Source organism: Rhizobium sp. R711, assembly GCF_002211365.1.
Lineage (GTDB): Bacteria > Pseudomonadota > Alphaproteobacteria > Rhizobiales > Rhizobiaceae > Rhizobium.
The window spans coordinates 1-203031 of the sequence record NZ_LOKZ01000005.1; the positions used below are offsets into that span (position 1 = coordinate 1).

Sequence of the window (203031 nt, forward strand, 5' to 3'; positions counted from 1 at the left end):
CTCTCTCGGTGCCGATCGTCCGCCTCGCAGACTCCAGGACACCATCCTCGATGACATTTACCGCTCTTTTGATCATGGCACTGGGTTAGCGGTTTTCACCGGCCGAGTCCATTGGCTGCTCCTCACCCCGTGCCCGCGCAACGAATGGTTAACCACAAGCCTTTACGTTCGGGTAACGCTTCGAAGCATGCCAGGATCGAAATGAGCCATTGGAAGGATACGAGCAGTCTCACGCCGCTCCGTGCGGCGGGCTTTGCCGTGTCCATGGTTCTGGCCGCAGGCGCTTTCATTGGTCCCCAAGCCGCATTTGCGCAGTCGACGCCGGTCTCCAACAGCGCGATTCGCCCATCCAACACACCAGCTACCGCGGTGGAGGAGGATGGAGGCGATATCCCTGAAACACCTGACGGCACGACGTCAGCGGCCAACAATGCCACGCAAGGAGCCACCACCGCCCGAACGGCAGCGTCCGATCAGAAACCGAGCGACGAAACCACCGGCGCAATCCTCGACGAGGATATGATGCGCCTCAACACGCGGGAGGCCCCACTCGACGAGCGGCTGCCGGCCCGCAAGCCGGAACCGAATCCAGCTACTGAGGAAACGCCGGGCATCAGCATCGGCACCTTTGTCCTGCGCCCCACCGTCACCCAGAGCATCAACACCGAGACGCAGAAAGACGCCAGTATCAAGCAGACGCGTGGGTTCCTCGAAACGGACCTGCACGCCACCTTGACATCCGACTGGTCGTTGCACCAGCTCTCCGTGACCACCGACGGCGCATGGCAAAAAAACGTGAGCGGCGAAGGCGAAGAACAGCCGGATTTCAAGATCAACGGCGATTTGCGGCTGGATCTTCCGGAAGATACGACCGCGCACATCATCGGCGGCTATCATTTCTATCGTGAAGACACCGATGATCCGAATGCCTTGCAGAACGCGGACAAGCAATCGGATGTTCAGGAATTCAGCGCCGGCGCTTCGATCGAGCGCGACTTCGGTATCCTGCGCGGCAGCACCGGTATCGATATCAGCCGTGCGATCTATTCCGACGCGACGCTGTCCGACGGGACAACCGTTTCGCTGAGCGACCGCAATGAAACCAGCGGCACGATCCGCGGTCGCATCGGCTACGAGCTGTCTCCCGCGCTGATCCCCTTCATCGAGGCCAATGTCGGTAAGACGGTCTATGACGACGCGGTTGATTCGGCGGGCTACCGCCGCTCTGGGGATAGCTATGGCGCCAAAGTCGGCGTCGCGCTCGACATGGGTGAAAAGCTCCGCGGCGAGGTCGGGATCGGCTACCAGACCGCCACCTTCGACGACGACCGCCTCTCGGACATCGACACAGCCGTGGTGGACGCTCAGCTGCTTTGGTCCCCGCTCAGGGGTACCGATGTCACCATCGGCCTGCTGACCAGCATCAACCCGTCAACGACTGCAGGAGAATCCGGCTACGTTTCCCATGCCTTGACGACGGGCGTCACGCATCAGCTGCGTGACAATCTGACGGGCACCGTCCTCGGCGGCATCACCTACCGCGACTATCCATCCGATAGCCCGACGAGCGACGAGACCGTTTACACCACGAGCGCCGGTTTGACCTGGAATATCAACCGCTACCTCGATCTGACCAGTACGATCGGCTACGAGCTGACATCCCGCAAGACGAGCAGCGACTCAGACCAATGGCGTGCCGGCCTCGGCCTGAAACTGAAGCGATGAAAAAAATCCGCCTCCAACTGGGAGACTTGGAGGCGGATTGAATTCGTCCAGTAGGCAGGTGCGCTTCAGAGGCCCTTCAGCAGTTCCTTGAAACCATTCTCGACGGTCGGGCGGATATCCGCACGTTCCAATGCGAATGCCACGTTGGCCAGGATGAAGCCGTCCTTGGCACCACAGTCGTAGGTCGTGCCGCGGAAGTGATAGCCCGCGAAGGTCTGATCCTTGAGCAGCTTCAGCATGCCGTCGGTCAGCTGGATTTCGTTGCCGGCGCCGCGTTCCTGGGTTTCCAGGATCTTGAAGACCTCCGGCTGCAGGATGTAGCGACCGTTAATGAAGTAGTTCGAAGGCGCGGTCCCCTTGGCCGGCTTCTCGACCATCCCGGTGATGCGGAAACCATCACCGATCGCTTCGCCAACACCAACGATACCGTACTTGTGAGCCTGATCGGGTGCGCATTCCTCGACGGCGATAATGTTGCCGCCGCTCTGGGCATAGAGATCGATCATGCCCTTCATGCAGCCCTTGCCTTCGCTCTTCATGATCATGTCGGGCAGCAGCAGCGCAAACGGCTCATTGCCGACGATCTCGCGGGCACACCAGACGGCGTGGCCGAGGCCAAGCGGCTCCTGCTGGCGGGTGAAGCTGACGGTACCAGCCTTGGGAAGCTGGCCGGCGAGCAGCGTCATTTCCGCCTGCTTGCTGCGCTCGCGCAGCGTCTGCTCGAGCTCGAAATGGATATCGAAGTAGTCTTCGATGATGTGTTTGTTACGGCCTGTGACGAAAACGAAATGCTCGATACCCGCTTCCAAAGCTTCGTCGACCACATACTGAATGATGGGTTTGTCGACGACAGTCAGCATTTCCTTCGGCACGGCTTTCGTGGCCGGGAGAAAGCGAGTCCCGAGACCTGCAACCGGAAATACAGCTTTACGAACTTTTTTATGCTCTGCCACACAATCCTCCTGCGATGATTACATCGCTTGAAATAAAAGGCATTTTCGATTGGACTAGATGAGATTTGCTACCGTTTTGCAAATGGTGACTGCGTTCCTGTGTCATGGTAAAGAATTTGTTGACTTCGTTCAGGTAGTCTCAGGCCTGAGCGGATATTCGCGCTCCGCTGTGCCTGAAACGAAAGGACGGATGACCGCCGATGACTCAAAATCACAGAAACTCCCTTCGTGGTCTTGCTATCGCACTCATCGTGACCGCGTCCGCCGGTCTGGCCCCCATTAACGCGAAAGCAGATCAGCGGTTCCAGACGTGGATCGCGGACTTCTATCAAACTGCCGCTCAAAATGGCATCAGCAAGGCAACCTACCGCAAAGCCTTCGCAGGCGTAAGCGATCCCGACCCGACCGTGCTCGAGAAGGCGGCCTATCAGCCTGAATTCACGACAAAAATCTGGGACTATGTGGATTCTCGTGTAAATCCTTACACTGTCCAGATCGGCCGTCAGATGGCAGCCAAATACGCTTCGACTCTGAATTCGATCCAGCGCCAGTACGGCGTGGACAAGACGATTCTCCTTGCCATCTGGTCGATGGAATCGAATTACGGCGCGGTTCTCGGCAAGGACGATCGCTTGCATTATGTGCCGCGTGCGCTGGCGACGCTCGCCTATGCCGACGAACGCCGCGCCAAATTCGCCAAGAAGCAGTTGATTGCCGCGCTAAAGATTCTGCAGAACGGCGACATCTCCCCGGATGGCATGACCGGCTCCTGGGCTGGCGCGATGGGCCACACCCAGTTCATTCCGACAAGCTATCTGCTCTACGCCGTCGACGCCGACGGCAACGGCCATCGCGACATCTGGAACTCCGTGCCCGATGCGCTCGCCACCTCTGCCAACCTGCTGATGAAAAACGGATGGGATGCCGGCAAGACCTGGGGCTATGAAGTTGTTGTGCCGCCGAACGCCAAGAAGCAGGTCGGAAAGACCCACACATTGGCGCAGTGGGCCTCCCTTGGCCTGACCCGGCCCAACGGCAAGAGCTTCCGTGATGGCGGCAGCAACGCCGTGCTGAAGATGCCGGCTGGCCCCGATGGCCCGGGCTTTCTGATGACTGGCAACTTCTTCACGATAAAGAACTACAACGCCTCGGACAGCTATGCGATCGCTGTTGGGCTGTTGGCGGATGAGATTGCGGGCTATGGCGGCGTGAAACAGCGCTGGCCACGGCCGGACGGCACGCTCGACGTGAAGGAGAAATTCGAACTGCAGACCCGCCTGAAGACGCTCGGCTATTATGACGGCGAGGTTGACGGGAACTTCGGCAGCGGATCGAAGGCGGCCATTGCGGCTGTCCAGGCCCGTATGGGCATGCAGCAGGACGGCGAGCCATCACTGCCGCTCTTAAACGCGCTTCGCAAGTAAACGGAGAATAATCGTCGACATGCACTTTGGGGTGTGGACGCGCCTTCCCGCTCCATGCGAGAATGCCGGCAGATGCGAGGCTGCTGACTATGCGTAAACGAGTTCACCGGACAACGCTCCGCTGGGGTGCGATCGGCACCGCGACGCTGGTGCTTGTCTCCAGCGCGCTGCCGGTGCGTGTGGCCGATGCGCAGGAGCGGTATTACTATCGCCAGTCAATTCTCGACTTCTTCCTCGGCCGTCGCTACATCCAGGAATATCCGCCACAGGCACCGTCTCAGAACGCGCCGCAGCGACAGCCCGCTCCAAAGAGAAAGGTCGCGCCGAAGGCCGCTTCCACCCCGCGTCCGGCTGCCCCGATTATCGCTGAGGAGAAGGCCGTCGAAAAACTTGCCAACGCCCAGAAAATCCTCGTCGTCGGCGATTTTCTCGCAGGCGGCCTCGGCGTCGGCATGGACGCCGCCTTCAAGGATTCTCCCGGCATCGTCGTCGAGACACATAGCAACGTTGCCTCCGGCCTGGTGCGAGACGATTACTATGACTGGCCACAACAGCTGACCAAGTTCATGGACGAGACCAAGCCCGCCATGGTCATCATCATGCTCGGTGCGAATGACCGCCAGCAGATGGTGACGGATATCGGCAAGGAGAAATTCAGGACGGACGGATGGTATGCTGAGTATCAGCGTCGCGTCGTGGCGTTCGGCAAGCAGGTCACCAGCCGCAGGATCCCATTACTTTGGGTCGGCCTACCAGCCTTCGATTCGCCTGCAATGACCGCCGATGCCGCGCAGCTCAATCAACTGTTTCGCAAGCAGATGGAAGGCATGGGAGGCGAGTTCGTCGACATCTGGGACGGTTTTGTCGACGAAGGCGGTGACTTCATCGTCACCGGCTCGGATATCAACGGCCAGCAGGTTCGCCTTCGCACCTCCGACGGCATCAACTTTACAGAAGCCGGCCGGCGCAAGTTGGCCTTCTATGTCGAGAAGCCTGTGCGCCGGATTCTCGGAATACAGGCAAGCCCTGATCTCGTTCGCCTCGATACTGGCAACGCGCCGGCGCTCGACGCTGTTGCAATGCCCGGTCGTACAGAGCCGATCAGCCTCTCCGACCCCAACCTGGATGGCGGCGCGGAACTCCTTGGCGGTAGAGCATTGCCGGTCAGCGCCACCAAGTCGCCACGCGATCTGCTGGTTCAGGATGGCGAGATGGCGGCTCCCCCTGTCGGCCGCGTCGATGACTACCGCATGACGCCGGTGAAGCCAACGGCACAGGTTTCCATTAAATAGTCCGCCTGCACGCAGCAGCTCTCATGCTTACGGTGTAGGGCTAAGCGCCGTACGTCGGCAAAACTGACAACCCAATACGAGGCCTTACGCCGGCGTCCAGAGATGAACACTATGCATTCACAAACGCCGATTGATCACGGCGCATGGTCCGCTTGGCATCCAGCGGAACTGGCAAGCCGACTGAGCGGTATCTCAAGACCGTGGTGCATCGTCGGCGGATGGGCACTCGACCTGTGGCATGGACGTCAAACACGCGAGCACGAGGACCTTGAATTTACGGTCCTACGCCAGGATTTCGGTGTCTTTCGCGACGCTTTGAAAGGCATGGAATTCCACACCGCGGGAGATGGCGTTGTTGAGCACCTGCCGGTGAACCAGGAGCCACCGGCAACAATCTCGCAGATATGGTGTCTGGACGTGGAGGTACGGCGCTGGCGTGTCGACATGATGATCGAGCCGGGAACGCGCGAGACCTGGATCTACAGACGGGATCCAGCCATTTCCCGACCCCGCGTCGAGATGGTCGGCACGACGGCTGAGGGATTTCCCTATTTGAAGCCGGCCATCGTTCTTCTATTCAAGGCGAAATACCAACGCGCCAAGGATGAGATCGATTTCGAAAGAGCTCTTCCGAAGCTGCCGGCTTCGGAACGTTTATGGCTAAAAACCTCTCTTGCCGCATCCCACCCCGGCCATGAATGGCTGAAGCGCCTGCAAGAGAGCCAGTGCCCTCGACGTTCGCATCACTGCGACCGGGACACATAAAACGAAAAGGGCCGCTCGACGCGGCCCGAAATCAACCATCAAATATGTCGCCTACCGCGGCAGAACCGTCGAGCCCATCAGGGCTTCGTCGATGGCGCGGGCTGCCTGACGGCCTTCGCGGATCGCCCAGACCACCAGAGACTGGCCGCGGCGCACGTCGCCTGCCGTCCAGAACTTGTCGACCGAGGTCTTGTAGTCCTTGTCGTTGGCAACGACGTTGGTCGAGCCGCGACGGTCGGTGTTGAGCGTGAGCTTGCCGTCGAGTTCCTTCAGCACGCTGTCCTTGAACGGACCGCTGAAACCGATCGCGATGAAGGCGAGGTCGGCCTTGATGATGAACTCCGTGCCGGCGATCGGCTTGCGGCGCTCGTCGACTTCGCAGCACTTCACGCCTGTCAGCACACCGTCTTCGCCGACGAACTCGAGCGTTGCCACCTGGAACTCGCGGATGGCGCCTTCGGCCTGCGAAGACGAGGTGCGCATCTTGGTCGCCCAGAACGGCCAGACGGCGAGCTTGTCTTCCTTCTCCGGCGGCTGCGGGCGGATGTCGAGCTGCGTGACCTTCACAGCGCCCTGACGGAACGCCGTACCGACGCAGTCCGATGCCGTGTCGCCACCGCCGACGACGACGACATGCTTGGCGCCAGCAAGGATCGGGTCCGACGCCCAGCCGACGCTGTCGATGTTTTCGCGGCCGACACGCTTGTTCTGCTGCACGAGGTACGGCATCGCATCGTGGACGCCGGAAAGCTCGATACCCGGGATACCCGCTTCGCGGGGCGTTTCAGAACCGCCGCAATAGAGCACCGCATCGTGGTCGGCGAGCAGCTGCTCGACCTTCACGTCGACGCCGACATTGACGCCGCAATGGAAGGTGACGCCCTCACCCTTCATCTGCTCGACGCGGCGATCGATGAAGTTCTTTTCCATCTTGAAGTCAGGGATACCGTAGCGCAGCAGGCCGCCGGGCTTGCTTTCGCGTTCGTACACGTGGACCTCATGCCCAGCGCGACCGAGCTGCTGGGCAGCCGCCATGCCGGCCGGGCCGGAACCGATGATCGCAACCTTCTTGCCGGTATGGACAGTCGCCGGCTGCGGACGGATGAAGCCGAGCTCGTAGGCCTTGTCGGCGATCGCCTGCTCGACGGTCTTGATCGCAACCGGCGTGTCTTCGAGGTTCAACGTGCAAGCTTCCTCGCAAGGTGCCGGGCAGACGCGGCCGGTGAACTCCGGGAAGTTGTTCGTGGAATGCAGGTTCTGGATCGCCGCTTCCCAGTTGTTGTTGTAGACGAGGTCGTTCCAGTCCGGAATCTGGTTATGCACAGGACAACCGGTCGGACCGTGGCAATAAGGGATGCCACAGTCCATGCAGCGGGCCGCCTGTTTCTGCACTTCCTGGTCCGACATCGGGATCGTGAATTCGCGGAAATGCCGGATGCGATCCGAGGCAGGCTGATACTTCGCTACCTGCCGGTCGATTTCCAGAAACCCTGTGACCTTACCCATATTTTCGTCCCTTACACTCATGACCGCCTCGCCTGCGGCCAGTTGTCCATCGTCAGCCTCGACAGTGGAGGCAAGTTGCTTCTTTCGACCGTCATCAAGCATATCCCTTGAGTGCTATCCACGCGTCTGCGCTGCCTGAGGCTGCTGCCGACGTGTGGGTCATTGAGATATTTCGGTCATCCGCCGCGCCGGCCTTCACCAGCGCAACGGAAGTAAGCGTATTTACTCGGCCGCAATTCCCATGCGGGCGCGTTCCATTTCTTCAAGCGCACGGCGGTACTCGACCGGCATGACCTTGCGGAACTTCGGACGGTAGTCGGCCCAGTTGTCCAGGATCTGCTTGGCGCGGGTGGAGCCCGTGTAGTGCAGATGGTTGGAGATCAGCTGGTAGAGGCGCTCCTCGTCGTGACGCGTCATGTCACCGGAAACGTCGACGCGTCCCTTGTGCATGAGGTCGCCGCCGTGATGATGCAGCTTCTCCAGCATGTCGTCCTCTTCTGGAACCGGCTCGAGCTCGACCATCGCCATGTTGCAGCGCTTGGCGAAATCGCCGGCTTCATCGAGCACGTAGGCAACGCCACCGGACATACCGGCCGCGAAGTTACGACCCGTCGAGCCGAGAACGACAACGACACCGCCCGTCATGTATTCGCAGCCGTGGTCGCCCACGCCTTCGACGATGGCGATCGCACCCGAGTTACGGACCGCGAAGCGCTCACCCGCGACACCGCGGAAGTAGCACTCGCCTTCGGTCGCACCGTAGAGAACGGTGTTGCCGACGATGATCGACTCTTCCGCCACGATCTTCGAGTTCTCAGGCGGCCGGACAATGATCTTGCCGCCCGACAGGCCCTTGCCGACATAGTCGTTGCCGTCACCGATCAGGTTGAAGGTGACGCCGCGCGCCAGGAACGCGCCGAACGACTGGCCGGCCGTGCCCTTGAGCGTCACGCTGATCGTGTCGTCCTTGAGGCCACGGTGGTTGTAGCGCTTGGCAACTTCACCTGACAGCATCGCGCCCGCCGAACGGTCGACGTTCTTGATATCGACTTCGAAGGACACAGGCGTCTTCGAAGACAATGCCGGCTCGGCCTCCGCGATCAACTCGCGATCGAGAATGTCGTCGATCGGGTGCTTCTGGCGTGATGTCCAGTAGGTCGCATCCTTCGGCGCCTCGACCTTGTGGAAGATGCGGCTGAAGTCGAGCCCCTTGGACTTCCAATGCGCCAGCATCTCGTCCTTCTCGAGCAGTTCCGAGGCGCCGATGATGTCATCGAGCTTGGTGAAGCCGAGCGAGGCCAGGATTTCGCGCACTTCGTTGGCGACGAAGAAGAAGTAGTTGACGACGTGCTCCGGCGTGCCCTTGAAGCGTTTTCGCAGAACCGGATCCTGCGTGGCAACGCCGACAGGACAGGTGTTCAGGTGGCACTTGCGCATCATGATGCAGCCGGCGGCGATCAGCGGCGCGGTCGCGAAGCCGAATTCGTCGGCACCGAGAAGCGCACCGATGATGACATCCCGGCCGGTCTTCAGACCGCCATCGACCTGCAGGGCGATACGCGAACGCAGGCCGTTCAAGACAAGCGTCTGCTGCGTCTCGGCAAGGCCGATTTCCCACGGAGAACCGGCATGCTTCAGCGAGGTCAGCGGCGATGCGCCGGTACCACCGTCAAAGCCGGAGACGGTGATGTGATCGGCGCGCGCCTTGGCAACGCCGGCGGCAACCGTGCCGACGCCGACTTCCGAGACGAGCTTGACCGAGACATCCGACGTCGGGTTGACGTTCTTCAGGTCGTAGATCAGCTGCGCCAGATCTTCGATCGAATAGATGTCGTGGTGCGGCGGTGGCGAGATCAGGCCGACGCCCGGCGTCGAATGGCGGGTCTTGGCAACAGTCGCATCGACCTTGTGGCCGGGCAACTGGCCGCCTTCGCCGGGCTTCGCACCCTGCGCGACCTTGATCTGCAGCATGTCGGCGTTTACGAGGTACTCAGTCGTGACACCGAAGCGTCCCGATGCGATCTGCTTGATCGCCGAGCGTTCCGGATTCGACGAACCATCCGGCAGCGGCATGTAACGGTCCGACTCTTCGCCGCCCTCGCCGGTGTTGGACTTGCCGCCGATCTTGTTCATCGCGATCGCCAGCGTCGTATGCGCCTCGCGGCTGATCGAGCCGAAGGACATGGCGCCCGTCGAGAAACGCTTGACGATCTCGGCAGCAGGCTCGACCTCATCGACCGAGACCGGCTTGCGACCGAGCTGCTCGGCACTCTTGATGTTGAACAGGCCGCGGATCGTGTTCATGCGCAGCGCCGAGGTGTTCACCATCTCGGCGAACTCGCGGTAGCGGTCCTCGGCATTGCCGCGAACGGCGTGCTGCAGCGTGGCCACCGCATCCGGGGTCCACGCATGGCTTTCGCCGCGCATGCGGTAGGCATACTCACCACCGATATCGAGCGTGGTCGCGAGCAGCGGGTCCTTGCCGAAGGCGGAGTTGTGACGGGCAACGGTCTCTTCGGCGATCGCCTTGAGATCGACGCCTTCGATCATCGTCGCGGTGCCGAAGAAGTACTTGTCGACCAACTCCTGCTGCAGGCCGATCGCGTCGAAGATCTGACCGCCGCAATAGGACTGATAGGTCGAGATGCCCATCTTCGACATAACCTTGAGGATGCCTTTGCCGACCGCCTTGATGTAGCGGTAGACAACTTCGGAGGCGTCCACTTCCTTGGGGAACTCGCCCTTGGCATGCATGTCAAGCAGCGTGTCGAAGGCAAGGTAAGGGTTGATCGCTTCGGCGCCATAGCCTGCGAGCAGGCAGAAATGATGCACTTCGCGCGGCTCGCCGGTCTCGACGACGAGGCCGACCGAGGTACGCAGGCCCTTGCGGATCAGATGATGGTGCACGGCAGCGGTCGCCAAGAGCGCCGGGATCGCGATACGATCCGGTCCGATCTGGCGATCGGAGAGCACGATGATGTTGTAGCCGCCCTTGACCGCCGCTTCCGCGCGCTCACAGAGACGATCGAGCATCTCGGGCATGCCTTCGGCGCCACGCTCGACGTCATAGGTGAAGTCGAGCGTCTTGGTGTCGAAGCGGTCTTCCGTGTGACCGATCGAGCGGATCTTTTCGAGGTCGCCATTGGTCAGGATCGGCTGACGCACTTCCAGGCGCTTGGCATTCGCCATGCCGGTATGGTCGAGAATGTTCGGACGCGGCCCGATGAACGAAACGAGGCTCATGACGAGCTCTTCGCGGATCGGGTCGATCGGCGGGTTGGTGACCTGCGCGAAGTTCTGCTTGAAATAGGTGTAGAGCAGCTTCGACTTTTCCGACATCGCCGAGATCGGCGTATCGGTGCCCATCGAGCCGACAGCTTCCTGACCCGTCGTCGCCATCGGCGACATCAGGATCTTGGTGTCTTCGGTAGTGTAGCCGAAAGCCTGCTGGCGGTTGAGCAGCGACACGTCGCGACGCAGCGCGCGCGGCTCGACCGGCTTCAGGTCTTCGAGGATCAGCTGGGTGCGATCCAGCCAGTTACGGTAGGGATGCTTGGTCGCGAGTTCGGACTTCACTTCCTCGTCGGAAACGATGCGGCCCTTCTCCATGTCGATCAGCAGCATCTTGCCCGGCTGCAGGCGCCACTTCTGGACGATATCCTCTTCAGCCACCGGCAGCGTACCCGCTTCCGAAGCGAGGATGACGCGATCGTCTGACGTGACAAGATAGCGGGCCGGACGCAGGCCGTTACGGTCGAGCGTCGCGCCGATCTGCTTGCCGTCGGTGAAGGCAACGGCCGCCGGTCCGTCCCACGGCTCCATCAGGGCGGCGTGGTATTCGTAGAATGCCTTGCGATCGGCCGCCATCGACTGGTTTCCGGCCCAGGCTTCCGGGATCAGCATCATGACGGCATGCGCCATGGAGTAGCCGCCGCGCACGAGGAACTCGAGCGCGTTGTCGAAACAGGCCGTATCCGACTGGCCTTCATAGGAGATCGGCCAGAGCTTCGAGATATCGTCGCCGAAGAGCGGCGAGGACACCGAGGCCTGACGTGCCGCCATCCAGTTGACGTTGGAGCGCAGCGTGTTGATTTCGCCGTTGTGGGCGACCATGCGGTAGGGGTGCGCCAGCTTCCACGACGGGAAGGTGTTGGTCGAGAAGCGCTGATGCACAAGGGCAACCGCGGTTTCGAAACGCGGGTCCGACAGGTCCTTGTAGTAGGCGCCAACCTGGTAGGCCAGGAACATGCCCTTGTAGACGACGGTCGCCGACGAGAGCGACACCGGATAGAAGTTGCTCTCCTCGCCGTCGAATTCGTCGTAGATGCGGTTGGAGATCACCTTGCGGAGCGTGAACAGGCGACGCTCGAACTCGTCGTTCGTCGCAGCGTCCTTGCCCGCGCCGATGAAGACCTGCACGTGATGCGGCTCGGTGGCAGCAATCTCAGGCGCCTTCGAAAGCGAGGAATTGTCGACGGGCACGTCGCGGAAGCCGAGGAAGACCTGACCTTCTTCGGTGATGACGTCCTGGATCACCTTCTTGAAATGCGCGATCTGCTTTTCGTCGCGCGGCATGAAGATGTGACCCATGCCGTACTCGCCGACCTTCGGCAAGGTGACGCCCTGCTTGGCCATTTCCTCACGGAAGAAGCGATCGGGGATCTGCACGAGAATACCGGCGCCATCGCCCATCAGCGGATCGGCGCCGACGGCACCACGGTGCGTCAGGTTCTCGAGAATGAAGAGACCGTCCTTGACGATCTGGTGCGACTTCTGACCCTTCATATGGGCGACAAAGCCGACGCCGCAGGCATCGTGCTCGTTGCGCGGGTCATACAGCCCCTGCTTTCGCGGCAGACCGGAGGCGAATTTACGCGTATTGGCCGTCGCGCGCGTCGTTGCTGCTGCGAACTGGTCAAAACCCGTGGATGGCGTCTTCGTCATCTTTCCCTCCTGTCAGAGCCCGCGGGGCTGCTGGCGGCTTCCTGCCGCGCGCCGTCCCTGATCCTAGGTTCGGTGCGTGACAGCGCTGTTGCATTATCGAAGATCCGGTCGCCGGCGGCAGGCTCTCCAGGGGAAAGCAACCGTGCGCTCCTGCGCCTGCCATCCGCCTCCGCGCGCGGGCATTCGCCCGCGTTTGAAGAACTATAGCGTGAAACCCCACGAGTGTAAGGTTTTTTGGCGCCTCTTCGGCCATTGCGGCCAAATAGGACAGCAACCCTGTCCTAATTCACTTGATCTATGGCAGAAACGAGCCGCCTGCGCAAGAGTGCAGATTCAAAAAATCGGCAGTTTGCGATCTAATCTTGCCGAAACATCTATCAGGGAGACATAAAATTACGCATTTCCGCACTATTTTGTTTATTGATTGCCGAAGTCAATTTTTGTGATGGATTCGACGCCGCCCCTTTGACCTGCCGAGGTGATGGCGTAAGGTCGCCGCCCGAACCCCATCCGCATCACATCCCACGTGGTCTCCCTTCATGTATTTTGCATCTGACAACTGGGCAGGCGCCCACCGATCCATCGCCGAACGTCTGCTCAGGGAATCCGACGGCTTTGCCGCGGCCTATGGCGCAAGCGAGCTCGATCGGCGTGTCGAGCGTCGCTTTGCCGAAGTCTTCGAACGTGAGGTCGCAGTGCTTTTCGTCGGCACCGGCACGGCAGCGAACTCGCTGTCGCTCGCGAGCGTCCAGCGGCCGGGCGGCATCACCTTCTGCCATTCCGAAGCGCATGTGATTGCCGACGAATGCGGCGCACCCGACTTCTTCAGCGGTGCGCGCCTGCTTGGCGTTCCCGGCGCGGAAGGAAAGATCGATCCGGGGAAGCTTAGGGAGAAAATCGCGGCTTTCCCGCAGACAGCAGTGCAACACGGGCGCGCAACGGCTGTGACGATCACTCAGGCGACGGAAGCCGGCACAGTCTATAGCCTGTCTGAGATCGACGAGATCGCCGCGATTGCCCAGAAGGACAAGCTGCCCCTCCACATGGACGGCGCGCGCTTTGCCAATGCCCTCGTCTCTCTCGGCGTCAGTCCGGCCGAGATGACCTGGAAGCGCGGCATCGACATGCTGTCCTTCGGTGGCACGAAGAATGGCTGCTGGTGCGCGGAAGCGATCGTCTTCTTCAATCCGGCGCAAGCAAAGGAGATGCCATTCTTCCGCAAGCGCGCTGCCCAGCTGTTCTCAAAGTCGCGCTTCATTGCAGCCCAGTTCGATGCCTATTTCGAGAACGATCTCTGGCTCGATCTCGCCCGCCATGCGAACGGCATGTCCGATCGTCTGCGCGCCGGCATCATCGCAAGCAAGGCATCGCGGCTTGCATGGCCGACGTCTGCCAACGAGGTCTTCGCCGTCATCCCAAAAAGCGCCGCGAAAACGGCAGAGGAAAGGGGTGCGAACTTCTATGAATGGCCGCTGCCGCCGGCCACACCCGAGCTCGTCGGCCCGAGTGAAACGCTGATCCGCCTCGTCACCAGTTTTGCGACTGATGAGGCAGATGTCGATGGTTTCCTGGGCTGCCTCGCCCGCTGATTCCTCAGGCTCAATTCTGATGGCCCGTCACGGCAGATTGCGGCTTGCCGCTATCCGTCGTTTTCGCGTCGTGCCCCGCCACGACAATCAGCATCACACAGGCCACCAGCCCGGATATGAAGAGTACACCATACGTCATCGGTCCGTTCTCCTTGCCCCGAAGATCGACCATGGGTAATCGGAGACTAGGCCCCGAACCTAACCAGATGCCTAAGTGACAAGGTTGAGGGCACCTTAAGATGGTAAGCAGGCCATTAACTTTTGGGCGGGGCAGGGAATGCATTGCGCGGCAACGAAGCGTTATTGCGTGATGGGACCATGATTGATTGCCGATCTGCTGGCCACTACGCCGAGGTCGCGCTATCACGGGCCATGCCTTGATACCGGAAGACGACGAGAGAGACGCCGATGGAAATCCGTCCCGAACAGCCGAGCGACGTCGCGGCAATCCGCCAGCTCACCAAGGCGGCCTTCGCGCCGAAGGCATACAGCAGCCAGACAGAGGCGGAAATCGTCGCCGCGCTGCGCGAAGCTAACGCTTTGACAATTTCGCTCGTCGCCGTGGAGGACGGCGACGTCATCGGGCATGTCGCCTTCTCGCCGGTCACTATCGATGGCGGCGACCAGGGCTGGTACGGACTTGGTCCGGTTTCGGTGTGGCCCGACCGCCAGAACGAGGGCATCGGCAGCAAACTCATTCGCGACGGTCTGTCGCGACTGACCGATATCGGAGCCCGTGGCTGCGTTGTTCTCGGCGATCCCGGCTACTACAAGCGTTTCGGTTTCGAAAACGACGATGCCCTGATCTTTGACGGCGCGCCCGCAGAATATTTCATGCTGCTAAGGTTCGATGGTGGCCCGCTGCCGACCGGCAAAGTCAATTATCACGACGGCTTCAACGCCACGGAATAGCCGGGCGACCACGTCGCGCCTCCCGGAAGTGATCGTCATCCGACGTCGCCCCTCATGCCTCACCCGCTGGTACCAAGGCGTCGCACCTTGCCGAGAATGTCTTCCGACAGTGCCGATACCAGCGCCTGATCGGCGCCCTTGCGTGGCACAAGCACGAATTCCACGTCTTCGAGGAGAGGAAGCCTATCGCGCCCAATCTCTTTCAGGCCCGATGGCGCCATGCTGCGCGGTTGCACCAGCACGCCCATGCCGGCCCGCGCGGCCGCGGTCAGCCCGCTGAGGCTGCCGCAGGTACAGACGATCCGCCAGGCGATCTGGCTTCGGCCCAGCGCCTCGAGGGAAATACTGCGCGTAATGCTCGGTGGCGGGAAGGCAATCAGTGGCAGCGGCCCGCTGCTCAGCACATGATCCGGGTCCCGCGCCAGCCAGACGAGCGGCTCGCGGTAGACCAGCCGGCCACGCGCGTCGCCCAGCCGACGCTTTGCCAGCACAAGGTCGATCTCGCCATTGTCCTGCATCTCGTAGAGCGTTCCGGATAGCGCCACCGTCAGCTCCAGATCGACGGAGGGGTGCGAACGAACGAAATCCTCGAGCACCGCCGGAAGCTGGCTGGTCACGAAATCCTCCGAGACGCCGAGCCGCAGATTGCCGCGCAGGTTCTGCCCTTTGAATTGCGACTGCACCTGTGCTTCGATCGCCAGCATCGCCCGCGCGTGGCCGAGCAGTGCTTCGCCGTCCGTCGTCAGCACCACCTTATGGGTATCTCGCGCCAGCAATCGTCGGCCGACCGCACCTTCCAGCCGCTGGATGTGCTGGCTGACGGTCGATTGGCCAAGGCCCAGCCGCTCGGCGGCCAGCGTGAAGCTTCCCATCTGCTCGACGGCCACGAAGCTGCGCAATTGTGTAAGGTCAAGCATAACCTATCCCGAAGCGTGATGACTGTTATTCCTTGCATCCTGTATCATAATGGAAGAAATACCAATGATCCACCGATCCGATGAGTAAAGCCATGCGCCGCTTTCTGCCCGATACGTTCACGATCCTGCTTGCCTGCACGGTCATCCTCGCCTCACTGCTGCCGGCCAAGGGCACCTTTGCGGGCTATTTCGGGATAGCGACGAACCTGGCGATCGCCCTGCTCTTCTTCCTGCACGGCGCCCGCCTGTCACGTGACGTCGTGATCGCCGGCCTGCTTCACTGGCGGCTGCATCTCGCAATCCTGCTGACGACCTTCGGTCTTTTTCCCATCCTCGGCCTGGGCCTCGGTCTTGTGCCCGAATGGATCCTGCCGAAACCCCTCTATCTCGGCATCCTTTATCTCTGCGTCCTGCCTTCGACGGTGCAATCCTCGATCGCCTTCACCTCCATGGCAGGTGGCAACGTACCGGCTGCGATCTGCTCGGCATCGGCATCGAACATCTTCGGCATGTTTCTGACGCCGCTGCTCGTCGGACTGCTCTTCTCCGTCGGCGGCCATGGCGGCTTCTCATGGGACGTGCTCGGCCAGATCCTGCTGCAGCTGCTGCTGCCCTTCATCGTCGGTCAGGTGTTGCAACCATGGATCGGCGGCTGGATCCGCGCCAAAAAGACATTGCTGATGCCGGTCGACCGCGGCTCGATCCTCATGGTCGTCTATCTGGCCTTCAGCAAGGCGGTCGTTGAGGGGCTGTGGCATACATTCTCGATCGGCGACATTGCAGCCGTCATCGTCGCCGACATGGCTTTGCTTGCTCTCGTCCTGTGCGTCACGATGTACGGCAGCCGTCTACTGGGCTTCAACAAGGCCGACGAGATCACCATCACCTTCTGCGGCTCGAAGAAGAGCCTGGCCAGCGGCGCACCGATGGCGAACGTCATTTTCGCCGGGCAATCGGTCGGCGCAATCGTGTTGCCGCTCATGTTGTTCCATCAGATCCAGCTCATGATCTGCGCCGTAATCGCGCAGAAATATGCGGCGAAGACGGCGCACCACATCACGGAAGAGGAAGCCGAAGAAGCGGCAAGCCCGGCCTGACACCGGACAATAAAAAGGCGGCGCTCGAACGAGCGCCGCCGGCATTTTGGGTCTTGGGAGGACCGATTAGTTGGTGATTTGCGCCTCGATGGCCTTCGGCGCGCTGACCGGCTCAGCCGCAATCGCGATCTTGCGCGGCTTCATGGCTTCCGGAATGCTGCGAAGCAGGTCGATGTGGAGCAGACCATTCTTCAGCGAAGCGGCGGTAACCTCGACATGGTCGGCAAGCTGGAAGCGCCGCTCGAAGGCGCGCTTGGCGATGCCGCGATAGAGGAACTCGCTACCATCAGCTTTCTCTTCGCTCTTTTCACCCTTGACGGTGAGAGCGTGGGCCTGTGCTTCGATGGAGATTTCGGTCTCATCGAAACCGGCAACGGCCATGGTGATGCGATAGGTGTTTTCGCCGGTGCGCTCGATGTTGTAGGGCGGATAAGTCTGGCCCTGGTCAGGCTGACCGAGGCTGTCGAGCATGGTGAAGAGGCGGTCGAAACCGACAGTGGAACGATAGAGGGGAGAGAAGTCTACGTGACGCATGATGTCCTCCTGAGGAAGCGACGTGTTGCGATAATTGCCCCTGAAACCCCTCAATCGGCAGTTTCGGGACGGTTCGGCAGGCCCGTTTGGCGCCTGCAAGAATGAGATGGGGATGATTTTTGCGCAGTTCAAGAGCTACGCAGAAGCGAACTCACGTCGCGTGAACCGCATATGAACAGCTGGTTCGGAAGTCATTCATGAGCGGGGGATTAGGAATCATGCCATCGGGTGACACTGGCCCGATGGCTGGAGTGTATCGTCCCTTCGTCTTCAGCCCGATCTCCGGCCGGCATCGCAGAACCCCTCAAGTTCCGCATGCCGGTCTTTTTTATGGCGAGCTCGAAGACGAGATCCCGCAGCTTGTCAGGCCGACAACACTTTGGCGCGTGCGTTGATCTGGTCGCAGGCACCCCCGAACGGATCGAGCATCGGCACCAGGGGCGAAGCGCCAAGCAAGCTTTTTTCTTTGATTTGACACGGCGATCGCCTATCCGCTTTACTCTGAAGGCGAATCCGCGAAGGACACGATCGATCGACCATGGAACAGGTCCTTTTTTCGACCCCCGATAATCCAGCACCCGAAAACCGCACCGAAGGCTTCTTCGAGACGCATGACGGCCATCGGCTGCGCTATGCCGTCTTCCGCGCCGATGCGCCGGTGGCGAAGGGCACCGTCGTGCTCCTCCAGGGTCGAAACGAATACATCGAGAAGTATTTCGAGACGATCCGTGACCTGACGGCCAAGGGCCTCTGGGTCGCGACCTTCGATCTGCGTGGCCAGGGCGGCTCCGACCGGCTTCTGAAGTGGGGCCAGTATGGCCACGTCCGGCGCTTCGTCGACTACGAGCACGACCTCGACACATTCCTCGAGAAGATCGTGTTGCCGGATACCCGTCTGCCATTCTTCATTCTCGCGCATTCGACCGGCGCGCTGATCGCAATGTCGGCTGCCCCGTACCTCTCGACGCGCATCGAGCGAATGGTCCTGACCGCCCCCTTTATCGGCCTCTCGGGTCAGGCAGCGTCGGAAGGCACGATCCGTGCCCTCGCCGGGGTCGCCTGTTCGCTCGGTCTCGGCTCGTTTCCGCTAACGCGCCGGCTTAAAGAGCTGCCGTTCCGCGACAATCCGCTGACATCGGACGAGACGCGGTTCGAGCGCAACGTCGCCGTAGCAGCGGCTCACCCGGAACTGACCCTTGGTCCCCCGACCGCGCGCTGGCTGCACGACTCCTTCCGGACGATCGATCGCGTGACCTCCCCCAGTCATCTGTTTTCGATCACCATACCGACGGTCGTCATCGCACCGACCCGCGACGCCATCGTGCCCTATATCGCGCAGGAGCGTATCTCACGCTACTTCCGCGCCGCTCAGTTCGTGCCGATCAATGGTGCGCGGCATGAAGTGCTGCAGGAGCGCGATGTCTACCGCAAGGCAGCGCTCGCGGCCTTTCACGCCTTCGTCCCCGGCAGTGACGCCGAGGCCGTCGAGGAAGTCGAAGGATTTGGCACCTAGCCCGGCCCTCCAAGAGACCGTGGCAAATGCCGTCGGATACTATCGATTGAGAATGGCCATCGCCTGTTCGTAGACGGCGCGGCTTCCCGCTGCAATGATCGAGCCGCCGTTTTCCGGGCGCCCGCCATCCCAGGTCGTGATGATCCCGCCGGCATTCTCGATGACGGGAATGATGCCGCCGACATCATACGGCTTCAGGCTGTTTTCGATCACTAGGTCGACGTGACCGGCAGCGAGCAGCGCATAGGCGTAGCAATCCGTGCCATACCGGAAGAGTCTTACCTGGCTTTCGACTTCCCGGTATTTCTCCATCTCGGCGCCGGTAAAGAGATGCGGTGAGGTGGTGAAGAGAATGGCGTTTGCCAGAGCGCCGCAATCGCGGACCTGCAGCCGGCGCTCGCCCTCTGGGCCGCTATAGATGGAACCATTCGGATCCGCGAAGTAGCGTTCCCCGGTAAAGGGCTGCTCGATCATTCCCATGATGGCTCTACCGTCGCGCTGCAGACCGATCAGCGTTCCCCAGACAGGAACACCGGAGATAAAGGCGCGCGTACCATCGATTGGGTCGATCACCCAAACATATTCGCGGTCGAGGCCGACATCGCCGTGCTCTTCACCAAGAATGCCGTGCTCCGGGAAATGCTCCTCGATCAGCGCACGAATGGCGACTTCCGCAGCCCTGTCGCCTTCGGTGACTGGGTCAAAGCCGCTCGACAGCTTGTTGGTCACGTCAAGCCCGGACCGGAAACGCGGTAACGTCTCGGCCTTGGCGGCCTCCGCCAGGCGATTGAAGAACGAGCGATCAGGAAGCATGGTGAAATCCATCGGTGGCGCGCGAGTGGCGCTTTTCATAGCGGAATTGCGGTCAGTTGCAAACGAGAGCAGCAGCTTTTAGCCGGCTGCACAATATTTTTGCACCGCAAAATATTGATTGACAATTGTGCACCGCAATAGTAGCGTTTGCTCACAGTCTTTTGACTGTAAATACCCTCCTTGGGTGTTTCCTCCCTAGACTTAGACCGCCGTGAGGCGGTCTTTTTTTAAGCCATCTCGGAAGACTTACTCGGCAGCCAGGGCAGAGTCGGTCGCAAACTGCGCCACATAGATCGCCATCTGACGCATAAAGGCAGTGATCGCTCCGGCGACCAGGGCAAAGTCGGCGCGCTTCTCCAGCGTGATTTCGTCGACATAAATCGACCGGTTGACTTCTATCTGCAGCGCATGAAGCCCGCGTGACGGCCGGCCGTAGTGCTCGGTGATGAAGCCGCCGGCATAGGGCTTGTTGCGGATCGCCGTGAAGCCCATTTCCTCGAAGATGGCGACGGCCGCCCGCGACAGCTCGGCCGAAGCGCTGGTGCCATAGCGATCGCCGATAATGAAATCCGGCCGCGCATTGGTGCCTGCGACGCGGACATTGCCCGGCATGGAGTGGCAGTCGATCAGTACACCGAAGCCGAACTGGACATGCGTGCGTGCGATCAGCCGCCGCAGCGCCGCATGATACGGCTTATAGACGGCCTCGATGCGATCGAGCCCTTCCTGCACCGACAGCCGACGGGCGTAGATCTCCATGTTCTCGGCAACGATACGGGGAATGGTACCGAGGCCGCCTGCGACGCGCAGCGAATTGATGTTGGCGTAGGGCGGTAGCAGACCGTCGAACATGCGCGGATCGAGTTCGTAGGGCTCACGGTTCACATCCAGGTAGGCGCGCGGAAAGTTGGCGAGCAGGAGCGGCGCCCCGAGCGCGCTCGCATCGGCAAACAGCTCATCGACATAGTGGTCCTCGGAACGACGGATGGAAACGCCTTCGAGCCGCGACTGGGCGATGAATTCGGGCGGATAGATGCGCCCGCTGTGCGGCGAGTTGTAGACGAATGGAATGGCGTGCGACAAAGGCTCCCGGATCTCGAAAAGTGCGTATTCGGGGATTTCGTGCACCCTTTTTCCCTTTTTACCATGCCAGGAGGCGACTGCTTCGCCCATGTTGCCAGTTGCCGCACCGCAAGTCCATACTATCTCATGGGGATGACGGCCCAGACAGCCTCTTCACCGGTTGTTTACTGGCCGACTTCTAGTGTAATTGGCTGGAGCCCCACGCATAAATTACTGATTAGCGGTCTGGATAATGACTCAGAAGATACTTCTTGCAGAAGACGACAACGACATGCGCCGCTTCCTCGTGAAGGCGCTTGAAAAGGCAGGCTACAAGGTCCTCTCTTACGACAACGGTGCCAGCGCCTATGACAGGCTTCGCGAAGAACCCTTCTCGCTACTCCTGACCGATATCGTCATGCCCGAAATGGACGGAATCGAACTGGCGCGCCGCGCGACCGAACTCGATCCGGACCTGAAAGTGATGTTCATCACCGGATTCGCAGCTGTCGCTCTGAACCCTGATTCGAAGGCGCCGAAGGATGCGAAGGTTCTTTCCAAGCCTTTCCACCTCCGCGACCTCGTTGAGGAAGTGAACAAAATGCTTGCCGCGTAAGGCTTCCGGCAGTGCATGTCACAAAACCGAAAAAAGTCTATTGACGACAAAAACGGTTTGTGGTCTATGCGCCGCCATCGGATGGGCGTGTAGCTCAGCGGGAGAGCACTACGTTGACATCGTAGGGGTCACAAGTTCGATCCTTGTCACGCCCACCATTCGAATTCAAAGGCTTAGCGAGAAATCGCTAAGCCTTTTTCGTTTCCGGCTCGAACACTATTTCGCGCGTGCGGCGACAACGCATCGCCGCGTCCCCGGGCTCCGGCATCTGACGCTAGGGGTTGTTGTAAAACGATCCGCCGTCGTACGTGCAGGCGTAGTCGAGGACACATTGCTTGCCGGTCTTGTCCCGGAAACTGGCGGTGGTGCGCGCATAGCCCAGGCCGCATTTGGCAGGCGGATAGCGGAAGCTGCTGCCGCCGAAGCCGGAGCGGACGAACACCTTCTTGTTCTGGCGGATGATCTGCGAGATTTGGCTACAGGTGTAAGCGCGCGCATCGACGTTCAAGGCACCCGCAGAAAGTGCCGTCGATGGCAGCACGAGCGTTACGGCCAACAGCGAAGCATGAACGACGACCTGAATGCAGCCCATCTCACCCTCCCCGGCATGAGCATGGCGGGAAAACAACTATACTCGCTTTCGGCGAACCGGACAAAGCAACTGGTACCGTCAAGCGTGCGGCCGGTTGCGAGGTCGTAGGTGACCCGCGACATGCCAAAACAGTCCGATGTCCCCATATGCAGAGCGCCCGCCAAACCAGCGGGCGCTTCGTTCAGTGGGGCCGGGTGAGCCATATTACATGCACGCTGGTGCGGACTTCATGGCCGCCTCGGCGAGCGCTTTTGTCTTGTAGGCGCTACCGACAGCCATCGCGGCCTTGCCGTCAGGACGCTTCGAAACGATGCTGCATTTGCTGCTGTTCGGAGCATGCTCCACATAATAGTGGCTGCTTGCGGCAAGCGCCGGAGCGACGCCGAAGGCCAGGATAGCAACACTCAGAGCGATTTTCCTGATCATCGCATTCCTCCATCTTAGCTAGACTGGCAATCTCGCTGCCAGACGAGAGTTTAGCTATCGCTCGCGATCACTTTGCCCAAGCGTCATATCACCGCATGCAGGGGACGCCCGTATGGAGTACGACGGGCACTTGGATCTCGCCGGCCATCATTCTGGTTTTCCGCCAATTGCCAGAATGGAAAGTCGAGCCTATCGACCAATTTCGAACACAGAACAATGGCAAGTCGCTACCGACAACAGCACTGCTGAGACACGCACTACGAGGTAAAGACATGAGACTGGCAACTTTGGCCACCGCTTCGCTGCTCGCGGCGACACTGACCACGACAGCAGATGCGGCGTCGCAGAATTTCCCCGGCGCCCCCGGTGCCCTGACGCTCGCCGGCAAATGCGCCAAGCTCGTCGTCGGCAAGGTCGACGCGACGAAGGGTTGTGAAAGCGAACTTGCAAGCGTGACACTTGTGAATGGCCAAGTCACCTTCATCTTCACCTCGGGCGGCAAGATGCTGGGCTTTCAAGGCGATGGCACGGCCATCAAGCCTGCTTCGAACGGCAACGCCCGCATGCCGCTCAACCTCGTGGTGACCGGCGTCGGCCAGAAGCTGACAGGTCAGGTAAAGGTTGCCGGCACCTGCACGATGGGCAACCCGTACGGCGGCAAGCCGGTTGACATCGAATGCACGGCCGAAAGCAAGGACACGGCCTTTACGGGCAGCTTCCGCACCAACGGCAAGGCGCCGAAGCAGAAATAGGCGACCGTTTGTTGTTTTAGGTTAGGCTCAGGCACACCAGGCGCCACTCGCGCCCGGTTTGCGGGCCAAGCCCTCGTTGATCATCTGCACACCGATCGACCGACCGTCCCGCGACACGACATGCGGGGCGCCTGCCTTTCCGGGCTGCCCAGCCGGGTTCAACGAGAAGGATCCGGCGTTCAAAATGCTCAGGAGCCGCAGCTTGGCAGCAAAGCCCAGCCGTTTCTCATTGTCGCAGCGAGCCGTCTCGATACCTGGCGTCACGACGTCGGCAATGGCGATCTTCTCGCCCTTGTACCAGAACGTGTCTCCATCGGCGACGCAGTTGATATGCTCTCCCTGCCCGCAATAGCCAAACGCAGCCTTGCCGGTCTGTTCCTGCGCAGGCGAGACGGAAACAGGTACAGGCTTCTCCGGGACGACGGGTGCCTTGGCCGGAATGGGCACGGCAGCAGGCGGCGTCAGGCGTGCCGCGGTTATCGAAGCGGTCTGCCGGGGGCTGGTGTCGCGCTCGGGTTCGTTCCGTGCGACCGTGGCCGGCCGAGCGAATGTCGCTACTGGCGCATGCGCCGCCAGCATCGGTTTCACGCTTTTCCAGTTGTCGTATAGCGCAATACCGCCAACGGCGAGAACACCGATGATTGTCCAGGGGAGCGCGCTTCCGCCTCCTCTTGCCTTCGATCGTGCTGATGATTTGCGGCGGCGTGTCGCGGTCTTTGCCATCTGTCCGATTCCCCTGAATGCGCCGATTATCGCCGGGTAATCCTTTCCGAAACGTTGGCGACCAAGCATTTTGGCGCGGCTGCGGCAAGGCATGTTCGAAAGAGGTCGACCATCTTCCTGGAAATCCAGCATGGGCAGGACGGGACCGGCGCTGCCCCGATGCCGGTTCTCATCGATCGTCGGGCAGCCAGCCATAGCGCAGGTGTCAGGGCGCAGGTGTCAGGCGCGAGCCGGCGAGGTCCTCTCCGACGAAGAGCGCATTGGCGAGGCGCAACGAGAGCTCGGCGAAGCTGCGATCTCGCTTCTTTCCGGGTCGACCTGTGTATCAGCGGCGGCGCGAAGCGCCTGCCATTCGATCTCGTGCTTGATGGCAATGTCGTGCGGCACCAAAACTGCTTTCATCTTTTCTCACCGATTGTCGCGAATATGAAGTGGATTGCAGTGGCGGCAGATCAACGACGTGGCTTGGCAAGCGTGGAATCGTCTTCCGCGGCCGGCTTCGGCCCGCCTTTCGAAAGATCGCCGCCAGTGACATGAGCGGGAACGTGAACGTCTTCAAAAACGCCATGCGGCAGCGTCAGGTCGACGTGATGCGGCGGCAGCACCTGCGCCTTCTGCATTCGGTTGGGACGCGCCCGCTTCATACGGTCGGACTTTTCCGTGCGTTTGTCGGGGATGTGGGTCGAGGGGTGCATCGTCGGCCTCCTGTTCATGCGCATATGACGGGTGAAGGTGTAACGATGGCGACGCCGGATAGTTCCCAAGAAAACAACAGAGCGCGCCGCGTCGATCTTGACTGGCGTGGTAAGTTCACTACCTTCGCTCTATCCATCGGCCTCGGACATCGGCCGATGGGTCAACCTGGTGCCGGGCCCCTCTGGCGAGAGTTTTTACGGCGCTCTCGTGATGTCGGTACCGCCTGCAGCTTAAGCCGGCGGATTTTTCATCGATGAAAAAGCTCACCATGCCTCACGCGCATGCCCTTTGTGGTATGCCGCGTTTTTCACGCACATATTCTCTGTTCGAAACCGTTCGTGGCTGCGAGGTGCAGCCATGACCAACAGTTCCCAGCAAAAACCGACGCTCAGCTATTTCCGCTGGGCTTTCATAGTCACCATCCTCGGCCTGATCCTGGGCGCAGCCCTCGGCTGGCAGACGACAGGCACGATCGGCGGCATGGCGACCGTCTTCTTCATCTGCACGGTACTTGCCGTGCTGGAAATCTCACTCTCTTTCGACAATGCCATCGTCAATGCCAACAAGCTCAAGGAAATGACGCCGGTCTGGCAGCATCGCTTCCTGACCTGGGGCATCGTCATTGCCGTCTTCGGCATGCGTATCGTCTTCCCGTTGGCGATCGTCGCGATCGCCGCCAAAATCGGCCCATTGGAAGCACTGGTGCTCGCGGCCCGGGAACCTGCGGAATACGCCCGCATCATGAACGACGCCCATCTGCCGATCGCAGCCTTCGGCGGCACGTTTCTGATGATGGTCGGCCTCAACTACTTCTTCAATCACGAGAAGGACGTCCACTGGATATCAGGGCTTGAAAAGCTGATGGCCCGCTCGGCCACGATCAAGGGCATCGAGATCGCCTTCGTTCTGGCGCTGGTCCTGGTGTTCTCGTCGTTCCTCGGCGAAGAAGAAGCCACGACCTTCGTGCATTGCGCCATCTATGGCCTTCTGACCTTCCTGGCGGTTGAGGTGATCGGCGGTCTGCTCGATGCTTCGCAGCAGACGATGAGCGCTGCTGCCAAGGGCGGTCTCGGTGCCTTCATCTATCTGGAAGTGCTGGATGCCAGCTTCTCCTTCGACGGCGTCATCGGTGCCTTCGCGCTGACGCAGAACCTCTTCGTCATCGCCATCGGCCTCGGCATCGGCGCCATGTACGTGCGCTCGATGACGATCATGCTTGTCGAAAAGGGAACGCTTGCCGAATACCGCTACCTCGAGCACGGCGCCTTCTACGCGATCCTGATCCTCTCGGTGATCATGTACGTGCAGACCATGTACCATATTCCCGAGGTCATCACCGGCCTTGGCGGCGCGGCCCTGATCGGCATCTCGCTCTGGTCTTCCATCCGCTACAACAGGAAGGAGCAGGCGCAAGAGCGCGCCGAGGCGCACAAGGAACTGCACGCCTGATCCCTGCAAGCCGCATCGACCGATGCTGCTTCATCACGGCAAAAATAAAGCCCGCGACCATCCGGTTGCGGGCTGTTTCGTATCCGGCGATCGCGGATCGCCAAAACCGCGCCTAGGCGTTTAGTGGTTGATTCTACCGAACATGCTCGGATCGATACCGAGCTCGCGCAGATCGCGTGCCTTCGGGCGGCGGCCAGCTTCGACAGCGACGCTCGCAGCATTCGCAGCACTGATCATCGCAAAGGCGCGGCCAAGGAAACCATCGCGGATGGACTTACGGAAGGACATTTCTTTCTCGCTTTGCTTTATGATTGACTGCTCATATGTGCGCTTCCCCATGCGTTGCGACAAGCGATGGAACTTCAGCCCTGCCATGCAAAAACACGAGATCAGAATAGACGCACGACAGGCAGCCACCCACGAGCGGCGTCTGCGCACTCGGGCGGGGTCTGGAAATGCATGTTCCGATCATGCTTCCCGATATTTGAGAGCGCCTACTTGGCGATCACGCAAGCGCTACCGTATGAACTCAGCAAAACGAGCCACAGTACGGAGCCGTGGCGTGATCACAAGGATTGGAGGATATGCTGTTGACAGAACCGTTCGTGATCAGACGTGCCGAGTTATCGGAGGCCGAAGCCTTGGCGCAATTTGCGGCGCACCTATTTCGCGATACCTACTATAAAGACACAACGGCGCCCGACATCGACGCTCATATCGAGAGGAATTTCAGCGTCGGACATCAGGCCGCGGAGATCAGCGATCCCTCCGCCGCGGTGTTTCTGGCGACATTTGATGACCGCATCATCGGATACGCGCACGTCATTTTCGACTCGGTCGATCATCGGTCGGCCTTTCTCAATCGCATTTATGTCCACGCCGGTTGGAGAGGCCGTGGATTGGCGACCGAGCTCTTGGAGACGGTTCTGAGCGAGGCTAGGCAACGCGGCGAAACCCGTTTGGAGTTGACTGTATTCGAGCAAAACGCCCGGGCGATCGCGTTTTACAAAAGAGCCGGATTCGCAGTGACCGGTAACACGGCATTTACCGTCGGTCAGGACGTCCAGACCGACCTCGTGATGGCGATAGACCTGGTCGAGGGTCTCGACACCTAACGGCACAACTACGCGAGCAAGACGCCTGATGTGGTGCCGTGTCCGCCACCGGAGCGTCTCGCGGGCCTGAACGAAAAGGCCGGCGATGTGTCCATCGCCGGCCGCAATTGAGGGGTTCGGGGCAGTCTTTTTCTTTTAATCCTCGTTTGCCGCAAGCTGCGACAGAACCTCGCCGCGCCCGCGCAACCGCAGGATCAGCGGAATGATGAAGGCGGCGGCGGCAACAATCAGCAGGCCGGCAGCGATCGGCGACATCACCAGCGTCGTCACATCACCCTGGCTGATCGCAAGTGCGCGGCGCAGCTGCTGCTCGGCCAGTGGGCCAAGGATGAGGCCGACGACCGCGGGCGCGATCGGATAGCCGAAAAGCCGCATGATGTAGCCGAGGACACCGAAGGCGAGCAGCATGCCGAGTTCGAACACCGAGGGGTTGGCGCCGATCGTGCCGAGCGTCGCAAACAGCAGGATGCCGGCATAGAGCCATGGCTTCGGGATCGTCAGCAGGCGCACCCAGAGACCGATCAGCGGCAGGTTGAGCACCAGGAGCATCGCATTGGCGATCAGCAGGCTGGCAATCAGGCCCCAGACGATCTGTGGGTTGTTCGCAAATAACAGGGGGCCGGGCTGCAGACCGTATTGTTGGAAGCCGGCGAGCATGATCGCCGCCGTTGCCGAAGTCGGCAGGCCGAGTGTCAGGAGCGGAACGAGCGTACCGGCAGCCGATGCGTTGTTCGCGGCCTCTGGACCGGCCACACCCTCAATCGCGCCACGGCCGAATTCCTCGGGATTCTTGCTCAGCCGTTTCTCGGTGGCATAGGAGAGGAATGTTCCGATCTCTGCGCCGCCGGCCGGCATTGCACCGATCGGGAAACCAATGAGGGTGCCACGCAGCCACGCTTTCCAGGAACGCGCCCAGTCCTGTGCCGTCATCCACAACGAACCCTTGACCGCCTCGACGGTCTCCTCGCCCCGATTGCCCTGAGCGGCAATATAGAGTGTCTCGCCAATAGCAAACATCGCAACCGCCAGCGTCGTGACCTCGACACCGTCGAGCAGATCCGGAACGCCGAAGGAAAGACGCGCCTGGCCGGTCTGCAGGTCGATACCGATCATTGCAAGCGCAAAGCCGATGAAGAGCGAGGTGAGCCCCCTCAGCGCCGAGTCCCCGAAAGCAGAGGAAACCGTGACGAAGGCAAGAATCATCAGTGCAAAATACTCGCGGGGGCCAAAGACGAGAGCGAGTTTGACGATATAGGGGGCGATGAAGGCCAGTCCGAGCGTGGCGATGAGACCCGCCACGAACGAGCCGATCGCCGCTGTCGCTAGCGCGGGACCGCCCCTGCCCGCCCGGGCCATCTTGTTGCCCTCCAATGCGGTAACGATCGAGGAGCTCTCGCCCGGCGTGTTGAGAAGGATCGAGGTCGTCGAACCACCATACATTCCGCCATAGTAGATGCCGGCGAACATGATGAGCGATCCGCCCGGATCGAGCTTGTAGGTGACCGGCAGCAGGAGTGCGACCGTCAGCGCCGGACCGATGCCCGGTAGAACGCCGACGGCCGTTCCAAGCGTTACGCCGATCAACGCGTAAAGCAGGTTCATCGGCTGCATGGCGACCAGGACGCCCTGAAGGAGGAGTTCGAAAGTGTTCATGGGCATTCGTTCCTAGAAGAAGAGCCTCTCCAGCAGACCGGCAGGCAACAAGAGCTGCAGAAGCTGCGAGAAGATGACCCAGACGACGAAGCTGAGGGCGATACCGGCAGGCAACGATAGCCAAAGCTTGCGCAGTCCGAAGCCACGCGCCGTGAGTGCGAAGAGAACGCCGGTGGCAATCGAAAAGCCGGCCGTCTTCAGGAGCAGCATTTGCCCTGCAAGGCCGGCGACGACCCATATGACCGGCGCGATTTCCTGATGCTCACGTTCGGGAAAATCGCCATGCCAGGCTTCGAACGCCGTCCAGATCCCAAGTGCGATCAGGCCGAGCGCAACCGCCGTCGGAACGGTCGCAGGACCGATGCGCGCGTATTGCGCGACCGCCTTCATGTGAGAAACGTCCCAGAGCATGACCGCGGCCACGGCGAAAAGACAGAGGGCAATGATCAGCGCCGCCCAGTCGGGGCGGCGCTTCGTTGCCAGGGGTTCGTTACCCTCGCTCATTTAACAAGTCCGATCTCTTTGAGGATGCCTTCAGTCGCAGCAACATCCTTTTCGAGCTGCGCCTTGAAGGCGTCGCCGGCGAGGTAGGTATCGGCCCAACCCTTGGTCTTCAGGACTTCCTGCCAGCCGGCGGACTTCGAGACCTTGTCGAAGTCAGCGGTGATCGCTGCGGTCTGTTCGGCCGAAAGCCCTGGAGCGGCAGCCACCATACGCCAGTTCTGCACGGCGACATCGAGTCCGGATTCCTTCAGCGTCGGCGCATCGACGCCCTCGATGCGGTGATCGCTTGACACGGCAAGCAGGCGCAGCTGGCCGGCTTTGACCTGCGATTCAAACTCGCCGTAACCAGAAATGCCCGCCGTCACCTGTCCGCCGAGAATGGCAGCCAGTGCTTCGCCGCCGCCGGAAAAAGCAACATAGTTGATCTTCGTCGGATCGACCCCGGCTGCCTTCGCGATCAGGCCGACCGCGATGTGGTCGGTGCCGCCGGCCGAGCCGCCACCCCAGGAAACGGCACCCGGATCCTGCTTCAGCTTTGCGACGAGATCGGCCATCGTCTTGATGTCGGATGAAGCCGGAACGACGATCGCCTCGTATTCGCCCGTGAGACGGGCGATCGGCGTGACGTCTTTGAGGGTAACCGGCGACTGGTTCGTCAGGATCGCGCCGACCATGACATAGCCGCCAACGATCAGTGCGTTAGGGTTGCCGCTGTTCTGACCGGCAAACTGGGCGAGACCAATGGTGCCGCCGGCGCCTGGAACGTTCTGAACCTGAATGTTGCCTGAGATGCCTTCCTTCTGCATGACGGTCTGCAGCGAGCGAGCAGTCTGATCCCAACCGCCGCCAGGAGCGGCCGGCGCCATGATGGTGTAGTCGGCGGCATAGGCCGGCAACGCGATCGCGGCCGCGAAAATGCTTGCAAGAAGAGTATGCTTCACGAGTGTGTCCTCCGTGGGCACGGCTGAGAAACCGCGCATTGTTCTCGATGGAATCGGGAAGAACACCGCAGACGGACATAGGTCCGGTATGGCCGGCAAGCTCTTCCCGAAACTTCACCTCTCCGCCTCCACGGAGCTGAAGTTCTACAAAGCGGACCACGATAAGCTGTCATTTAGCTGACATCCGCGGAGTATCCACCCCGAAGGACACTTTTTTGCCGCAATTGCACTCGGCGAAAAACTTCGACCGCTGCGGGAACTTGTCTGCCATCGCCGCGTTTAGCGAGATAAGGAGGATTGGGCCATGAGTTCTCACATCGATACCAAGCAAATCGAACATGAGGGCTTACGACAAGTGTGGAGCGTGCGTGAATTTGCGCGTCGCCACCGGTTGGACAAGAAGGAGGAGAAGCGGCTCCTCGTGCTTTTCGGATCGTTCGCGACGAAGCAGGAATTGCTGTCGAACGCCCAGCGGCCCTGCCTTTTCCGGTAACTACCACGATTTTTATTGTGTCCGCAGGACCTCGTTCCAGTGCGCGATCAACCTCGCGCGCTTCACCTGATCCAGGTAGACCATCAGTCCGGGGCTGACGGGGACCGGCCGCAATTGCGCGCCCAGCAGCTCCTGCATCGTGTTGGCTGTGTTCTCACCGGCGACCTCAGGGCTGACAGCCGGAATTTGCAGCTCGCGCGCCATGATCGTCTGCCCCTCCTTCGACATGAAGAAGGAGAGGTAGCGGCGCCCGAGTTCCGGCTCGCCCGCCGCCTGCGGCACGAGGCCAATGCGCGACATCACGACGGTATAGTCCTTTGGCAGGACAATCCCCACATCCGGCTGGCGTTTGGCCCAATCGGCGGCATAGGAGCCGAGGATGTTGTAGCCGAGAACGAAACGGCCGTCGGACACGCGCTCCAGAATGGCCGAGCTGGTCGAATAGAGCTTGACCCCGGCTGCGCCCATGGCGCCGATGACGGACCAGATATCCCCGAACTGCTCCTGGTCACGCGCCATGAACAGGAAGCCGACGCCGGAACGTTCGATGTCGTAGGTGCCGATCCGGCCATGGACCGCATCGCCCTTGCGCTTGAGGTAATCGACGAATTCGGCGCGCGAACTCGGCGGCGGCTCCTTCACGAAACTCGGCCTGTGATAGACGAAAACCGCCGGCTCGAAGGTCAGTGCATAGGCGGTATTGCGCCAGTTGGCCCATTTCGGCCAGCGGGCGCTCATCGGCAGGTTGCTGACCTGCGCGTAACCGTCGTTGGAGAGCTTCACCTGCAGGTCCATCGCCGAGGAAAAGGCGAAATCGGCGGTGCGCTTGCCGGCATCGGTCTCGCGCACGATGCGGTCGTAGATTTCCCCGGTCAGCATGTCCTCGTACTTGACCGCCACATCGGGATTGGCCTTCTGAAATCCGCGGATCATCGGCTGTGCCAGGGGCTCATCGAGCGATGAATAGACAACCAGCGTCGGAGCTTCGGCACTGCCGGAACGCGCAGGATAAAACACCTCGTCCGCTGTCGCCAATGCGGGACAGAGAGACACCAACAGGAAAAGAACACTCCTCATTGCACGACAATGCACCAGCAGCCGCGATCCAGCAAGTCGAGCGCGCCAGTCCCGTTTCCGGCCACAGCGGCTGGTACGCTGCCAAACCGAAAAATCGCTATGACATCGGCCTCACCGCCCTGTATCCTTTTCAAAAATCAAGGGAACATCCGTGCGCATTCTACTGGTGGAGGACAATATCGCGCTGGCCGACGGGCTTTCGGCGATCCTGCGCGGCACCGGCCATGCCGTTGACGTCGTGCATGACGGTGCCTCGGCCAATGCTGTGACGGCGGCTGAGAATTTCGATCTCGTCGTGCTCGACCTGAACCTGCCGGAGATGGACGGCCTCGAAGTGCTGCGCGGCATGCGGGGCCGGCAGAACCAATCGGCCGTCCTCATCCTGACGGCGCGCGGCGCACCAGAGGAGCGGGTGAAGGGCCTTGATCTCGGCGCCGATGACTACCTCATCAAGCCCTTTGACATTTCTGAGTTCGAGGCGCGCGTGCGCGTCCTCCTGCGCCGCCAGGCCGGGCTGCATTCGGCGACTGTCAGTTTCGGCGGCCTCTCGCTCGATCTCAATTCACGCGCTTTCTCCGCAGGCTCGACGCCGCTCGACATCCCCGCCCGCGAGCTTGGCCTTCTGGAAATCCTCTTCATGCGCGCCGGCAAGGTCGTCGCCAAGGAGGCAATCATCCAGTCGCTGACGGCCTTCGACGACGACATTTCGGCCAATGCCATCGAGCAGTATGTCAGCCGCCTCAGAAAACGCCTGTCGCCCTACGGCCTGACGGTGAAGACCGCGCGCGGCATCGGCTACTATCTCGACAAGCTGCCCGAGGCCTCATGACGACGGCCTATTCGCTCCGACGAAGGCTCCTGTTCTGGCTGCTGATCTCGACTGCCATCATCGGCATGGTCGCGCTCGCGGACACCTATCGGGAAGCCGTGCAGACCTCCAACATCGTCTCGGACCGCGTGCTGGCAGGCTCGGCGCTCGCCATCGCCGAACGCGTCGTCGTGGCCGAAGACGGCACGCTCGAGGTCGATATCCCCTATGTGGCGCTTGAAATGCTGACCTCGGCCGCGCAGGACCGGGTCTTCTATCGCGTCGACGGACCGCCGGGGAAATTCATCACCGGCTACCAGGCGCTGCCCGTGCTTGCGGAAACCGTCGGCGACACCGCCGCCTTTGCCGACGACACCTTTCGCGGCGAACCGATCCGGGTGGCGACACTGAAACGCTCAGCCTCGACCGGCATCCGCTCGGTCCCCTTCGCCGTCACCGTCGCGGAGACTACGATTGCCCGCCGCCAACTGGCCCGCGCCATCCTCTTCCGCTCCGCACTCCGCCTCTCCTTCATGATCGCGGGCGCCGCCGTCATTGTCTGGATCTCGGTCACCGTGGCCCTCCGCCCGCTCTACAAGCTGCGCGATGCGATCGGCGAGCGGAGCCCCGACGACCTCCACCCGATCGAACAATCCGTGCCAAGCGAGGTCCAACCGCTGGTCGATACGGTGAACGGCTTCATGGTGCGTCTGGAATCGGCGCTGGATGCGCTTCGCAACTTCACCGGCAACGCCAGCCACCAGCTGCGCACGCCGCTTGCGATCATCCGCACGCAGCTCGCGCTGTCGGCCCGATCAGACACACTGGCAGAAGCGCAGGGCTCCGCCCTGAAGGGTGATCAGGCCGTCGCCCATGCCGAACGCATTCTCGCGCAATTGCTACTGATGGCGAAGATCGATGCGGCAACAGCGAAGGAGGCGCTGACCGCCTCCTCGATCGACCTGACGGCCATCGCCCAGGACATCACCGGGGAGCTCATCCCGGCGGCCGCCGAGGCGGGCATCGATCTCGGTTTCGAAGGCAACCGCCCTGCCTTCATCCGCGCCGAGCCGCTGCTGATCGGCGAGCTGTTGCGCAACCTTGCCGGAAACGCCATCGCCTATGCCGGCAAGGGTGCGGAGGTGACGGTGCGGATAGCTGAAACGGATGAGGCCGTCCGCCTCGAAGTCGAGGACAATGGGCCGGGCATTCCAGCGGAGAAGCTGGCCGCCGTGCGGCGACGCTTTTCACGCGGCAGCGATTCGGGTGCGCCGGGGGCCGGGCTCGGCCTGCCGATTGTCGAAGAGATCGCTGGTCTCTTCAACGCGGCGCTGACGCTGGAGCCCGGCATGGACGGTAGAGGCCTCAAAGCCTCCGTGACCTTTACGAAGGTTGCGTAAAGGCTTAGCCGGCTTGGCCAAACCGCCTTGCATTCTTTCGCTGCATTGCACACACTGCCACCCGGGAACAGCAAATGCCGTCAACGATACGGCAGCGGACAAGGCAATACATGTCGATCAAAGCCAGCATCTATCATCTGACGCATTACAAATACGACAAGCCGGTCCGCCTCGGACCCCAGATCATCCGCCTCAAGCCCGCTTCGCATTCGAAGACGCGGGTGATCAGCCATTCGCTGAAGGTCTCGCCGTCGAACCATTTCGTGAACCTGCAGCAGGATCCCTACGGCAATTACCTTGCCCGCTACGTCTTCCCCGACCCGGTGACCGAGTTCAAGATCGAGGTCGATCTCGTCGCCGACATGACGGTCTACAATCCCTTCGATTTCTTCATCGAGGAGAGCGCCGAAATGTGGCCCTTCTCCTATCCCGAGGAGATCAGGGACGACCTGAAGATCTACATGCTGCCGCAGCTGGTGGAGCCGGCGCTGGCAGCCTATCTCTCAGGCATAGACCGCACCCCGATGCGCACCACCGATTTCATCGTCGGTCTCAATGCCCGGCTGAAGAACGACGTCGAGTACGTCATCCGCATGGAGCCCGGCGTGCAGACGCCGGAAGAGACGCTGAAGCTGGCGCTCGGCTCCTGTCGCGATTCGAGCTGGCTGCTGGTCGAGATCCTCCGCAATCTCGGCTTCGCCGCCCGCTTCGTCTCCGGCTATCTCATCCAGTTGACGCCCGATCTGAAAGCGCTCGACGGTCCCTCCGGCACCGAGGTCGATTTCACCGACCTCCACGCCTGGTGCGAGGTCTATATCCCCGGCGCCGGCTGGATCGGCCTCGACCCGACCTCCGGCCTATTGACCGGCGAAAGCCACATCCCGCTCGCCGCCACCCCGCACCATCGCAACGCCGCCCCCATCTCCGGCGCCCTCTACGGCCACGCCAACACCGAATTCGCCTTCGACATGAAGGTCGCGCGCGTCGCGGAGCACCCGCGCATCACCAAGCCTTTTTCCGATGACAGCTGGCACGAGCTCAACGAACTCGGCCTCAAGGTCGACCGCATCCTTGAGGCCGAGGATGTCAGGCTCACCATGGGCGGCGAGCCGACCTTCGTCTCCATCGACGACTTCGAATCCGAGGAGTGGAACACCGCAGCCGTCGGCCCGACCAAGCGCGAGAAGGCCGACGTGCTGATCCGTAAGCTACGCGAACGCTTCGCGCCCGGCGGCTTCCTGCATTACGGTCAGGGCAAGTGGTATCCGGGCGAAAGCCTGCCGCGCTGGACCTTCTCGCTGTACTGGCGCAAGGACGGCAAGCCGATCTGGCGGAATCCGGATCTGATCGCCGATGAGGGCAAGGACACCGGCGTAAAGGCCGACGATGCTGCCAACCTGTTGAATGCCATCGCCCGGGAACTGGCGATCGAAACGGACATGGTGCTGCCCGCCTATGAGGATCCGGCCGAATGGATCCTCAAGGAAGGAAGCCTGCCAGATAATGTCGATCCCTCGAACTCGAAGCTGAAGGACCCGGAAGAGCGCAGCCGCATCGCCCGCGTCTTCGAACGCGGCCTGACGGTACCAACAGGCTATATCCTCCCCGTCCAGGCCTGGAACGCCAGGGCATCCGGCAAGCGCTGGGTCAGCGAGCGGTGGAAGACCCGCCGCGGCAAGATCTTCCTCGTGCCCGGCGACAGTCCCGTCGGCTACCGCCTGCCGCTCGGCACCCTGCCCTACGTGCCGCCGGCGCGCTTTCCCTATATCCACCCGGCCGACCCCTCCATCCCGCGCAGGCCCCTGCCCGATGTCTTCGTGCCATCAGGCCGCGCCATGCCGGAAGCCTCGCGCCACCGCGACGAGACCGGCCAGGACCGCGTCGAGCAGACCATTGGCGAAATCGGCGGCGCCGTGCGCACCGCAATCTCGGTCGAGCCGCGCGACGGCCGGCTTTGCGTCTTCATGCCCCCGGTCGAGCGCATCGAGGATTATCTCGAGCTGATCGCGGCGGCCGAAAACGCCGCCGCCGAACTCGGCCTGCCCGTCCATATCGAAGGCTATTCGCCGCCGCAGGACGAGCGCATCAACGTCATCCGCGTCGCCCCCGACCCCGGCGTCATCGAGGTCAACATCCATCCCGCCTCCAACTGGCAGGACTGCGTCGCGATCACCACGGCTGTCTACGAAGAGGCGCGCCAGTCGCGGCTCGGCGCCGACAAGTTCATGATCGACGGGCGCCACACCGGCACTGGCGGCGGCAACCACGTGGTCGTCGGCGGCGCCAATCCCGGCGACAGCCCGTTCCTGCGCCGTCCCGATCTGTTGAAGAGCCTGGTGCTGCACTGGCAGCGCCATCCGTCGCTCTCCTACATGTTTTCAGGCATGTTCATCGGCCCGACCAGCCAGGCGCCACGCATCGACGAGGCTCGCCACGACAGCCTCTACGAGCTGGAAACGGCGCTCGCCCAGATCCCCGCACCGGGCCGGGGCCTAACACCGCTGCCGTGGATCACCGACCGCCTGTTCCGCAATCTCCTGATCGACGTCACCGGCAACACCCACCGCGCCGAGATTTGCATCGACAAGCTGTTCTCGCCCGACGGCCCGACCGGTCGCTTGGGACTTGTCGAGTTCCGCGGCTTCGAGATGCCGCCGAATTCGCGCATGTCGCTCGCCCAGCAATTGCTGGTCCGCGCCCTCATCGCCCGCTTCTGGCAGAACCCGGCCGACGGCCGCTTCGTGCGCTGGGGCACGACCCTGCACGACCGTTTCATGCTGCCGCACTTCGTCTGGCACGACTTCCTCGACGTGCTCGCCGATCTCAAGCAGAACGGCTTCGGCCTCAGCCCGGAATGGTTCAAGGCGCAGCTCGAATTCCGCTTCCCCTTCTGCGGCGAAGTCGAATACGAGGGCTCCAAGCTGGAGCTTCGCCAGGCGCTGGAACCCTGGAACGTCATGGGCGAAGAAGGTGCGATCGGCGGCACCGTGCGCTATGTCGACAGCTCCGTCGAGCGCCTGCAGGTGCGGCTCGAGACCAGTAACGCCTCCCGCTACACCGTCACCTGCAACGGCCGCACCGTGCCGTTGACGCCGACGGGAACGGCGGGCGTCTCGGTCGCCGGCGTCCGCTTCAAGGCATGGCAGCCGGCGTCGGGATTGCACCCGCTTCTGCCGGTCAACACGCCGCTGACCTTCGACATTTATGATACATGGTCGAAGCGTTCGATCGGCGGCTGCATCTATCATGTTGCCCATCCGGGCGGGCGTAACTATGACACCTTCCCGGTCAATGGTAACGAAGCGGAAGCAAGGCGTCTGGCGCGATTCGAGCCGTGGGGGCATACATCGGGCGGCTATATCCCGCGCACGGAGACAGCTTCGCCGGAATTCCCGCTGACGCTCGATCTTCGCAGGCCGGTGGGAATCTAGACGTTAGGGCGAAATGGGCAAAAAACCGACGGCAGAACTGAGGGAAGCACCACGCAACCGCACCGGCAACGATGCGGTGCTCAGCTACGCCCCGCTGCCTGGCGTGGCCGACGAAATGGTCGATACCAACGGCGCCATCCGTCCGGTCTGGCAGCGTTTCTTCGCGCATCTGAGCGGCATGCCCGAAAAGGACCTGACCGAGCGCTTCGCTCGCGCCGATCGCTATCTCCGCGATGCCGGCGTGTTTTATCGCGCCTATGGCAGCACCGGCAGCGCCGAGCGCTCCTGGCCGCTTTCGCATGTGCCCGTCCTGATCCACGCCCGCGAATGGGAAGCGCTGTCGGCCGGCCTCGTACAGCGCGCCGACCTGCTTGAGGCGATTGTTGCCGACATCTACGGTCAGAACCGGCTGGTCGCAGACGGCGTCCTGCCACCCGCACTCATCGCCGCCAATCCGGAGTACCAGCGTCCACTCGTTGGCGTCACTCCCGCGGGCGGTCATTATCTGCATTTCTGCGCCTTCGAGATCGGCCGCGGCCCGGACGGCAACTGGTGGGTGCTGGCCGACCGCACCCAGGCTCCGTCGGGCGCTGGTTTCGCGCTCGAGAACCGCGTCGCAACGACCCGCGCCTTCTCCGACATCTATGCCGAGACCCCGGTTCATCGCCTGGCCTCCTTCTTCGGCGCCTTCCGTGACGCGCTGCAAGGCATGAAGCACAGCGGCGACGACCGCATCGCCGTCCTGACCCCCGGCCCCGCCAACGAGACCTATTACGAACACGCCTATATCGCCCGCTACCTCGGCTTCATGCTGCTCGAGGGCGAGGACCTGACGGTCGTCAACGGCAAGGTGATGGTGCGCACCGTTTCGGGCCTGAAGCCGATGACCGTTCTCTGGCGCCGCCTCGATTCCGCCTATGCCGACCCGCTCGAACTGAACCAGAATTCGCACATCGGCACGCCCGGCCTCGTGGAAGCATTGCGCGCCGAAAGCGTCACCATCGTCAACGCGCTCGGCAGCGGCATCATCGAGACCCGCGCGCTTCTCGCCTTCATGCCGACCATCTGTCGCCGCCTGTTCGGCGAAGAACTGAAGCTCCCCTCGATCGCGACCTGGTGGTGCGGCCAGAAAGGCGAGCGCGAACATGTCGCAAAGAACATCGGGAAGATGGTGATCGGCCCGGCTTATTCGCGCGCGCCCTTCTTCGATGACAGCGGTGAATCCGTGCTCGGCTCGAGCCTGCGCGCCACCGCCAAAGACTCGATCGCCGACTGGCTGAATTCCGACGGCACAAAGCTCGTCGGCCAGGAAGTCGTGACGCTTTCGACAACGCCCGCCTGGATCGACGGCAAGCTGACGCCACGGCCGATGTCGCTGCGCGTCTTCGCGGCTCGCACGGCCAATGGCTGGCAGATCATGCCCGGCGGCTTTGCCCGCATCGGCGGCAGCGACGACGTGGCGGCCATCGCCATGCAGTCTGGCGGTGCGGCCGCCGACGTCTGGATTGTCAGCGACAAGCCGGTGGAGCGGCACACGCTGCTGCCGGCCGAAGGCAGCTTCACCCGCAACATGCCGGGCAGCCTGCCGAGCCGCGCCGCCGACAACCTCTTCTGGCTTGGCCGCTACATCGAACGCGCCGAAGGGGCACTGCGCATCCTGCGCGCCTGGCACGCCCGCTTCGCCGAGGCCGCCGATCCGAGCCAGCCGCTACTGGCCGACGTGACGGCCTATCTGACAGCCGTCGATATCGACACCAAGGACGCGGTGCCGGACACGCTGCTGCGCAACATCGACAGCGCCGTCTATTCCGCCAGCAACATCCGCGACCGCTTTTCACCCGACGGTTGGCTGGCGCTGACCGATCTCGCCAAGACGGCGCGGCGTTTCCACGCGACGGTCTCACCGGGCGACGACGCAAGCCATGCGATGACGATCCTGCTGCGCAAGCTCGCGGGTTTCGCAGGTCTGGTGCACGAAAATATGTATCGCTTCATGGGCTGGCGGTTCCTGTCGCTCGGCCGCCATATCGAGCGCGGCCTGCACATGACGCGGCTGCTCGGCCACATGTCGGGACCGGACGCCCCCGACGGCGCGCTCGACATGCTGCTGGAGATCGGCGACAGCGTCATGACCCATCGCCGTCGCTACAACGTCAACACTGCCCGCCTGACGGTCACCGATCTTCTGGCGCTAGATCCACTCAACCCGCGCTCGATCCTCTTCCAGATGAACGAGATCCATCGCGAGGTGGAGCAATTGCCGAACGCGCTCGTCAACGGCCAGATGTCGCCCTTCTACCGCGAAGCAATGCGGCTCCACGCAGGTCTTGCGGTGATGACGCCGGAGACGATGAGCGTCGATGTCTATCGCCGTCTCGAACGCGAGTTGGAACAACTGTCCGACCTTCTTGCCCAAACATATCTCGGGTGACTCAGGTGCTCTACGATCTCTCCCTGCACATGGGCTACATCTACGACACCCCGGCCTCCGGTGCCCGCCACATCATGCGGCTGATGCCATTGTCTCTGCCAGATCGTCAGCGGCTGATCGCCGGCTCCATCAAGGTTTCGCCAACGCCGGACGAACAGGCCCACTTTGTGGATTTCTTCGAGCATCCCGCGACTTCCTTCATGTTGCGCGCGCCGCACGAAAAGCTTGATATCCGCATGCAGGCCCGCGTGCAGGTGGAGAGCCATTCGATCGCGGCGGATTTTTCGCCAGTGCTTGCGAAGTTGCCGGATGAGATTGCTGGCGTCTGGTCGCTGAAGCCCGATGCCCCGCACCACTTTCTCGGCAACAGCCCTCGCCTGCTGGAAACGCGCGCCATTTCGGACTATGCGAAGGCCTGCGCCGAAGCGTCATTGACCGTGCTGCAGATCGCCACTGCGCTTTGCGCGAAAATCCACCGGGATTTCAAGTACGATGCCGAAGCGACGACCGTCGATACGACGCCGCTTGAGGCCTTCCAGTTGAAGAGCGGCGTCTGCCAGGACTTCGCCCATGTCATGATCCTTGCACTCCGCAGTCTCGGCATTCCGGCGGGCTATGTCTCCGGCTTCCTGCGCACCATCCCGCCGCCCGGCAAGGAACGGCTGGAGGGCGCCGACGCCATGCACGCCTGGGTCAGGGTCTGGTGCGGCGAAACGATCGGTTGGGTCGAACTCGACCCGACGAACAACATCCCGGCCGGCACCGACCACATCGTCGTCGCCTATGGCCGCGACTACGCCGACGTCGCCCCGGTCATCGGTGTCTTGAAGAGCTACGGCGGCCAACGCGCCGTCCAGGCGGTAGACGTCGTCCCGCTGGGGTGAACATTCTATAGCTGCATCAATGTCAAAAATCCCTCAAAGAGGGCATTTTTCATTGAGGCTGCGCACAAGAAAGCGACATTCCGCTAGAATCTTAACGATCCGATAAAGGCGAGCTCAACAATTGCCGGGCATGAATTAGGCATTATTGGGGCACTTAACTCAGGTGAGCATGATGAGCACCTTTCAATCGCTGAAGTCGAGCCTGTCTCGGCTGCAGAAGGATCGGCATGGCAATTTCGGGATGGTTACTGCGATCCTGCTACCGATCGCAATAGGAGCCGGCGCGGTCGCGGTTGACGTAACCAACGCTGCGTTGGCGAAGCATCAGTTACAGGAAGCCTCCGACGCGGCGGCACTTGCCACCGCCTCCGCCCTTGCCGAGGGAAAGATCGACACAACGACTGCCTCTGCGTTCGCGAAGGATTTCGTTGCCGGTCAGATGGCAAACTTCATTAGCGACACGACCGCACTCCGGGCCGCCACAACGGCCACAGCGACCAAGACAACGTCCGGGAGTGCTGCAAGCTACAGCGTGAACGTCTCATCGTCTTACAGCATGCAACTCAGCGGCCTTGCGCGGGTCATCGGCTTCCAGACTGCCAACATCGCTACGTCAAGCCAAACAGCAAGCGGCTATTCCGAGAAGCAGGGTTCAGTTTCGATATTCCTGGCTCTCGATAAATCGGGCTCGATGGGCGACTACACAACGACGTCCTACACCTATACCTGCGGTAAAAACCACAATAAGACGTGCACAGCCTACTACACTAAAATTGCAGCCTTGAAGCTCGCGGTCGGTAACTTGACGGCAGAACTCGACAAGGCCGACCCAACGCACATCTATTCCCGCACGGGTGCGGTCTCCTACGATCTCATTACGTATCCGGAAACCAAGCTCGCCTGGGGAACCAGTGCCGTCACGACCTATGTCAACGCGCTCTCGGCGGCCAACGGCACGAATTCCAGCGGCGCGGTGAGCATGGCCTATAACTCGTTGATCGCGAAAAACAACGCCGGCAACGACAGCGAAAACGCTCTGCATCAGGCGAAAACCGGCCAGACGCCCAAGAAATATATTGTCTTCATGACGGACGGTGACAACAACGATGATCCGTCAGGCGGCCGCTCCTATGACACGTTGACGAAGGGCACGTGCGATAAAGCGAAGGGTGATGGCATTGAGATCTACACGGTCGCCTTCATGGCGCCTGAGAACGGCCAGGCGCTGCTGAAGTATTGCGCGACGGATGACAACCACTACTTCAAGGCAGAAAGCATGTCCGATCTTCTCGCTGCCTTTAAAGAGATCGGCGCAAAAGCTTCCGACCAGACGACGCGCCTGATCAACTGATCTCTAGACTATCTCAAGCAACAAGCCGCTCCGGAACAAACCGGAGCGGCTTTTCGTTTGCTTGCAAAAACGCGCGTATCAAAATCGGAAAACCGATTGAAATCAAGCTCTTTCCGCAATGGAACGTCGAGGCTCGTCAATTTTTTCGTTTGGGTAATTCCCTTGTTGCAAGTGCGTTGTAACGATGCATAAACTGCGTCTTTAGTGCGCGGTAAACCGATTGAAATTGGCATAAAGCACTGAAACAGAACAGAATTGGCGAGGACTGACGATGAACACCGTTTCGAAACCGACCATCCCCTCCCCCGCCCCCCGCAGTTCCAAGCCGGAAATTCTCGCTGAAGAAATCATTGAGCGTTTGACCTACCGCATCGGCAAGGATGCGAAGGTCGCCAAGCCTCATGACTGGCTGACTGCCACGATCCTCGTCGTGCGTGACCGCATCATCGACAAGTGGATGGAATCGACCCGCAGGGTCTATGCGACCGGCGACAAGCGCGTCTACTACCTCTCGCTGGAATTCCTCATCGGCCGCCTGATGCGCGATGCCATCTCGAACCTTAATCTGATGGAACAGGTTCGCGACGCACTCGCCTCGCTCGGCGTCGATGTGGCCGTCATCGCTGGCCTCGAGCCCGATGCCGCCCTCGGCAATGGCGGCCTCGGCCGTCTCGCTGCCTGTTTCATGGAAAGCATGGCGACCGTTGAGGTGCCGGCCTATGGCTACGGCATCCGTTATGTACACGGCCTCTTCCGCCAGCAGCTCGCCGACGGCTGGCAGGTCGAGCTGCCGGAGAGCTGGCTGGCGCACGGCAACCCCTGGGAATTCGAGCGTCGCGAAAGCGCCTACGAAATCGGCTTCGGCGGCACGGTCGATGTCGTCAACAATCCCGAGGGCGAGCCGCGCTATGTGTGGAAACCAGCCGAGCGGGTGATTGCCGCGGCCTTCGATACGCCAGTCGTCGGTTGGCGCGGCAAGCGCGTCAACACACTGCGCCTCTGGTCGGCGCAGCCGATCGATCCGATCCTGCTCGATGCCTTCAACGCCGGCGACCATATCGGCGCGCTGCGCGAAAGCAACAAGGCGGAAAGCCTGACGCGCGTTCTCTACCCGGCCGATGCGACGCCGGCCGGCCAGGAGCTGCGCCTGCGCCAGGAGTTCTTTTTCTCCTCCGCGTCGCTGCAGGACATCCTGCGCCGTCACCTGCAGCAATACGATGACTTCACTTCGCTGCCCGACAAGGTGGCGATCCAGCTGAACGATACGCATCCGGCCGTCTCCGTCGCCGAACTGATGCGTCTGCTGTGCGATGTTCACGGCCTCGACTTCGACCAGGCCTGGGACATCACCCGCGGCACGATCGGCTACACCAACCACACGCTCCTTCCCGAAGCGTTGGAAAGCTGGCCGATCCCGCTCTTCGAGCGCCTGCTGCCGCGCCATATGCAGATCATCTACGCGATCAACGCCAAGGTGCTGCTCGAAGCGCGCAAGACCAAGACATTCTCCGAAACCGAAATCCGCTCGATTTCGCTGATCGAGGAAAGCGGCGAACGCCGGGTTCGCATGGGCAATCTTGCCTTCGTCGGCGCCCATTCGATCAACGGCGTTTCGTCATTGCACACCGACCTGATGAAGGTCACGGTGTTTGCCGACCTGCACAAGCTTTATCCCGACCGCATCAACAACAAGACGAACGGCATCACGCCGCGCCGCTGGTTGCAGCAATGCAATCCCGGCCTGACCTCGCTGATCCGCGAGACGATCGGCGACGACTTCCTTGACGATGCCGAAAAGCTGAAGCCCCTCGACAGGTTCGCAAACGATGCGAGCTTCCAGGAGAAGTTTGCTGCGATTAAGCGTGACAACAAGGTGGCCTTGTCCAATCTTGTCGCCAGCCGCATGGGCATCAAGCTCGATCCGTCGGCAATGTTCGATATCCAGATCAAGCGTATCCACGAATACAAGCGCCAGCTGCTCAACATTATCGAGGCCGTCGCCCTCTACGACCAGATACGCTCGCATCCTGAATTGGACTGGGTGCCGCGCGTCAAACTCTTCGCCGGCAAGGCGGCGCCGAGCTATCACAATGCCAAGCTGATCATCAAGCTGATCAACGACGTCGCCCGCACCATCAACAACGATCCGGCCGTCCGCGGTCTCTTGAAGGTCGTGTTCGTACCAAACTACAACGTCTCGCTGGCCGAAGTCATGGTGCCCGCCGCCGACCTGTCCGAACAGATCTCGACGGCTGGCATGGAAGCCTCGGGCACCGGCAACATGAAGTTTGCGCTCAACGGCGCCCTGACGATCGGAACGCTCGACGGTGCCAATGTCGAAATGCGCGATCATGTCGGCGAGGACAACATCATCATCTTCGGTCTGCGCGCCGACGAAGTCGCCGCCGCCCGTGCCGACGGCCACAATCCCCGCGCCATCATAGAGGCGTCGCGTGAACTGTCTCAGGCGCTCCAGGCGATCAGTTCCGGTGTCTTCTCGCACGATGATCGAAACCGATACGCGGCGTTGATCGAGGGCATCTATGCCCATGACTGGTTCATGGTCGCGGCGGATTTCGATGCCTATGCGCAGGCCCAGCGCGATGTCGACCAGCTCTGGGCCGATCCATCAGCGTGGAACGCGAAGGCGATCTGCAACACGGCGCGGATGGGCTGGTTCTCGTCTGACCGCACGATACGGCAATATGCCAAGGAAATCTGGAGAGCCGGATGAAGACGCCGAAAGCCACCCCTGAAGTCAGACTTCCCTGGGAGATTTCGGCAGACGAGATAGCGGCAATCCTCGCAGGCTCGCATTCCAACCCATTCGCCGTTCTCGGCGTTCACAAATCAGGCAGCGCCTACGTCGCCCGGTGCTTCATTCCGGGCGCCGAAGAGGTAACGGCGATGGCGCTCGATGGTAGCGTCATCGGCGAACTGGAGCAGCAGCACCCGGACGGCTTCTTTGCCGGGTCCGTCTCTGTCAACAAGCAAGTGCCGGTTCGCTATCGCGCCCGGCGCGGTGATGCCGAATGGGCGGTGACCGACCCTTACAGCTTCGGACCGGTCCTCGGCCCGATGGATGACTATTACGTGCGGGAAGGCTCGCACCTGCGCCTCTTCGACAAGATGGGTGCGCACTGGATCAAGCACGAGGGCGCGCAGGGCATCCATTTTGCCGTATGGGCGCCGAACGCACAGCGCGTCTCCGTCGTCGGCGATTTCAACGGCTGGGACGGTCGTCGCCATGTGATGCGCTTCCGCTCCAGCGCCGGCATCTGGGAGATCTTTGCACCCGATGTCCCGACCGGGGTGGCCTATAAGTTTGAAATCCGCGGTCACGATAGCGTTCTTCTACCGCTGAAGGCCGACCCATTTGCCCGCCGCAGCGAGCTGCGGCCGAAGACTGCCTCGGTCGCGGCCTCAGAACTGCTGCAGGAGTGGGACGACGAAGCGCATCTGAAGCACTGGAGCGAAACCGACAAGCGCCGTCAGCCGATCTCGATCTACGAGGTTCATGCCGGCTCCTGGCAGCGTCGTGACGACGGCTCGTTCCTCTCCTGGGACGAGCTGGCCTCGCGGTTGATCCCCTATTGCGTCGATATGGGCTTCACCCATATCGAGTTCCTGCCGATTACCGAGCATCCCTACGATCCGTCCTGGGGATACCAGACGACCGGGCTCTATGCCCCGACCGCCCGCTTCGGCGAGCCTGAGGGTTTCGCCCGTTTCGTCAACGGCTGCCACAAGGTGGGCATCGGCGTCATCCTCGATTGGGTGCCCGCCCATTTCCCGACTGACGAACACGGCCTCGGCTGGTTCGACGGCACGGCGCTCTACGAGCATGCCGATCCACGCCAGGGCTTCCACCCGGACTGGAATACGGCGATCTACAATTTCGGGCGCACCGAAGTCGTCTCCTACCTCGTCAACAATGCACTCTATTGGGCCGAGAAGTTCCATCTCGATGGCCTGCGTGTCGATGCCGTCGCCTCGATGCTCTACCTCGATTATTCCCGCAAGCACGGCGAATGGATCCCGAACGAGTACGGCGGCAACGAGAACCTGGAAGCGGTCCGCTTCCTGCAGAACATGAATACCCGCATCTACGCAGAGCATCCCGGCGTCATGACCATCGCCGAGGAATCGACCTCCTGGCCGAAGGTGTCGCAGCCGGTGCACGAAGGCGGCCTCGGCTTCGGCTTCAAGTGGAACATGGGCTTCATGCACGACACGCTCTCCTACATGAGCCGCGATCCCGTGCACCGCAAGCATCACCATAACGAGCTGACCTTCGGCCTGCTCTACGCCTACTCGGAAAACTTCGTGCTGCCGCTCTCGCATGACGAGGTGGTGCACGGAAAGGGCTCGCTGATCGCCAAGATGCCGGGCGACGATTGGCAGAAGTTCGCAAACCTGCGTGCCTACTACGCCTTCATGTGGGGTTACCCTGGCAAGAAGCTGCTTTTCATGGGCCAGGAATTCGCGCAATGGGCCGAATGGAGCGAGGCGAAGTCGCTCGATTGGAACCTGCTGCAGTACCGCATGCACGAGGGAATGCGCCGGCTGGTGCGTGACCTCAACTTCACCTATCGCAGCAAGCCGGCCCTGCACGCCCGCGACTGCGAGGGCGACGGCTTCGAATGGCTGATCGCCGACGACCACGAAAATTCCGTCCTCGCCTGGATCCGCAAGGCACCGGGCGAAAAGCCGGTTGCCGTCATCTGCAATCTGACGCCTGTTTATCGCGAGAATTATTCCGTCCGCCTGCCGACCGAGGGGCGGTGGCGCGAGATCCTGAATACCGATGCCGACATCTACGGCGGCAGCGGCAAGGGCAATGGCGGCCGCGTCCAGGCCGTCAACGCCGGTGGCAACATCGCCGCATCAATCACCTTGCCGCCTCTGGCGACGATCATGCTTGAACCTGAGAACTGAAGACTGGTGGGAGGATAAAAATGGTAGAAAAACGTGTTCAGCCACTTGCCCGTGACGCAATGGCCTATGTTCTCGCCGGCGGCCGGGGGAGCCGCCTGAAGGAACTCACCGATCGCCGCGCCAAGCCGGCAGTCTACTTCGGCGGCAAGACCCGCATCATCGACTTCGCCTTGTCGAACGCCTTGAACTCGGGCATCCGCCGCATCGGCGTCGCGACCCAGTACAAGGCGCACTCGCTGATCCGCCACATGCAGCGCGGCTGGAACTTCTTCCGCCCGGAGCGAAACGAGAGCTTTGACATTCTGCCCGCCTCCCAGCGCGTCTCCGAGACGCAGTGGTACGAAGGCACGGCCGACGCGGTCTACCAGAACATCGACATCATCGAGGATTACGGCGTCGAATACATGGTCATCCTCGCCGGCGACCATGTCTACAAGATGGACTATGAATACATGCTGCAGCAGCACGTCGATTCCGGCGCCGACGTCACGATCGGCTGCCTGGAAGTGCCGCGCATGGAAGCCGTCGGCTTCGGCGTCATGCATGTCGATCAGAACGACCGGATCATCGACTTCATCGAAAAGCCTGCCGACCCGCCGGGCATTCCCGACAAGCCTGAGTTCGCGCTGGCCTCCATGGGCATTTACGTGTTCCATACGAAGTTCCTGATCGATGCGCTGCGCCGCGACGCCGCCGACCCGAACTCCAGCAAGGATTTCGGCAAGGACATCATCCCCTACATCGTCAAGAACGGTAAGGCCGTGGCCCATCGCTTCGCGCAATCCTGCGTCCGCTCCGATTTCGAGCACGAACCTTACTGGCGTGATGTCGGCACCATCGATGCCTACTGGCAGGCCAACATCGACCTGACCGCAGTCGTTCCGGAACTGGATATCTACGACAAGTCCTGGCCGATCTGGACCTACGCTGAAATCCTGCCGCCGGCGAAGTTCGTCCACGACGATGAAGACCGCCGCGGCTCTGCCACGTCCTCCGTCGTCGCGGGCGACTGCATCATATCGGGCGCGACACTCAACAAGAGCCTCCTGTTCACCGGCGTGCGCGCCAACTCTTATTCCAAGCTGGAGGGAGCGGTCGTCCTGCCGAGCGTCAAGATCGGCCGGCATGCACAGCTCAAGAACGTGGTAATCGACCATGGCGTGGTGATCCCGGAAGGCCTCATCGTCGGTGAGGACCCGGTCCTTGACGCCAAGCGTTTCCGTCGCAGCGAAGGCGGCATTTGCCTCATCACGCAGCCAATGATCGACAAGCTGGGTCTGTGACCGATGAAAGTTCTTTCGGTTTCGTCCGAAGTCTTCCCACTTATCAAGACAGGGGGCCTCGCCGATGTGGCGGGCGCCCTGCCGATCGCGCTCAAGCGTTTCGGCGTCGAAACCAAGACACTCATGCCCGGCTATCCGGCGGTCATGAAGGCGATCCGCAATCCAGTCGTCAGGCTTCAATTCGACGATCTGCTCGGCGAGCCGGCCACGGTGCTGGAAGTGGAGCATGCCGGCATAAGCATGCTGGTGCTCGACGCCCCTGCCTATTACGACAGGTCAGGCGGTCCTTATCTCGACGCGACCGGGAGGGATTACCCTGACAATTGGCGCCGTTTTGCGGCACTGTCCCTTGCCGGAGCCGAGATTGCCGCAGGCTTGATGCCGGGCTGGCGGCCGGACCTCGTGCATACGCATGATTGGCAGTCGGCGATGACCTCAGTCTACATGCGCTACAACCCGACGCCGGAATTGCCGAGTGTACTGACGATCCACAACATCGCGTTCCAGGGGCAGTTCGGCGCTGATATCTTTCCCGGCCTTCGCCTGCCGCCGCACGCCTTCGCGACGGAAAGCATCGAGTATTACGGCAACATCGGCTTCCTCAAGGGCGGCCTGCAGACCGTTCATGCCATCACCACCGTCAGCCCTTCCTACGCCGGCGAGATCCTGACCCCGGAGTTCGGCATGGGTCTCCAGGGTGTCATCGCAAGCCGAATCGATTCGCTGCACGGCATCGTCAATGGCATCGACACGGATGTCTGGAACCCGTCGACCGATCCCGTTGTCCACACGCATTACAACGGCGCCACCTTGAAAAGTCGCTTCGAAAACCGCACCTCGGTCGCCGAGTTCTTCGGACTGCACAACGACAATGCGCCGATCTTCTGCATTATCAGCCGGCTCACCTGGCAGAAGGGAATGGACGTCATCGCCGCCACTGCCGACCAGATCGTCGACATGGGCGGCAAGCTTGCGATCCTCGGATCAGGAGACGCGGCGCTCGAAGGTTCGCTGCTCGCCGCCGCCGCCCGTCATCCCGGGCGGATCGGCGTTTCCATCGGCTACAACGAGCCGATGTCGCACCTCATGCAGGCCGGCTGCGACGCCATCATCATCCCATCGCGCTTCGAACCCTGCGGGCTGACGCAGCTTTACGGCTTGCGCTACGGATGCGTGCCGATCGTTGCCCGCACCGGCGGGTTGAACGATACGGTCATCGACGCCAACCATGCCGCGCTTGCGGCGAAAGTGGCAACCGGGATACAATTCTCGCCTGTGACGGCATCAGGCCTGTTGCAGGCCATTCGCCGTGCGCTACATCTCTACGCCGATCAAAAAGTCTGGACCCAATTGCAAAAGCAGGGCATGAAATCGGATGTCTCGTGGGAAAAGAGCGCCGAGCGCTACGCTGCCCTCTATTCAAGCCTCGCCCCCAAAGGCAAGTGAGAGAAAATGATAAAATCCGTATCCACTAAGCCCTACCAGGATCAGAAGCCCGGCACGTCTGGCCTGCGAAAGAAGGTTCCGGTATTCCAGCAACCGAACTATGCCGAGAACTTCATCCAGTCGATCTTCGACTCATTGGAAGGGTTCCAGGGCAAGTGCCTCGTCATCGGCGGCGACGGACGCTACTACAACAGGGAAGTTATCCAAAAGGCGATCAAGATGGCCGCCGCCAATGGCTTTGGCAAGGTCATCGTCGGCAAGGGCGGCATCCTGTCGACCCCGGCAGCCTCCCATATCATCCGCAAATACAAAGCCTTTGGCGGCATCATTCTGTCGGCCAGCCATAATCCCGGCGGTCCGACGGAAGATTTCGGCATCAAGTACAACATCGGCAATGGCGGCCCGGCACCGGAAAAGATTACCGACGCCATCTATGCGCGCACCAAGGTGATCGATACCTACAAAATCGCCGATTTCCCGGACGTGAACCTTGATCGCATCGGCAAGGACGAACTGCCCGGCGGCATGATTCTCTCGGTGCTCGATTCGGTGGAAGACTATACAGCGCTCATGGAAGAGCTGTTTGACTTCCCCGCGATCCGCAACCTCATCAGCCTTGGCTTCCGCATCGCCTTCGATGCAATGAGCGCCGTCACCGGCCCCTATGCCAAGGAAATCTTCGAAAACCGCCTCGGCGCCCCGTCAGGCTCGGTCCGCAATTTCATGCCGCTGCCCGATTTCGGCGGCCATCATCCGGACCCGAACCCGGTTCACTGTAAGGAACTCTATGACGAGATGATGGGCGATGATGCGCCCGATTTCGGAGCGGCATCCGACGGCGATGGCGACCGCAACCTTATCATCGGCCGTGACATCTTCGTCACGCCGTCCGACAGCCTTGCGATCCTCGCTGCCAACGCCAACCTGGCGCCCGGCTATTCCGGCGGCCTGGCCGGCATCGCCCGCTCCATGCCGACCTCGGGTGCGGCGGATCGTGTCGCTGAGCGCCGTGGCATTGGCATGTACGAGACGCCGACCGGTTGGAAATTCTTCGGCAACCTGCTCGACGCCGGCATGGCGACGATCTGCGGCGAGGAAAGCGCCGGCACCGGCTCCAACCATGTGCGCGAGAAGGACGGCCTCTGGGCGGTTCTGCTCTGGCTGAACATTCTGGCGGTCCGCGGCGAGAGCGTCCAGGACATCGTCACCCAGCACTGGCAGACCTACGGCCGCAACTACTACTCGCGCCACGACTACGAAGGCGTGGATACGGACGCAGCAAACGGCCTGATTGCTAACCTGCGCAGCCAGCTTGCTTCGCTGCCGGGCCAAACCTTCGGCCCGCTAAAGATCGAGAAGGCGGATGATTTCGCCTATCACGACCCGGTCGACAAGTCCGTCAGCGAGCATCAGGGCATTCGCATCCTGTTCGAAGGCGGCTCACGCGTCGTCTTCCGCCTTTCAGGAACGGGAACGTCGGGCGCCACCTTGCGCGTCTATCTGGAGCGGTACGAGCCGGATTCCACCCGCCACAATATCGAGACACAGCAAGCGCTCGCCGATATTATCGCTGCCGCCGAGACCATCGCGGATATCCGCAGCCGCACAGGCCGTGATGCTCCTTCCGTGATTACCTGACCGGAACGGCATGGCGGCGAGCAAATCCGGGCAAGGCGGAGCAACCATCTTCGAGACCGGCGTTGATTTCGCCGTCTGGTCGCATAATGCCGGACAGATCGAATTGTGTCTGTTCGGCGACGATGACAAGGAACTGGTTCGCCTGCCGATGGAACGGGGCGATGACCATGTGCATCGCCTCTTCGTCGACGGATTGAAGGAAGGCGCGCGGTATGGCTACCGCGCCGATGGCGTTTATGCGCCCGACAGCGGTCTTTGGTTCGACCCATCGAAACTGCTGGTCGATCCGTACGCTAAGGAGCTTGATCGCCCGTTCCACTACGATCCCCTTCTCGGCACTTTTGGCGCCGAAACGCAGCATCTCGTGCCCAAGGCGATTGTCACCCGCGACATCAGCGTGAAGCCGGCAAAGCCGCTCTTCAAGCCCGGCGGCTTCATCTACGAGGTCGCTGTCCGACCTTTTACTATCCTGAATCCGGATATTCCCGAAGCCCAGCGCGGCACGGTCGCGGCTCTGGCGCATCCCTCGGTGATTGCCCATCTCAAGCGCATCGGCGTCGATGCCGTCGAACTCATGCCGATCACCGCCTGGATCGACGAACGCCATCTGCCGCCGCTAGGCCTCAGAAACGGTTGGGGTTACAACCCCGTCGCCTTCATGGCGCTCGACCCGCGGCTCGTGCCTGGCGGCATGGCGGAGTTACGAGAGACGGTCACAAAGCTCCGCGCCGAAGGCATTGCTGTTATCCTCGATCTCGTCTTCAACCACACCGGCGAAAGCGATCGCTTCGGCACGACGCTGTCGCTGCGTGGCCTCGACAACCTCTCCTTCTTTCGCCATCTCCCCGGCCGGCCAGGCGAACTGGTCAATGATACCGGAACGGGCAACACCGTCGCCTGCGATCACCCCTATGTCAGGCAGCTGATCGTCGACAGCCTTCGGCATTTCGTGCTCGGCGCCGGGATCGACGGCTTTCGTTTTGACCTCGCCCCTGTCATTGGCCGCACCGCAAACGGCTTCGAAGCACATGGGGAAACGCTGACCGCGATGCTCGCCGACGACATCCTGGCCGATCGCCTGATGATCGCCGAACCCTGGGACATCGGCCCCGGCGGCTATCAGCTTGGCAATTTCCCGGCCCCCTTCCTCGAATGGAACGACCGCATGCGCGACGACGTCAGGTGCTACTGGCGCGGCGATGATTGGAAAACAGGACCATTGGCGACTGCGCTTGCGGGATCCTCCGATATCTTTGGCCGCAATGGCGGAAAGGCGACGCGCAGCGTCAACTTCCTCGCTGCCCATGATGGATTCACGCTGAACGATCTCGTCTCTTACCGCGGCAAGCACAACGAGGCGAACGGGGAAGAAAACCGCGACGGTCACAACGAGAATCACTCTTGGAATAATGGCGTCGAAGGCGAAACCCGCTACCCCGACATCATCCGCCGGCGCCGCGACGACCTGAAGGCGCTTCTCTCGACGCTCTTTGCCACCCGCGGCAGCGTCATGCTGACAGCAGGCGACGAGGCTGGCCGCACCCAACGCGGCAACAACAATGCCTATTGCCAGGACAATGAGATCACCTGGGTCGACTGGGCAGTGCTCGATGATGAACTTGTCGCCCATACGGCCTTCGTCTCCAGCCTGCGCAAACGCTTTTCCGCCTTCTCCGAGATGGACTTCCTCAGCGGTAACGGCGACGTCGAATGGATATCGCCTTCCGGCCAGCCGATGAGCGTACAGGACTGGGAGACGCCGAACTTTTCCACGCTCGGAATGCTGCTTTCGACGCGCGATGGCCAAACCAACAAGGCTACGCGGCTGGCGGTTCTCTTCAATCGCTCGGGCGGCGAGGAGATCTTCACATTACCTGGACCGTCCTTGTGGCGGCCTCTCGTCCCCGATGCGCCGAAGAAACCCGCAACTTCCGCCATCGTGCCGCGCCGCTCGGTTGCTTTCTATCTCGAAAGTTGATCCGACGGGCTCCCGCCTGCAATTCCTTGTCGCAATCGTCACAATCCCATTGTAAGGCTTGCGGAGCCGCTTTCTCATGGGGAATCAATGGCCAAGGAAATTTCGCTCGCGGATGTGCAAGGGCTGGTCGGCACTGAAACCGGCCTCTCGGACTGGATTGTCGTCGATCAGGCGATGATCGATGCGTTTGCGCATGCAACCAACGATCATCAGTTTATCCACGTCGATCCAGAGCGCGCTGCCAACAGTCCCTTCGGCGGCACCATCGCCCATGGCTTCCTTACGTTGTCGCTGCTTTCGGCCATGAACTACAACGGCCTGCCCAAAGTGCGCGAGCAGACGATGGGCATAAACTACGGCTTCGAGAACGTCCGCTTCCTGTCGCCGGTCAAATCGGGGGCGCGCATCCGCGGCCACTTTGTCCTCGCCGAAGCCCGCTTCCGCGGCGCCGGCATGCTGATGACGACCTATGACGTCTCGATCGAGATCGAGAACGAAAGGAAGCCGGCCCTCTCTGCGCGCTGGATCACCATCATCCAGTTCGACCCCAAGGATCGGCCTGACGACGCCTAGACCTTATGCTCACCGGCTTCGGTGGGCGACGTCGAACGCAACGCTATGGCGCACCGTTGATTTCAACGATGTTGCGATCGGGATCAAGCAGATAGGCTTGCGGAAATCCCGCCGGCCCGTCGCGCCTGAGACGCAGCCGCCAGGGATCGCCCTCTGGGGCATCCTCGCGAAAACCCTTCGCAATCAGCCCCTGGATACATCCCTCAAAATCATCGGTACGGAACGCGAAATGCCCGTCGGTCGTGTCGATGGTCGCCGCATGCCGGAAGGTCCCGGCCGGGTTGACGATCATGTGGATCTGCAGTGCGCCGCAGGCGAACCACGCTCCAACGGAGCTGAACGGCGGCCGCGCGATCCGTTCGAGGCCGAAGACGTCACGATAGAAGGCGACCGAACGGTCGAGATCCGTGACGACAATGGAAACGTGATGCAGCATCATCAAAGACACCCCGCCCTGCAACTGCGCTCCGATAAAGAGCGCACGCTAGGGTGGATGATGCATGAGTGAGGGCAGTCCTGCAACGCAAAGACGATCGGGAACGGCACCAGAGCACCGTCCCCGACCGGAAATTGCAAGTTGGCAGCGCTTAGTGCGCCGCGTCTTCCGCGCCCTCGGCCAGCAGGCCGAAAACGAAATCGGCAAACGAACGCCAGCACTCGACGCGGAACGTATCGCCCTCGGTGCGGAAGAGCACGATCTCCGCCTTTCCGAATAGCGTGCGCGAGCAGGCGCCGACCGGAAAGACCTCGAGCGACAGATCCTGCGGGCAACCCGCGGAAATCGTCGCCTCGGCCCCGGGACCGGAGACGATGATCGCGACGTTGCGATGCGAGACGTCGGTTGCCGAATGCAACACGCCTGACTTCGCGAGCGCACCCATAAGGTCTGCGCCGGACTCGTCGATGACAAGCCATTCATCCGGGCCGAGCCAGAGGGCGGCACGGCCACCCTTGCGGCCCGACGTCTTCGGGGAAGCCGGGACCGTGACGCCGAGCGCGGAGGAAAGAGCCTTGAGCGACTCCCCTGGTGCGCGAAGCGCCACGCGGGTCGCCGCTGGTGCCGGCGTCAGCCGCACCGTGGCCGAGCCACCGTGGCGACCAGAAAGCACAGACTTGCGAACTGCCGTATCAGCCATTGATGCGGCCTCCTTCCTTGTCAAAGAACACCATGTCAGTCACCTCGACGGCGATCGTCTTGTCGGGCATCGGCACGTAGAGCGTCTCGCCCATTCGCTTGCGGCCGTCGGCGACCAACGCGAAGGCGATCGATCGCCCAAGATTTTCCGACCAATAGGACGAGGTGACGTGGCCGAGCATCGTCATCGGCTTCGGCTCATTCGGGTTGGCGACGATCTGCGCGCCCTCTTCGAGTACGAGGTTCGGATCCTTGGTGACGAGACCGACAAGCTGCTTGCGGCCTTCCTTCACCAGATCCGGGCGCTTCAGCCCGCGAATGCCGACGAAATCCGTCTTCTTCTTGGAGACCGCCCAGGAGAGACCGGCATCGTCAGGCGTGACGGTACCATCCGTGTCCTGACCGACGATGATATAGCCCTTCTCGGCGCGAAGAACGTGCATCGTCTCGGTGCCGTAGAAGCAGGCGCCGAGCGGCTCGGCATTGGCCCAGACGGCCTCGAGAACCGACTGGCCGTAATCGGCCGGCACGTTGATTTCGAAGCCGGTTTCGCCGGTGAACGACACGCGGAAGAGACGCGCCGGAACGCCCATGACCGTGCACTCGGCAACGCTCATATGCGGGAAGGCTTCGTTCGAGATATCGACGCCCTCGACCAGCGGCGCGATGATCTCGCGCGCCTTCGGCCCCTGTACGGCGATAACAGCCCACTGCTCGGTCACCGAAGTCAGCCACACCTTCAGATGCGGGAATTCGGTCTGCAGATAGTCTTCCATGTGGTGGAGAACGCGCGGCGCACCGCCCGTCGTCGTCGTCACGTGGAAGCGATCGTCGGCCAGACGCCCGACGACGCCGTCGTCATAAACGAAGCCGTCCTCGCGGGTCATGATCCCGTAGCGGCACTTGCCGGGCTTCAGCGTGTCCCAGGCGTTGGTGTACATCAGGTTCATGAACGCGGCGGCATCGGGGCCGACGACTTCGATCTTGCCGAGCGTCGAGGCATCGAATACGCCGGCGACATCGCGCGCCGTCTTGCATTCGCGAGCGACCGCCTTATGCATCGTCTCGCCGGCGCGCGGATAGAACCAGGCACGCTTCCAGTTGCCGACGTCCTCGAACACGGCGCCATGGGCTTCTTCCCACTGGTGCAGCGGCGTCTTGCGGGCCGGATCGAACAGATCGCCACGCGAATGGGCGATCAGCGTGCCGTAGGTAACAGGTGTATAGGGCGCGCGGAAGGTGGTGAGACCGACCTGCGGGATCTCCTTACCGAGCATTTCGGCGGCGATCGCCAGGCCGTGCATGTTGGAGAGCTTGCCCTGGTCGGACGCCATGCCGTTCGTCGTGAAGCGCTTGATGTGCTCGATCGAGTGCATGCCTTCGCGAACGGCAAGGCGGATATCCTTGGCGCAGACGTCGTGCTGGAAATCGATGAACGCCTTGGCGCTGGTCTCCGGACCCGCACCCTCGGCGGCGCCGATCATGCCGCCGGTCCACTGATGCGCCTGCTCTGCCGAGATGCTGATCTTGCCGCCGGATGGTTTGCCTGCTGCCTGCGCCATCAGCTCGCCTGCCGCCAGCGATTCCTCGATCGTCTGCTGCAGATCGTCCGTGCCGTTGCAGGCGCCGACGGAAAGGCAATCCTGCGCATAGGTTCCGGGCAGGAAGCGTTGCGTTTCCGGCTCGAAGGCCACCTTGCCGCGCGACTGCGAGAACAGGTGCACCGATGGCGTCCAGCCAGCCGAGACCAGCAGCGCGTCGACCGCGATCTTGCGCGGCGAGCCGCCGCCGTTGCGGGCAACCGTCATCGACGAGATGCGCAGCTTGCCAGCAGTGTTGACCACGGACTGACCGGCGAGAACGTCGATGCCGAGCGAACGGGCTTCCGCCAGAACCGCCGCACCTGGCGTCTGCCGGCAATCGACGATTGCGGCGATCTCGACACCTGATCGCTTCAGGTCGAAGGCCGCCTCATAAGCCGAGTCATGCGCCGTGTAGACGCCGACCTTCTGGCCGACGGCAACGCCGTACTGGTTAAGATACATGCGCGCGGCCGACGCCAGCATGATGCCCGGACGGTCGTTGTTCGGGAACACCATATGACGTTCGATCGCGCCATTGGCGAGAATGACACGCTTGGCGCGCAACTGCCAGAGACGCTCGCGCGGCAGGTGACGGCTCGGGTTTGCGACATGGTCGGTCACGCGCTCGGCGAGACCGACGAAGTTGTGATTGTAGTAGCCGAAAGCGGTGGTGCGGGTGAGAACCTGCACGTTCTTCATCGCCTTCAGCGTGGCAGCCGTTTTCTGCGCCCACTCGTAGCCGTCGAGGCCGTCGATCTTCACGCCGCTGTCATAGCGCAGCGCGCCGCCGACATCGGCCTGCTCGTCGCAGAGGATCACCTTGGCGCCAGCCTGCGCCGCCGCAAGTGCTGCCGAAAGACCGGCAACGCCGGCACCGACGACCAGCACGTCGCAATGCGCGTAGCGGCCAGCATAGTGGTCCGGATCGGCTTCCTTCGGCGCGACGCCGAGGCCGGCCGCCCGACGGATCATCGGCTCGTAAACATGCTTCCAGGCCGCCTTCGGCCACATGAATGTCTTGTAGTAAAAGCCTGCGGCAAAGAAGGGCGACATCAGGTTGTTGATGCCGCCGATATCGAAGGAGAGTGACGGAAAGCGGTTCTGCGATTCGACGATCATGCCGTCGAAAACTTCCTGCACCGTTGCACGCACGTTCGGCTGCTTGCGGGCGCTGTCGCGCGCCACGTCGATCAGCGCGTTCGGCTCCTCGGCACCGGCCGACAGGATGCCACGTGGGCGGTGATACTTAAACGAGCGGCCGACCAGATGGATGTTGTTGGCGATCAGCGCCGAGGCGACGGTATCGCCCTCGAGCGCCGTATAGCTCTTGCCGTCGAAGGTGAAGCGCGCGGTTCTGGCCGGCGTCAGACGGCCCTTGCCTGCAATACGGTTCGTGCCGCTCATTGTGCCTCTCCTTCGAGCTGTTCGTAGGTCTCGACGGGAGCATGCGGAACGGCGGCCTCGCCGATCGTGGGCTTCGGCTCGCCTGCCTTGTATGTCTTGATGAACTTGTCGCTGATGGTATCGCGCGCCGCATTGAAGAAACGGCCGCATCCGTGCTGGTGACGCCAGCGTTCGAAGATAAGCCCCTTCGGGTTGTCGCGTAGGAAGAAATATTCCTCGAACGCCTCGTCGGAGATGTCGGCGATATTGGTCGGGCGGGCGATGTGGGCATCGCCGGCGCCGCGGAATTCGAGCTCGGAACGCTCTTCCTGACAGTATGGGCAGTAGATAAGAAGCATGGTGTCCTCGTGTCAGTGCGCGACGGCGGCAGCGGCGGCTTCGTCGATCAGACGGCCGGTGCGGAAGCGGTCCAGCGTCAGGCCGGCATTGAACTTGTGCGCCTCATCGCGGGCGATGAGGTGCGCGAAGAGATTGGCCGAGCCCGGCGTCGCCTTGAAGCCGCCGGTGCCCCAGCCGCAATTGACGTAGAGCCCCGGAACCGGCGTCTTCGACTGGATGGCCGAACGGTCCGGCGTGTTGTCGACGATACCGCCCCACTGGCGCATCATCTTGACCCGGCGGAACATCGGGAAGAGCTCGCAGATGGCATCGAGCGTATGCGTGATGATCTGCAGGCCACCGGTCTGGCTGTAGGAATTGTACTGGTCGGTGCCGGCGCCGATGACGAGCTCGCCCTTGTCGGACTGCGAGATATAGGCATGCACCGTGTTGGACATGACCACGCAGGGGAAGATCGGCTTCAGCGGTTCGGAGACCAGCGCCTGCAGCGGGCTCGATTGCAGCGGCACACGCACATCGGCCATCTTCATGACGGTGGTCGTGTGGCCGGCCGCCGAAACGCCGACCTTCTTGGCGCCGATGAAGCCGCGGGACGTCTCGACACCGGTGACGCGCCCGTCGGGGCCGCGGCGGATGCCGGTCACTTCGCAGTTCTGGATGATGTGGACGCCGCGATCGGACGCCGCACGCGCATAGCCCCAGGCGACAGCATCGTGACGCGCCGTGCCGCCGCGGCGCTGCAATGCCGCGCCATTGATCGGATAGCGGGCGCTGGCGGAGATATCGAGCGGCGGACAATAAGCTTTCGCCTGCTCCGGCGTCAGCCATTCGTTGTCGATGCCGTAGAGGCGGTTGGCATGGATGTGGCGCTTGAAGGACTGCTGATCGTGCACATTATGCGACAGCATCATCACGCCGCGCGGCGAATACATGACATTGTAGTTGAGATCCTGCGAGAGGTTCTCCCAGAGCTTCATCGAATGCTCGTAGATGTGCATGCTCTCTTCATAGAGATAGTTCGAGCGGATGATGGTCGTGTTGCGGCCGGTATTGCCGCCGCCGAGCCAGCCCTTTTCGAGCACCGCGACATTGGTAATGCCATGCTCCTTGGCGAGATAATAGGCAGCGCCCAGGCCATGTCCGCCGCCACCGATGATGATGACGTCGTATTCGGCGCGCGGCTCCGGCGAAGTCCATTGCTTCTCCCAGCCCTTATGGCCCCTCAGAGCCTCTCGTGCCACGGCAAAAACCGAGTATCTGCGCATCCGCCTTCATCTCCTTCAAGGGAAAGGTCCCTTCTCGTCGGCCATACAAATCGCAAATCCAAATGCGGCACAACGTTTCTTTTGCGACGTGGACCGGCTTTTGTTTTGACACTCGGTAAGAATGAACAAGGTTGGCCATTCTGTTCGAAGCCAAGCCCCACCCCACAGCCAAGCCGGGGCGGCCCCGCGATGGCTTACAGCCTCACCATCCTTATTATTTTAGAGGGTTTGCACTTACAATTTTTGAGCCCATAGTTCTTGCGCTGCATAGGCGTCTTTGCGCGTTGAGGGTCTCGCGTCTGCAGCAACGGGAGCATTCATAATCCAAATTTCGACACGCGTGGCAAAAGCCCGCGTGCGACCTGACATCAAAAGAAAACAGGCCGACACGGCATGATGCTCGCTGTCTGGTCTCAGGGAGGATTCGTCATGCAATCGCATTTCATCACCTTCACGGTTGGCCTGCTTTTATCGGGGGCTTGTCTTACCAGCCCCGTCGCCGCTGCCGAAGACACCATGACCAAGGAGGAAGCGGCGGCGATCGGCGTCGAGGCCTATCTTTACCTTTATCCGCTGGTCACCATGAATCTGACCCGTGAACAGGCAACAAACGTCGAGGCCGGCAAGACGATGGGACGAGGACCGGCCAACATGTTCACCAACGTTCCGGAGTTTCCGGCCGCAGACTACAGGGATGTCGTCCGGCCGAACTTCGACACGCTCTACTCCGTCGCCTGGCTTGATATGACCAAGGAACCGATGATCGTCTCGGCTCCCGACACGAACGGGCGCTACTATCTGCTGCCGATGCTGGACATGTGGTCCGATGTGTTCGCCTCGCCGGGCTGGCGCACAACGGGAACCGCGAAAGCCGATTTTGCGGTTGTGCCCCCCGGCTGGACGGGCAAGGACCTGCCCCCTGGAACCCAAAGGATCGACGCGCCGACACCCTATGTCTGGGTCATCGGACGCACAAAAACGGATGGGCCGCCCGATTACGACGCCGTTCACAAGATCCAGGCTGGCTACACAGTCACGCCACTGTCGCAATGGGGCAAGACGGCCGAACCGGTCAAGGTCACGATCAATCCTGACATCGACATGAAAACCCCGCCAAAGAAGACGGTAGACGGGATGGCGGCAGAGGACTTCTTTGCCTATGCGGCGGAGCTGCTGAAGGCCAATCCGCCGCACGCCACCGACCAGCCGATCATAAGCCGGATGAAGCGGATCGGAATGGAACCCGGCAAGAGCTTCGACAAGAGCAAGGTGAGCCCTGAAATCGCCGCTGCTTTGAAGGATGTTCCGGCCGAAGGCCAGAAGCTGATGGAGTGGAAAATCCCGACGCTTGCGCGCGTGGCCAACAACTGGTCGATGAACACCGACACGATGGGCGTCTACGGCAATTACTATCTGAAGCGGGCGATTGTCGCGCAGCTTGGCCTCGGGGCCAACCTGCCCGAGGACGCGATCTATCCGCTCAACCTCGGCGACGAGAAGGGAAACCCGCTGAACGGAACGAACAGCTATAAGCTTCACTTCGACAAGGCGAACCTACCGCCGGTCAAGGCGTTCTGGTCCGTCACGCTTTACGATCCGGAAGGATTCCAGGTCGGCAACAGCCTCAACCGCTTTGCCGTCAGCAGTTGGATGCCCTTCGTCTACAACGCCGACGGGTCGCTTGATCTCTATTTCCAGAACAAGAGCCCGGGCGCGGCAAAGGAAGCGAACTGGCTCCCCGCGCCGGCTGGGCCATTCAACCTGACCATGCGCCTGTACGGACCGGCAAGCGATGCCCTGACCGGAAAGTGGAACCCGCCGGTCGTGGAAATGGTGCCGGCGCTTCAACAGGTCACGGCGCAATAGCGCTTCCGCGACCTCGGACAATCCGCGTGGACACAGCCAGCGGGTAGAGAGGCGCTGGTGCGAGGTCTTAGGAGGACGAAGCCGACTTGGGCGCCGTCCGCCGCCTCTTGGCAGGAGCGGCGGACGGCGCTTCGGCTTCCTGCTGCAAGCGCAGTGCCCGGAGTTTTTCCGTCTTCTTCTCGCGAGCCTCGGCTTCTGCCGTGATAATTGCTCTCGCTGTCGTATCGGTAGCAGCCGCCTTATCCCGCGGGGAGAGCTTTGCCGTATCGAAGAGATCGTCTTTTGAAGTCATCTGCTCTCTCAATCTCGATGGAAACTGCCCGATGGCAGTTCAGCGGGCGGGACGAACCGCCTTCTTCGGGGCCGGAAGGAGACCTTCACGCTGAAGCTTCTTGCGCGCAAGCTTGCGCTGGCGGCGAACGGCTTCGGCCTTTTCGCGGGCGCGCTTCTCGGACGGCTTTTCGTAAGCGGTGCGCGCCTTGAACTCGCGGAAGAGACCTTCGCGCTGCATCTTCTTCTTCAGAACGCGGAGCGCCTGGTCGACATTGTTATCTCGAACGAGAACCTGCAAATTCTTTCCTTTCTTGAGGCGAACTCATTGCCATTTTGGTCAGCCTGGACTGTCGCCGACAGCGTATCCAGTCACTCGTGCCACCACTGTATTGACCATCAAAAGCACAAAAGGCCGGGGTTACGCCCGGCCTTTGCCACAAGGCACTTGGCTGCCAACACATCCGTCGTCAGCCGGGCCGAATGAGAATTAAGCGGCGCGGAGATTGTCCGCGGCATTCTTGCCAGACTTCTTGTCGCGAACGAGATCGTACGTGACCTTCTGGCCATCGGACAAATTGCCCAAACCAGAACGCTCAACAGCCGAAATGTGAACGAATACGTCAGTGCTGCCGTCATCCGGCTGGATGAAGCCGAAGCCCTTGGTGCTGTTGAACCACTTAACGGTGCCTGAATTCATAACGATCTCCTTTCAATAGTCGTTATTGCCTTGCGTTTATTCACAAGGCCAAAGATCGATCTTGAGAGGAAATCTGACGGAGCTTCGAGCTCCTTGACAAAGGTCACAACCAACGGTCGATGGGCTACATATAACGCGAAGTGAGCAATAGACAAGGCAAGGAAGCCGCTCATTGCGTTAGGTTGGCTGCCCCAATGCCTCCCAGCAGCGTTCTTCAGGCGGCCAGCCAGACGGGAAAGAGGCCGTGTTCGCCCTTGAAAGACGATCAGATCGAGACAAGACACGGTTTTTTCCGGCTAGAACCGCGAGGACATATGGACTTCCCCCTGCCATTCTGCTATCCGCATCCTCAATCGCAAGGCTCTGGCCGCGCGAACCGTATATTTTTTGCCTCTGGCGCTTGCCGACGCAGGCATCAACCAAACCAAAGGAACGTGATTCTCGTGCAGGTACTTGTCCGCGATAACAATGTCGATCAGGCTCTCCGCGCTCTCAAAAAGAAGATGCAGCGCGAAGGTATTTTCCGCGAAATGAAGATGCGCGACTACTACGAAAAGCCGTCGCAGAAGCGCGCTCGCGAAAAGGCCGAAGCCGTTCGTCGTGTTCGCAAGCTGGCTCGCAAGCGGGCACAGCGCGAAGGTATCGTCGCACGCTAAGCGTAGCTGTCGTTATTTCGACGTTTTCAGATGCATGTTGGCGGGGGCGATCTATTCGCCACCGCCTTTTTAATTTGTTGCTGAAGCTTGCTCGTCCCTGAACGGAGCGGCTGCACTGGGGGAAAACGAGCCCGCATGGCTGACATCACCAAGACCCGCTCTCTGCGTTCGCCGAAAATCGCTGTTCTGCCGGTTTTCGCTATCGTCACCGCGCTAGGCCTTGCTGGCTGCACGACAAGCAACACGACCGATGCCGTCATCCGCATCGACAAGGCGCAGGGTTCGCAGGAAAACATTGCCTCGCTGACCTCTGTGATCAACGCCAATCCGAAGGATCCGGAGGGCTACAACGTTCGCGGCTCCGCCTATGGCCGCGGCGGCGATTTCCGCCAGGCGTTGAACGACTTCAATACGGCGCTGCAGATCAACCCGCGCTTCTACCAGGCCTACGCCAATCGCGCGCTGGTCTACCGCAACATGGGCCAGCAGCAGCAGGCGATTCAGGACTACAGCACCGCGCTGCAGATCAACCCGAATTACGACGTGGCGCTGATCGGCCGCGGCAACGTCTACCGCACCGCCGGCCAGGACGATGCGGCCTTCAACGATTTCAACAAGGCGATCCAGAACGGCACGACCGATGGCCGCGCCTATCACAATCGCGGCCTGCTCTATCAGAAGCGCAATCAGCAGGATAAGGCGATCGACGACTTCTCGAAGGCGATCTCGCTCTCCCCGAACGCGCCGGAACCCTATAACGGTCGCGGCATCTCCTATATCGCGCTGAACGATGACGACAACGCATTTGCCGACTTCAATCACGCGATCGAACTCAACGGCAATGTCGCCGAATCCTGGGCCAACCAGGCTCTGGTGTATGAGCGCCGCGGCGAAAAGGACAAGGCAGCCCGCTCCTACCGTCACGCGATCGGACTCGACCCGAAGTACCAGCCGGCGAAGGACGGCCTCGCCCGCGTTGGCGCATCGACCACCGGCTAAGACTTTACAGGCAGGAGACCGACGATGGCAGCCAGACAGCATGTGGTCGTCGTCGGTTCCGGCATTGTCGGTGCCTCGATCGCCTGGCACCTGACACGTGACGGCGCCGCCGTCACCGTGATTGCCGAGGACATCGGCGGCGTCGCCACACCCACTTCTTTTGCCTGGATCAACGCGAGTTGGGGCAACCCGGAATTCTATTTTCACTTTCGCCGCCGCTCTATCGCCGAATGGAAGCGCTTGGCCCGCGAGCTCCCAGGCTTGCCGCTCTCCTGGTGTGGCGGCATCTGCTGGGATCTGCCGCCCGATCGGCTAGAGGCGTTTGCCGTCGAGCATGCGTCGTGGGGTTATGGCATCGAACGGCTGGATCGCGCCGCGATTGCCGCGCGGGAGCCTTACCTGAAACAGCTGCCCGAATCTGCGCTCCTGGTCGCGGAAGAAGGTGCCGTCGAGCCGGCGGCGGCGGCGCGGCTGCTGCTTGCTGACGCCGAGGCCAGAGGAGCGAAGTTCGTCAACGCTGCCGTCGATGGATTTATTCGCAGCGGCGAGCGGATTTCCGGGGTGGTGTCATCGGCCGGTATTGTCGGCGCCGATCATGTTGTCCTGGCGACTGGCGCCGGCAGTGTTCCCCTCGCCGCCTCCGTCGGCGTCACACTTCCCCTGGAGGCGCCTCCCGGGCTGATCGTCCACTCCCGTCCATTCGAGAAGCGGCTGAACGGCCTTGTGATGGCGACCGACCTGCATATGCGCCAGACGACTGATGGCCGCATCATTGCCGGCTCCGATTTCGGCGGCACCGATCCCGGCGCCGACCAGCACGCGACCGCCGCGGCACTCTTTGCGAAGGTGAAGGAGAGCCTGACGGATGGGAGCCGGTTAAGCATGGATTTCTTCACTGTCGGCTACCGTCCGACGCCCAAGGACGGCTTTCCTGTTATCGGCGGCTGTGGCCAGGACGGCCTCTATATAGCCGTGATGCACTCTGGCATAACGCTGGCGCCGCTCGTCGGTCTACTCGCGTCTAACGAGATTCTCACCGGCGATGCAGACTCCTCTTTGGCCGCCTTCCGCCTCGCCAGATTCGGTTGAGATGACAGCCTGACAAAAATTTGCGTATTGCCGGGCGACATGTTTTAGTGTGTTGCAAGCAGCAGCACCTATCCCTAACATGTAGTGGTTTCGATAGCAGGCTATCGGAAGGTTTGGGGGCGCGTTGAGGGCAATTGCGGTGGTCCAGTATTTTGCTTTCATGCCTGTAAACGGCGGGCGTGCCGATGGTTTCGGCTGCATAACTCAGCGAAGTATAGGCTCATGAAAAGCCGCTTCCGCTTCTTTCCGAAGGCATCGATCGGGACCTACCTGATCGCGATGGCAGTTGCGACGGCCTTGCCGATTTTCGCCCTCGTGGCACTTCTGCTGGCACAGCTGGAGGACAACCAGCGCTCGATTCTGAGGCGTGAAACGGCCCAGGATGCCACTGCTCTCGCCCGCTCCATCGATCGCCAGCTGCAGGATATGGCTACAACTTTAAGGTTGCTCTCGACCTCACCGGAATTGGAGAGCAACGACTTCGCTTCCTTCTACGCGCGCACCGAGACGGCCCTGAGAGCAAACACGCTCTATGTGATCGCGGTAGACGAGCGCGGCCAGCAGCTCCTGAACACCCGGCGGGATTATGGCGAGCCTCTGGGTATCGCTGGGAACCTTGCGGCCATCGACGCAGCCGTCAAGTCAGGACGAATCGAAGCCTCGGACGTCTTCATGGGAAAGACGAGCGGTGAGTTCGTCTATAACGTCACCATGCCACTGCAGGTGGGCAAGGTCAGGGCGCTGATCATTACCCAGAACGCCAGGGATCTGGCACGACTTGTCACCACGGAAGGTCTGCCGAGTGGCTGGTCCGCAGCAGTCATCGATCAGAACGGCCACGTGGTTGCTTCGGCCGGGGCGACAAGCATCGGCTATGGCGAACCCTTCGACACCCGCATTCTGCCCTCGCTGTTTGAATCCAGCGGCGTATACGAGAACAAGCAGATACTGCCGAAGGCGATGCTGGGTTACGCGCAGATTCCCGGCTGGTCGTGGAAAGCCGTGATATGGGGACCGGTCGCTACGGCGCAATCTTCTATCCTGACGACATGGCGCTTTCTCGCCATCGGCGGTGTCGCGCTGATGCTTCTCGCGGTTCTCGCGGCCTATGTTGTCGCGCGCCAGGTCCGCCTGACGATCCGCTCGATCGCCGACATGGCCAATCGCATGGGCGAGGGTCATATCGTTGCGCCGGTCGAGACCAGCGTCATCGAAGCCAACCAGGTCGCGGTTGCACTCTCCAATGCCTCCTTCGACCGAAGCCAGACCGAAGACCGCCTGCACTTCGTCATGAACGAACTTGTTCACCGCACCAAGAACCTGCTGGCCCTGGTGCAGGCCATGATGCGACAGGTCGCCAAGGGCGCCGAAAGCGTGCCCGCCTACCAGGCGGCCGTTGCCGATCGCCTCGACGGCCTCTCGCGCTCGATCGACCTCCTTACCAGCGAACAATGGGCAGGCGCATCGCTGCGCCGCGTCATTGATATTCACTTCCAGAGCTTTCCGCAGGCGACGGAACAGGCCGAGATATCGGGCAAGGACTTCATCCTAAAACCCGACGTGGTGCAGAACCTCGGCCTCGTCCTGCATGAACTAGCGACCAATTCGGTGAAATATGGTGCCCTTTCCTTGCCGCAGGGTCGTGTTCTGCTGAGCTGGCGGAATGTTCAGCACGAGGAACGCAACGAACCCTACATTCGCTTCACGTGGGAAGAACGCGACGGCCCATCCACTCAGGCTCCGGAGGGCTCGGGCTTCGGCACGACGATCATCAAGAACCACGCCGCCGCAGCCTTTGGCGGTAGCGTTGAAATCGACTTCCGACCGGAAGGTTTCTACTGGGCGTTGACGGCCCCTCGCCGCACCCTCGAGCGCACATAGGGGAACAAATCACGCTGAACCTTCGTTTCCGACAGGCTACTCGAAAGGAGAAGACCATGTTCAGGGAAACGATGATTGCCGCGGCGGCTGCCGCAGTCGCCGCCATCGCAAACCCGGCAAGTGCCGCAAACTACATCACACTCGGTCAGCTCGTCTGCGGATCGCAGGGCGGGCAAGGACTGATTGTTACCTCGCAGAAGAACCTGCTTTGCACCTATACGCCGGCCGAAGGTGGCCCGAAGGTCGTCTATGCCGGAACGATCCAGAAATTCGGATTGGATGTCGGCCAGACCGGCAAAACTGTGATGATCTGGCAGGTCCTTGCCAAGACTGGAACCAACATTGCTGAATATGCGTTGGCCGGTGAGTACTACGGCATAGGTGCCGATGCGAGCTTTGGCGCTGGTGCTGGTGCCAAGGTCATTGCCGGTGGCACGAACCAATCCTTCATGCTCCAGCCACTGAACGTCCAGGCTCAGGAAGGCTTGAACCTCGCGGTCGGCGTGGAGAAACTGACGCTGGCGCCGGCAGCCACCTGATCACAGGTCGCGCCGACGAGGAGAGAGGCCCTGCCTCTCTCCTTGCAAGTCAGGTGGAGCGGTGCGTCAGCGCCAAAGCGCCACCGAACAGCATCATCATCGAACCACTGATACGATTGACCAGGCGAACCGCCCAAGCATTACGCATGACGCCGCGCAGTCGTGAACCGACAAAGGCATAGACGGCGATCGCCCCAACTTCCAAGATCAGAAAGATTGCTCCAAGCGTGAAGAAACTCTGCCAATAGGCCTTGGGTTCAACGAACTGTGGCAAGAATGCCGTAAAAATCAGGATCGCCTTGGGATTGCTCGAGGCGACAAGGAACTCCTGCCGCAAATACGCCCTCAACGTTGAAGGGTGATGAGCAGTCGCCGGATCCGATACATCAACCTTCGCGCGGATCAGCTTGAAACCAATCCAGAGGAGATAGGCAACACCCAGCCATTTCACGATCGAGAAGGCTACTCCTGACGCCATCAACAGGGCGCCGAGACCAAAGGCCGTAATGGCGATCATGATGGCAAAGGCGACAATGCGACCGGCGGAGGCTACAATCGCCACACCCATTCCGGCTCGCGCGCCGATCGTCACCGAGAGCAAGTTGTTCGGACCAAACGCCATGTTCAGCGCAAAACAGGCGGGAACGAAGAGGAGCAGCGTTTCGAGGGACATGACATCACCGTGCAAAACAAAGGGCGCGGGCCAAGCCCGCGCCCTTACAGTTTAATCGAGATCAAGCCGCGTGGCGACGCCTCAGTGACCGATCGCCTTGTTGATTTCCTCGGTCACCTTCTTGGCATCCCCGAGCAGCATCATCGTGCCATCCTTGTAGAACAGCGTATTGTCGATGCCGGCATAGCCGGAACCGAGCGAGCGCTTGACGAACAGGCAGGTTTTGGCCTTGTCGACATCGAGGATCGGCATGCCGTAGATCGGCGAGGTCTTGTCGTCACGCGCCGCCGGGTTGGTGACGTCGTTGGCGCCGATGACATAGGCAACATCCGCCTGGGCGAATTCCGAGTTGATGTCCTCAAGCTCGAAGACCTCGTCGTACGGCACATTCGCCTCGGCCAGCAGCACGTTCATATGACCGGGCATACGGCCAGCGACCGGGTGGATCGCGTATTTCACCTCGACGCCGTTCTTTTTCAGATTGTCTGCCATTTCGCGGAGCGCATGCTGTGCCTGCGCCACCGCCATGCCGTAGCCGGGCACGATGATGACCTTGGAGGCGTTCGCCATCAGATAGGCGGCATCTTCTGCCGAGCCGAGCTTGACCGTCTTGTCGGAATTGTCCGTGCCGCCCGCAGCCGTCTCACCGCCGAAGCCGCCGAGAATGACCGAGATAAACGAGCGGTTCATGCCCTTGCACATGATGTAGGACAGGATCGCACCGGATGAACCAACCAGCGCGCCGGTGATGATCAGCGCCAGGTTGCCGAGCGTGAAGCCGATACCGGCGGCCGCCCAGCCCGAATAGGAGTTCAGCATCGACACGACGACAGGCATGTCGGCCCCGCCGATCGGCACGATCAAGAGCACGCCGAGCGCCAGCGACAGGGCGACGACCGCCCAGAAGTCGAAATGGCTTTCCGTTGCAGCCAGCCCGATGATGAAGAGCACGATCAGCGCCAGGAGGGCGATGTTGATCAGGTGCCGGAACGGCAGCATGATCGGCTTGCCGGACATGCGCCCGTCGAGCTTCAGGAAGGCGATGATCGAGCCGGTAAAGGTCAGCGCGCCGATGGCAACGCCGAGCGCCATTTCGATACGCGCCTCGGTGTGGATCTCACCGATATTGCCGATGCCGAAGGAAGACGGCGTATAGAGCGCCGAGGCTGCCACCAGCACGGCCGCGAGGCCGACCAGCGAGTGGAACCCGGCAACCAGCTGCGGCATCGAGGTCATCGGGATCACGCGGGCGACATAGGCGCCCGCCCCGCCGCCGATGGCAAGCCCGAGGATGATCAGCACAAGGCCGCCGAAGGATGGCGTTGCCAGGGTCAGCGTGGTGAGAATGGCGATCCCCATGCCGACCATGCCGTAAAGGTTGCCCTTGCGGCTGCTGGCCGGATGGGAAAGCCCGCGCAATGCCAGGATGAAGAGGACGCCGGAAACAAGATAGAGGAAGGCTGCGATACTGGTCATGCGGTCCTCACTTGTCCTTCTTCTTGTACATCGCCAGCATGCGCTGGGTGACAAGGAAGCCGCCGAAGATGTTCACTGAGACGAGGACCAGGGCGATGAAGCCGAAGCCGGTCGCAAGACCACTCGTCGAAATGCCGACGGCCAGAAGCGCGCCGACGACGATAACCGAAGAGATCGCGTTGGTGACCGCCATCAGCGGCGTGTGCAAGGCCGGCGTCACCGACCAGACGACGTAGTATCCCACGAAGATCGCCAGCACGAAGATCGCGAACTGGAACACGAAGGGATCGATCGCGCCGCCGGTTGCGGCGCTGGCCGCCTCCGGCGCATGGGCGGCAGCGGCCGCCACGGCATTCATGGCCTGGTTCAGCTGATCCAGCGCCTTGTCCATTGCTTCACTGGCCATCAGTTATCCCCCTTCTTCACGCCGCCGAATGCCGGATGCACGACATTGCCCGCATGCGTCAGCATCGTCGCCTTGATCAGTTCGTCCTCGAGATTGAGGGCGATCGTCTTCGTTTCCTTGTTGACCATGGTCTCAAGGAAGGTGACGAGGTTCTTGGCGTAAAGCTGGGAGGCACTGGCGGAAATCCTGCCGGCCATGTTGGAAAAGCCGATGACGCGCACGCCGTCGACGTCAGCGACCTTGCCTGGCTTGACGCCTTCGATATTGCCGCCGCGCTCGACCGCGAGGTCAACGGCAACCGCGCCCGGCTTCATCGACTTCAGCATCTCGCGCGAAACGAGCTTCGGTGCCGGACGCCCCGGGATCAGGGCGGTGGTGATGACGATGTCCTGCTTGGCAATGTGATCGGCCACAAGCGCCGCCTGCTTCGCCTGGTATTCCTTGGACATCTCCTTGGCGTAACCGCCGGAGGTCTCGGCCGCCTTGAATTCTTCGTCCTCGACGGCGATGAACTTCGCGCCGAGCGAGGCGACCTGCTCCTTGGCTGCCGGGCGAACGTCGGTCGCCGACACCGCGGCGCCGAGACGGCGGGCCGTAGCAATCGCCTGCAGCCCGGCAACACCGGCGCCCATGATGAAGACCTTGGCAGCCGGAACGGTGCCGGCCGCCGTCATCATCATCGGCATGGCGCGGTCATAAACCGCCGCCGCCTCGATCACCGCCTGATAACCTGCCAGATTTGCCTGCGAGGAAAGAACGTCCATCGACTGCGCGCGGGTGATGCGCGGCATCAACTCCATGGCGAAGCTGGAAAGCCCCGCCTTGGCCATGGAGGCAATCGCTTCGTCGTTGCCGTAAGGGTCCATGACCGCGATGACGATCGCGCCAACCTTGTAGCCGCCGATTTCTTCGTCCGTCGGGCGGCGCACCTTCAGGACCACGTCGGCGGTCGCGGCAGCGCCAATCAAACCGACCCGCGCACCGACAGCCTCGAATTCCACATCGGGAATTTTCGACTTGGTCCCCGCACCAGCCTCGACGACGACCTCGAGGCCTAGACCGACCATTTTCTTTACGGTTTCGACAGACGCCGCGACGCGCGTCTCATCCCCCGTGGTTTCTTTCGCGACAAAAACAACGTTACCCAACCGCCCCCTCCTCCCGGTCAGCCAGTCTGCCGCAGGTCCCCCTGCTCAGCCCGCACATTCAGCCAAAGCTTTGGAAAGCCGCGTTCCCGACGCCGCGCTCAGCGCAGCAGGACGAGGCCCGCGATAAAGACGATCAGCAGGACGACGAGGCCGCCAAGGAAACCGGCACCGGTGAAGAACCCAGCGGTCATGCCAAGCAGGAGAGCGACAAGAAACAGCGTGCCGTACTTAGCCGCAGCAAGGAACATAAGGTAGGTCTGCTCGTGTTCCTTGTAGTCCATTGGCGCGCCGACCTCAGTAGGTCCGGTGTGATGCTCAGCCATGAATATCGTCTCCCTCAAACTTCCCGGCCAATAAAGCAATGCGGCCGGCCGACTGCCGTGATTCCCTCGCTCCCGCGAGGAAATTTCCCTGCAGAGGGATTACACAAAGCTTCGATAAAGCGCAATGCATGAGAATGCCGCAGGCGGGCGGCATTCCCAGCCAATTCAAGCGCATGGGCTTACAGCGGAAGATCGGTTCCGAGATCGCCTTCAGCCATGAAACGCGCCGTCGGGATGATGGTCAGCGGCGGCAGCGTGTCATTGGGCGTGCGCGAGAACATCATGCGCTGTTCGCTGGCGCTGGAGATAAAGAAGGGATACCGCGTCAGGAGCTTTCGTCCGACCTCGATGACATTGGTCGCCATCAGCGTCAGGTCGAAACCATAGGTCTCCGTCATCCGGCTTGCGACGACGGTATCGGCGTAGAAGACGCGCTTGTAGAAAGCCGCATGCGCAGGGCGCACGTGTTGCATCACACGGTCCGCGCGAAAATGCGCGGCGGCGACGATGTTCGGACGCAGCGTCAGGTAGGGGATCCACGGCATTTCCGTGCTGAGTTCGGGATCCGCGGCGAACCGCGCCGGATCGATCAGACTCAGTCCGGCGTCCAGAAACGCGTCCATTTCGACAGGAAAAATACCGCCCGATTGTGAGACACGATGGTCCGGCGTCACGTGATGGATGCGGATCGTGCTGACGAGCTGTTCATAATAGTACAGTCCGAAAACATAAGCCTGACTGTCGAAGTCGGCCTCGTCGATCATGCTTTTGGCAGCGACCGGAAGCACTTCGCGAGCCTTGTAGGCCTTGTAGCGCAGGCGCTCCACCTCTTCCATATCCTCGCCGCTTTCGACACGGCGGTATTCGACGTGGTTCATTATTTCGAGGAGTTTGCTGCTGAAATCACTCGTCTTTAAAGGGTTGTCTGCCATAGTTACTCGGTTCGCCTGTTAACGAAACATTAATCATACGGAACCGGCGCAAGGGCAAGAACGGGACGAGAAATTGCGTTATATTTGAATTGTTAAGGTTAACGGCACCGCGTTTGCGGCAAATGCGATCGGCCGCAAACGCTGTCGGGCTTATGCAACTTTCGGACGACGACGCGGTGCCGTACGGCGGCTGAGGCTCTGGGAAAGAATGGCGATATTCTGCGCCGGAACTGCCGGCGAGAAAACGTAACCCTGAACGAGATCGGTGGCGCGATACTTGTTGAGCAAGGCCAGCTGCTCGGTGGTCTCGACACCCTCGGTGACGATCTTGAGACCGAGCTCGCGCGCGAGGTTGACGGTGCCGCGCAGCAGCTTGAGGCGACGCCCGTCCTCGACGATGTTGCGCAGGAACGAACGGTCGATCTTGACGATATCCAGCGGCAGCGTGTCGAGATAGCTGAGGCTGGAGAAACCGGTGCCGAAGTCGTCGATCGCTATCGTGATCCCGCGTGCCCTGAGTTCGGCGAGGATCGCGCGCACCGCCGCCGGCTCGTCGATCAGGCAGCTTTCCGTGATTTCCAGATGCAGGCGGGCTGGCTCGAGGCTTGAGGCCTCGAGCGCTTCCGAGACCACGGCAAGAATATCCGCGTCGCGCAGGTCGCGCGCCGACAGATTGACCGAAACGGCGATATGATCCGGCCAGTTCATGCAATCCCTGCACGCCTTCATGAGGATGAAGCGCGTGATTTCGGAAATGATGCCCATTTCCTCTGCAAGGCGAATGAAGACATCCGGTGGGATCGCGCCCTTTTCGGGATGAACCCAGCGCGCCAGCGCCTCGGCGCATTCGATGCGCGTTCCGTCCGCTTTGAACATCGGTTGGTAGGCAACGCTGAGACCCTGGTTGCCGATCGCCTCGCGCAGATCCGCTTTGAGCTTCTGCTGCTCGATATAGCGGCCATCCATCTCGCGTTCGAAGCCGGCAATCCCGCCACGCTGTTTCGACTTGCTTTCGAAAAGCGCGAGGTCGGCCTTGATGCTCCACTCCTCCATCGCGAAGGTGTCGCTTTCGAGGATTGCAAAACCGGCACTCAAGGAGACGAGGAAGGTGACGTCATCGGCCTCGTAATTGCCCTGAATGCTCTCGTGGAAGCGGCGGATCTCCGCATCAAGCGCGGCCGCGTCCTTCGCATGCGGGAAGAAGAGGATGAACTGGTCGCCCATCAGACGGCCGACGATGGCCTTGCCCGCCTGCTTCGAGATACGGCTTGCGATGGCACAGAGCAACCGGTCGCCGGTGATGTGGCCGCGCATGTCGTTGACATGCTTGAACTCGTCGATATCGAGAACCATGAAGGCGACGGGGCCGCGCTTCTTCTGATGTTTGCTGAGGTAATCCTGCACGAGATGGCTGAAGTATTCGCGGTTCGGCAGACCGGTCAACGCATCGAAGCGCACCATGTGCAGGATCTTCTGCTCGGCCTTCACGCGGCTTGACACGTCCTCGAAAATCAGGACGGCACCGCCATCGGCACGGCGACTTGCCGAAAACTCCAGCGAGAGATCCTCTGGAAAATGGATCAGCGTGCGCGAAAGCTTGCCCTCGGCGACATGCGTCATTTGCCGCAGGATCAGCTCCGGCTGCGTCGAATCCATAAAACTGTAGCGCGCGCCGTAGCGCAGCACTGCACCAAGATCGCGCTCCTTCAGCCGCTCCGGATCACCGATCCTCAGAAGGTCACAAGCCTTGCGGTTGATGACCTGAATGCGGTTTTCCGGATCGACCATTACCAGGCCGTGCGGCATGTTGTTGAGTGCCGTGTCGAAACGGTCGGCGATCATCGAGATCTGGCGACGCGCAATGACGTTCTCGTACAGGAACTCGCGCACGCCATTTGCCATTGCCCGCGTTGTCAGGCCGAACGGAATGAGGAAAGCCGACAGGATCGCACGATAGAAGTCGAGCGCCATCAGGCTGCAGATAATCATCGGCAGACAGCAGGCCAGCGTCTGCAGGTCGATTGCCTTCTGCGATCCGTAGTTTCGGCCGACGACGGAGACCATCGACGCCATGGTGACCGCGATACAGGCGAGCTCGGCGAAAGGATCCTGCAGGATGAAGATAGCGTAGCCGCTACCGATGCCGAGGATTGCCGCTGTGGAGGCGGCGCCGATAACGTAGATGGTTTCCCAATGCTCGATCCGCTCGCGCGACAGGCTCTGCTTGTCGACCTTGTCGAACATCCGGAACGTGACCATGCGGCCGACGAAGACGGCAAGGAAACCAACCGACAGGACGACGTAGAACGGGGAACTGGTTTTCAGGGCAACTGCGAGGAAGGCAACCACATGCACGACGACACCCGCAACGAGCGTCATGCGATTCCCGAAGAGGGAACTGACAAACGACAGATAGACGTCGGTAGGGACCCTGTTCGGGTTATGTGGCTTCATCCATACTTTCCCTGTGCGGCGAAACCTTAACCGCAACCCTTTAAAAATTGATTTCGGGTAATCGATACATTTTGTCGAATTTTTCAAAACCTTGGGATGAATTTTAGTGTTTGCAATGACTTATGCATCCATTCGGTGAAGTTTTCCCGGCTCCGCGCCTATCCTGAGGTTGTCTGATCGTCCCGACGTTGACGCCAGGCGTGTCTCATGCAGGTCATACGACTATATTCCAACACGCCCCCTTTCATCTTTCAATTTGAAAAACCGTGTGGTCTAAACCGGTGGAAAGATAAAACGCGCCACAAGGCGCGAAATATGGGGGGAAGGGCATGCCGGCTTTGTTGACCGTCAGCCGGCTGATCGATGCGGTCAGCCAATTCATGGGCAAATTGTCCGAATATATGGTGCTGTTCTGCTGCCTGATCAGCGCCGCCAACGCGCTGATCCGTTACTCGTTCAACTACAGCTCCAACGGATGGCTCGAGATCCAATGGTATCTCTTCGCCTTCATCGTTGTGCTGGGCGCGGCTCACACTCTGCGCATGAACGAGCATGTGCGCGTGGACCTGATTTATGGCGCGGTCTCCGAAAAGGCAAAGATCTGGATCGACGCCATCGGCCTTATCGTTTTCCTGATCCCGGCCTGCATCTTCCTGACCTGGCTCTGCTGGCCATTCTTCCTGTCCTCCTACCTGCAGCATGAGGTCTCGGCCAATGCCGGCGGTCTGATCCGCTGGCCTGTCAAGCTCGTTCTGTTCCTCGGCTTCGGGCTGCTGACCCTTCAGGGCATCTCGGAATTGATCAAGCGGATCGCGGCCCTCACCGGCTACATCCAGATCGACACGACATACGAAAAGCCGCTGCAGTAAGCCAGACCTGGGAGGAACACCATTGTTTGATTTCGGCATCATTCCGCCGGCCATGTTCGTGGGCATGGTTCTCTTCATGCTCTACGGCTTTCCGGTCGCCTTTTCGCTGGCTGCAGTCGGCCTGTTCTTCGGCGTTATCGGCATTGCGACAGGGCATTTCAGCGAAGCCTTCCTGCAGGCGCTGCCGCTGCGCTTCTTCGGGATTGTCTCCAACGACCTGCTGCTCGCCATTCCCTTCTTCACCTTCATGGGCGCCATCCTGGAACGCTGCGGCCTGGCCGAGGATCTGCTGGAGGGTACGGGCAAGCTGTTCGGCCGCATTCCGGGCGGCCTTGCCTATGCGGTGATCCTGGTCGGCGCCGTGCTCGGCGCAATCACCGGCACGGTGGCTGCCTCCGTCATCACCATGGGCGTCATCTCTCTGCCGATCATGCTGCGCTATGGCTACAGCCCGCGGCTCGCCACCGGCGTCATCGCCGCCTCGGGTACCATCACCCAGGTCATTCCGCCCTCACTCGTGCTGGTCGTGCTTGCCGACCAGCTCGGTAAATCGGTTGGTGACATGTATCTCGGCGCCATCGGCCCGTCGATCCTGCAAGTCGCGATCTTCATGGGCTATATCCTGATCCTGTCGATCGTGAAGCCCGCCACGGTGCCGCCGCTGCCGAAGGAAGTGCGTGGCGACTTCACCTGGGGGCTGCTCCTGAAGGTGCTCTCGGGGATGGTGCCGTCGATCGTGCTGATCTTCCTCGTCCTCGGCACGATCTTCATGGGACTGGCAACCCCCACGGAAGCCGGCGCGCTCGGTGTCGTCGGTGCGATGGCGCTCGCCGCCATGCATCGCCGGCTCACCTGGCCGCTGATGCAGGAGGCCATGCGCTCGACCATGCACATCACCTCGATGGTGGTGATGATCCTGATCGGATCGACCTGTTTCAGCCTGGTCTTTCAGGGCATGGACGGCTCGCGCTGGATCGAGCACATGCTGTCCGGCATCCCCGGCGGCCCGGTCGGCTTCCTGATCTTCGTCAACATCTTCATTTTCGTGCTGGCCTTCTTCCTCGATTTCTTCGAGATCGCCTTCATCGTCATCCCGATGCTGGCGCCGGTCGCTTCGGCGCTCGGCATCGACCTGATCTGGTTCGGCGTGCTGATCTGCGTCAACATGCAGACGAGCTTCATGCACCCGCCCTTCGGTTTCGCGCTCTTCTACCTGCGCTCCATTGCCGATCGCAGCGTCAAGACATCCGATATCTACATGGGTGCCCTGCCCTGGGTCGGCATGCAGCTGATCCTCGTCGCGATCGTGATCTTCTGGCCGCAATCGGTGACCTATTGGCTCGAGAAGGGGCCGAAGATCGATCCGAACTCGATCAAGATCGAGGTGCCCGGCTTTGGCGGCAACGGCCTGTCGCTGCCGCCGCTGGGAGCACCGGGCGGTTCACCACAAATGCCCGGACTGACCCTGCCGCCCCTGAACGGCCTGCCGGGTCAACCAGCTGCACCCGCGCCGACAAAACCCGCCGCCCCACCGGCAACGGATCTCAGCCAACCTCCGAAGATCAACTGACGAAAAAGCCCCGGACCGAAATCCGGGGCTTTTTTGATTTCGCGTATCTTGGCAGGAATCAGATCTTGCCGGCGCGCTGCTGGATCATCATGAAGGTGTCGAAGGTGTACTCCGACAGCTGAGACCAAAGATAGGCGTCGCGCTTGAACGCGTTCTGGTCTTCGTAGATTTTCTTGAAATACGGGTTCGACGCCGAAATCTCGGCATAGATGCCGAGAGCCGCCTGGAAGCAGGCCTCCATGATTTCCTGGCTGAAGGGACGCAGTGTTGCGCCCTCCGACACCAGCTGCCTGAGTGCCGGCGGATTCTTCACGTCGTACTTTGCCATCATGTTCGTGTTGGCAAAGGCGCAGGCATCGGTGAGCGCCGCCTGATAGTGCTTCGGCAGGCTGTTCCACTTTTCCAGGTTGAAGAAGGCGTGAACCGTCGGTCCACCTTCCCACCAGCCTGGATAGTAGTAGTACTTCGCCACCTTGTGCAGGCCGAGCTTCAGGTCGTCATAGGGGCCGACGAATTCCGAGGCGTCGATCGTGCCCTTTTCGAGGGCCGGGTAGATGTCACCGCCGGCGATCTGCTGCGGAATGACGCCAACCTTGCTGATGACCTGGCCGGCAAGACCGGCGATACGCATCTTGACGCCCTTCAGGTCATCAAGCGTATTGATTTCCTTGCGGAACCACCCGCCCATCTGGGCACCCGTGTTGCCCGCCGGCAGGCCGTAAATGCCCTGCGTGGCGTAGAACTCGTTCATCAGCTTGTTGCCGTTGCCTTCGTAGAACCAGGCATTGGTCAGGCGTCCGTTGAGACCAAACGGGATTGCCGTACCGATTGCGTAGGTCGGATCCTTGCCGACGAAATAGTAGGAGCAGGTATGCGCCGCCTCGACCGTGCCGGCGCTGACCGCATCGGCCGCCTGTAGGCCCGGAATGATTTCGCCTGCGGCAAACGGCTGAATGGTGAAATTACCATCGGTCGCCGCGGCAAGATGCTTCGAGATATCATCCGCCGCGCCATAGATCGTATCGAGGCTCTTCGGGAATGACGACGTCATGCGCCAGGAAATCTTGGGGTTCTCTTGTGCAATGGCAGGCGCCGCCAGTGCACCCGCAGCAGCGACCGCGCCGGCACCGGCGGTTCCTGCCTTCTTCATGAATGAACGACGATCCATCAAAAACCTCCCGTATAGATGGTACTGCGAGGTGAACCCTCATCTTTGCCCGCAGCGATAGCGGGAAACTAAGCACGGTGGCGACCGTGTTTCAAGCACTGTCCCATTAGTCTTTGGCATCACGACGGCAATATGGCAGCCAAGCGCATTTTCATCAAAATCAGCAAGTTAGCGAAAACACGCCGGAGCCGGCGGACGAGAATGCCGCAATTCCGCCCGCGATTGCGCCGAGACGTTGACTTCCAAGCCGTTCTCGGCTCTCACAATAGCGAGCAGCATCTTCCGACCGGGGTTAAAATGACGAAGCCGATCGTCGCCGTTCCTGCCGATATCCGTACCTTCGACGGTGCCACATGGCACGCCGTTCAGCATCAATACGTCCGCGCCGCCCTGAACGCCGCCGGCGTCATGGCCTTCATCATTCCGGCCTTTGAAGAGGGGTACGGAACGGACGCTATCCTCGACCGCGTCGACGGCGTTCTCGTCTCCGGTTCGGCCAGCAACGTCCATCCGTCTTATTACGGTGCTGCTGCGACCGACGGAGACGGCCCCTTCGACATCGCGCGTGACGCCACCACCCTGCCGCTGATCCGCCGCGCCATTGACCGCGCGATTCCGCTGCTCGCAATCTGCCGCGGCATTCAGGAGCTCAACGTCGCGCTAGGCGGCACGCTCGCGAGCGAGATCCAGAACCAGCCTGGAATATGGGATCACCGCACGCCGGCCGAGGTTGACCGCGACGGCAAGTATGCGATCCGCCAGAGTGTCTTCGTCAAGGAAGGCTCCTGCATCGCAGGCATCATCGGCCCCGGCGAGATCAGGGTGAACTCGCTCCACCGTCAGGCAATCGCCAAGACGGCGCCGCGCTTGCAAGTGGAGGCGGCCGCCGAGGACGGCACGATCGAAGCCGTGTCCGTGATCGATGCTCCAGCCTTTGCGGTCGGGGTTCAATGGCATCCGGAATACTGGGCCGAAACCGACAAGCCGTCGAACCAGATCTTCACGGCCTTCGGTGATGCGGTCAGAGACTACGCGGCAAGCAAGCTCTCCAAGGCGGGAGAGAAGACTCCCGCCTGATTCAATGTGCCATGGCATAAGCTATCTTGGTGGTTTCTATCGAATGACCATGAATGCTGACGGTGATAAAATTAGCTGGCTTGCTCAAGAGGCTGCTGCGTCGGCTGGGCGTGCCGTGATTGAACAATGGGGCGCGTTGCGTGATCATGTCCGTTTCAAGGGCAAGAGCGATATCGTCACCGCCGCAGACATACTCTCGGATGACATTGTCGCCGCCTGCATCAAAGCAAAGTTCCCGTCCCATCGCATTCTCTCCGAGGAGGACACCGGCAACCACGGATTCGACTATTCTGGCCCTTTGTGGATTGTCGACCCAATTGACGGAACAGCAAACTACGCCAGGGGGCATCCTTATTTTGGCATTTCCGTTGCTTTCGCAGTTGATGGCGTTGTTCTAGCCGGTTGCGTCCATGCTCCTGCATTGGGTGAGACGTTCACCGCCGTAAAAGGTCGAGGTGCGTTCTTGAATGGAAACCGAATTCGAACCTCATCACCTGTCAGCTTGGCTCGCGCAGTAGTGAGCACTGGCTTTCCGCACGAGAAGAACAACATGGAACCGCTCGTGAAACGAGTACATGTGCTTCTGCAAAAATGCCAAGACATCAGGCGAAGCGCGTCGCCGGTCCTTGATATTGCCTACGTCGCCGCCGGGCGATTGGATGCACATACCGAAACCCTGTTCCCGTGGGACGTCGCCGCTGCTGGCCTTATTGCGAATGAAGCCGGCGCCAGCCGCTGCAACCTTGGAGGCGCACCTACGAACACTCCCGCCGACCTATGCGGAAGCGAAGTCGTCTTCTCAGCGCCCACGATCCATCATGAACTTCGAGAGTGTCTTCAACTGGCCATCTGACTTGAAATTGCAGTTGCCTTTCGGACTGCTACCTCACGACCGCGTCATCCAGCAACTCAAGACGGCAAGGGTTTGCCCGCCTGCTCGCTGGCCATGTACTCCGCATACCAGGTGGGCCAGTCATCATCGTGCTTGCCGATGCGCTTTTCATGCTCTCCATGGGCGGCCGCCGCCCGGCGCAAAGCTGCCTCGAGATCCGTCGATGACGCGAACATCGTTTCGTCGGCGTCTATGCGCCCAGGCAGTCGCGTCGTGACTTCCTGGAACAGCCAGCCATTGCCATCCGGATCGCTGAATGAAGCAAACGAGCCGTAGCTGCGACGGCCCGGATGCGGTCCACTCAATCGGGCACTCTGGCCGGCGTGATGGAACACGCCGCCAGCATCATGGAACACCTCACTCACGTCTATCCCACGCTTCACAAACTCGGCGCGAGCCGCCTCCACGTCGGCGACGATAAGATGGAGACCTTGCGCCGTGCCGGGCACGGCGGCCGTCACATTCTTGCCGAAGATGACAGAACACGGCGACCCCGGAGGCGTGAATTGAATGACTCGGAAATCGTCACCCGTGACGACGTCGGCATCGAGCCGCCAACCGAGATTGCCGTAAAATTGCTTGGCACGGTCAACGTCCGAGACTGGGACGACGATGACTTCAAGCTTCATGTCGGCCGTCCGCATGGCCGGGGTCCTGACCGCAGTCTCGCTCTGCACGGAAGTATTGCCCATGTTCAGCTCCTTTGGATACTTTGAGATTGGCAATAAGACCTGGTGAGTGCATCACAGCGGCCGCAGGCAGTCGAATCAATTTGCGAAAGCTACCCCCGCATGGCCCATCGCAGGCCGACGGTGACCGCCAGACCGAGCAGTGGCCATATCGCCCATAACACCCCGTGCCATGTCAGCAGGTTGATGATCACGATGCCGATACCAATGACGGCCAATCCGGCAATACGCTGGTCAAAGCGGCTCTGGTTGCGGACCCAGGCCATCGCCGCGACGAAGGCAAGGCCGAGGAGCGGCCAGACGGCCCAGAACTCGCCCTGCCAAGTCAGAAGATTGATCACCACCAACGCGATCGCGACAACCGCGAACACGCCGCCAATCTTCCGCGCTCTCGGAGCAAAGGGGCGTTCCGGCGCGGGCGTCGCAGCCGCCGGCAACGGACGAGCCAGTGGCGTGGCCGTTGTGGACACATCGTCTCCAATTCGCACGGCATAGCTCGGCACCGCCTCGCTGACGTTCTTCACCGTCAGTGGCCCGAGAAAATCGAAGCCGACGGCGACCTTGTTGCGGACCTGATCATAGACCGTGTTGGAGATCACGATGCCGCCGGCGGGCGCAGAAGCCTGAAGCCTGGCGGCAATGTTGACGCCATCGCCATAGATGTCGTCACCCTCGGCGATGACATCGCCGAGATTGATGCCGATCCGATAGAGCATATGTCCCTCCGCCGGCCGGGCTGAGTTCATACCAACGAGCTCGTTCTGGACGTCAATGGCAGCACGCACCGCTTCGACGACGCTCGGAAACTCGGCAATCAGGCCGTCGCCCCAGGTATTGATCACCCGACCGCCATGAGCGCCGATCAGGCGCGACATCGCATCGCGCGACCATTTCAGCATGGCGAGGGTGCCCTCCTCGTCGGCGCCCATCAGCCGCGTGTAGTCCTGAACATCGGCAGAGAAGATGGTTGTCAGCTTGCGTCGCATTTCATTCATCGTATTGCGATCCACCGCAGGTTTGGCAGACGGTCCGCCGGTAGCAGCCATCTGACGAAGAGATTTCCTCATTCGAAAGTTCTGCAATAGCTGACCGCACTTTTCAACGCGGGACGCGAACGACGTCTTGCACGCTTCGGGCAAGGAAATGCGCGCGCCTCTCTGCCGGTCGCAAGGCAAATCCGAATGTGTATCGCCGGCAGTGAGATCATGGAACCGCCACCTCGCCGGAACGTTTCTTGCTCACATCGGGCGCTACCAGCATCCCGCTGGCACTACCGAACCGGAGGTAATCATGAAAACGCTGATCGTCTCCATGGGCCTGTTGGCTGCAACCGCCTTCTCGGCTTTTGCGGCGGAACCCGCCAAAATGGTCGATACCAAAATGGGTAAGATCCTGGCGGACGCCAAAGGCATGACGCTCTACACGTTCGACAAGGACGCCATGGGCAAATCAAACTGCGACGCGGCCTGCCTGAAGAAATGGCCCGCCTTCCACGCTGCCGCCAAGGCCAAGGCCGAAGGCGAATGGTCACTCATCAAGGCAGCCGACGGCAAGGAGATGTGGGCTTACGAAGGTAAGCCGCTTTACACGTTCGCTGGAGACAAAAAGCCCGGCGATATGACCGGCGATGGCGTCGGCGGCGTCTGGCATGTCGCCAAGTAGCCAAGCGCACCAGAGCCTTCAGGTCGAATTGAAAGGCTCTAAACTTGGGATGAGGGCGATGATCCGTCCGCGTGCGCGCCTCATCCCGGTCCGACATCGAGACGATCAGCCCTTCGCTGGCGTTTCAGGGACAGGTGTCAGTGCCCTGCCCTTCCCGAACCACTCCATGAGGTTGTCGACGACCAGATCCGCCATGGCATTGCGGGTCGGCACCGAGCCAGATGCGAGGTGCGGCAAAAGCACGGCGTTCGGCAGATCGAGCAGCGAAGGCGGCACATCAGGCTCGTCGTAGAAGACGTCGAGGCCGGCAGCACCGATCGTTCCGGACTTCAGGGCCTGAGCAAGTGCATCCTCGTCGACCGTCCAACCACGCCCGACATTGATGAAAACGCCTTCAGGGCCAAGCGCGGAGAGGATTTCAGCATTGATCGTCTTGTGGGTCTGCGGGGTTTTGGGGACGATGGAAATCAGAGTGTCGACGGCCCCGGCGAGATCCTTCAGCGACGGATAGTAACCGTACGGGGCATCCGGGTGGCGCGTGCGCGTGTGATAGCTGATCCTGACCTTGAACGGCTCCAGGCGCTTGGCGATCTCTTGGCCGATGCGGCCAAGGCCATAGATCCCGACATGCCGCCCCTTCAAGGAGAAACGCGACAGCGGATAGTTCTGTCCAGGCTTCCAGTAGCCGGCACGCAGCCAGTTTTCGGCGCGCGGGAGTTCACGGATCACATTCAGCAACAGCCCGATCGCGGTATCGGCGACCTCATCGTTCAGCACATCCGGCGTGTTCGTAACGATCACACCCTTCGTGGCCGCGTGCCTGGCATCGACGCCGTCATAACCGACACCAAAGCTCGAAATAAGCTCGAGATTCGCAAGCCTGTCGATCGCAGCCGCATCGAACGTGCCCGAGACGGCGACACCGCGAATCTTGCCAGCAGCCTCCGCGTCAAGCGTCGAGGGATCGGCTTCGATAACGTCGAAGCTCTCCTTCAGGCGCGTCAGGACGCGTTCGTGTATCTTCCCGGGAACGAGAATGGCAATGCGGGACATGGCAATTCCTCTTGGCTGTTTACGGGCGCGGGCGGTAGGGGCTCGTCGACTGGCGGATGCGCATCTCGGGTTTGATGAGATGGATGCCGTCGGGCTCGTGGCTGCCGGCCAGTCGATCGAGAAGCGCGCGGGCAGCAAGACGTCCGACTTCCGCCTGGCCGTTCCAGACGGTCGTCAGCGCCGGCATCGATATCGACGCTTCCTCGAGATCGTCATAGCCGGTGACGGAAATATCCTTGCCTGGAACGAGACCGGCGCGGGCGATGCCGTTCATCAGGCCGATCGCGACGAGGTCGTTCCAGCAGACGGCGGCCGTCGGCTTTTGCGGCAGCGACAGGAAATGCACCGCCGCCTCGAAGCCGCCCTGCATCGAGCGGGGGCCGGGAATGCGCAGACCCGGATCGACATCGATGCCGGCCTTGCGCAGCGCGTTGACATAGCCCTGATAACGATCGCGCCCGGTCGAGGTTTGGTCGGTACCGCCGATCATGGCGATCGAGCGATGGCCAAGGCCGATCAAATGGTTGGTCGCGAGCGAAATGCCGTAGCTGTCATCGCCGCGGTAGGTCGGAAGGTCCAAGCCATCCAACGAGCGGGCAACCAGGATCGCCGGCATGCCGTTGTCTTCAGCGAGTTGCATATCCTCGGGCGGCGTACCGATTGCCGGCGACATGATGACCCCGTCGCCACCGAGCTGCAGCAGCGTTTCGATGAAGGTGCGCTGCTTTTCGACGGAGTCGTAATGGTTCGACAGAATGAAGGTATGCCGGCTGCGATCGAGCTCGCTTTCGATCGCCTTCAGGATTTCGCCGTAGAACGGGTTCATGATGTCGTGCACGACGACGCCGATGATGCCGGAGCGGGACGTCCGCAGGCTGGCGGCGCGGCGGTTGTAGATATAACCGAGCGCCCGCGCCTGTTCCTTGATTTTGTCTCGGGTGGCGCCAGCCACGAGCGGGCTGTCACGTAAGGCAAGAGATACGGTTGCTGTGGAAATGCCGAGCGTTTCGGCGATCGTCGAAAGCTTTATCTTTTGAGCCACGTGTCCTCCCCAGGCAACGCGCGGTTTTTCATGCGCCCCGACCACTTGAAGAGTCCGGCGTTATTAAAATGTTTAATTAAAAGATTAAACGCAACGAGGCAATTCGTAATTTTACAAAACCGTCAGATTTCCTCAGGCTCTTCGAGAGGAATAGCAGCAGACTGCAAGTTGCCATCGATTGCCTTCAACAGACGGACAAGATTGCGGATTTCCTTCTCGGAGAATTCCTGGGTAGCCATACTGTCGCAGGCAGAGGACGCCATTTCAATTGCCTTGACGCTGCCGCGGCCAAGTTCGGTCAGATAGACCTTGGTCAGGCGGGCATCCTCGGCATCCGCCTTGCGTTCGAGGAAGCCTTGCGCCTCCATGCGGCCGATCGTGCGCGTCATTGTTGGCGCCTTGACGCCGAGCCTCTGCGCCAGCCCGCCTGCCGTCATCCCGTCGGTTTCAGCAAGAAGAAGAATCACGCCGTCCTGGCCGGCATAGAGGCCGCTTTCGAGCAGGTTGCGAGACAGGACGGTGCGCATCGAGCGGGCCGCCTGCGTCAAAGCCGGCGAAAGATCGACAACTGTGTATTCGGTCTGATCCTTTTTCTTGGACTTCTGCTTCTTTCCGTCCTTGTGCTTCTTCCCCATCGCTATTCCTTTGACTTTGCCGCGTTGCGCATCCTTCACCCTGCAAGGGAGCCGGAACATTCATAACCATCTCCCCTAAATCGATTTCGGTTTAAGGGCTTATGCGATAAGCATTGAGAACGCTGCGTTATGACATTGCGCATCATCTCGTCATAAACAAGAGGTCTTAGCCGGATGAACGCGCCTTCTCGCGACTTCGAACACAACGATCCGAACCTTGCCCCGTCAGAGCGCAGCCGATGGATCGCTGTTCTATCGCTGGGCGCCCACGAGCAGCACGGACCTCACCTGCCCTTCGACACCGATGCATTGATTGCAGCCGGCATTGTTGCTCGGCTCAAGGCCGCTATTCCCGCCGCGTTACCGGTCACGTTTCTGCCGACGGAAAACGTCGGCTATTCGGTCGAGCATGTGGACGCGAAGGGCACGCGAACACTGACATATGGCGAGGCTATCGAACGCTGGCTCGGCATTGCCCGAAAGCTCTCGGAGATGGGTATTCGCAAATTCGTGATGCTGAACGCCCATGGCGGCAACTCGCCGCTGATGACGATTGTCGCGACGGAGGCCCGCGTCCGGTTCAACATGCTTGCCGTCGCCACCAGCTGGACGCGCTTCGGCGTCCCCGCCGATGTCATCTCGCCCGAGGCGAAGGCGATCGATATCCACGGCGGCGATATCGAGACTTCGGTGATGCTGGCGCTTCACCCTGATCAGGTCGACATGACCAGGGCTGCAGACTTCCCCTCCCGCCAGTCCGATTTTGCCGCCCGCTTCAAGCATCTGCGCGCCTACGGCCCGCACGCCTTCGGATGGAAGATGTCGGATCTCAGCGCATCCGGCGTCGCAGGCAACGCCTCGCTGGCAACAGCGGAGAAAGGCGAGGCTCTGATTGCGCATTCGGTAAAAGGGCTGGTCGAACTGCTGCAGGACGTCGATGCATTCGACGCAGCGGAGCTTGATTGAAACGATCCCCGTCGCGATGTGATCTTATAACATACAAAACCCTTTGAACTGCCGCTCGCAACTCCTTATATGTGACCGACGAATTTTCAGCCCCGCCCCCGGGCGTGCCATCTCTCGAGGTTCTGATGACCGACGCGATCTCCACCCAGCAGAAGCCAATCCCCGTTACCGTTCTCACCGGCTACCTCGGCGCCGGCAAGACGACCTTGCTCAACCGTATTCTGTCGGAGAACCATGGCAAGAAATATGCGGTCATCGTCAACGAGTTCGGCGAGATCGGCATCGACAACGATCTCATCGTCGAATCCGACGAAGAAATCTACGAAATGAACAACGGCTGTGTCTGTTGCACCGTGCGCGGCGACCTGATCCGCGTCGTCGAAGGCCTGATGCGCCGCCCCGGCCGTTTTGACGGCATCATCGTTGAAACGACCGGCCTTGCCGATCCGGTGCCGGTCGCCCAGACCTTCTTCATGGATGACGACGTTCGCGCCAAGACGGAACTCGACGCCGTCGTTGCTCTGGTGGACGCCAAGCACCTGCCGCTGCGTCTGAAGGACAGCCGCGAGGCCGAAGACCAGATCGCCTTTGCCGACGTCGTCCTGATCAACAAGACGGACCTCGTGACGCCCGAAGAGCTGGCGCAGATCGAAGACATCGTCCACGCCATCAACCCCTCGGCCCGTGTCTACAAGACCAGCCGCTCGGGCGTCGATCTTGCGCGTGTTCTCGATCAGGGCGCCTTCAATCTCGAGCGCGCGCTGGAGAACGATCCGCACTTCCTCGATCATGACCACGACGATCACGTCTGCGGCCCGGATTGCAATCACGACCACCATCATCACCACGCGCATGATCACGACCACGATCATGACCATCACCACCATGATCACGACCATGACCACCATCATCATGGCGCCATGTCGCCGATCCATGACGTGACAGTGCAGTCGGTCTCGCTGCGCGGCGGCGAGATGAACCCGGAACGCTTCTTTCCCTGGATCCAGAAGATCACCCAGACGCAGGGCCCGAACATCCTGCGCCTCAAGGGTATCGTTGCCTTCAAGGACGATCCCGAACGCTACGTCGTTCAGGGTGTCCACATGATCGTCGAAGGCGATCATCAGCGTCCGTGGAAGGACGGCGAGAAGCACGAAACCCGCCTCGTCTTCATTGGCCGTGAACTCGACCGCGAAAAGCTCGAAGCCTCCTTCAAGGCGTGCGAGGCGGCAGCCTGATGCCGACAGTTGCCCCGTTTGATCTCGACGGCCATATCCTGGCCGTCGAATTTTTAGGTGACATCCCCTTCTTCGCCAATGCCGCCGGCACCTTCCACCGCCTCGATGGTGGCGAGAAGGTAACCGAAGCCCATCAGGGCATGCTGACCTGCATCCGCGACCCCTATAGCGAAAGCCTGATTTCCGGTGGTGAGGACGGCAAGGTGCTGCGCATCGCAGCCGATGCCGGGCTGACCGAGCTTGCCAACGCGCCGCGCAAGTGGATTTCCCAACTTGCCGCCGGCCCGCAGGGCGCCGTCGCCTACTCCTACGGCAAGAGCGCCTTCGTGCGCCTCGCCGATGGAACGACCAAGGAATTTATCGAAGAGCGCACCATCGAAGGTCTCGCCTTCGCGCCCAAGGGCATGCGCATTGCCGCAGCGCGCTATAACGGCGTGTCGCTGCATTGGGTCGGCACGACCGCCAAGCCGGTCGACCTCGAATGGAAGGGCGCCCACACCGGCGTCACCTTCTCGCCTGACGGCAACTTCCTCGTGACCACGATGCAGGAGAATGCGCTGCACGGCTGGAAGCTCGACAGCAAGGCCGGCGCCGACACCCGCCACATGCGGATGACCGGCTACCCTGCCAAGGTGAAGTCTCTCTCCTGGTCGGCGAAGGGCAAGTGGCTTGCCTCCTCTGGTGCGCCGGCTGCGATCGTCTGGCCATTCCAGGGCAAGGACGGGCCGATGGGCAAGGCGCCGCTCGAGCTCGGCACCCGCGCCAACATCATGGCGACATCGGTGAAGTTCCACCCGGCCGAAGACATCCTGGCGATCGGCTTCATCGACGGCATGATCCTCGCGGTCCGCATTGCCGACAGCAAGGAAGCGTTGCTGCGGCGCCCCGGCAAGGGAGCGATCACCTCGATGAGCTGGAGCAAGAACGGCAAGCTGCTGGCCTTCGCTTCCGAAACCGGCGATTGCGGCGTCGTCGATATCGCGGCCTAGGCAGCTGGGAAGTGCGGCCACAGTTACCGCGCTCTGATGGGCGAGAAAACAAGACGCCGCGAGATCAGCGACGTCTTCGCCCCTTCTGGAGGGTTGCTGTCTCAGCCGCAAGCAGCTCAGGCAGCCTGCTCACCCGTCGACGCTTCGACGCGATCCCGGCCGCGACGCTTGGAGGCATACAGCGCCTCGTCCGCCTTCCCCAGAAGCTGCTCGAAATCGTTCTCGCGGGAAGTGGCGACGCCGATACTGAGGGTCGGGAAGACCGCGAGCCCCGGCACCTGCCCAACGGCAAATGAGAACGCCAGCCTTATGCTTTCGGCGGCCTGCACCGCCTCGGCATCGGCCATGTCCTTCAGAACGGCCACGAACTCGTCACCGCCCTGGCGGGACAGCAGATCGCTGGGCCGCAGGACGCTCTGCGCCACGCGGGCGAAGAGCCGCAATATGTCGTCGCCCACCACGTGGCCGTGCTGATCATTCAACTGCTTGAAATTGTCGATATCGATGGCGAGCAACGCAAGCGACTGCGGCCGCTTGAATGGCAGGTGCTGGGCCAGGCCGCTCCGATTGAGCGCGCCGGTCAGCGGATCGCGATGCGCCAGATCGATGAGCTTGCCGCTGTTGCGCTCGGCCGCCATCAACACAATCACGACGCTGCGTAGAGCGAAGAAGACCACCGCCGTGGCACCCATCCAGCCATGAACAACACTATCGCCGAAGGCGCCCGGTCCGGCGATCTGGCCTGATACCGCAAGCAGGCTGCGGGCCAGGAAGATCGCCGCGGTAGGCGCATAGAGCCAGGCAAGCAGCCCGGCCGAGAACAGCTTCTCGCGCCGGTGAATGGCGGCGCCTTCCCGCAGGATCGCAAGATCACAGAGGCAGCATACGATTGAAACATAGAAGATGCGGGCTGATACCGTGGCAGGATCGACCGTGAAAAGCAGAACGGGCAAGCTGACGCCGGCAATGGCAAGCGCGCAGTAGCGTTTGTCGACAGGCCGCTCCGCAAAGACGCGAACGGAAAAGAATGTAAGGAGGTAGCCGGCGATCGTCACGACGTTGCCAACGTCAAGGGAGACGAAGGGGGGAACGAGATTCCGCAGCGAAACGCACAAGGAACCGATGCCGATCAGCAGATTGCTGATGCCCCACCATGCCGGCCAGCGTCCAAAGCGGCCCGTCGAATATGCCGCGAGATGCACGCTGCCGAGGACGAGGCATGTCATGGCCGAAACGACATAGATCGTTCTCAGGTCCAGCATCATTTCCAGCACTCTCCAACCAAGGGCCGGAGCACCTTATAGCAGCGCTGTTGAATTTTGATTTTACAGCTCGCTCGTTTTTTAACGATGTACGAAATCGATTCGTCCGGCCGCCGTCTTGCCGCCGCGCTGCCAGCCCAAGGCGCCGCGCGAAGCGGTGCTTCGTGACGTTTTCTCTCGATGGGAGCGGGCAGGCGATTGGGTAGTGGAGTAGGATGTCAGGCTGCATCGCCTGCCCGATCGCGTCAGGCTTGTCGGCGTTTTGAGATCGGCAGGAGCGTCTCCCGACCCCAATTTCCCGATAGATCATCAACCCTGACGGCATCCGACCTAGCCCTGGCAACCGTCATCGAGCGCCGAAACATGAACGGAAGGCGGACCGGTTCATGAACCGGCTCCCTGCCCGATGACGAGGAGATCATAGGGCGACCTCACGCCAGTGAGGAAAACTCCTGCCCAAACTTTCATTTATATGATTGAAATAATTGCATATTCACGAGAACAAACCAGGAATTTCGTCCTCTTCGGGGCGAAACTCAGGTGTTGCTAAAATATCATTAATTTTTGCTCTCACAGTTTTTTGTTCATCTGGCGTTCAGAAAACTCTTTGGAAAGCCACTTTTTGAGCCCACATTGAACTCCTGAGAATAGGAGTGCGTGAATGATTCTAAGGGCCACTGCCGCAGCGACTATATTCGCGGTTTATGCTTTCACGATGTTCTTCATCGCCGCTATACCTGAAAATGTCGTTCAGACTGCCGGAACTCAATTGGTCGACAAAAGCGTCGTCAAATAATTGAAGCCTGAGGGGGCAAGCAGTCATAAAAGTCTAGGCTAAACGTTCGTCCGGTCTTCCGGCGCCTTCTAGGCTTGATTTCCGAAAAACGGAAAAACAAAAGGCCCCTCCCCGTCGGGGAGAGGCCTCGCCGATCACGCCGCCCTGCGGATCGGGGCACTTGCCAGCATTCGTCCCGAGGGCACGATCATGCCGGCCGCGCCGTCAAGCCAGCCTTCAATGAGTTCCAGCGCCAGGAAGCGCGAGCGTTCGAAAGGACCCGGCATGACAAGATGCTGAGCCTTCTCGGCGAAAAAGCCGAAACGCTCATAGTAAGGGGCATCGCCGACAAGCAGGATGGCGCCGTGCCCGCGGTTCTTGGCCTCCAGAATGGCGGCGCGCATCAGCGCTGAACCCACGCCCTTACCCTCGAAGCTGCAATCGACCGCCAGCGGACCAAGCAGCAGCGCGTTGATCGGCGTGCCTTCGGCGTTAACGCCGGCCTCGACGTTCCAAAGGCGCACAGTGCCGATGACATGGCCGTCACGATCGCGCGCAACCAGCGCCAGGCCCTCTGCCGGAACACGGCCACGGCGAATCTTTTCAGACGACTTCTTGCGGCGGTTCGGCCCCATGGCGCGATCGAGCAGATTTTCGCGAGCCACGACGTCGCCGGGGTTCTCGGTGTCAATGGTGAAGACAGAAGGCGCAAAATATGCGCGGACAGAATCAAGAACAGCGGCCATTTTGGCCTCCCGTACCCAAAACCGTTATAAGCGGCGATTGATATGAATTGTGAAGGTGCCGCCCCGGCTGGCTACGGGGCTGGCAATCTTAGATAACGTAGGCCTTCAGCGGCTCGAAGCCGTTGAACGCCACCGCCGAATAGGTGGTCGTGTAGGCGCCGGTGCCTTCGATCAGGATCTCGTCGCCGATCGAAAGGGTAAGCGGCAGCGGATAGAGATTCTTTTCATACAGCACGTCTGCCGAGTCGCAGGTCGGGCCGGCAATCACGCAGGGCTCCATTTCGTCGCCGTCGCGCTCCGTGCGGATCGGGTAACGAATGGCTTCATCCATCGTTTCAGCGAGACCGCCGAACTTGCCGATGTCGAGGAACACCCAGCGAGCGGCATCGTTGTCCGACTTCTTCGAAATCAGCACGACTTCCGTCTTGATGACGCCGGCGTTGCCGACCATGCCGCGGCCCGGCTCGATGATCGTCTTCGGCAGGTTGTTGCCGAAGTGATCACGAAGGCTCTGGTAGATCGCACGGCCGTAAGCTTCCGCCGACGGAACGTCGCGCAGGTACTTGGTCGGGAAGCCTCCGCCCATATTGACCATCTGCAGATGGATGCCCTGCTTGGCCAGCTGTACGAAGACGCGCTTGGCATCGGCGAGAGCCGAGTCCCAGGCATCGACCTTGGTCATCTGCGAACCGACGTGGAACGATACGCCGTAGGATTCGAGGCCGAGCTGGTGCGCGTAGACGAGAACGTCGACGGCCATCTGCGGAACGCAGCCGAACTTACGCGACAGCGGCCATTCGGCGCCTTCGCCATCCGTCAGAACGCGGCAGAATACGCGGGCGCCGGGAGCGGCACGCGAGATCTTCTCGACTTCCTCGTGGCTGTCGACCGCGAAAAGGCTGACGCCGAGCGCATGCGCGCGGGCAACGTCGCGTTCCTTCTTGATCGTGTTGCCGTAGGAGATACGGGCAGCTGTCGCACCGGCGTTGAGCGCCATTTCGATTTCAGCGACAGACGCGCAATCGAAGTTGGAGCCCATGTTGGCGAGCAGCTTCAGGACCTCGGGAGCCGGGTTTGCCTTGACGGCGTAATAGATCGCGCTGTCCGGCATCGCATGCCGGAAGGCGTTGAAATTATCGCGCACGACGTCGAGGTCGACCACGAGGCAGGGACCGTCGGGACGTCGGGTTGCGAGAAAGTCGCGGATGCGCTGGGTGGTCATATCGATTCCCTCTTCCAATTCCAGAGCTCCGGGAAAACCGGAGGACAAAGGGCAATCAATCGCCCGCATAGGAACCAGCCGGTGGAGACCCCGGAACCTTAGCAAGCGCTTGATAGCGCGAATGATGAATCAACGCCGCGAAAGCGACATGGATCCGGCTTTGTCTGCCATGGATTGGAGGGGGATTCCCAACCGCACTTCCGGCAATGAAGGTGTGCCTCTTCAGTAACCCCCGCTGATGGAAAGCAGGGAGAGAACAAAAAGGCCCGCACCGTCGTTGCTTCAGGCGTCCTCGCATTTTCCGGTTGGCCGGAATAGCGACTGGAGGGGTTAATTCCAGGTACCTTACCGATTTCCTCACCAATTCGAGGGTTCGGCGGACACCCATGGGCACGTGCGACTTTGGGCTGATCACGAGATAGGAATATTCGCCGTCATAATCAAGCGGTTTTTCGCATCTCCCGGCAGAAAATATTTGAACAATACACCGCAATTTGTTCAACGTGGCGAAACGGCCCGCAACCGACTGATTTGAAATGCGGTTCGGCGCTTTTTTTGGGAGGTCATCATGGACACACTCACCCGCATCCGCGCCTTCATCGATGTCGTTGAAGCGGAAGGCTTTTCGGCCGCGGCGCGGCGCACTGGCCGTTCCAAGGCGCTGCTTTCCAAATATGTACGCGAATTGGAGGACGAACTCGGCGCTCTGCTGCTCAATCGGACGACCCGCCAATTCTCCATGACCGAGGCCGGCCATACCTACTATCGCACCGCCTCCGATATCCTGAAGGAGATCGACAACCTCGCCGATCTCGTGCGCGAGAATAACGCGCAATTGAAGGGACGGCTGAAGATTTCGGTGCCACGCACCTTTGTCGATGCCGATGTCGGCCAGTCCCTGATCGATTTCGCCAGGGAGAACCCCGATCTCGCGCTCGAGATCGCCGCGGATGACCGATTCGTCGACCTCATCGAGGAAGGCTTCGACGTTGCCATCCGCGTGACCAAGCTCGAGGACTCCGGTATGATCGCCCGCAAGATCTCGGATTTCCGCGTCCATCTTTGCGCAACGCCCGACTTCGTGGAGCGCCATCCTGATCTCGCCCATCCGTCGGACCTGTCGAACATCCCCTTCATCGTCGACACCAATTCCCGCAGCCAGGGCAGCATCCGCTTCTACAATCCGGACAACACCTCATTCGCCGTTGCCGTCACTGGCCCCATGGAGGTCAACAGCCCGCATGCAACGCTGCGTGCGGCACTTGCCGGCATCGGCGTTGCGCTGATACCCGATTTCATCGCCCGCAAGCCGATCGAGAGCGGCGAACTGGTGACGCTGTTTAACGATTACATTCCGACCGATCGCGGCATCTATGCTGTCTACCCGCACCGGCGCTATCTGCCGGCCAAGGTGCGCATCTTCGTCGACTATCTTCACAATTGGTTCAAGAAGCATTCCTGACCGCTTGCCTTGGGGGACCGGTCCCAATTCCGTCCCATTTACTGGCAAGGAATCAAATGAATTTGGGATCCCGCAATAAGAGCACGCATGAAGAAATCGACATTCCTGATGGCGTCGTTCCTGTCGCTTCTGCCAGCCGCCGCCTTTGCGCATCCGCATGTATTCGTTGAGGCAAGGCTCGAGGTGGTCGCCGACGATGACGGCAATGTTGCCGAACTGCGGAACGTCTGGCGTTTCGACGAGGTCTTCTCGTCATCCGTCGTGATGGATTTCGACAAGAATACCGACCTGAAGCTCGATCCGAACGAACTGGCCGAGGTCGGCAAGACCGTGCGGGATTCGCTCGTCGACTACGACTACTACATGAACCTCACGATGAACGGTAAGAACATCAAGGTCGAGAAGCCCGATCTGATCCATGTCGACTACAAGCAGGGCCAGCTTCTAATGTTCTTCGCCGTCAAGCCGGCGGAAAAGATGCCGCTCAAGGGCCGCATGACCTTCGGCGTCTACGACCCGACGCTCTATACTTCGATCGATTTTCCGAGCGACAACGAACTGGTCCTTGTCGGAGAAGGCTTCAAAAGCTGCAAGCACCAGGTCGTCCGTCCCGATGCCGATCAGGTGATCGCCGAAAACAAGCAGTCCTTGACCGACGCCTTCTTCAACGACCCGACGGGGACGAACATGTCGAAGCTCTTCGCGACGCGGCTAGACGTATCATGCTGAAGCACGGGCTTCGGCCGATTGCGCTCGGTGTGGCGCTCATGCTCGTCGCGGGCATGGCCGCTGCGCACGCACAGTCGCCGCTCGGCATCGGCACCTCAGAGCCGAGCTTCCAGCCGACGGGCGGGCCGCTTGCTCCCCTCCTCCTCTATGTGAACGCGCAACAGCAGGCTTTCTATCGCGCGCTGACAGGCGCGCTGCGCGCCATGCGGGAGGATTCCTGGCATCTCTGGACGCTGATCGGCCTATCCTTCGCCTACGGCGTCTTCCATGCCGCAGGCCCCGGACATGGCAAGGCCGTCATCTCCTCCTACATGATAGCCAATGAAATCGAGCTCCGGCGCGGCGTATCAATCTCTTTCGTCTCCGCCTTTCTCCAGGGAGTGGTCGCAATCGCACTGGTCGGCGGAGCATGGCTGGTGCTGCGCGGCACCGGAATAACGCTGACGGCAGCGACGCGGGCGATGGAGATTGCCAGCTTCATCATGGTCATCCTCTTCGGGTGCTGGCTGCTGTTTCGCAAGCTGCGAGCAATCATCCCAGGCATGCCACGCGGCGAAGTCATGGCAACCTCCTCGGGGCCTGTCAGCATGATGCTGGACTGGAAGGACAATGAGGAACAAAAGCAAGGCTCAGGCTACGCTTTCGGCGAAGCGGACGCACTCAAAGCTGGGCACAAATTCATCGCGGGCATGGCCTGCGAAACCTGCGGCCAATCGCACATGCCCGATCCGTCCTTGCTCGGTGCAGAAAGGTTCAACATTCGCGAAGCCTGGTCCGCCATCATTGCCGTTGGCCTGCGCCCCTGCTCGGGCGCGTTGCTGGTGATGACCTTCTCGCTTCTGAACGGCCTCTATCTCGGCGGCGTCCTGTCGGTAATCGCGATGTCGTTCGGCACCGCCATAGCGGTCGCGATCCTGGCAACGCTCGCCGTCACTGCCAAGGGCACGGCCATGCGGCTCGCCGGCCGAGGCTCTGCCGCCTCGATCTGGATCGGGAATACGATCGAAATTCTGGGCGCCCTGCTGGTAATTGCCATGGGCGCGCTGCTGCTCGGCGCTTCGCTGCAGGGCTAGCCGACCGCCCGCTACGCTACTTGCCACGCCGGCGCTGATATCGCGCTCTCAGCCAAAAGACGACGAAAAAAGCGAGGATCAGGCAGGCGCCCACACCAGCCGCCAGATACGGCGAATAGCTGCCGAGTCCGAGAACGATGGTCGGCATGAAATAGAGCACAAGGCCGGCAGCCACGAGGATGATAGCCGCGGCGATCGCCTGCGAATGGCCTTCCGATTTCGGAGCCGTCATGCGGCCGATTCCTTACTCAGCTCGGCGCGAATATCCTCAAGCCGGCGCTTCTGCTTGCCGTCCGCGTCAAAATTGCCGGGAGACAGCCAGGCCTCGAACGCCGCGTTCAGGACGGGCCATTCGGAATCGATCATCGAGAACCACGCCGTATCGCGGTTGCGACCCTTGGAGATCATGTGCTGGCGGAACACGCCTTCGAACGTGAAGCCGTAGCGTGCCGCCGTCGTCTTGCTCGCCTCGTTCAGATTGTCACATTTCCACTCATAGCGCCGGTATCCAAGCACCTCGAAAATATGCTTGGCCATAAGGTAGTGAGCTTCCGTGGAGAGCGGTGAGCGCTTCATGTCAGGACCGTGCGCAACGCCGCCCACTTCGATCACGCCGTTGGCCGGATCGGCCCGCATATAGTTCGCCATGCCGACGATCTTACCGGTGTTGTTGTCACGGAAGATATGGGTCAGCCAGCCCGACTTGGCGTAAACCGAATGAAGCCAGTTGGAGAAATCCTCGATGCCGGCGAAATCGGGCTGCGAGAAATAGCGCAGCAGAGGGTTGATCGCCACGCCGCCAAGTCCGTCCCACAACGCTTGCAGATGCTGCTCGCGTACATAAGGTTCGACGGTGACAAAACGGCCCTTGAGGGTTACCGGCTGTGGCGCCGGGCAGCCCTTGAAATTCGATAGATCGCGCATGCGCTCCTCCAGATAAGGAGACATGGCTTAGGCCAGCCGCCCGTGAAAGGCAACTGGCCGCTTGTTACCCTTACAAACCAACCTTGGCGGAATTTACCGTCGCCTCGATGTGATCGACCAGCGCGTCAGGAAGGCCAAGGCGACCGGCCAGCAGGTCGAGGTAGCCGCGCTCGGCGCGCGAATCCGGCTCGATGGTCAGGCGCGAGGCGGTATAGAGCTCCACCCGCTGCTCCTCGGTCACGGCGGCTGCGACCAGCGCGTCGATATCCGTCGGCTGCGACAACTCGCGTTCGATGAAGAAGGCGGCTTCACCACTGACATCCGCCGCCTTGATCTTGTCGAGAATGAGCGCACGTTCGCCGTCGTCGATATGACCGTCGGCCTTTGCCGCCGCGATCATGGCGCGAATGAGAACGAGGACGAATTCGTTGCTCTGAGCCGGCGAAGTCACGCCGAATCCAGAGTCGGGGGGCGGCGGCAGTACAGCCGTCTTCGGCGGCGGCGCATCGGACGGCGTCGCTGGTTCCTGCCCTGCCTGGTAGTTCTTGTAGGCCTGGTAGCCGAGACCCGCAATCGCGGCGAGGCCGCCGATGGTCAAAGCATTGCCGGCAATGCTGCGGCCGGTCTTGGTTCCGAGAAGCACGGTTGCGAGCGCGCCAGCTTTCCACGGATTGTCCTTGGCCATCTGGATCGCGTCGCCCGCCCGGTCCTTGACCGAACCGCCGACAACCGGCACCTGCGAACCCAAGAACTGCTCAAGAAGCTTTTTCGCGTCGAACATTCCTCATCATCTCCCTATCTAGAGGCCAGAGGGGAGATAGGTACTGACGCCGGAAATACAAATGCAGGCGGAACCTCCGCCCGCATCACGCGTGGGTTTGTCCCGAAATCATGCCTTCAGGGCCGCCGCTTCCGACGCCAGCTTGGTGATGCCGGCCCAATCGCCAGCGGCGATCAGCTCCTTCGGCGCGACCCAGGAGCCGCCGACGCAGATGACGTTCGGCAGCGACAGGTATTCCATCGCGTTCTTCAACGAGATACCACCCGTTGGGCAGAAGACGGTGCCTGATAGCGGCGAGGATAGCGCCTTGAGATAGGCGGCGCCGCCGGCCTGTTCCGCCGGGAAAAACTTCAGAACCTGATAGCCTTCCTCGCGCAGCGCCATGACTTCGCTTGCGGTCGCCGCGCCCGGCAGCAACGGCACCGACGACTTGCGCGCCGCATCGAGCAGTTCCTGCGTTGCGCCCGGGCTAACGATGAACTTCGAGCCGGCAGCAACCGCGGCATCCCAATGCGCGGCGTTGAGGATGGTGCCGGCACCGACCTCGGCGCCTTCGACCTCGTCGGCAACGGCGCGGACGGCATCGAGGGCCGCGGGCGTGCGCATGGTGATCTCGATGGCCTTCAGGCCGCCGGCGACAAGAGCACGCGCCAGCAAAACGGCGGACTTCACGTCATCGACGATCAGAACCGGTACGACAGGCTGAAGTTTCAGGATGGAAAGGAGCTTTTCTGTCTTTTCGCCCATGGCCGCGTGATCCTTATGAAACGATTGAATTCGGGACCCGAAATACCTCCAAGGGTACGCCTTGTCGAGACCAAACCCATCTTTGGAATAGAATGGGTACACATCGCCGTAAAATTAGGCTAGCGTAATAAAATTGTCACAAAAGGTCCCCGGTAATGGCGAAAGAGATCGAGCGGAAGTTTCTAGTACGCAACGACGGCTGGCGCTCCGGCGCCGAGACGAAATCCATTTTAAAACAAGGCTATATCGCTTCGATGGACGACCGGTCCGTCCGCGTGCGCGTGCTCGACAATGCGAAGGCACGGCTGACGATCAAGATCGGCCGCAGCACGATGACCCGTGAAGAGTTCGAATACGACATTCCGGTCGCCGACGCCGATCAGTTGCTCGATGACGCAATCGGCGTCGTTATCGAGAAGACCCGCTATCGCGTCCCGCATGAAGGCTTCATCTGGGAAGTGGATGTCTTTGCCGGCCAGCACCGCGGCCTGGTGATCGCCGAAGTGGAGATGCGCTCGGAAAACGACAAGCCTGCGCTCCCCTCCTGGCTCGGGCGCGAGGTGACGGGCGATTTCCGCTACTCCAACCAGGCGCTGGCCACAGAATTCGAGCACGATCGGCATGCCCTTTCGTATACGGCCTGACCGCAGCTTCACTGCAGAATTCCGGAAAGCCGTGGGCGGACAGCTTCGCGATGCGATTCACACGCTCGAAAAGATGCCCGATGGCAAGCACGAAGCGATCCACGACTTTCGCAAGAACCTGAAACGTGTCCGCTCCCTTTATCGCCTCGTTGCCGGGGAGATACCGGAGTTTCAGGACCAGGAAAACACGCGCCTTCGGGAAGTTGCGCAATCGCTTTCAGCAATCCGAGACGCCGCCGCTCTGATCGAGACCGCCGCGCATCTCAAGGCGCGAGCACGAAATGCTGAGGAAAAGAAGGCGATCGGCCGCATCATCGAGGCATTGAAGGCCCGCCGCGATCACATGGCCGAAGCCGAGGCGACAATCGACCAGAAGCTGACGAAGGTACCGGACCATCTCAAAGCGGCGGCAGCGGCTGTCGAGGACGTACATTTCAACGGCGGCCCGCAGCGGCATGCCCGGCTGGTCGCCAAGGGCTGGCGCAAGACAGCCCTCAAGGCAAGAGAAGCAATTGCCCAATGCCGGAACGGCGGGTCGGCAGAAGCCTTCCATACCTTGCGCAAGCGCGCCCAGGACTACCGGGCCTATCACGCCGCGCTCAGGCCGCTTTGGCCGGCCGCCATGGATGCCAAATACGAGGTAACGAGCAGTCTGGTCGATCTGCTCGGCCGCATCCACGATCTCGACGTGCTTTGCGAACTCGTGGAGGCCGAGCCACGGCATTTCAGCAATGCCGACGACCTGGCCCATCTACTCGACGCCGTCATTTTCCACCAGCAGGAAGGCCGACAGGCAGCCTTGGAGCGCGCCGAGGAAGTATTCGCCGATGATCCGCGGGAGGAAGCAGACCGGATCGAATTGCTCTGGCAGGCGCAGGTGAGCTGAATCGTCCCAATTGCGCAGACGGCCCGAAACCTGTATTTGCAGCCGCATGACAGACACGCTGACACAACCGCCGTCTGCGACGAGCCCCTTCCTCGTTGCGGCTCTCTACCATTTCGTTTCCGTCCCGCGCTTCGAAAGCCTGCGCGAGCCGCTGCAGACGCTTTGCGAAGAAAACGGCGTGAAGGGCACGCTGCTTCTGGCGCATGAAGGCATCAACGGCACGATCGCTGGCCCGGATGCAGGCATCAAGACGGTGCTCGCCTATTTGCGCGCCCAGCCGGAATTTACCGCGCTTGAGCACAAGGAAAGCCGCGCATCGAAGATGCCTTTCCTGCGAATGAAGGTGAGGCTCAAGAAAGAGATCGTCACCATGGGCGTCGAGAACATCGACCCCAACAAGGTGGTCGGCACCTATGTCGCTCCGCAGGACTGGAACGCGCTGATCTCCGATCCCGATACAATCGTCATCGACACGCGCAACGATTACGAGACGGCGATCGGCATCTTCCGCGGTGCTGTCGACCCGAACACGAAGACCTTTCGCGAATTCCCGGACTGGGTGCGCAACAATACCGGCCTGCACAACAAGCCGAAGATCGCCATGTACTGCACCGGCGGCATCCGCTGCGAGAAGGCCACCGCCTTCATGAAGGAGCAGGGCTTTGAGGAGGTCTATCACCTCAAGGGCGGCATCCTGAAATATCTCGAAGAGATCCCGCAGGAAGAAAGCCTCTGGGATGGTGCCTGTTTCGTTTTCGACGAACGTGTCTCGGTCGAACACGGCCTCAAGGAAGGCGAGCACAAGCTCTGCCACGCCTGCCGCAATCCGATCACCGCCGAGGAGATCACCTCACCCCACTACGAGGAAGGTGTCTCCTGCAGCAACTGCTACCACACGCGCAGCGAAGACGACCGTCTGCGCTACCGCCAGCGGCAGCACCAGATCGCGCTCGCCAAGAAGCGCGGGCAGAAGCACATCGGAACCTGATTAGGCGGCGTTGGTGCGGCGCGTGGTGACCTTCGTTGCCCGCGCCTGCATCAACCGCTCGGTGATCTGATCGGCCGGCATCGGTCTGCCGAAGAAATAGCCCTGTAGGGTATCGCAGCCGAAGAGGCGCACGGCAATGGCCTGCTCCTCCGTCTCGATGCCCTCGGCCGTCACCGGAATGTCGAGCGAGCGGGCGAGTGCCACCGTTGCCTGCAGCATTTCGCGCTGACGGTCGCTTTCCAGAATGTCCATGACCAGCGAGCGGTCAATCTTGATGCGGTCGAAGCCAAACTGGCGCAAATAACCGATGGACGAGAAACCCGAGCCGAAGTCATCGAGCGCGACTTTGACGCCCAGCGCCTTCAACCGCTCGATCGCCTGCCGCGTGCGCTGCGGGTTCTGGATCATGTAACCCTCGGTGACCTCAAGCGTCACCCGTTTGGCCTCGATCTCCGTCTGCTTTAGGACATAGCGGACATAGTCGGCAAAGGCCGGGTTGCGGAATTGCCCCGGAGAGACGTTGACCGAGATACGCAGTTCCGGCCACTGCTTGGCGGTTTCGCAGGCCTTGCGCAGCACGAAAAGCCCGAGCGCTTCGATCAGTCCGCTGGTCTCCGCGATAGGAATGAAGACCTCAGGCGAGACCGGTCCGTGGCCCGGGCGGTTCCACCGCACCAATGCTTCGACGCCGGTCATTTCATGGGTCGCTGCATCGATCAGTGGCTGATAGGCGATCTGTAGGTCGCCGCCCTCGATCGCCATCCGCAAATCGAGTTCCAGCGCATTGCGCTCGCTGCGGTCGGCGTCCATCGCGGGATCGTAAAGCGTCATGCGCGCGCGACCGGCTTCCTTGGCCTTGTACATGGCAAGGTCGGCCCGGCGCACCAGCTCCTCGCGGTCAATCGTGCCGCCCTGCGACATGGCGATACCGATGCTCGCGCCGATCACGACGACACGCCGGCCGATCTCCAGCGGCTCCGCCAGGAAATCCAGTATCTGCTCGGCAAGCTGCAGGGCAACCGCGTGCTCGCTCTCGGAGACAAAGGCGATAGCGAACTCATCGCCGCCGATGCGCGCAAGGACGGCACCCTCGGGGATGAGCACGTCCAGGCCTGCGGCAACCGCCCGGATCAGTTGGTCGCCGGTGCCATGACCGTAAGCATCGTTGACTTCCTTGAAGCCATCGAGGTCGAGATAGAGGATAAGCACGTTGCGGCGCGTCTGCAGGGCTTCTGCAACGAAACCGTCGATCGCAGATCCCAACCCGTCGCGGTTCAACAAGCCGCTCAGCCGATCACGGTTTGCTTCCTCTCGGGCATTGATTTCTTCCGCCTTGAGGCGCCGCAACGCCAACCAGCCGATGATCAGCAACACGATGAAGAACAGGCCGACAAGGCCCAGTGCCTTGACGACCATTGGACGAACTTCGCCATAGCCAATATCGCCGGGAGCCCGCGACATCCAGGTGAGCTTGCCGAGGGTAATCGCCTGCGCGTCCGCGATCGTCACCGAATAGGGAGCCTCGAAGTTCGGAGCAACCAGTTTCAATCCGCTGATAACATAGGTTGCACCAAGCTCGGCGACCTTGTCGGCGCTCAGATGCCGCGCGAAAATGAGGTAGCGATGTTTTCCGGCCGGTACACCAAGCGCACCGGATTTCTCGCGGACGAGCGCTACGCCGACTGCCGCGATACCGGACTTGGTACCAACGAAGCCCGTTGCTTCCGGATTGTCCTGTGGCCTCGCGGCCTTTGCCTTGTTGAAAAGCGTCCAGAGCGATGGGGAGAAGAATTCGTCCAGTGAGCCGTCCATCGGCTTGCCTTCCCGATACGCCATGATCGGTTTCTTCTCATCATCGATCACGATCGCCATGTCGAAGAGGGAACTGTTGACGGACATTTCGCCGTAGTTGCTGATCGTCCAAGCCATACCATCGGCCGCATAGACGTTCACCGCGGCATCATCCCAGGCTGCGTAGTCGTTGAGCGTCGCGCCTAACTGCATCTCGAAGGTCTTCAGTGCGCCGGAAATGGTTTCCCGCGAACGCTCGTCATCCAGCACATTCGATCGGTCCGCAACGCGTTCAAGCGCGCTGAGCACCAGGACCGTGACAATCGCGACGACAATGGCAAAGGAAAAAAGCACGCCGGCGACGGTCGCATGACGACCGATGCCCGAAATTTTTCTGCTGCCTTCGAAAATTGCCCGCATTACTGCTCCCCGATCAAGGAAGTCTGCCAGCGAATGGTTCAAAAAACGGTTAAAGGGCGATACAATGATTAATCGTCTACGATTTGGCAAAAGCGCTCGAAACACGCACATGCTTGCACATATTGATCAATATTTTCAAAAGCTTGACAAACAAAACTAGGTCGCGGCTCGATTGATTGCAGCGCAGAATTTTACAAGCGCTGATACAAGAAGACCGCTTTCGACGTTCTCGGCGAGCACAACGGTCTGTATGTCCTCCGGTTTGCCGAGCAATGAGACTCGTAGAAGGGCCTCGTCGACAAGGCGTAGTGACATCGTCTTGAGCACTTCGGTCAACTGCTCTAGCGCGAAATCGCCGCGATGCGAGGCATGCGCGATCGTCACGGGCTTGAACGGCACTTCGTCGCGGGAGACCAACCAATCCAGCGCGTTCTTCAAGCCGCCGGGCAGACCATGGGCATATTCCGGACAGGCGACGATGATGCCGTCGCAGGCACGGATCTTTGCGGCAAACTCTTTGACGATGGCCGGTGTGTTCTCACCCTCGCGGTCCGGATTGAAGATCGGCAGATCGCCGATCAGTTCGCAGATCTCGATGGAGACACCCACCGGCGCATTGTCGCGCAGAGCTTCGAGCAGCCGGCGATTGGTCGACGCCTTTCGCTGGCTGCCGCAGAGCGCATAGAGGAAGAGCGGCTTTGCCATGCGCTCGGTTTAAGCCACGGCGCCGATTCGCGCCATGCGCTCGTCAGCTGCTTTTGTGATTGCCCTTCGGGAACTGCGCGGCAAGTTCGCTGTACCATTTGCCGCTCTTTTTCACCGTGCGGACCTGCGTGTCGTAGTCGACATGCACGAGGCCGAAGCGCATGCGGTAACCCTCGGCCCATTCGAAATTGTCCATCAGGCTCCAGGCGAAGTAACCGCGCATCGGATAACCGTCCTTGATAAGGTCGGCGACGGTATCGAGGTGCTCGCTGTAGTAGTCGAGGCGCGGCTGGTCATCGACCTCGCCGTTGACGACGCCCATGTTGCAGCAGGCGCCGTTCTCGGTGATGTAGCACTCCGGCAGCTCGTAGCGACGATAGAGATCCTCGACGACGTTCTTCAGGCCCGGTGCATAGACCTCCCAGCCGATATCGGTCTTCACGTCGCTGACGCGCGGCGCCTCGACCGTCCAGGGGAAATCGCCGTTCTTTGCAGGATCGTCAGCGACACGCAGCGGCGTGTAGTAGTTGAGGCCCCACCAGTCGAGTTTCTGATTGATGATCTTGAGGTCGCCCTCTTCCACGACGGGCATCCGGTCGCCGAGTGCTTCCAGGAACTCCTTCGGATACTCGCCGTTGAAGACCGGATCGAAGAAGGCGCCGTTGTGGAACTGGTGAGCCCGTTCGCCAGCCGCCTGGTCGGCTGCGCTGTCAGAGCCTGGCATGACGGACATGGCATTGAGCACGAGCCCGACCGGTACGTTGGGCGCCTCCGAACGGATCGCCTCGACGCCGAGGCCATGCGCAAGGTTCATGTGGTGCATGGCGTGAAGGGCCGCCTGCATGTTGCGCTCGCCCGGCGCATGAATGCCGTAGAGGTGGCTGAGCCACACGATGCACCACGGCTCATTGAAGGTCGCAACGCTGTCGAGACGGTCGCCGAGGCGGGCCATCACGGTCTTGGCATAGCGCTGGAACGCGTAGGCCGTCGAGCGCGCCGTCCAGCCGCCATCGCCGGCGAGAAGCAACGGCAGATCCCAGTGATAGAGCGTTGCGAAGGTCTTGATGCCCCGCGCCTTGCAGCCATCGACGAGGCGATCATAGAAATCCAGACCCGCCTCGTTCACCGGACCTGTGCCATCAGGGATGATGCGCGGCCAGGCGATCGAGAAACGATAGGCTTCGACGCCCATGGACTTGATGAGATCGAGATCCTCATCGAGGCGGTTGTAGTGATCGCAGGCGACATCGCCATTGTCGCGATTGAAGACCCGACCCGGCATATTGCAGAAGGCATCCCAGATGGAGGGCTTGCGACCGTCTGCCTTGGAAGCGCCTTCAATCTGAAACGCTGCCGTCGCAACGCCAAAGGTGAAATCGCCCGGGAAGCGGGCCGCAAGGGTCTTCGGATCGATCATGAGAGGGTTCCGTCTGTTGCTGTTGGACAGGCCGATGCGGCCATCTTCGGTGGCGGTTTAGCCAAGCCAGATAGGCTTGTACAGGGCTCGAATGTCAAAACTGTAACGTTGCAGATGAAAATCCACCATGACGCGAGATGGAAAACACGACCGTTGTCGACCTCCCCGGTTTACGCGATGATCTCATCGCCCGAGGGCAACTGCAACCGCCTCGCAATGCCGATATTGTCAAGAAACACTTCATCGTGACTGACGACAAGCAGCGCGCCGTCATAGGCCCGCAGGCCCGCCTCCACGGCTGCGACGGAATCGATGTCGAGATGGTTGGTCGGCTCATCGAGGATCAAAAGCGGCGGCGGCTTTGCGCCGCCGAGAACACAGGCAAGTCCAGCGCGCAGCAGCTGCCCTCCCGAGAGTGTCGAGACCTGCTGCAGGGCGGCATCCGCCCGGAACATGAAACGCGCCAGCACGGCGCGGCAGGCATTCTCGTTGGCACCGGGATTGAGATTGCCGAAATTCTCGCGGATCGACAGCGATCGATCGAGGAGACTGACGCTCTGATCGAACATCGAAAAGCCGGTCATGACGGAGACCGTCCCGGACCATGGGTGTAGCTCGCCTGTGATCAGCGCCAACAGCGTCGTCTTGCCAGAGCCGTTCGGTCCGGCGATCGCGACGCGATCGGGGCCGGTCATGGCGAAGGAAAGGTTTCGGATGATTGGCTGCTCGGGCCGATAGCCGGCAGCGACGCCCTCCAGCCGGAGAACATCCCTGCCGGGCGGCAGCCCTGTTGACGCGAGCTGGGCTGAGAAGGGCCGGAGGATCTCGATCCGCTTCCGCGCCGCGGACGCCTCCTCCATCGCCTCCTCGCGGCGTTTTTCGCCAAGGCGAACTTTGTTGCCGCTGGTGTTTTCCGCCTGTCGCTTGAGGCCGCCGGCGACAATGCGGGGCATGTCGCCCCTTGCCGCCTTCTTGCGGCCGTTGCGGTCACTGCGGGCCTGCCGCTCCGCCGCAACCTGGGCGCTGCGGACCGCATCGGCAACGCGTCTCTCGCTGTCTGCAAGATCGTGCTCGGCGGCAGCCAATTCGATCGCTTTGCGTTCGCGAAATGCGCTCCAGTTTCCACCGTATCGCCGGGCGCCAAGTGTCGTGATCTCCACGATCGCATCCATGGTGTCGAGCAATTCGCGATCATGGCTGACGACGATGGCGCCGGCCCGCCAGCCGGCAAGTAATGCGATGACCGCTTCGCGCCCATTCCGATCGAGATTGTTGGTCGGTTCGTCGAGAATGAGGAAATCAGGGCCGGAGAAGACGAGGACTGCAAGACCTACACGCGTCCGTTGGCCGCCGGAAAGCGAGGTCAGCAAGGTTTCCGGTTCCGCGTCCAACCCGACGCCTTCGATCGCCGCGGCGATACGCGCCTCGATCGTCCAATCGGCAATTGCGAGTTCGTCAAACGTGGCATCACCGGCTTCGGCGCGGCGAAGGATAGTGAGCGCATCACTGGCGCCGAAGAGATCGGCGACCGTTGCCCCCTCGTCCACCTGGACCGCCTGGCGCAGGATTCCGAGCCGCCCGCCGAAGGCGATGCTGCCGGATTGCGGTTGCAATTCGCCGGCAACGAGCTTCAACAGCGTCGTCTTGCCGACACCATTACGACCGATGAGGCCGGTTCGCTCGGCGCCGAAACTCAGATCGAGATGGGAAAGGAGGGTCCGCCCGTCAGGCGTGGACCACGAAAGATTCGACAGGGTAATGGATGCAGGCATGGATAAAGGACTCCCGAATAGCAAGGCGAACTGGCGTTGCGATCGGGGTGAAATCCATTGCTGCACACATCCTGTTGATGTTGGCGATGGCCGCAATCTAGGCGAGCACCACGCCGAAATCAAGGCAATAGGCGGTGGAGCCGCATCGACGGAACCACGTCAGCCTGAAATCCGCAGCGATTCTGTCACTATAGCACTAGGAACCGCTACTGCTTCTGCTCTTTGAGTTTCACGGCCATCGTCACCGTGCCACGCACGACGATGTCGTTGCGCGAACCGCGATTGAGATCCGCGCTGCTCGTAAGGTTGATGATCTGGCAGCTCTCGGCAAGCGTCTGCAATATGAGATCACATTGCCCGCCCGCCATCAGATAGAACCCTTTCTGGGCGGCCTTGATCTGCTCGCCGCTCTCTTGCCCGGCGTCGACAGGCACCGACAGAGAAACCGTCGTCTGCACGTTCACCGTGCCCGGAACACGTTGGCGGCCATAGAAGTTCGGCGCGCGATTGAGGACCTCCTGCGACAACGCCGGAAACGCAGCGAACGCGAAGGCGCATGTCAGAACTTTGGCAAAAGCTTTCATCGAACGTCTCCCCATCTGGTTGCGCCCGTTTCTGCCACAGCATTGTGAAACGACAATGAGCGCACTCCCTAACATTGTAGGGAGTGCGCTCATTAGTTGCATAAATTATCCAAACCGTACGAGGATCAGACCTTGACCCAGGCGCCGTTCTTCTTCGAGGACGCTACGCAAGCCTCGACGAAGGCAACACCTTTTACGCCGTCATCAACCGTCGGGTAGACCACGGCCTTATCGACTGCCTTGCCCTTCTTGTGTGCGTTGATCGCAAGCGCGGCTTCCGCGTAGATCGTCGCGAAGGCTTCGAGATAGCCTTCCGGATGACCGGACGGAATGCGCGAAACGCGGGCAGCGGCAGGGCCGGAGCCTGCGCCGTTGCGGGTGATCAGGCGCTTCGGCTCGCCGAAGGGCGTGAACCAGAGATAGTTCGGATCGGCCTGCACCCATTCCAGACCACCCTTCGTTCCATAAACGCGGACCTTGAGGCCGTTCTCGTGGCCCGGCGCCACCTGGCTGCACCAGAGCATGCCCTTGGCCGGCTTCTCGGAGCCCTTTGCCTTGAAGCGCAGCATGACGTGGGCGTTGTCGTCGAGACGGCGGCCTTCGACGAAGCTGTCGAGATCGGCGGCGAGGCTGTCGAGCTCCAGTCCGGACACGAAGGAGGCGAGGTTATAGGCATGCGTACCGATATCGCCGGTCGAACCGCCAGCACCCGACTGCGCCGGGTCGGTGCGCCACACAGCCTGCTTGGCACCCGTCTGCTCGACGGCTTCGGTCAGCCAGTCCTGCGGATATTCCGCCTGTACGATGCGGATATCACCGAGTTCGCCATTGGCGATCATCTCGCGCGCCTGACGAACCATTGGGTAACCGGTGTAGTTATGCGTCAGGATAAAGAGCGCGCCGCTCTCGTCGGCCACCTTCTTCAGCTTCTTGGCGTCGGCAAGGTTCGAGGTCAGCGGCTTGTCGCAGATGACATGGATGCCGCGACGCAGGAATTCCTTGGCAGCGTCGTAATGAACATGGTTCGGCGTAACGATCGAAACCGCTTCGATGCCGTTCTTCAGCTTCGCTTCGCGGATCGCCATCTCGCGGTAGCTGGAATAGGTGCGCGACGGATCGAGGCCGAGATCGCGGCCCGATGCCATTGCCTTTTCCGGCGTCGATGACAGCGCGCCTGATATCAGGTCGTACTGGTCGTCGATGCGGGCAGCGATGCGATGGACGGCGCCGATGAACGCGCCCGCGCCGCCGCCGACCATGCCGAGACGGATGCGCGGTTCGCGCGCCTGTTCTGTAGATGCTTCAATTGCCATTGGTTCCTCCTAAATTGCGTAGGGCAGAAACAGCCCCTTCCCTCGGTGGGCTGGGGAAGGGAGTGCCCCTTCCCGCTGCGTCCAATCAACCTTCCTGTAGCGAAGGGCAGTGGCCTCAGAGACCGAGCATGCGGCGGTTGGCCGCCTGGTCCGTACCACCCGCTGCGAAATCGTCGAAGGCCTTTTCCGTGACGCGGATGATGTGCGCCTTGACGAACTCGGCGCCTTCACGTGCGCCGTCCTCCGGATGCTTCAGCGCGCATTCCCACTCGACCACGGCCCAGCCGTCGAAGTTGTTGGCCGTCATCTTCGAGAAGACCGCGCCGAAATCGACCTGACCGTCGCCGAGCGAACGGAAGCGGCCGGCACGCTCGACCCAGCCCTGGTAACCGCCATAGACGCCCTGGCGGCCGGTCGGGTTGAACTCGGCGTCCTTGACGTGGAACATCTTGATCCGGTCCTTGTAGATGTCGATGTTCTCGAGATAGTCGAGGCACTGCAGGATGTAGTGCGACGGATCGTAGAGCATGTTGGCGCGCGGATGGTTCTTTACGCGCTCGAGGAACATCTCGAACGTGATACCGTCATGCAGGTCTTCGCCCGGATGGATTTCGTAGCAGACGTCGACGCCGTTTTCGTCGGCATGGTCGAGGATCGGCTTCCAGCGGTGGGCGAGTTCGTCGAAAGCGGTTTCGACGAGGCCGGCCGGGCGCTGCGGCCACGGGTAGATGAACGGCCAGGCGAGCGCACCGGAGAAGGTCGCATGCGCCTTGATGCCGAGATGCTTCGACGCCGTCAGCGCCATCTTGACCTGTTCGACAGCCCATTCCTGACGCGCCTTCGGATTGCCGCGCACCTCAGGTGCCGCAAAGCCGTCAAACGCTTCATCATAGGCCGGATGCACGGCGACGAGCTGGCCCTGAAGGTGGGTGGAAAGCTCGGTGACTTCGACGCCGTTCTGGCGCGCCACACCGGCAAACTCGTCGCAATAATCCTTTGAGGAAGCCGCCTTCTTGAGGTCCATCAGCTGGCCCGCCCAGGTCGGAACCTGCACGCCCTTGTAGCCGATGTCGGCTGCCCATTTGGTGATCGAATCCCACGAGTTGAAAGGCGCGGCATCGCCCGCGAACTGTCCAAGGAACAGGCCTGGACCCTTGATCGTTTTCATGTCAATTCCTCCCTAAAAGATGACCGTAAACGTTTCTGATAGTGTTCTAGCACGCGATTTGAAGTCTGCAAGCCGATTTCGGCGAAACTGCAAATTTGCCCCGCGGGACGAAAAACGAAGGCGGCCGACTTAAACACGGCCTGTCTCGGCACACAAGATGTACGTACCGCATTTCTGCTGTCCATCCCGTCACAGCGGTGGTGTCCGCCTGCAATCCAGGCACCCGCAGCGTCTTGCGGCGGTAGACATCGCGCCGTGCCGTGCTACTGTCTTTAGACCAGGAGGATGGCGCATGACGCGGCGTCTGGCAGCAATCTTGGATGCGGATGTCGTCGGCTTTTCCCGGCTGATGGGCCTTGATGAAACCGGCACTTTTGCGACGCTGAAAGCGCACAACAGCGAAATCATCGTTCCCAGCATCGACAGACATCACGGGCGCGTCGTGAAATTTCTCGGTGATGGCACGCTGGCCGAATTTGCGAGCGTCGTCGATGCCGTCGGCTGCGCCATGGATATTCAGAGAGCATTGCTTCGGCGCAACGAGGCCATCGAGCCGGATCGGCGCATGGTGTGGCGCATCGGCATCCACGTTGACGATGTGCTGGTCGAAGACGAGGACATTTTCGGCGACGGCGTGAACGTCGCCGCAAGCCTGCAGCAACTGGCACCGCCGGGAGGGATCTGCGTCTCCCAGCAGGTCAACGACCAGATCCGATCGAAGCTTGACTTCCGGGCAATCGATTTCGGCAACCGCAAGCTCAGGAACATCGAGCAACCGGTCCGTGTCTGGCGGTGGACGGCGGAAAGCGTACAACTTCCATCGCCTTCCGCGCCGAAGGATCAGGTCACGAGGCCCTTGCGCAATCGGCCCTCCATTGCGGTGCTGCCCTTCAACAACATGTCGAGCATCGAGGAACAGGAACATTTCTCGGACGGCTTCACGGACGAGTTGATCGCCACGCTGGCACGCTGTCGCTGGCTGCTGGTCGCAGCCCGCAACTCGTCGTTCAGCTACAAGGGCCGGCAGGCCAATGCGCAACAGGTGGCGGAGGACCTTGGTGTCAAGTACGTGCTGGAAGGCAGCGTGCGCCGTGCGGCAGATCGCCTTCGGATCACCGCGCAGTTGCTGAATGGCACGGATGGCTCGCTGCTCTGGGCCGAACGCTACGACCGGACGCTGGCCGACATCTTCGATGTTCAGGACCAGCTTGCTTCTGAGATCACGGGCACGATCGAGCCGGAACTCGGCTCCATCGAGTTCGCCGCCCTTCGTGGCCGCACCGTGTTCGACATGGACGCCTGGGAAATCTACCTGAAGGGCCTCTGGCATCTCTACCGGTTCACACTTGACGAATTGAAGACTGCCAAGGCGCTCTTCGAGCAGGCGATCAGCATTGATCCGACCTTCGCGCAGGCACAGGCCCGCCTGGCCTACGTGCACATTCAGCTTGGCTGGTATGGCCCTCTCGACGAACGAGCTGAGCGCATCTGCGAGGCGATCGACCTTGCCGAACGGGCGATTGGACTGGATCAAAAGGAACCCGCCGCGCACCTCGCCCTGGGTAGAGCGCTTGCGCTCGATGGGGCGACGGAGGCGGGAATTGCGCATCTGCGCAACGCCTTGCAGCTGGATCAGAGTTTTGCGCAGGCTCACTTCGCGCTCGGCCAGGTCCTCTGCTATGTCGAGCGCCCCGCTGAAGGCATTACCGAGATCAAGGAAGCGTTCCGTCTCAGCCCTCGCGATCCGCATCTTTGGACCTTCCATAACATTCTCGCGATCGCGAACTATCAGTTGGACAACATGGCGGAAGCGGCCAAGGCAGCGCGCGCATCGCTCCGCTCCCCGAATGCCACCTTCTGGCCGGCGATCGTTCTGGTTGCGATCCTCGGAAGGCAAGGCAAAACTGACGAGGCTCAGGAAGCGATTGCCAGGCTTCATCGTTTCCGACCGGGAATGAACTGTACCGACGCCCGGCGGGAATTCTATTTCGGCGACAATCCTGTCATGACCGAAACCTTCATCGACCGCTTCATCGCCGATCTCACCAGCGCCGGCCTGTCTGAGTGACGAGCGGAAGCATCAAAATAGACGCCCGTCCTCTCGAACGGGCGCCGCATTGGATTTCTCGGATCAGAACGGAGAATCCGGGAAGTAGAAGTCCTTGGCGTTGTCCTTCGTGACAAGCGTGGCGTCGAGGACGAAGGTGCCGCGAACCGGAACCTGACCGTAAAGACCAGCAGCCGTCAGTTCCATTGCCGTGCCGACCATTGCCGGCGGATAGAGAACGTCGACGGGGATCATCTTGTCGCCGTCCATGACCTTCTTGACCATGTCCTTGGAGCCGGCGCCGGCAACGACATACTTGATGTCGGAACGCTTGGCCTGCTCGATCGCCTGCAGCACGCCGACAGCCATGTCGTCATCCTGGCACCAGACCACGTCGATCTTCGGATACTTCGTCAGGTAATCCTGCATGACCTTGAAGGCATCGTCGCGGTTCCAGTTGCCATACTGGCGGTCAAGAACCTTGACCTTGGAGCCGGCAATACCCTTGTCGAAGCCGTCCTGGCGCTGCTGATCGATCGGAATCGGCAGACCGCGGATGACGACGACTTCGGCGTCCGGCGTCTGCGCTGCGATGTACTTGCCAGCGACTTCGCCGAGCGCCGGGTTGTTGCCGGCAACGTAAAGGTCACGGACGGTGTCATCGTTGGTCGAAGGCGCACGGTCGACAAGCGCGACGTACTTACCCTTGCCCTTGACTTCCTTGATGGCGTTGACGAGCGGATCCGGATCCGACGGCAGGATGACAAGTGCATCGATACCCTGTGTGTCAAGGTCCTGCACAGCGTTCGCCTGGCTGGCGGCATCCGGCGAGGTCTTGACGATGACGTTCAGGCCCGGATGCTGTTCCATCAGCTTCTTGGCGATGCGTTCGGCATGGAACACGACGCCCGAGGTCCAACCATGGTCGGCGGCCGGAATGGACACGCCGATGGTGAACTTCTTGTCCTGTGCGTATGCGGTACCCGCCAGCGTGACGGCCGCAACCGCAAGACCCAACATGAGTTTGCGCATTCTATTTCCTCCCAATAAACGTCAGGGACTTTTCCTACCCGTCAACCGGACGCCCTGTGATCCCGGCCAATTTCCTGGAGCCAGTCCGCTTACGATTTGCGGACCAGCGAGCGCTGCACCAGCATGGCGATAATGATGATCGCACCCTGGATCGCACCGATGAGATATTCGCTGATAAAGTTCGACAGCAGCATGATGTTGCCGACCAGTTCGAGAATGAACGCGCCGCAGATCGTGCCCCAGACGCGGCCGGCGCCACCCTTGAGCGCCGTCCCGCCGACGACGACGGCGGTGATTGCCTGCAGTTCCCAAAGAATGCCCGTCGTTGCAGAGGTCGAGCCGAGGCGCGGCACATAAAGCAGCACGGCGATGGCAACGCAGAGCCCCTGGATGACGAAGGCGATCGTGCGAACACGATTGACCGCGATACCGGAGTAGCGTGCGACGTCGCTGTTGGAACCGACAGCAACGACGTGTCGACCGTAACGCGTGCGATAGAGAATGAAGGCTGCCACGGCGGTGACGGCAAGGATGACGACGATCGGCACCGGCACGCCGAGGATGCTGCCGAAATAGGCCGGGCGGTAAATCGTCTGGATATCCGGCGAGCGCAACGTGATCGCGCCGCCCTGGCTGAGCCATGTTGTCAGGCCACGATAGATGCCCATCGTGCCGAGCGTGGCGATGAACGGCTCGATCCTGCCGACGGTCGTGATCAGGCCGTTGGCCAGTCCACAGAGCGCACCGGCGACGAGCGTGAACACGACCGCGGCCGCCAGCATCAGCGTCGGGTCGGCAATCACGCCGGAATTCATCAAAAGGATCATCAGGCTGGCGACGAAGGCCACCATCGAACCGACAGACAGGTCAAGATCGCCGGCGGAAATCACGAATGTGGCGCCAACGGCAATGATCGCGATGAAGGCGCAGCGGGTCGCGACGTTGGCAAGGTTGGTGATGCCGATGAAGTTCGGGTTGACCAGCGCGCCGACGATCAACAGCAATATCAGAGCCGCGAAGGGCGCCACCGCCCTGAGATCGATATCCCGCCAGGGGCGACGCCTGATTTCCCTGGTCTCCTCATTCACGCTCATCTCCAAACCAACCTCCCGCCACAATATTCGATGGGCATCATACCTGCGCGGCACGACCGTCGCTGCCGCCTCCCCGCCAGCGTCAGGCGGCTTTCTTCTTCAATCCCGCGGCGTAACGCATGATCTCCTGCTCGGAGATCTCGTCGCCCTCAAGCACGCCGACGATCCGTCCTTCGCGCATCACGGCGACGCGCGTGCAGAGGCCGATCACTTCAGGCATCTCCGACGAGACGACGATGATGGACCGACCATCGCGCGCCAACGCCGAGATGAAATGATAGATCTGCTGCTTGGTGCCGACATCGATGCCACGCGTCGGCTCGTCGATGATGATGATTTCGGGCTCGGTCTCCATGACCTTGGCAAGCAGAAGTTTTTGCTGGTTGCCACCAGACATGCGCCCGGCAACGATGTTGGTATCGCGAACGCGGATATCGAAGCGGCGCCGCGCCTTGGCGAGCGCCTGCGCCTCGCTGCTTGGGCTCAGATAGCCGTGCCGCGAATGCTGGCCGAGCGACTGTAGCGTCAGATTGGTCATCATGCCGGAGCGCAGAAGCAAGCCCTTCGACTTGCGATCCTTGGTCATGTAGGCAAGTCCGGCGCGATTGGCGGCGTGCACATCGCCCGACGGAACCGATTCGCCGCGAATGTGGACTTCGCCCGAAGCACGGCTGCGAAGCCCGGCGATCGCCTCCATCAGTTCCGTACGACCGGAACCGATCATGCCCGAAAAACCGATGATCTCGCCCTTGCGAACCTCGAAGCTTGCATCCTGGACATAACCCGTAGAGACGCCCTCGACCCGGAGGACGACTTCCTCGTCGACATTGGGCTCGACCTTGGTGGGATACAGGCGCGACAGCTCGCGCCCGACCATCAGCTGGGCGATCGACTCGCCATCGAGCAGCGAGGTCGGGGCCGTCTTGACCCACTGACCGTCACGCAGCACGGTCACCCGGTCGGTGATTTCCATCACCTCGTCGAGCTTGTGCGATACGAAGATGAAGCTGGTTCCCGCGTCGCGCAGTTTGCGCACCTGCCGGAACAGGAAGTTCGTCTCTTCGCGCGAGAGCACCGCTGTCGGCTCGTCCATGATCACGACCCGGGCATCACGGCTGATTGCCTTGGCGATTTCCACCATCTGCTTGTCGGCGATCGATAATGTGCTGATGATGGCATTCTCGTCGACGTGCGAACCGAGCAGATCGAGTGCCTTGCGCGTCTCGGCACGCATGTATCTGCGATCAAGCATGCCGAACCGTGTGACTTCGCGGCCAAGGAAAAGGCTCTCTGTGACGGTCAGATGTTCGGCAAGATTGAATTCCTGATGGATGAGAACGATGCCGAGCGCTTCGGCTGCGCCATTCGCTGGCAGCGCGACCGGCTCGCCATCGAGCAATATCTCGCCCGAACTCGGCTGCTCGAAACCGGACATGACCTTGACCAGCGTCGATTTGCCGGCGCCGTTTTCACCCATGAGAGCATGGATCTCACCGGCGCGCAGATCGAAATTGACACTGAAGAGGACTTGCACGCCGCTGAACGACTTGCAGATGCGCCGCGCGGACAACACCACGGGCGCGGCGTCGACTGAATCCACACTCATTGACCGGCTTCCTCCCCTGCGGCTCCCATCCGCTTGGCGCCATATGTAAACCTTTACACAACGCATGTAAAGGTTTACATCATTGTTACACACAGATCTGCCGGCCCCGACGTTTGACCTATCGGCAAGTCTGTGTAGTGTCGCGGCGAAGGCATCCCAAGGCAGGACGCAGTGTCGAATTCCACGCCCGCAACCATTGAAGACGTCGCTCGGATCGCCGAGGTCTCGATCGCGACGGTATCGCGGGCGATCCACATGCCGGAGAAAGTAGCCAATTCGACGCGGCTGAAAGTCAACCAGGCAATCGCCATCACCGGCTACACCACGAACGCCATGGCCCGCAGTCTGCGGCTCGGCCGGTCAAACATGATCCTCGTGGTGGCGCCCGATATCGGCGACCCGAACTTTTCCAACATTCTCGTCGGCCTCGAGAACGAAGCACGCGCCCATGGCTACGGCATCCTGATCGGCCATACGCAGAATGACGCACAGCGTGGCCTCGAATATCTGAAGTTTTTGAATTCCAACCAGGCCGCCGGGCTGATTCTCTTCACCGGCATTTTGCCCTTCGGCCACCAGACGATGACGGCCCGGCTGCCGCCAAGCGTCGGCGTGTTCGAGCCGGTTTTCAACGGCGGTATTCCCTATGTCGGCGTCGATGACGTCGAGGGAGCCAGAAAGGCGGTCGACCTGCTGTTGGCCGAGGGTCACCGCAAGATCGCCTTCATCGGCGATTCGCGGACGCGCCTTGCTTACAGCCGCCGCCGTCAGGGCTACGACGCGGGGCTAGATGCCGCGGGCGTTGCACCGGACATGCGTATCGTGCTCGAAGGCGACGGAACGCTTGAAAGCGGTCGTCACGCCGTTGAGCAGCTTTTCATGCGCGACACACTGCCGACCGCCTTCATGTGCGTGAACGACCAGACGGCGATCGGCGTGATGATCGGCCTGAACGCTCGAGGATACGATATCCCGAAGGATTTCTCCGTGACCGGCTTCGACGACGTGCCGCAGGCCGTCTTCATGTCGCCGCCGCTGACCACCATCCGTCAACCGCGGACGTTGATCGGCAAGCAGGCCATGGCGCTGCTCCTGGAGTTTCTTGCCGACCGCCAGCCGGCCGAGACCGAAATATTGCTGCGTCCAGACTTGGTCGTGCGCAATTCGGTCGGTGCTCCTTCGCGTCGATGGACTAAACGCTGAACCCAGCAGCTATCGGACGCTGGCACGGACATCCCGCCGCGCTTGACGGCGGGAGCAATTGGCCTTCACGCCGCAACTGGTTATTGCGACTTTTGAGGATCGTCCGCCGGGTTGACGTACTTGATGCCCCACGGGCCGTTGGTGTTGATTTGCAATACAGTTTCATCGTCGAAGTAGACGAAATGCGCCGTGCCCGGCGGCAAGGCAAAGAAACTGCCCGCAGGCAGTGCCTTGGTGGCGCTCCGATCGGCGGTTTTGCCCATGCCAAACTTGGCGGCACCGGACAGGACTGTGACCACTTCATAGCCAGGATGCGTATGCGGCGGGATCGCATAGCCCGACGGTACTTTGAGCCGAAGGGCAAACAGGCCTTTCTTCGTCGGATTGCCGAACAGGACCGCCGCTTGCGCACCGGCCGGAAGCACCTTGGGGGCCTCGACCCACTTGACATCACCGGGAGCGAATATTGTGTGCGCATCCTCCGCCAGAGCGAGCGATGCGGTCCCACAGAATCCAATCAAGCCGACTGCGAATATCGATGCGATTTTCATGATATCCTCCCTCTCGCCGGGCCTTCCACCTGGGCTGAGCGCTGGGGCAGGCTCGCGAAACCCAAGAATACGTCCGCAGACCGTCTCTAAGCAAGCGCTACTCGGTCATTGGATCAGATGTCGGCAAGTCATTTCACCCGCTTGAACACCCATTTCACGACGTATTCGCCGCTTCGCTTCATCTTGGTTTTCGTTTTGACCTGGATCGGCCCGCCGAGAGCCGCTTCGGCGGCTTCGAATGCCTGCCGCGCCTTGGCCATTGCCATGTGATAGGCGCTGTTGTCGCGCCTGGGGCTGTCGGCGACAGCCTGCACAAGGGCGCTCCAATCACGTTCACTGTTGCGCATGTATCAGCCCTCCCGTTGGCAGCAACGCGGTCTACCCTCCAGCATGTTGGCTACGCAAGCATGAATGATCACACGCGCTATTCGACAAGCCCGAACATAGGGCCGAATCCGCCATGCCACGATTTGTCGTTGCGCCCAAGGGCCGGACTGTAGAGTCCGACACCCCGGCCACCGTCGAGAAACAGCGCATCGGGGCAGGCCAAATAGTCACGGAACAAGCGCGCGAAATCATGGAAATTCACTCCATCTTCGCTGACCGCGAAGCGCACTGCGCCATCGGTGCAGATGCCCACTCCACCGCGGCGGGTCCTGTCCGTCGATCCGATGATAAAGATCGGATTCAGCTTGTTGTCGATGACAAGCATCGGACCGGACTGGGTGGCGAACCGGACCTGGGGACGGCGCTTCAGGAATTCCGGCGTCGGAAGTATTCCGGCGCCAGTATCGCCGAGAAAGAACACGCCATTCGGCCTTTTATAGAAGTTCGGCAGAGGACCGGCGGCAGATCCGTCGCCATACGCGCTGTTGGCAGGCCGCAATTCTTGACCATCTTCGACATAAAGACCGATCGGTGAAAAATCGGGCAGATACATGCCGGCATTGACCGCGAACGCCAGGGTCTGTCCCTTGCTGCGAACGGCCTCGGCAACGCCGGAGAAATCACGATAAGGCTCGCCATCCGCGTTCTTCCAGAACAACCGGAGATCGCCTTTTCCTTTTTCAATGGTGCAGACGATATACGCGTTTCCTTCGAAGGTGTCCTGCGCGCAGGGTTGCGCGGAAGCGGCTCCCGCAGATATCGCAGCGGCCAGCATCGCGGCCCCTGCAAGCATACTCTCTCTGAAATAGGCCATCGCTGCCGTGCCCTTTCTTTCAGATCGCCATTCGACCGCCAGCAATGCCAAGCGCCAAGCAGGATATCTCGCGTCAACCTTCAAAGCATGGCCACGTGTGCTACCGCGATCAACAAAAAAAGTCGGGAAACCTTCGCTCCCCGACCCTCTCCTCCGCAATAAACCGCCGATCAGACGTAACGGTTGACGATGTTTTCGAGCAGTTCCTGCTTGCCGGACTTCGGCTGCGGGTTGATGTCCTTGGCTTCGACCCACTCTGCGATCTGCTCGAGCGAGTATTCGCCGCGGGCGAGCTTCTGGCCTTCGGCCGAATCCCAGCCGGCGTAGCGAGCGTCGAGCGGGCCGGACAGAGCCTTGTCCTCGATCATCTTGGCAGCAGCCTTGAGACCGCGGGCGCAGGCATCCATGCCGCCGATATGGCCGATCAGCAGATCTTCCGCGTCGAGCGACTGGCGGCGCAGCTTGGCGTCGAAGTTGGTGCCGCCCGTCGTGAAGCCGCCGCCCTGCAGGACCTGGTAATAAGCGAGCGCCATCTCAGGAACGTTGTTCGGGAACTGGTCGGTATCCCAGCCGGACTGGTAGTCGTTGCGGTTCATGTCGATCGAGCCGAAGATGCCGAGCGCGTTGGCGAGCGCCAGTTCGTGCTCGAACGAGTGGCCGGCGAGGATCGCATGGCCCTGCTCGATGTTGACCTTCACTTCGTTTTCGAGGCCGTGCTGCTTCAGGAAGCCGTAGACCGTCGCGACGTCGTAGTCGTACTGGTGCTTGGTCGGCTCTTGCGGCTTCGGCTCGATGAGGATCGTGCCCTTGAAGCCGATCTTGTGCTTGTACTCGACGACGAGGTTGAGGAAGCGGCCGAGATGGTCGAGTTCCTTCTTGAGATCGGTATTGAGCAGGGTTTCATAGCCTTCGCGGCCGCCCCAGAGAACGTAGTTGGCGCCGCCGAGCTTCATCGTGGCGTCCATGCAGGTCTTAACCGTCGCGGCCGAGTAGGCGAAAACTTCAGGATCGGGGTTCGTGGCGGCACCCGACATGAAGCGGCGGTTGGAGAAGAGGTTCGCCGTGCCCCAGAGCAGCTTGGTTCCGGTCGCCGCCTGCTTCTCGGCGAAGTAGTCGACGATCTCGTTCAGGTTCTTGGTGTTTTCAACGAAGTTCTTGCCTTCGGGACGCACATCGGCGTCGTGGAAACAGTAGAACGGTGCGTCGAGGATCTGGAAGAGTTCGAACGCCACATCGGCCTTCAGCTTGGCGGCCTTCATCGTGTCTTCGAACCAGGGGCGCAGGAAGGTCTGGCCGCCGAAGGGGTCGCCGCCCTGCCAGGCAAAGGTGTGCCAGTAGGCAACGGCAAAGCGCAGATGGTCTTCCAGGCGCCTGCCGAGAACGACTTCGTCCTTGTTGTAGTGACGGAAGGCGAGCGGATTGGTGCTCTCAGGGCCCTCATACTTGATCTTCTGGATGTCGCCGAAGAATCCGGTGCTCATCTCGTGTCTCCTCAGGTTTCGGATTGTAGTTCTGGGTTCAATGCTGCAGCGATTTGATCGCCGGGTAGAGAGCGCGATAGCGCTTGTAGGCATCCTCGTAGGCGCCAGAGAGCGCCGCGACGGGTTCGATCGTGCCCGCCGTCTTCGGCGGCGTGCAGACGGCAACCGGGTCGGCGCCGGTCGCCGCGATCAGGCCGAGACGCGCAGCGCCAAATGCCGCGCCGAAGTCGCCATCGGCAGGCAGGTCGACGAGGACACCGAGCGCAGTCGCGATCGAAGCCAGCCAGTAGCGCGAGCGCGAACCGCCGCCGATCGCCGTAACGCGAGAAATATCCGTGCCCGCAGAGCGCAGTGCTTCCAGATTGTCGCGGATAGCGAAGGACACGCCTTCGAGGACCGCCTGGGTCAACACCACGCGGCTGCTCTCATGCTCGAGGCCGATGAACGCGCCGCGGATGACAGCATCGTTGTGCGGCGTGCGCTCGCCGGAGAGATAGGGAAGGAAGGTGACGCCGGAGGGCGCCTTCAGCGTCTCGCCGAGCTCGGTCGTCAGATCCGCCGCCGACTTTCCGGTGACACTGGAGTGCCAGTTCAGCGCGTCCGTCGCCGAGAGGATGACGCCCATCTGATGCCAGGTGTTGGGCAGCGCGTGGCAGAAGGCGTGTACGGCGCTTTCCGGCTTCGGCAGATAGGCGGCATTGGCCGCGAAGAGAACGCCCGAGGTGCCGAGCGACACGAAGGCCGCGCCATCGCTGACGGTGCCCATGCCGCAAGCCGAAGCCGCGTTGTCGCCCGCGCCGCCGGCAACGACGACGCCACCAGACATGCCCCACTGACCGGCCAGCTCGCCGCGCAGCTTGCCGCCCTGCTCCGTGCCTTCGATCAGGCGAGGCATCTGCTTTTCATCAAGGCCGGTGGCTGCAAGAAGCTCAGATGACCAGGCGCGCTTTCCGGTATCGAGCCAGGAGGTGCCGGCCGAATCCGACATCTCGGAGATGTGCTCGCCGGTCAGCCAGAGGCGCAGGTAATCCTTCGGCAGCAGCACCTTGGCGACCTTGGCAAAGATCGCAGGCTCATGCTTGGCAACCCAGGCAAGCTTCGGCGCGGTGAAGCCGGGGAAAACGATATTGCCGGTCAGCTTGCGGAAGCGCGGATCGGAATCCAGCCCAGCCGCTTCGACGTAGGAGCGCGTATCGTTCCAGAGAATGCAGGGACGCAGGACTTTGTCGTCGGCATCGAGCAGCGTCGCGCCATGCATCTGGCCGGAGAGGCCAATGCCCTTCACGGCGGCGAGCTCCTTCGGATGCTTTGCCTTCAGCCCGGCAACAGCCTCTTCCGTCGCGCGGATCCAGTGCGAGGGCTCCTGCTCCGACCAGCCGGAATGCGGGCGCGAGACGTCGAGCGAACCATTGGCCGAGCCGATGATCTTCTGATCGCCGTCGATCAGCATGGCTTTGACGCCGGAGGTTCCGAGATCGAGACCCAGATACATGTGTTTCTCCCTTTGCCGTTACGGCAGATTGTCTTTCAGGAATATGTCGAGGCGGATGCGCTCTTGCGCCTCGATGACGGCAAGCCCGTCAGCCTTCGCCTTGAGGACGCGGATGGCGCTGCGCACCTCATGCCCCGCATCTTGGTTCAGAATTGCGTCAATGGTGCCGTCAAGCAGCGCGGCGCGGGTATGTGTCGTCAACTCATGGGCGATGACCGTCAGCGACCGATCGACTGCCTTTTCCTTCAGCGCCCTGATCAGACCACGATTGCCGGCACCGAGGCTGTAGACTCCAATGATGCCGCTTTTCTTCGACAGCGCGTCCGCCACCAGCATATGCGCCATCTCGGGATCGTCGCGGCCTTCGATGACAGGCAAAATGGAGAGCAATGGAAACTCCGCCGCCATGACGGAAGCAAAGCCCTCGAGGCGTTCGCGATGGTCGCGGACCAGCATCGAGCCGGCGAGCACCGCGATCTCGCCCGTGGCGCCGCCGAGGAAACGCCCGAGAAGCCGTGCGGCAGTACGGCCGGCAGCAATATTGTCGACGCCGGCATAGTGATGGCGCTGCGAACCGGTGAGATCCGAGACCAGTGTCACGACTGGAATGCCATCCTGCACCAGACGGTCGACGGCATCGCGCACCTCAGGCGCATCAGTCGCGACAAGCGCGATCCCCGAAGGCCGCTCTTTTCCAAGTTCGTCCAGAACCCTGACCAGCGCTGTCGGATCGAACGCCGGTACCTCAAGGGTGCGGATGTCCGTTCGCTCCACGGGCGAGCGAGCGACCGCGGCGCGCACCTCGTCGTTCAACCCATGCATAAAGGAGTTGTCGCTTGCAGGAAGGATGAACACAAGCGGATAGGTCCGACCCTTTGCGAGGTTGGCAGCAGCGACATCCCTGACGTAGCCAATCTCGCGAATGGCCTTCTCGACCTTCTCGCGCGTCACGTGGCGCACGCCCGGCCGCTGGTTCAAAACCCGATCGACGGTTGCGAGGCTGACGCCTGCGGCGGCAGCAATATCGTGAACTGTTGGCCTCATCTTTCCTCCTGACGAGACCTTTAACTCCAAATCTGATGTACGTAAATCAAAATCTACGAACGCTTCCGTACACGTCAGATATTTGTGTAAAACAAAGGCCGATCTGATGATATCCGATCGGCCCCTGAACGTTGATTTGAAAGACTAATTAGTGGCCTCCGCCACCTCCGCCCCCACCTTGCGGCGCGGGTTTGTCGAGCATCGCCACGCCGAGGATCATGGCCAGGAAAAGCAAGGTCAACATCAGGAAGACGTCGCTGAAAGCCAGGACGACGGCCTGCTTCGTCACCAGTCCGACCATCTGCTTGATGGCAACAACGGCGCCGTCCATGCCGTAGGTATTGAAGTTCGCTGCCATGTTGTTCATCTGGTCGATTGCAGCAGGGCTTCCCCAATCGATATTCTCGCGCAGCCGCTCGTAATGAACGTCCTGCCGGTTCGTCAGCACCGTGTTGATGATCGCTAGCCCCACAGCGCCGCCGAGGTTGCGGGTCAGGTTGAAGAGGCCGGACGCGCCGCGCATGCGGGCCGGCGGCATCGTGCCGAGCGCGATGTTGTTGATCGGCACCATGCACATCATCAGCCCGAAGCCGCGGAATATCTGCGGAATGAAGAGTTCGTAGAAGTCCCAGTCCTGCGTCAGATGCGTCATGATGTAGGTGCCGGCCGCAAAGCTGGCGAAACCGATTATCATCATGAGCCGCAGGTCTATCTTCGTCGACAGCTTTCCGGCAATCGGCGCAGTGAAGAACATCGCAAGGCCTGACACGAACATGGTCTCGCCGATCATCAGCGAGTCGTAGCCGCGGATGCGGCCCAGATAGACCGGGTAGATATAGGTCAAGCCGTAGAGGCCGATCCCCATCACGAACGAGAATACGGAGCCGAAGGCGAAGTTTCGGTTCGTGAAGGCCCTCAAGTCAACGACCGGGAATTCCACGGTGAAGGCCCGATAGAAGAAGACAACGGCAGCAACCGCAGAGGCGATCGCACCCATGAAGATATAGCTGTCGTTGAACCAGTCGTTGGAGTTGCCTTCCTCCAGCACATATTCCAGCGCACCGAGGAAAACGCCCATCGACAACAAGCCCCACCAATCGAACTTCCTGATCAGCGAGAATTCCGGCTTGTCGAAATCGATGAAATTCCACGTGACGATCGTCACGATGATGCCGGGCACGATGTTGACTAGGAACAGCCAGTGCCAGGAGAAGGCATGGCTAAGATAGCCGCCGACGGTCGGGCCGATCGTCGGGGCAAGCGTTGCGATCAGGCCGATGATCGGCGACACGATGCTGCGCTTGGAAGGCGGGAAGATCGTGAATGCGGCGGCAAAGACGGACGGGATCATGCCGCCGCCGATGAAGCCCTGAATGGCGCGATAGACAATCATCTGGTCGATGTTCGTCGCCGTCGCGCAGAGCGCGCTCGCCATGGTGAAACCGGCGGCCGAGGCCGCAAACAGATATCGCGTCGAGACGATGCGCGCGAGCGTCCCCGACAGCGGAATCATGATGACTTCCGCGATCAGATAGGAGGTCTGCACCCAGCCGATCTCGTCCGAGCCGGCGCTGAGGCCAGCCTGGATTTCCGCAAGCGATGCCGAAACGATCTGGATGTCGAGGATCGACATGAACATTCCAAGCACCATCGCGAAGAACGCAATGAGCTTGCGGGGATCCATGTGATCCGTGGCAGCCGGAGTCGCCGGAACGGTTCCAACTGTTGCGCTCGCGGCCATGGGTCTACCTCGTCAGCCGATATTACTTGGTCGCGTCCGGCGCTGTGCGCGTGTCGACATCAACGACAACGCTGAGACCGGCGCGCAGGCGACCGCTATCGAGAGCATCCTGCGGCAGTGAGATGCGAACCGGCACGCGCTGGATGATCTTCGTGAAGTTGCCCGTCGCGTTTTCCGGCGGCAGCAGCGAGAAGACGGAACCGGATGCCGGCGAAATCGACTCGACCGTGCCGACGATCGGATGATCATCATAGGCATCGACGTGCACGTTGACCTTCGAGCCCGGGACCAGATGCTGGATCTGAGTCTCCTTGAAGTTCGCGTCGATATAGAGCTGACGGACCGGCACGAGCGCCATCAGGCGTTGCCCGGGCGACACCAGATCGCCCTCCTGCACTGAACGATTGCCGACGACGCCGTCATAGGGCGCCTTCAGCACCGTGAAGGAGAGGTCACGGGCGGCCTTGTCGCGCGAAAGCTCGAGCTGGCGGATCGTGCCTTCGGCTTCCCGGCGCTGCGCCTGCAGGAGCGTGATGTTGGCGTGCGCGGAAGCAATCGCGGCGTCGCCACCGACGAGGTTCGCCTTTGCCTGATCGAGCGCGATGTTCGCAGCATCGAGGTTGGCGGTCGTACCGACCGACTTGGATTGCAGCTCGGCAGCGCGGGTCTGGGTGATCTGCGCGCCGCGAACGGTGGCTTCCAAAGCCGCCTTCTGGGCCTCGGCCTGATCGAGACTTGCCTGCCCGCCGGCGATCTGCGCGTCGATGCGCTGCAGCGAGAGCTTTTCCGTTTCGAGTGAAGCAACCGCCTGGTCGAGTGCCAGCTTATAATCGCCGTCGTCGAGCGACGCCAGGATATCGCCTGCCTTGACCTTCTGGTTGGCAACGACATTCACCTTGGCGACATAACCGGTGACCTTCGGCGAGATCGTCGCGATATCGCCTTCGATATAGGCGTCATCGGTCGAGACCATGAAGCGGCCCGTGGTCCACCAATCGTAACCATACCAGGCAGCGCCCGCGAGCAGCGCAAGGCCAATGATCGGCAGAGCAAAGCTACGCTTTTTCTTCTTTTCGGCAGGAGCGGCCTGCGTATCAGCAGGAGCTTGCGGCGCGCGCGGTGCTTCCGCGGTAGGAACTGCTGCTTCCTGAGCCCTGCCCTCGGTATCAGCAGGCTCGCTGACGATGCGGGCAACATTGGCTTTTGAACTGGACGACATGGGCAGCTACCGGTAAATCGAGTGAATTTAATCGAACTGAACGGTTCGGTTCAGTTGACATAGAACCTTTTTCCATTCATATCAAGTTATATCGAACCGGTTGGTTCGGTTTTATTAACGAAAAATTCGCTGATGCGATCATGGTTAAGGAGCGATGACAGAGCTTTCCGATACGCGCGTGGACGACTCCCCCTCGACAGGCGGCCGGTGGGCCGCAGGCGAAGACCCTGCCAAGCGCAAGCAAATTCTCGACGGCGCCCGACGCGTTTTCATGAAACTTGGCTTCGATGCCGCGAGCATGAACGATGTAACGCGCGAGGCCGGAGTTTCAAAAGGAACGCTCTACGTCTACTTCGCCAATAAGGAAGAGCTCTTCACCGCGATGATGGAGAGCGAGCGCGCGGCTTTCGTCGCCAGCGTGCGCAATACTCTCAAGGAATCCAACGATCCCGACGTCGCGCTGCACGACTTCGGCATGACCTTTGTCAGCCACCTGACCGAGGATAAGGTCATCAATGCGATGCGCACGGTCATCGGCGTACGCGACCGCATGCCGCACCTCTGTCAGCGCTTTTTCAGCGGCCCGGAAAACATCCGGACGGTGTTAAAGGACTTTCTGACAGCCCAAGTCGAGGCCGGCCGTTTCGAGATCGACGACATCGAGCTTGCCGCCCGGCAGTTTCTGGAACTTTGCGGTGGAAGCTTCTTCAAGCTGCGCCTGTTCGGCGACATGGACGCCCCTCCTCCACGCGAGGAGATGGATCGCGTGGTCAATGGCGCCATCCGCGTCTTCACGGCGGCCTACGGCGTCAAGAAGCAGCCCTGAACCCGTCCCTTTGATTTCTCTCGCCATTCGCGCCAGAATCCCGCAACCGGGATCAAGCGCGACCTGTTGCCGTTCGCTATGAAGGGCATGCAGCCAAGGGAGAGCAAATGAGCGCCGTCGGACGAGCGATCTGGTTCATCGAAAGTCATTTCGGCAACGACATCACTCTGGAAGAGATTTCGGACGTTGCCGGTCTTTCGCGCTACCATCTTTCGCGCGTCTTCGGGCTCGTCACCGGGCATTCGATCAGCAGCTATATCCGAGCCCGCCGCCTGAGCGGTGCGGCACGGACGCTGGTCGATCAACCGGGAAGCATTCTCGAGGTTGCCCTCGACGCGGGTTACAGCTCGCACGAGGCATTCACCCGTGCCTTTCGCGACCAGTTCGGTCTAACACCCGAGGCCGTCCGCAAGCAGAGGCACACGCGCAACCTCGCACTTCTGGAGCCTATCCGCATGGACCCCGCTCGCCTTCCCGAACTCGAACCACCACGCTTCGAAACCTTGCCGCCGATGCTCTTTGCCGGCCTGCAGGAGATCTACCCCTACGGCGGCAATGCCGCGATCCCCTCGCTATGGCAAAAATTCAATGTTCATTTCGGCAACATTCCCGGCCAGATCGGCAATGTCGCCTATGGCGTCTGCACGCATATCGAGGGTGAAGCTGAGAAATTTTGCTACATGGCGGCCGTGGCAGTCAGTAACGGCAGCGACCTGCCGGCCGGCTTTTCCACCCTGAAGATCCCCGGTCAGCGCTATGCCGTCTTTGCCCATCGAGGCCACGTTTCAGGCATTTCCGCAACGATGCATCGGATTTTCGGAGACTGGATGCCGAATTCCGGCATAGAGTTCGGCAACATGCCCGACATGTTCGAACGCTACGACGATCGCTTCGATCCCTATACCGGCACGGGCCTGACGGAAATCTGGATTCCCATCAAGGAATAAAACTCGTCTTGCTTTCGTATATCCCCTTGCGCGCTTGCCAAGGCAGGCCGCGTCCGTACATTGCGAGCGTCAAACTATGTGGCGCAAGGGGATAAACGCCGATGCAAGATATCATGATGCTCGTTCAGGACCCGGCTGCCTGGGTGGCCCTCGTCACCCTCGTGGTGATGGAAGTGGTCCTCGGGATCGACAACCTCATCTTCATCTCGATTCTCACCAACAAGCTGCCACCTGAACATCGCGAGAAGGCCCGCACGCTCGGCATCGGCCTTGCTCTCATTATGCGTCTTGCCCTCCTCGGTACCATTGCCTGGATCGTGAAGCTGACCACGCCGATCTTCGAACTGTTCGGCCACGGCTTCTCGTGGAAGGACATCATCCTGATTGCCGGCGGTCTCTTCCTGCTGTGGAAGGCGACGAAGGAAATCCACCACAACGTAGATCCGACCGATCACAACGAGGATTTCATTGCGACAGCAGTAACAACAGGCTTTACCGCCGCGATCGGCCAGATCCTGCTGCTAGACCTCGTTTTCTCGGTCGACAGCATCATCACCGCGGTCGGCATGACGCCGCACCTGCCGATCATGGTCGTCGCCGTGGTCGCGGCCGTAACCGTCATGCTGGTTGCCGCCACGCCGCTTGCGAACTTCATCGAGAAGAACCCGAGCATCGTCATGCTGGCCCTCGCCTTCCTGATGATGATTGGCATGACCCTGATCGCCGAGGGTATGGGCGTGCACGTGCCGAAGGGCTATGTCTATGCCGCGATGGCCTTCTCCGCGCTCGTGGAAGCCCTCAACATGCTCGCTCGCAATGCCCGTCAGCGCAGAAAGCAAGGCGGCCACTGAGACAGCACGGGGCGCGGTTCCGCTGCCGCGCCCTATAGCATGTCCCCCAGGCTCCAGTGATTGCCCCATCGGGCATCGATCTCGTCATCGACGTTTTGATAGCGGATATCCGTCGACAGCCTTATCCTGTTCGATACGCTTTGGTTCGTGGTCGAGGCGTGGATCATGTAGGGACTATGCAAGACCACGTCGCCGGCTTCGTAGTCGGCGATCAGCCAGCGCGTGCCGAAGCGCTCCGCCACGTCAGGAAGATCCTTCGAAACCCAGCCGCCCTCGGTCATGTTGCGGTTGAAGGCGCTCACCCTTTCCCCTGCGGACAAGTCGCGGCTCTTCCTGGAAAACTCCTCCTCCATACGGACGCCGATGGCATGCGAGCCCTCGAGGTAAACGAGCCCACCCATGTCGACCGACGTATCGCCGATCGGAATCCAGGCGGTCACCAGCCGGTTGGTGCCACCGCGCAGGTAGACGAGATCGTAGTGCGCCGGCGTCGCTGTCGTCGTGCCCGGCTGGGTAAAGCGCATAATTTTGCGCTTGTGCAGGTAGGAGATACCCGAAAGGAACTCATCCATGAATCCGGCAAGCCGTGGCTGCGCGCAAAAGCCCTCGAAGGCGACAGAGCGGACAAGCGACATCAGAATACGATCGACCTGACCTTTGTCGACACCTGTGCCGGCCGATAATCCGAGCATCGGATCGGACCCGGGTGCGACAAGCCCGCCGCGCGCCAGATGCGAGAAAACCCAGCCGCGAAAGGCATTGACCACATCCGGATCGAGAAAGCGCTTCAACCAGACATAGCCGCTTTCGCGATAAAGCCTGCGGATCGCCTCCATGCCGATCGACGGGTCCGTCGGCACGAGTTCACCCAACCGGTTCGGCGCGGTCGAGAGAATCTTCCCGTTGGCGACTAGGTCGATCGCCGGCGCTCGATCCGGCTTGCGATCCGCAGCGCGACTTGACATTCCGATCACTCCTAAAGCGAAATAGACGCTTGAAATCTGAAGAAAAAGAAATGACATTCCATGGACGGAAGAAACGGCTGGACTTTTCGCTCATGACTGAGTTCCCGATCGCTCTTTATCGTTCTTCCTCTTCCGGCTCCACGGTGCTCACGGTCACCGGGTTCGGTCGCCAACGTATCGGAACGCGTATCGTCAACCGCCGTCTGCCGATGCATGCGGTCGTCCTCGTGGAAGCCGGGCAAGGCACGCTGCAGACGGCAAAGGCCGGTGTTCAGGAGATCAACGGCCCGTCGCTCTTCTGGCTGCCCGCCGGGACGCTGCATTCCTATGGTCCGACAGAAGGCGAGAGCTGGGAGGAACGATGGGCTCTCTTCGAGGGCACGCTGACGGCAGATCTGATCCGTCAGCGCCTGATCTCACCAACAGAACCGGTGGTGCGCCTACAGAATCTCCGCGAGATGCAGCACCTCTTCGGGGCGCTTCATTCGGACTTTGTTGCGGGCGATCCGCTCAGCCTCGCGTCGGCCGCGGCAACGCTTCACCGCATCGTTGTCCAAGCAGCCCGGCAGGCAAACGCAGGGAGCGATGATGCGGCGGACGTCAAGATCGAGCTGGTCATCGAGACCTTGCAGCGTCGGGCATTCGAGCCGACGGACATGCAATCCGTCGCGCGGGAGTTCGGCATGTCCCCGGCAACGTTGCGACGGCGTTTCCATGGAGCCATCGGCTTGTCACCGAAGGCTTTCCAGCTGCGCCTCCGCATCGATCGAGCCAAGCAGCTGCTGACGACCACCGATCTTTCGATCGAGGTGATCTCCAATGCCGTCGGCATCGATGATGCATTCTACTTTTCGCGGCTATTTCAGGATCGCGAGCATTGTTCTCCGAGCGGGTTCCGCCGCCAGTACCGCAGAACATGACTGCGGCCGGATCGAACCCGGCCGCAGTCACACATCGTTTCAACCGAACCGAGCTAGTGCGCGCCGGCACCACCGGCCTGCGTTTTCTTGGTGAGCAATAGAGCGAAAGCGGCAATGGCAAGCACGACACCGATCACGGCGAAGGTATCGCTGAAGCCAAGGATCAAAGCCTGACGTCTGACGATTTGACCCAAGGCGACGATGGCTTTGTGGCTGGCGACGGCCGGGTCCGAAACGCCGTGCGCCAGGAAATAGTTGGTCGTTTGGCCGAGACGATCGCGCACCTCGTCGCGAGCAAGCGTCACCGATTGACCGATGATGTTCGAATGGAACTGCTCACGCTTCGTCAGGATCGTGCCGAGCGAGGCCGTGCCGACGGCGCCGCCGAGGTTGCGCAACATGTTCGTCAGGCCCGAGGCAGCCGCCGCGTCCGCCGCAGCGATGCCGCCCGTGGTGATCGCGGTAACCGGCGTGATGACCAGTGCCTGACCCATGGCGCGCACGATGTTCGGGATCCAAAACTGGTCACCTGCATTGTCGGACGAAAGCCAGATGTTCATGAAGCAACTGACGGAGAAGACGCTCACGCCGACGACGGCGAGCACACGGACATCCACGCGCTTCATCATCCATGGGATGAGAGGGATCAGCATCAGCTGCGGCAAACCAGTCCATGCAAGAACGTTGCCGATCTGCTCGGCGTTGTAACGCTGCACCTGGCCGAGATATTGCGGGACGATGTAGACGGACCCGAACAGGGCTACGCCGACCAGCACGTTGACGACAACACCGATGCCGAAATTACGCTGCTTCAGCAGGCGCAGCTTCACGAGGGGCCTTTCGACCTTGAGCTCGATCCAGATGAAGGCTGCAAGGAAGACAAAAGCAACAATGCTGAGCTTGATGATGAAGGGCGAGGAGAACCAGTCGTCCTTGTTCCCTTCCTCAAGCACCGTCTGCAGCGCAGAAAGGCCGATCGCCATGGTGACGATGCCGGCCCAGTCGCCTTCCTTCAGCAAATGCAACTGCATCGGCTGCTTCTGCAGCGTCAGGGCAAGAGCCACCGCCATGATGGCACTGGGAACGGTGTTGATGAAGAAGATCGTCTGCCAGCCGTAATTCTCTGTGAGATATCCGCCGATTGTCGGCCCGATGGCCGGCGCGAAGGTCACCGACAGAGCAAAAAGCGCCAGGCCGAGCGGTTGCTGGCTCTTCGGCAACTTGGTCAGCACCATGGTGAAGGCCATGGGGATCAGGACGCCGCCGGCGAACCCCTGGAGGCCGCGAAACACGATCATCGTGCCAAGGTCGTGCGCGAACGCACATGCCATTGAAAACAGCGGAAAGAGGATGGAATTGACGAGAATGTAGCGGCGAAACGAGAAGACGCTGCTGAAATAGGCCGTTAGCGGTATGACGACGATCTCGCCGATCAGATAGGAGGTGGAGATCCAGGCGCCGTTGTCGACGCCGGTTCCGATGCCGCCCTCGATGTTGAGCAGTGAAGCATTGGTGATCTGGATGTTGAGGATTGCCATGAACGCGCCGATCATGCCGGCGCAAACGGCTATCCAATCCTTCGTGCTGGCTCGCGGCTGGGAGACTGCAATTGAAGTAGACATGACAAGATCCTCATCCCGCGCCCGTTACGCTCCGGGAGCCGTATCGGCGGCCTTGGTGTTGATGCTTGGTTGCACCGACATGCCGGGGCGAAGATCACCGGCTGCCGCGCCATTGCCATCGAGCACGATCTTGACCGGTATACGCTGGACGACCTTCGTAAAGTTGCCGGTGGCGTTGTCCGGCGGCAGCAGCGCGAATTCCTGGCCGCTCGCCGGTGCGATGCTGTCGACGTGACCGTGATAGGTACGGCCGGGGAACGTGTCGACTTCGATGTCAACAGGCTGGCCGGCATGCACGTCGGTCAGCTGCGTTTCCTTGTAGTTGGCGATCACATAGGCCGCGCTGGTCGGGACAACCGACATCAACTGTGTGCCCGCCTGGACGTACTGGCCAACGCGCAGCGTCCGGTTGCCGACGGAGCCATCGACGGGTGCTACGATCGTGGCATAGGAGAGATTGAGTTCGGCCTGACGCTCGACCGCCTGGCTACGGCCGAGCGCGGCTTTTGCCTGTGCAAGCTCGGCATTCAGAAGATCGACCTGTTTTACGGCTGCCTCGAGGGCCGCGCTGTCGCGCACGATGGTTGCCTGTGCCGCGGCGATCTGCGAGGCGGCCTGCTGGGCGGTCTGAACCGGGGCATAACCGTTATTGGCAAGGCTCGAATAGCGCTTGTTGTTCTGCTCGGCGAACGTTTCGTTGGCCTTATCGACCTCGACCGTGGCGCGGGCGGCGGCGATCGTCGATTGCTGGATTTCGAGAGCTGCCTGCTTGGCGCTTAGCGTAGCTGCCGCAGCGGCAACATCCGCCTTCGCCTGGTCGAGCGCGGCCTGGAAATCGCGGTCATCGATATGCGCGAGCGGTTGGCCGGCCTTGACGGCCTCATTGTCGTTGACGAGCACCCGGGCGATATAGCCGGAAACCTTGGGGGCGATCGTGCTGTTGTCCGCCTTCACATAGGCGTCGTCGGTTGACACATGGAAGCGACCGACCGTCCAGTAATCGTTCCCATAATAGGCACCTGCGACCACGATCGCGATGGCAGCTGCGCCAAGCAGCAGCGACCGACCTGGTCGCTTGCGAGCCTGCAGTGTGTTAGCGGCAGCGCGCGGCGCCTCCGCCTGCAGCGGCTTGCCGGCCTCAAGCGTTTCTGGGGCTGCCTCGGCGACCGTTTCGGCGCTTGGGGCGGTGTTGTTGTTCAGAGCATGCAGCTTCTGGGCGGTCATTGTTGTCTCCGGATCATGGCCGCTATCGCGAAGGACACAGCCTGATGCACAAAAAGGAAAATTGACGTTTTCCAAAATATGCTCTATAAAATCGATGTCAACATGAATTTGGAAAATAGTGATGGTCCAAAATCACAAGATCGAGAGAAGGCCGCGAGGCAGACCGCAGGCGCGGTGCGATGACGACACCAGAAGCGTCATCATTGAGGCTGCCAACAAGCAGTTTCACGAGAATGGATATGCGACGGCGAGCATAGCAGCGATCGCGCAGGAAGCGGGCGTTTCGACAAAGACGCTCTACCGGTTGTTTCCGACGAAAGCCGACCTCTTCTCCGACCTGATTTCCGATCGCATTAGCCGCTTTTTGCTGGCGCTCGACCCGACTACGCTTGCCGCGGCCGATCTGCGCCAAGGCCTCGAGCGGATGCTGATGGCCTATGGCATGCTGACACTCTCGGACGACACCATCACCATGATGCGCCTCGTGATCGGCGAGTCCGACCGTTTCCCCGAAATCTCCGCATCCTTCTATGAAAAAGCCATCGTTCGAACGAGCGCACTGATGGAGGGATGGCTGCGCAAACAGGTCGATCGCGGCCTCATCGCTCTCGACGACCCGCATGCCGCTTGCGGCATGTTGCGCGGCATGATGGCCATGGAGCCACAGCGCGCCGCAATGCTGCGGCAGCTGCCGGCGCCCGGGATCGAGGAGATCGCTGCCCGGGCGAAAATGTGCGCCGATCTGTTTCTGAACGGCGCGGCAGTCGTTCCAGCTTAGTCGCCGCGCTTAAGCGCGGAGAACCGCCTCAGGCGGTCTTTGCAAGCTCCTTGTCGATGGCAGAAGTCAGTCGTTGATCGTCGGCCGTGACATCAGGCGCAAACCGCGCCACGATCTTGCCGTCGCGGCCAATCAGAAACTTTTCGAAATTCCACAGGATATCGCTCTTGTCGCCGGTCTCGATGCCGTGATTGCGCAGCCGCTCCCGCATCGGACCTTCGCCAACTGCCGTCCCGGCAGCGGCTGTCAGCAGCTGGTAGAGCGGATGCTTATCATCGCCCTTCACCGAGATCTTCGAGAAGATCGGAAACTTCACGTCATAAGTTAGGGTGCAGAATTCAACGATCTCGGCATCCGTGCCGGGTTCCTGCCCCTTGAAATTGTTCGCCGGAAAGGCGGCAATCACGAAGCCGCGCTCGCGTTTGTCCTCATAGAGCTTCTCGAGCCCTTCGTACTGGACAGTCAGGCCGCATTTGCAGGCGACATTGACGACCAGGATTACCTTGCCGCGGTGATGGCTCAGCGTTGTCTCACGGCCGTCGGCCAGCTTCACCGGTATGTTCAAAAGATCAGTCATCACTGCCTCCAGCATGAATTCCGCCGCGGAAGCTATACCCACCCGTGCGTTTGTCCAGCAGGCAGATGCAGTCCACTGGCAAAATCAATCAAAACAGCTAGTTTGCCCCCAAGAGCACGGGAGGGCGCGACGGAAGATGGTGCTGGAACTACTGGTGGCGGTCGTTGTCTTCGCTTTGCTCATGACAGCCTCGATCGGAACGATGCTGACTTACTCGAAGCTGCCGGTGCATCACCGCCAGGACGAGACCAATACCGTCGTCCGGCTGGTCGCCAACATCTTCGTCGTTATGACATCGCTTGTCTTTGGCCTGATGATCAATTCGTCAAAGAACACCTTCGCCGAGATCGATAAGAACGTTCACGCCTTCGCGACGCAAATCATCCTTCTTGACCGAACCCTGCGCACCTATGGCCTCGAGGCCAACGAAACCCGTAAGCGCCTGGAAAACTACGTCGAAAAAGCGCTGACCAATCCGGCGCGCGCCGCCACCGATCCAATGGTCAAGAGCGACCGAACGAGCGAGCTTGCCCTCAATGCCGTCGGCGACAGCCTTTCGCTGATCAGGCCGTCCGACCCGGGGCATGTTGCGCTCTGGAACGACGCCCGCCAGCAGTACCAAAGGATCGTCGAGCAACGCTGGATCATCGTCGAACAATCGGAAGGCGTCATTCCGAGGCCGCTCATCACGATGCTGACGGCGTGGCTGACCTTGATCTTTGCCAGCTTCGGCTATCGTGCGCCGAGAAACATCATCGTCATCCTGATGTTCTTCATGTCCGCGCTCCTCATATCCCTGTCGATCTTCATCGTGCTGGATATGGACATCCCGTTCTCGGGCTGGATCCAGATTTCCGATACGCCCCTTCGCAGGGCGCTGGCCGAGCTTCAACAATAGCAATTTGCGGAACGTTGAGCGGCATCGCGCTCGTGTTATCGCGACACCGACGAGATCCTGGCGCAAACGATCCGCGTCCTTGAAGTGCCGAACAGGAACTTTGCATCCCGCACGGCATTGATTAGTCCAGGAAGGCTTACAGATATCAAGGCGGCAGGCGCACGCCCGTCGCTCGGCCTCGAGACGCTGGAGTCGCATGACAACACAGCAGATCCTCGCCTTCAGCGTGATCGGCCTGATGATGGCGATCTTCATCTGGGATCGCTTCCGCTATGATCTGGTCGCCTGTTGTTCCCTTGTTCTGGCAGTAGCTGTCGGCATCGTGCCTTTCGACAGGGCATTTTCGGGCTTCAGCGATGACATCGTCATCATTGTAGGCAGTGCGCTCATCGTCAGTGCCGGCGTCGCGCGCTCCGGAATCGTCGACACCACGATCAAGCGATTCTTCCCCAATCTGACCAAGCTGCATGCGCAACTCGCCCTGCTGCTCATCGTTGTCGCCGTTCTCTCTGCCTTCATCAAGAACATCGGCGCGCTTGCGATCATGATCCCGGTCGCCTTCCAGTTTGCCCGCAAGAGTGGGAGATCACCATCGTTCTACCTGATGCCCATGAGCTTTGCCGCCCTTCTGGGCGGGCTGATGACCCAGATCGGCACCTCGCCGAACATCGTGGTCTCGCGACTCCGTGGCGAAATCAGTGGTGAACCCTTCACGATGTTCGACTTCACGCCGGTCGGAGCGACGCTAACACTGGTCGGCATTGTCTTTCTGATCTTCTTCCACTGGCTCCTTCCCGAGCGACAGAACGAGAATCCGTCGCTGGAGGAAGCGCTGGATCTCAAGAACTATTTTTCCGAGGCAACCGTCGTGGAGGGCTCGGGTTTCGAAGGCAAGGCACTCAACGGCATCCTGCAGCTTGGCGATGGAGAAGTAATCGCAACCGCGATCCTGCGCGGGCATTCACGCCTTTCGCCCTTCCCTGACATCCTCCTGAAAGCAGGCGACACGATCCTGCTGGAGGGGCGCCCGGAGGCGCTGGACCGCGTCGTTTCCAATGCCAAGCTCAAGCTTGCCGGCAAACCGATCCCTGAGGCGAAGGCCGAGGGAGACGTCACCTCCATCGAAGCGGTGATTTCATCCGAGTCCATGCTGGTCGGCTGGTCCGCGCGCCAGCTTTCACTGTGGAACCGCCGTCGGATCAACCTGCTGGCCGTCAGCCGCCACGGTCACCGGCTGACAGAGCGCCTGAGCGAAGTGACCCTGCGCGCCGGCGATGTTCTTGTGTTACAGGGCAGCCGCCGAAACCTGCCTGCCTTCCTGCAGGAATTCGCCTGCCTTCCCCTGGCGCAGCGCGACATCATGCTCGGCACACCGCGCAGGGCCTATGTGCCGCTGCTGATCCTCGCCGCCGCGATGGGTGTAACCGCAGCCGGAATGGTTCCGGTTTCGGTTGCCTTCTTCTGCGCGGCGCTGGCAATGGTCGTCTTTCGGGCAATCCCGCTCGCCGAGGTCTACAAGGCCGTGGACGGGCCGATCCTGATCATGCTTGCGGCTCTGATCCCCGTCTCCGACACACTGCGAACGACCGGCGGCAGCGATCTGATTGCCGGCTGGCTTGGCCACTTTGCGGCCCAGATGCCGCCCTTCGGCGCATTGGCGCTGATCCTCATCACCGCCATGGCGGTAACCCCGTTCCTCAACAATGCGGCAACGGTTCTGGTCATGGCGCCGATTGCGGCAAGCTTCGCCCAGACACTCGGATACCGGCCTGAGGCGTTCCTGATGGCGGTCGCCATTGGAGCGGGTTGCGATTTCCTGACGCCGATCGGCCACCAATGCAATACACTTGTCTTCGGCCCGGGCGGTTACCGCTTCAGCGACTATCCTCGCCTCGGCCTGCCGCTGTCCTTCATCATCATCCTCGTCAGCGTGCCCGCCCTGCTATACGTCTGGCCGGTTCGTTGACCTAATTGCCCATTTTCCTTGACGCGCGCGGTCGAATATGGCCTTAAGGCCAGCCAAATGGGCAATCGGCGGATGAACGGGGGCAGTGCCCTTTTCCAGCCGGTTTCCTGATCCAGTTATCTGCATTCTTTCCGGCCGAACGTCGCTTTCCCAAGAAAAGCCGTCCGGCATTCATTTGACGGGCACATAAAATGACAGCTTCCGGCGTCCGCGTCCGCATTGCTCCCTCGCCGACCGGCGAGCCGCATGTCGGCACTGCTTACATCGCACTCTTCAACTATCTTTTCGCCAAGAAGAACGGCGGCGAGTTCATTCTGCGCATCGAAGACACCGATGCGACGCGCTCGACCCCGGAATTCGAAAAGAAGGTGCTGGACGCGCTGAAATGGTGCGGCCTCGAATGGAAGGAAGGTCCTGACATCGGCGGTCCCTACGGCCCCTATCGTCAGTCCGACCGCAAGGACATCTACACGCCCTACGGCCAGGAACTGCTGGACAAGGGCCACGCCTTCCGCTGTTTCTGCACGCCCGAGCGGCTGGAAAAGATGCGCGAAGAGCAGCGAGCCGCCGGCAAGGCACCGAAGTATGACGGTCTTTGCCTGAAATATTCGGCCGAAGAAGTCAGCTCCAAGATGGCAGCCGGCGAAGGCTCGGTCATCCGTATGAAGATCCCGACCGAGGGCTCCTGTGACTTCACCGACGGTGTCTACGGCGACGTCAGCATTCCGTGGGATTCCGTCGATATGCAGGTCCTCATCAAGGGCGACGGCATGCCGACCTATCATATGGCAAACGTCATCGACGACCATCTGATGCAGATCACCCACGTCGCCCGCGGCGAAGAGTGGCTGGCGTCCGTGCCGAAGCACATCCTGCTTTACCGCTACTTCGGCTGGGAGCAGCCGGTGTTCATGCATCTTTCGCTGATGCGCAACGCCGACAAGTCGAAGCTCTCGAAGCGCAAGAACCCGACGTCGATCTCCTATTACTCCGCTCTCGGCTATATTCCGGAAGCGCTGATGAACTTCCTCGGCCTGTTCTTCGTGCAGATCGCCGAAGGCGAAGAGCTGCTGACGATGGACGAACTCTCGGAAAAGTTCGATCCCGAAAACCTTTCCAAGGCCGGCGCGATCTTCGACATCCAGAAGCTGGATTGGCTGAACGGTCGCTGGATCCGCGAGAAGCTGTCGGAAGAGGAATTCCAGGCCCGCGTGCTCGACTGGGCGATGGAGAACGACCGCCTGAAGGCCGGCCTGCGCCTGTCGCAGTCGCGTATTTCCAAACTCGGCGAACTCCCTGATCTCGCAGGCTTCCTGTTGAAGTCCGACCTCCGCGTGGACCCCTCGGCCTTCGCCAAGATCAAGTCGCCGCCGGAAGAGATCCTCGAGATCCTCAACACCGTTCAGCCGGATCTCGAAAAGATTCTCGAATGGAACGTCGAGACGATCGAGGCCGAGCTGCGCGCGATTACCGATCGCATGGGCAAGAAGCTGAAGGTCGTCGTGGCGCCGCTCTTCGTTGCCGTCTCCGGCTCGTCGCGCTCGCTGCCGCTCTTCGACTCGATGGCGATCCTCGGCCGCTCCGTCGTGCGTCAGCGGTTGAAACTGGCCGCCCAGGCAGTTGCCTCCCTCGTCGGCCCGAAGAACTGAACCGGACGTTTGCATCATGACCGAAAAGACCGAAACAGCGACCCTTTCCTCCGACGCCACCGAGGTCCGCGCACAGAAGCTGAAGCTGCTGCGCGAACAGATCGGCGACGTCTATCCGGCGCATTTCCACCGGACCATGACCAATGCCGAACTGGCGAAGAAGTACGAAGGCCTCGAGTCTGATGTCGAGACACAGGATGTGGTGACCGTTGCCGGTCGCGTTTATTCCTCGCGCAATTCAGGCATGTTCATGGATATCCATGACGCCTCCTGCAAAATCCAGATCTTCAGCCACAAGGACGTGACGCCGGAAGAAGCACGCAACATGCTCGGCATGATCGATATCGGCGACATCATCGGCGTCACCGGTACGGTGCGGCGTACGAAGCGCGGCGAATTGTCGATCAACGCCCGCGAAATCACCATGCTGACGAAGTCGCTACTCCCCATGCCGGAGAAGTGGCACGGCGTCTCCGATGTCGAGATCCGCTATCGCAAGCGCCACCTCGACATCATGACCAACGAGGAATCGAAACTCCGTTTCCAGCAGCGCTCGAAGATCGTCTCCGGCATCCGTCGCTTCATGGAAAACGACGGTTTCATGGAAGTCGAAACGCCGATGCTGCACTCGGTCTACGGCGGCGCCACCGCCGAGCCGTTCAAGACGCATCACAACACGCTGAAGCTCGACATGTACCTGCGCATCGCGCCGGAGCTGTATCTGAAGCGGACGCTGGTTTCGGGCCTCACCGACAAGGTGTTCGAGATCAACCGCAACTTCCGCAACGAAGGCGTCTCGACCCGGCACAATCCAGAATTCACGATGATGGAGTGCTACTGGGCCTATGCCGACTACGAGGACATCATGGACCTCGTCGAACGGCTCTTCGAAAGTCTGGCGCTGTCGATCCATGGCACGACGGAATTCCCCTTCGGCGACAAGACGATCTCCTTCAAGGGTCCGTTCAAGCGCGTGCCGATGCCCGACGCCGTCAAGGAAGTGGCCGGTATCGACTTCCTCGCCATCAAGACCGACGAGGAAGCCCGCGCCGCCGCTAAGGCCGCCGGTTTCGAAGTCGAGAAGGATTGGACCTGGGGTGAGTGCCTTGCCTTCATCTTCGAAGAGAAGGTTGAAGCGACGCTGATCCAGCCATCACACGTCACCCATTTCCCGAAGGACATCTCGCCTTTCGCCAAGGAAGTGCCGGGTGAGCCGCGCCTCGTCGAGCGCTTCGAGACCTACTGCAACGCCTGGGAACTCGGTAACGCGTTTTCGGAACTCAACGACCCGGAAGAGCAGCGTCGCCGCATGGTGGAGCAGCTGGAGCAGGCGCACGCCCGCGGCGAAAAGGAAAAGCAGCTGGACGACGAATTCCTCGATGCGATCGACCAGGGCATGCCGCCGGCAGGTGGCCTCGGCATCGGCGTCGATCGCCTGATCATGCTGCTCACCAACGCTCCGTCGATCCGCGACGTGATCCTCTTCCCGGCTCGCCGCAGCAAGGCAGACTGAGACGGCTCATAAGGAGTAGAAAAGGCGGCGGCCCCTCGCCGCCTTTTTTCGTTGGAATTGTCAGTGACCGGCAGCCGGTGCTGCCTCCGCCGGCGCGGAACCTTCTGCAGGCGCCGCGCCTTGCCCGCCACCCTCAGCCGGCTTTTCTTCCTTCTTCTCACCCTTGCCCTCGCCACCCTTGGTTGAGGCAACGGCGATCGGATCGATGCAGTCGGAGTATTCCTTGAAGGACGCGTTCAGCGCTGTGATCTCGTCCTCGGGCAGATCGACACGTTCGCCAAAGAACAACCCATTGGCGGCAGCCTCGCCGTCATAATAGCGGGCGGTGTACGTCTTCGCCTCCGCGCTTTCGAGAACGGGATCGGGATGCGGAATGTAGACGACGTCGGCGCCGATCGCCCGGCCGCGAATATCGGACCGCAGCGTCGGTCCATTGGCATCGAGCACAACGACCTGCACCAGATCGGGCTTCTGTGCATTGTAGATCGCCTTGGCCACGCGAAGCGCGGTCTTGACCCGCGTCATGCCATCGGTCGGCTCGGTCTTGATATACTTACGGATCCAGATGCGGTTCTGTTTCTTAATGGTGACGAGATTGACGTCGGTGCAGGAGAGACCGTTCATCGTCTCCGCGGAAAGGCCGAGGATCTTGTCTTTGCCGATGAACAGCGCGGCGCCGCCGGAGACGCCCCCGAGGAGGGCGACGCCAGCGATGATAAACACCAATTTCCGGGAAGGCCGGAAGATGCGCAGTAGGGCCTTCACGCCAACTGCTCCGCCATTAACGAGCTCCAACGCAATACGAGTGGTTTCGACGCTAGAGAAATGACGTTTCCGAATACTTAAACGAGCCCTCCAAGTTTGCGTCAGTATGGGATTAGCACCAAAAAAGGTCCAAGCTTTCCCTATGCTTGCCAATATCCTCGCGACCATGCTCTAACGGCGTATGGCCTTCACGCTCCGCCAGATCCAGTATTTCGTAGCCGTCGCCGAACAGGGCTCCGTAACGCGTGCCGCGCAGAACCTTTCGATCTCGCAATCCTCGGTTACGGAGGCGCTGAAAGAACTAGAAACCGATCTCGGCGTCGCGCTCTTCGAACGCCATCCGCGGGGCCTGTCGATCACCCACAATGGCCATCAGTTCCTGCGCCATGCGACGAAAATCCTGGCGAGCGTTTCTGATGCGCGCACCAGTTTTTCCGGCAAGCAGAATGAACTGTCAGGCACGCTCAATATCGGCGTCACCTCGCTCGTTGCCGGCTACGTGCTCTCCGACCTCTTGGCCCGCTATCGCCGCGCCTGCCCAGGCGTCGAAGTCAGCGCCATCGAGGACAATGGCAGCTATCTCGAGCATCTGTTGGTCGGCGGCGAGCTGGATGTGGCTGTCATGGTGATCTCCAACCTGCGTGACCGCATGGCCCTGCAGGCGGAAATTCTGGAAACCTCGCCCTACCGGCTGTGGTTGCCCATGGGCCACCCGCTGGTCTCTGCCGACATCATCTCCGTCGCCGATATCGCCCGCGAGCCGCTGATCATGCTGACCGTCGACGAAATCGAGGAGAACACCGGCAAGCTGCTTTCGGCGCTCGGCGCGCGCCCGCATGTTGCCTTCCGCACGCGTTCGGTGGAAGCGGTGCGCAGCCTGGTCGCCACCGGCGCCGGCGTGGCGCTGCTGCCGGATCTCGTCTATCGCCCCTGGTCGCTGGAAGGCGACCGCATCGAGAGCCGTGACGTGTCCGGCTCGCTCCCCGTCGTCCAGGTGGGCATGGTCTGGCGCAAGGGGTCGAGCCTGCCGCAGGCGGCCCGCGACTTTGTGGGCATTGCGGAGGCGCTCCGGTCCGGTCGGCCGCGCTGAATGCCAGTATTGATATCGGATTTTCCGATATTGGCTTTCTGATAAATGAATTTGCGAAACCGGAAAATTCGGCGCACTTTTTCATCTGGGAACATAACGCCACGAAAAGTGGCAAAACCGGGAGACATCAGATGAAATATCTTCTGAAATCATGCACTGCTGCCCTCGCGAGCTTAAGCTTCGTGACGCAGGTGGCCGCTGCTGAACCGCTGAAGGCGCTCGGCAAGGGCGAAGGTGCAGTGAGCATCGTAGCCTGGGCGGGTTACATCGAACGCGGCGAAAGCGACAAGAGCTACGACTGGGTCACCGCTTTCGAAAAGGAAACCGGCTGCAAGGTCTCCGTCAAGACGGCCGCGACCTCGGATGAAATGGTCTCGCTGATGAACGAAGGGGGCTTCGATCTCGTCACCGCGTCCGGCGACGCATCGCTTCGCCTGATCGCCGGCAAGCGTGTCCAGCCGATCAACACCGACCTGATCCCGAGCTTCAAGAATGTCGATCCGCGCCTGCAGAAGGGCGCGTGGTACACGGTCAATGGCGCCCACTACGGCGTACCCTACCTCTGGGGGCCGAACGTTCTTATGTACAACACCGATGCCTTCAAGGATAAGGCGCCGACCAGCTGGAAGGTCGTGTTCGAGGAAGAGGTGCTTCCGGATGGCAAGTCCAACAAGGGGCGTGTGCAGGCCTATGACGGCCCGATCTATATTGCGGATGCCGCCCTCTACCTGATGGCGCACAAGCCGGACCTCGGCATCAAGGATCCTTACGAGCTGAACGAAGACCAGTACAAGGCAGCCCTCGATCTGCTGCGCGGCCAGCGCAAGCTCGTTTCCCGCTACTGGCACGACGCGATGATCCAGATCGACGACTTCAAGAACGAGGGCGTGGTCGCCTCGGGCTCCTGGCCGTTCCAGGTCAACCTGATGCAGGCCGACAAGCAGAAGATCGCCTCCACCTTCCCGGAAGAAGGGGCAACCGGCTGGGCTGATACGACCATGCTGCACGTCGACAGCGAGCACCCGAACTGCGCCTACATGTGGATGGAGCATTCGCTGCAAGCCAAGGTCCAGGGCGACGCCGCTGCCTGGTTTGGCGCGGTGCCGTCGGTCCCCGCAGCCTGCAAAGGCAACGAATTGCTGACCGACGAAGGTTGCGCAACGAACGGCTTCGACCACTTCGACAAGATCAAGTTCTGGAGAACGCCGACCGCGAAGTGCGCCACGCAGAACGAGTGCGTGCCGTATCACCGTTGGGTATCTGACTATATCGGCGTGATCGGCGGACGATAATTTCGCCCGCGACCTCTTCTTCTCCTCGCTCGGGGAGAAGACGCCCTGCGAGGGCAGACGAGGGGCAACCGAGCAAAAGAGCGGACGTCAGCGCGGGGGCGCGATGACGGAACGCCGAGTTGCCCCCTTGTTGGAGCCTTTTGGGCCACCTTCTTCCCGTTGCGAAGAAGTCAAAACAGACACTACATTCCGGAGCTTACAATGATCCCCGCCGTCCGTTTCCAACAGGTCTCGCGCCATTTCGGGCAGGTCCGTGCCGTCGACGGCGTCGATCTCGAAATTGCGCCGGGCGAATTCTTCGCCATGCTCGGCCCTTCCGGTTCCGGCAAAACCACGTGCCTGCGTTTGATCGCGGGCTTCGAACAGCCAACGGGCGGCCACATCGAAATCTTCGGCGAGACGGCCGAGGGCATTCCACCCTATCGCCGCAACGTCAACACCGTCTTCCAGGACTACGCGCTCTTCCCGCATCTCAACATCCTCGACAACGTCGCCTACGGACTGATGGTCAAGGGCATCGGTAAAGCCGAACGCACCAAAGCCGCCGAGCAGGCGCTGGAGCTTGTGAAGCTTCCCGGCTACGGCGCGCGCAAGCCCGGCCAGCTCTCCGGGGGCCAGCGGCAACGCGTGGCGCTCGCCCGCGCCCTCGTCAACAAGCCGAAGGTCCTGCTCCTCGACGAACCGCTCGGCGCGCTCGATCTGAAACTGCGCGAGCAGATGCAGGAGGAGCTGAAGAGCCTGCAGCGCGCGCTCGGCATCACCTTCGTCTTCGTCACTCATGACCAGGGCGAGGCGCTGTCGATGGCCGACCGCGTCGCCGTCTTCAACAATGGCGGGATCATCCAGGAAGGTACCCCGCACGACATCTATCGCTGCCCGAAGACACGCTTCGTCGCGGATTTCGTCGGCTCCTCCAATGTCATTGCGCCCGATCTGATGACCGCGCTCGGCGGCGAGAAGCGTTGGGCGAGCCTGCGTCCGGAAGCGATCCACGTCGCCGGCGAAGGTGTCGCGGCGCGTGTGGAGCACGCGAGCTTCCTGGGTGCTGCAACCCGCTTGTCGGTCGATATCCGCGGCACGCGGCTGCACGTCATGCTGCCTGCCGGCGCCCACGTGCCGGATGTCGGCACGAGCGTTCGCCTCGCTTGGCAGCCTGTGGACGTGCATTACATGGACGACGCAGCATGACCACCCTTGCGCTGACCAAGACGACCGATCTGCGCGAGACCTCGATCCTGCCCGGTCGCGGTGGCTTCTTCGGACGGCTTTCCGATGCCTTCTGGCGACGTCCGAAACTGCTGCTCTTCCTGATGCTGACGCCGCCGCTGCTGTGGCTCGGCATCATCTACATCGGCTCACTGATCGCCCTGCTCCTGCAGAGCTTCTTCTCGATCGATGATTTCTCAGGCCTGGTGAATTACGAATTCACGCTCGCGACCTATGCGCAGCTCCTCAGCCCGACGAATTTCGACATCATCATCCGCACGATCATCATGGCGGCACTGGTGACGCTGGCCTCCGCCGTCGTCGCCTTTCCGATCGCCTATTACGCCGCCCGTTACGCGCAGGGCAAATGGAAGGCGCTGTTCTATCTCGGTGTCATGCTACCACTCTGGTCGAGTTATCTCGTCAAGATCTATGCCTGGAAGCTGATCCTGGCCAAGGAAGGCATCCTCACCTGGATCTTCGAGAAGATGCACCTTTCCTGGTTGCTCGACGGCATTCTCAACCTGCCCGTCATCGGCGGCAATTCGCTGTCGGTCAGCTATCTCGGCACGTTTGTCGTCTTCGTCTATGTCTGGCTGCCCTACATGATCCTGCCGACACAGGCAGCGCTCGAACGCGTCCCGGGCAACCTCATCGAGGCCTCGTCCGATCTCGGCGCGACCCCGAGCCAGACGTTCCGCACAGTGCTTTTTCCGCTGGCGCTGCCCGGTATCGTCGCCGGCTCGATCTTCACCTTCTCGCTGACCCTTGGCGACTACATCATCCCGCAGATCATCGGCTCGTCGCGTCTCTTCATCGGCCAGGCGGTCTACGCCCAGCAGGGCACGGCAGGCAACGTCCCGCTCGCGGCCGCCTTCTCCGTCGTGCCGATCGTCATCATGGCCATCTATCTCTGGCTCGCCAAGAAACAGGGGGCCTTCGATGCGCTCTGACCGTTCCCAGCGTTCGCCGCTGTTCCTGAAGATCGCCGCAGCCGGCGGCCTGCTCTTCCTGCATCTGCCGATCCTATTGATCTTCGTCTACGCCTTCACGACGGAGGAAAAGAGCTATCAATGGCCGCCGCCGGGGCTGACGACGCAATGGTTCGCCATCGCCTGGAACCGTCCGGATGTCTGGTCGGCGCTCGGCCTGTCCGTGCAGGTTGCCTGCATCGCCACATCAATCGCACTTGTGCTTGGCACCCTCTGCGCCGCGGCGATCAGCCAGACAAAGTTCTTCGGCCGCGAGGCGATCTCGCTGCTGGTCATCCTGCCCATCGCGCTCCCCGGCATCATAACCGGCATTGCGCTGCGCTCCGCCTTCAGCCTGTTCGATATTCCCTTCTCGGTCTGGACGATCGTGCTTGGCCACGCGACCTTCTGCGTCGTTGTTGTCTACAACAACGCCGTCGCCCGCTTCCGCCGCACCTCCGGTTCGCTGATCGAGGCATCGATGGATCTTGGCGCCGATGGCTTCCAGACCTTCCGCCATGTCATCCTGCCGAACATCGGCACGGCGCTTCTGGCCGGCGGCATGCTCGCCTTCGCGCTGTCGTTCGACGAGGTCATTGTCACCACATTCACCGGCGGACAGCAATCGACGCTACCGATCTGGATGCTCGAAGAACTCATCCGGCCGCGGCAGCGCCCTGTTACCAACGTGGTCGCGATGGTCGTCGTGCTCGTCACTTTCCTGCCGATCCTGGCAGCCTACTACCTCACTCGCGACGGCGACCAGGTCGCCGGAGCCGGCAAATAACCAGAGTGGGATGCGGAAAAGTGTGAAGCGGTTTTCCGCCCACATCCCACTCCGTCAACAATAAGGGAGAACATCATGGACACCGCGATGCTGATTGGGTCCCGCTTCGAAGCGGGCACGGAAACGGACGAGCACATCCTGAACCCGAAAACGGGCGAAACAGTGCTTGACCTGCCGGAAGCCTCGCTTGGCCAGATCGACGCCGCCGTGGACGCCGCGGAAGGCGCGTTCAAGCACTGGTCGCAGACGACGCCGGGCGAACGCTCCAGCTACCTCCTGAAGATTGCCGATGCGATCGAAAAGGATGCTGCGGGCTTTGCCGCATTGGAAGCGCTGAACTGCGGCAAGCCGATCAACGCCGTGCTGAACGACGAGATCCCGGCGATCGTCGATTGTTATCGCTTCTTCGCCGGTGCTGTCCGCAACCTGCACGGCCCGGTCGCCGGTGAATATCTGCCGAACCATACCTCGATGATCCGCCGCGACGCCGTCGGCATCGTCGGCTCGATCGCGCCGTGGAACTATCCGCTGATGATGATGGCCTGGAAGCTCGCGCCGGCGATCGCCGGCGGCAACACCGTCGTCTTCAAGCCTTCCGAACAGACGCCGTTGACGGCCCTGAAGATGGCGAAACTGCTCTCCGAAATCCTGCCGGAAGGCGTCGTCAACGTCGTCCTCGGCCGCGGCGAAAGCGTCGGCAACGCGCTGATCAACCATGCGAAGATCTCGATGCTGTCGATCACGGGCGATGTCGCCACCGGCAAGAAGGTGCTGCAGGCCGCCGCCAAGACCGTGAAGCGCACCCACCTCGAGCTCGGCGGCAAGGCGCCGGTCATCGTCTTCGACGACGCCGATATCGATGCTGTCGTCTCCGGCATCCGCACTTTTGGCTACTACAATGCCGGCCAGGACTGCACTGCCGCCTGCCGCATCTATGCAGACGCGAAGGTCTACGACAAATTCGTCGCCGACCTCTCCTCGGCCGTCTCCTCGATCAGGTTCAACCAGGCAGACGATACCGAAAACGAAATCGGCCCGCTGATCTCCAAACGCCAGCGTGACCGCGTCGAAAGCTTCGTCGCCCGCGCCGGCGAGCACAAGCACATGGAGATCACGACCGGCGGCAAGACCTCCGGCGACAAGGGCTTCTTCTACACGCCAACGGTCATCGCGGGCGCCACGCAGGATGACGAAATCGTTCGTCGTGAGGTCTTCGGCCCCGTCGTCTCGGTCACCCGCTTCACCGATGTCGAGGATGCCGTCACTTGGGCGAACGACAGCGACTATGGCCTCGCCTCGTCCGTCTGGACCAAGAATATCAGCCGCGGCATGAAGACCGCCGCCCGCCTGCAATATGGCTGCACCTGGATCAACACCCACTTCATGCTCACCAATGAAATGCCGCACGGCGGCCTGAAGCAATCAGGCTACGGCAAGGACATGTCCGTCTACGCACTGGAAGACTACACGGCCGTCCGCCACGTGATGATCAATCACGGCTGATCCGCGCGCCGGGCCGTTGGCCCGGCCCGCAACCCAAAAACAATAAATACGCAAAGGGGAGTCCATATGAAACGCCGCACCATTCTTGCCGCCCTCGGCGGCATCTGCCTCGCGTCGACGCTTACCGCTGCGCCGGTCTATGCCGCCGATCAGACGCCGCTTGAGGTCGTCCAACAGTATCTGGCCGCATGGAACGCCCATGACGCCACCAAGGCCGCCTCTTACTTCGATGAGAAGGTGAGCTACTACGACGCAACCGTCGGCAAGCCGACAGTTGGACGGGCCGACGCCAAGGCCGGCGTCATCGACAACTTCATGACCGCTGCGCCGGATCTGAAATGGGTGATGCGCGGCGATCCGATCGTCAGCGGAAACAAGGTCTCCTTCGAGTGGACCTTTTCGGGCAACAACAGCGGTACCTGGGCCGATGGCACAAAAGCGACCAACAAGTCCTTCTCCTTTGATGGCGCTTCGGTCTTCGTGATTGAGAACAACACCATCAAGCAGCAGTCGGATTATTACGACGCCCTTGGCTTCTACAAGCAACTGGGCCTGATGTAACTCGACGATCCGCGACGGCGCCCGCACCAAGGGTGCCGTCAAATTGCCGGCTCTGCCGACACTCCCGCGCGCGCCAATCGCGGGAACCGCACATGGAACAAATTTCCTCGCATTGCGTCATCCAAGCGATGAACAAAGAGGAAAACATCCATGCTTAAATGGGCTCTTATATTCTTCGTTATTTCGCTGATCGCCGGCCTCCTAGGTTTTTCCGGGATATCGGCGGCCACGGCGACGATCGCACGTGTCCTCTTCGGCATTGCGCTGGTGATCTTCCTGATCTTCCTCGTCCTGGCGTTGCTGGCTGGCAATGCTGTTGTGTAACTTTGTCGGTCAGCCAAGCAGGCTTGCGCCAACATTGATCGCCAAAGCAAGGATCGTCGTATTGAACAGGAACGAGAGAACTGAGTGAAGAAGCGTCAGCTTTCGCATCGCGGTAGAGGTCGTCGCCACATCCGCAGTCTGCGAGGCGACGCCGATGGTGAAGGAGTAATAGAGGAAGTCCCAATAGACCGGCTCGTCATTGCCTTCCGGAAACTTCAACCCCTCCGCCCTGTCCTCGCCACCATAGAAGCGGTGCGCATAGTGGACAGTGAAGAGTGTGTGCAGGAAGACCCACGAATTCAGAATGGTGACGATGGCCACGAGTGCCCGCGCCAAGGCTTCGCTTGGTCCGGCGTCCTTGGCGAAGTGAAGTTCGAGCGCGATACCGCCGATGCTCGCGACGGCTGCTACAATCGACAGCGCCAGCAGGAAAACATCTGAAAAGTCGAGATCCTCAGCCCGCTTGCGGATGCTGGCGACGGTCGCACGCAACATTCGCCGCCAAGTCAGCGCCGTAAATACGACGGCGCTAACGTTCCAGCCGAAAATCAGATTCTGCGGATTGACCTCCCTGCTTGTCAAAAGCAGGAACGTCACTAACCCGGCGGCCAAGGCGACGCCGAAGACCATGTGCTTACGCACTTGCCCCATGACCCGATTTTCCCGGTCCACCGTGCCTTCCGCCATCACTGTCCTACCAATGCAAGATTGCCTTTGATATCAGCTTGATGGCGGCGGGAGCAATATGGCTTCAGCCGGTCCAGCCGCCATCGACGACATGGATCTGGCCGGTGGTGAAGCCTGCATCATCGCCGGCAAGATAGGTCACAAGTGCGGCGATCTCCTCGGGTGTCGCAATGCGTCCCATTGGCTGGCGGGCGATGAAATCCTTCAACGCCTTCTCGTAGTCGCCGGTGGCACGCAAACGATCATGCAGGGAGGGGCTGTCCACCGTGCCGGGGCAGATCGCGTTGGCGCGGATGCCCTTGGCAACAAAGTCAGACGCAATCGACTTGGTGAGCCCGATCACGGCTGCCTTCGACGCACTATAGGCGAAGCGATTGGGCACGCCCTTCACACTGGAGGCGACCGAGGCCATGTTGACGATCGAGCCCTTGCCTTTTTCCAGCATGCCCGGAAGAAAGGTACGGCAGGTCGTATACATGGCCTTGGCGTTGAGGTTGAAAGAGAAATCCCAATCCTTCTCCTCGCATTCGAGGATCGTGCCCGCATGCACGAAGCCCGCGCAATTGAAGAGGACGTCGATCGGGCCGATCTCGGCCGCGAAGGCGCGCACGGCATCGCTATCAAGCACATTCAGAACATGTTTCCCGGCACCTTCCAGCGTGGAAAGCGTCGTCTCGTTGATATCGGTCGCGTAGACATGCGCGCCGAGCGAAAGGAAACGCTCAGCGCTCGCTCGACCAATACCCTGACCTGCCGCCGTGATGACGACCTTCTTGCCTTCCAAACCGTGGCTCATACGTCCTCCCATAATTCCAGCGCTTGCGACGCGTTCATTCATATGCAAACAATATATTCAAATTGGCGTCAACCTGTTTCAAACACGCTTCGCTCGCGGGAGAAACCCTAGTCGATCTCGTGACGACGGGCATGGTAAATCTGGCCATCGAGGCGTCATCCGGCTCCTATGCCGCAGCTCGACGCATACAAATCGCATGAATGGGAGGAACCGAATGCTTTTCGATACTCATCTGCATATCGTCGATCGGCAGGCGCTCGATTATCCCTGGCTCTCCGGCGCTGGTAACCTCAACCGGGACAGTCTTTATGAGGACTACGCGCGTGATGCGCTGCGCTGTGGGATCTCCAACGTTCTGCATATGGAGGTGGATGTCGCCCCCGAGCGTATTGATGACGAGACGAACTACGTCACGGAGATCAGTCGCCGACCGGGCAGCCTCGTGCGCGGCGTCATTGCCGCCTGCCGGCCGGAAGAGGATGGATTCGCGGCCTATCTCGAGCGGTCGCTTGCCGATCCCTTCATCAAGGGGTTCCGCCGCGTCTTGCATGTGGCGCCTGACGACACCGCCGCACGGCCGCTGTTCCGCGAAAACATCAGGCGGTTATCAGCCACCCGCATAACGTTCGACCTCTGCGTCTTCCCGCACCAATTCGAAACCATCCTCGCGCTGGTCGATCACTGCCCGGGTGTTCGCTTCATTCTCGACCATTGCGCCAACCCACCGATCAAGGATGGGACGAGCGAAGTCTGGCGCAACGGTATCACGGAATTCTCCCGCCGCTCGAACGTGACGGCAAAGATTTCAGGCGTCATCGCCTATGGGGATCTCGAAAACTGGTCAGTCGACAGCCTCCGCCCGTATGTCGAACATACGATCGGCAGCTTCGGCTGGGATCGCGTCGTCTGGGGCAGCGACTGGCCCGTTTGCACGCTGGGCGGCGGGCTGACACCCTGGGTCGCGGCCACCCATGCGCTGACATCGGGCTGCAGCCCGGAGGAGCGCGACAAGCTCTATCACGCCAATGCCATGCGCATCTGGTCGATATGACACGAAAAAGGGCGGCGCCGATGGCACCGCCCTTTGTGTTGGAGCGCTCGTAGTCCTTAAGCAGCTGCGAGCTGCAGTTCTTTCTGAACGTTGCTGCGCAGCGTGCCGAGGTCCTTGGCGAAGGCGCGGATGCCCTCTGCGAGCTTTTCGGTCGCCATCGCGTCTTCGTTCATCATCCAGCGGAAGGTCTTTTCGTCGACCGTGATCTTCGGGGCGGGCTTCGTCACGTCAGGCGACAGCTTGCGCTCGAGCTTGCCCTGGTCGTTGGAAAGTTCGTCGAGCAGGTTAGGCGCGATCGTCAGCCGATCGCAACCGGCCAGCGCCTCGATTTCACCAGCGCTGCGGAACGAGGCACCCATGACGATCGTCTTGATGTCGTTGGCCTTGTAGTAGTTGTAAATGTCGCGGACGGAGATAACGCCCGGATCTTCCTCGGGCGTGAATTCCTTGCCCGTCGACTTCTTGTACCAGTCAAGGATACGGCCGACGAACGGCGAGATCAGGAATACCTTGGCGTCAGCGCAGGCAACGGCCTGGGCCTTCGAGAACAGAAGCGTCAGGTTGCAGTCGATGCCTTCCTTCTGCAGGATTTCGGCAGCTCGAATGCCTTCCCAGGTCGATGCCAGCTTGATGAGGATGCGGTCGCGCTCGATGCCGCGTTCCGTATAGGCAGCGATGATCGAACGTGCCTTGGCAAGCGATGCCTCCGTATCGAAGGAAAGGTCCGCATCGACTTCAGTCGACACACGACCCGGAACGAGTTTGACGAGCGCGGCGCCAACGGAGATCGCCAGACGATCGGCAACGGCGGCGGAAACGGCCTCCGGATTGCCGCCCTGCTTCTTGCCCCAGGCAACGGCTTCCTTGACCGTGTCTGCGAACATCGGTGTGCCGAGTGCCTTGAGCACGATGCTCGGATTCGTGGTGCAATCGACCGGCTTCAGACGGGCAACAGCCTCGATGTCACCGGTATCGGCAACGACGGTGGTCATTTCGCGGAGTTGGTCAAGCTTGGATGTCATGGTTACTGGTCCTTTTGACTTGAGCTGCGCGCCGGCGCGATTTTCGACCGGCAAATCTGTCTACGAACAAGCGGTATCGCTGATCGGATCGCGTCCGCCGTTTCCGAACGGGCGCTGATGTAAGGGACGGTCGTATCGCCGCGGCGGAAAGACGTCATGCTTCGGCTGCGCGGCACGTCAGGCCGCAGCGCAAATGCTGATGGTGACTTCCCACTTGCCCGCACATTGCCTCCTCCGACGCACAAGGGCGACTTCTTCGCGGCGACTATCGCTATTCCAACCTAGATATGTCAAGGACATTTGTGCATTTCAATTGACATAAGTGTCACACCCGTCATTATCGGGCGGATTAACGAACCTGCCCTGGCTTGATGGTAGATCTAGGGCGCAATTCACTCCGGAGGAGATGTGGTCAAGCTCAAACGCGGCACGCATACGGCTTATTCTGAAGCATCGTCTCTGAGGTTGCGCGCGGCCTGGCTCTACTACAATCAGGGGCTGACGCAGAAGGACGTCGCCGAACAGCTCGGTATCAGCCGCACGACGGTGATCCGTCTGCTCGATGAGGCGATGAAACGCAGCGAAGTGCAGATCTGGATCAACGATTCCATCGGCGATTGCGTTGAACTGTCGGTGAAGCTCGAGCGCGCCTATGGCCTCGACGAAGCGATCGTCGTGCCGGCGCCGCCGCAACCCGACGCCAACTCTCTGGCGAAGAGTGTTGGTCTTGCCTTGGGACAGTTTCTCTCGGAGGCCATTCCCGATGATTACACGATCGGCGTCGGCTGGGGCCGCACCATGACGGCCTCTCTCTCCAGCTTCCGGCCGCCCCGCCGCGACAATTGCAAGGTCGTCTCCCTGCTCGGCGGCGTCGTTGCCGTTCATCAGACGAACCCGATCGACTACACTTGGCGGCTCGCCAGCCAGCTCGGCGCGGAGTGCTACATGTTCCTCGCTCCGCTGCTGGTGGATTCGACCGAGACGAAGCGGAACCTCATCGAGAAATGCGGCCTGGACACGATCTATCGCCTGGCCGAAACGCTGGATCTCGCGATCGTCAGCTGCGGCGATATCGGCCCGCATTCGACCTCTCTGTCGGAGGGGTGGATCTCAAAAGCCGAACTGCAGCAACTGATCGACGCCGGCTGCGTCTGTGACACGATGTTCAACTTCCTCGACAAGGACGGCAACACGGTCGATCACTCGATCAACAGCCGCGTCATGTCGGTGGATCTCGATACACTGAAAAAGGCCAAGCATATCGTGTTGTCATCGGGCGGCGCGCATCGGGCGGTCGCAATCCGGGCCACCATCAAGCGGATCGGCTGCAATACGCTGATTACCGACGAGAGCGCCGCCAAGGCGCTGTTGGGCCTGGCAGAAGCGGTTTAACGGCGCCCGCCTCGGCGTTACCGCAGCTGGCACAGGCGCTGCAATTGCGATTGCGCCCAGTTCCGTCCAACATCCTGGGTATCCGGCAATTCCGATAAAAGGCTTCCGATCTCGCCATCAATTTCGATGTGAGTGTCGGTGATCTTGCAGGCTCCCACATCGAGTGAGACGGTTGCGACCACCTTGCCCTCTACGGGAGCCATCTGAAAGAGCGCGTTGTCGCCCGTCTCGCAGGTCAAAAGTGCCGTCGCCTTGATGGATGCGAGACTATCTCCCGTCAAACAGACATCTGCAGAAATAACCTTGAAACGGCTGGTTCGATTTGGGCCTACGGGAAGCTGTTCGCACAATTGCGCGGTCGATATCGCTCGCTCTACAGCCGGCCATTCCGGACTACTCATCGCCGATTTGCAGCCCGCCCAGGCCGGAACCAGTGACATCGCGAGCAAGCCAACGGCAATGCCTGCAACCCTGCATGGCTTTTCTCCAGAGTTCATTTCCGCCTCCTCGAGTCCTACCATGGAATCAAACCGGTGATTCCTGAGTTTTTGATGGCAGGACTCTCAAAGGAAGAAGCGTATCCACAGGTTGGATAGTTGCCCCGCCGCGATCACGCGTGCGCCGCTTCCCAGCCCAGGATCGCACGCTTGCGGGTAAGGCCCCAGTGATAGCCGGTCAGGGCCCCACCCTTGCCGACCGCCCGATGACAGGGAACAACGAATGAAATCGGGTTCGCACCAACCGCAGCTCCGACCGCGCGCATCGCTTTCGGCCGCCCAATGTCATTGGCGATATCGCTATAGGTGACGGCCTTGCCAAAGGGTATCTTCAGCAGGCTTTCCCATACCTCCACCTGGAAGTCGGTGCCGATCAGAACGACCCGCAACGGCTGGTCTGACGTCCAGCGTCCGGGCTGAAATATACGCTCGGCATAGGGCGCCGTCGCCTCGGCGTCCTGGACATATGTCGCATTCGGCCAGCGGCATGTCATGTCGTCAAGACAGGCCGCCTCGTCCCCAAGATCGCTGAATGCAAGTCCGGCGAGTCCACGGTCGGTGGCCATCACAAGCGCGACGCCGAACGGCGAAGGATGGAAGCCGTAGCGGATCGTCAGTCCTCCGCCCTTGGCTTTCCATTCGCCCGGCGACATGGCCTCGTGCGTCACGAAGAGATCGTGCAAGCGGCTGGGGCCAGAAAGCCCAACCTCGATCGATGTCTCCAGCAGAGGCATCGCTTCCTCACGGAGAAGCCGCTTTGCGTGATCGAGCGTGACGGCCTGCAGAAATGCCTTCGGAGACAGGCCCGCCCATCGCGTGAATGTCTTCTGCAACTGCGTCGGCGATTGCTTGAGCCGCGCTGCGATCATTTCAAGAGACGGCTGATCGCGATAGTCCTCGGTGATGAGTTCGATCACCTGGCGCACGGTTTCGTAATCAGAGCCGTCGGGCGTGATGTCGTTGTTCAGCTTGGCTACCATATTCATGATCTTTCTCCTTGTACCAAGGAGATAGTCAAGTGAACCCTCGCAAACCACCCGATTCTTGCGTGCCGATCAAATCCGCTGCTTGACGGTGGCAAGCGCGCCTTTGAAGGCCTTGGCGAAGCTCTCGCGGTCATCAGGGTTGAGGAAGGAGCCTATGTCCGTGCCTCTTCCCTCGCCGGAAATATACATGGAAAGGATGCCGATTTCCTGATGCCGGCGAACGAAAAAACGCGTCCAGAACGGATTGAAGTGGTGCTCGATCATCCGACCGGAAGGCGCGAATTTGCGGACGGAAATATCGGTACGCGACACCGTCACTTCCTCCCGCACTCGACCGGAACGGTAGTTCAGCCAGAAAGCGCCGTAGAGCAGCAAAAAATCCAACCCGAAAAAGAAACCGATCGGCCAGGCGCCGGTGGCCACGAAGAACATGCCATACATGCAGCAGACCACGCCGGTCAGCAGCAGCAACACCTTGAAGCCTTTGCGGCCAAGCGACCGGTACGGAAAAAGCTCCGCGGCAAAAACAGGTTGTTCGTCGGCCCTATCGCCGTTGCTTTCCATCATGGCTGCCAAGTATAGATTTTCCATGCCAACTCCGAAACTCAAATCCACCGCCACATCGTCGCTGAACTCGAAAGTGATCGTTCGCAGCAAGAAACCAGCAGCAGTCCGCTCGGCCTATTCCGAAGCCGAGCGTGAGGAGATATTCCGCCGCTTTTGCGTGCAGCGCCCCGAGCCGAGGGGCGAACTGGAACACACCAACCCCTTCACGCTCGTCGTCGCCGTCGCGCTCTCCGCCCAGGCGACGGACGCAGGCGTCAACAAGGCGACGCGGGCACTCTTCAAGATCGCCGACACGCCCGAAAAGATGCTGGCGCTCGGCGAAGAGCGGGTACGCGATTACATCAAGACGATCGGCCTCTATCGAAACAAGGCCAAGAACGTCATCGCTCTCTCGCAGATGCTGGTCGACAAGTTCGATGGCGCCGTGCCGCGGACACGCGACGAATTGGTGACGCTGCCCGGTGTTGGCCGCAAGACCGCCAATGTCGTACTCTCCATGGCCTTCGGCCAGGCAACGATGGCAGTGGATACCCACATCTTCCGGATCGCCAACCGCATCAAGCTGGCGCCGGGCAAGACGCCCGATGAGGTCGAGGTACGCCTGATGAAGGTGGTGCCAAAACACTACCTCTACCATGCCCACCACTGGCTAATCCTGCATGGCCGCTACACCTGCAAGGCGCGCAAGCCGGAATGCGAACGCTGCGTTATCGCCGATATCTGCAAGTCACCCGAAAAGACCTGCGACGTTCCAGCGCCGCTGGTCGAGCTACCACCGCAAGTTATCGGCGAGGCCGTCGAGTAAGACCGGTGCATGCTTCAGCATGCTCGACATGACATCTAACCGCGAGCGCCTGCGTCCTGGCAGGAAATCAGCTTGTGCAGATGCACCATCAATCCTGCGGCGAAGAGCGGCGTCAGCAAGTTGACGATAGGAACGGCGAGGAAGGCGGCGATGACAAGCCCCGCGAGGAAGACTGTCGCCGCATGTTTGGCGCGGAACGCCCTTGCCTCCTGCGGCGACCGGAACCGCATCGCGGCAAACTCGAAGAACTCGCGGCCGAGCAGATAGCCATTGACCAGAAAAAAGGCAATGAGGTTGACGCCCGGCACGAAGAGCAGGATGAGCGCGACGATATTACCGAGGACGATCACCCCTAGAAACTTGATCGAACTTGCGAGCGCCGGAGCGAGCGGCATCGCGGTGCCGGGCGGATCCGAGGGATAATCCGTCTTTTCAACCACCTCGGCCACATCGTCGAGAAACAGGCCGGCGATCAGCGCCGTTACCGGTGACAGCAACAGCGCCAATCCGAGCGCCAGCCCTATGCCGGCTGCGATCGCAAACACGAAGCCGAGCCACCCTGCCCAATCCGGCATGGCAGGAAAAAAGCTGGCAATCCACGGGAAGACAAACGATATAAAGGCACTGCGTAATGCCAGCCAAAGTCCGACGAGCACCAGAAGCGTCAACCCTAGGACCTTCCAAAAAACTGAGCGCGTTTCTGCCGCCAAAAGATTGATTAGGGATAGGCGAGCCGCCTGAAAGATCATTTTGGGGTCTCCGGTTGCAACAACCATGTAGGAAACCGAACTTTGAACGGCAAGGCTGAAATAAATCCGGCAGATCGACCCAAAACTTGTCGGGAAAGCTATGTTAATATATAGTAATTTATCATCTAAGATTGATTTATCCTGAGAGAAGCTTCCGGAATAGTTGCAAACGACAAGGGTTGTCTGCTTATCCGAGAAATGCTTCCGGGAAGATCTGGACGGCTGACGTGGAAGATTTTGTTCAAAAGCTCCGCCAATACGCCAAGTCCGGCACCCCGGCCGAACGACGAATCGCGAAATACTTCTCGGAACATCTGAACGACCTCCCTTTCGAAACCGCCGCTTCCGTTGCCGACCGGCTGGATTTGAGCCCCATGACGGTGGGCCGTTTTCTTCGGGCGCTTGGTTATCAAGGACTCGACAGCGTCAAGATCCATATCCGCGAGACGAACACCATTTCGCCCACGCAACTGCAGGCATCGCTCACGCAATTGCAGACCGACGCCTCCGCCGGCAAGCCGTTGGCCGTCCTTGTTTCCGAGCAGATTCAGGCACTGCACCATATTTACCACCTGACGGGCCAACCGCAGTGGAGCGAAGCGGTATCGATGATCGCTGCCGCGGGGGAGGTATTCGTCGCCACGCACGCGCGATTATCCGGCTTTGCGTCCCACTTCGCGCAGCGATTGACGCACGCCCGAGACGGCGTTCGTGCGCTTGACGGAACAGGCAGCCGTTTCGCCGAGCTTTTCGCACGACTGGATGGCACCGACGCCCTGCTGATCGTGATCGACAGCCGGCGCTTCGGCAAAGCCCGGCTGCTGGCCCGAACGGCGCGGCGCTACGGATACAAGGTCATCCTGATTACCGCACAAGGCGCCAATTGGATTCCGGATCAGGCCAATCTTGTGCTCGCTCTTCCACCCGCCCGATCCGAGGACGACGACAACCTGCCGCCGCTCATGGGTCTGCTCGACTGTCTTTCAGAAGCTGTCATCGCCGCCGCCGGAGAACAAGCGAGCGCCCGCACCCGTCGCATGGCCGAATTCGGCAACGTGCTTGGAGAGGGCGGAAACCGCTAGGCCCTACTCCATCGCTTCCAGTTCGGCGCGGTGGCGATACATGGCGAGCAGTCTGCGATAATCGCGGTCGTAAAGGGCTTGTTTGGTAGCATTCGGCAATCGCTCTTCGCCGCCCGGATACATGGCCGACCCTGCTTCCGCAAGATTGCCATAGAGACCGCACGCAACGGAAGCGGCCATCGCCGTGCCTAGCAGCACCGCCTCATTCATCTTCGGCACCACGACCTTGCAGCCGGTTGCATCCGAATAGAGTTCCATCAGCACGGGGTTCTTCACATGGCCGCCCGCGACATGCAGCGTATCGGGCACGTAGCCGTACTCCTTCATCTGCTCGAGGATGTGACGAATCCCCAGCGCGATGGCCACGGCGGCGCGCCAATAGAGCGCGCAGAGCCCGTCGAAGGACGTGTCGAGCGTCAGGCCACTGATACCGCCGACGGCATGCGGGTCGGCAAGCGGCGAGCGGTTGCCGTGGAAATCCGGCAGGACAAAGATGCGAGCGCCGAATTCGTCGCCCTCTTCGGCGCGAAGTTGCGCGATGCGTAGGACGATCTTCTGATGCAGCGTCGCCGTCGGCTCGCCACCGGCCGCGTGCATTCGCACGATATGGTCGAGCAACGCGCCTGTTGCCGATTGCCCTGCCTCGACCAGCCAGGATTCCGGGAAAACCGCCTCGTAGTATGGACCCCACATGCCGTGGCTTGGCTTGCGCTCGCGCGAGAACGACACGATGCAGCTCGATGTGCCGGCAATGAGCGCCAGTTGGCGTTCCAGCCTGCGTGCATCCTGTGCCTCGCCACCAAGCGTGCCGAGAGCCCCGGCATAGGCGTCGATCATGCCTGAAGAAACATGGCACGCGGTTGTCAATCCGAGGGCCGAGGCGGCCTCCTGCGTCAGCGTCCCGACGCTCTCGCCGACCGGGACCGTCTCCTCCGGCAACCGTCCGCGTTCTAGGAGATCATCGAGCCCGATCTGTGCGAGAAAGTCCTTCTGCCAACCCTTGTCGAGATGGGCAAGATAGTTCCATTTGGCTGTCAGTGTGCAGCGCGAACGGGCAAGCGCGCCGGTTGCCTTCCAGGTCATGAAATCGGCAAGATCGAACAGATAGCCGGTATTCATCCAGGTACCGGGCAGCTTCTTCTTCAGCCACATCAGCTTGGGCATTTCCATTTCCGGCGACATGAAATGCCCGGAATGCTCCAACACGGGATGTTTCGTCGCCGTGCAGAAGTCAGCCTCCTTCAGCGCCCGATGGTCGAGCCAGACGATCGTGTCGAAACGCCGTTCTCCGCCGGTGGAAACACTGATCTGGCCGCCGTCGACATCGCGCACGACGAGCGAGCAGGTGGCGTCGAAGCCGATGGCACCCACCGATGCCGGTGCCGCGCCCGATTGCTCCATCGCCTTGCGTACGACAATGCAGACCGCCGACCAGATATCTTCGGAATCGTGTTCGGCGTGGTTCTCACGCGGCCGATTCATGATGATCGGGTGTTCCGCCTTGCCCAGCAGCGCGCCGCGAGCGTCGAAGACGCCGGCGCGCGCACTGCCCGTGCCGATATCGACCGCAACCACATGCTGAGGCATTAAAGGTGCATCCCGTCCTGCTTATGTTTTCGGACAAGGTGGATCAAATCCGGCATCGCGTCAAACACGGCTTCGGGAGAAAGCCGGTCAAGTTCAGCGCGATAGCCGGAAAAATTGGCGTGCGAGCCGCCGGTGAAAGCAAACACCGTCATGCCTGCGGCCTTCGCCGCCTCGATCCCCGCCGGGCTGTCTTCCACGACGACGCAATTGGCCGGATCGACGTTCATTTCGCGCGCGGCATGAAGAAAAAGGTCCGGCGCCGGCTTGCCGTGCTTGACCATCGTCGCGCTGAAGATATCAGGCAGCCGATCGATCAGGCCGGTGACCGTCAGCGACAGGCGGATGCGCTCCACCTGGCTCGAAGACGCGACGCAACAGGGAATCCCAAGTCGATCGATCGTTTCACCAATCCCATCGATCGGCTTCAATTCCCTGCGAAACCGGGCGTAGAGATCGGTGCGGATCTGCTCGAGAAATTCCTGGCCGGGGTGAACGTTGTATTCTGTCCTCATCGTCTCGATCACCGTCGCGAGACTGCGTCCCAGGAAACGGCCATAAACCTCCTCCTCGGTGATCGGCACATCGAGATCGTTCATTGCCTTGACGAGGACGCTCACCGATATCGGCTCGCTGTCGACGAGAACGCCGTCGCAATCGAAAATGACCAGCCGTGTTTCAGCCTTAGCCATGACAGACCCAATCGCAGTTGGTGCAGAAATTCCGTCCGCCGGATCTGGCGGAGGGTGGCAACGGGAATGCCGCCACCAATCCTTACACAGCAAGCTTGTTGTCGAGATAAAGCTGCAGGGTTGCGCGCGTACCCTTTTCCCACAGGGTTTTCAGTGCGTGGGCAAAGCGCTTGCGGAACACCTCGGATTTCGACACCTCGCCGAAGATGTCGTCGAAGGAGAGGAAGACCATCGGATCGTCCTTCGCTTTCAGTGCTGCCGCATGCAGCCGGTCGGCACTGGCATCGTTGAAGGCGATATCCTTGCCGCTATCGGTCTTGCCCGCAAAGTAGCGGCACCACAGCGCCGACACCAACGCTAGGCCGACAACATCCCTGCCCTGGTTCAGATTGTCGAGCGTCGACGGCAGGATGAATTTCGGCTGCCGGTTCGATCCATCCTGCGCCAGGCGTGGGATGGTGTCGGCAATCTTGGGATTGAGCAGCCGACGCTCGATCAGCGCGAAATAATCGGTCAGCGAAGTGTCAGGCACCGGTGGAACGATCGGAATGATCTCTTCCTTTTCCAGCTTGGCGAGGAAGGCGCGGATCAGCGGGTCTTCCATCGAGTCATGCACGAAATGGATGTCCATCAGCGCTGCCGGATAGGCAATCGCCGCGTGTCCTCCGTTCAGGATGCGGATCTTCATGTGCTCGTAGGGCGTCACATCAGGCACGAAGGTGACGCCGACCTTCTCTAGCGCCGGACGCCCCGCCGTGAACTTGTCTTCCAGCACCCACTGCTTGAACTCTTCGCAATAGACCGGCCAGTTGTCCTCGATGCCGAAGGCGTCCTTCAGAAGATCGATTTCGCGCTGCCCCGTCGCCGGCGTGATGCGGTCCACCATCGCGTTCGGGAAGGCGACATTCGCCTTGATCCAGTCGGCGAAGGCGGGATCGGAAAGCCGCGCCGTGCCGATAACGGCGTTCGAGGTCACGACGCCGTTATGCGGAATGTTGTCGCACGACATGACGGTGAAAGGCACGATACCCTTCTCTTTACGCGCCTTGAGGCCGGCGACGATAAGACCGAAGACCGTCTTCGGTCCGGACGGATTCTGGCCATCCGCGGCGATCGCCGGATGACCCGGATTGAACTTGCCGGACGCGTCGATGAAATAGCCACCCTCGGTGATTGTCATCGAAACGATGCGGATTACGGGATCGGCAAGCTTTGCGATGATCGTCTTTGCGTCGCCGACCGGCAGAATGTCGATCATCGGCGCGGTGACGCGCGCGGCCGTCTTGTTGTTGTCCTGCTCGACGACGGTCGTCAGGAAGTCTTGCGCGGCGAGCTTTTCGCGCATCGCCGCGTCGGAGGGGAGAATGCCCGCGCCGATGATCGCCCAGTCATGATCCTTACCCAGATTGAACAGGTCGTCGAGATAGATCGCCTGGTGGGCGCGGTGGAAATTGCCCACGCCGAAGTGCACGATGCCCGCCTTCAGCGTCGCCCGCTCATAGGTCGGCACGGCGGCCGTTTTTGCCGCCTCGGAAAGCGTTGCCAGCGATAGTTTGCACGTCATGTCTCAGTCCTCTTGAAGGTCTTCGGGATCAGCTATGATCCCGGTATCGGCACGCCGGACACCTTGTCCGGCGTCGCTCTCGTCCCCCACCCGGCAACAATGCGCTCAGATGGCGAGGCCGCCTTCGTTGAATTTGTGGATCCGCGTCTTATCGGGCGTCAGATAAACAACATCGCCGGCCTTTGCCGGAAAGTCGCCACCGCCACGCGCCGTGACATGATCGATACCCTCGACATCGACATGCAGAAAGGTGTCCGCACCGAGATGCTCGGCGACCATGACCTTACCCTTCCAATCGCCGCCTTCGGTCGACAGCAACACATGCTCCGGCCGCACACCGATCGTGGGCGCGCCAAGCTGCGCGGCATACTGGCCCTTCACGAAATTCATCTTCGGCGAACCGATGAAGCCCGCGACGAAAAGGTTGCGCGGCTTGTGATAGAGCTCCAGCGGCGAGCCGACCTGCTCGATATTGCCGCGGTTCAGAACAACGATCTTGTCGGCCATGGTCATGGCTTCGACCTGGTCGTGGGTGACGTAGATCATCGTCGTTTTCAGCTGCTGGTGCAGTTCACTGATCTCGAGGCGCATGTTGACGCGAAGGGCCGCGTCCAGGTTCGAAAGCGGCTCGTCGAAAAGGAAGGCCGACGGCTGGCGCACAATGGCACGGCCGATCGCGACACGCTGGCGCTGACCGCCCGAGAGCTGACGCGGCTTGCGCTCGAGATAGTCGGTGAGGTTGAGGACCCGCGCAGCGTCTGCGACCTTTCTGTCGATCTCCGCCTTGTCGACGCCGGCCATCTTCAACGGGAATGCGATGTTGTTGCGCACGCTCATATGCGGATAGAGCGCATAGGACTGGAACACCATCGCGAGGCCGCGTTCGGACGGCGCCTTCTCGGTCGCGTCCTTGCCATCGATGACAATATTGCCTCCCGACACATCCTCGAGGCCTGCAATCAGCCTGAGAAGTGTGGACTTGCCGCAGCCCGAGGGGCCGACGAAGACGACGAACTCACCGTCCTTGATGTCGAGGTCGATCGACGGGATGACCTTGGCTTCACCGAAGACCTTCGAGACTTTCTGAAGGGTAATGCTGCCCATGTTTCTCTCCCTGATATATTATTTCACCGCGCCGAAGGTCAGGCCGCGGACGAGTTGTTTCTGCGAGAACCAGCCGAGGATCAGGATCGGGGCGATCGCCATCGTGGAGGCCGCCGAAAGCTTGGCGTAAAACAAGCCTTCGGGGCTGGAGTAGGACGCAATGAACGCCGTCAGCGGCGCCGCTTTCGAGGCGCTGAGGTTCAGCGTCCAGAAGGCCTCGTTCCAGGCCAGGATGATGTTGAGGAGCAGTGTTGAGGCAATGCCCGGCACCGCCATCGGCGTCAGCACGTAGATGATCTCCTTGAGAAGCGAGGCGCCGTCCATCCGGGCCGCCTCCAGGATTTCGCCAGGAATTTCCTTGAAGTAGGTGTAGAGCATCCACACGATGATCGGCAGGTTGATCAGCGTCAGCACGATCACCAGTCCAAAACGGCTGTCGAGCAAGCCCGAGTTGCGGAACAGCAGGTAGATCGGGATGAGCGCGCCGACTGGAGGCATCATCTTCGTGGACAGCATCCACATCAGAAGATCCTTCGTCCGCTTGGTCGGCGAGAACGCCATGGCCCAGGCGGCGGGGATGGCGATGATCAGACCGATCAGCGTCGAGCCAAAGGAAATGATCACCGAGTTCATGAAGTGGCTGAGATAGTTTGAGCGGCTCTGTACCTCCGCATAGCTCTCGGTTGTCCAGTGGAAGAACAGGAACTGCGGCGGCGAGGCGATGGCATCCGCTTCCGTTTTGAAGCTGGTCAGGAACGTCCAGAGGATCGGGAAGAAGATCAGGATGCCGAGCGTCCAGGCGATCGCCGTCATGACCACTTTGCGTCGAGTTGAGACCTTTCTAGCCATCTCAAGCCTCCAGATTCTTGCCGACAAGGCGCACGAGGAAGATCGCAACGATGTTGGCGAGGATGACCGCGACGATACCGCCCGCCGAGGCGCCGCCGATATCGAATTGCAGCAGTGCCTGCGCGTAAACGAGGAAGGTAAGGTTCGTGCTCTGCGTACCGGGACCGCCGTTCGTGGTGACCAGGATTTCAGCAAAGACCGAGAGCAGGAAGATCGTCTGGATCAGGATCACCACGGTAATGGCGCGGGCCATGTGTGGCAGGATGATGTAGATGAACTTCGAGATCGCACCGGCGCCATCCATCTCGGCGGCTTCCTTCTGCTCTTCATCGAGCGACTGCAATGCCGTCAGCATGATGAGGGTCGCAAAAGGCAGCCACTGCCAGGCAACGATGAGAATGATCGAAAACAGCGGCGCATTCGCCAGCCAGTCGTAAGGCTGCAGGCCGAACGCCTTGGCAAGATGCGCGAAGAGCCCGTTGACCGGGTTCATGAACATGTTCTTCCACACCAGCGCCGCGACAGTCGGCATGACGAAGAAGGGCGCGATCACCAGGATGCGCACGATCCCCTGCCCGTAAATATCCTGGTCGAGCAGCAACGCGAACAGGATGCCACCGATGACAGTGATCAACAGCACTCCAACTACCAGCAGCAACGTGTTGATCAACGCAGAGAGAAAGGCCGGGTCGGTCAGGAAATATTTATAGTTCAGGAAACCGACGAAGGTTTCCATGCCCGGGCTGAGCAAATTGTAGTTCAGCGTCGAGAAGTAGATCGTCATCACGAGCGGGACGATCATCCACAGGAAGAGAAGCACAACGGACGGTGCGACCATCATTCGCGCTGCGGAGCGGGTGTGTAACGTTGCCATGGCGATGACCGATCCTGTTTAAGCGGAGACGGCTGCGGAGCAGCAGAGAAAAAAGGGGGTCGCCAACGCAGTTTGGGCAATTCGGCGACCCAGACGGGCGGGGAGGTCAAAGGCCCCGCCTTCTCAGGAGGTTATTTATTTGATGTAACCAGCCTTGGTCATTTCGCGGGTCGTCAGCTGCTGTGCGCTCTGCAGGGCCTGCTCGACCGAAACCTGGCCGGCTAGAGCTGCGGAGAACTGCTGGCCTACAGCCGTGCCGATACCCTGGAATTCAGGGATGGCGACGAACTGAACACCGACATAGGGGACCGGCTTGACGGTTGGCTTGGTCGGATCGGCCGCGTTGATGCTGTCGAGCGTCATCTTCGCGAACGGAGCTGCCTTCTGGTAATCCGCATTCGCATAGAGCGACGTGCGTGTACCGGGAGGTGCGTTCAGCCAACCTTCCTTCTCGGCGACGAGGTTGGTGTAATCCTTGCTCGTCGCCCAGGCGACGAACTTCTCAGCCGCTTCTACCTTCTGCGAGCCTGCCGGGACCGCGAGGTTCCAGGCCCAGAGCCAGTTGCCGCGCTTGCCGAGACCCTTGTCCGGAGCCAGAGCGAAGCCGACCTTGTCGGCCACGGTGGATTCCTTCGGGTTGCTGACGAAGGACGCAGCAACGGTCGCATCGATCCACATGCCGCACTTGCCGGTCTGGAAGAGCGCCAGGTTTTCGTTGAAGCCGTTTGATGAAGCACCAGGAGGGCCGGCTTCCTTCATCAGGTTTACGTAGAAGTTCAGCGTGTCCTTCCACTCCGGCTGATCGAACTGCGGCTTCCACTGTTCATCGAACCAGCGTGCGCCGAAGGAGTTCGACATCGCCGTCAGGAAGGCCATGTTTTCACCCCAGCCTGCCTTGCCGCGCAGGCAGATGCCGTAGATTTCCTTGTCCTTGTTGGTGATCTTCTTCGCGGCGTCCGCGATGAAATCCCAGGTCGGCGCGTCGGGCATCTTCAGGCCGGCGGCATCGAACAGGTCCTTGCGGTACATGACCATCGAGCTTTCACCGTAGAACGGCGCTGCATAGAGCTTGCCGTCTGCGGTGAGGCCGCTGCGAATAGCTGGCAGCAGGTCGTCAACGTCGTAATCCTTGCCGAGATTATCGAGCGGCAGAAGCCAGCCCTGCTTTGCCCAGATCGGAACTTCGTAGGTACCGATTGTCAGGACGTCGTACTGACCGCCCTTGGTCGCGATGTCGGTCGTAACCTTCTGGCGCAGGACGTTTTCTTCGAGGGTGACCCACTCGAGATCAATGCCGGGGTTCTTTTTCTTGAAGTCGTCCGTCAGCTTCTGCATCCGGATCATGTCGCCGTTGTTGACGGTCGCGATCGTTAGCGTTTCAGCCGAAGCCATGCCGGCAAACGCCAGTGCTGAGCAGGCGCCCAGCAGAAGAGTTCTCAATGTCATATCTTCCTCCCAGAAGATGGGTGCGAGCATTCGCTTTGCTCATGGGCAATTACTCACCTTCAGGAAGAAAATGTCAATTGCCATTCGTTGCTGCGTTAGCGAACGTCTGCATTATCTAATTGAAAATAAAAGAATATATTTTTGCTCACGCCTTGAGCAAATATTCGGCCGTGTCTTCGTCAGTGATCAACGCATTGATTTGGTGGCCCATGACGGCCGCTTTGATCGCCTTGAATTTGCGCTTTCCCTTGCCGATTCCGATGACGGTCGACGACTCACGCGAAGGGATCGACGCCGAGGCGACCCGCTCGTTGATCGGGTTGTCGAGCAGCTTTCCCTCGCCGTCGAACACCCAGCCGCAGATCTCGCCGACGGCGCCGTTGCGCATCAGCTCCATCATCTCATCCTTCTCGAGAAAACCATCGACGCAGAGCGGTCCATCAATGCCGAGCTCGCCGATACCGACGAAGGTGACATCCGCCTGGGCGCTGATTTCCAGTGTCGAGCGGACGAGCTGCTGGCCGTGCAGGGTCTCCCTCTCCTCAGCCGACGTCACAAGAACCGGAAGCGGCATCGGGAAGTGCCGCGCCTTCACGGCATCGGCCATACTGAAGATGACGTTGTAGTAGGCGGCCGAACCGTCGGGGGCGATGTTGCCGGTCAGCGACACGATGCGATGGTTGGGACATTCAATGGCGGGCAGCTGGTCGACCGCGGCCTTCAACGTTCGCCCCGTCCCGACCGCCAACACGATCGGATCCGGGCGCTTCAGCCAGCGCTCGATTTCAGCCGCTGCGGCCTCCGCGATGCCGACCGTCGTCGAGCTCGAACCCGGGTCGCTCGGCACGACCTCGACATGCTTGAGGCTGAACTTCTTGCGCACGGCATCGGCGAGTTCCAGGCAAGCGGCGATCGGATGGTCGAGCCGCACCTTGATTAACCGTTCGGCAACGGCGAGCGATACCAGACGCTGGGCCGATTGCCGCGAAATCCCCATGGAAGAGGCAATCTCATCCTGCGTCCGCCCCGCCACGTAATAGAGCCATCCTGCACGCGCCGCGTCATCCAGCCGTCCCGAAGTCTCGGATTTTCTTACCATGAAGTCTCTACCATGCTGAAAGGACCGGCAGCAGCCGGCGCGAGATGCAGATGCGGCAGATCAAACCAGAAATCGGGCAAATGTCGAGTGCATTGAGAAAATGCACAGCCAATTTTGACTTGCTTCGTGACGGCGGATGCCATCGGCTTGTCATCTTTGTCGATCAAGCCTTGCTTGACCAAGGGTTGAACTGCGGGCTAACTGGCGCCGAGGAAAAAAGCTGTGCGAATTCTGCTGGTTGAAGATGACAGGCTGATCGGTGGAGCGGTGCGCGATCACGTCGCTGCAGCCAATCATGCCGTCGACTGGGTGCAAAACCTCGTCGATGCCGATGCTGCGGCTAGACCTGTCGACTATGGGCTGATCCTTCTCGACCTTCAGCTTCCCGACGGCAGCGGCGTCGAGTTTCTTCGCCGGCTCCGTGAAAGAGGCCTGAAGACACCCGTCATCATCCTGACGGCACGAGATCAGATCTCGGATCGCATCGATGGACTGAACGCCGGCGCCGACGACTATCTCGTCAAGCCATTCCACCTGGACGAACTGGAAGCGCGTATCATGGCGGTCGCGCGTCGTTATGACGCCAATCCGCATCCCGTGCTGCGCATTTCCGATATCGAAATCAACCGGCCCCTGCATCAGCTTTCCGTGGCCGGCGAAACGATCATCCTCACAAGCCGCGAATGGGCGGTGCTCGACCTGTTGACGGCGCGGCCCGGGGCGATCGTTCCGAAGGACCGGATCGAGGAAGCGCTCTACGCGTTCGGCTCGGAGATCGAAAGCAATACGGTCGAGGTTTACGTAAGTCGCCTGCGCAAGAAGATCGGCAAGGACCGGATCCGCACGGCACGCGGCATCGGTTATACGCTTGGATGAAGATGAAACGCGAACGCAGCATTACCGGCCCGCTCATCCTTGCCTTGACCACCGTCATGGTCGTCTTTTGGCTTGCCGCGATCGGCCTCAGCGTCCGTGTGATGCAGCAGGAATTCGATGAGATTTTCGACAGTGCCCAGCAGGAGACGACCGAGCGCCTCTTGGCCTTGATCCTCGATGATCTGAATCAGAACACCAACATCGATCCACGCAGCATCGCCATGCTCAACACAGCGGCTAGCCGCGAGTATTTGACGTATCAGGTGCGCGATCCCAGTGGCAAAGTGGCGCTGCGTTCGAATGATGCCCCGGCCGAGCCCTTCGACGCGCCGCTTCGCACAGGCTTCCACGACACGGCAACGGCTCGCATCTATACGGAAATGACGGCCGACGGTTCTCTATTCCTGCAGGTGGCCGATCGCTTCAAGAACCGACGTGAAGCCGTGCGCGAAAGCTCCTTGACGCTGCTCATCCCCCTGATCGCTCTCATTCCCGTCAGCATTTTCGCGATCTGGTTCATCGTCGGGCGCGCTTTACGACCGATCGAGACACTCCGGCGCGACATCGGTACCAAGGACAGCGGCAACCTGGCCGAGGTGAACGGCCAGAACCTGCCGGTTGAACTGCGACCGATTGCGAGATCGGTCAACCTGCTGTTGGGACGCCTGCGCGCGGCGCTCGAAGCGGAGCGTGAATTCACCGCCAACAGCGCGCACGAACTGAGAACACCGATCGCTGGCGCTCTTGCCCAGACCCAACGCCTTGTCGAGGAACTGCCGCCCGGGGCAACACAGGACCGCGTCCACCAGGTCGAGATCTCGCTCGTCAATCTCGGACGTCTGGCCGAGAAGCTTTTGCAGCTGTCGCGCGCCGAAGCGGGCATCGGCGGGAGCTCAACCGCGGTCGACTTGCGTCCGGTCCTCGACATGGTGGTCACGGACTTTCAGCGTGACAGCCGAACGAATGGCAGGCTTCAGTATTCTGCCGCGCACGATGCAAAGCTCGTCCGCAACGCTGACATGGACGCCTTCGGCATTGTCACGCGAAACTTGATCGAGAACGCCTTGCTGCACGGCGACCCGGAACTTCCGGTCAATGTCAGCCTTGAAAGCGGCGGCATTATCCGCGTCGTCAACGGCGGACCGCTCGTTCGCGATACCGAGATGGCGAGCCTGAAGAAGCGCTTCAGCCGAGGCAAGACGACAGCGTCCGGTTCCGGGCTCGGACTGGCTATCGCCGACCGTATCATTGCCCAAATGGGTGGGACGCTGGAATTGTCGTCGCCGGCGACCGGCGCGAAAACCGGCTTCGAAGCGAAAGTAACGCTTCCAGCCTAGCCCGGATTTGGCTTGCAAAACCCGCGGAAGGGTGCGAGCAGACGCAGAGGCCCTCCAAAGCAGCAGAACCCGAATGATCATCTCTTTCGACATCGGCGGCTCCGCCATCAAGGGCGGCGTGGCGCATTCCGAAGCCGACATCACGCCGCTTGGCCGCCGCCCGACCCCCAAGGACGACTTTTCTGCCTTCGTCGGCACGCTGCGCGCTATCATCGCGGAAACCGACGAGCAGCCAACACGCCTTGCCTTCTCGACCGCCGGCGTCGTCGATCCGGATACGCAACGGCTCACCTGCGCCAATATTCCCTGTATCCACGGCCGCAATCTTGCCGCCGACCTCGAAGCGGAACTGGGCCTGCCGGTTTTGATCGCCAATGACGCGGACTGCTTCGCCATGGCAGAGGCCGATCTCGGCGCCGGACGCGGCCACCGCATCGTTTTGGGTGCCATTCTCGGTACCGGCGTCGGAGGCGGTGTCGTCGCAGACGGCCGGCTGATCAATGCCGCCGGTGGCTTTGCCGGCGAGTGGGGCCATGGCCCAGCGCTGGCGTCTTACGCAGGCAATCCACCCGTCGCGATCCCGGCCTTTCGCTGCGGCTGCGGCCAGAAGGGCTGCGTCGATACGGTCGGCGGCGCCCGCGGTCTCGAGCGATTGCACAAGACTCTTCACGACGTCGATCTCTCCAGCCAGGAGATTATCGATGATTGGCTGAGAGGCGAGGCCAAGGCAGCGCGCACGATTGACGTCTTCGTCGATCTCGTCGCCTCACCGCTCGCACTGACGGTCAACATCACCGGCGCGACCATCGTTCCCGTCGGCGGCGGACTTTCCAACGTCGAACCGCTGCTTGCGGAGCTGGACAGGGCAGTCCGTCAACGCATCCTGCGTAAATTCGATCGCCCGCTGGTGGTCCGCAGCGAATGCCGCGTCGAGCCCGGCCTGATCGGCGCCGCACTACTCGGCTTGAAGGCGGAAGCCGCCCAAGCCTGAGCGTAGGACAAAAGAAAATGGCGCGGTTCTCACCGCGCCATCCTTTTTCATTCAGCCGCCATCGCCGGCGGGTGCGCGGTTTCCGCCTCTGGTGCATTGCCATTGGCAACATCCACCTGCGCTCCTGATGTCTTCGGCTCCTTGCCGAAGAACAGGGCGTAGGCAGCGGGCAGCACCAGGATCGTCAGCACCGTCGCGACCAGAATGCCACCCATCATGGCGTAAGCCAGCGGGCCCCAGAAGACACCACGCGAGATCGGGATCAGCGCCAGGACAGCCGTCAGCGCCGTCAGCATGATCGGGCGGAAACGTCTGACCGCGGCACCGACGATCGCTTCCTGCCTGTTCATCCCCGCCTTGATGTCCTGGTCGATCTGGTCGACGAGGATGATCGAGTTGCGGATGATGATGCCGAGAAGTGCGATGACGCCGAGGATGGCGACGAAGCCGAACGGTGCGCCCGATATCAGCAGGGCTGCGGCCGCCCCGATGATCCCGAGCGGGCCGGTCGCCAGCACGAGCATCGCCTTGCCGAAGTGCTGCAGCTGCGCCATCAGCAAGATGACGATGACGACGAGCATGATCGGCGCCTTGGCCGCGATCGAGGCCTGGCTTTCAGCGGAATCTTCCGCGCCGCCCTGGATCTCGACCTTGTAGCCGGCCGGAAGGCTGTCACGCAGCGATTGCATGTCGGCATACATCTTCATGACGACATCGTTGGACTGCACGCCGTCCGGCAGCGTTGCACGCACGGTGATCGTCGGCAGACGGTCGCGCCGCCATTCGATCCCCTGCTCCAGAACCGGCACCACCTTGGCAACCTGCGAGACTGGGACAAAGCCGCCGAAATCCGTCGGTACGTAGACCGAATTGACCGCCGACAGCAGCGACCGGTTGGCCTCCGGTTCGCGGGCAACGATCGAGACCGTCTCCTCGCCGTCGCGGAAGTCGTCAAGCGGCGCACCGGACACAGCCGTCTGCAGCATCTGACGAACACGCTGCGAGGTGACACCGAGCGCGCGGGCACGGTCCTGGTCGATCACCAGCTTCATCGCCGGCACCGGCTCCAGCCAGTCGTCATGGATCGCGCCGAGCAGCGGATTGGCCTGGAACTTTGCCTTTACCTCGTCGGCGATCTTGCGGACTTCCTGGCGATCCGGCCCCATGATGCGCATCTGCACCGGCCAGCCCGTAGGCGGACCGAGGAACAGACGATCCACCTTGCCGCGGATATCTGGGAAGTCTTCCGCAAGGATGGTCCGCAGCTTCACGATCAGCCGTTCACGCGCCGGCTCGTCGTTTGCCATGACAAGCAGCTGCGCGAAGTTCGGATTGCGAAGCTGCTGGTCGAGCGGCAGGAAGAAGCGCGGGGCGCCCTCGCCGATGTAGGTGGCGACGAACTTCTTGTCCTTGTCATCCATGATCTTGGCTTCGAGCGCCTTTGCCTGCGTCTCAACTTCCTTGATGCTGGTGCCTTCGGGCAGCCAGAGGTCGACGAGAATTTCCGGGCGCGAAGACTGTGGGAAGAAGTTCTGCGGGATGAACTGGAACGCCCAGAGACTGGTCGCAAAGGTCACCAGCGTCATGGCAATGACGATGATGCGATGGCGCACGGCCCAACTGACCGTCGCTCTCAGGCGGTGATAGAAGGGTGTGTCGAAGGCATCGTGATGCTCGCCCGCATGATGGCGCTGCTTCAGGATCATGTAGCCGAGCCATGGCGTGAAATAGACCGCCACGAACCACGAGACGACGAGCGCGATGCCGACGACATAAAACAGCGTGCGCACATATTCACCGGCCGTCGACGCCGCAAAGCCAACGGGAATGAAGCCGGCAGTGGTGATCAGCGTACCCGTCAACATCGGGAAGGCGGTCGAAGAATAAGCGAAGCTCGCCGCCTCGATCTTGACAAGCCCCTCCTCGAGTTTTCGTTCCATCAGTTCGACGACGATCATCGCGTCATCCACCAGCAGGCCGAGCGCGATGATCAGCGCGCCGAGCGAAATGCGCTGCAGGTCGATGCCGAGCTCATACATGATGGCGAAGGTCGCAGCGAGCACGAGTGGGATGGCGATCGCGATGACGAGACCCGAGCGCCAGCCGATCGACAGGAAGGAGACGATCAACACGATGACCAATGCTTCGCCAAGCGCATGCATGAACTCGCTGATCGCGTCAGTGACGACGTCGGGCTGGTTGGAAATCTGGTCGACCGCCACGCCGTAGGGCAGTGATCCCTCGAAGCGCTGGTAAGTGGCTTCGACGTCTTTGCCAACATCGGTCACCTTGAAGCCCTTCGCCATGACGACGCCGACCTGGACGCTCTCGTGACCATTGAAGCGATATTTACGCTGATAGGGATCTTCGAGGCCGGAATAGACCGTGGCGATATCACCAAGACGCGTTACCTGATTGCCAGCCTTCAGCCGCAGCTCGCGGATGTCCTCGGCTTTCGTCACGTCTCCTTCGACGGAAATGCGCACCGAGCGCGTGCCGGTATCGACAGAACCGGCCGGATCGACGCTGTTCTGACCCTTGATCGCGTTCTGCAGGTCGAGCACGGTCAGCCCGCGTTCAGCCAGCGCCTTCGAGGACACGTCGATGTAGATCTTCTCAGGCTGATCGCCGATGATCACCGCCTTTTCGACGCCAGGCGTCGTCAGCAGCATGTCGCGCGCTTGGATCGCGAACTTCTTCAGCTCGGGATAGCTGTAGCCATCGCCGCTGATCGAATGCAGTGTGATGTAGGTGTCGCCGAACTCGTCGTTGAAATAGGGCCCGAGCAGCCCTTCCGGCAGCTCATTGGAGATGTCGCCGACCTTCTTGCGGACCTGATAGAACGCGTCGGCCACGTCGGCCGAATTGGTATCACCCTTGACCTGCAGCGTGATGATGGCGCTGCCCGCGCGCGTATAGGATTTGACCCAGTCGATGTGGGGGGTTTCCTGCAGCTTGCGCTCGATCTTGTTGACGACCTGGTCTTCCATTTCCTGGATGGAAGCACCTGGCCAGATGGCCTGTACGACCATGACGCGGAAGGTGAAATCCGGGTCTTCCTTCTGGCCCATGCGCATCAAGCCGAGCACGCCGGTGATGATGATCAAGCCGAACAGGAAGCGCGCGATGCTTGGATGGCCAATCGCCCAGCGCGACAGGTTGAAGGGACGCTTCTCGGCGGTCGAGTTGTCCATGATCGTATCCTTTCCTGCCGGGCCTTAGCGAATGATGTCGCCGGTTTCGGCTTGCGCCGACTGCTGTTCCGGCAGCTTGATCTTGAGGTTCTCGGTCATGAACTGCGTGCCGGCCGCAACGACGAGATCGCCAGTTTTCAGCCCGTCGGCGACATGGACGCCGCCGCCGGTGAAATCCGAGACCTTGACTTCGCGAGCATGGACGGTCGACGCACTACGGTCGACGACCCAGACGATCTTCTTGCCGTCCTTCTCGGCAAGTGCACTGAGCGGAATGGCAACGTTGGTCTCGGCATTGCCAATAGCAGCCTCGATCGTCGCCGTCATGCCGAGCAGCACGCGGTCGTCGGTCGGAAGGCTGACGCGAACCGCGAAAGTCCGTGACTGCGCATCGGCACTGCCGGAAACCTCGCGCACTTTGCCATCGAGCACCAGCTTGTTGTCGGACCAGAAGCTGGCCTTGACCGTCTTGCCCGACTTGAACTGCGCTATGTCGTTTTCCGGAACAGCAATCTGCACTTCCTTTTCGCCGTCGAGCGCGACGGTGACGACAGGTGTACCTGCCGCGACAACGGCTCCGGTATCCGCGCTGATCGACGTTACGATGCCATTCCGGTCAGCCTTGAGCTCCGTATAGGCGACCTGGTTCTTGGCCTGATCGAGTGACGACGCCGCTGCATCGCGCGTTGAGACCGCTTGATCATAGCTAAGCGCGGCCTGCTCCATCTGCGATTTTGCCGTAACGCTCTTGTCGAAGAGTTGCTGAGCACGCTTGTTGGCCAGATCGGCGGTTCCCACACCCTTTTCGGCAGCGGCCAGGTTTGCCTCGGCGGTCTTGACCGCCAACTGATAGTCGGTCGGATCGATCTCGGCGAGCAAATCACCCGGCTTGACGCGATCGCCGATGTTGACGCGGCGGTCGGTGATTTTCCCCGCGACGCGGAAGCCGAGATTCATCTCGACGCGAGCCTTCACCGCACCGGAGTAATCCAGCGCGCGCGTATCGCCAGCCTGTGCGATCTCCACGACCTTGACCGGCCGGATGATTTCTTTCGTCTCGGCTTTCTTCTCTTCGCTGCAGCCGGATACGGTAAACGCAACGGCGCCAAGGAGCGCGAGACTGACAAAGGACGGCAACTGGACTGTCTTCAGCGAAATCATCTTTCGCACTCCTGAAATAGGTTATCGGTTGATCTGCGGCCCTTGCCGCGAATTATTTCTTCAGCGCCCTGATGGAGAACTCGACCAGTTCGTCGACGGTGGCGCGGTTGGTCTTGGCGAGACATTGCGCCACCATCTGCGGATGACAGAGGGTAACGGTGGCCGCCCCGAAGCAGCGTGAGGCAACATCCGCATCCTGCTCGGCAAACTCGCCGGCAGCGATCCCTTCGCGGATCACATCGGCGAGCAATTCATGAATACTGTCGACATGCTTTTCGATGACGTGCCAGTCACGCTCGATGGCGACGACGACCATCTCATGCACCTTTTCCTGGTCAAGCATGGTCTCGACGGTCATCTGGTATTGGCCCTGCACGAATTTGCGCAGCCGATCGGACGCGCTGATGGGCAGGTGGCAGGCGTCGTAGGCCATCTGGTAGCTGGCAGCGAGCATGCGGCCGCAGATCGCCTGGTGGATCTCCACCTTTGAGGCAAAGAAGCGGTAGACGTTGGCCGGCGACATCCCGAGATCGCGGGCAATGTCGGCAACCGTTGTCTTCGTATATCCGTAATGACGGAAAAGCCGTTCGGCAGCGTCGAGAATGCGCGTCACATTCTCCTGACGGACTACTTCGATCGTATTTTCCGCAGCATCGCTGATCAATTTCGGACACCTCACTTACGACTGACGATTTTCGAATTTCGTCAGTCGTAAAATATCAATCGTAATTTGTCAAGGTTTTCTCGGAATGCAACGCCGTCCCGACGCCGCTAAAGGGCTGCGGTCAGTAAGTTGGATCGGAATTCGGAATAATGTGGGAAGGCTAAGGCGCACGACATCGCCCGCCAACCTAAGCTGCGGGGCATGACGCTGCGATAAAATGGAACTTAAAAGACCAGGCAGACGACAAGTGCCGGCATCAATGCGCGGCACTCGGTCTTAAGTCATCGCTCAGGCAAGCTTGACCTCCAGCGAGATCGGAACAGCCGAGAGTGCCTTCGACACCGGGCATCCGGTCTTGGCCTTGTTGGCGAGTTCGATGAATGTCCTTTCATCGGTGTTCGGAACCGTGCCGGTCAGCGTAAGGTGGATCGCCGTAATCGCGAAACCGCTCTCCACGCTTTCAAGCGTCACCTTTGCCGTCGTCTCCATATCGGTCGCCTTGAGGCCCGCCTCTTCGAGGATGAGCGACAGTGCCATCGTGAAGCAGCCCGCATGCGCCGCCCCGATCAGCTCCTCCGGATTCGTACCTGGGATACCTTCGAAGCGGCTCGAAAAACCGTAGGGATAGTGTTTGAGCGCGCCACTCTGCGTGGAAATCTGCCCCTTGCCGTCCTTCAGACCGCCCGACCACTGCGCTGAACCTGTACGATTGATCTGCATGCCGTTCTCCTATCCGGGTTAGAGGAAGCTGAAAGAGGCATCGCCTCTTTAACGCGATATAATCCTCTATCGGCAGAAGGCGACAACGCCGTGAAATTTCTTCGAGGCGGGCACCTTAAAGGCGATCAGATCTCCATTCGCGCCGTGTCAAGCGTATAGAGTTCCTGGGCGCGCTTGACGCCCTTAAGCGCATAGCGACCGACGCAAGCCAAAGCGCCGCGCTCACCCTCGGGGATCGTGGCCGCAAATTCCGACGACATCAGCACGTTGAAATCGACGGATCGGCACATCGAGGCAATCCGGCTAACCTCGTTCACGGCAGGCCCGATGACCGTAAAGTCCAGGCGCTCGCGGCTGCCGATATTGCCGTAGAAGACATCACCGATATGCAGACCGATATAAACCTCCGTCGTCGGGCGTCCCTCGAGCGCGCGCTCATCGTTCAACACCTTCAGCTTTTGCCGTAGCAATCGCTCGGCCTGCAGCGACGCGCAGCAGGCATCGGCCGGCTCGTCGGCCTTGAAGATAGCCAGGACCCCATCGCCGATCAGCTTCAACACGTCGCCGCCCGCCTCGTGGATCGCGGAAATGACGACATCGCTGTAGGCATTCAGCATCGGCAGGATTTCTTCCGGCGGCGCGCTGTCCGATATCTTGGTGTAATTCAGAAGATCCGAGAACCATAGAGCTGCCGAGATACGCTCCGACTTGCCGCGCGTGATTTTGCCTTCCAGCACCTGCCGCGCGGCGTCGTCACCAAGGTAGACTTCAGCAATCGTCCTGGCGATGCGGGCCAATGCGATGCATTTGATCGCAAGCGCCAGCACCGGCACCAGCTTTCGCAGGATCGCGAGGTCGTGATCGGAAAAGCCCTCCGGATGGCGCGTTGCGAAATGAGAAAAGAAGCAATCCATTTCGCCGATCGTGCCTGCCTTGGCAAAACGATGGACCATCGCGACGAAGTCGGTGTGGCCCTGCTCGAGCATCGATTCGAGCATGACGAAGTCGGTTGGATCGCCGAAGCCGATGCGCCGCCTGACCTCGTTTTCTTCGCCGGCCCAAAGATAGTAGAAGGCGGATCGCTGCCAACTCTCCAGCGCCGTACCTTCGCTGGAGGGGCCGTACTCGAATTCGGCTTCGATTTCCTCGCGGCTGTCCCAGCGAAAGGCGCGACCTTCGTGGACGGGATGGAGCGTGTCCATCAGCGCCATGCCGCGATCGAGCGGCAGGCCCCGCTCGCGGCAGATGTTGCAGAAGCCGGTCAGGAGTTCCGCCTCGGAGGCGCCTTTCAGCCCCTGCTCCGTCAGCCAGGCCGCAACTGTTCCTATCTCACTGTATTCCATGCCGTTTCCCTCGCTGGTGCGAAAGCTGTATCGCGATTTCGCCGACAAGGGAAAGGCAAAGCTCAACCCAAGACAGGCATGTTGTAAGGTGTAACAATTTCCACCGCCGACAATGCCGGAGGCGCAATTCCGCCTCTCATCGATCGGCTCATGACGGCGCGAAAGGCCGATCGGGCGTCCGTGCGCAGATCATGATGCAGCACGAAGCTGATCTTGCGAGCGGTGAGCAGAGCGCGATTGTCCGCATCGAGATCATGCGCAACGAAGACACGGACTGGCCGCTGCGCCGCTTCGAAGGCGGCCACCACCGCCCGATTTCCGCCGCCAATGGAATAAACCGCATTGATCGCCGGGTCCGCCGCGATAGCCTGCATGGCCAGCGTACCTGTCGCCGCATCGGTGCCGTGTCCTTCACTGATCTCGGTCACGCCGATCCGCGGATAGCTTTCGCGCAGCAGGCGGCGAAAGCCGATCTCCCGCTCCTCCTCGCCGCGAAAGCGACCGCTGGAGAGCGTGACGAGCACGCGCCCCGGCTCGTCGCCGAAATGCTCCCCAATGAGATAGGCGGCCGTCTCGCCGGCTGCCCGGTTGTCCGCGCCTGCGTAAGCGGTGCGTGACGAATTCGGCAGGTCCGTCACCAACGTCACCACGGGAATCCCCGCCTCCGTGGCGCGGGAAACGGCCGCGGCGACATCAGGAACATCCGGCGCCTTCAGCACGATGCCGTTGGTGCCGCGCAGCCGGATCCGGTCGAGCAGTTGCACCAACTCTGTTTGCTTCATCACCTCGGCGAAATGGAAACGGCACCGGAACACCATCGGCAGGAACGTGGCAACCTCCGCCTCGAAGGCATCGCGAACGGCAGTGCTGAAGCGTTCCGGCGTTTCCATGACCACATCGATGGCGAGCTTGCGTCCACTCACCTCGCCACCGGTCTGCTGCTTCTCCAGCTCTGCAATCGCGGCCTGCACCCGCATCATCGTCTGATGCCTGACGCCGCTCCTGCCATTGAGAACGCGATCCACGGTCGCGGTACTCAACCCGGCCTGGAAGGCGATATCCTTGACGAGAAACCGATGTGCCATGCAATCCGTGTTGATGGTTTTTTGATGGATTTCTGATCTATAACACACCAGCCGGCGGCGTATAGTGCCCTCATCGGAAAGGGAGGAGCACCTGATGAAAACCGACAACCTACGGAAACTGCGCGCCGATCGCGTCTGGCTGACCGAGGATTCCTGCGATCTCGGCGACTTCCGCAAGGTTGCCGAGAAGACGACGGCACTGGCCGACTATCCGACGGCTGACGCCGTGGAAAAGAACATTCTGATCTATGACAGCGCCAAGGTCGTTGCAGCGATCGCCAGTCCTGAAGGCCGCAGAGCGGTTTTCGCCGAGATCTGCGAAGCCTTCGGCGAGGGCCCAGGCGTCGTCGTCTTCAAGCGCGCTTACAGAGATACCGGTGTCATCGACTGCGCCAGCGCAATATTCGACGAGATTATCGAGGAGCAGCACCGTACGGCAACCGGCGGCGGCGATCACTTTGCCAAGCCAGGCGCCAATGACCGCATCTGGAACTCGCTGGAAAAGCACTGCCTCGCCGACCCCGAGAACTTCGCCGAATACTACGCAAATCCGATCGTCGCGATCGCAAGCGAAGCCTGGCTCGGCCCAAGCTATCAAATGACCGCCCAGGTCAACCGGGTCAATCCGGGCGGCGCGGCACAATCCGCTCACCGCGACTACCATCTTGGCTTCCAGTCATCCAAGGTGATCGAGCGGTTCCCGGCGCATGTGCACAGGCTGTCCCCGGTACTGACGTTGCAGGGCGCGGTCGCTCATTGCGACATGCCGCTCGAAAGCGGCCCTACCCTTTTCCTGCCGCACAGCCAGACCTACGAGCCGGGCTACCTCGCGCTCAAGCGCCAGGAGTTCAAGGACTATTTCGAGACCCATCATGTGCAGCTGCCGCTCGAAAAGGGCGACGTGGTGTTCTTCAATCCGGCCCTCTTCCACGCAGCCGGTACGAACCGGTCGACAGACATCAAGCGCGTCGCCAATCTGCTGCAGGTCTCCTCCGCATTCGGCCGCGCGATGGAGACTGTCAATCGCGAGCGCATGAGCGCCAAGCTGTTTCCGGCCTTGAAGGCGCTCAGGGGCAAGCTGTCCGAAACCGAGATCGGCAACGCGGTTGCTGCCTGCGCCGAGGGCTACTCGTTCCCGACCAACCTCGACCGCGACCCACCGCTTGGCGGCCTTGCCCCGAAGACGCAAACGCAGCTGATGCACGAGGCGCTTGAGGAGAATTGGGATGACGCGCGGTTCCTCTCGGCACTGGCGCAACAGAGCGAGCGGCGACTAAGCTGACGCATCCGCATTGACGACATCAGCTCCCGGCGCCCACGGTGCCGGGAGCTTTCGGCATATAGGCCATCATTCAAAGGAGGAGACACATGACAACAGACCACACCCGCCTCGACGGCAAGATCGCCATCGTGACCGGCGGCACACAGGGACTCGGGGCAACAATCGCCCGCCTCTTTGCCGAGCGCGGTGCCAAGGGCCTCGTCATCTGCGGCCGCAACGAGCAGAAGGGGAAGGCGAAAGCCGAAGAGATCGCTGCCGCCACGGGCGTCAAGGTCGTGTACGTCAAGGCCGATCTCGGGCAGGTCGAGGACGCTCGAAACGTCGTTCATGTCTGCGACCAGACGTTCGGCCGCGTGGATGCCCTTGTGAATGCGGCCGCCATCACCGACCGCGGCACCATTCTGGACACCAGTCCGGAACTCTTCGACGCCATGTTCGCCATCAACGTGCGCGCGCCGTTCTTCCTGATACAGGAAACGGTGAAGGTGATGCGGCGCGAGAAGATCGAGGGAACCATCGTCAATATCGGCTCCATGTCTGCCAAGGCAGGGCAGCCCTTCATTGCCGCCTATTGCGCCTCGAAGGGCGCCCTGGAAACCCTCACGAAGAACACAGCCTACGCGCTTCTACGCAACCGCATCCGGGTCAACGGCCTCAATATCGGCTGGATGGCCTCAGAGGGTGAGGATCGCATTCAGCGGGAATTCCACGGCGCACCGGCTGACTGGCTGGAAAAGGCGGCCGCCAGCCAGCCGTTCGGCCGTCTCGTGGATCCTGAGGAAGTGGCACGCGCCTGCGCCTATCTCTCCGCGGCGGAATCCGGCCTCATGACCGGCTCGATGATCTGCTTCGACCAGTCGATCTGGGGCGCCTATGACGGTTCGCCGCATCCGGACACAGCTCTCTGAAAAAATGCAGAGCCTGACGCTTTTGCCAACGCCGGGCTCTGGAACACATCACCGTTTACGTTTACGAAGGGCGTCACATCGCTTTGGGAGGAGCTGACCTGTGTCGGAAGATGCGCTCTATGACATCCGTGACGACCGTTTCCGTGGCCTGATCGTCGGCAACGCCCGGCTGGAGGAACTCTACAGCGGTTGCCGCTGGGCCGAAGGTCCCGTCTGGTTCTCCGATCTGAATTGCCTGCTCTGGAGCGATATCCCCAATGAGCGGATGATGCGCTGGGTGCCCGACGGCTGCGTCTCGGTCTTTCGCTCTCCCTCGAACTACGTCAACGGCAATACGCGCGACCGCCAGGGTCGGTTGATTTCCTGCGAGCATGGCGGCCGGCGCGTCACCCGCACCGAATTCGATGGCCGCATCACGGTGCTGGCCGACAGCTACAGAGGCAAGCGCCTGAATTCCCCGAACGACGTCGTCGTCAAGTCGGACGGCTCGATCTGGTTCACCGATCCGACCTACGGCATCATGTCCGACTATGAGGGTCACAAGGCAGAGCCCGAACAAGAAACCCGCAACGTCTATCGCATCGACGCTCCGACCGGTGAGATCGAGGCTGTCGTTACCGACTTCATCCAGCCCAACGGCTTGGCCTTTTCGCCTGATGAGAAGCAGCTCTACATCGCCGATTCCGGCTCCTCCAACCATGAGGTCCCGCGCCACATCCGCGTTTTTGATGTTGTCGACGGCAAGAAGCTGACGAACAGCCGGTATTTCTGCTCAATTGACAGCGGCGTGCCGGATGGTTTCCGTTTTGATGTCAGCGGCAATCTCTGGACCAGCGCGGCTGATGGCGTTCACTGTTTCGCGCCCGACGGCACGCTGCTCGGCAAGATCAAGGTGCCGCAGACGGTCTCGAACATCGCCTTTGGTGGCGTGAAAAAGAACCGCCTGTTCATCACCGCCACCCAATCGCTGTATTCGATTTACACCACCACCAACGGCGCCCAGTATCCATAGGATAGCATCGCGCGCCATCGAACCAGGACGTCAGCGCTGCCTACCGAGCTAGGCATCTCCACCCGGAAAGAATCATCGATGCTTGAGTTTTCACGCGCCCTTCAGGGATGCCAATCCGTTCGCAACGCCTTTTTCATGGGAGCCTGAGATGCGTTCTGTCGTCTCTTTCAACGAGAGCTGGAGTTTCCACGAAGGTTTCGGCCAACGTCTGCTCGAGGGCTTCGACAGCGCGGCGATCGTCAGCCTGCCGCATACGGCCGTTGAACTGCCGTTCAACTACTTCGACGAGACAAGTTACCAGCGGGCATTCACCTATCAAAAGGTCCTGCGCTGGATGCCCGAGTTTGAGGGTCGCGAGGTCTCGCTCGTCTTCGACGCTGCCATGGCCGATGCCGTCGTCTATCTGAACGGCGAAGAGATCATCGCCCACAAGGATGGCTACACACCGTTCGAAGCACGTCTCACCGGCAAGCTGGTGATGGGCGACAATCTGGTCACCGTGAAAATTGACGGCAGCGAAAATCCAGCGATTCCGCCCTTCGGCGGCCGTATCGATTACCTGACCTATGCCGGCATTTATCGCGACGTCTGGCTGAAGGTCACGGACCCGGTGTCCATCGGCAACCTGAAGATCGAGACCCACAACGTCCTGTCAGAGGAAAAGTCGGCAAGCGTGCGTGTCGATCTTGCCAATCCGCAACAACTGACCTTCCTGGGCTCGGTATCGGCATCGCTAAAGGATGGGGACGGGCGCGTGCTCGCCACGGCTTCTGCGGAAACCACCGGTGAAGACCTTACGCTCTCTTTCGATGACCTTGCCGGCGTAGCCCTCTGGGATATCGACAATCCCACACTTTACGAAGTCACCGTCGACCTTAAGACAAGCCATGGTTCCGACCGCGTCTCGTCGCACTTCGGCTTCCGCACCGCCGAGTTCACGACCGAAGGCTTTCTTCTCAACGGGCGGCGGCTCAAGCTGCGTGGTCTCAATCGCCACCAGGCCTTTCCGTATGTCGGCTATGCCGCAGGCAGATCGGCCCAGGAGCGTGACGCCGACATCATGAAATCCGTACTGAAGTGCAATATCGTCCGCACTTCGCATTATCCGCAATCGAAGTGGTTCCTGGATCGGTGTGATCGCATCGGCCTTCTGGTCTTCGAGGAAATTCCGGGCTGGCAGCATATCGGCGACGTCGAATGGCAGCAGGAATCGATCCGCAACGTGCGCCGCATGATCGAGCGCGACTGGAATCATCCGTCGATCATCATCTGGGGCGTTCGCATCAACGAGTCGCAGGACAGCCATGACTTCTACGTCGAAACGAACCGGCTTGCCCGTGAACTCGACCGCACGCGGCAGACCGGCGGCGTCCGCTACATAACGGACAGCGAACTGCTCGAAGACGTCCATACGATGAACGACTTCATCCTCGGCAACGAGGAGCTGCCCGGCAACAACCGCCCGCGCACCGCGCTCCGCCCGCAGCAGGAATCGACCGGCCTGTCATACAAGGTGCCGTATATGATCACCGAATTTGGTGGACACATGTATCCCACCAAGATCTACGACCAGGAGGCCCGCCAGGCAGAGCATGTGCGCCGGCATCTCGAAGTGCTGAATGCCGCTTACGGCGATCCTGACATCGCGGGTGCGATCGGCTGGTGCATGTTCGACTACAACACTCACAAGGACTTCGGCTCGGGCGACCGGATCTGCTACCACGGCGTCATGGACATGTTCCGCGAGCCGAAGTTTGCAGCCTATGTCTATGCGAGCCAATGCGATCCTTCCGAAGAGATCGTGATGAAGCCGGTCACCTTCTGGGCTCGTGGGGAGCGCAATATCGGTGGCGTACTGCCGCTGATTATCCTCACCAACTGCGACGAGATAGAACTGCGATACGGCGCAGTGACGAAGCGGATCGGCCCGGATCGCGAGAACTACCCGCACCTGCCGCACCCGCCTATCGTTATCGACCACCGTCATTTCACGCCTGATGAGCTTGGAACGTGGGGGCTTGAATGGATCGACGGCGAGTTCACCGGCTACATTGACGGCGAACCTGTCGCCAAATTGACGCTTGTCGCCGATCCATTACCGACGACGCTGCGGCTCGTTGCCGACAGCACAACGCTAAAGGCCCGCGAACGCGACACCACCCGTGTCATCATCCGCGCGCTTGACCAGCAGGGGCAGCGCCTTCCCTTCATGAACGACAATGTCACCCTGCAGGTCGACGGGCCTGCAAAAATTGTCGGGCCGGCATCGGTTCCGCTGCAGGGGGGCGCGGCGGGCTTCTGGTTGGAGGCGACCGGATTGACCGGTGCAATCAGCGTACAGGCAAGCTGCAACCGCTTCCCTGCGGTCAAGATCGAACTGACGGCCAGTTGAGCATATTGGCGGTGCGCCCGGCAGGGCATACCATCATCCGGACTGCGCCGGCTGCACCGACCGAACCGTGCCGTTGTTATCGACGACGCACGAGAATTTCTTGCCGCCGGCATCGAGGTCGACGCCGAAGGTTCCGTCGGGCAACTGGCGGGAGGCCGTGGGCAATACCTTGGCGTTCGGACCGGCAACCCCGGCCGCCGAATTGGCACAGAGCAGTTGCAGATCAGCGGGAGCGGTCTGCAGCGTCGTGCGTGCCATGCTTTCAGGCGCGGGCGGCGTCGGTGGCGTGCAGGCACCGAGGAGCGCGACGCTTGTCATTGCCGCCATCATCCGGCCGATCGAAATCTTCTTCGCGGTGTTTTTCCACAAAACCGTGTCCCCCGACTCGTGTGATTTGTTCCCTCTCCGGCGTTGAGCCGGCCCATACTCAGACACCTTTGTAGAGTGCAGCCCCCTGCATCAGCACGATGACCTTGGCGCCGATCTTGATCCGTGACGCAAGGTCGACAATGTCGTCATTGTTCATGCGGATGCAGCCAGAAGACACATCGAGACCGATGGTCCAGGGCTCTGCGGTCCCGTGAATACGATAGATGGTGTCCTGGTCGCCTTCGTAGAGGTAGAGCGCCCTGGCACCCAACGGATTTTCCGGACCGCCCGGCATCCCGGCGGCCCATTTGGCCGCATTCGGATCGCGCGCCACCATTTCAGCCGGCGGCGTCCAGGTCGGCCATTCCGCTGTCCGGCCCACTCGCACGATCCCGGCCCATCCGAAGCCCTCGCGGCCGACGCCAATGCCGTAGCGGATAGCCTGTCCGCCCGGCTGAACGAGGTAGAGGAAATGCTGGTTGCCGTCGATGATGATTGTGCCGGGCGGCTCTGCCGTTCGGAACGTCACCGTCTGCATCCGGAATGCTTCCGGCGCCTGGTTGTTGCGCGCGTAATATTGGCGCGCTTTCTTCTTGTCGTAGTTGACCCAGGTGTGCGTTTTGGAATCGTAGATCTGCGTCTGCGCCCAGGCAGCAAGAGGGCCAACACAGACGGCGGCCGCGATCAGAGCCAAGGTCAGTTTGCGCCGTCCAACCTCATTCGTCTTCGCCGGAAGTCTGTCGCTTGCCGTCATTTGTTGGCCCACCCATCCACGCGCTTCGCATTGTCCGCGACCCATTTTTTCGCGTAGTCGAGCGGCGGTACGCGTTCGACCTCGAGCGCATAGCTCATCGCGGTCGCTTCCTCTGGCGTCAGATCGACCTTCTCCAGGAACGCTGCGATATCAGGATGTCTCTTCGCGAAAGCCGCAGCGTAGCCAATGCGGAAATCGGCGGTGTCCCAGGCCGTCGATGCCGAGGATTTGGTGATCCAGAGTGGGTCGTTGGCACCGACGAGCTTCCACTTGCTGGCATCGTGCGGCGGCTCGGTAAGGCGGACGATCTTGTGCAGGTCAAAAATGAAATGCGGTGCGTAGCAAGCAAAGACCAGCGGCTGGTTCGTCGCGATCGCGATATCCAGCCCCGCCATCGCGACTTCTTCTTCCGACTCGACCAGCGTCAGGTTCTTGGCATAGCCGTAGGTGTTCGCCCGCACCCGCTCGATCCCCGTCGAGGACCATGTCGGCGCGCCGAGCCACATCTCGCCTTTGCCATCACCGTCGGTATCCAGAATCTTGGTCTTTTCCGGATCGCTGAGATCGGCGATCGACCTTAGGCCCTTCTCGGCGGCAGCCGGTGTCGCGCAGATGCCCTGCCATGCAGGCACGCCATGCTTGGCGAGAACCACGACGCCCTTTTCGGTGACGAAGGCCTTGATGACGTTCTCGAGATTGGGTTGCCAGACCTCCGGTTGGATGTCGACAGTGCCGTTCTCCATGCCGTTGAAGGCAAGCAGCGTCCCAAGCTCCTCCACATCGGCATTAAGTCCGAACTCCTTGGCGATGCTAACCTTGAGAATATTCGCCGTCGCCTGCCCGGAAGGCCAGTTCGGCATCGCGATCACGAGATCGGCGGCGAAGACGGCACTGCTCATCGCAAGCGCTGCGGCAAAGACGGATGAGAAGAGCCCTGAACATGCTACGCACTTCGTCATGCCTGCCCCCCAAAACATGCGAGAAAGGATCGTAGAATGCACGTTACATCTTACAGGCGAACATGCATAAAGCGCCTACATCCGTCAAGTCGAGTTGACGTTCACGTTTGGGCCTACCGAAGGCAGCTTTCGTCTGCCCAAGCCTTCGCGCGCGCCGCCATCGTGGCGAGGTGATCGGCGACCGAGAAGCCGGAGATTTTCTTGCGCGGAGCAAGGTCGTGATCGCCATCTTCAAGCCAAAGGACTGATATTGTAGAAGAAAGAGAGTAAGTCGACACCTCTTCGCGCGTTCCGAATTCGTCGCGCGTCCCTTGGCAGATAAGCGCCGGCGTGCGCAGATTTTTAAGGTGCGCCGTGCGCAGCTGTTGTGGCTTGCCGGGTGGGTGAAAGGGGTAGCCGAGGCACAACAATCCAAAGATCGAGCCTTGCTCGTACAGGTCGTCGGCGACCATGCTCGCCACTCGTCCACCCATCGATTTGCCGCCGATAATCAGCGGCCCGGAGTTCGCGAGCGCCTTTACAGCCTCCCTATATTCGGGAATCAGAGTCTCGGCTTTCGGCGGTGGCTTTCGCGCATCGGACGTGCGACGCGCGGCCATGTAGGCGAACTCAAAACGTGCAACGCGAAACCCACTTGCCGCAAGCGCTCCCGCGGCAGCAGTCATTGACTTCGAATCCATCGGCGCGCCGGCACCGTGAGCAAGCAGAATGGTGGCTGAGGGATTGTCCGGGCCGGTGATCAGAAACGTCTCGCTCATTGCGATGTCATAGCGCAATGAGCGAGGCCTCACCATATCGAACGAGCGAGATGATAATCGGTCAATGGAATTTCGGCATGTCGGGAAGCGCCGAGAATTCTTCGCTGATCATTTCGCTCATGGCGACCAGGATCTCTTTGCGGGAGAAGCCAGACCGCTCGAGCTCCTGGATCATTTGGTCGAGGTCCAACTCAAGCTGACCGCGACAGCACGCCACCCGATCGGCAGAAACGAGTAGAATTTCTTCAAGAATCAGCATCGCTTCGCTCCTAATTTACAGAAGCAACCTGCGACCGCGCTAAATGTTCCGACCATGCCCGACAACATTTCCCGCCTGCCAACCGCACGGGATACAGCACCAATACATCGGATATCGACTGAAACTCCGCACAGAAGCCCCGGTGACGGCCGGTCGTTACCCTTAAGCAACTAGACCTGTACACCATCAGAAGACGCCCCTCCCCACGATCAACCGCGGCCTAAACTGCGCTTCCTCGGTGACCGTGGCTCCTCCCGGCAGGTTTACTCATGAAAACCTTTGCGCCGCAAATCAAAAAGCCAACCTCTTAGAGTAGACCAACAATTTGTATTGCAACCATCTGATTTAGAAGATTTAATATATAATCAGATACACATAAAGGACTGAGCAACCGAACAGTCTGAGGGCGCCTGCAATGCAAAGTTCCCGAGCAAGCAGGGATGGGGCAGCCAATCCCACGATCAATGAAGTACATGATCAGATCGAGCGCATCCTCTCCAGTGGCGAGTTTCATGCCCCCGATCGGGGCCGCCGATTTCTTGAGTTCATTGTCGAAGAGACCCTTTCGGGCCGTGCAGACTACCTGAAGGCATACACAATTGCACAAGAGGTATTCGCACGGGACACATCCTTCGACGCTCAAAACGATCCCGTCGTCAGGATCGAAGCCGGCCGGATCCGTAGGGCGCTCGAACGCTACTACCTGGTCGCCGGCCACGCCGACAGCATCGTTGTGACGATACCAAAGGGCGGGTATGTACCATCCTTCGATTACGCCGAAGGCGGCTGCGGACCCGCTGTTCAAGCGGCATCTGATCGTGGCGAGCAATCAGAATTGCAGCCCGCTGCACCGACGCGGACGCCGACGCCTGTCGAGCTAGCCCCCGCCCGCCAGCGGGCTTGGATGTGGCTTGTCGTACCCGCATCTGCGCTGATTATAGGGATTGTCAGCTTCGTTCATCCGCCGCTCCTTCCCTTTGTCACCTCATCGCTGTTGCCCGCAGCTTCTGTTTCAAACGACGGCGCGCAACCCAGGGTCATCGTCGAGCCATTCCAGAATGTTCCAGGCAAGGCTGCCACGGCGGATATCGCCCAAGGCCTGACTGATGAAATCATCGGTCAACTTACGAAGTTCAGGGAGATTCTTGTGATTGCCCCCGGCGCGGAGCCGGGAGCGGAGGCACGAGAGCCTCGGTTCGCACTGCAAGGGAGCGTTCGTATCGAAGGCGACAAAATGCGGCTGATCGTGCGGCTCACCCGACAGGCAGATGGCGCCGTACTCTGGGCAAACAATTATGATGCAGACCTTCGCGACCGCAGCTCGTTGGAAGTGCAAACCGAGGTCGCACAGAGCATTGCGACCACCGTTGCGCAGCCATATGGCATCATTTTCCAGACGAACGCCGCCGAAGCCATCAAGCCTGACAGCGGCGACTGGGAAGCTTATTCATGTGCGCTGTCGTATTATGCGTATCGGGCCGAGCTCGATCCGCAAAAGCATGCTGCGGTGAGAGACTGCCTGGAGAGGGCAACCAAGCGACTTCCGACCTATTCCAGCTATTGGGCTCTGCTCTCGCTGACCTATCTCGATGAAGTGCGCTTCCACTACAAAGTCAAAGCCGAGTCGCCGCACCCGCTGGCGCAGGCGGTCGATGCTGCCAAGCGAGCCGTGGATCTTGACCCACAAAACGCGCGCGCATTGCAGGCCCTGATGCTGGCAAGCTTCTTTAGCAACGATGTCGATACCGCATTGCGCGCGGGGTCTGCAGCCTATGCCATCAACCCGAACGACACCGAAGTCGCAGGCGAGTATGGCTTCCGGCTCGCAATGTCCGGGAAATGGGATACGGGCTGTGAACTGATGTCCAGTGCCATCAGCAGAAATCCCGGCCCGAGAGGATATTACGAGGTCGGCCTGGCCCTATGCGCCTATATCAGGGGAGACAATCAGGCAGCTGAACTTTGGGCCCGCATGGCCGATTTGAAACACAACCCAATGCATCATCTTGTTCTGCTAGCCGTACTCGGCGCATCAGGCAAACTTGATGAAGCACGGCGCGAGCGGGACTGGCTCCAGACGAATGATCCGGTGCTTCTCGGTAACATTCGCAAGGAAGTGGCGCTGCGTCTTCATCGTCCGCAAGACCAGGAGCGCTTCCTCGACGGCCTGCGCGCCTCCGGCATCGCAATCCCTCCTGCCGATGGCATGATCGGCAGCCAATAGGTCGCGACGTAGCATACCGTATGCTACCCCATCCGACGTGTATTTTACTGCCTTAACGTCCGTACTCACCTTATCCTTTGGAAAACCTTGGAGGACATGGCGATGACTGCAAGCGAGACCCCTCAGTCGATGACCAGTGCCGAAGATTTGCGCAAGCGTGCGCTTGAACTTCAGCTCGCGGAGATGGAACGCGACCAGAAGATAAAGGACCGTGAGGCGACGAAACATGCGGAATTCGTCGAGGATTTTTTCCAGAAGCATATCGGCGACACCGAACGCGCGGTCATCAAGCGCTTGGTGATGAAGGCGGCCGCGGACGGAAAATACGAAGCAATGATCTACAGCTTCCCGTCCAGCCTCTGCACGGACAGCGGCCGAGGCATCAACAACAACCTGCCGGGCTGGCAAAATAGCCTGCAAGGCAAGGCAAAAGAAATCTACGAGCTCTTTGAAACGGTCGCAAAGCCCCAGGGTTACGGCTTGAAGGCGGCGATCATCAATTTCCCCGGTGGCATTCCCGGCGACGTCGGCTTTTTCCTGACCTGGGAACCGCCCGTCGACTAGCGAGCCAGTGAGTGTAGTTACCGTTGCACCGATTGCGAGGATCGCAATGTCGGCGCTGGACTTCCCGGTTGCCTCATATTGAGCGAAACAGGCACGAGAAAAGCCGCGCGTTTCCGCGCGGCTCCTTCTGCCCCCCACTTTAAACTCCCCGATCTCAATCGCGCACGATCGTCCAGTTGTCGTCAGGATTGAACTCCTTGATCGCTGCTGCGCGCTCCTCCGTCTGCGGTCCCAGGTCCCGCTGATAGACGATATTGGCACCGTTGACGATGAAGGTCTGAACCCCAGTCACGCGATACTTGACCGGCCAGGCGATCAGCGCGAAACCACCCGTCATGTTGCCATTGACAATGTAGCTCTGTTTTCCGCCGATCACGTTCGGGCCCTGAGCCGTCAGGATGCGATAGCGGTAGCCATAGTAGCCTTCGCCACGCTTCGCCTTGCTGAAGGCGGCCGTTTCGACCAACGGTCCGGCCGGGCTCTCTTCATCGAAGGCACCAGGCTCCCAATAGAGGCCGTCGCGCTTGCCTGGGGTGCTGATCAGCTTCTGTGCGAATTCGAAGAGACCGTCCTCGTCCTCGTCGATTTGCGCGTAGGCGTATTGGGCATTCACATAGTCATGCATCGTTTGGATCGTCGAGAGTTCGTTCTGGCCGACGCGCCGATTGACGATCTCCTGCAGGCCGACTTCAGTGTCGAAAGCCCATTTGCCGTCCTTGCTCTTCGAGAGGGGAAAGGGCAGCGGCCACAGGACGTCACCAATCAGAACCACCTTGCGATCGCCGATATCCTGCAACTGCAATTGCCGTGCAGCACCCTCACGGATCGTTCCGTAGCTTATCATCGCCTCGTTGCTGGATCGCAGCTTGGCCGCGTCCAGGCCGAGAAGGCCAGCCAAGCCATCGATATCATTGGCACTCAACACGGTCTTGAGCCGTTGAAGCGCCGCCGATGGATCATCGAAAGACGGTGGCGTACCAGCCTCGAACTCCTGAAGATCCGTCTGGGTCTGCGACATGGATGGGGCCGCCCACGCCAGGGAGAGAGCCGTTCCGAGCAACAGCGGGATCAATTTCAACTGTGGTCTCATAGTTTATCTCCGGAAATCTGAATAGCGGGACACCCTATCGCCGGCCGCCGCCACCGCGACCGCCGCCCCCACGACCGCCACCGCCGCGGCCGCCGCCGCCGTGCGGCATCGGGCGCGAGCGTTGGGCAGAGGGACGTGGGCCACCGCGCTGCCCGCCTCCCATGCTCTGTCCGCCTCGCTTGGAAGCCACCGCCTCACGCCGGCCGGACTGCACGTTGCCAAGGGCGTTGGGTTGGCGCGAACGATTGTCGGGTCGTGCCGCCATCTTCGGGGCGCTTGGCCTATTCTTGGCTGCCGGCTTTGATGGACGGTTGGCTGCGTTGCCCGGTCGGTTGGCTGCATTCCCCGGACGGGCATCCGGGCGATTGGCGACGTTACCTGGGCGGGCATCCGGGCGCGATGCCCCCGGCCGGTTCGCGGCAATGTTCCCCGCTCTCGGATTTCCCTTCAGGCCCTCCGTCGTATTCTTGCGGATATCGTCGGCGCGGGCGCTGACATTTCTGCTTCCCTGGCCGCGGTTTGCCTGTCGGTCGCTGACCTTGTTCTTGAGCTGGTTGCGATTATCGGACTGCAGGCTGGATTTGATCGCCGAGCGATCGATGTTGGCGAACTGATCCCTGTCGATATTCAGCTTGCTGCGATCCACTTTTGTCCAATCGATGTCGTTCCAGTTGACCTTGCCGTTGAAATTCCGGTCGTTGAAGCAGTTGTTGCAGTCGACATCGAGGTCGCCGCCCCAGTTGCCGCCCCAGACGCCCCAATCGTCCCAATTGACGATTGCCGCCCAGGCGACGCCCGTCACTGCGGCCGCGAAGAATCCGGCGCCCGGGTAATAGTAGTTGTCGTAATAATTGGGATAATAGGATATCGGTTCGGCCGCATAGCCCGGTTCGTACAGCATTTCAGGCGGGTACTGCGGGATATAGACCTTCTCCGGATCGGTCGGTCGAATGACGACATTCTCGTTCTCGGTCACCACGGTGATCTTGTCGTCGGTCTTGATGACATTCTTCGCCACCGCTTCGTCGCGAAGCTGCTGGATGGCGATCAGCACATCTTTTTGCTGGTTGGTTAGCGCGTCGCCAAGCGATTGAGTCCAATCGAGATCCTCGCTCATCATCTTGACGATGTCAGGATAATTCAGAAGCGATATGACGCTCCCATCCCAGTCGTCCTTCGGCTTGAGATTGGCATCTTTTTTCTTCGCCTCCAGGAAGCGCTGAGCCTCGATGATCTGCAGCGGAAACAGCGATGCTGCAGAGATCGCGGCGACGAGCTCATCCGGATAAAGCGCGATGCGGGCGACAAGCACTTCCATCTCGTCCTCGGAGAGGAGATCCGGTTCAGGCTCGGTGGGCGCCGCCGTCTCTGCCGACGCAGGCTTTGGTGTGGGGGTCGTGGTCTGTGAATATGCCGGTGGTCCCGGATGCATGGAAAAGATTGCCAGGGCAGAAAGCCCCGCCAGCAATCTGAGGGATCCTGCTTTCATCATGCGCCGACCTCCTTACAAAAAAATGGTTCGGATGAATCTCACTGCGGCCTGGGTTTTGCTTCGCCCGACCGCCTGAGCATGACGACTTTCGATTGGGAAAGAGCATCGCCGATTTCAGCGATGAGCGCATCGACAAGGCTCGCATACTCCTGCCGTCGGCTCTCTCTAACACTCTCCGGCAGACGCTCCACATGCGCCAAAGCTTCGGCGGCGGAAGCGAGGTCTTCACACATCGTGCGGAACGTTTCGTTCATCTCGAAAAGATGCCGTACCCTCGCGGCCTGCGCAGGAAACTGCGCCTCGGCGATCCCTAAGGCAGACAAGTGTGTCGAATTGCTTTCTCCCGACGTCATGCCGCCCCCCGCTGTCATACTCGCGTCAAGCAGATTGAAGTATTGTATTACAGCTACTTAGGATGGAGACGTAAAATACGCGAACTTACGCGTGACGGCTCGTGATGGACCGGACCTACGTCAGTGATAGCCCGCGTCTCGACATTCTGAGTGCCAAAGTCGCAATATCCGCAGAACCTCCGCAACCGCCGGCAAGTCGGTCGGAACACTCTTCAATCCCGATGAAGATGAATTCCCCTGCAATTTGACACCCGAGGCCAACGAAACACGCTGCCACGAACCGCCGCGCCTGATCACTGAAATCCGGACTGCCTGCCGAGCCACACGACGCTCGATAGATATTACGTGATGCTACGGGCGTTCGCGACCGGGCCGGTCTACTATTTCCATCTTGAATACGACCGGACGGTTCGGTGAACGGCCGAAAAGGAGTGACCGTGTTTCTCGATTATTTTGCACTCGGCGTGTTGGTGTTCGTCGTGGTCACGCTGTTCTACGCGGTGATCGCAATCCACGACATCCCGCACCTGATCGCCAAGGCCAGAAACCATCCGCACCAGGACGCCATCCATGTTGCCGGATGGGTGAGCCTGTTTACGCTGCACGTCATCTGGCCCTTCCTGTTCATCTGGGCCACCATTTATCGCGAGGATCGCGGCTGGGGCATCCGGGCAGACGGCAAGCTGTCGGCCGAGGCCGAAGCCAATGCCGAAATCGCCCGCCTCCACGCACGGCTCGCGGAACTCGAGGCGCCCACGGTAGAGAAGGAGAAAGTCTGATGGAATTACTCCTGATGCTGACCTATGCGGCATTTTGCTTCGCGATCTTCAAGCTGTTCAGGATTCCGGTGAACCAGTGGTCGCTTGCGACGGCTGTTCTTGGCGGCATATTCATCATCGCTGGGCTGGTGCTGCTCATGAGCTACAACCATCCCTACTCCAGCGATGGGCGTATTTACTTTACCTCGGCTCCAGTCATCCCCGTCGTGGGAGGTCAGGTCATAGAGGTGCCGGTCACGCCGAACGCCCCGCTGAAAAAGGGCGATGTTCTCTTCAGGATCGATCCCCGCCCCTATCAGTATACGGTCGATCAGAAAACGGCGTCTCTTGCGGAAGCCAAGCAGACCGTCCTCCAGCTGAAGGCTGCTCTCGACGCCGCCAATTCGGCCGTAACCGGTGCGGAAGCGTCAAGGGATCGCTCGCTGCAAGCCTTCGAGAAGTTCCAAGCATCGAATGAAAATGCAAAATCTAGCGGCAGAGGCGCCGTCTACTCGGAACTCGAAGTCGAGAACCGGCGCGGGATCTACCTGACTGCTGAGGCCGCCGTCGACACGGCCCTTGCTCAGGCAGCACAAGCAAAGCTCGCCTATGAGTCCGAGATCAACGGTACGAATCCCACGGTCGCGCGGCTGGAGGCCGAGTTGGCAAACGCGCAGTACGAGCTCGACCAGACAACGGTGCGCGCGCCGAGCGACGGATACGTGACGCAGGTTTTCCTACGTCCCGGCATGATGGCGAATCCCCTGCCTTTGCGACCGGTGATGGTCTTCATCAACAGCGAGGACCGGATGCTGGCTGCCGCCTTCATTCAGAACTCGCTCCAGCGCGTGCGGGTCGGCGACGAGGCCGAAGTCGCGTTCAAAGCCGTGCCCGGCAAGATCTTCAAGGCGCGCGTCGAGGAAGTCATCGACGTCATGGCGCAAGGCCAATTACAGCCGGGCGGCGCCCTGATCGATCCGCAGTCGCCCGAACGAAGATCGCCGGGGCAGACGCTGGCACGTATCGAAATTCTGGAGAGCACCGACGAATACCAACTGCCCGGCGGTGTGGTCGCTGAGGTAGCAGTCTACACACACTACTTTCACCACGTCGCTCTCCTGCGGAAGGTCCTGCTGCGTATGAGCAGTTGGATGAACTACGTCTTCCTCGAACACTGAAACGCATCAGCAATTTTCCGGCCGCTGCTTGGGTTCGGCGGCCGGACAAGCTTGGAGATCAACCACGAGAGAGCAAAGGGAGCCCGAGGTGATAGGCAGCCTACCAGTGTTGCGGGGCCTGGCCGGTTTCAAAAAGGACTGGCTTCGTAGCGATATCCCTGCCGGGTTATCGATCGCCGCTGTGGGTTTGCCGAGCGCCATCGCCTATCCGGCGATTGCTGGCCTGCCGCCGGAAACCGGCATCTATGCCAGCATCGTCGCTCCGATCGCCTATGCAATCTTCGGCCCGTCCCGCCTCCTGATCGTCGGCCCGGATGCCGCCACGATGACGGTGCTTGCGGCCGCGATGGCCGCCATCATTGCAGCCGATCCGGCTGCGGCCAACATCGACCGCGTTGCCATCGCATCGGCGCTCGCTCTTGGCGTCGGCGTGTTCTGCATCTTGGCAAAACTGCTGCGGCTTGGCGTCCTCGCGAGTTTCCTGTCACGTCCAATCCTGGTCGGCTTCTTTGCCGGGGTGTCGCTGTCTATCCTCGTCGGGCAGATCAGCCGCTTCACGGGTGTAAAGATCGAATCCGACGGTCTCCTTGCGCCTGTCGTCGAGATTCTCCGCAAGGCCGCCTTGATCCACTGGCCGTCACTTCTATTCGGCCTCTCAATGTTCGCGCTGCTTTGGATTGTGAAGGCTTTCAACCTCAAGATCCCGGGTCCAGTTCTCGTGGTTGTTATTTCCGTCGTTCTCTCGGCGCTCTTCGACTTCCGCGGACACGGCATGGCCGTCGTGGGCGATATCCCAAGCGGCTTCCCGAGCTTTTCCCTGCCGGCAGTCCATCAGATGCCGCTTGATCAGCTCGTGCTTGGTTCGGCTGTGATCTTCCTGGTGAGCTTCGGCGCCGGCATCGTAACCGCGCGAAGCTTTGGATCGCGCACCGGTGAAGATGTCGATGCGAACCAGGAACTGATCGGCCTCGGCGCAGCCAACATTGCACCCGGCCTGTTCGGTTCATTTCCCATCAGCATGTCGGACTCGAGAACCGCCATAAATCTGTCGACGGGCGGCGTCTCCCAGCTGGCGGGACTGGTCTCCGCCGCCACTCTGGTTGCAGCTCTTGTATTCCTCCACAGCGCCCTGCGGATCCTGCCGATCCCCGCACTCGCTGCCATCCTTGCAACCGCGGCCATCAGTCTTATCGACGTTCAGGAACTCAAGAAGATCTGGCGCATCAGCCGCATGGAGTTCGTCTTTGCGCTTATCGCCATGTGGGGCGCAATCAGCTTCGGCGTCCTCAACGGCGTGGTCGTTGCCGTTGCCGCTACGTTCGTCTACCTCCTGCACAAGACGATGTTTCCGCGTGACGGCCTCCTTGGCCACATTGAAGGTCGGCACGGTTTCTTCGACCTCGCCCGTTTCCCGGAAGCTCGCCCTGTCGAAGGGGCTGCCGTCTTCGCGATCCAGGGCAATATCCTGTTCTACAACGCCGACTATGTCCGCATGCGGCTCACAGCGGTCGCCCGAGAGCTCGCCCCCGGAACCAAGTGCTTCGTTCTCGACGCCAGCGCCATCACGCACGTGGACAGCACCGGCGCCGTCGCACTCGATGCCGTGGCCGACGCCTTGGCGAAACGGGATATCGTCTTTGCCATCGCCGATCTTAGCCAGGAAAGCCGCGGCATTCTTGAGCGTGCCGGGGTCATCAAGAAGATCGGCATCCACAATCTTTTCAATGGTCGGGAAGAGGCGTTGCGCGCGCTGATAGGCAATTCCGCAGAACAGTGAAAGCGCACAGCAACATAAAACAATGGAGGGAACGATGGACGAAGCATACGATCCGAAACAAGAGGCTCAAACGGAACGCAAGGGCAAGCAAAAGAAGGCCAAGTCCTGGGACTACAACAAGGAGATCAAGCGCCTGCAAATCGAACTGGCGCATCTGCAGGCATGGGTAAAGAAATCGGGCGCACGGATTGTTATCATCTTCGAAGGCCGTGATGCCGCCGGCAAAGGCGGCATGATCAAGAGGATAACGGAGAAAGTCAGTCCCCGCGTGTTCCGCGTCGTCGCTTTGCCCGCTCCCACCGATCGCGAGAAATCCCAGATCTACATGCAGCGCTATATTGCGCACTTGCCGGCAGCCGGCGAGGTCGTGATCTTCGACCGCAGTTGGTACAACCGGGCGGGGGTCGACCGCGTCATGGGTTTTGCCAGCGAGAAGAAGGCGCAGCGTTTCCTTGAACTGGCGCCCCGCTTCGAGGCGGCCATTGTCGAAAGCGGCGTCATTCTGTTGAAGTATTTCCTGACCGTCAGCGAGGAAGAACAGGAACGGCGCTTCAAGCGCCGCATCGACGATCCGGTCAGGCAGTGGAAACTCAGCCCAATGGACGTCGAGTCCTATCAGCGCTGGTGGGACTATACGCGGGCCTATGACGAGATGCTGCGGATGACGGACAGCAACCACGCGCCGTGGTGGATCGTACCGTCCGACGACAAGGAGCGCGCCCGGATAAACTGCATCTCGCACATCCTGCGGTCGATCCCCTACGAGCGCGTGAAATTCGAGGCACCGGATCTCGGAAAACGGCAGAAGCGGCCATCGAATTACGTTGAGGATCAGGGCTTCAGAAACGTCGTGCCGGAAACGACACGATGAAGCACCATCCGTTCTGGCACCCCTTATGGAAACCCGCGGCATAGGCATACGGCGATGGAGCAACCAACGAGCGGGACAGCGGCGCAAGCTGGTCCCGCGCAGATCTCCGTAGAAGCACGGGTCAGTGACCTGGTGCGGATCGGCATCATTGGGCTGTTCGCCTATTGGAGCCTGCAACTGGTTGCGCCATTCGCGCTGATCATCATCTGGTCCGCAATCCTTGCCGTGGCCCTCTTCCCAATGTTCGACGCCTTGTCCAGGCTGCTGGGAGATCGGCCAGCGCTTTCGGCAACCGTTATTGTCATCGCATGCCTTGTGCTCATCATTGCACCATTGGCGCTTGTCGCAGTCAATTTTGCCGATGCAGTCCAGGCCCTCGTCAGTCAGTTGAAGACCGACAATTTCACGCTGCCCGCCGCGCCGGAAGCGATACGTGGCTGGCCGGTGGTTGGCGAGCGCCTCTATGCCGGCTGGAACCAGGTCGCAAGCAATCTCGCTGCTACGATCATGAAATTCCAGGCACCTCTTCGCGAAATCATGGGCGTCGTTCTCGCCAAGCTGGCTTCGATCGGAGGCGGGGTGTTGAGCTTCGTTGCTTCCATCATTCTCTCCGGCATCTTCCTCACCATGTCTCCTCGCCTCGCGGCAACTATCCAGGTATTGGCAAGCCGCATCGGCGGAGAGAGGGGTGTCGGTTTTGCGCGGCTGGCCGGGTCAACGGTTCGCAACGTCTCGCGCGGCGTCATCGGCGTGGCCCTCCTTCAGACGCTGCTCTGCGGCCTGTGTTTCGCCTTTTTCGACATTCCGGCACGCGGCGCCTTGACCTTTCTCGTGTTCATGCTTTGCCTGATGCAGCTCGGCCCGGGCCTCGTTCTGGTGCCGGCCGTCGTCTGGGCATGGTTCTCCTGGCCGACATCGTTGGCATTCGCCTTTACGGTCGTAGCGATCCCGATCACGGTCGTGGACAATGTCTTGAAGCCGATCTTGATGTCCCGAGGGCTATCGACCCCGATGCCGGTGATCCTCATCGGCGTCATCGGCGGAACCCTTTCGCATGGCTTGCTCGGCCTGTTTCTGGGGCCCATTGTCCTCAGCGTGTTCTACGAACTGCTGCGAGCCTGGGCGTGGCCCTCCGCACCTGCCGAACAAACGGCAGCGACCCTACCGCTCGACGACAGGGACAAAAGCATCGAGGGCGCCGCGCCGGGCTGATTCTGGAGAGGATTTCGTCACGCATTTCGTCTCAGGCGCCGTTGCGCAATGTCAGGAACGCATCTGCTTCCCGCCCTGCGTGCCACAGTACAACACTCCTGGATGTCGCGGCAAAGCCGCTCATGCTCGAGGATCCGCCCCTCGATCGGACTTACCGCGCGGAAGCGTTCAAGCGCACAGACGGTTAGATCATAGGATTCGAAAAGCTCGCCAAATGTGTCGCTTGCTGAGAAAGCAGGGAAGTGACGAATCTCGGGAGCCTTCAGCATCAGCCTCTTACGCCCGCGCTCTCGACTCATCGATTGCCTCCGGCCTCCAATCGTATTTTAGAATTTGCAGTGCGTACTCGCTGAAATGTTGGATCGTTCCGTTTGAGGAATTCAACCGCTGCGATGGAGCAGGCATTTGATGGAAACGAGCAGGACCCATATCGCGGATGTCATTGATCCGGGCGACGCTCTCGGCGAAGTCCTGTTCGGACTGATCATGGCGCTGACATTCACGGTCGGCTCGCGGCTCATCTTCACCGAAGAAGGCCTTGACGTTCGAGAGCTGATCGTCGCGACGATCGGATGCAATGTCGCGTGGGGCATCATCGATGCAGTGCTGTTCGTCCTGGGAGCGGTTTTCTACAAGAGCCGGCGCGTGCGCCTCTTCAGGCAGATCAAGGCGGCCAAGAGCGAGCGAGAGGCGATATCCGCGCTTCGGAAGGAATTTCCCATCGACGACGAACCACTTGTTTCCACAGCCGCAGATGAAGAGGTGCTCTACCAAGCCATGCTGGGACTCGCGCGGCGCGGAAGCCCTGCCAAGCTTCGCCTATCGAGAGACGACTTTCTCGCCGCCTTCATTGTTTTTCTCCTGGTATCGGCGACATCGCTACCCGCGGTCATTCCTTTCTTCATGATCGGCAATGCTGACCTTGCCCTGAGAACGAGCAATTTTCTGCTGATTGCCCTGCTCTTCCTGACAGGCTGTGCCTGGGCGCGCTTTTCTGACGCGAAACCGCTCAATGCAGGTATAACGATGACCTGCCTTGGCCTCGTGCTGGTCGGCATTGCAATCGCTCTCGGGGGCTGAGTATGGAGCATCCCATCAAGCCATCGCCCGCGACGAGAACCACAAAGGCAGCGGATTGGGCATTTCCCCTGCGGTTGCATCTCAGCGTCATCATTGTCGGGTTGCTTGCCTGCACGGCACTACCGCTGGTTTGGATGGCATATAGCCAAGGCAAGGTGACCGCCCTTTCCGCCGGCGAAGCGCAAATGCGTCAGCTCGGGTTGCGTACCATCGAGGACTACCGCAATGTCTTTACAAGTGGATATGCCGCGATCGAGACGACCTCTGCCGTTCCGCAAATGCTTACGCCGCCTCCCCAGGACTTACCGGCGAAGCAGAAGCTTCTGCTGCACGCGTTGAAGTCATCGTTCCGTATAGACGGAGTCTATGCCGGTTATGCGGACGGGACGTACATGCAAGCGACCAACATTGCGGCAAATCCGACCTGGCGCGACGCCCTGGATGCGCCAGCCGGCGCCGCGTTCGCCGTTCGCACAATCACCAAGGTCATCGGCATTCCGGTGACGACATGGACGTTCTTCGACAAGGACGCTCGTCCCCTCGCTCGCCGTGCCGACCGCGACGATGTCTTCGACCCGCGCTCCCGCCCCTGGTACCGCGCCGCGCTCTCGGAGGGACGGGCAACGTCGGTCGGCCCCTACATTTCGGCTGCAACTAACTACCTCACCTTGACATTTGCCACGCCTGCGGGCGGGGAGGGCCAAGTCGTTGTCGGCGCCGACGTGATGCTGTTGACCTTGGGGGAGGTTCTCGATGTCGGCACGATCTCGAAACAGGCGCATGGCTATGTCTTCGACAACACTGGTCGCCTGATCGTCCATTCCGATCCCGCATTCATGGCGAAGCTGCGCGATAACATTCGTCGCGGGAGAGTGCTATCCGCCGCAGATATCGCGGAAGCGGACCCAGCCATCCCGGCCGTCACGAACCTGGCGCAAGGCCGCGAGTTGCCGGATGGCGATGTCGCGCGCTTTCCGGTGGATGGCCGCGAATATCTAGCCCAGAGCTTCCATGCGGAAGTAGCCGGTATGCTGAACGACTACACTGTGGTCATCGCAGCACCGCTCGACGACCTCGTCGGGCCGGTCGAGCGAACGCTGAGGCGTAACCTTGTTGCCGCGGCCGCCTTCCTGGCCGCCGGCGCAATAGCCGCGATCATTATCTCCCGATTGATCAGCCGGTCGCTCTATGCATTGGCCGACGAGGCAAGACAATTGGGCAATCTGGAATTCCGACAGAGCCGCGTGTCGCACTCCTGGATATTCGAGGTCAACGCGCTCGGGAAAGCGCTCGGCTCCGCCCGCGATACGATCCGAACGTTCTCGCTCTATGTACCGCGCGAACTGGTCCGCAGGATTGTCATCGCCGGTCAATCGGCCATCGGTTCCGCCTCGCGGCAGGAGATCACCGTCCTCTTCACCGACATCCGCGAGTTCACGACGATCTCCGAGCGACATTCGCCCGAAGATGTCGTCGCCCTGCTTTCCACCTATTTCGAAGCCCTCAATTTGATTGTGGAACGCCATGGCGGCACTATCGTCCAATATATCGGCGACTCTGTTTTCGCGATGTGGAACGCACCCGTTCGCGACGAGCGGCATGTCGAAAACGCCTGCCGCTGTGCCTTGTCAATGAAAGCAGCGATCGACGCGATGAACGCTTCCAATCGCGCCGCCGATCGCCCCGAACTTGTCACCCGCTTCGGCCTGCATACCGGCCAGGCTGTTGTCGGCAGTGTCGGGGCTGAGACCCGTCGGCAATACACCGCCATCGGCGACACGGTAAACATCGCCTCGCGGCTGGAAGGTCTGAACCGGGACTATGGAACCTCGATCCTTGTCAGCAGTTCGATCCGCGATGCGGTTGAGGAGAGTTTCAGTTTCATGCCGATCGGAACGGTCAGCGTCAGAGGCCGAACAGGGCAGACAGAGCTCT

At 60.7% G+C, this 203031-nt stretch carries 183 protein-coding genes and 1 tRNA gene; 86 read left to right on the forward strand and 98 right to left on the reverse strand.

Annotated features, from left to right (window positions below; all coding sequences use genetic code 11):
• The first annotated feature begins 201 nt into the window (after nt 1–201).
• Nucleotides 202–1725: an outer membrane beta-barrel protein gene (locus ATY80_RS08785; protein WP_088692064.1), complete on the forward strand. Its 1524-nt coding sequence runs from the start codon at nt 202–204 to the stop codon at nt 1723–1725.
• A 65-nt stretch (nt 1726–1790) separates the two neighbouring features.
• Here ATY80_RS08785 and galU read toward each other — a convergent pair whose 3' ends face one another.
• Nucleotides 1791–2678 (reverse strand): UTP--glucose-1-phosphate uridylyltransferase GalU, encoded by an 888-nt coding sequence (gene galU / locus ATY80_RS08790; protein WP_088692065.1) that lies wholly within the window; start codon nt 2676–2678, stop codon nt 1791–1793.
• A 200-nt stretch (nt 2679–2878) separates the two neighbouring features.
• Between galU and ATY80_RS08795 the strand changes: the two genes are divergently transcribed.
• The 3 genes from ATY80_RS08795 (at nt 2879) to ATY80_RS08805 (ending at nt 6159) form a co-directional block, all read left to right on the forward strand.
• Complete coding sequence (locus tag ATY80_RS08795; protein WP_088692066.1) at nt 2879–4102, forward strand: lytic murein transglycosylase; 1224 nt, start codon at nt 2879–2881, stop codon at nt 4100–4102.
• Between the two features lie 62 nt (nt 4103–4164).
• Complete coding sequence (locus ATY80_RS08800) at nt 4165–5394, forward strand: DUF459 domain-containing protein (protein WP_088692067.1); 1230 nt, start codon at nt 4165–4167, stop codon at nt 5392–5394.
• A gap of 102 nt (nt 5395–5496) precedes the next feature.
• A complete protein-coding gene (locus ATY80_RS08805; protein WP_245306783.1) occupies nt 5497–6159 on the forward strand; it encodes an amino acid transporter in 663 nt (220 codons plus the stop codon).
• A 51-nt stretch (nt 6160–6210) separates the two neighbouring features.
• Here the strand turns inward: ATY80_RS08805 and ATY80_RS08810 are convergent, their stop codons facing one another.
• Nucleotides 6211–7665, reverse strand: coding sequence for a glutamate synthase subunit beta (locus ATY80_RS08810; RefSeq protein WP_088692217.1), 1455 nt, complete (start codon nt 7663–7665; stop codon nt 6211–6213).
• Between the two features lie 222 nt (nt 7666–7887).
• Complete coding sequence (gltB, locus tag ATY80_RS08815) at nt 7888–12609, reverse strand: glutamate synthase large subunit (protein WP_088692069.1); 4722 nt, start codon at nt 12607–12609, stop codon at nt 7888–7890.
• Nucleotides 12610–13148: 539 nt separating this feature from the next.
• Here gltB and ATY80_RS08820 point away from each other — a divergent pair.
• Nucleotides 13149–14198 (forward strand): low specificity L-threonine aldolase, encoded by a 1050-nt coding sequence (locus ATY80_RS08820; RefSeq protein ID WP_088692070.1) that lies wholly within the window; start codon nt 13149–13151, stop codon nt 14196–14198.
• A 10-nt stretch (nt 14199–14208) separates the two neighbouring features.
• Here ATY80_RS08820 and ATY80_RS29985 read toward each other — a convergent pair whose 3' ends face one another.
• A complete protein-coding gene (locus ATY80_RS29985) occupies nt 14209–14337 on the reverse strand; it encodes a hypothetical protein (RefSeq protein WP_280950672.1) in 129 nt (42 codons plus the stop codon).
• A gap of 269 nt (nt 14338–14606) precedes the next feature.
• Between ATY80_RS29985 and ATY80_RS08825 the strand changes: the two genes are divergently transcribed.
• Nucleotides 14607–15110, forward strand: coding sequence for an N-acetyltransferase (locus ATY80_RS08825; protein WP_088692071.1), 504 nt, complete (start codon nt 14607–14609; stop codon nt 15108–15110).
• A 59-nt stretch (nt 15111–15169) separates the two neighbouring features.
• On the opposite strand, the gene ATY80_RS08830 is transcribed toward ATY80_RS08825, so the two are convergent.
• Nucleotides 15170–16027, reverse strand: coding sequence for a LysR substrate-binding domain-containing protein (locus ATY80_RS08830; protein ID WP_088692072.1), 858 nt, complete (start codon nt 16025–16027; stop codon nt 15170–15172).
• A 92-nt stretch (nt 16028–16119) separates the two neighbouring features.
• Here ATY80_RS08830 and ATY80_RS08835 point away from each other — a divergent pair, with 92 nt between their 5' ends.
• Nucleotides 16120–17124, forward strand: a complete 1005-nt coding sequence (locus ATY80_RS08835) for a bile acid:sodium symporter family protein (protein WP_088692073.1) — start codon at nt 16120–16122, stop codon at nt 17122–17124.
• Nucleotides 17125–17190: 66 nt separating this feature from the next.
• Here the strand turns inward: ATY80_RS08835 and ATY80_RS08840 are convergent, their stop codons facing one another.
• Nucleotides 17191–17658, reverse strand: coding sequence for an Hsp20 family protein (locus tag ATY80_RS08840; protein ID WP_056821004.1), 468 nt, complete (start codon nt 17656–17658; stop codon nt 17191–17193).
• Between the two features lie 538 nt (nt 17659–18196).
• On the opposite strand from ATY80_RS08840, the gene ATY80_RS08845 reads away from it, so the two are divergent.
• Nucleotides 18197–19171 carry an alpha/beta hydrolase gene (locus ATY80_RS08845; protein ID WP_088692074.1) on the forward strand — a complete coding sequence of 325 codons (975 nt, stop codon included), beginning with the start codon at nt 18197–18199 and terminating at the stop codon, nt 19169–19171.
• 39 nt (nt 19172–19210) lie between these two features.
• Here the strand turns inward: ATY80_RS08845 and hisN are convergent, their stop codons facing one another.
• Together hisN and ATY80_RS08855 are read right to left on the reverse strand one after the other, a co-directional pair.
• Nucleotides 19211–19984, reverse strand: coding sequence for a histidinol-phosphatase (hisN, locus tag ATY80_RS08850; RefSeq protein ID WP_088692218.1), 774 nt, complete (start codon nt 19982–19984; stop codon nt 19211–19213).
• A 246-nt stretch (nt 19985–20230) separates the two neighbouring features.
• Nucleotides 20231–21112, reverse strand: coding sequence for an N-formylglutamate amidohydrolase (locus ATY80_RS08855; RefSeq protein ID WP_088692219.1), 882 nt, complete (start codon nt 21110–21112; stop codon nt 20231–20233).
• Nucleotides 21113–21299: 187 nt separating this feature from the next.
• On the opposite strand from ATY80_RS08855, the gene cpdR1 reads away from it, so the two are divergent.
• Both cpdR1 and ATY80_RS08865 read left to right on the forward strand, forming a co-directional pair.
• Nucleotides 21300–21662: a response regulator CpdR1 gene (gene cpdR1 / locus ATY80_RS08860; RefSeq protein ID WP_007527565.1), complete on the forward strand. Its 363-nt coding sequence runs from the start codon at nt 21300–21302 to the stop codon at nt 21660–21662.
• Nucleotides 21663–21745: 83 nt separating this feature from the next.
• Nucleotides 21746–21820: transfer RNA gene (locus tag ATY80_RS08865), tRNA-Val, on the forward strand.
• Between the two features lie 116 nt (nt 21821–21936).
• Here the strand turns inward: ATY80_RS08865 and ATY80_RS08870 are convergent.
• Nucleotides 21937–22254, reverse strand: a complete 318-nt coding sequence (locus ATY80_RS08870; RefSeq protein WP_088692075.1) for a hypothetical protein — start codon at nt 22252–22254, stop codon at nt 21937–21939.
• Nucleotides 22255–22458: 204 nt separating this feature from the next.
• Complete coding sequence (locus ATY80_RS08875) at nt 22459–22680, reverse strand: hypothetical protein (RefSeq protein ID WP_088692076.1); 222 nt, start codon at nt 22678–22680, stop codon at nt 22459–22461.
• 272 nt (nt 22681–22952) lie between these two features.
• Between ATY80_RS08875 and ATY80_RS08880 the strand changes: the two genes are divergently transcribed.
• The gene (locus tag ATY80_RS08880) at nt 22953–23432 is read left to right on the forward strand and encodes a hypothetical protein (protein WP_088692077.1); all 480 of its coding nucleotides are present in this window, start codon (nt 22953–22955) and stop codon (nt 23430–23432) included.
• Nucleotides 23433–23459: 27 nt separating this feature from the next.
• Here the strand turns inward: ATY80_RS08880 and ATY80_RS08885 are convergent, their stop codons facing one another.
• From ATY80_RS08885 to ATY80_RS08895, 3 genes are all read right to left on the reverse strand, one after another.
• On the reverse strand, nt 23460–24155 hold the full coding sequence (locus ATY80_RS08885) for a hypothetical protein (RefSeq protein ID WP_088692220.1): 696 nt from the start codon (nt 24153–24155) through the stop codon (nt 23460–23462).
• A gap of 219 nt (nt 24156–24374) precedes the next feature.
• On the reverse strand, nt 24375–24557 hold the full coding sequence (locus tag ATY80_RS08890; RefSeq protein ID WP_088692078.1) for a hypothetical protein: 183 nt from the start codon (nt 24555–24557) through the stop codon (nt 24375–24377).
• 50 nt (nt 24558–24607) lie between these two features.
• Entirely contained in the window at nt 24608–24850 is a 243-nt protein-coding gene (locus ATY80_RS08895) for a hypothetical protein (protein WP_088692079.1), read from the reverse strand.
• A gap of 358 nt (nt 24851–25208) precedes the next feature.
• Between ATY80_RS08895 and ATY80_RS08900 the strand changes: the two genes are divergently transcribed.
• Complete coding sequence (locus ATY80_RS08900; RefSeq protein WP_088692080.1) at nt 25209–26300, forward strand: DUF475 domain-containing protein; 1092 nt, start codon at nt 25209–25211, stop codon at nt 26298–26300.
• A 120-nt stretch (nt 26301–26420) separates the two neighbouring features.
• On the opposite strand, the gene ATY80_RS28885 is transcribed toward ATY80_RS08900, so the two are convergent.
• Entirely contained in the window at nt 26421–26588 is a 168-nt protein-coding gene (locus tag ATY80_RS28885) for a hypothetical protein (RefSeq protein WP_088692221.1), read from the reverse strand.
• A gap of 296 nt (nt 26589–26884) precedes the next feature.
• Here ATY80_RS28885 and ATY80_RS08910 point away from each other — a divergent pair, with 296 nt between their 5' ends.
• Nucleotides 26885–27415: a GNAT family N-acetyltransferase gene (locus ATY80_RS08910; protein WP_189637112.1), complete on the forward strand. Its 531-nt coding sequence runs from the start codon at nt 26885–26887 to the stop codon at nt 27413–27415.
• A 135-nt stretch (nt 27416–27550) separates the two neighbouring features.
• On the opposite strand, the gene ATY80_RS08915 is transcribed toward ATY80_RS08910, so the two are convergent.
• Genes ATY80_RS08915 through ATY80_RS08925 form a run of 3 tightly spaced genes read right to left on the reverse strand, consistent with a single transcriptional unit; the run spans nt 27551 to nt 30513 of the window.
• The gene (locus tag ATY80_RS08915; protein ID WP_088692082.1) at nt 27551–29068 is read right to left on the reverse strand and encodes a tripartite tricarboxylate transporter permease; all 1518 of its coding nucleotides are present in this window, start codon (nt 29066–29068) and stop codon (nt 27551–27553) included.
• A 12-nt stretch (nt 29069–29080) separates the two neighbouring features.
• Entirely contained in the window at nt 29081–29572 is a 492-nt protein-coding gene (locus ATY80_RS08920) for a tripartite tricarboxylate transporter TctB family protein (protein WP_088692083.1), read from the reverse strand.
• The gene (locus ATY80_RS08925) at nt 29569–30513 is read right to left on the reverse strand and encodes a tripartite tricarboxylate transporter substrate binding protein (RefSeq protein ID WP_088692222.1); all 945 of its coding nucleotides are present in this window, start codon (nt 30511–30513) and stop codon (nt 29569–29571) included. The genes ATY80_RS08920 and ATY80_RS08925 overlap by 4 nt, the downstream gene beginning before the upstream one ends.
• A gap of 304 nt (nt 30514–30817) precedes the next feature.
• On the opposite strand from ATY80_RS08925, the gene ATY80_RS08930 reads away from it, so the two are divergent.
• On the forward strand, nt 30818–31006 hold the full coding sequence (locus tag ATY80_RS08930; protein WP_088692084.1) for a hypothetical protein: 189 nt from the start codon (nt 30818–30820) through the stop codon (nt 31004–31006).
• A 12-nt stretch (nt 31007–31018) separates the two neighbouring features.
• Here ATY80_RS08930 and ATY80_RS08935 read toward each other — a convergent pair whose 3' ends face one another.
• A complete protein-coding gene (locus tag ATY80_RS08935) occupies nt 31019–32083 on the reverse strand; it encodes an ABC transporter substrate-binding protein (protein ID WP_088692085.1) in 1065 nt (354 codons plus the stop codon).
• Nucleotides 32084–32234: 151 nt separating this feature from the next.
• On the opposite strand from ATY80_RS08935, the gene ATY80_RS08940 reads away from it, so the two are divergent.
• The 13 genes from ATY80_RS08940 to ATY80_RS09000 all read left to right on the forward strand — a co-directional run bounded on the left by ATY80_RS08940 (nt 32235) and on the right by ATY80_RS09000 (nt 54244).
• Nucleotides 32235–32912, forward strand: a complete 678-nt coding sequence (locus ATY80_RS08940; protein WP_088692086.1) for a response regulator transcription factor — start codon at nt 32235–32237, stop codon at nt 32910–32912.
• Complete coding sequence (locus tag ATY80_RS08945) at nt 32909–34291, forward strand: sensor histidine kinase (RefSeq protein ID WP_088692087.1); 1383 nt, start codon at nt 32909–32911, stop codon at nt 34289–34291. The genes ATY80_RS08940 and ATY80_RS08945 overlap by 4 nt, the downstream gene beginning before the upstream one ends.
• 110 nt (nt 34292–34401) lie before the next feature.
• Complete coding sequence (locus ATY80_RS08950; protein WP_088692088.1) at nt 34402–37722, forward strand: transglutaminase family protein; 3321 nt, start codon at nt 34402–34404, stop codon at nt 37720–37722.
• 13 nt (nt 37723–37735) lie between these two features.
• Nucleotides 37736–40153 carry a circularly permuted type 2 ATP-grasp protein gene (locus ATY80_RS08955; RefSeq protein ID WP_088692089.1) on the forward strand — a complete coding sequence of 806 codons (2418 nt, stop codon included), beginning with the start codon at nt 37736–37738 and terminating at the stop codon, nt 40151–40153.
• Complete coding sequence (locus ATY80_RS08960) at nt 40150–41037, forward strand: transglutaminase family protein (RefSeq protein ID WP_088692090.1); 888 nt, start codon at nt 40150–40152, stop codon at nt 41035–41037. Before ATY80_RS08955 ends, ATY80_RS08960 begins: the two co-directional genes overlap by 4 nt.
• Before the next feature lie 172 nt (nt 41038–41209).
• Complete coding sequence (locus tag ATY80_RS08965; RefSeq protein WP_088692091.1) at nt 41210–42388, forward strand: TadE/TadG family type IV pilus assembly protein; 1179 nt, start codon at nt 41210–41212, stop codon at nt 42386–42388.
• Nucleotides 42389–42659: 271 nt separating this feature from the next.
• Nucleotides 42660–45122, forward strand: coding sequence for a glycogen/starch/alpha-glucan phosphorylase (locus tag ATY80_RS08970; protein ID WP_088692092.1), 2463 nt, complete (start codon nt 42660–42662; stop codon nt 45120–45122).
• On the forward strand, nt 45119–47326 hold the full coding sequence (gene glgB / locus ATY80_RS08975) for a 1,4-alpha-glucan branching protein GlgB (protein WP_088692093.1): 2208 nt from the start codon (nt 45119–45121) through the stop codon (nt 47324–47326). The genes ATY80_RS08970 and glgB overlap by 4 nt, the downstream gene beginning before the upstream one ends.
• 20 nt (nt 47327–47346) lie before the next feature.
• Nucleotides 47347–48609 (forward strand): glucose-1-phosphate adenylyltransferase, encoded by a 1263-nt coding sequence (gene glgC / locus ATY80_RS08980; RefSeq protein ID WP_088692094.1) that lies wholly within the window; start codon nt 47347–47349, stop codon nt 48607–48609.
• A gap of 3 nt (nt 48610–48612) precedes the next feature.
• Entirely contained in the window at nt 48613–50055 is a 1443-nt protein-coding gene (glgA, locus tag ATY80_RS08985; RefSeq protein WP_088692095.1) for a glycogen synthase GlgA, read from the forward strand.
• Nucleotides 50056–50061: 6 nt separating this feature from the next.
• Nucleotides 50062–51693 carry an alpha-D-glucose phosphate-specific phosphoglucomutase gene (locus ATY80_RS08990; RefSeq protein WP_088692096.1) on the forward strand — a complete coding sequence of 544 codons (1632 nt, stop codon included), beginning with the start codon at nt 50062–50064 and terminating at the stop codon, nt 51691–51693.
• Nucleotides 51694–51703: 10 nt separating this feature from the next.
• Complete coding sequence (gene glgX, locus ATY80_RS08995; protein WP_088692097.1) at nt 51704–53671, forward strand: glycogen debranching protein GlgX; 1968 nt, start codon at nt 51704–51706, stop codon at nt 53669–53671.
• An 87-nt stretch (nt 53672–53758) separates the two neighbouring features.
• Nucleotides 53759–54244 carry a MaoC family dehydratase gene (locus tag ATY80_RS09000; protein WP_088692098.1) on the forward strand — a complete coding sequence of 162 codons (486 nt, stop codon included), beginning with the start codon at nt 53759–53761 and terminating at the stop codon, nt 54242–54244.
• Between the two features lie 43 nt (nt 54245–54287).
• Here ATY80_RS09000 and ATY80_RS09005 read toward each other — a convergent pair whose 3' ends face one another.
• The 5 genes from ATY80_RS09005 to ATY80_RS09025 all read right to left on the reverse strand — a co-directional run bounded on the left by ATY80_RS09005 (nt 54288) and on the right by ATY80_RS09025 (nt 59970).
• Nucleotides 54288–54683, reverse strand: a complete 396-nt coding sequence (locus ATY80_RS09005; RefSeq protein ID WP_088692099.1) for a VOC family protein — start codon at nt 54681–54683, stop codon at nt 54288–54290.
• A 148-nt stretch (nt 54684–54831) separates the two neighbouring features.
• Nucleotides 54832–55380 carry a sarcosine oxidase subunit gamma gene (locus ATY80_RS09010; protein ID WP_088692100.1) on the reverse strand — a complete coding sequence of 183 codons (549 nt, stop codon included), beginning with the start codon at nt 55378–55380 and terminating at the stop codon, nt 54832–54834.
• The gene (locus ATY80_RS09015; RefSeq protein WP_088692101.1) at nt 55373–58366 is read right to left on the reverse strand and encodes a sarcosine oxidase subunit alpha; all 2994 of its coding nucleotides are present in this window, start codon (nt 58364–58366) and stop codon (nt 55373–55375) included. The genes ATY80_RS09010 and ATY80_RS09015 overlap by 8 nt, the downstream gene beginning before the upstream one ends.
• Nucleotides 58363–58704: a sarcosine oxidase subunit delta gene (locus ATY80_RS09020; RefSeq protein WP_018856591.1), complete on the reverse strand. Its 342-nt coding sequence runs from the start codon at nt 58702–58704 to the stop codon at nt 58363–58365. Before ATY80_RS09020 ends, ATY80_RS09015 begins: the two co-directional genes overlap by 4 nt.
• Before the next feature lie 12 nt (nt 58705–58716).
• The gene (locus ATY80_RS09025) at nt 58717–59970 is read right to left on the reverse strand and encodes a sarcosine oxidase subunit beta family protein (RefSeq protein ID WP_037133489.1); all 1254 of its coding nucleotides are present in this window, start codon (nt 59968–59970) and stop codon (nt 58717–58719) included.
• Nucleotides 59971–60399: 429 nt separating this feature from the next.
• On the opposite strand from ATY80_RS09025, the gene ATY80_RS09030 reads away from it, so the two are divergent.
• Complete coding sequence (locus ATY80_RS09030; RefSeq protein ID WP_088692102.1) at nt 60400–61836, forward strand: DUF1254 domain-containing protein; 1437 nt, start codon at nt 60400–60402, stop codon at nt 61834–61836.
• A gap of 67 nt (nt 61837–61903) precedes the next feature.
• Here the strand turns inward: ATY80_RS09030 and ATY80_RS09035 are convergent, their stop codons facing one another.
• From ATY80_RS09035 to ATY80_RS09045, 3 genes are all read right to left on the reverse strand, one after another.
• The gene (locus tag ATY80_RS09035) at nt 61904–62128 is read right to left on the reverse strand and encodes a hypothetical protein (RefSeq protein WP_088692103.1); all 225 of its coding nucleotides are present in this window, start codon (nt 62126–62128) and stop codon (nt 61904–61906) included.
• 39 nt (nt 62129–62167) lie between these two features.
• Entirely contained in the window at nt 62168–62407 is a 240-nt protein-coding gene (gene rpsU, locus ATY80_RS09040; RefSeq protein WP_088692104.1) for a 30S ribosomal protein S21, read from the reverse strand.
• Nucleotides 62408–62596: 189 nt separating this feature from the next.
• Nucleotides 62597–62806, reverse strand: a complete 210-nt coding sequence (locus tag ATY80_RS09045; RefSeq protein ID WP_088692105.1) for a cold-shock protein — start codon at nt 62804–62806, stop codon at nt 62597–62599.
• Between the two features lie 443 nt (nt 62807–63249).
• On the opposite strand from ATY80_RS09045, the gene rpsU (ATY80_RS09050) reads away from it, so the two are divergent.
• The 5 genes from rpsU (ATY80_RS09050) to ATY80_RS09070 all read left to right on the forward strand — a co-directional run bounded on the left by rpsU (ATY80_RS09050) (nt 63250) and on the right by ATY80_RS09070 (nt 67970).
• The gene (gene rpsU, locus ATY80_RS09050; protein WP_037119559.1) at nt 63250–63462 is read left to right on the forward strand and encodes a 30S ribosomal protein S21; all 213 of its coding nucleotides are present in this window, start codon (nt 63250–63252) and stop codon (nt 63460–63462) included.
• A 135-nt stretch (nt 63463–63597) separates the two neighbouring features.
• Nucleotides 63598–64461 (forward strand): tetratricopeptide repeat protein, encoded by an 864-nt coding sequence (locus ATY80_RS09055; RefSeq protein WP_088692106.1) that lies wholly within the window; start codon nt 63598–63600, stop codon nt 64459–64461.
• Between the two features lie 24 nt (nt 64462–64485).
• Nucleotides 64486–65550 (forward strand): FAD-binding oxidoreductase, encoded by a 1065-nt coding sequence (locus ATY80_RS09060; protein ID WP_088692107.1) that lies wholly within the window; start codon nt 64486–64488, stop codon nt 65548–65550.
• Between the two features lie 222 nt (nt 65551–65772).
• A complete protein-coding gene (locus ATY80_RS09065) occupies nt 65773–67431 on the forward strand; it encodes a sensor histidine kinase (protein ID WP_088692108.1) in 1659 nt (552 codons plus the stop codon).
• Between the two features lie 56 nt (nt 67432–67487).
• Nucleotides 67488–67970, forward strand: a complete 483-nt coding sequence (locus ATY80_RS09070) for a DUF992 domain-containing protein (protein ID WP_088692109.1) — start codon at nt 67488–67490, stop codon at nt 67968–67970.
• A gap of 49 nt (nt 67971–68019) precedes the next feature.
• Here the strand turns inward: ATY80_RS09070 and ATY80_RS09075 are convergent, their stop codons facing one another.
• The 7 genes from ATY80_RS09075 to ATY80_RS09105 all read right to left on the reverse strand — a co-directional run bounded on the left by ATY80_RS09075 (nt 68020) and on the right by ATY80_RS09105 (nt 75382).
• Nucleotides 68020–68643 (reverse strand): LysE family translocator, encoded by a 624-nt coding sequence (locus ATY80_RS09075; protein ID WP_088692110.1) that lies wholly within the window; start codon nt 68641–68643, stop codon nt 68020–68022.
• Nucleotides 68644–68724: 81 nt separating this feature from the next.
• Complete coding sequence (locus ATY80_RS09080; protein WP_088692111.1) at nt 68725–70119, reverse strand: NAD(P)(+) transhydrogenase (Re/Si-specific) subunit beta; 1395 nt, start codon at nt 70117–70119, stop codon at nt 68725–68727.
• Between the two features lie 7 nt (nt 70120–70126).
• Nucleotides 70127–70525 carry a proton-translocating transhydrogenase family protein gene (locus ATY80_RS09085; RefSeq protein WP_028746746.1) on the reverse strand — a complete coding sequence of 133 codons (399 nt, stop codon included), beginning with the start codon at nt 70523–70525 and terminating at the stop codon, nt 70127–70129.
• Nucleotides 70525–71673 (reverse strand): Re/Si-specific NAD(P)(+) transhydrogenase subunit alpha, encoded by a 1149-nt coding sequence (locus ATY80_RS09090; RefSeq protein WP_088692112.1) that lies wholly within the window; start codon nt 71671–71673, stop codon nt 70525–70527. Before ATY80_RS09090 ends, ATY80_RS09085 begins: the two co-directional genes overlap by 1 nt.
• 98 nt (nt 71674–71771) lie before the next feature.
• Entirely contained in the window at nt 71772–71996 is a 225-nt protein-coding gene (locus tag ATY80_RS09095) for an aa3-type cytochrome c oxidase subunit IV (protein ID WP_088692113.1), read from the reverse strand.
• A gap of 179 nt (nt 71997–72175) precedes the next feature.
• Nucleotides 72176–72928, reverse strand: a complete 753-nt coding sequence (locus ATY80_RS09100) for a hypothetical protein (RefSeq protein WP_088692114.1) — start codon at nt 72926–72928, stop codon at nt 72176–72178.
• Between the two features lie 150 nt (nt 72929–73078).
• A complete protein-coding gene (locus ATY80_RS09105; RefSeq protein WP_088692115.1) occupies nt 73079–75382 on the reverse strand; it encodes an EAL domain-containing protein in 2304 nt (767 codons plus the stop codon).
• Between the two features lie 329 nt (nt 75383–75711).
• Here ATY80_RS09105 and ATY80_RS09110 point away from each other — a divergent pair, with 329 nt between their 5' ends.
• Both ATY80_RS09110 and ATY80_RS09115 read left to right on the forward strand, forming a co-directional pair.
• A complete protein-coding gene (locus ATY80_RS09110) occupies nt 75712–76251 on the forward strand; it encodes a TRAP transporter small permease subunit (RefSeq protein WP_088692116.1) in 540 nt (179 codons plus the stop codon).
• A 22-nt stretch (nt 76252–76273) separates the two neighbouring features.
• Nucleotides 76274–77821 carry a TRAP transporter large permease subunit gene (locus ATY80_RS09115; RefSeq protein WP_088692117.1) on the forward strand — a complete coding sequence of 516 codons (1548 nt, stop codon included), beginning with the start codon at nt 76274–76276 and terminating at the stop codon, nt 77819–77821.
• 58 nt (nt 77822–77879) lie between these two features.
• Here ATY80_RS09115 and ATY80_RS09120 read toward each other — a convergent pair whose 3' ends face one another.
• Nucleotides 77880–78989: a TRAP transporter substrate-binding protein gene (locus ATY80_RS09120; protein ID WP_088692118.1), complete on the reverse strand. Its 1110-nt coding sequence runs from the start codon at nt 78987–78989 to the stop codon at nt 77880–77882.
• Nucleotides 78990–79286: 297 nt separating this feature from the next.
• Here ATY80_RS09120 and ATY80_RS09125 point away from each other — a divergent pair, with 297 nt between their 5' ends.
• Together ATY80_RS09125 and ATY80_RS09130 are read left to right on the forward strand one after the other, a co-directional pair.
• Nucleotides 79287–80066: a gamma-glutamyl-gamma-aminobutyrate hydrolase family protein gene (locus ATY80_RS09125; protein ID WP_088692223.1), complete on the forward strand. Its 780-nt coding sequence runs from the start codon at nt 79287–79289 to the stop codon at nt 80064–80066.
• A 43-nt stretch (nt 80067–80109) separates the two neighbouring features.
• Nucleotides 80110–80919, forward strand: coding sequence for an inositol monophosphatase family protein (locus ATY80_RS09130; RefSeq protein ID WP_189637113.1), 810 nt, complete (start codon nt 80110–80112; stop codon nt 80917–80919).
• 56 nt (nt 80920–80975) lie between these two features.
• On the opposite strand, the gene ATY80_RS09135 is transcribed toward ATY80_RS09130, so the two are convergent.
• Together ATY80_RS09135 and ATY80_RS09140 are read right to left on the reverse strand one after the other, a co-directional pair.
• Complete coding sequence (locus tag ATY80_RS09135) at nt 80976–81650, reverse strand: VOC family protein (RefSeq protein WP_088692120.1); 675 nt, start codon at nt 81648–81650, stop codon at nt 80976–80978.
• Between the two features lie 89 nt (nt 81651–81739).
• Nucleotides 81740–82642 (reverse strand): adenylate/guanylate cyclase domain-containing protein, encoded by a 903-nt coding sequence (locus ATY80_RS09140; protein ID WP_088692224.1) that lies wholly within the window; start codon nt 82640–82642, stop codon nt 81740–81742.
• Between the two features lie 295 nt (nt 82643–82937).
• Between ATY80_RS09140 and ATY80_RS09145 the strand changes: the two genes are divergently transcribed.
• Nucleotides 82938–83309 carry a hypothetical protein gene (locus tag ATY80_RS09145; RefSeq protein WP_088692121.1) on the forward strand — a complete coding sequence of 124 codons (372 nt, stop codon included), beginning with the start codon at nt 82938–82940 and terminating at the stop codon, nt 83307–83309.
• A 105-nt stretch (nt 83310–83414) separates the two neighbouring features.
• Here ATY80_RS09145 and ATY80_RS09150 read toward each other — a convergent pair whose 3' ends face one another.
• The 3 genes from ATY80_RS09150 to ATY80_RS09160 form a co-directional block, all read right to left on the reverse strand.
• On the reverse strand, nt 83415–84362 hold the full coding sequence (locus ATY80_RS09150; protein ID WP_088692122.1) for a 2-hydroxyacid dehydrogenase: 948 nt from the start codon (nt 84360–84362) through the stop codon (nt 83415–83417).
• Between the two features lie 19 nt (nt 84363–84381).
• Nucleotides 84382–85404 carry a LacI family DNA-binding transcriptional regulator gene (locus ATY80_RS09155; protein WP_088692123.1) on the reverse strand — a complete coding sequence of 341 codons (1023 nt, stop codon included), beginning with the start codon at nt 85402–85404 and terminating at the stop codon, nt 84382–84384.
• 122 nt (nt 85405–85526) lie between these two features.
• A complete protein-coding gene (locus tag ATY80_RS09160; protein WP_189637114.1) occupies nt 85527–86099 on the reverse strand; it encodes a MarR family winged helix-turn-helix transcriptional regulator in 573 nt (190 codons plus the stop codon).
• 114 nt (nt 86100–86213) lie between these two features.
• Here ATY80_RS09160 and ATY80_RS09165 point away from each other — a divergent pair, with 114 nt between their 5' ends.
• From ATY80_RS09165 to ATY80_RS09175, 3 genes are all read left to right on the forward strand, one after another.
• Complete coding sequence (locus ATY80_RS09165) at nt 86214–87005, forward strand: creatininase family protein (RefSeq protein WP_088692125.1); 792 nt, start codon at nt 86214–86216, stop codon at nt 87003–87005.
• Nucleotides 87006–87130: 125 nt separating this feature from the next.
• The gene (locus tag ATY80_RS09170) at nt 87131–88243 is read left to right on the forward strand and encodes a GTP-binding protein (protein ID WP_088692126.1); all 1113 of its coding nucleotides are present in this window, start codon (nt 87131–87133) and stop codon (nt 88241–88243) included.
• Nucleotides 88243–89232, forward strand: a complete 990-nt coding sequence (locus ATY80_RS09175) for a WD40 repeat domain-containing protein (RefSeq protein ID WP_088692225.1) — start codon at nt 88243–88245, stop codon at nt 89230–89232. The genes ATY80_RS09170 and ATY80_RS09175 overlap by 1 nt, the downstream gene beginning before the upstream one ends.
• Nucleotides 89233–89348: 116 nt before the next feature.
• On the opposite strand, the gene ATY80_RS09180 is transcribed toward ATY80_RS09175, so the two are convergent.
• The 3 genes from ATY80_RS09180 to odc2 form a co-directional block, all read right to left on the reverse strand.
• The gene (locus ATY80_RS09180) at nt 89349–90497 is read right to left on the reverse strand and encodes a GGDEF domain-containing protein (protein WP_088692127.1); all 1149 of its coding nucleotides are present in this window, start codon (nt 90495–90497) and stop codon (nt 89349–89351) included.
• Between the two features lie 927 nt (nt 90498–91424).
• Nucleotides 91425–92015, reverse strand: a complete 591-nt coding sequence (locus ATY80_RS09185) for an N-acetyltransferase (RefSeq protein WP_088692128.1) — start codon at nt 92013–92015, stop codon at nt 91425–91427.
• A gap of 88 nt (nt 92016–92103) precedes the next feature.
• Nucleotides 92104–93237: an ornithine/lysine decarboxylase gene (gene odc2 / locus ATY80_RS09190; protein ID WP_088692129.1), complete on the reverse strand. Its 1134-nt coding sequence runs from the start codon at nt 93235–93237 to the stop codon at nt 92104–92106.
• Nucleotides 93238–93805: 568 nt separating this feature from the next.
• Here odc2 and ATY80_RS09195 point away from each other — a divergent pair.
• The 3 genes from ATY80_RS09195 (at nt 93806) to ATY80_RS09205 (ending at nt 96501) form a co-directional block, all read left to right on the forward strand.
• On the forward strand, nt 93806–94699 hold the full coding sequence (locus ATY80_RS09195) for a LysR family transcriptional regulator (protein ID WP_088692130.1): 894 nt from the start codon (nt 93806–93808) through the stop codon (nt 94697–94699).
• Between the two features lie 87 nt (nt 94700–94786).
• On the forward strand, nt 94787–95428 hold the full coding sequence (locus tag ATY80_RS09200) for a DUF1007 family protein (RefSeq protein WP_088692131.1): 642 nt from the start codon (nt 94787–94789) through the stop codon (nt 95426–95428).
• A gap of 38 nt (nt 95429–95466) precedes the next feature.
• Nucleotides 95467–96501, forward strand: a complete 1035-nt coding sequence (locus ATY80_RS09205) for a nickel/cobalt transporter (protein ID WP_245306786.1) — start codon at nt 95467–95469, stop codon at nt 96499–96501.
• A gap of 16 nt (nt 96502–96517) precedes the next feature.
• Here ATY80_RS09205 and ATY80_RS09210 read toward each other — a convergent pair whose 3' ends face one another.
• The 4 genes from ATY80_RS09210 to ATY80_RS09225 all read right to left on the reverse strand — a co-directional run bounded on the left by ATY80_RS09210 (nt 96518) and on the right by ATY80_RS09225 (nt 98953).
• Nucleotides 96518–96733 carry a hypothetical protein gene (locus ATY80_RS09210; protein WP_088692133.1) on the reverse strand — a complete coding sequence of 72 codons (216 nt, stop codon included), beginning with the start codon at nt 96731–96733 and terminating at the stop codon, nt 96518–96520.
• Entirely contained in the window at nt 96730–97425 is a 696-nt protein-coding gene (locus ATY80_RS09215) for a GNAT family protein (RefSeq protein ID WP_088692134.1), read from the reverse strand. The genes ATY80_RS09210 and ATY80_RS09215 overlap by 4 nt, the downstream gene beginning before the upstream one ends.
• Before the next feature lie 70 nt (nt 97426–97495).
• The gene (locus ATY80_RS09220) at nt 97496–98206 is read right to left on the reverse strand and encodes a tellurite resistance TerB family protein (protein ID WP_088692135.1); all 711 of its coding nucleotides are present in this window, start codon (nt 98204–98206) and stop codon (nt 97496–97498) included.
• Nucleotides 98207–98314: 108 nt separating this feature from the next.
• Complete coding sequence (locus ATY80_RS09225; protein ID WP_088692136.1) at nt 98315–98953, reverse strand: 2-dehydro-3-deoxy-phosphogluconate aldolase; 639 nt, start codon at nt 98951–98953, stop codon at nt 98315–98317.
• Between the two features lie 155 nt (nt 98954–99108).
• On the opposite strand from ATY80_RS09225, the gene ATY80_RS09230 reads away from it, so the two are divergent.
• The 3 genes from ATY80_RS09230 to ATY80_RS09240 are packed head-to-tail and all read left to right on the forward strand — an operon-like array spanning nt 99109 to nt 101471.
• The gene (locus ATY80_RS09230) at nt 99109–99597 is read left to right on the forward strand and encodes a CYTH domain-containing protein (RefSeq protein WP_088692137.1); all 489 of its coding nucleotides are present in this window, start codon (nt 99109–99111) and stop codon (nt 99595–99597) included.
• The gene (locus tag ATY80_RS09235; RefSeq protein WP_088692138.1) at nt 99575–100483 is read left to right on the forward strand and encodes a CHAD domain-containing protein; all 909 of its coding nucleotides are present in this window, start codon (nt 99575–99577) and stop codon (nt 100481–100483) included. Before ATY80_RS09230 ends, ATY80_RS09235 begins: the two co-directional genes overlap by 23 nt.
• Nucleotides 100484–100529: 46 nt before the next feature.
• Entirely contained in the window at nt 100530–101471 is a 942-nt protein-coding gene (locus ATY80_RS09240) for a rhodanese-related sulfurtransferase (protein WP_088692139.1), read from the forward strand.
• Here ATY80_RS09240 and ATY80_RS09245 read toward each other — a convergent pair whose 3' ends face one another.
• From ATY80_RS09245 to ATY80_RS09275, 7 genes are all read right to left on the reverse strand, one after another.
• Nucleotides 101472–103682, reverse strand: coding sequence for an EAL domain-containing protein (locus ATY80_RS09245; protein ID WP_088692140.1), 2211 nt, complete (start codon nt 103680–103682; stop codon nt 101472–101474).
• A gap of 156 nt (nt 103683–103838) precedes the next feature.
• Nucleotides 103839–104387, reverse strand: coding sequence for an NADPH-dependent FMN reductase (locus ATY80_RS09250; RefSeq protein ID WP_088692141.1), 549 nt, complete (start codon nt 104385–104387; stop codon nt 103839–103841).
• A 43-nt stretch (nt 104388–104430) separates the two neighbouring features.
• Nucleotides 104431–105804, reverse strand: a complete 1374-nt coding sequence (locus ATY80_RS09255; RefSeq protein ID WP_088692142.1) for a GH1 family beta-glucosidase — start codon at nt 105802–105804, stop codon at nt 104431–104433.
• A 170-nt stretch (nt 105805–105974) separates the two neighbouring features.
• Nucleotides 105975–107576 carry an ABC-F family ATP-binding cassette domain-containing protein gene (locus ATY80_RS09260; protein ID WP_088692143.1) on the reverse strand — a complete coding sequence of 534 codons (1602 nt, stop codon included), beginning with the start codon at nt 107574–107576 and terminating at the stop codon, nt 105975–105977.
• Nucleotides 107577–107782: 206 nt separating this feature from the next.
• Nucleotides 107783–108160, reverse strand: a complete 378-nt coding sequence (locus ATY80_RS09265) for a hypothetical protein (protein WP_088692144.1) — start codon at nt 108158–108160, stop codon at nt 107783–107785.
• Nucleotides 108161–108285: 125 nt separating this feature from the next.
• A complete protein-coding gene (locus tag ATY80_RS09270; protein WP_088692145.1) occupies nt 108286–109473 on the reverse strand; it encodes a Gfo/Idh/MocA family oxidoreductase in 1188 nt (395 codons plus the stop codon).
• 115 nt (nt 109474–109588) lie between these two features.
• Nucleotides 109589–110641 carry a sugar phosphate isomerase/epimerase gene (locus ATY80_RS09275; RefSeq protein ID WP_088692146.1) on the reverse strand — a complete coding sequence of 351 codons (1053 nt, stop codon included), beginning with the start codon at nt 110639–110641 and terminating at the stop codon, nt 109589–109591.
• A 292-nt stretch (nt 110642–110933) separates the two neighbouring features.
• Between ATY80_RS09275 and ATY80_RS09280 the strand changes: the two genes are divergently transcribed.
• Nucleotides 110934–112709 carry a tetratricopeptide repeat protein gene (locus ATY80_RS09280; RefSeq protein ID WP_088692147.1) on the forward strand — a complete coding sequence of 592 codons (1776 nt, stop codon included), beginning with the start codon at nt 110934–110936 and terminating at the stop codon, nt 112707–112709.
• Nucleotides 112710–112772: 63 nt separating this feature from the next.
• Here ATY80_RS09280 and ATY80_RS09285 read toward each other — a convergent pair whose 3' ends face one another.
• The 3 genes from ATY80_RS09285 to ATY80_RS09295 all read right to left on the reverse strand — a co-directional run bounded on the left by ATY80_RS09285 (nt 112773) and on the right by ATY80_RS09295 (nt 116420).
• Nucleotides 112773–113720, reverse strand: coding sequence for a substrate-binding domain-containing protein (locus ATY80_RS09285; protein WP_088692148.1), 948 nt, complete (start codon nt 113718–113720; stop codon nt 112773–112775).
• An 89-nt stretch (nt 113721–113809) separates the two neighbouring features.
• Nucleotides 113810–114814 carry an ABC transporter permease gene (locus tag ATY80_RS09290; RefSeq protein WP_088692149.1) on the reverse strand — a complete coding sequence of 335 codons (1005 nt, stop codon included), beginning with the start codon at nt 114812–114814 and terminating at the stop codon, nt 113810–113812.
• An 82-nt stretch (nt 114815–114896) separates the two neighbouring features.
• The gene (locus ATY80_RS09295) at nt 114897–116420 is read right to left on the reverse strand and encodes a sugar ABC transporter ATP-binding protein (RefSeq protein WP_088692150.1); all 1524 of its coding nucleotides are present in this window, start codon (nt 116418–116420) and stop codon (nt 114897–114899) included.
• Nucleotides 116421–116591: 171 nt separating this feature from the next.
• Here ATY80_RS09295 and ATY80_RS09300 point away from each other — a divergent pair, with 171 nt between their 5' ends.
• Nucleotides 116592–117623, forward strand: a complete 1032-nt coding sequence (locus ATY80_RS09300) for a LacI family DNA-binding transcriptional regulator (RefSeq protein ID WP_088692151.1) — start codon at nt 116592–116594, stop codon at nt 117621–117623.
• Nucleotides 117624–117703: 80 nt separating this feature from the next.
• On the opposite strand, the gene ATY80_RS09305 is transcribed toward ATY80_RS09300, so the two are convergent.
• The 8 genes from ATY80_RS09305 to ATY80_RS09340 all read right to left on the reverse strand — a co-directional run bounded on the left by ATY80_RS09305 (nt 117704) and on the right by ATY80_RS09340 (nt 126352).
• On the reverse strand, nt 117704–118174 hold the full coding sequence (locus tag ATY80_RS09305) for a cupin domain-containing protein (protein ID WP_088692152.1): 471 nt from the start codon (nt 118172–118174) through the stop codon (nt 117704–117706).
• A 128-nt stretch (nt 118175–118302) separates the two neighbouring features.
• Nucleotides 118303–118521: a hypothetical protein gene (locus ATY80_RS09310; protein WP_088692153.1), complete on the reverse strand. Its 219-nt coding sequence runs from the start codon at nt 118519–118521 to the stop codon at nt 118303–118305.
• A 77-nt stretch (nt 118522–118598) separates the two neighbouring features.
• Entirely contained in the window at nt 118599–119375 is a 777-nt protein-coding gene (locus ATY80_RS09315; RefSeq protein WP_088692226.1) for a phosphodiester glycosidase family protein, read from the reverse strand.
• A gap of 170 nt (nt 119376–119545) precedes the next feature.
• Nucleotides 119546–120856, reverse strand: a complete 1311-nt coding sequence (gene xylA / locus ATY80_RS09320) for a xylose isomerase (RefSeq protein ID WP_088692154.1) — start codon at nt 120854–120856, stop codon at nt 119546–119548.
• 37 nt (nt 120857–120893) lie between these two features.
• Complete coding sequence (xylB, locus tag ATY80_RS09325) at nt 120894–122348, reverse strand: xylulokinase (protein ID WP_088692155.1); 1455 nt, start codon at nt 122346–122348, stop codon at nt 120894–120896.
• An 18-nt stretch (nt 122349–122366) separates the two neighbouring features.
• On the reverse strand, nt 122367–123392 hold the full coding sequence (locus tag ATY80_RS09330) for a LacI family DNA-binding transcriptional regulator (protein ID WP_088692156.1): 1026 nt from the start codon (nt 123390–123392) through the stop codon (nt 122367–122369).
• Between the two features lie 148 nt (nt 123393–123540).
• Nucleotides 123541–125133: a DHA2 family efflux MFS transporter permease subunit gene (locus tag ATY80_RS09335; RefSeq protein WP_088692157.1), complete on the reverse strand. Its 1593-nt coding sequence runs from the start codon at nt 125131–125133 to the stop codon at nt 123541–123543.
• Nucleotides 125134–125155: 22 nt separating this feature from the next.
• A complete protein-coding gene (locus ATY80_RS09340) occupies nt 125156–126352 on the reverse strand; it encodes an HlyD family secretion protein (protein ID WP_088692158.1) in 1197 nt (398 codons plus the stop codon).
• Between the two features lie 154 nt (nt 126353–126506).
• Between ATY80_RS09340 and ATY80_RS09345 the strand changes: the two genes are divergently transcribed.
• The 3 genes from ATY80_RS09345 to ATY80_RS09355 all read left to right on the forward strand — a co-directional run bounded on the left by ATY80_RS09345 (nt 126507) and on the right by ATY80_RS09355 (nt 128976).
• A complete protein-coding gene (locus ATY80_RS09345) occupies nt 126507–127178 on the forward strand; it encodes a TetR/AcrR family transcriptional regulator (RefSeq protein ID WP_088692159.1) in 672 nt (223 codons plus the stop codon).
• A gap of 107 nt (nt 127179–127285) precedes the next feature.
• Entirely contained in the window at nt 127286–128125 is an 840-nt protein-coding gene (locus ATY80_RS09350) for an AraC family transcriptional regulator (protein WP_088692160.1), read from the forward strand.
• Nucleotides 128126–128226: 101 nt separating this feature from the next.
• Nucleotides 128227–128976 carry a TerC family protein gene (locus ATY80_RS09355; RefSeq protein WP_088692161.1) on the forward strand — a complete coding sequence of 250 codons (750 nt, stop codon included), beginning with the start codon at nt 128227–128229 and terminating at the stop codon, nt 128974–128976.
• Nucleotides 128977–129008: 32 nt separating this feature from the next.
• On the opposite strand, the gene ATY80_RS09360 is transcribed toward ATY80_RS09355, so the two are convergent.
• Nucleotides 129009–129941, reverse strand: coding sequence for a phytanoyl-CoA dioxygenase family protein (locus ATY80_RS09360; protein ID WP_088692227.1), 933 nt, complete (start codon nt 129939–129941; stop codon nt 129009–129011).
• A gap of 92 nt (nt 129942–130033) precedes the next feature.
• Here ATY80_RS09360 and ATY80_RS09365 point away from each other — a divergent pair, with 92 nt between their 5' ends.
• The gene (locus ATY80_RS09365) at nt 130034–130861 is read left to right on the forward strand and encodes a helix-turn-helix domain-containing protein (RefSeq protein ID WP_088692228.1); all 828 of its coding nucleotides are present in this window, start codon (nt 130034–130036) and stop codon (nt 130859–130861) included.
• 53 nt (nt 130862–130914) lie between these two features.
• On the opposite strand, the gene ATY80_RS09370 is transcribed toward ATY80_RS09365, so the two are convergent.
• Together ATY80_RS09370 and ATY80_RS09375 are read right to left on the reverse strand one after the other, a co-directional pair.
• Complete coding sequence (locus tag ATY80_RS09370; protein WP_088692162.1) at nt 130915–132483, reverse strand: DHA2 family efflux MFS transporter permease subunit; 1569 nt, start codon at nt 132481–132483, stop codon at nt 130915–130917.
• Nucleotides 132484–132507: 24 nt separating this feature from the next.
• On the reverse strand, nt 132508–133707 hold the full coding sequence (locus ATY80_RS09375) for an HlyD family secretion protein (protein ID WP_088692163.1): 1200 nt from the start codon (nt 133705–133707) through the stop codon (nt 132508–132510).
• A gap of 121 nt (nt 133708–133828) precedes the next feature.
• On the opposite strand from ATY80_RS09375, the gene ATY80_RS09380 reads away from it, so the two are divergent.
• The gene (locus tag ATY80_RS09380) at nt 133829–134485 is read left to right on the forward strand and encodes a TetR/AcrR family transcriptional regulator (protein WP_088692164.1); all 657 of its coding nucleotides are present in this window, start codon (nt 133829–133831) and stop codon (nt 134483–134485) included.
• A gap of 28 nt (nt 134486–134513) precedes the next feature.
• On the opposite strand, the gene ATY80_RS09385 is transcribed toward ATY80_RS09380, so the two are convergent.
• Nucleotides 134514–135062 carry a glutathione peroxidase gene (locus tag ATY80_RS09385; protein ID WP_189637115.1) on the reverse strand — a complete coding sequence of 183 codons (549 nt, stop codon included), beginning with the start codon at nt 135060–135062 and terminating at the stop codon, nt 134514–134516.
• A 136-nt stretch (nt 135063–135198) separates the two neighbouring features.
• On the opposite strand from ATY80_RS09385, the gene ATY80_RS09390 reads away from it, so the two are divergent.
• The 4 genes from ATY80_RS09390 to lysS all read left to right on the forward strand — a co-directional run bounded on the left by ATY80_RS09390 (nt 135199) and on the right by lysS (nt 141088).
• Nucleotides 135199–135960, forward strand: coding sequence for a DUF4239 domain-containing protein (locus ATY80_RS09390; protein ID WP_088692165.1), 762 nt, complete (start codon nt 135199–135201; stop codon nt 135958–135960).
• A gap of 196 nt (nt 135961–136156) precedes the next feature.
• Complete coding sequence (locus tag ATY80_RS09395) at nt 136157–137926, forward strand: SLC13 family permease (RefSeq protein WP_088692166.1); 1770 nt, start codon at nt 136157–136159, stop codon at nt 137924–137926.
• A gap of 191 nt (nt 137927–138117) precedes the next feature.
• Nucleotides 138118–139575, forward strand: a complete 1458-nt coding sequence (gene gltX / locus ATY80_RS09400; protein ID WP_088692167.1) for a glutamate--tRNA ligase — start codon at nt 138118–138120, stop codon at nt 139573–139575.
• 13 nt (nt 139576–139588) lie between these two features.
• A complete protein-coding gene (lysS, locus tag ATY80_RS09405; protein ID WP_189637119.1) occupies nt 139589–141088 on the forward strand; it encodes a lysine--tRNA ligase in 1500 nt (499 codons plus the stop codon).
• A gap of 60 nt (nt 141089–141148) precedes the next feature.
• On the opposite strand, the gene ATY80_RS09410 is transcribed toward lysS, so the two are convergent.
• Nucleotides 141149–141853: a hypothetical protein gene (locus tag ATY80_RS09410; protein ID WP_088692169.1), complete on the reverse strand. Its 705-nt coding sequence runs from the start codon at nt 141851–141853 to the stop codon at nt 141149–141151.
• Between the two features lie 181 nt (nt 141854–142034).
• Here ATY80_RS09410 and ATY80_RS09415 point away from each other — a divergent pair, with 181 nt between their 5' ends.
• From ATY80_RS09415 to ATY80_RS09450, 8 genes are all read left to right on the forward strand, one after another.
• Nucleotides 142035–142943, forward strand: a complete 909-nt coding sequence (locus tag ATY80_RS09415) for a LysR family transcriptional regulator (RefSeq protein WP_007527791.1) — start codon at nt 142035–142037, stop codon at nt 142941–142943.
• A gap of 131 nt (nt 142944–143074) precedes the next feature.
• Nucleotides 143075–144235, forward strand: coding sequence for an ABC transporter substrate-binding protein (locus ATY80_RS09420; RefSeq protein WP_088692170.1), 1161 nt, complete (start codon nt 143075–143077; stop codon nt 144233–144235).
• A gap of 201 nt (nt 144236–144436) precedes the next feature.
• Nucleotides 144437–145423 (forward strand): ABC transporter ATP-binding protein, encoded by a 987-nt coding sequence (locus tag ATY80_RS09425; RefSeq protein ID WP_088692171.1) that lies wholly within the window; start codon nt 144437–144439, stop codon nt 145421–145423.
• The gene (locus ATY80_RS09430) at nt 145420–146394 is read left to right on the forward strand and encodes an ABC transporter permease (protein ID WP_088692172.1); all 975 of its coding nucleotides are present in this window, start codon (nt 145420–145422) and stop codon (nt 146392–146394) included. Before ATY80_RS09425 ends, ATY80_RS09430 begins: the two co-directional genes overlap by 4 nt.
• Nucleotides 146384–147199, forward strand: coding sequence for an ABC transporter permease (locus ATY80_RS09435; protein ID WP_088692173.1), 816 nt, complete (start codon nt 146384–146386; stop codon nt 147197–147199). The genes ATY80_RS09430 and ATY80_RS09435 overlap by 11 nt, the downstream gene beginning before the upstream one ends.
• A gap of 75 nt (nt 147200–147274) precedes the next feature.
• A complete protein-coding gene (locus tag ATY80_RS09440; protein WP_088692174.1) occupies nt 147275–148702 on the forward strand; it encodes a gamma-aminobutyraldehyde dehydrogenase in 1428 nt (475 codons plus the stop codon).
• A 66-nt stretch (nt 148703–148768) separates the two neighbouring features.
• Complete coding sequence (locus ATY80_RS09445; RefSeq protein ID WP_088692175.1) at nt 148769–149263, forward strand: ester cyclase; 495 nt, start codon at nt 148769–148771, stop codon at nt 149261–149263.
• Between the two features lie 150 nt (nt 149264–149413).
• On the forward strand, nt 149414–149587 hold the full coding sequence (locus ATY80_RS09450) for a DUF1328 domain-containing protein (protein WP_088692176.1): 174 nt from the start codon (nt 149414–149416) through the stop codon (nt 149585–149587).
• Nucleotides 149588–149596: 9 nt separating this feature from the next.
• On the opposite strand, the gene ATY80_RS09455 is transcribed toward ATY80_RS09450, so the two are convergent.
• Together ATY80_RS09455 and ATY80_RS09460 are read right to left on the reverse strand one after the other, a co-directional pair.
• Nucleotides 149597–150274: a DUF1345 domain-containing protein gene (locus tag ATY80_RS09455; RefSeq protein WP_088692177.1), complete on the reverse strand. Its 678-nt coding sequence runs from the start codon at nt 150272–150274 to the stop codon at nt 149597–149599.
• A gap of 64 nt (nt 150275–150338) precedes the next feature.
• Nucleotides 150339–151070, reverse strand: coding sequence for an SDR family oxidoreductase (locus ATY80_RS09460; protein ID WP_088692178.1), 732 nt, complete (start codon nt 151068–151070; stop codon nt 150339–150341).
• 214 nt (nt 151071–151284) lie between these two features.
• On the opposite strand from ATY80_RS09460, the gene ATY80_RS09465 reads away from it, so the two are divergent.
• On the forward strand, nt 151285–152121 hold the full coding sequence (locus ATY80_RS09465; RefSeq protein ID WP_088692179.1) for an amidohydrolase: 837 nt from the start codon (nt 151285–151287) through the stop codon (nt 152119–152121).
• A 56-nt stretch (nt 152122–152177) separates the two neighbouring features.
• On the opposite strand, the gene tal is transcribed toward ATY80_RS09465, so the two are convergent.
• A complete protein-coding gene (tal, locus tag ATY80_RS09470) occupies nt 152178–153143 on the reverse strand; it encodes a transaldolase (protein ID WP_088692180.1) in 966 nt (321 codons plus the stop codon).
• A 408-nt stretch (nt 153144–153551) separates the two neighbouring features.
• On the opposite strand from tal, the gene ATY80_RS09475 reads away from it, so the two are divergent.
• Entirely contained in the window at nt 153552–154535 is a 984-nt protein-coding gene (locus tag ATY80_RS09475; RefSeq protein ID WP_088692181.1) for a sugar-binding transcriptional regulator, read from the forward strand.
• A gap of 17 nt (nt 154536–154552) precedes the next feature.
• Here ATY80_RS09475 and ATY80_RS29500 read toward each other — a convergent pair whose 3' ends face one another.
• The 3 genes from ATY80_RS29500 to ATY80_RS09490 form a co-directional block, all read right to left on the reverse strand.
• Entirely contained in the window at nt 154553–154816 is a 264-nt protein-coding gene (locus ATY80_RS29500) for a hypothetical protein (RefSeq protein ID WP_245306784.1), read from the reverse strand.
• Between the two features lie 329 nt (nt 154817–155145).
• Nucleotides 155146–156018 carry a bifunctional helix-turn-helix domain-containing protein/methylated-DNA--[protein]-cysteine S-methyltransferase gene (locus ATY80_RS09485; RefSeq protein WP_088692183.1) on the reverse strand — a complete coding sequence of 291 codons (873 nt, stop codon included), beginning with the start codon at nt 156016–156018 and terminating at the stop codon, nt 155146–155148.
• A gap of 69 nt (nt 156019–156087) precedes the next feature.
• Nucleotides 156088–156585, reverse strand: a complete 498-nt coding sequence (locus ATY80_RS09490; RefSeq protein ID WP_088692230.1) for a DUF2244 domain-containing protein — start codon at nt 156583–156585, stop codon at nt 156088–156090.
• Between the two features lie 22 nt (nt 156586–156607).
• Between ATY80_RS09490 and nth the strand changes: the two genes are divergently transcribed.
• Nucleotides 156608–157390 (forward strand): endonuclease III, encoded by a 783-nt coding sequence (gene nth, locus ATY80_RS09495; RefSeq protein ID WP_088692184.1) that lies wholly within the window; start codon nt 156608–156610, stop codon nt 157388–157390.
• A gap of 35 nt (nt 157391–157425) precedes the next feature.
• Here nth and ATY80_RS09500 read toward each other — a convergent pair whose 3' ends face one another.
• Entirely contained in the window at nt 157426–158139 is a 714-nt protein-coding gene (locus ATY80_RS09500) for a sulfate transporter family protein (protein ID WP_088692185.1), read from the reverse strand.
• Nucleotides 158140–158366: 227 nt separating this feature from the next.
• Between ATY80_RS09500 and ATY80_RS09505 the strand changes: the two genes are divergently transcribed.
• Nucleotides 158367–159221, forward strand: coding sequence for a MurR/RpiR family transcriptional regulator (locus ATY80_RS09505; protein ID WP_088692186.1), 855 nt, complete (start codon nt 158367–158369; stop codon nt 159219–159221).
• A 3-nt stretch (nt 159222–159224) separates the two neighbouring features.
• On the opposite strand, the gene ATY80_RS09510 is transcribed toward ATY80_RS09505, so the two are convergent.
• From ATY80_RS09510 to ATY80_RS09545, 8 genes are all read right to left on the reverse strand, one after another.
• Nucleotides 159225–160808: an FGGY-family carbohydrate kinase gene (locus ATY80_RS09510; RefSeq protein WP_088692187.1), complete on the reverse strand. Its 1584-nt coding sequence runs from the start codon at nt 160806–160808 to the stop codon at nt 159225–159227.
• Nucleotides 160808–161497 carry an HAD family hydrolase gene (locus ATY80_RS09515; RefSeq protein WP_088692188.1) on the reverse strand — a complete coding sequence of 230 codons (690 nt, stop codon included), beginning with the start codon at nt 161495–161497 and terminating at the stop codon, nt 160808–160810. Before ATY80_RS09515 ends, ATY80_RS09510 begins: the two co-directional genes overlap by 1 nt.
• Nucleotides 161498–161579: 82 nt before the next feature.
• On the reverse strand, nt 161580–163061 hold the full coding sequence (locus ATY80_RS09520; RefSeq protein WP_088692189.1) for a mannitol dehydrogenase family protein: 1482 nt from the start codon (nt 163059–163061) through the stop codon (nt 161580–161582).
• A gap of 105 nt (nt 163062–163166) precedes the next feature.
• Nucleotides 163167–164165: an ABC transporter ATP-binding protein gene (locus ATY80_RS09525; RefSeq protein WP_088692190.1), complete on the reverse strand. Its 999-nt coding sequence runs from the start codon at nt 164163–164165 to the stop codon at nt 163167–163169.
• A gap of 18 nt (nt 164166–164183) precedes the next feature.
• Complete coding sequence (locus tag ATY80_RS09530) at nt 164184–165014, reverse strand: carbohydrate ABC transporter permease (RefSeq protein WP_088692191.1); 831 nt, start codon at nt 165012–165014, stop codon at nt 164184–164186.
• A 1-nt stretch (nt 165015) separates the two neighbouring features.
• Nucleotides 165016–165888: a sugar ABC transporter permease gene (locus tag ATY80_RS09535; protein WP_088692192.1), complete on the reverse strand. Its 873-nt coding sequence runs from the start codon at nt 165886–165888 to the stop codon at nt 165016–165018.
• A gap of 135 nt (nt 165889–166023) precedes the next feature.
• On the reverse strand, nt 166024–167334 hold the full coding sequence (locus tag ATY80_RS09540; protein WP_088692231.1) for a sugar ABC transporter substrate-binding protein: 1311 nt from the start codon (nt 167332–167334) through the stop codon (nt 166024–166026).
• Nucleotides 167335–167479: 145 nt separating this feature from the next.
• Nucleotides 167480–168433, reverse strand: coding sequence for a sugar-binding transcriptional regulator (locus tag ATY80_RS09545; RefSeq protein WP_088692193.1), 954 nt, complete (start codon nt 168431–168433; stop codon nt 167480–167482).
• A gap of 222 nt (nt 168434–168655) precedes the next feature.
• Here ATY80_RS09545 and ATY80_RS09555 point away from each other — a divergent pair, with 222 nt between their 5' ends.
• From ATY80_RS09555 to ATY80_RS09565, 3 genes are all read left to right on the forward strand, one after another.
• The gene (locus tag ATY80_RS09555) at nt 168656–169309 is read left to right on the forward strand and encodes a response regulator (protein ID WP_088692195.1); all 654 of its coding nucleotides are present in this window, start codon (nt 168656–168658) and stop codon (nt 169307–169309) included.
• Between the two features lie 2 nt (nt 169310–169311).
• Entirely contained in the window at nt 169312–170646 is a 1335-nt protein-coding gene (locus ATY80_RS09560; protein ID WP_088692232.1) for an ATP-binding protein, read from the forward strand.
• A gap of 73 nt (nt 170647–170719) precedes the next feature.
• Nucleotides 170720–171637, forward strand: a complete 918-nt coding sequence (locus ATY80_RS09565; RefSeq protein ID WP_088692196.1) for an ROK family protein — start codon at nt 170720–170722, stop codon at nt 171635–171637.
• A gap of 47 nt (nt 171638–171684) precedes the next feature.
• Here the strand turns inward: ATY80_RS09565 and ATY80_RS09570 are convergent, their stop codons facing one another.
• From ATY80_RS09570 to ATY80_RS09595, 6 genes are all read right to left on the reverse strand, one after another.
• Nucleotides 171685–174831: an efflux RND transporter permease subunit gene (locus tag ATY80_RS09570; RefSeq protein ID WP_088692197.1), complete on the reverse strand. Its 3147-nt coding sequence runs from the start codon at nt 174829–174831 to the stop codon at nt 171685–171687.
• A gap of 24 nt (nt 174832–174855) precedes the next feature.
• Nucleotides 174856–175992 (reverse strand): efflux RND transporter periplasmic adaptor subunit, encoded by a 1137-nt coding sequence (locus ATY80_RS09575; protein WP_088692198.1) that lies wholly within the window; start codon nt 175990–175992, stop codon nt 174856–174858.
• Nucleotides 175993–176044: 52 nt separating this feature from the next.
• Nucleotides 176045–176653: a TetR family transcriptional regulator gene (locus ATY80_RS09580; protein ID WP_088692233.1), complete on the reverse strand. Its 609-nt coding sequence runs from the start codon at nt 176651–176653 to the stop codon at nt 176045–176047.
• 291 nt (nt 176654–176944) lie between these two features.
• Complete coding sequence (locus ATY80_RS09585) at nt 176945–177376, reverse strand: OsmC family protein (protein WP_088692199.1); 432 nt, start codon at nt 177374–177376, stop codon at nt 176945–176947.
• A gap of 125 nt (nt 177377–177501) precedes the next feature.
• Nucleotides 177502–178719: an adenylate/guanylate cyclase domain-containing protein gene (locus ATY80_RS09590; RefSeq protein WP_088692234.1), complete on the reverse strand. Its 1218-nt coding sequence runs from the start codon at nt 178717–178719 to the stop codon at nt 177502–177504.
• 62 nt (nt 178720–178781) lie between these two features.
• Entirely contained in the window at nt 178782–179804 is a 1023-nt protein-coding gene (locus tag ATY80_RS09595) for a LacI family DNA-binding transcriptional regulator (protein WP_088692200.1), read from the reverse strand.
• A gap of 94 nt (nt 179805–179898) precedes the next feature.
• On the opposite strand from ATY80_RS09595, the gene ATY80_RS09600 reads away from it, so the two are divergent.
• The 4 genes from ATY80_RS09600 (at nt 179899) to ATY80_RS09615 (ending at nt 185398) form a co-directional block, all read left to right on the forward strand.
• Nucleotides 179899–181086 (forward strand): phytanoyl-CoA dioxygenase family protein, encoded by a 1188-nt coding sequence (locus tag ATY80_RS09600; protein WP_088692201.1) that lies wholly within the window; start codon nt 179899–179901, stop codon nt 181084–181086.
• Nucleotides 181087–181172: 86 nt separating this feature from the next.
• Entirely contained in the window at nt 181173–181994 is an 822-nt protein-coding gene (locus ATY80_RS09605) for an SDR family oxidoreductase (protein ID WP_088692202.1), read from the forward strand.
• Nucleotides 181995–182094: 100 nt separating this feature from the next.
• Complete coding sequence (locus ATY80_RS09610; protein WP_088692203.1) at nt 182095–183006, forward strand: SMP-30/gluconolactonase/LRE family protein; 912 nt, start codon at nt 182095–182097, stop codon at nt 183004–183006.
• 148 nt (nt 183007–183154) lie between these two features.
• A complete protein-coding gene (locus ATY80_RS09615; protein ID WP_088692204.1) occupies nt 183155–185398 on the forward strand; it encodes a glycoside hydrolase family 2 TIM barrel-domain containing protein in 2244 nt (747 codons plus the stop codon).
• 33 nt (nt 185399–185431) lie between these two features.
• Here ATY80_RS09615 and ATY80_RS09620 read toward each other — a convergent pair whose 3' ends face one another.
• The 5 genes from ATY80_RS09620 to ATY80_RS09640 all read right to left on the reverse strand — a co-directional run bounded on the left by ATY80_RS09620 (nt 185432) and on the right by ATY80_RS09640 (nt 188497).
• Nucleotides 185432–185767 carry a hypothetical protein gene (locus tag ATY80_RS09620; protein ID WP_245306785.1) on the reverse strand — a complete coding sequence of 112 codons (336 nt, stop codon included), beginning with the start codon at nt 185765–185767 and terminating at the stop codon, nt 185432–185434.
• A gap of 58 nt (nt 185768–185825) precedes the next feature.
• Nucleotides 185826–186521, reverse strand: a complete 696-nt coding sequence (locus ATY80_RS09625) for a L,D-transpeptidase (RefSeq protein ID WP_088692205.1) — start codon at nt 186519–186521, stop codon at nt 185826–185828.
• A complete protein-coding gene (locus ATY80_RS09630; protein ID WP_088692206.1) occupies nt 186518–187480 on the reverse strand; it encodes a glycine betaine ABC transporter substrate-binding protein in 963 nt (320 codons plus the stop codon). The genes ATY80_RS09625 and ATY80_RS09630 overlap by 4 nt, the downstream gene beginning before the upstream one ends.
• A gap of 113 nt (nt 187481–187593) precedes the next feature.
• On the reverse strand, nt 187594–188238 hold the full coding sequence (locus tag ATY80_RS09635; protein WP_088692236.1) for an alpha/beta family hydrolase: 645 nt from the start codon (nt 188236–188238) through the stop codon (nt 187594–187596).
• A 61-nt stretch (nt 188239–188299) separates the two neighbouring features.
• Nucleotides 188300–188497, reverse strand: coding sequence for a hypothetical protein (locus ATY80_RS09640; RefSeq protein ID WP_088692207.1), 198 nt, complete (start codon nt 188495–188497; stop codon nt 188300–188302).
• Nucleotides 188498–188912: 415 nt separating this feature from the next.
• Between ATY80_RS09640 and ATY80_RS09645 the strand changes: the two genes are divergently transcribed.
• Together ATY80_RS09645 and ATY80_RS09650 are read left to right on the forward strand one after the other, a co-directional pair.
• Complete coding sequence (locus ATY80_RS09645; protein WP_088692208.1) at nt 188913–190721, forward strand: hypothetical protein; 1809 nt, start codon at nt 188913–188915, stop codon at nt 190719–190721.
• 102 nt (nt 190722–190823) lie between these two features.
• Nucleotides 190824–191285, forward strand: a complete 462-nt coding sequence (locus tag ATY80_RS09650) for a hypothetical protein (RefSeq protein ID WP_189637117.1) — start codon at nt 190824–190826, stop codon at nt 191283–191285.
• Nucleotides 191286–191439: 154 nt separating this feature from the next.
• On the opposite strand, the gene ATY80_RS09655 is transcribed toward ATY80_RS09650, so the two are convergent.
• The 3 genes from ATY80_RS09655 to ATY80_RS09665 are packed head-to-tail and all read right to left on the reverse strand — an operon-like array spanning nt 191440 to nt 194220.
• Nucleotides 191440–192375, reverse strand: a complete 936-nt coding sequence (locus tag ATY80_RS09655; RefSeq protein ID WP_088692210.1) for a DUF2950 domain-containing protein — start codon at nt 192373–192375, stop codon at nt 191440–191442.
• 34 nt (nt 192376–192409) lie between these two features.
• Nucleotides 192410–193864 (reverse strand): DUF3300 domain-containing protein, encoded by a 1455-nt coding sequence (locus ATY80_RS09660; protein WP_088692237.1) that lies wholly within the window; start codon nt 193862–193864, stop codon nt 192410–192412.
• 41 nt (nt 193865–193905) lie between these two features.
• Nucleotides 193906–194220: a hypothetical protein gene (locus ATY80_RS09665; RefSeq protein ID WP_088692238.1), complete on the reverse strand. Its 315-nt coding sequence runs from the start codon at nt 194218–194220 to the stop codon at nt 193906–193908.
• 437 nt (nt 194221–194657) lie between these two features.
• Here ATY80_RS09665 and ATY80_RS09670 point away from each other — a divergent pair, with 437 nt between their 5' ends.
• The 7 genes from ATY80_RS09670 to ATY80_RS09705 all read left to right on the forward strand — a co-directional run.
• Nucleotides 194658–194999: a DUF3302 domain-containing protein gene (locus ATY80_RS09670; protein WP_088692239.1), complete on the forward strand. Its 342-nt coding sequence runs from the start codon at nt 194658–194660 to the stop codon at nt 194997–194999.
• Complete coding sequence (locus tag ATY80_RS09675) at nt 194999–196156, forward strand: HlyD family secretion protein (protein WP_088692211.1); 1158 nt, start codon at nt 194999–195001, stop codon at nt 196154–196156. The genes ATY80_RS09670 and ATY80_RS09675 overlap by 1 nt, the downstream gene beginning before the upstream one ends.
• An 88-nt stretch (nt 196157–196244) precedes the next feature.
• Nucleotides 196245–197933 carry a SulP family inorganic anion transporter gene (locus ATY80_RS09680; protein WP_088692212.1) on the forward strand — a complete coding sequence of 563 codons (1689 nt, stop codon included), beginning with the start codon at nt 196245–196247 and terminating at the stop codon, nt 197931–197933.
• Between the two features lie 34 nt (nt 197934–197967).
• Nucleotides 197968–198804, forward strand: a complete 837-nt coding sequence (gene ppk2 / locus ATY80_RS09685) for a polyphosphate kinase 2 (RefSeq protein ID WP_088692213.1) — start codon at nt 197968–197970, stop codon at nt 198802–198804.
• A gap of 54 nt (nt 198805–198858) precedes the next feature.
• Nucleotides 198859–200016, forward strand: coding sequence for an AI-2E family transporter (locus ATY80_RS09690; protein ID WP_088692214.1), 1158 nt, complete (start codon nt 198859–198861; stop codon nt 200014–200016).
• Nucleotides 200017–200424: 408 nt separating this feature from the next.
• A complete protein-coding gene (locus ATY80_RS09700) occupies nt 200425–201096 on the forward strand; it encodes a VIT1/CCC1 transporter family protein (RefSeq protein WP_088692215.1) in 672 nt (223 codons plus the stop codon).
• Between the two features lie 2 nt (nt 201097–201098).
• The coding region (locus ATY80_RS09705; protein ID WP_088692216.1) for an adenylate/guanylate cyclase domain-containing protein at nt 201099–203031 on the forward strand (1933 nt) is incomplete at its 3' end.

What these genes read in the sequence shown, in the direction of transcription:
- ATY80_RS08785 (WP_088692064.1), top strand. Translation starts at nt 202, where the DNA reads ATGAGCCATTGGAAGGATACGAGCAGTCTCACGCCGCTCCGTGCGGCG.
- ATY80_RS08795 (WP_088692066.1), top strand. Translation starts at nt 2,879, where the DNA reads ATGACTCAAAATCACAGAAACTCCCTTCGTGGTCTTGCTATCGCACTC.
- ATY80_RS08800 (WP_088692067.1), top strand. Translation starts at nt 4,165, where the DNA reads ATGCCGGCAGATGCGAGGCTGCTGACTATGCGTAAACGAGTTCACCGG.
- ATY80_RS08805 (WP_245306783.1), top strand. Translation starts at nt 5,497, where the DNA reads ATGAACACTATGCATTCACAAACGCCGATTGATCACGGCGCATGGTCC.
- ATY80_RS08810 (WP_088692217.1), bottom strand. Translation starts at nt 7,665, where the DNA reads ATGGGTAAGGTCACAGGGTTTCTGGAAATCGACCGGCAGGTAGCGAAG.
- gltB (WP_088692069.1), bottom strand. Translation starts at nt 12,609, where the DNA reads ATGACGAAGACGCCATCCACGGGTTTTGACCAGTTCGCAGCAGCAACG.
- ATY80_RS08820 (WP_088692070.1), top strand. Translation starts at nt 13,149, where the DNA reads ATGTATTTTGCATCTGACAACTGGGCAGGCGCCCACCGATCCATCGCC.
- ATY80_RS29985 (WP_280950672.1), bottom strand. Translation starts at nt 14,337, where the DNA reads ATGACGTATGGTGTACTCTTCATATCCGGGCTGGTGGCCTGTGTGATG.
- ATY80_RS08825 (WP_088692071.1), top strand. Translation starts at nt 14,607, where the DNA reads ATGGAAATCCGTCCCGAACAGCCGAGCGACGTCGCGGCAATCCGCCAG.
- ATY80_RS08830 (WP_088692072.1), bottom strand. Translation starts at nt 16,027, where the DNA reads ATGCTTGACCTTACACAATTGCGCAGCTTCGTGGCCGTCGAGCAGATG.
- ATY80_RS08835 (WP_088692073.1), top strand. Translation starts at nt 16,120, where the DNA reads ATGCGCCGCTTTCTGCCCGATACGTTCACGATCCTGCTTGCCTGCACG.
- ATY80_RS08840 (WP_056821004.1), bottom strand. Translation starts at nt 17,658, where the DNA reads ATGCGTCACGTAGACTTCTCTCCCCTCTATCGTTCCACTGTCGGTTTC.
- ATY80_RS08845 (WP_088692074.1), top strand. Translation starts at nt 18,197, where the DNA reads ATGGAACAGGTCCTTTTTTCGACCCCCGATAATCCAGCACCCGAAAAC.
- hisN (WP_088692218.1), bottom strand. Translation starts at nt 19,984, where the DNA reads ATGCTTCCTGATCGCTCGTTCTTCAATCGCCTGGCGGAGGCCGCCAAG.
- cpdR1 (WP_007527565.1), top strand. Translation starts at nt 21,300, where the DNA reads ATGACTCAGAAGATACTTCTTGCAGAAGACGACAACGACATGCGCCGC.
- ATY80_RS08870 (WP_088692075.1), bottom strand. Translation starts at nt 22,254, where the DNA reads ATGGGCTGCATTCAGGTCGTCGTTCATGCTTCGCTGTTGGCCGTAACG.
- ATY80_RS08875 (WP_088692076.1), bottom strand. Translation starts at nt 22,680, where the DNA reads ATGATCAGGAAAATCGCTCTGAGTGTTGCTATCCTGGCCTTCGGCGTC.
- ATY80_RS08880 (WP_088692077.1), top strand. Translation starts at nt 22,953, where the DNA reads ATGAGACTGGCAACTTTGGCCACCGCTTCGCTGCTCGCGGCGACACTG.
- ATY80_RS08885 (WP_088692220.1), bottom strand. Translation starts at nt 24,155, where the DNA reads ATGGCAAAGACCGCGACACGCCGCCGCAAATCATCAGCACGATCGAAG.
- ATY80_RS08890 (WP_088692078.1), bottom strand. Translation starts at nt 24,557, where the DNA reads ATGAAAGCAGTTTTGGTGCCGCACGACATTGCCATCAAGCACGAGATC.
- ATY80_RS08895 (WP_088692079.1), bottom strand. Translation starts at nt 24,850, where the DNA reads ATGCACCCCTCGACCCACATCCCCGACAAACGCACGGAAAAGTCCGAC.
- ATY80_RS08900 (WP_088692080.1), top strand. Translation starts at nt 25,209, where the DNA reads ATGACCAACAGTTCCCAGCAAAAACCGACGCTCAGCTATTTCCGCTGG.
- ATY80_RS28885 (WP_088692221.1), bottom strand. Translation starts at nt 26,588, where the DNA reads ATGTCCTTCCGTAAGTCCATCCGCGATGGTTTCCTTGGCCGCGCCTTT.
- ATY80_RS08910 (WP_189637112.1), top strand. Translation starts at nt 26,885, where the DNA reads ATGCTGTTGACAGAACCGTTCGTGATCAGACGTGCCGAGTTATCGGAG.
- ATY80_RS08915 (WP_088692082.1), bottom strand. Translation starts at nt 29,068, where the DNA reads ATGAACACTTTCGAACTCCTCCTTCAGGGCGTCCTGGTCGCCATGCAG.
- ATY80_RS08920 (WP_088692083.1), bottom strand. Translation starts at nt 29,572, where the DNA reads ATGAGCGAGGGTAACGAACCCCTGGCAACGAAGCGCCGCCCCGACTGG.
- ATY80_RS08930 (WP_088692084.1), top strand. Translation starts at nt 30,818, where the DNA reads ATGAGTTCTCACATCGATACCAAGCAAATCGAACATGAGGGCTTACGA.
- ATY80_RS08935 (WP_088692085.1), bottom strand. Translation starts at nt 32,083, where the DNA reads ATGAGGAGTGTTCTTTTCCTGTTGGTGTCTCTCTGTCCCGCATTGGCG.
- ATY80_RS08945 (WP_088692087.1), top strand. Translation starts at nt 32,909, where the DNA reads ATGACGACGGCCTATTCGCTCCGACGAAGGCTCCTGTTCTGGCTGCTG.
- ATY80_RS08950 (WP_088692088.1), top strand. Translation starts at nt 34,402, where the DNA reads ATGTCGATCAAAGCCAGCATCTATCATCTGACGCATTACAAATACGAC.
- ATY80_RS08955 (WP_088692089.1), top strand. Translation starts at nt 37,736, where the DNA reads ATGGGCAAAAAACCGACGGCAGAACTGAGGGAAGCACCACGCAACCGC.
- ATY80_RS08965 (WP_088692091.1), top strand. Translation starts at nt 41,210, where the DNA reads ATGAGCACCTTTCAATCGCTGAAGTCGAGCCTGTCTCGGCTGCAGAAG.
- ATY80_RS08970 (WP_088692092.1), top strand. Translation starts at nt 42,660, where the DNA reads ATGAACACCGTTTCGAAACCGACCATCCCCTCCCCCGCCCCCCGCAGT.
- glgB (WP_088692093.1), top strand. Translation starts at nt 45,119, where the DNA reads ATGAAGACGCCGAAAGCCACCCCTGAAGTCAGACTTCCCTGGGAGATT.
- glgC (WP_088692094.1), top strand. Translation starts at nt 47,347, where the DNA reads ATGGTAGAAAAACGTGTTCAGCCACTTGCCCGTGACGCAATGGCCTAT.
- glgA (WP_088692095.1), top strand. Translation starts at nt 48,613, where the DNA reads ATGAAAGTTCTTTCGGTTTCGTCCGAAGTCTTCCCACTTATCAAGACA.
- ATY80_RS08990 (WP_088692096.1), top strand. Translation starts at nt 50,062, where the DNA reads ATGATAAAATCCGTATCCACTAAGCCCTACCAGGATCAGAAGCCCGGC.
- glgX (WP_088692097.1), top strand. Translation starts at nt 51,704, where the DNA reads ATGGCGGCGAGCAAATCCGGGCAAGGCGGAGCAACCATCTTCGAGACC.
- ATY80_RS09000 (WP_088692098.1), top strand. Translation starts at nt 53,759, where the DNA reads ATGGCCAAGGAAATTTCGCTCGCGGATGTGCAAGGGCTGGTCGGCACT.
- ATY80_RS09005 (WP_088692099.1), bottom strand. Translation starts at nt 54,683, where the DNA reads ATGATGCTGCATCACGTTTCCATTGTCGTCACGGATCTCGACCGTTCG.
- ATY80_RS09010 (WP_088692100.1), bottom strand. Translation starts at nt 55,380, where the DNA reads ATGGCTGATACGGCAGTTCGCAAGTCTGTGCTTTCTGGTCGCCACGGT.
- ATY80_RS09015 (WP_088692101.1), bottom strand. Translation starts at nt 58,366, where the DNA reads ATGAGCGGCACGAACCGTATTGCAGGCAAGGGCCGTCTGACGCCGGCC.
- ATY80_RS09020 (WP_018856591.1), bottom strand. Translation starts at nt 58,704, where the DNA reads ATGCTTCTTATCTACTGCCCATACTGTCAGGAAGAGCGTTCCGAGCTC.
- ATY80_RS09025 (WP_037133489.1), bottom strand. Translation starts at nt 59,970, where the DNA reads ATGCGCAGATACTCGGTTTTTGCCGTGGCACGAGAGGCTCTGAGGGGC.
- ATY80_RS09030 (WP_088692102.1), top strand. Translation starts at nt 60,400, where the DNA reads ATGCAATCGCATTTCATCACCTTCACGGTTGGCCTGCTTTTATCGGGG.
- ATY80_RS09035 (WP_088692103.1), bottom strand. Translation starts at nt 62,128, where the DNA reads ATGACTTCAAAAGACGATCTCTTCGATACGGCAAAGCTCTCCCCGCGG.
- ATY80_RS09045 (WP_088692105.1), bottom strand. Translation starts at nt 62,806, where the DNA reads ATGAATTCAGGCACCGTTAAGTGGTTCAACAGCACCAAGGGCTTCGGC.
- ATY80_RS09055 (WP_088692106.1), top strand. Translation starts at nt 63,598, where the DNA reads ATGGCTGACATCACCAAGACCCGCTCTCTGCGTTCGCCGAAAATCGCT.
- ATY80_RS09060 (WP_088692107.1), top strand. Translation starts at nt 64,486, where the DNA reads ATGGCAGCCAGACAGCATGTGGTCGTCGTCGGTTCCGGCATTGTCGGT.
- ATY80_RS09065 (WP_088692108.1), top strand. Translation starts at nt 65,773, where the DNA reads ATGAAAAGCCGCTTCCGCTTCTTTCCGAAGGCATCGATCGGGACCTAC.
- ATY80_RS09070 (WP_088692109.1), top strand. Translation starts at nt 67,488, where the DNA reads ATGTTCAGGGAAACGATGATTGCCGCGGCGGCTGCCGCAGTCGCCGCC.
- ATY80_RS09075 (WP_088692110.1), bottom strand. Translation starts at nt 68,643, where the DNA reads ATGTCCCTCGAAACGCTGCTCCTCTTCGTTCCCGCCTGTTTTGCGCTG.
- ATY80_RS09080 (WP_088692111.1), bottom strand. Translation starts at nt 70,119, where the DNA reads ATGACCAGTATCGCAGCCTTCCTCTATCTTGTTTCCGGCGTCCTCTTC.
- ATY80_RS09085 (WP_028746746.1), bottom strand. Translation starts at nt 70,525, where the DNA reads ATGGCCAGTGAAGCAATGGACAAGGCGCTGGATCAGCTGAACCAGGCC.
- ATY80_RS09095 (WP_088692113.1), bottom strand. Translation starts at nt 71,996, where the DNA reads ATGGCTGAGCATCACACCGGACCTACTGAGGTCGGCGCGCCAATGGAC.
- ATY80_RS09100 (WP_088692114.1), bottom strand. Translation starts at nt 72,928, where the DNA reads ATGGCAGACAACCCTTTAAAGACGAGTGATTTCAGCAGCAAACTCCTC.
- ATY80_RS09105 (WP_088692115.1), bottom strand. Translation starts at nt 75,382, where the DNA reads ATGAAGCCACATAACCCGAACAGGGTCCCTACCGACGTCTATCTGTCG.
- ATY80_RS09110 (WP_088692116.1), top strand. Translation starts at nt 75,712, where the DNA reads ATGCCGGCTTTGTTGACCGTCAGCCGGCTGATCGATGCGGTCAGCCAA.
- ATY80_RS09120 (WP_088692118.1), bottom strand. Translation starts at nt 78,989, where the DNA reads ATGGATCGTCGTTCATTCATGAAGAAGGCAGGAACCGCCGGTGCCGGC.
- ATY80_RS09125 (WP_088692223.1), top strand. Translation starts at nt 79,287, where the DNA reads ATGACGAAGCCGATCGTCGCCGTTCCTGCCGATATCCGTACCTTCGAC.
- ATY80_RS09130 (WP_189637113.1), top strand. Translation starts at nt 80,110, where the DNA reads ATGACCATGAATGCTGACGGTGATAAAATTAGCTGGCTTGCTCAAGAG.
- ATY80_RS09135 (WP_088692120.1), bottom strand. Translation starts at nt 81,650, where the DNA reads ATGGGCAATACTTCCGTGCAGAGCGAGACTGCGGTCAGGACCCCGGCC.
- ATY80_RS09140 (WP_088692224.1), bottom strand. Translation starts at nt 82,642, where the DNA reads ATGAATGAAATGCGACGCAAGCTGACAACCATCTTCTCTGCCGATGTT.
- ATY80_RS09145 (WP_088692121.1), top strand. Translation starts at nt 82,938, where the DNA reads ATGAAAACGCTGATCGTCTCCATGGGCCTGTTGGCTGCAACCGCCTTC.
- ATY80_RS09150 (WP_088692122.1), bottom strand. Translation starts at nt 84,362, where the DNA reads ATGTCCCGCATTGCCATTCTCGTTCCCGGGAAGATACACGAACGCGTC.
- ATY80_RS09160 (WP_189637114.1), bottom strand. Translation starts at nt 86,099, where the DNA reads ATGTTCCGGCTCCCTTGCAGGGTGAAGGATGCGCAACGCGGCAAAGTC.
- ATY80_RS09165 (WP_088692125.1), top strand. Translation starts at nt 86,214, where the DNA reads ATGAACGCGCCTTCTCGCGACTTCGAACACAACGATCCGAACCTTGCC.
- ATY80_RS09170 (WP_088692126.1), top strand. Translation starts at nt 87,131, where the DNA reads ATGACCGACGCGATCTCCACCCAGCAGAAGCCAATCCCCGTTACCGTT.
- ATY80_RS09175 (WP_088692225.1), top strand. Translation starts at nt 88,243, where the DNA reads ATGCCGACAGTTGCCCCGTTTGATCTCGACGGCCATATCCTGGCCGTC.
- ATY80_RS09180 (WP_088692127.1), bottom strand. Translation starts at nt 90,497, where the DNA reads ATGATGCTGGACCTGAGAACGATCTATGTCGTTTCGGCCATGACATGC.
- ATY80_RS09185 (WP_088692128.1), bottom strand. Translation starts at nt 92,015, where the DNA reads ATGGCCGCTGTTCTTGATTCTGTCCGCGCATATTTTGCGCCTTCTGTC.
- odc2 (WP_088692129.1), bottom strand. Translation starts at nt 93,237, where the DNA reads ATGACCACCCAGCGCATCCGCGACTTTCTCGCAACCCGACGTCCCGAC.
- ATY80_RS09195 (WP_088692130.1), top strand. Translation starts at nt 93,806, where the DNA reads ATGGACACACTCACCCGCATCCGCGCCTTCATCGATGTCGTTGAAGCG.
- ATY80_RS09200 (WP_088692131.1), top strand. Translation starts at nt 94,787, where the DNA reads ATGAAGAAATCGACATTCCTGATGGCGTCGTTCCTGTCGCTTCTGCCA.
- ATY80_RS09205 (WP_245306786.1), top strand. Translation starts at nt 95,467, where the DNA reads ATGCTCGTCGCGGGCATGGCCGCTGCGCACGCACAGTCGCCGCTCGGC.
- ATY80_RS09210 (WP_088692133.1), bottom strand. Translation starts at nt 96,733, where the DNA reads ATGACGGCTCCGAAATCGGAAGGCCATTCGCAGGCGATCGCCGCGGCT.
- ATY80_RS09215 (WP_088692134.1), bottom strand. Translation starts at nt 97,425, where the DNA reads ATGCGCGATCTATCGAATTTCAAGGGCTGCCCGGCGCCACAGCCGGTA.
- ATY80_RS09220 (WP_088692135.1), bottom strand. Translation starts at nt 98,206, where the DNA reads ATGTTCGACGCGAAAAAGCTTCTTGAGCAGTTCTTGGGTTCGCAGGTG.
- ATY80_RS09225 (WP_088692136.1), bottom strand. Translation starts at nt 98,953, where the DNA reads ATGGGCGAAAAGACAGAAAAGCTCCTTTCCATCCTGAAACTTCAGCCT.
- ATY80_RS09230 (WP_088692137.1), top strand. Translation starts at nt 99,109, where the DNA reads ATGGCGAAAGAGATCGAGCGGAAGTTTCTAGTACGCAACGACGGCTGG.
- ATY80_RS09235 (WP_088692138.1), top strand. Translation starts at nt 99,575, where the DNA reads ATGCCCTTTCGTATACGGCCTGACCGCAGCTTCACTGCAGAATTCCGG.
- ATY80_RS09240 (WP_088692139.1), top strand. Translation starts at nt 100,530, where the DNA reads ATGACAGACACGCTGACACAACCGCCGTCTGCGACGAGCCCCTTCCTC.
- ATY80_RS09245 (WP_088692140.1), bottom strand. Translation starts at nt 103,682, where the DNA reads ATGCGGGCAATTTTCGAAGGCAGCAGAAAAATTTCGGGCATCGGTCGT.
- ATY80_RS09250 (WP_088692141.1), bottom strand. Translation starts at nt 104,387, where the DNA reads ATGGCAAAGCCGCTCTTCCTCTATGCGCTCTGCGGCAGCCAGCGAAAG.
- ATY80_RS09255 (WP_088692142.1), bottom strand. Translation starts at nt 105,804, where the DNA reads ATGATCGATCCGAAGACCCTTGCGGCCCGCTTCCCGGGCGATTTCACC.
- ATY80_RS09260 (WP_088692143.1), bottom strand. Translation starts at nt 107,576, where the DNA reads ATGCCTGCATCCATTACCCTGTCGAATCTTTCGTGGTCCACGCCTGAC.
- ATY80_RS09265 (WP_088692144.1), bottom strand. Translation starts at nt 108,160, where the DNA reads ATGAAAGCTTTTGCCAAAGTTCTGACATGCGCCTTCGCGTTCGCTGCG.
- ATY80_RS09270 (WP_088692145.1), bottom strand. Translation starts at nt 109,473, where the DNA reads ATGGCAATTGAAGCATCTACAGAACAGGCGCGCGAACCGCGCATCCGT.
- ATY80_RS09275 (WP_088692146.1), bottom strand. Translation starts at nt 110,641, where the DNA reads ATGAAAACGATCAAGGGTCCAGGCCTGTTCCTTGGACAGTTCGCGGGC.
- ATY80_RS09280 (WP_088692147.1), top strand. Translation starts at nt 110,934, where the DNA reads ATGACGCGGCGTCTGGCAGCAATCTTGGATGCGGATGTCGTCGGCTTT.
- ATY80_RS09285 (WP_088692148.1), bottom strand. Translation starts at nt 113,720, where the DNA reads ATGCGCAAACTCATGTTGGGTCTTGCGGTTGCGGCCGTCACGCTGGCG.
- ATY80_RS09290 (WP_088692149.1), bottom strand. Translation starts at nt 114,814, where the DNA reads ATGAGCGTGAATGAGGAGACCAGGGAAATCAGGCGTCGCCCCTGGCGG.
- ATY80_RS09295 (WP_088692150.1), bottom strand. Translation starts at nt 116,420, where the DNA reads ATGAGTGTGGATTCAGTCGACGCCGCGCCCGTGGTGTTGTCCGCGCGG.
- ATY80_RS09305 (WP_088692152.1), bottom strand. Translation starts at nt 118,174, where the DNA reads ATGAAAATCGCATCGATATTCGCAGTCGGCTTGATTGGATTCTGTGGG.
- ATY80_RS09310 (WP_088692153.1), bottom strand. Translation starts at nt 118,521, where the DNA reads ATGCGCAACAGTGAACGTGATTGGAGCGCCCTTGTGCAGGCTGTCGCC.
- ATY80_RS09315 (WP_088692226.1), bottom strand. Translation starts at nt 119,375, where the DNA reads ATGGCCTATTTCAGAGAGAGTATGCTTGCAGGGGCCGCGATGCTGGCC.
- xylA (WP_088692154.1), bottom strand. Translation starts at nt 120,856, where the DNA reads ATGAGCACCGGATTCTTCGGCGACATCCAGAAGATCAAGTATGAGGGC.
- xylB (WP_088692155.1), bottom strand. Translation starts at nt 122,348, where the DNA reads ATGTATCTGGGTCTCGATCTCGGAACCTCCGGCGTCAAAGCCATGCTG.
- ATY80_RS09330 (WP_088692156.1), bottom strand. Translation starts at nt 123,392, where the DNA reads ATGAGGCCAACAGTTCACGATATTGCTGCCGCCGCAGGCGTCAGCCTC.
- ATY80_RS09335 (WP_088692157.1), bottom strand. Translation starts at nt 125,133, where the DNA reads ATGGCCGCGAGCGCAACAGTTGGAACCGTTCCGGCGACTCCGGCTGCC.
- ATY80_RS09340 (WP_088692158.1), bottom strand. Translation starts at nt 126,352, where the DNA reads ATGTCGTCCAGTTCAAAAGCCAATGTTGCCCGCATCGTCAGCGAGCCT.
- ATY80_RS09345 (WP_088692159.1), top strand. Translation starts at nt 126,507, where the DNA reads ATGACAGAGCTTTCCGATACGCGCGTGGACGACTCCCCCTCGACAGGC.
- ATY80_RS09350 (WP_088692160.1), top strand. Translation starts at nt 127,286, where the DNA reads ATGAGCGCCGTCGGACGAGCGATCTGGTTCATCGAAAGTCATTTCGGC.
- ATY80_RS09355 (WP_088692161.1), top strand. Translation starts at nt 128,227, where the DNA reads ATGCAAGATATCATGATGCTCGTTCAGGACCCGGCTGCCTGGGTGGCC.
- ATY80_RS09360 (WP_088692227.1), bottom strand. Translation starts at nt 129,941, where the DNA reads ATGTCAAGTCGCGCTGCGGATCGCAAGCCGGATCGAGCGCCGGCGATC.
- ATY80_RS09365 (WP_088692228.1), top strand. Translation starts at nt 130,034, where the DNA reads ATGACTGAGTTCCCGATCGCTCTTTATCGTTCTTCCTCTTCCGGCTCC.
- ATY80_RS09370 (WP_088692162.1), bottom strand. Translation starts at nt 132,483, where the DNA reads ATGTCTACTTCAATTGCAGTCTCCCAGCCGCGAGCCAGCACGAAGGAT.
- ATY80_RS09375 (WP_088692163.1), bottom strand. Translation starts at nt 133,707, where the DNA reads ATGACCGCCCAGAAGCTGCATGCTCTGAACAACAACACCGCCCCAAGC.
- ATY80_RS09380 (WP_088692164.1), top strand. Translation starts at nt 133,829, where the DNA reads ATGGTCCAAAATCACAAGATCGAGAGAAGGCCGCGAGGCAGACCGCAG.
- ATY80_RS09385 (WP_189637115.1), bottom strand. Translation starts at nt 135,062, where the DNA reads ATGACTGATCTTTTGAACATACCGGTGAAGCTGGCCGACGGCCGTGAG.
- ATY80_RS09390 (WP_088692165.1), top strand. Translation starts at nt 135,199, where the DNA reads ATGGTGCTGGAACTACTGGTGGCGGTCGTTGTCTTCGCTTTGCTCATG.
- ATY80_RS09395 (WP_088692166.1), top strand. Translation starts at nt 136,157, where the DNA reads ATGACAACACAGCAGATCCTCGCCTTCAGCGTGATCGGCCTGATGATG.
- gltX (WP_088692167.1), top strand. Translation starts at nt 138,118, where the DNA reads ATGACAGCTTCCGGCGTCCGCGTCCGCATTGCTCCCTCGCCGACCGGC.
- ATY80_RS09415 (WP_007527791.1), top strand. Translation starts at nt 142,035, where the DNA reads ATGGCCTTCACGCTCCGCCAGATCCAGTATTTCGTAGCCGTCGCCGAA.
- ATY80_RS09420 (WP_088692170.1), top strand. Translation starts at nt 143,075, where the DNA reads ATGAAATATCTTCTGAAATCATGCACTGCTGCCCTCGCGAGCTTAAGC.
- ATY80_RS09425 (WP_088692171.1), top strand. Translation starts at nt 144,437, where the DNA reads ATGATCCCCGCCGTCCGTTTCCAACAGGTCTCGCGCCATTTCGGGCAG.
- ATY80_RS09430 (WP_088692172.1), top strand. Translation starts at nt 145,420, where the DNA reads ATGACCACCCTTGCGCTGACCAAGACGACCGATCTGCGCGAGACCTCG.
- ATY80_RS09435 (WP_088692173.1), top strand. Translation starts at nt 146,384, where the DNA reads ATGCGCTCTGACCGTTCCCAGCGTTCGCCGCTGTTCCTGAAGATCGCC.
- ATY80_RS09440 (WP_088692174.1), top strand. Translation starts at nt 147,275, where the DNA reads ATGGACACCGCGATGCTGATTGGGTCCCGCTTCGAAGCGGGCACGGAA.
- ATY80_RS09445 (WP_088692175.1), top strand. Translation starts at nt 148,769, where the DNA reads ATGAAACGCCGCACCATTCTTGCCGCCCTCGGCGGCATCTGCCTCGCG.
- ATY80_RS09450 (WP_088692176.1), top strand. Translation starts at nt 149,414, where the DNA reads ATGCTTAAATGGGCTCTTATATTCTTCGTTATTTCGCTGATCGCCGGC.
- ATY80_RS09455 (WP_088692177.1), bottom strand. Translation starts at nt 150,274, where the DNA reads ATGGCGGAAGGCACGGTGGACCGGGAAAATCGGGTCATGGGGCAAGTG.
- ATY80_RS09460 (WP_088692178.1), bottom strand. Translation starts at nt 151,070, where the DNA reads ATGAGCCACGGTTTGGAAGGCAAGAAGGTCGTCATCACGGCGGCAGGT.
- ATY80_RS09465 (WP_088692179.1), top strand. Translation starts at nt 151,285, where the DNA reads ATGCTTTTCGATACTCATCTGCATATCGTCGATCGGCAGGCGCTCGAT.
- tal (WP_088692180.1), bottom strand. Translation starts at nt 153,143, where the DNA reads ATGACATCCAAGCTTGACCAACTCCGCGAAATGACCACCGTCGTTGCC.
- ATY80_RS09485 (WP_088692183.1), bottom strand. Translation starts at nt 156,018, where the DNA reads ATGAATATGGTAGCCAAGCTGAACAACGACATCACGCCCGACGGCTCT.
- ATY80_RS09490 (WP_088692230.1), bottom strand. Translation starts at nt 156,585, where the DNA reads ATGATGGAAAGCAACGGCGATAGGGCCGACGAACAACCTGTTTTTGCC.
- nth (WP_088692184.1), top strand. Translation starts at nt 156,608, where the DNA reads ATGCCAACTCCGAAACTCAAATCCACCGCCACATCGTCGCTGAACTCG.
- ATY80_RS09500 (WP_088692185.1), bottom strand. Translation starts at nt 158,139, where the DNA reads ATGATCTTTCAGGCGGCTCGCCTATCCCTAATCAATCTTTTGGCGGCA.
- ATY80_RS09510 (WP_088692187.1), bottom strand. Translation starts at nt 160,808, where the DNA reads ATGCCTCAGCATGTGGTTGCGGTCGATATCGGCACGGGCAGTGCGCGC.
- ATY80_RS09515 (WP_088692188.1), bottom strand. Translation starts at nt 161,497, where the DNA reads ATGGCTAAGGCTGAAACACGGCTGGTCATTTTCGATTGCGACGGCGTT.
- ATY80_RS09520 (WP_088692189.1), bottom strand. Translation starts at nt 163,061, where the DNA reads ATGACGTGCAAACTATCGCTGGCAACGCTTTCCGAGGCGGCAAAAACG.
- ATY80_RS09525 (WP_088692190.1), bottom strand. Translation starts at nt 164,165, where the DNA reads ATGGGCAGCATTACCCTTCAGAAAGTCTCGAAGGTCTTCGGTGAAGCC.
- ATY80_RS09530 (WP_088692191.1), bottom strand. Translation starts at nt 165,014, where the DNA reads ATGGCTAGAAAGGTCTCAACTCGACGCAAAGTGGTCATGACGGCGATC.
- ATY80_RS09535 (WP_088692192.1), bottom strand. Translation starts at nt 165,888, where the DNA reads ATGGCAACGTTACACACCCGCTCCGCAGCGCGAATGATGGTCGCACCG.
- ATY80_RS09540 (WP_088692231.1), bottom strand. Translation starts at nt 167,334, where the DNA reads ATGACATTGAGAACTCTTCTGCTGGGCGCCTGCTCAGCACTGGCGTTT.
- ATY80_RS09545 (WP_088692193.1), bottom strand. Translation starts at nt 168,433, where the DNA reads ATGGTAAGAAAATCCGAGACTTCGGGACGGCTGGATGACGCGGCGCGT.
- ATY80_RS09560 (WP_088692232.1), top strand. Translation starts at nt 169,312, where the DNA reads ATGAAACGCGAACGCAGCATTACCGGCCCGCTCATCCTTGCCTTGACC.
- ATY80_RS09565 (WP_088692196.1), top strand. Translation starts at nt 170,720, where the DNA reads ATGATCATCTCTTTCGACATCGGCGGCTCCGCCATCAAGGGCGGCGTG.
- ATY80_RS09570 (WP_088692197.1), bottom strand. Translation starts at nt 174,831, where the DNA reads ATGGACAACTCGACCGCCGAGAAGCGTCCCTTCAACCTGTCGCGCTGG.
- ATY80_RS09575 (WP_088692198.1), bottom strand. Translation starts at nt 175,992, where the DNA reads ATGATTTCGCTGAAGACAGTCCAGTTGCCGTCCTTTGTCAGTCTCGCG.
- ATY80_RS09585 (WP_088692199.1), bottom strand. Translation starts at nt 177,376, where the DNA reads ATGCAGATCAATCGTACAGGTTCAGCGCAGTGGTCGGGCGGTCTGAAG.
- ATY80_RS09590 (WP_088692234.1), bottom strand. Translation starts at nt 178,719, where the DNA reads ATGGAATACAGTGAGATAGGAACAGTTGCGGCCTGGCTGACGGAGCAG.
- ATY80_RS09595 (WP_088692200.1), bottom strand. Translation starts at nt 179,804, where the DNA reads ATGGCACATCGGTTTCTCGTCAAGGATATCGCCTTCCAGGCCGGGTTG.
- ATY80_RS09600 (WP_088692201.1), top strand. Translation starts at nt 179,899, where the DNA reads ATGAAAACCGACAACCTACGGAAACTGCGCGCCGATCGCGTCTGGCTG.
- ATY80_RS09605 (WP_088692202.1), top strand. Translation starts at nt 181,173, where the DNA reads ATGACAACAGACCACACCCGCCTCGACGGCAAGATCGCCATCGTGACC.
- ATY80_RS09615 (WP_088692204.1), top strand. Translation starts at nt 183,155, where the DNA reads ATGCGTTCTGTCGTCTCTTTCAACGAGAGCTGGAGTTTCCACGAAGGT.
- ATY80_RS09625 (WP_088692205.1), bottom strand. Translation starts at nt 186,521, where the DNA reads ATGACGGCAAGCGACAGACTTCCGGCGAAGACGAATGAGGTTGGACGG.
- ATY80_RS09630 (WP_088692206.1), bottom strand. Translation starts at nt 187,480, where the DNA reads ATGACGAAGTGCGTAGCATGTTCAGGGCTCTTCTCATCCGTCTTTGCC.
- ATY80_RS09635 (WP_088692236.1), bottom strand. Translation starts at nt 188,238, where the DNA reads ATGAGCGAGACGTTTCTGATCACCGGCCCGGACAATCCCTCAGCCACC.
- ATY80_RS09640 (WP_088692207.1), bottom strand. Translation starts at nt 188,497, where the DNA reads ATGCTGATTCTTGAAGAAATTCTACTCGTTTCTGCCGATCGGGTGGCG.
- ATY80_RS09645 (WP_088692208.1), top strand. Translation starts at nt 188,913, where the DNA reads ATGCAAAGTTCCCGAGCAAGCAGGGATGGGGCAGCCAATCCCACGATC.
- ATY80_RS09650 (WP_189637117.1), top strand. Translation starts at nt 190,824, where the DNA reads ATGACTGCAAGCGAGACCCCTCAGTCGATGACCAGTGCCGAAGATTTG.
- ATY80_RS09655 (WP_088692210.1), bottom strand. Translation starts at nt 192,375, where the DNA reads ATGAGACCACAGTTGAAATTGATCCCGCTGTTGCTCGGAACGGCTCTC.
- ATY80_RS09660 (WP_088692237.1), bottom strand. Translation starts at nt 193,864, where the DNA reads ATGAAAGCAGGATCCCTCAGATTGCTGGCGGGGCTTTCTGCCCTGGCA.
- ATY80_RS09665 (WP_088692238.1), bottom strand. Translation starts at nt 194,220, where the DNA reads ATGACGTCGGGAGAAAGCAATTCGACACACTTGTCTGCCTTAGGGATC.
- ATY80_RS09675 (WP_088692211.1), top strand. Translation starts at nt 194,999, where the DNA reads ATGGAATTACTCCTGATGCTGACCTATGCGGCATTTTGCTTCGCGATC.
- ppk2 (WP_088692213.1), top strand. Translation starts at nt 197,968, where the DNA reads ATGGACGAAGCATACGATCCGAAACAAGAGGCTCAAACGGAACGCAAG.
- ATY80_RS09690 (WP_088692214.1), top strand. Translation starts at nt 198,859, where the DNA reads ATGGAGCAACCAACGAGCGGGACAGCGGCGCAAGCTGGTCCCGCGCAG.
- ATY80_RS09700 (WP_088692215.1), top strand. Translation starts at nt 200,425, where the DNA reads ATGGAAACGAGCAGGACCCATATCGCGGATGTCATTGATCCGGGCGAC.